219 protein-coding genes and 2 tRNA genes (2 of these 221 only partly in view) are annotated in these 226,340 nt (G+C 66.4%); 134 read left to right on the top strand and 87 right to left on the bottom strand.

What is annotated here, in order from left to right; genetic code table 11:
* Nucleotides 1-236, bottom strand: partial view of a TIGR00645 family protein gene (locus ACY48M_RS01620; RefSeq protein ID WP_462818494.1) — the 5' portion only. The gene continues 460 nt to the left of window position 1, outside the view; the window shows 236 of its 696 coding nt (coding positions 1-236); its start codon is at nt 234-236; its stop codon lies off the left edge, out of view.
* Nucleotides 237-461: 225 nt separating this feature from the next.
* Here ACY48M_RS01620 and ACY48M_RS01625 point away from each other — a divergent pair, with 225 nt between their 5' ends.
* The 18 genes from ACY48M_RS01625 (at nt 462) to ACY48M_RS01710 (ending at nt 26,242) form a co-directional block, all read left to right on the top strand.
* Nucleotides 462-1,559: a TerC family protein gene (locus ACY48M_RS01625; protein ID WP_462818495.1), complete on the top strand. Its 1,098-nt coding sequence runs from the start codon at nt 462-464 to the stop codon at nt 1,557-1,559.
* Between the two features lie 71 nt (nt 1,560-1,630).
* Nucleotides 1,631-2,461, top strand: coding sequence for a PP2C family protein-serine/threonine phosphatase (locus ACY48M_RS01630; RefSeq protein WP_462818496.1), 831 nt, complete (start codon nt 1,631-1,633; stop codon nt 2,459-2,461).
* Between the two features lie 5 nt (nt 2,462-2,466).
* Entirely contained in the window at nt 2,467-3,582 is a 1,116-nt protein-coding gene (locus ACY48M_RS01635; protein WP_462818497.1) for an FHA domain-containing protein, read from the top strand.
* A complete protein-coding gene (locus ACY48M_RS01640) occupies nt 3,582-5,225 on the top strand; it encodes a serine/threonine-protein kinase (protein WP_462818498.1) in 1,644 nt (547 codons plus the stop codon). The genes ACY48M_RS01635 and ACY48M_RS01640 overlap by 1 nt, the downstream gene beginning before the upstream one ends.
* A gap of 2 nt (nt 5,226-5,227) precedes the next feature.
* The gene (locus ACY48M_RS01645; RefSeq protein ID WP_462819235.1) at nt 5,228-5,941 is read left to right on the top strand and encodes a hypothetical protein; all 714 of its coding nucleotides are present in this window, start codon (nt 5,228-5,230) and stop codon (nt 5,939-5,941) included.
* Between the two features lie 178 nt (nt 5,942-6,119).
* Nucleotides 6,120-11,693 (top strand): Ig-like domain-containing protein, encoded by a 5,574-nt coding sequence (locus ACY48M_RS01650; protein WP_462818499.1) that lies wholly within the window; start codon nt 6,120-6,122, stop codon nt 11,691-11,693.
* A gap of 38 nt (nt 11,694-11,731) precedes the next feature.
* The gene (locus ACY48M_RS01655; protein ID WP_462818500.1) at nt 11,732-12,700 is read left to right on the top strand and encodes an AAA family ATPase; all 969 of its coding nucleotides are present in this window, start codon (nt 11,732-11,734) and stop codon (nt 12,698-12,700) included.
* Nucleotides 12,701-12,753: 53 nt separating this feature from the next.
* Complete coding sequence (locus ACY48M_RS01660) at nt 12,754-14,076, top strand: DUF58 domain-containing protein (protein WP_462818501.1); 1,323 nt, start codon at nt 12,754-12,756, stop codon at nt 14,074-14,076.
* On the top strand, nt 14,073-16,418 hold the full coding sequence (locus ACY48M_RS01665; protein WP_462818502.1) for a transglutaminase TgpA family protein: 2,346 nt from the start codon (nt 14,073-14,075) through the stop codon (nt 16,416-16,418). The genes ACY48M_RS01660 and ACY48M_RS01665 overlap by 4 nt, the downstream gene beginning before the upstream one ends.
* A 70-nt stretch (nt 16,419-16,488) precedes the next feature.
* The gene (locus tag ACY48M_RS01670) at nt 16,489-17,226 is read left to right on the top strand and encodes an FHA domain-containing protein (protein WP_462818503.1); all 738 of its coding nucleotides are present in this window, start codon (nt 16,489-16,491) and stop codon (nt 17,224-17,226) included.
* A gap of 89 nt (nt 17,227-17,315) precedes the next feature.
* Nucleotides 17,316-18,785, top strand: coding sequence for a 3-isopropylmalate dehydratase large subunit (gene leuC, locus ACY48M_RS01675; RefSeq protein ID WP_462818504.1), 1,470 nt, complete (start codon nt 17,316-17,318; stop codon nt 18,783-18,785).
* The gene (gene leuD, locus ACY48M_RS01680; RefSeq protein ID WP_462818505.1) at nt 18,785-19,399 is read left to right on the top strand and encodes a 3-isopropylmalate dehydratase small subunit; all 615 of its coding nucleotides are present in this window, start codon (nt 18,785-18,787) and stop codon (nt 19,397-19,399) included. The genes leuC and leuD overlap by 1 nt, the downstream gene beginning before the upstream one ends.
* Nucleotides 19,396-20,763, top strand: coding sequence for a UDP-N-acetylglucosamine 1-carboxyvinyltransferase (gene murA, locus ACY48M_RS01685; RefSeq protein ID WP_462818506.1), 1,368 nt, complete (start codon nt 19,396-19,398; stop codon nt 20,761-20,763). Before leuD ends, murA begins: the two co-directional genes overlap by 4 nt.
* 11 nt (nt 20,764-20,774) lie before the next feature.
* Complete coding sequence (locus tag ACY48M_RS01690) at nt 20,775-21,542, top strand: lysophospholipid acyltransferase family protein (RefSeq protein WP_462818507.1); 768 nt, start codon at nt 20,775-20,777, stop codon at nt 21,540-21,542.
* Nucleotides 21,539-22,579: an NAD(P)H-dependent glycerol-3-phosphate dehydrogenase gene (locus ACY48M_RS01695; RefSeq protein WP_462818508.1), complete on the top strand. Its 1,041-nt coding sequence runs from the start codon at nt 21,539-21,541 to the stop codon at nt 22,577-22,579. The genes ACY48M_RS01690 and ACY48M_RS01695 overlap by 4 nt, the downstream gene beginning before the upstream one ends.
* 113 nt (nt 22,580-22,692) lie before the next feature.
* A complete protein-coding gene (locus ACY48M_RS01700) occupies nt 22,693-23,430 on the top strand; it encodes an alpha/beta fold hydrolase (RefSeq protein WP_462818509.1) in 738 nt (245 codons plus the stop codon).
* Complete coding sequence (locus tag ACY48M_RS01705; RefSeq protein WP_462818510.1) at nt 23,427-24,992, top strand: Mur ligase family protein; 1,566 nt, start codon at nt 23,427-23,429, stop codon at nt 24,990-24,992. The genes ACY48M_RS01700 and ACY48M_RS01705 overlap by 4 nt, the downstream gene beginning before the upstream one ends.
* 107 nt (nt 24,993-25,099) lie before the next feature.
* Nucleotides 25,100-26,242 carry a D-alanine--D-alanine ligase family protein gene (locus tag ACY48M_RS01710; protein WP_462818511.1) on the top strand — a complete coding sequence of 381 codons (1,143 nt, stop codon included), beginning with the start codon at nt 25,100-25,102 and terminating at the stop codon, nt 26,240-26,242.
* Between the two features lie 14 nt (nt 26,243-26,256).
* Here the strand turns inward: ACY48M_RS01710 and ACY48M_RS01715 are convergent, their stop codons facing one another.
* A complete protein-coding gene (locus ACY48M_RS01715) occupies nt 26,257-26,745 on the bottom strand; it encodes a DUF3515 family protein (RefSeq protein ID WP_462818512.1) in 489 nt (162 codons plus the stop codon).
* Between the two features lie 24 nt (nt 26,746-26,769).
* Between ACY48M_RS01715 and thiL the strand changes: the two genes are divergently transcribed.
* Complete coding sequence (gene thiL / locus ACY48M_RS01720) at nt 26,770-27,744, top strand: thiamine-phosphate kinase (RefSeq protein WP_462818513.1); 975 nt, start codon at nt 26,770-26,772, stop codon at nt 27,742-27,744.
* A gap of 33 nt (nt 27,745-27,777) precedes the next feature.
* Here the strand turns inward: thiL and ACY48M_RS01725 are convergent, their stop codons facing one another.
* Both ACY48M_RS01725 and rsmD read right to left on the bottom strand, forming a co-directional pair.
* Entirely contained in the window at nt 27,778-30,039 is a 2,262-nt protein-coding gene (locus ACY48M_RS01725; protein WP_462818514.1) for a hypothetical protein, read from the bottom strand.
* A 125-nt stretch (nt 30,040-30,164) separates the two neighbouring features.
* A complete protein-coding gene (gene rsmD, locus ACY48M_RS01730; protein ID WP_462818515.1) occupies nt 30,165-30,719 on the bottom strand; it encodes a 16S rRNA (guanine(966)-N(2))-methyltransferase RsmD in 555 nt (184 codons plus the stop codon).
* Nucleotides 30,720-30,805: 86 nt separating this feature from the next.
* Between rsmD and ACY48M_RS01735 the strand changes: the two genes are divergently transcribed.
* The 15 genes from ACY48M_RS01735 (at nt 30,806) to mutM (ending at nt 47,072) form a co-directional block, all read left to right on the top strand.
* Nucleotides 30,806-32,977 carry an ATP-dependent DNA helicase RecG gene (locus ACY48M_RS01735; protein WP_462818516.1) on the top strand — a complete coding sequence of 724 codons (2,172 nt, stop codon included), beginning with the start codon at nt 30,806-30,808 and terminating at the stop codon, nt 32,975-32,977.
* 68 nt (nt 32,978-33,045) lie between these two features.
* Complete coding sequence (gene coaD, locus ACY48M_RS01740; protein ID WP_462818517.1) at nt 33,046-33,528, top strand: pantetheine-phosphate adenylyltransferase; 483 nt, start codon at nt 33,046-33,048, stop codon at nt 33,526-33,528.
* A 70-nt stretch (nt 33,529-33,598) separates the two neighbouring features.
* Nucleotides 33,599-34,615 carry a siderophore-interacting protein gene (locus ACY48M_RS01745; RefSeq protein ID WP_462818518.1) on the top strand — a complete coding sequence of 339 codons (1,017 nt, stop codon included), beginning with the start codon at nt 33,599-33,601 and terminating at the stop codon, nt 34,613-34,615.
* Nucleotides 34,615-35,697: a FecCD family ABC transporter permease gene (locus tag ACY48M_RS01750; RefSeq protein ID WP_462818519.1), complete on the top strand. Its 1,083-nt coding sequence runs from the start codon at nt 34,615-34,617 to the stop codon at nt 35,695-35,697. Before ACY48M_RS01745 ends, ACY48M_RS01750 begins: the two co-directional genes overlap by 1 nt.
* Complete coding sequence (locus ACY48M_RS01755; protein ID WP_462818520.1) at nt 35,694-36,743, top strand: FecCD family ABC transporter permease; 1,050 nt, start codon at nt 35,694-35,696, stop codon at nt 36,741-36,743. Before ACY48M_RS01750 ends, ACY48M_RS01755 begins: the two co-directional genes overlap by 4 nt.
* Nucleotides 36,740-37,555 (top strand): ABC transporter ATP-binding protein, encoded by an 816-nt coding sequence (locus ACY48M_RS01760; protein ID WP_462818521.1) that lies wholly within the window; start codon nt 36,740-36,742, stop codon nt 37,553-37,555. Before ACY48M_RS01755 ends, ACY48M_RS01760 begins: the two co-directional genes overlap by 4 nt.
* A 62-nt stretch (nt 37,556-37,617) precedes the next feature.
* Entirely contained in the window at nt 37,618-38,613 is a 996-nt protein-coding gene (locus ACY48M_RS01765; protein WP_462818522.1) for an iron-siderophore ABC transporter substrate-binding protein, read from the top strand.
* Between the two features lie 81 nt (nt 38,614-38,694).
* Nucleotides 38,695-39,702 carry an AAA family ATPase gene (locus ACY48M_RS01770; RefSeq protein WP_462818523.1) on the top strand — a complete coding sequence of 336 codons (1,008 nt, stop codon included), beginning with the start codon at nt 38,695-38,697 and terminating at the stop codon, nt 39,700-39,702.
* 5 nt (nt 39,703-39,707) lie between these two features.
* Nucleotides 39,708-40,985, top strand: coding sequence for a DUF58 domain-containing protein (locus ACY48M_RS01775; protein ID WP_462818524.1), 1,278 nt, complete (start codon nt 39,708-39,710; stop codon nt 40,983-40,985).
* Nucleotides 40,982-43,183 (top strand): transglutaminase TgpA family protein, encoded by a 2,202-nt coding sequence (locus tag ACY48M_RS01780; RefSeq protein ID WP_462818525.1) that lies wholly within the window; start codon nt 40,982-40,984, stop codon nt 43,181-43,183. Before ACY48M_RS01775 ends, ACY48M_RS01780 begins: the two co-directional genes overlap by 4 nt.
* Before the next feature lie 52 nt (nt 43,184-43,235).
* On the top strand, nt 43,236-44,558 hold the full coding sequence (locus tag ACY48M_RS01785; protein WP_462818526.1) for an aminotransferase class III-fold pyridoxal phosphate-dependent enzyme: 1,323 nt from the start codon (nt 43,236-43,238) through the stop codon (nt 44,556-44,558).
* Nucleotides 44,559-44,576: 18 nt separating this feature from the next.
* Nucleotides 44,577-45,161: a YceD family protein gene (locus tag ACY48M_RS01790; RefSeq protein WP_462818527.1), complete on the top strand. Its 585-nt coding sequence runs from the start codon at nt 44,577-44,579 to the stop codon at nt 45,159-45,161.
* A gap of 2 nt (nt 45,162-45,163) precedes the next feature.
* On the top strand, nt 45,164-45,367 hold the full coding sequence (gene rpmF, locus ACY48M_RS01795) for a 50S ribosomal protein L32 (protein ID WP_462818528.1): 204 nt from the start codon (nt 45,164-45,166) through the stop codon (nt 45,365-45,367).
* Between the two features lie 61 nt (nt 45,368-45,428).
* On the top strand, nt 45,429-46,139 hold the full coding sequence (gene rnc / locus ACY48M_RS01800; RefSeq protein WP_462818529.1) for a ribonuclease III: 711 nt from the start codon (nt 45,429-45,431) through the stop codon (nt 46,137-46,139).
* Between the two features lie 21 nt (nt 46,140-46,160).
* Nucleotides 46,161-47,072 carry a bifunctional DNA-formamidopyrimidine glycosylase/DNA-(apurinic or apyrimidinic site) lyase gene (gene mutM, locus ACY48M_RS01805; protein ID WP_462818530.1) on the top strand — a complete coding sequence of 304 codons (912 nt, stop codon included), beginning with the start codon at nt 46,161-46,163 and terminating at the stop codon, nt 47,070-47,072.
* An 85-nt stretch (nt 47,073-47,157) separates the two neighbouring features.
* Here mutM and ACY48M_RS01810 read toward each other — a convergent pair whose 3' ends face one another.
* Genes ACY48M_RS01810 through ACY48M_RS01820 form a run of 3 tightly spaced genes read right to left on the bottom strand, consistent with a single transcriptional unit; the run spans nt 47,158 to nt 49,446 of the window.
* Nucleotides 47,158-47,613, bottom strand: coding sequence for a MaoC family dehydratase (locus ACY48M_RS01810; protein WP_462818531.1), 456 nt, complete (start codon nt 47,611-47,613; stop codon nt 47,158-47,160).
* Between the two features lie 31 nt (nt 47,614-47,644).
* A complete protein-coding gene (locus tag ACY48M_RS01815) occupies nt 47,645-48,526 on the bottom strand; it encodes an amidohydrolase family protein (RefSeq protein ID WP_462818532.1) in 882 nt (293 codons plus the stop codon).
* A gap of 11 nt (nt 48,527-48,537) precedes the next feature.
* Complete coding sequence (locus ACY48M_RS01820; protein ID WP_462818533.1) at nt 48,538-49,446, bottom strand: SDR family oxidoreductase; 909 nt, start codon at nt 49,444-49,446, stop codon at nt 48,538-48,540.
* Nucleotides 49,447-49,627: 181 nt separating this feature from the next.
* Between ACY48M_RS01820 and ACY48M_RS01825 the strand changes: the two genes are divergently transcribed.
* Both ACY48M_RS01825 and ACY48M_RS01830 read left to right on the top strand, forming a co-directional pair.
* Nucleotides 49,628-50,083, top strand: coding sequence for a MarR family winged helix-turn-helix transcriptional regulator (locus ACY48M_RS01825; RefSeq protein ID WP_462818534.1), 456 nt, complete (start codon nt 49,628-49,630; stop codon nt 50,081-50,083).
* A 61-nt stretch (nt 50,084-50,144) separates the two neighbouring features.
* Entirely contained in the window at nt 50,145-51,134 is a 990-nt protein-coding gene (locus ACY48M_RS01830; RefSeq protein WP_462818535.1) for an ABC transporter substrate-binding protein, read from the top strand.
* A 54-nt stretch (nt 51,135-51,188) separates the two neighbouring features.
* Here ACY48M_RS01830 and ACY48M_RS01835 read toward each other — a convergent pair whose 3' ends face one another.
* Nucleotides 51,189-52,250 carry a GNAT family N-acetyltransferase gene (locus tag ACY48M_RS01835; RefSeq protein WP_462818536.1) on the bottom strand — a complete coding sequence of 354 codons (1,062 nt, stop codon included), beginning with the start codon at nt 52,248-52,250 and terminating at the stop codon, nt 51,189-51,191.
* Between the two features lie 177 nt (nt 52,251-52,427).
* On the opposite strand from ACY48M_RS01835, the gene smc reads away from it, so the two are divergent.
* Nucleotides 52,428-55,994, top strand: coding sequence for a chromosome segregation protein SMC (smc, locus tag ACY48M_RS01840; RefSeq protein WP_462818537.1), 3,567 nt, complete (start codon nt 52,428-52,430; stop codon nt 55,992-55,994).
* 48 nt (nt 55,995-56,042) lie between these two features.
* On the opposite strand, the gene ACY48M_RS01845 is transcribed toward smc, so the two are convergent.
* The 3 genes from ACY48M_RS01845 to ACY48M_RS01855 all read right to left on the bottom strand — a co-directional run bounded on the left by ACY48M_RS01845 (nt 56,043) and on the right by ACY48M_RS01855 (nt 59,837).
* Nucleotides 56,043-57,287, bottom strand: coding sequence for an acyl-CoA dehydrogenase family protein (locus ACY48M_RS01845; RefSeq protein ID WP_462818538.1), 1,245 nt, complete (start codon nt 57,285-57,287; stop codon nt 56,043-56,045).
* Nucleotides 57,288-57,396: 109 nt separating this feature from the next.
* A complete protein-coding gene (locus tag ACY48M_RS01850) occupies nt 57,397-58,152 on the bottom strand; it encodes a response regulator transcription factor (protein ID WP_462818539.1) in 756 nt (251 codons plus the stop codon).
* Nucleotides 58,149-59,837, bottom strand: coding sequence for an ATP-binding protein (locus ACY48M_RS01855; protein WP_462818540.1), 1,689 nt, complete (start codon nt 59,835-59,837; stop codon nt 58,149-58,151). Before ACY48M_RS01855 ends, ACY48M_RS01850 begins: the two co-directional genes overlap by 4 nt.
* Nucleotides 59,838-60,006: 169 nt before the next feature.
* On the opposite strand from ACY48M_RS01855, the gene ACY48M_RS01860 reads away from it, so the two are divergent.
* The 4 genes from ACY48M_RS01860 to ACY48M_RS01875 all read left to right on the top strand — a co-directional run bounded on the left by ACY48M_RS01860 (nt 60,007) and on the right by ACY48M_RS01875 (nt 64,507).
* Entirely contained in the window at nt 60,007-61,008 is a 1,002-nt protein-coding gene (locus ACY48M_RS01860) for a Bug family tripartite tricarboxylate transporter substrate binding protein (protein ID WP_462818541.1), read from the top strand.
* Nucleotide 61,009: 1 nt separating this feature from the next.
* Nucleotides 61,010-61,606: a tripartite tricarboxylate transporter TctB family protein gene (locus ACY48M_RS01865; protein WP_462818542.1), complete on the top strand. Its 597-nt coding sequence runs from the start codon at nt 61,010-61,012 to the stop codon at nt 61,604-61,606.
* Nucleotides 61,606-63,147: a tripartite tricarboxylate transporter permease gene (locus ACY48M_RS01870; protein WP_462818543.1), complete on the top strand. Its 1,542-nt coding sequence runs from the start codon at nt 61,606-61,608 to the stop codon at nt 63,145-63,147. Before ACY48M_RS01865 ends, ACY48M_RS01870 begins: the two co-directional genes overlap by 1 nt.
* Nucleotides 63,148-63,223: 76 nt before the next feature.
* Complete coding sequence (locus tag ACY48M_RS01875) at nt 63,224-64,507, top strand: MFS transporter (RefSeq protein ID WP_462819236.1); 1,284 nt, start codon at nt 63,224-63,226, stop codon at nt 64,505-64,507.
* 3 nt (nt 64,508-64,510) lie between these two features.
* Here ACY48M_RS01875 and ACY48M_RS01880 read toward each other — a convergent pair whose 3' ends face one another.
* The 3 genes from ACY48M_RS01880 to ACY48M_RS01890 form a co-directional block, all read right to left on the bottom strand.
* Nucleotides 64,511-65,122 carry a histidine phosphatase family protein gene (locus ACY48M_RS01880; protein WP_462818544.1) on the bottom strand — a complete coding sequence of 204 codons (612 nt, stop codon included), beginning with the start codon at nt 65,120-65,122 and terminating at the stop codon, nt 64,511-64,513.
* A 68-nt stretch (nt 65,123-65,190) separates the two neighbouring features.
* Nucleotides 65,191-66,858 (bottom strand): alpha-amylase family protein, encoded by a 1,668-nt coding sequence (locus ACY48M_RS01885; protein WP_462818545.1) that lies wholly within the window; start codon nt 66,856-66,858, stop codon nt 65,191-65,193.
* On the bottom strand, nt 66,855-67,850 hold the full coding sequence (locus ACY48M_RS01890) for a TIGR03885 family FMN-dependent LLM class oxidoreductase (protein WP_462818546.1): 996 nt from the start codon (nt 67,848-67,850) through the stop codon (nt 66,855-66,857). Before ACY48M_RS01890 ends, ACY48M_RS01885 begins: the two co-directional genes overlap by 4 nt.
* A gap of 93 nt (nt 67,851-67,943) precedes the next feature.
* Between ACY48M_RS01890 and ftsY the strand changes: the two genes are divergently transcribed.
* Nucleotides 67,944-68,819 carry a signal recognition particle-docking protein FtsY gene (gene ftsY, locus ACY48M_RS01895; RefSeq protein ID WP_462818547.1) on the top strand — a complete coding sequence of 292 codons (876 nt, stop codon included), beginning with the start codon at nt 67,944-67,946 and terminating at the stop codon, nt 68,817-68,819.
* A gap of 6 nt (nt 68,820-68,825) precedes the next feature.
* Here ftsY and lipA read toward each other — a convergent pair whose 3' ends face one another.
* The 3 genes from lipA to ACY48M_RS01910 all read right to left on the bottom strand — a co-directional run bounded on the left by lipA (nt 68,826) and on the right by ACY48M_RS01910 (nt 71,066).
* Complete coding sequence (gene lipA, locus ACY48M_RS01900; RefSeq protein WP_462819237.1) at nt 68,826-69,779, bottom strand: lipoyl synthase; 954 nt, start codon at nt 69,777-69,779, stop codon at nt 68,826-68,828.
* 62 nt (nt 69,780-69,841) lie between these two features.
* The gene (gene lipB / locus ACY48M_RS01905) at nt 69,842-70,477 is read right to left on the bottom strand and encodes a lipoyl(octanoyl) transferase LipB (protein WP_462818548.1); all 636 of its coding nucleotides are present in this window, start codon (nt 70,475-70,477) and stop codon (nt 69,842-69,844) included.
* Nucleotides 70,478-70,544: 67 nt separating this feature from the next.
* Nucleotides 70,545-71,066 (bottom strand): gamma carbonic anhydrase family protein, encoded by a 522-nt coding sequence (locus ACY48M_RS01910; RefSeq protein WP_462819238.1) that lies wholly within the window; start codon nt 71,064-71,066, stop codon nt 70,545-70,547.
* A 30-nt stretch (nt 71,067-71,096) separates the two neighbouring features.
* On the opposite strand from ACY48M_RS01910, the gene ffh reads away from it, so the two are divergent.
* Both ffh and ACY48M_RS01920 read left to right on the top strand, forming a co-directional pair.
* A complete protein-coding gene (gene ffh / locus ACY48M_RS01915) occupies nt 71,097-72,662 on the top strand; it encodes a signal recognition particle protein (RefSeq protein ID WP_462818549.1) in 1,566 nt (521 codons plus the stop codon).
* Between the two features lie 53 nt (nt 72,663-72,715).
* On the top strand, nt 72,716-73,531 hold the full coding sequence (locus tag ACY48M_RS01920) for a maleylpyruvate isomerase family mycothiol-dependent enzyme (RefSeq protein WP_462818550.1): 816 nt from the start codon (nt 72,716-72,718) through the stop codon (nt 73,529-73,531).
* A 6-nt stretch (nt 73,532-73,537) separates the two neighbouring features.
* Here ACY48M_RS01920 and ACY48M_RS01925 read toward each other — a convergent pair whose 3' ends face one another.
* Entirely contained in the window at nt 73,538-74,545 is a 1,008-nt protein-coding gene (locus ACY48M_RS01925; protein WP_462818551.1) for an asparaginase, read from the bottom strand.
* A gap of 145 nt (nt 74,546-74,690) precedes the next feature.
* Here ACY48M_RS01925 and ACY48M_RS01930 point away from each other — a divergent pair, with 145 nt between their 5' ends.
* The 3 genes from ACY48M_RS01930 (at nt 74,691) to ACY48M_RS01940 (ending at nt 80,613) form a co-directional block, all read left to right on the top strand.
* Nucleotides 74,691-75,215, top strand: a complete 525-nt coding sequence (locus tag ACY48M_RS01930) for a hypothetical protein (RefSeq protein ID WP_462818552.1) — start codon at nt 74,691-74,693, stop codon at nt 75,213-75,215.
* Nucleotides 75,216-75,322: 107 nt separating this feature from the next.
* Nucleotides 75,323-79,279 (top strand): Pls/PosA family non-ribosomal peptide synthetase, encoded by a 3,957-nt coding sequence (locus ACY48M_RS01935; RefSeq protein WP_462818553.1) that lies wholly within the window; start codon nt 75,323-75,325, stop codon nt 79,277-79,279.
* Nucleotides 79,276-80,613, top strand: a complete 1,338-nt coding sequence (locus ACY48M_RS01940; RefSeq protein ID WP_462818554.1) for a M1 family metallopeptidase — start codon at nt 79,276-79,278, stop codon at nt 80,611-80,613. Before ACY48M_RS01935 ends, ACY48M_RS01940 begins: the two co-directional genes overlap by 4 nt.
* Here ACY48M_RS01940 and ACY48M_RS01945 read toward each other — a convergent pair.
* Both ACY48M_RS01945 and ACY48M_RS01950 read right to left on the bottom strand, forming a co-directional pair.
* Nucleotides 80,588-81,214, bottom strand: a complete 627-nt coding sequence (locus tag ACY48M_RS01945; protein ID WP_462818555.1) for a 4'-phosphopantetheinyl transferase family protein — start codon at nt 81,212-81,214, stop codon at nt 80,588-80,590. The two genes, ACY48M_RS01940 and ACY48M_RS01945, sit on opposite strands and share 26 nt — an antisense overlap.
* Before the next feature lie 37 nt (nt 81,215-81,251).
* The gene (locus ACY48M_RS01950; RefSeq protein ID WP_462818556.1) at nt 81,252-82,436 is read right to left on the bottom strand and encodes a glycosyltransferase family 4 protein; all 1,185 of its coding nucleotides are present in this window, start codon (nt 82,434-82,436) and stop codon (nt 81,252-81,254) included.
* A gap of 146 nt (nt 82,437-82,582) precedes the next feature.
* On the opposite strand from ACY48M_RS01950, the gene ACY48M_RS01955 reads away from it, so the two are divergent.
* The 5 genes from ACY48M_RS01955 to rimM all read left to right on the top strand — a co-directional run bounded on the left by ACY48M_RS01955 (nt 82,583) and on the right by rimM (nt 85,884).
* Entirely contained in the window at nt 82,583-83,422 is an 840-nt protein-coding gene (locus ACY48M_RS01955) for an LLM class F420-dependent oxidoreductase (RefSeq protein ID WP_462818557.1), read from the top strand.
* Nucleotides 83,423-83,492: 70 nt separating this feature from the next.
* Nucleotides 83,493-84,440, top strand: a complete 948-nt coding sequence (locus ACY48M_RS01960) for a DMT family transporter (RefSeq protein ID WP_462818558.1) — start codon at nt 83,493-83,495, stop codon at nt 84,438-84,440.
* A 128-nt stretch (nt 84,441-84,568) separates the two neighbouring features.
* Nucleotides 84,569-85,021: a 30S ribosomal protein S16 gene (gene rpsP / locus ACY48M_RS01965; RefSeq protein WP_462818559.1), complete on the top strand. Its 453-nt coding sequence runs from the start codon at nt 84,569-84,571 to the stop codon at nt 85,019-85,021.
* A 4-nt stretch (nt 85,022-85,025) separates the two neighbouring features.
* Nucleotides 85,026-85,262 (top strand): RNA-binding protein, encoded by a 237-nt coding sequence (locus tag ACY48M_RS01970; RefSeq protein ID WP_462818560.1) that lies wholly within the window; start codon nt 85,026-85,028, stop codon nt 85,260-85,262.
* Nucleotides 85,213-85,884, top strand: coding sequence for a ribosome maturation factor RimM (rimM, locus tag ACY48M_RS01975; protein ID WP_462818561.1), 672 nt, complete (start codon nt 85,213-85,215; stop codon nt 85,882-85,884). Before ACY48M_RS01970 ends, rimM begins: the two co-directional genes overlap by 50 nt.
* 30 nt (nt 85,885-85,914) lie before the next feature.
* On the opposite strand, the gene ACY48M_RS01980 is transcribed toward rimM, so the two are convergent.
* From ACY48M_RS01980 to nirB, 3 genes are read right to left on the bottom strand one after another with little or no spacing between them, the layout of a single operon-like run.
* The gene (locus ACY48M_RS01980) at nt 85,915-87,057 is read right to left on the bottom strand and encodes a uroporphyrinogen-III synthase (protein ID WP_462818562.1); all 1,143 of its coding nucleotides are present in this window, start codon (nt 87,055-87,057) and stop codon (nt 85,915-85,917) included.
* Nucleotides 87,058-87,095: 38 nt separating this feature from the next.
* On the bottom strand, nt 87,096-87,869 hold the full coding sequence (gene cobA, locus ACY48M_RS01985) for a uroporphyrinogen-III C-methyltransferase (RefSeq protein WP_462818563.1): 774 nt from the start codon (nt 87,867-87,869) through the stop codon (nt 87,096-87,098).
* Nucleotides 87,866-90,475, bottom strand: a complete 2,610-nt coding sequence (gene nirB, locus ACY48M_RS01990; protein WP_462818564.1) for a nitrite reductase large subunit NirB — start codon at nt 90,473-90,475, stop codon at nt 87,866-87,868. The genes cobA and nirB overlap by 4 nt, the downstream gene beginning before the upstream one ends.
* Nucleotides 90,476-90,704: 229 nt before the next feature.
* Here nirB and ACY48M_RS01995 point away from each other — a divergent pair, with 229 nt between their 5' ends.
* The 8 genes from ACY48M_RS01995 to ACY48M_RS02030 all read left to right on the top strand — a co-directional run bounded on the left by ACY48M_RS01995 (nt 90,705) and on the right by ACY48M_RS02030 (nt 95,633).
* The gene (locus ACY48M_RS01995) at nt 90,705-91,154 is read left to right on the top strand and encodes a nitrite reductase (NAD(P)H) small subunit (RefSeq protein WP_462818565.1); all 450 of its coding nucleotides are present in this window, start codon (nt 90,705-90,707) and stop codon (nt 91,152-91,154) included.
* Nucleotides 91,151-91,900: a sirohydrochlorin chelatase gene (locus tag ACY48M_RS02000; RefSeq protein ID WP_462818566.1), complete on the top strand. Its 750-nt coding sequence runs from the start codon at nt 91,151-91,153 to the stop codon at nt 91,898-91,900. Before ACY48M_RS01995 ends, ACY48M_RS02000 begins: the two co-directional genes overlap by 4 nt.
* 9 nt (nt 91,901-91,909) lie before the next feature.
* Nucleotides 91,910-92,644 carry a tRNA (guanosine(37)-N1)-methyltransferase TrmD gene (trmD, locus tag ACY48M_RS02005; protein ID WP_462818567.1) on the top strand — a complete coding sequence of 245 codons (735 nt, stop codon included), beginning with the start codon at nt 91,910-91,912 and terminating at the stop codon, nt 92,642-92,644.
* Between the two features lie 56 nt (nt 92,645-92,700).
* Nucleotides 92,701-93,225, top strand: coding sequence for an MFS transporter (locus tag ACY48M_RS02010; protein ID WP_462818568.1), 525 nt, complete (start codon nt 92,701-92,703; stop codon nt 93,223-93,225).
* A gap of 148 nt (nt 93,226-93,373) precedes the next feature.
* Nucleotides 93,374-93,721, top strand: a complete 348-nt coding sequence (gene rplS, locus ACY48M_RS02015; protein WP_462818569.1) for a 50S ribosomal protein L19 — start codon at nt 93,374-93,376, stop codon at nt 93,719-93,721.
* A gap of 83 nt (nt 93,722-93,804) precedes the next feature.
* Nucleotides 93,805-94,551, top strand: a complete 747-nt coding sequence (gene lepB, locus ACY48M_RS02020; protein ID WP_462818570.1) for a signal peptidase I — start codon at nt 93,805-93,807, stop codon at nt 94,549-94,551.
* 1 nt (nt 94,552) lies between these two features.
* Nucleotides 94,553-95,275, top strand: coding sequence for a ribonuclease HII (locus tag ACY48M_RS02025; protein WP_462818571.1), 723 nt, complete (start codon nt 94,553-94,555; stop codon nt 95,273-95,275).
* Between the two features lie 34 nt (nt 95,276-95,309).
* On the top strand, nt 95,310-95,633 hold the full coding sequence (locus tag ACY48M_RS02030; RefSeq protein ID WP_462818572.1) for a DUF2469 family protein: 324 nt from the start codon (nt 95,310-95,312) through the stop codon (nt 95,631-95,633).
* 39 nt (nt 95,634-95,672) lie between these two features.
* Here the strand turns inward: ACY48M_RS02030 and ACY48M_RS02035 are convergent, their stop codons facing one another.
* The gene (locus ACY48M_RS02035; RefSeq protein WP_462818573.1) at nt 95,673-96,848 is read right to left on the bottom strand and encodes an LCP family protein; all 1,176 of its coding nucleotides are present in this window, start codon (nt 96,846-96,848) and stop codon (nt 95,673-95,675) included.
* A 295-nt stretch (nt 96,849-97,143) separates the two neighbouring features.
* Here ACY48M_RS02035 and ACY48M_RS02040 point away from each other — a divergent pair, with 295 nt between their 5' ends.
* The 6 genes from ACY48M_RS02040 (at nt 97,144) to ACY48M_RS02065 (ending at nt 103,336) form a co-directional block, all read left to right on the top strand.
* Nucleotides 97,144-97,509, top strand: coding sequence for a YraN family protein (locus ACY48M_RS02040; protein WP_462818574.1), 366 nt, complete (start codon nt 97,144-97,146; stop codon nt 97,507-97,509).
* A complete protein-coding gene (locus tag ACY48M_RS02045; RefSeq protein ID WP_462818575.1) occupies nt 97,509-99,038 on the top strand; it encodes a YifB family Mg chelatase-like AAA ATPase in 1,530 nt (509 codons plus the stop codon). Before ACY48M_RS02040 ends, ACY48M_RS02045 begins: the two co-directional genes overlap by 1 nt.
* Nucleotides 99,035-100,270, top strand: a complete 1,236-nt coding sequence (gene dprA / locus ACY48M_RS02050; RefSeq protein WP_462818576.1) for a DNA-processing protein DprA — start codon at nt 99,035-99,037, stop codon at nt 100,268-100,270. The genes ACY48M_RS02045 and dprA overlap by 4 nt, the downstream gene beginning before the upstream one ends.
* 69 nt (nt 100,271-100,339) lie before the next feature.
* The gene (locus ACY48M_RS02055; protein WP_462818577.1) at nt 100,340-101,269 is read left to right on the top strand and encodes a phosphodiesterase; all 930 of its coding nucleotides are present in this window, start codon (nt 100,340-100,342) and stop codon (nt 101,267-101,269) included.
* Between the two features lies 1 nt (nt 101,270).
* Nucleotides 101,271-102,185: a tyrosine recombinase XerC gene (locus ACY48M_RS02060; protein WP_462818578.1), complete on the top strand. Its 915-nt coding sequence runs from the start codon at nt 101,271-101,273 to the stop codon at nt 102,183-102,185.
* Nucleotides 102,186-102,322: 137 nt separating this feature from the next.
* Nucleotides 102,323-103,336, top strand: coding sequence for an FKBP-type peptidyl-prolyl cis-trans isomerase (locus ACY48M_RS02065; RefSeq protein ID WP_462818579.1), 1,014 nt, complete (start codon nt 102,323-102,325; stop codon nt 103,334-103,336).
* A gap of 56 nt (nt 103,337-103,392) precedes the next feature.
* Here ACY48M_RS02065 and ACY48M_RS02070 read toward each other — a convergent pair whose 3' ends face one another.
* The gene (locus tag ACY48M_RS02070) at nt 103,393-103,944 is read right to left on the bottom strand and encodes a M23 family metallopeptidase (RefSeq protein ID WP_462818580.1); all 552 of its coding nucleotides are present in this window, start codon (nt 103,942-103,944) and stop codon (nt 103,393-103,395) included.
* A gap of 136 nt (nt 103,945-104,080) precedes the next feature.
* Between ACY48M_RS02070 and ACY48M_RS02075 the strand changes: the two genes are divergently transcribed.
* The 10 genes from ACY48M_RS02075 (at nt 104,081) to ACY48M_RS02120 (ending at nt 112,487) form a co-directional block, all read left to right on the top strand.
* Entirely contained in the window at nt 104,081-105,628 is a 1,548-nt protein-coding gene (locus tag ACY48M_RS02075) for a BCCT family transporter (RefSeq protein ID WP_462818581.1), read from the top strand.
* Nucleotides 105,629-105,857: 229 nt separating this feature from the next.
* Entirely contained in the window at nt 105,858-106,862 is a 1,005-nt protein-coding gene (rpsB, locus tag ACY48M_RS02080) for a 30S ribosomal protein S2 (RefSeq protein ID WP_462818582.1), read from the top strand.
* Nucleotides 106,863-106,904: 42 nt separating this feature from the next.
* Complete coding sequence (gene tsf / locus ACY48M_RS02085) at nt 106,905-107,732, top strand: translation elongation factor Ts (RefSeq protein WP_462818583.1); 828 nt, start codon at nt 106,905-106,907, stop codon at nt 107,730-107,732.
* A gap of 103 nt (nt 107,733-107,835) precedes the next feature.
* On the top strand, nt 107,836-108,552 hold the full coding sequence (gene pyrH, locus ACY48M_RS02090; protein WP_462818584.1) for a UMP kinase: 717 nt from the start codon (nt 107,836-107,838) through the stop codon (nt 108,550-108,552).
* Nucleotides 108,553-108,598: 46 nt separating this feature from the next.
* Nucleotides 108,599-109,153, top strand: coding sequence for a ribosome recycling factor (gene frr, locus ACY48M_RS02095; protein WP_462818585.1), 555 nt, complete (start codon nt 108,599-108,601; stop codon nt 109,151-109,153).
* Nucleotides 109,154-110,140: a phosphatidate cytidylyltransferase gene (locus ACY48M_RS02100; RefSeq protein ID WP_462818586.1), complete on the top strand. Its 987-nt coding sequence runs from the start codon at nt 109,154-109,156 to the stop codon at nt 110,138-110,140.
* Between the two features lie 47 nt (nt 110,141-110,187).
* The gene (locus ACY48M_RS02105) at nt 110,188-110,748 is read left to right on the top strand and encodes a DivIVA domain-containing protein (RefSeq protein ID WP_462818587.1); all 561 of its coding nucleotides are present in this window, start codon (nt 110,188-110,190) and stop codon (nt 110,746-110,748) included.
* A 112-nt stretch (nt 110,749-110,860) separates the two neighbouring features.
* Nucleotides 110,861-111,436: an aggregation-promoting factor C-terminal-like domain-containing protein gene (locus ACY48M_RS02110; protein WP_462818588.1), complete on the top strand. Its 576-nt coding sequence runs from the start codon at nt 110,861-110,863 to the stop codon at nt 111,434-111,436.
* A gap of 14 nt (nt 111,437-111,450) precedes the next feature.
* Nucleotides 111,451-111,744, top strand: coding sequence for a hypothetical protein (locus tag ACY48M_RS02115; protein WP_462818589.1), 294 nt, complete (start codon nt 111,451-111,453; stop codon nt 111,742-111,744).
* Between the two features lie 17 nt (nt 111,745-111,761).
* A complete protein-coding gene (locus ACY48M_RS02120) occupies nt 111,762-112,487 on the top strand; it encodes an alpha/beta hydrolase (protein WP_462818590.1) in 726 nt (241 codons plus the stop codon).
* Between the two features lie 48 nt (nt 112,488-112,535).
* On the opposite strand, the gene ACY48M_RS02125 is transcribed toward ACY48M_RS02120, so the two are convergent.
* The gene (locus tag ACY48M_RS02125; RefSeq protein ID WP_462818591.1) at nt 112,536-113,579 is read right to left on the bottom strand and encodes an AI-2E family transporter; all 1,044 of its coding nucleotides are present in this window, start codon (nt 113,577-113,579) and stop codon (nt 112,536-112,538) included.
* Nucleotides 113,580-113,596: 17 nt separating this feature from the next.
* A complete protein-coding gene (locus ACY48M_RS02130; RefSeq protein WP_462818592.1) occupies nt 113,597-115,846 on the bottom strand; it encodes a DivIVA domain-containing protein in 2,250 nt (749 codons plus the stop codon).
* Between the two features lie 276 nt (nt 115,847-116,122).
* On the opposite strand from ACY48M_RS02130, the gene ACY48M_RS02135 reads away from it, so the two are divergent.
* The gene (locus tag ACY48M_RS02135) at nt 116,123-117,907 is read left to right on the top strand and encodes a DUF8094 domain-containing protein (RefSeq protein WP_462818593.1); all 1,785 of its coding nucleotides are present in this window, start codon (nt 116,123-116,125) and stop codon (nt 117,905-117,907) included.
* Nucleotides 117,907-118,845, top strand: a complete 939-nt coding sequence (locus ACY48M_RS02140) for a co-chaperone YbbN (protein WP_462818594.1) — start codon at nt 117,907-117,909, stop codon at nt 118,843-118,845. The genes ACY48M_RS02135 and ACY48M_RS02140 overlap by 1 nt, the downstream gene beginning before the upstream one ends.
* A 24-nt stretch (nt 118,846-118,869) precedes the next feature.
* On the opposite strand, the gene glgB is transcribed toward ACY48M_RS02140, so the two are convergent.
* Together glgB and ACY48M_RS02150 are read right to left on the bottom strand one after the other, a co-directional pair.
* Nucleotides 118,870-121,026, bottom strand: coding sequence for a 1,4-alpha-glucan branching protein GlgB (gene glgB / locus ACY48M_RS02145; protein WP_462818595.1), 2,157 nt, complete (start codon nt 121,024-121,026; stop codon nt 118,870-118,872).
* Nucleotides 121,023-123,116 carry an alpha-1,4-glucan--maltose-1-phosphate maltosyltransferase gene (locus tag ACY48M_RS02150; protein WP_462818596.1) on the bottom strand — a complete coding sequence of 698 codons (2,094 nt, stop codon included), beginning with the start codon at nt 123,114-123,116 and terminating at the stop codon, nt 121,023-121,025. The genes glgB and ACY48M_RS02150 overlap by 4 nt, the downstream gene beginning before the upstream one ends.
* 391 nt (nt 123,117-123,507) lie before the next feature.
* Between ACY48M_RS02150 and ACY48M_RS02155 the strand changes: the two genes are divergently transcribed.
* The 5 genes from ACY48M_RS02155 to ACY48M_RS02175 all read left to right on the top strand — a co-directional run bounded on the left by ACY48M_RS02155 (nt 123,508) and on the right by ACY48M_RS02175 (nt 128,055).
* Nucleotides 123,508-124,017: an alternate-type signal peptide domain-containing protein gene (locus tag ACY48M_RS02155; protein WP_462818597.1), complete on the top strand. Its 510-nt coding sequence runs from the start codon at nt 123,508-123,510 to the stop codon at nt 124,015-124,017.
* A 90-nt stretch (nt 124,018-124,107) separates the two neighbouring features.
* Nucleotides 124,108-124,653, top strand: coding sequence for a hypothetical protein (locus ACY48M_RS02160; RefSeq protein ID WP_462818598.1), 546 nt, complete (start codon nt 124,108-124,110; stop codon nt 124,651-124,653).
* Nucleotides 124,653-126,638 carry an RICIN domain-containing protein gene (locus tag ACY48M_RS02165; RefSeq protein WP_462818599.1) on the top strand — a complete coding sequence of 662 codons (1,986 nt, stop codon included), beginning with the start codon at nt 124,653-124,655 and terminating at the stop codon, nt 126,636-126,638. The genes ACY48M_RS02160 and ACY48M_RS02165 overlap by 1 nt, the downstream gene beginning before the upstream one ends.
* On the top strand, nt 126,611-127,456 hold the full coding sequence (locus ACY48M_RS02170; protein WP_462818600.1) for a hypothetical protein: 846 nt from the start codon (nt 126,611-126,613) through the stop codon (nt 127,454-127,456). Before ACY48M_RS02165 ends, ACY48M_RS02170 begins: the two co-directional genes overlap by 28 nt.
* Nucleotides 127,453-128,055, top strand: coding sequence for a signal peptidase I (locus tag ACY48M_RS02175; RefSeq protein WP_462818601.1), 603 nt, complete (start codon nt 127,453-127,455; stop codon nt 128,053-128,055). The genes ACY48M_RS02170 and ACY48M_RS02175 overlap by 4 nt, the downstream gene beginning before the upstream one ends.
* Before the next feature lie 193 nt (nt 128,056-128,248).
* On the opposite strand, the gene glgX is transcribed toward ACY48M_RS02175, so the two are convergent.
* On the bottom strand, nt 128,249-130,279 hold the full coding sequence (glgX, locus tag ACY48M_RS02180) for a glycogen debranching protein GlgX (protein ID WP_462818602.1): 2,031 nt from the start codon (nt 130,277-130,279) through the stop codon (nt 128,249-128,251).
* A gap of 71 nt (nt 130,280-130,350) precedes the next feature.
* Here glgX and ACY48M_RS02185 point away from each other — a divergent pair, with 71 nt between their 5' ends.
* Nucleotides 130,351-131,499 carry a cysteine desulfurase family protein gene (locus tag ACY48M_RS02185; RefSeq protein ID WP_462818603.1) on the top strand — a complete coding sequence of 383 codons (1,149 nt, stop codon included), beginning with the start codon at nt 130,351-130,353 and terminating at the stop codon, nt 131,497-131,499.
* Nucleotides 131,500-131,524: 25 nt separating this feature from the next.
* On the opposite strand, the gene ACY48M_RS02190 is transcribed toward ACY48M_RS02185, so the two are convergent.
* Nucleotides 131,525-132,478, bottom strand: coding sequence for a manganese catalase family protein (locus tag ACY48M_RS02190; RefSeq protein WP_462818604.1), 954 nt, complete (start codon nt 132,476-132,478; stop codon nt 131,525-131,527).
* A gap of 147 nt (nt 132,479-132,625) precedes the next feature.
* Here ACY48M_RS02190 and mnmA point away from each other — a divergent pair, with 147 nt between their 5' ends.
* The 6 genes from mnmA to gatB all read left to right on the top strand — a co-directional run bounded on the left by mnmA (nt 132,626) and on the right by gatB (nt 140,981).
* The gene (gene mnmA, locus ACY48M_RS02195) at nt 132,626-133,756 is read left to right on the top strand and encodes a tRNA 2-thiouridine(34) synthase MnmA (RefSeq protein ID WP_462818605.1); all 1,131 of its coding nucleotides are present in this window, start codon (nt 132,626-132,628) and stop codon (nt 133,754-133,756) included.
* Between the two features lie 3 nt (nt 133,757-133,759).
* Entirely contained in the window at nt 133,760-136,072 is a 2,313-nt protein-coding gene (ligA, locus tag ACY48M_RS02200; RefSeq protein ID WP_462818606.1) for an NAD-dependent DNA ligase LigA, read from the top strand.
* An 85-nt stretch (nt 136,073-136,157) separates the two neighbouring features.
* Complete coding sequence (locus ACY48M_RS02205) at nt 136,158-137,504, top strand: alpha/beta hydrolase (RefSeq protein WP_462818607.1); 1,347 nt, start codon at nt 136,158-136,160, stop codon at nt 137,502-137,504.
* 74 nt (nt 137,505-137,578) lie between these two features.
* A complete protein-coding gene (gatC, locus tag ACY48M_RS02210; RefSeq protein WP_462818608.1) occupies nt 137,579-137,911 on the top strand; it encodes an Asp-tRNA(Asn)/Glu-tRNA(Gln) amidotransferase subunit GatC in 333 nt (110 codons plus the stop codon).
* Nucleotides 137,908-139,449: an Asp-tRNA(Asn)/Glu-tRNA(Gln) amidotransferase subunit GatA gene (gene gatA, locus ACY48M_RS02215; RefSeq protein WP_462818609.1), complete on the top strand. Its 1,542-nt coding sequence runs from the start codon at nt 137,908-137,910 to the stop codon at nt 139,447-139,449. The genes gatC and gatA overlap by 4 nt, the downstream gene beginning before the upstream one ends.
* Complete coding sequence (gatB, locus tag ACY48M_RS02220) at nt 139,449-140,981, top strand: Asp-tRNA(Asn)/Glu-tRNA(Gln) amidotransferase subunit GatB (RefSeq protein ID WP_462818610.1); 1,533 nt, start codon at nt 139,449-139,451, stop codon at nt 140,979-140,981. Before gatA ends, gatB begins: the two co-directional genes overlap by 1 nt.
* An 11-nt stretch (nt 140,982-140,992) precedes the next feature.
* Here the strand turns inward: gatB and ACY48M_RS02225 are convergent, their stop codons facing one another.
* The 3 genes from ACY48M_RS02225 to ACY48M_RS02235 are packed head-to-tail and all read right to left on the bottom strand — an operon-like array spanning nt 140,993 to nt 143,451.
* On the bottom strand, nt 140,993-141,766 hold the full coding sequence (locus ACY48M_RS02225) for an alpha/beta fold hydrolase (RefSeq protein ID WP_462818611.1): 774 nt from the start codon (nt 141,764-141,766) through the stop codon (nt 140,993-140,995).
* A 6-nt stretch (nt 141,767-141,772) separates the two neighbouring features.
* Nucleotides 141,773-143,179 carry a protein kinase domain-containing protein gene (locus tag ACY48M_RS02230; protein ID WP_462818612.1) on the bottom strand — a complete coding sequence of 469 codons (1,407 nt, stop codon included), beginning with the start codon at nt 143,177-143,179 and terminating at the stop codon, nt 141,773-141,775.
* 59 nt (nt 143,180-143,238) lie between these two features.
* Nucleotides 143,239-143,451 (bottom strand): hypothetical protein, encoded by a 213-nt coding sequence (locus ACY48M_RS02235; RefSeq protein ID WP_462818613.1) that lies wholly within the window; start codon nt 143,449-143,451, stop codon nt 143,239-143,241.
* A gap of 84 nt (nt 143,452-143,535) precedes the next feature.
* Between ACY48M_RS02235 and ACY48M_RS02240 the strand changes: the two genes are divergently transcribed.
* Nucleotides 143,536-144,606: an LLM class flavin-dependent oxidoreductase gene (locus ACY48M_RS02240; RefSeq protein ID WP_462818614.1), complete on the top strand. Its 1,071-nt coding sequence runs from the start codon at nt 143,536-143,538 to the stop codon at nt 144,604-144,606.
* On the opposite strand, the gene ACY48M_RS02245 is transcribed toward ACY48M_RS02240, so the two are convergent.
* Together ACY48M_RS02245 and ACY48M_RS02250 are read right to left on the bottom strand one after the other, a co-directional pair.
* Nucleotides 144,581-145,399 (bottom strand): ABC transporter permease, encoded by an 819-nt coding sequence (locus ACY48M_RS02245; RefSeq protein ID WP_462818615.1) that lies wholly within the window; start codon nt 145,397-145,399, stop codon nt 144,581-144,583. The genes ACY48M_RS02240 and ACY48M_RS02245 overlap by 26 nt on opposite strands.
* Complete coding sequence (locus tag ACY48M_RS02250) at nt 145,396-146,445, bottom strand: ABC transporter ATP-binding protein (RefSeq protein ID WP_462818616.1); 1,050 nt, start codon at nt 146,443-146,445, stop codon at nt 145,396-145,398. The genes ACY48M_RS02245 and ACY48M_RS02250 overlap by 4 nt, the downstream gene beginning before the upstream one ends.
* 62 nt (nt 146,446-146,507) lie before the next feature.
* On the opposite strand from ACY48M_RS02250, the gene ACY48M_RS02255 reads away from it, so the two are divergent.
* Nucleotides 146,508-147,482 (top strand): helix-turn-helix transcriptional regulator, encoded by a 975-nt coding sequence (locus ACY48M_RS02255; RefSeq protein WP_462818617.1) that lies wholly within the window; start codon nt 146,508-146,510, stop codon nt 147,480-147,482.
* On the opposite strand, the gene ACY48M_RS02260 is transcribed toward ACY48M_RS02255, so the two are convergent.
* The 4 genes from ACY48M_RS02260 to ACY48M_RS02275 all read right to left on the bottom strand — a co-directional run bounded on the left by ACY48M_RS02260 (nt 147,483) and on the right by ACY48M_RS02275 (nt 150,402).
* Nucleotides 147,483-147,836 (bottom strand): VOC family protein, encoded by a 354-nt coding sequence (locus tag ACY48M_RS02260; RefSeq protein ID WP_462818618.1) that lies wholly within the window; start codon nt 147,834-147,836, stop codon nt 147,483-147,485.
* An 81-nt stretch (nt 147,837-147,917) separates the two neighbouring features.
* Entirely contained in the window at nt 147,918-148,700 is a 783-nt protein-coding gene (locus ACY48M_RS02265) for a hypothetical protein (RefSeq protein WP_462818619.1), read from the bottom strand.
* Complete coding sequence (locus ACY48M_RS02270; protein ID WP_462818620.1) at nt 148,697-149,362, bottom strand: SatD family protein; 666 nt, start codon at nt 149,360-149,362, stop codon at nt 148,697-148,699. Before ACY48M_RS02270 ends, ACY48M_RS02265 begins: the two co-directional genes overlap by 4 nt.
* Before the next feature lie 44 nt (nt 149,363-149,406).
* Complete coding sequence (locus ACY48M_RS02275; protein ID WP_462818621.1) at nt 149,407-150,402, bottom strand: NYN domain-containing protein; 996 nt, start codon at nt 150,400-150,402, stop codon at nt 149,407-149,409.
* A gap of 100 nt (nt 150,403-150,502) precedes the next feature.
* On the opposite strand from ACY48M_RS02275, the gene ACY48M_RS02280 reads away from it, so the two are divergent.
* Nucleotides 150,503-150,841, top strand: a complete 339-nt coding sequence (locus ACY48M_RS02280) for a hypothetical protein (RefSeq protein ID WP_462818622.1) — start codon at nt 150,503-150,505, stop codon at nt 150,839-150,841.
* Between the two features lie 17 nt (nt 150,842-150,858).
* On the opposite strand, the gene ACY48M_RS02285 is transcribed toward ACY48M_RS02280, so the two are convergent.
* Nucleotides 150,859-151,365 (bottom strand): metallophosphoesterase family protein, encoded by a 507-nt coding sequence (locus tag ACY48M_RS02285; protein WP_462818623.1) that lies wholly within the window; start codon nt 151,363-151,365, stop codon nt 150,859-150,861.
* Between the two features lie 82 nt (nt 151,366-151,447).
* Between ACY48M_RS02285 and ACY48M_RS02290 the strand changes: the two genes are divergently transcribed.
* From ACY48M_RS02290 to ACY48M_RS02315, 6 genes are all read left to right on the top strand, one after another.
* Nucleotides 151,448-151,894, top strand: a complete 447-nt coding sequence (locus ACY48M_RS02290) for a hypothetical protein (protein ID WP_462818624.1) — start codon at nt 151,448-151,450, stop codon at nt 151,892-151,894.
* Complete coding sequence (locus tag ACY48M_RS02295; protein WP_462818625.1) at nt 151,891-152,124, top strand: helix-turn-helix transcriptional regulator; 234 nt, start codon at nt 151,891-151,893, stop codon at nt 152,122-152,124. Before ACY48M_RS02290 ends, ACY48M_RS02295 begins: the two co-directional genes overlap by 4 nt.
* Nucleotides 152,121-153,101 (top strand): NAD(P)-dependent alcohol dehydrogenase, encoded by a 981-nt coding sequence (locus ACY48M_RS02300; protein ID WP_462818626.1) that lies wholly within the window; start codon nt 152,121-152,123, stop codon nt 153,099-153,101. The genes ACY48M_RS02295 and ACY48M_RS02300 overlap by 4 nt, the downstream gene beginning before the upstream one ends.
* An 85-nt stretch (nt 153,102-153,186) precedes the next feature.
* Nucleotides 153,187-154,662: an SDR family oxidoreductase gene (locus tag ACY48M_RS02305; RefSeq protein ID WP_462818627.1), complete on the top strand. Its 1,476-nt coding sequence runs from the start codon at nt 153,187-153,189 to the stop codon at nt 154,660-154,662.
* Between the two features lie 32 nt (nt 154,663-154,694).
* A complete protein-coding gene (locus ACY48M_RS02310) occupies nt 154,695-155,120 on the top strand; it encodes a VOC family protein (RefSeq protein ID WP_462818628.1) in 426 nt (141 codons plus the stop codon).
* 114 nt (nt 155,121-155,234) lie between these two features.
* Nucleotides 155,235-156,728, top strand: coding sequence for an HNH endonuclease signature motif containing protein (locus ACY48M_RS02315; protein WP_462818629.1), 1,494 nt, complete (start codon nt 155,235-155,237; stop codon nt 156,726-156,728).
* A 71-nt stretch (nt 156,729-156,799) separates the two neighbouring features.
* Here ACY48M_RS02315 and ACY48M_RS02320 read toward each other — a convergent pair whose 3' ends face one another.
* From ACY48M_RS02320 to ACY48M_RS02330, 3 genes are all read right to left on the bottom strand, one after another.
* Entirely contained in the window at nt 156,800-157,849 is a 1,050-nt protein-coding gene (locus tag ACY48M_RS02320) for a zinc-dependent alcohol dehydrogenase family protein (RefSeq protein WP_462818630.1), read from the bottom strand.
* Nucleotides 157,850-158,025: 176 nt separating this feature from the next.
* Entirely contained in the window at nt 158,026-159,129 is a 1,104-nt protein-coding gene (locus ACY48M_RS02325) for a hypothetical protein (protein ID WP_462818631.1), read from the bottom strand.
* 81 nt (nt 159,130-159,210) lie between these two features.
* Nucleotides 159,211-160,122 carry a hypothetical protein gene (locus ACY48M_RS02330; RefSeq protein WP_462818632.1) on the bottom strand — a complete coding sequence of 304 codons (912 nt, stop codon included), beginning with the start codon at nt 160,120-160,122 and terminating at the stop codon, nt 159,211-159,213.
* Nucleotides 160,123-160,319: 197 nt separating this feature from the next.
* Here ACY48M_RS02330 and ACY48M_RS02335 point away from each other — a divergent pair, with 197 nt between their 5' ends.
* Nucleotides 160,320-160,640 carry a hypothetical protein gene (locus ACY48M_RS02335; protein WP_462818633.1) on the top strand — a complete coding sequence of 107 codons (321 nt, stop codon included), beginning with the start codon at nt 160,320-160,322 and terminating at the stop codon, nt 160,638-160,640.
* 160 nt (nt 160,641-160,800) lie between these two features.
* Nucleotides 160,801-161,565, top strand: coding sequence for a YidC/Oxa1 family membrane protein insertase (locus ACY48M_RS02340; RefSeq protein ID WP_462818634.1), 765 nt, complete (start codon nt 160,801-160,803; stop codon nt 161,563-161,565).
* A gap of 30 nt (nt 161,566-161,595) precedes the next feature.
* On the opposite strand, the gene ACY48M_RS02345 is transcribed toward ACY48M_RS02340, so the two are convergent.
* A complete protein-coding gene (locus tag ACY48M_RS02345) occupies nt 161,596-162,171 on the bottom strand; it encodes a YdeI/OmpD-associated family protein (protein ID WP_462818635.1) in 576 nt (191 codons plus the stop codon).
* An 88-nt stretch (nt 162,172-162,259) separates the two neighbouring features.
* Here ACY48M_RS02345 and ACY48M_RS02350 point away from each other — a divergent pair, with 88 nt between their 5' ends.
* Both ACY48M_RS02350 and ACY48M_RS02355 read left to right on the top strand, forming a co-directional pair.
* The gene (locus ACY48M_RS02350) at nt 162,260-162,697 is read left to right on the top strand and encodes an ankyrin repeat domain-containing protein (RefSeq protein WP_462818636.1); all 438 of its coding nucleotides are present in this window, start codon (nt 162,260-162,262) and stop codon (nt 162,695-162,697) included.
* Nucleotides 162,687-164,273, top strand: a complete 1,587-nt coding sequence (locus tag ACY48M_RS02355; RefSeq protein WP_462818637.1) for a DUF7059 domain-containing protein — start codon at nt 162,687-162,689, stop codon at nt 164,271-164,273. Before ACY48M_RS02350 ends, ACY48M_RS02355 begins: the two co-directional genes overlap by 11 nt.
* Before the next feature lie 2 nt (nt 164,274-164,275).
* Here ACY48M_RS02355 and ACY48M_RS02360 read toward each other — a convergent pair whose 3' ends face one another.
* Nucleotides 164,276-164,590 carry a GNAT family N-acetyltransferase gene (locus ACY48M_RS02360; RefSeq protein ID WP_462818638.1) on the bottom strand — a complete coding sequence of 105 codons (315 nt, stop codon included), beginning with the start codon at nt 164,588-164,590 and terminating at the stop codon, nt 164,276-164,278.
* Nucleotides 164,591-164,650: 60 nt separating this feature from the next.
* Here ACY48M_RS02360 and ACY48M_RS02365 point away from each other — a divergent pair, with 60 nt between their 5' ends.
* On the top strand, nt 164,651-165,277 hold the full coding sequence (locus ACY48M_RS02365) for a hypothetical protein (RefSeq protein WP_462818639.1): 627 nt from the start codon (nt 164,651-164,653) through the stop codon (nt 165,275-165,277).
* Between the two features lie 532 nt (nt 165,278-165,809).
* Entirely contained in the window at nt 165,810-166,925 is a 1,116-nt protein-coding gene (locus tag ACY48M_RS02370) for an Rv2578c family radical SAM protein (RefSeq protein WP_462818640.1), read from the top strand.
* Between the two features lie 21 nt (nt 166,926-166,946).
* Here the strand turns inward: ACY48M_RS02370 and ACY48M_RS02375 are convergent, their stop codons facing one another.
* Together ACY48M_RS02375 and ACY48M_RS02380 are read right to left on the bottom strand one after the other, a co-directional pair.
* Nucleotides 166,947-167,408, bottom strand: coding sequence for a nucleoside/nucleotide kinase family protein (locus ACY48M_RS02375; RefSeq protein ID WP_462818641.1), 462 nt, complete (start codon nt 167,406-167,408; stop codon nt 166,947-166,949).
* 30 nt (nt 167,409-167,438) lie between these two features.
* Nucleotides 167,439-167,894: an SRPBCC family protein gene (locus ACY48M_RS02380; RefSeq protein WP_462818642.1), complete on the bottom strand. Its 456-nt coding sequence runs from the start codon at nt 167,892-167,894 to the stop codon at nt 167,439-167,441.
* Nucleotides 167,895-168,050: 156 nt separating this feature from the next.
* Between ACY48M_RS02380 and ACY48M_RS02385 the strand changes: the two genes are divergently transcribed.
* From ACY48M_RS02385 to ACY48M_RS02395, 3 genes are all read left to right on the top strand, one after another.
* Complete coding sequence (locus ACY48M_RS02385; protein ID WP_462818643.1) at nt 168,051-168,914, top strand: DUF3097 domain-containing protein; 864 nt, start codon at nt 168,051-168,053, stop codon at nt 168,912-168,914.
* Nucleotides 168,915-168,985: 71 nt separating this feature from the next.
* Nucleotides 168,986-169,186, top strand: coding sequence for a PspC domain-containing protein (locus ACY48M_RS02390; protein ID WP_462818644.1), 201 nt, complete (start codon nt 168,986-168,988; stop codon nt 169,184-169,186).
* A 70-nt stretch (nt 169,187-169,256) separates the two neighbouring features.
* On the top strand, nt 169,257-169,430 hold the full coding sequence (locus ACY48M_RS02395; RefSeq protein ID WP_462818645.1) for a hypothetical protein: 174 nt from the start codon (nt 169,257-169,259) through the stop codon (nt 169,428-169,430).
* Here ACY48M_RS02395 and ACY48M_RS02400 read toward each other — a convergent pair.
* Genes ACY48M_RS02400 through ACY48M_RS02425 form a run of 6 tightly spaced genes read right to left on the bottom strand, consistent with a single transcriptional unit; the run spans nt 169,427 to nt 176,133 of the window.
* Nucleotides 169,427-170,311, bottom strand: coding sequence for a polysaccharide pyruvyl transferase family protein (locus ACY48M_RS02400; protein WP_462818646.1), 885 nt, complete (start codon nt 170,309-170,311; stop codon nt 169,427-169,429). The two genes, ACY48M_RS02395 and ACY48M_RS02400, sit on opposite strands and share 4 nt — an antisense overlap.
* Nucleotides 170,308-171,498, bottom strand: coding sequence for a right-handed parallel beta-helix repeat-containing protein (locus ACY48M_RS02405; RefSeq protein ID WP_462818647.1), 1,191 nt, complete (start codon nt 171,496-171,498; stop codon nt 170,308-170,310). The genes ACY48M_RS02400 and ACY48M_RS02405 overlap by 4 nt, the downstream gene beginning before the upstream one ends.
* Nucleotides 171,491-172,987 (bottom strand): lipopolysaccharide biosynthesis protein, encoded by a 1,497-nt coding sequence (locus tag ACY48M_RS02410; protein WP_462818648.1) that lies wholly within the window; start codon nt 172,985-172,987, stop codon nt 171,491-171,493. The genes ACY48M_RS02405 and ACY48M_RS02410 overlap by 8 nt, the downstream gene beginning before the upstream one ends.
* Nucleotides 172,984-173,844 carry a glycosyltransferase family 2 protein gene (locus tag ACY48M_RS02415; RefSeq protein WP_462818649.1) on the bottom strand — a complete coding sequence of 287 codons (861 nt, stop codon included), beginning with the start codon at nt 173,842-173,844 and terminating at the stop codon, nt 172,984-172,986. The genes ACY48M_RS02410 and ACY48M_RS02415 overlap by 4 nt, the downstream gene beginning before the upstream one ends.
* Complete coding sequence (locus tag ACY48M_RS02420; protein ID WP_462818650.1) at nt 173,841-175,310, bottom strand: O-antigen ligase family protein; 1,470 nt, start codon at nt 175,308-175,310, stop codon at nt 173,841-173,843. The genes ACY48M_RS02415 and ACY48M_RS02420 overlap by 4 nt, the downstream gene beginning before the upstream one ends.
* Nucleotides 175,294-176,133: a YveK family protein gene (locus ACY48M_RS02425; protein ID WP_462818651.1), complete on the bottom strand. Its 840-nt coding sequence runs from the start codon at nt 176,131-176,133 to the stop codon at nt 175,294-175,296. Before ACY48M_RS02425 ends, ACY48M_RS02420 begins: the two co-directional genes overlap by 17 nt.
* A gap of 240 nt (nt 176,134-176,373) precedes the next feature.
* Between ACY48M_RS02425 and ACY48M_RS02430 the strand changes: the two genes are divergently transcribed.
* From ACY48M_RS02430 to ACY48M_RS02450, 5 genes are all read left to right on the top strand, one after another.
* The gene (locus tag ACY48M_RS02430; protein WP_462818652.1) at nt 176,374-176,958 is read left to right on the top strand and encodes an acyltransferase; all 585 of its coding nucleotides are present in this window, start codon (nt 176,374-176,376) and stop codon (nt 176,956-176,958) included.
* The gene (locus tag ACY48M_RS02435; RefSeq protein ID WP_462818653.1) at nt 176,955-177,968 is read left to right on the top strand and encodes a glycosyltransferase family 2 protein; all 1,014 of its coding nucleotides are present in this window, start codon (nt 176,955-176,957) and stop codon (nt 177,966-177,968) included. Before ACY48M_RS02430 ends, ACY48M_RS02435 begins: the two co-directional genes overlap by 4 nt.
* A 563-nt stretch (nt 177,969-178,531) precedes the next feature.
* Nucleotides 178,532-179,122: a glycosyltransferase gene (locus ACY48M_RS02440; RefSeq protein ID WP_462819239.1), complete on the top strand. Its 591-nt coding sequence runs from the start codon at nt 178,532-178,534 to the stop codon at nt 179,120-179,122.
* Nucleotides 179,119-181,353 (top strand): glycosyltransferase, encoded by a 2,235-nt coding sequence (locus ACY48M_RS02445; protein ID WP_462818654.1) that lies wholly within the window; start codon nt 179,119-179,121, stop codon nt 181,351-181,353. The genes ACY48M_RS02440 and ACY48M_RS02445 overlap by 4 nt, the downstream gene beginning before the upstream one ends.
* A gap of 2 nt (nt 181,354-181,355) precedes the next feature.
* Nucleotides 181,356-182,384, top strand: a complete 1,029-nt coding sequence (locus tag ACY48M_RS02450) for a glycosyltransferase family 4 protein (protein ID WP_462818655.1) — start codon at nt 181,356-181,358, stop codon at nt 182,382-182,384.
* Nucleotides 182,385-182,416: 32 nt separating this feature from the next.
* On the opposite strand, the gene ACY48M_RS02455 is transcribed toward ACY48M_RS02450, so the two are convergent.
* The 5 genes from ACY48M_RS02455 to ACY48M_RS02475 all read right to left on the bottom strand — a co-directional run bounded on the left by ACY48M_RS02455 (nt 182,417) and on the right by ACY48M_RS02475 (nt 188,017).
* Nucleotides 182,417-183,919: a sugar transferase gene (locus ACY48M_RS02455; RefSeq protein WP_462818656.1), complete on the bottom strand. Its 1,503-nt coding sequence runs from the start codon at nt 183,917-183,919 to the stop codon at nt 182,417-182,419.
* A gap of 191 nt (nt 183,920-184,110) precedes the next feature.
* Nucleotides 184,111-184,284 (bottom strand): hypothetical protein, encoded by a 174-nt coding sequence (locus ACY48M_RS02460; protein WP_462818657.1) that lies wholly within the window; start codon nt 184,282-184,284, stop codon nt 184,111-184,113.
* Nucleotides 184,285-184,374: 90 nt separating this feature from the next.
* On the bottom strand, nt 184,375-185,928 hold the full coding sequence (gene glpK / locus ACY48M_RS02465; protein WP_462818658.1) for a glycerol kinase GlpK: 1,554 nt from the start codon (nt 185,926-185,928) through the stop codon (nt 184,375-184,377).
* A gap of 24 nt (nt 185,929-185,952) precedes the next feature.
* Nucleotides 185,953-187,029 (bottom strand): cell division protein ZapE, encoded by a 1,077-nt coding sequence (gene zapE / locus ACY48M_RS02470; protein WP_462818659.1) that lies wholly within the window; start codon nt 187,027-187,029, stop codon nt 185,953-185,955.
* A gap of 67 nt (nt 187,030-187,096) precedes the next feature.
* Nucleotides 187,097-188,017 carry an SDR family oxidoreductase gene (locus ACY48M_RS02475; protein WP_462818660.1) on the bottom strand — a complete coding sequence of 307 codons (921 nt, stop codon included), beginning with the start codon at nt 188,015-188,017 and terminating at the stop codon, nt 187,097-187,099.
* Between the two features lie 186 nt (nt 188,018-188,203).
* On the opposite strand from ACY48M_RS02475, the gene ACY48M_RS02480 reads away from it, so the two are divergent.
* Complete coding sequence (locus tag ACY48M_RS02480) at nt 188,204-188,458, top strand: hypothetical protein (protein ID WP_462818661.1); 255 nt, start codon at nt 188,204-188,206, stop codon at nt 188,456-188,458.
* A 22-nt stretch (nt 188,459-188,480) separates the two neighbouring features.
* On the opposite strand, the gene ACY48M_RS02485 is transcribed toward ACY48M_RS02480, so the two are convergent.
* Entirely contained in the window at nt 188,481-190,967 is a 2,487-nt protein-coding gene (locus ACY48M_RS02485) for an ATP-dependent DNA ligase (RefSeq protein ID WP_462818662.1), read from the bottom strand.
* 79 nt (nt 190,968-191,046) lie between these two features.
* Here ACY48M_RS02485 and ku point away from each other — a divergent pair, with 79 nt between their 5' ends.
* Together ku and ACY48M_RS02495 are read left to right on the top strand one after the other, a co-directional pair.
* Nucleotides 191,047-192,009: a non-homologous end joining protein Ku gene (ku, locus tag ACY48M_RS02490; RefSeq protein ID WP_462818663.1), complete on the top strand. Its 963-nt coding sequence runs from the start codon at nt 191,047-191,049 to the stop codon at nt 192,007-192,009.
* Between the two features lie 45 nt (nt 192,010-192,054).
* Nucleotides 192,055-192,978, top strand: a complete 924-nt coding sequence (locus ACY48M_RS02495) for a cation diffusion facilitator family transporter (protein ID WP_462818664.1) — start codon at nt 192,055-192,057, stop codon at nt 192,976-192,978.
* Between the two features lie 75 nt (nt 192,979-193,053).
* Here ACY48M_RS02495 and ACY48M_RS02500 read toward each other — a convergent pair whose 3' ends face one another.
* Complete coding sequence (locus tag ACY48M_RS02500) at nt 193,054-193,611, bottom strand: YceI family protein (protein WP_462818665.1); 558 nt, start codon at nt 193,609-193,611, stop codon at nt 193,054-193,056.
* A gap of 99 nt (nt 193,612-193,710) precedes the next feature.
* On the opposite strand from ACY48M_RS02500, the gene ACY48M_RS02505 reads away from it, so the two are divergent.
* Nucleotides 193,711-194,463, top strand: coding sequence for a M23 family metallopeptidase (locus ACY48M_RS02505; RefSeq protein ID WP_462818666.1), 753 nt, complete (start codon nt 193,711-193,713; stop codon nt 194,461-194,463).
* 50 nt (nt 194,464-194,513) lie between these two features.
* A complete protein-coding gene (gene dinB / locus ACY48M_RS02510) occupies nt 194,514-195,731 on the top strand; it encodes a DNA polymerase IV (RefSeq protein WP_462818667.1) in 1,218 nt (405 codons plus the stop codon).
* 16 nt (nt 195,732-195,747) lie between these two features.
* On the opposite strand, the gene ACY48M_RS02515 is transcribed toward dinB, so the two are convergent.
* From ACY48M_RS02515 to orn, 5 genes are all read right to left on the bottom strand, one after another.
* The gene (locus tag ACY48M_RS02515; protein ID WP_462818668.1) at nt 195,748-196,098 is read right to left on the bottom strand and encodes a metallopeptidase family protein; all 351 of its coding nucleotides are present in this window, start codon (nt 196,096-196,098) and stop codon (nt 195,748-195,750) included.
* Nucleotides 196,091-196,561 (bottom strand): DUF2017 domain-containing protein, encoded by a 471-nt coding sequence (locus ACY48M_RS02520; protein ID WP_462818669.1) that lies wholly within the window; start codon nt 196,559-196,561, stop codon nt 196,091-196,093. Before ACY48M_RS02520 ends, ACY48M_RS02515 begins: the two co-directional genes overlap by 8 nt.
* A complete protein-coding gene (gene clpS, locus ACY48M_RS02525; RefSeq protein ID WP_462818670.1) occupies nt 196,558-196,860 on the bottom strand; it encodes an ATP-dependent Clp protease adapter ClpS in 303 nt (100 codons plus the stop codon). Before clpS ends, ACY48M_RS02520 begins: the two co-directional genes overlap by 4 nt.
* Nucleotides 196,861-196,935: 75 nt before the next feature.
* A tRNA-His gene (locus ACY48M_RS02530) sits at nt 196,936-197,011 on the bottom strand.
* Nucleotides 197,012-197,067: 56 nt separating this feature from the next.
* On the bottom strand, nt 197,068-197,688 hold the full coding sequence (gene orn / locus ACY48M_RS02535) for an oligoribonuclease (RefSeq protein ID WP_462818671.1): 621 nt from the start codon (nt 197,686-197,688) through the stop codon (nt 197,068-197,070).
* A gap of 107 nt (nt 197,689-197,795) precedes the next feature.
* On the opposite strand from orn, the gene ACY48M_RS02540 reads away from it, so the two are divergent.
* The gene (locus tag ACY48M_RS02540) at nt 197,796-198,065 is read left to right on the top strand and encodes an oligoribonuclease (protein ID WP_462818672.1); all 270 of its coding nucleotides are present in this window, start codon (nt 197,796-197,798) and stop codon (nt 198,063-198,065) included.
* A gap of 41 nt (nt 198,066-198,106) precedes the next feature.
* Nucleotides 198,107-198,179: transfer RNA gene (locus ACY48M_RS02545), tRNA-Arg, on the top strand.
* A gap of 864 nt (nt 198,180-199,043) precedes the next feature.
* On the opposite strand, the gene ACY48M_RS02550 is transcribed toward ACY48M_RS02545, so the two are convergent.
* The 11 genes from ACY48M_RS02550 to ACY48M_RS02600 form a co-directional block, all read right to left on the bottom strand.
* Complete coding sequence (locus tag ACY48M_RS02550; RefSeq protein WP_462818673.1) at nt 199,044-199,553, bottom strand: RNA polymerase sigma factor; 510 nt, start codon at nt 199,551-199,553, stop codon at nt 199,044-199,046.
* Nucleotides 199,550-200,173 carry a hypothetical protein gene (locus ACY48M_RS02555; RefSeq protein ID WP_462818674.1) on the bottom strand — a complete coding sequence of 208 codons (624 nt, stop codon included), beginning with the start codon at nt 200,171-200,173 and terminating at the stop codon, nt 199,550-199,552. Before ACY48M_RS02555 ends, ACY48M_RS02550 begins: the two co-directional genes overlap by 4 nt.
* A gap of 195 nt (nt 200,174-200,368) precedes the next feature.
* Nucleotides 200,369-200,725: a GntR family transcriptional regulator gene (locus ACY48M_RS02560; RefSeq protein ID WP_462818675.1), complete on the bottom strand. Its 357-nt coding sequence runs from the start codon at nt 200,723-200,725 to the stop codon at nt 200,369-200,371.
* A gap of 4 nt (nt 200,726-200,729) precedes the next feature.
* Nucleotides 200,730-201,671 (bottom strand): hypothetical protein, encoded by a 942-nt coding sequence (locus ACY48M_RS02565; protein WP_462818676.1) that lies wholly within the window; start codon nt 201,669-201,671, stop codon nt 200,730-200,732.
* Between the two features lie 73 nt (nt 201,672-201,744).
* Complete coding sequence (locus ACY48M_RS02570) at nt 201,745-201,939, bottom strand: hypothetical protein (RefSeq protein ID WP_462818677.1); 195 nt, start codon at nt 201,937-201,939, stop codon at nt 201,745-201,747.
* A gap of 68 nt (nt 201,940-202,007) precedes the next feature.
* The gene (locus ACY48M_RS02575) at nt 202,008-202,379 is read right to left on the bottom strand and encodes a rhodanese-like domain-containing protein (protein ID WP_462818678.1); all 372 of its coding nucleotides are present in this window, start codon (nt 202,377-202,379) and stop codon (nt 202,008-202,010) included.
* A gap of 14 nt (nt 202,380-202,393) precedes the next feature.
* Nucleotides 202,394-202,933, bottom strand: coding sequence for a DUF4395 domain-containing protein (locus ACY48M_RS02580; protein WP_462818679.1), 540 nt, complete (start codon nt 202,931-202,933; stop codon nt 202,394-202,396).
* A complete protein-coding gene (locus ACY48M_RS02585) occupies nt 202,930-203,718 on the bottom strand; it encodes a sulfite exporter TauE/SafE family protein (protein WP_462818680.1) in 789 nt (262 codons plus the stop codon). The genes ACY48M_RS02580 and ACY48M_RS02585 overlap by 4 nt, the downstream gene beginning before the upstream one ends.
* 31 nt (nt 203,719-203,749) lie before the next feature.
* Complete coding sequence (locus ACY48M_RS02590; protein WP_462818681.1) at nt 203,750-205,168, bottom strand: MBL fold metallo-hydrolase; 1,419 nt, start codon at nt 205,166-205,168, stop codon at nt 203,750-203,752.
* A 166-nt stretch (nt 205,169-205,334) separates the two neighbouring features.
* Nucleotides 205,335-205,712: a thioredoxin gene (gene trxA / locus ACY48M_RS02595; protein ID WP_462819240.1), complete on the bottom strand. Its 378-nt coding sequence runs from the start codon at nt 205,710-205,712 to the stop codon at nt 205,335-205,337.
* A gap of 16 nt (nt 205,713-205,728) precedes the next feature.
* Nucleotides 205,729-205,914 carry a hypothetical protein gene (locus tag ACY48M_RS02600; RefSeq protein ID WP_462818682.1) on the bottom strand — a complete coding sequence of 62 codons (186 nt, stop codon included), beginning with the start codon at nt 205,912-205,914 and terminating at the stop codon, nt 205,729-205,731.
* Between the two features lie 105 nt (nt 205,915-206,019).
* Here ACY48M_RS02600 and ACY48M_RS02605 point away from each other — a divergent pair, with 105 nt between their 5' ends.
* Nucleotides 206,020-206,316, top strand: a complete 297-nt coding sequence (locus ACY48M_RS02605) for a metal-sensitive transcriptional regulator (protein WP_462818683.1) — start codon at nt 206,020-206,022, stop codon at nt 206,314-206,316.
* 40 nt (nt 206,317-206,356) lie between these two features.
* Here ACY48M_RS02605 and ACY48M_RS02610 read toward each other — a convergent pair whose 3' ends face one another.
* From ACY48M_RS02610 to ACY48M_RS02625, 4 genes are all read right to left on the bottom strand, one after another.
* Nucleotides 206,357-207,259 (bottom strand): hypothetical protein, encoded by a 903-nt coding sequence (locus ACY48M_RS02610; RefSeq protein ID WP_462818684.1) that lies wholly within the window; start codon nt 207,257-207,259, stop codon nt 206,357-206,359.
* A gap of 105 nt (nt 207,260-207,364) precedes the next feature.
* Nucleotides 207,365-207,670 (bottom strand): hypothetical protein, encoded by a 306-nt coding sequence (locus tag ACY48M_RS02615; protein ID WP_462818685.1) that lies wholly within the window; start codon nt 207,668-207,670, stop codon nt 207,365-207,367.
* 102 nt (nt 207,671-207,772) lie between these two features.
* Nucleotides 207,773-208,723, bottom strand: coding sequence for an EamA family transporter (locus ACY48M_RS02620; RefSeq protein ID WP_462818686.1), 951 nt, complete (start codon nt 208,721-208,723; stop codon nt 207,773-207,775).
* Nucleotides 208,724-208,728: 5 nt separating this feature from the next.
* A complete protein-coding gene (locus tag ACY48M_RS02625; protein WP_462819241.1) occupies nt 208,729-209,697 on the bottom strand; it encodes an aldo/keto reductase in 969 nt (322 codons plus the stop codon).
* 144 nt (nt 209,698-209,841) lie between these two features.
* Here ACY48M_RS02625 and msrA point away from each other — a divergent pair, with 144 nt between their 5' ends.
* The 5 genes from msrA (at nt 209,842) to ettA (ending at nt 213,671) form a co-directional block, all read left to right on the top strand.
* Nucleotides 209,842-210,369: a peptide-methionine (S)-S-oxide reductase MsrA gene (gene msrA, locus ACY48M_RS02630; RefSeq protein ID WP_462818687.1), complete on the top strand. Its 528-nt coding sequence runs from the start codon at nt 209,842-209,844 to the stop codon at nt 210,367-210,369.
* A gap of 107 nt (nt 210,370-210,476) precedes the next feature.
* Nucleotides 210,477-210,686 (top strand): methyltransferase, encoded by a 210-nt coding sequence (locus ACY48M_RS02635; RefSeq protein WP_462818688.1) that lies wholly within the window; start codon nt 210,477-210,479, stop codon nt 210,684-210,686.
* 97 nt (nt 210,687-210,783) lie between these two features.
* Nucleotides 210,784-211,329, top strand: coding sequence for a single-stranded DNA-binding protein (gene ssb, locus ACY48M_RS02640; RefSeq protein ID WP_462818689.1), 546 nt, complete (start codon nt 210,784-210,786; stop codon nt 211,327-211,329).
* A 135-nt stretch (nt 211,330-211,464) separates the two neighbouring features.
* Nucleotides 211,465-211,935, top strand: coding sequence for a DUF6993 domain-containing protein (locus ACY48M_RS02645; protein WP_462818690.1), 471 nt, complete (start codon nt 211,465-211,467; stop codon nt 211,933-211,935).
* 53 nt (nt 211,936-211,988) lie between these two features.
* Nucleotides 211,989-213,671: an energy-dependent translational throttle protein EttA gene (ettA, locus tag ACY48M_RS02650; RefSeq protein ID WP_462818691.1), complete on the top strand. Its 1,683-nt coding sequence runs from the start codon at nt 211,989-211,991 to the stop codon at nt 213,669-213,671.
* Here ettA and ACY48M_RS02655 read toward each other — a convergent pair.
* The 4 genes from ACY48M_RS02655 to ACY48M_RS02670 all read right to left on the bottom strand — a co-directional run bounded on the left by ACY48M_RS02655 (nt 213,647) and on the right by ACY48M_RS02670 (nt 217,645).
* Nucleotides 213,647-214,288, bottom strand: a complete 642-nt coding sequence (locus tag ACY48M_RS02655) for a DedA family protein (RefSeq protein WP_462818692.1) — start codon at nt 214,286-214,288, stop codon at nt 213,647-213,649. The genes ettA and ACY48M_RS02655 overlap by 25 nt on opposite strands.
* A gap of 146 nt (nt 214,289-214,434) precedes the next feature.
* Nucleotides 214,435-215,352 (bottom strand): glycine betaine ABC transporter substrate-binding protein, encoded by a 918-nt coding sequence (locus ACY48M_RS02660; RefSeq protein WP_462818693.1) that lies wholly within the window; start codon nt 215,350-215,352, stop codon nt 214,435-214,437.
* Between the two features lie 83 nt (nt 215,353-215,435).
* Nucleotides 215,436-216,335 carry an ABC transporter permease gene (locus ACY48M_RS02665; RefSeq protein WP_462818694.1) on the bottom strand — a complete coding sequence of 300 codons (900 nt, stop codon included), beginning with the start codon at nt 216,333-216,335 and terminating at the stop codon, nt 215,436-215,438.
* On the bottom strand, nt 216,335-217,645 hold the full coding sequence (locus tag ACY48M_RS02670) for a quaternary amine ABC transporter ATP-binding protein (RefSeq protein ID WP_462819242.1): 1,311 nt from the start codon (nt 217,643-217,645) through the stop codon (nt 216,335-216,337). The genes ACY48M_RS02665 and ACY48M_RS02670 overlap by 1 nt, the downstream gene beginning before the upstream one ends.
* Before the next feature lie 391 nt (nt 217,646-218,036).
* Between ACY48M_RS02670 and ACY48M_RS02675 the strand changes: the two genes are divergently transcribed.
* Nucleotides 218,037-218,504, top strand: a complete 468-nt coding sequence (locus ACY48M_RS02675; RefSeq protein ID WP_462818695.1) for an acyl-CoA thioesterase — start codon at nt 218,037-218,039, stop codon at nt 218,502-218,504.
* Nucleotides 218,505-218,522: 18 nt separating this feature from the next.
* On the opposite strand, the gene ACY48M_RS02680 is transcribed toward ACY48M_RS02675, so the two are convergent.
* On the bottom strand, nt 218,523-219,407 hold the full coding sequence (locus ACY48M_RS02680; RefSeq protein ID WP_462818696.1) for an acyl-CoA thioesterase: 885 nt from the start codon (nt 219,405-219,407) through the stop codon (nt 218,523-218,525).
* Nucleotides 219,408-219,481: 74 nt separating this feature from the next.
* Here ACY48M_RS02680 and ACY48M_RS02685 point away from each other — a divergent pair, with 74 nt between their 5' ends.
* From ACY48M_RS02685 to ACY48M_RS02710, 6 genes are all read left to right on the top strand, one after another.
* A complete protein-coding gene (locus ACY48M_RS02685) occupies nt 219,482-220,177 on the top strand; it encodes a DUF8185 domain-containing protein (protein WP_462818697.1) in 696 nt (231 codons plus the stop codon).
* Between the two features lie 215 nt (nt 220,178-220,392).
* Entirely contained in the window at nt 220,393-221,595 is a 1,203-nt protein-coding gene (locus ACY48M_RS02690; protein ID WP_462818698.1) for a thiamine pyrophosphate-dependent dehydrogenase E1 component subunit alpha, read from the top strand.
* Complete coding sequence (locus ACY48M_RS02695; protein WP_462818699.1) at nt 221,592-222,596, top strand: alpha-ketoacid dehydrogenase subunit beta; 1,005 nt, start codon at nt 221,592-221,594, stop codon at nt 222,594-222,596. The genes ACY48M_RS02690 and ACY48M_RS02695 overlap by 4 nt, the downstream gene beginning before the upstream one ends.
* A complete protein-coding gene (locus tag ACY48M_RS02700; RefSeq protein WP_462818700.1) occupies nt 222,593-223,810 on the top strand; it encodes a dihydrolipoamide acetyltransferase family protein in 1,218 nt (405 codons plus the stop codon). The genes ACY48M_RS02695 and ACY48M_RS02700 overlap by 4 nt, the downstream gene beginning before the upstream one ends.
* 33 nt (nt 223,811-223,843) lie before the next feature.
* Nucleotides 223,844-224,143, top strand: coding sequence for a DUF1905 domain-containing protein (locus tag ACY48M_RS02705; protein WP_462818701.1), 300 nt, complete (start codon nt 223,844-223,846; stop codon nt 224,141-224,143).
* 91 nt (nt 224,144-224,234) lie between these two features.
* Nucleotides 224,235-224,900, top strand: a complete 666-nt coding sequence (locus ACY48M_RS02710) for a VOC family protein (protein ID WP_462818702.1) — start codon at nt 224,235-224,237, stop codon at nt 224,898-224,900.
* Between the two features lie 5 nt (nt 224,901-224,905).
* Here the strand turns inward: ACY48M_RS02710 and ACY48M_RS02715 are convergent, their stop codons facing one another.
* Nucleotides 224,906-225,499, bottom strand: a complete 594-nt coding sequence (locus ACY48M_RS02715; protein ID WP_462818703.1) for a TetR/AcrR family transcriptional regulator — start codon at nt 225,497-225,499, stop codon at nt 224,906-224,908.
* A gap of 69 nt (nt 225,500-225,568) precedes the next feature.
* On the opposite strand from ACY48M_RS02715, the gene ACY48M_RS02720 reads away from it, so the two are divergent.
* Nucleotides 225,569-226,340, top strand: partial view of a carboxyl transferase domain-containing protein gene (locus ACY48M_RS02720; protein ID WP_462818704.1) — the 5' end (the start) only. It continues 836 nt past the right edge of the window; 772 of the gene's 1,608 nt are visible here — the first part of the coding sequence; the start codon lies at nt 225,569-225,571; its stop codon lies off the right edge, out of view.

Here is a 226,340-nt window from a genome sequence, read left to right on the forward strand (position 1 = left end):
ACGTCGATGAGGCCGAGCACGGCGAGCATCACCACGGCCTCGTCGATGTGGGTGATGTCGTTGATTACCTCGTCGGCGAGATGCCAGAGCTCCACCATGAAGACGACGACGTAGACGACTTGGGCGACGATGAGACCGAGATAGAGCGGGGCCTGCAACCAGCGGCTGAAGAAGATGAGATACCCGACTCCCGAAACCCATGGACTTTGCGGACGGAAGGGGCGGGGATCTGTCATGGCACGATTCTAGGGTGGTGCGAACTGCAAATTTCGTGGGGCGATAGAGACGCCGCAGCAATCGAGTAGCATTGACCCCGCGAAGGGGAGTATCCCAAGGGCTCAGGCCCTCATATCGCGCTCGTCAATACGGACACCACTGAAGCTGTCCCGGGCGCGGTGGTCTCACTGTGAGGCGGGAGAGACTTTCGGACTCAGTCATATCCTCCCCACGAATGGATTTCCATGCAGAACTCCCTGCCCGTCTGGTTCGAGATCACCTCGCTGATCGTCTTGACAGCGATCATCATCTTCGACCTGATCCTGGCCTACAAGCGCCCCCACATCCCCTCCACGAAAGAGTCGAGCCTGTGGATCGGGTTCTATGTGAGTCTCGCGCTCGTCTTCGCCGCGCTCATGTTCCTGCTTGGCGATGTGGAGCAGGGCGGGCAGTTCATCGCCGGTTGGCTCACCGAATACAGCCTCAGCATCGACAACCTGTTTGTCTTCATCATCATCATGTCGCGGTTCAAGGTGCCGAAGAAGTACCAGCAGGAGGTGCTCATGGTGGGCATCATCATCGCTCTCGTGCTCCGGGCCATCTTCATCCTCATCGGTGCCGTTCTCATCGAGAACCTCAGCTGGATCTTCTACATCTTCGGCATCTTCCTCCTCTACACGGCATGGCAGCAGGCGTTCACCGGCCACGAAGAAGAGGAGGAGTCGGAGAACAAGATCATCGCCTTCCTCCGCAAGCGCATCAGCATCACCGATGAGTACGACGGTGGCAAGCTGCGCACGGTCGTCGATGGCAAGAAGGTGTTCACGCCGATCATCATCGTCTTTCTTGCTCTTGGCACGACCGACCTCGTCTTTGCGATCGATTCCATCCCGGCGATCTTCGGCATCACGCAGGACCCGTTCATCGTCTTCGCCGCGAACATCTTCGCGCTCATGGGGCTCCGCCAGCTCTACTTCTTGCTCGGTGACCTCATCGACCGACTCGTGTACCTCAAGTACGGGATTGCGTTCATCCTCGCGTTCATCGGCGTGAAGCTCGTGCTTCATGCACTGCACGGCAACGAGGTGTTCTTCATCAACGGTGGTGAGCACATCGAGTGGATCCCCGTCATCGGAACGTGGACGTCGCTCATTGTGATCGTCGCGGCCATGGCCGTCGCGACAATCGCCAGCCTTATCAAGCTGCGCCGCAGCCCGCTCGCAATGCCAATCGGAGCCCCGACCTTCGACCACGATGCCGAGGATGCCGAGGGTGCCGAGGCTTCGGAGGGCAAGGATCACCCGCGCGCGAGCGACGAGAGCGAAAAGCGCCCGCACGCGTAAGTTTTGCGCGGAACGTTGCTAGCGTATGGTGACCGATCGCGTGAGAGTGTGGGGGCAGTGTGGATGAGTGTGTGACGCTTCCCGACGGCGAGTTGACGATCGAGTACAGCTCCGCGAGCGATGTTGGGAACGTCCGCTCCGTCAACGAAGACAGCCTGCTTGCCTCCGCACCACTCTTTCTTGTGGCCGACGGCATGGGCGGGCACGCATTCGGTGACCGTGCGAGCCAGTCGGTCGTCGCTACCTTCACCTCGACGCTCGGCACGAACGATGCGCCGAGCCCGGAGAGTGTTGTCGCGACCATTCACTCCGCGAATGAGGCCGTTATTGCCCTGCGTGAGCCCGACGACCCTTCCGTGTCGGGAACGACGCTCACGGGGCTCGCGCTCGTTGCGACCGTCTCGAGCCACCGGTGGATGGTGTTCAACGTGGGCGACAGCCGGGTGTATCGCTGGGATGGCCGCAGCATCGAACAGGTGACAGTCGACCATTCAGCGGTCCAGGAGTTGCTCGACGCTGGTGAGATCAGCGCTCTTGAGGCGCTGCACCACCCGTACCGCAACGTCGTGACGAGAGCGATCGGAGTACACGACGAGGTCGATGCTGACGTCTGGTTGCTTCCGATCTCGGGCCAGCAGACATTCCTCGTCTGCTCCGATGGCCTGAGCAAAGAGCTCGCGGATGATCAGATTGCGCAGATCCTCGCCGATCACGACCCCGTGGCATCCGGATGCAGCGTGGCGGAGCGGCTCGTCGAAGCTGCCCTCGTGGCTGGCGGGCGCGACAACGTCTCGGTCATCGTCGTGGCGTCATCGATGAGCGGGGTCGGCATCGGCTCCGACGAAGACACGAACGATGGTGGGCTGGCGCACCACCTCGAAGAAACGCGACCGAGGAAGTAGGGCACGTGAGAGAGCACAGGTATCAGCCGGGCGATGGCTCCTGGCTGGCGTTGGCTGCCGGGACGCAGCTGCTTGCTCTCGAGCGTCGGGCCGACCTCGCTGTCGATGAACTCTGGAAATCGACAGCCTCAGACATTCAGAGTGTGCTCGACGTGCTCACCACCGGGGGACTCTCGACGACGCCCTCCTTCGCGCTCCTCTCATGGGCCGACAGCGGCACGGTGCGCGCGATTGTGCGCGGACCGGTGCAGTTGATCGTCGAGGCCGGCGGCACAGAGGAGACGCTCGACGGCACGGGAGTGTCGACCTGGAGCGAGAAGGTGTTCGCGGACAGCGGCGACTTCGAGCTCCGACTTGGCGCTGCCTCGCTCGAGACGATGCTCCCACTCGTTGCTGGCGTCGTTTCGGCGTCCCGCGTGACCTCTTCGACGGGCACCGAGCCCGCACCGACGCAGGCTGCGCACGCGGTCGCGGCCCTGCCCGAAGTGACAATGCAAGATGTGTCGGAGTCGCAGCCGCAGGCCCGTGCCGACGCCGACGCCGGTACCGCCACCGCTGCCACCGCTGCGGAAGCTGAAGCTGCGGCTCCCACACCGGCGGCTGGCACGTCCCTTGCCGACCTGACGGCCGACCCGAGTGCCGATACGACGGCCGCCCCGGCTGTTGACTCGAGCGCGCCGGCGGGCGATCACGACGGCATGACCATCATGACGAGCGATCTCCGACGGATGCGGGCGGAGCGCCGGTCGACCGGAGCGCCAGCGGCCGTCGTGCCCGCACAGCCAACCCTCGTGCTTGAGCTCTCCAACGGCACCGTTGAGCGACTGGACACCCTCGTGATCGTGGGCCGCTCACCAAGCGCGAGCAAGGTGTCTGGCGGTGCCCTCCCTCGCCTCGTCAGCATTCCCGGCGACAAAGACATTTCGCGCAATCACGCCCAGTTCGCTGTCGAAGGCGGCACAGTGGTCGTGACCGACCTGCACTCTCGCAACGGCACGCAGATCGTCATGCCGGGGCGCGCGCCACAGCAGTTGCGGCAGGGCGAGCCAACCTCCGTCATCGTCGGGACTGTCGTCGACCTCGGCGGCGGCGTCACACTCACTGTCCGCGAGGGCGAGTGATGCGGAGGGCTCCATCGGCGCCGCCGGAACTGCCGGGGTATACCTTCGTCAAGCTGCTCGGTTCCGGCGGCTTCAGCGATGTCTTTCTCTACGATCAGCACCTGCCGAAGCGTCGGGTCGCAGTCAAAGTGCTGCTCACCGAAGACCTCACCCCGGCAAATCGCGCCGCCTTTGTCGCCGAGGCGAACCTCATGGCGCAGCTTTCGGCGCATCCGTATATCGTCTCGATTTTGCATGCGGATGTCGCGGCCGACGATCGCCCGTACTTCGTCATGGAGTACTGCTCCGGTCCGAGCCTTGCCGAGCGCTACAAGCGCGAACCGCTCTCCGTGGTCGATGTGCTCCGCACCGGAGTTCGGGTCGCGGGTGCCGTCGCCACAGCGCACGGGGCGGGCATCCTGCATCGCGACATCAAGCCGGCCAATATCCTCACCAACGACTTCGGCTGGCCGGCGCTCACCGACTTCGGCATCTCCTCCGCGCTCGACGACGGCGTGCCGATGAGCACGGCGACGCTCGACTCTCTGATTGGCGACGCCTCAGGCACGACTGGCAGCGCCTCTGTTGGCATGTCGGTGCCGTGGTCGCCGGCCGAGATGTTCGAAGATGACCCGAACCCGGATGTCAGGGCCGACGTGTTTTCGCTCTCTGCGACGCTCTACACGCTCCTGGCGGGTCAGACGCCGTTCGAGGTTCGCGGACGCTCCAATGGCGCCCTCGACCTGATCGGGCGTATTGAGCGTGGGCTTGTCACTCCGCTCCAGCGTGACGATGTTCCGCGTTCGTTGGTCGCCGTGCTCATGAAGGGTATGGCGACGCGTCGCGAGGAGCGCTTCGCGAGCGCGGTCGAGCTTGCCCGTGCCCTGCAGCGGGTCGAACTCGAGCTGGGGTATGCCCCCACCTCGATCGATGTCCCGAACCTCAATCTCGATGATTCGGTCAGGGCGAACACGGACGACGATGAGGATGCGACGAGGGCGCGCGGGGTGTCGACAATCCTCGCGCAGCCAGAAGCGCCGAGTGTGGTGCCCATCCAGCCCCCTCCTGTGCCGGATGACAAGACTCAGGTGCGTGGTGCAACCACGGTGCACGCGCAGGGGCCCGCAACGGCGCCCGCCGAGCCACCAATCGGCGAGACCGTGGTCAGGCCACGGGCCCAGCCCGTCGTCGAGCCGACGGCACCGATTGCGACCAATGCTCCCGAGGCCGAGGAAGCGCCGCCCGCCTCTCGCGCCAACCGGCTCGCGATGTGGATCGCCGCCGCCGTGCTCGGGGTCATCGCGATCGCGGTCGCAGTGTCGCTTGTCGTGACCGGTGTGCCGTCGCCGGTCGAGCCGACGGCATCGACCGAACCCGGTGGTGGTTCGGCGATCGTCACCGACTCGGTGCCGACACCCGAGTTCGTGTCCGCCCAAGTCACCGGTGCCGATGTCGTCTTCACGGTGCAGAATCCAGACGCTGAAGATGGCGACACCATGATCTGGCGTCGCACCGATCGTGGCGATGACGAACCCGTCCGCCAGGTCACCGACAACACCTTCACGGTGACCGGTGCCGCCGGTGCCTCCGTCTGTGTCGAGGTGAGCGTCGTCCGTTCGGGCCGTCAATCCCCGAACCCACTTCAGGAGTGCTACCCATCATGACGATCGCGCCGCTTCGGGTTGAGTTCTGCGGTGAGTGGTACGACATCATCCACCCGGCCGACTTTCACGTCGGTCGTGAATCCGATCTCGTGATCGACGACAACCCGTACCTGCATCGCCGGTTCCTCCGCATCCACGAGGAGTTCGGCATGTGGTGGATGTCGAATGTCGGCACCCTGCTCTCGGCAACCGTGACCGATGCCTCCGGTCAGGTGCAGGCGTGGCTCGCTCCTGGCGCCCGCCTCCCGATTGTGTTTCCGCAGCTCTCCGTGATGTTCAGCGCGGGCTCGACGACCTACGAGTTCACCGTGCACGGGCCGAACGCGTACTACGAGACATCCGCCGCGATTGCGGGTTCGGGGGGCTCGACGACGATCGAGCCGATCCCGCTCACAACGTCGCAACGGTTGCTCATCGTCGCGCTCGCCGAGCAGATGTTGCGGCAGTCCTCTCCCGGTCGGGGCGAAATCCCGTCGTCGGCGGAGGCTGCCGAAAAGCTGCACTGGTCGATGACGACCTTCAACCGCAAGCTCGACAATGTCTGCGAGAAGCTCGACAAGGTGGGCGTGGCCGGACTCCGTGGGGGTCGCGGAAAGCTGGCGACGAATCGGCGCTTGCGCCTCGTCGAGTACGCTGTCGCGACACGACTGGTGAGCGCGGATGACCTCTACCTTCTCGAGCGGAACGCCCTCGAGCATTCGGCCGCCGAACAGTAGGCTCCCAGCATTTTTCGGATGGCGAACAGTGGGCTCCCAGCCTTCTCTCGATGGGGAGAGGTGCCCATGCTGAGCCCGTCACCAAGGGGTTTTCTCCTGCTACATTGTTGACCTGTCCGGGCTCGGCCTGGGCGTTGACTTGCGTGATCACGGGGACACCAGGAACGGGGGCGGTTCAGTGCGGTCACGACTCTCGACCCGTACTCGCAAGACAATCGCCTCGACGCTCGTGTTTGCCGTCGTTGCGGGTGTTCCGCTGACGATCGCTGCGTTGCATCCCGGCTTTCCCGTGGCCGATGTCGACCTCACCTCGCGCGATGTCTGGGTGACGAATGGCGAGCAGCTGTTGGGTGGCCGACTGAATCGTCAAATCGATGAGCTCAATGGTTCGGTCGTTGCATCGAGTGCCGACTTCGAGGTGCTGCAGGATGGCGACACGCTGTTTATGCATGACCCGACAGCTGGGCGGGTTGAGGCGGTTGATCCTGCAACCACGCAGGTGACCTCGGCGATTGAGGTGCCGAAGGGTGCTGAGGTCGCGTTTGGTGGTTCGGTCGTATCGATTCTTTCGGCCGAGGGTGATCTTTGGGCGATCCCGGCTGAAGGGGATTTGCAGTTCAACTACGTTTCGCAGCCTCCGATCGCGGAGCTCGGTGAGGGTGCACATGCGACGGTGAGCCGTGATGGCGTTGTGCTCGCGGTCTCCTCTGAGCAGGGCAAGCTCTACCGGCTCGAGTCGCTCGCCGAGCTTCCGGTCGAGAGCGACTTTCCCGAGGTTGGCGAGTTTCAGCTCGCGGCGGTCGGCGACGAGGCGGTCGTGTTCGACCAGACGACGAACGAGCTTGTGACTGAAGACGGCAGCGTTCACGATCTTGGCGAGAATGCTGGGCTGCGGCTGCAGCAGACGGGGCCGGAGGCCGACACGGCGCTCGTTGCCACCGGCGACTCCCTCTTAAAGGTCGATTTGGGCTCGGGCTCGGTCGAAGAGATCGCGGCAGATATCGACGATCCGGTCACCGATCCGGGTCAGGTTGCCGCACCTGTCGCCCTGGAGGGCTGCGCTCACGGAGCCTGGGCGGGGGCGCAGCGCTACCTTCTCGCGTGTGACGACCAGCCGGCCGAACCGGTGCAGATCGATGAGCCGACCCGCGGGAGCGAGCTCGAATTCAGGGTCAATCGCACCGTGATCGCCCTCAACAATCTCGACAACGGCAACGTCTGGCTTGTCGATGAGAACATGCGTCTTGTCGAGAACTGGGAAGATGTCACCCCGCCTGAGGAGCAGGAGACTGAAGAGATCGGCGATGAGAAATCGGCGATCCAGTCGTTCGAAGACACACTGGCCGAGCGCACGGAGACAAACCGGGCGCCGACAGCAAACGATGACGATTTCGGCATCCGTCCTGGCAGGACGACGATCCTGTCGTTGCTGGATAACGACACGGACCCGGATGGTGATGTGCTCGTCATCACCGACTTCGATGCGATCGCCGAGTCGACGGGTCGCATCGACCGGATCGATGGCTCGCGTGCGTTGCAGTTCACTCCGGCGGCCGGCTTCGTCGGTGGGGTCACGGTGAACTACACGATCGATGATGGTCGCGAAGGCACCGACACCGCCAGGCTCACCATTCGGGTCGTGCCTGACGAATCAAATGAGCTCCCCGTGCCTCTCCGCACGGGTGGAGTGAGCGTCGAGGCAAATCAGACGGTCACCTACAACGTGCTCACGGACTGGAAAGATCCAGACGGCGACGACATCTTCCTCACTGGGGCATCGCCCAAGTCGGGCGACCTCGTGCGATTCACCCCCGACGGCTTCGTCACCTTCACCCATCAGACATCGGAGCTCGGCGAAAAAGAGGTCGCATTCCAGGTCACTGACGGGCGGGGGGAGGCCGTCACGGGAACCCTCATCGTGAAGGTCGAACCCGCAGGGTCGCTGAACCCCATCGGCACGCCCGACTTCGCCGAAACCTTCGTCGACGAAACCGTGGTCATAGAACCCCTGCTTAACGACAGCTCGCCCTCTGGCGCACAGCTCTCACTCATCGCGATCGAAGAGCCCGGAGGGGCGACAACGTCGAGCTTCGCCTCAGACACGGGAACGATCAGCTTCTCCTCCTCGAGCCCCGGCATCCACTACATCAAGTACACGCTGTCGGCCGGCCCGAGCCAGAGCGTTGGCATTGTGCGCGTCAACGTGATTGAGGCTCCTGCCGATGAGGCCATCGAGCCGATCGCCGTAAAAGACATCGCATACCTCCGGGGAGACGAACCCACGACCGTCTCCGTGCTCTCGAATGATGTCTCTCCGTCGGGGCGCGTGCTCGCAGTGCAGAGCGTCGAAGTGCCTGCGGAATACAAGGCCAAAGGCCTCGTGGTCGAGCTGCTCGCCTCGACGAGTGTGCGCGTGACCTCGCCAGCGGCACTCACGACCCAGGCCTCGTTCACGTACACGATCTCGGACGGCGTCTCCACCGCTACGGCCGGTGTCTCGGTCGTGCCTGTGCCGGCCCTCACGAAGCACCAGCCTCCCGTGGCCCAGGATGACGCGGCTCGAGTTCGCGTCGGCGACATCATCACGGTCGACGTGCTGGACAATGACTACCATCCAGACGACTCGTCGATGTTCCTCGACGAGGAGCTCATTACCGAGCCGAGCGACGGTATCGCCTTCGTGAGTGGTGACACCGTGCGCTTCCAGGCACCGCGCGAACCGGGCGAGTATCGCCTCGACTATCGCGTGCTCGACCCGTACGGCGAGACGGCCGCAGCGACGGTGGTATTCACGGTGGTCGCCGAAGACGAGGCGAACAACCAAGATCCGGTGCCGACCCCCCTTGTGGCGCGGGTGCTCGCTGGCAACGCCATCCGTGTCGACGTGCCGTTGAGCGGCATCGACCCAGACGGTGATTCCGCACAACTCCTCAACTTCCCCACAAGCCCGCAGCTCGGCACGGTGGGCGAAACCGGCCCAGACTACTTCTACTACGAAGCCTCGTCCGCAGCATCCGGCACCGACGTATTCACCTATGAGGTCTATGACGCGTTCGGCGCGACGGGGGTCGGCGAGATCAAGATCGCGGTCATCCCAGAACCCGATGAGTTGCAAGAGCCGAGCGCGGTGCCCGACAGTGTGTCGATTCGACCTGGTCGAGTTGCTCAGGTCGATCTCATGGCAAATGATTCAGACCCGCAGGGTGCGCCCATCAAGGTCTCCGAAGAGCTCACGGACGTGCCCGAGGGTGTCGATGCCGAAGTGGTCGAGCAGCGATTCCTCGTGGTCGAGGCACCAGAAGAGGAACAGTCGTTCACGATTCGCTACGAGCTCAGCAACAATCGAGGCGGGTCGGTCATGAGCTACGTGCTCGTGCAGGTGACTGAAGACGCTCCACTGCTGCCGCCGACGGCACAGGATGTTTCCATCCTCACCAAAGACATTGCGGGGGAGGAAACGTTCACGGTCGACGTGCTCGACGGATACGCCTTCAACCCCTCTGGGCCAAACTCCGATCTCGTCGTGACAGTCGAAGGCCCCAACGAATCCTCTGCGCAGCTTCTCGAACGCAACGGCCAGATCGAAGTCACACCGGGGGAGAAACGGCAGGCGATCGCCTATCGCGTGACGAACGAAACCGACGATCTCAGTGCCCTCGCCTTCATCCTCGTCCCCGCCGCCGTCGATGAAGACTTCGACGACCCCCCTTACATCGACCCGAATCTTCCCATCCAGTACGTCTCCATGAACGAGACCAAGGAGTGGGACCTCGCGGACATCGTGAAGGTGCCGTCAGGACGGGATGCCTGGATCGTCGATGAATCGTCGGTGACCGCGATCCAGTCCAATGGTGACCCGATCTACATCGACAACGACACGCTGCAATTCACGCCGACGACCGACTACCGTGGCCCGGCATCCATCAACTTCACGGTCACCGACGGTGCTTCGAAGAATGACCCGAAGGGCAACACGGCGAACTTGACCCTGCCCATCGTTGTCGGCGACCCCGAGTTCAGGGACACTCCGCCCGAGTTCACGACCCCGAACACCCAGGTGGAGGTCGGCGAGACGACGACCGTCGACCTGCGTGCCTCAACGGGGCACCCGAACCCGCAAATCTTGCAGGAGGTGACCTACTCGAACATCACGGGAGCGTCATCGGGCCTTGAAGCAAACCTCTCTGGCAGCGAGCTCACCATGACGGTGCCGCGCAACACCCCCAAGGGATCGACGATGACGCTCGGCGTCACGCTGCGCTGGGACGAATTCGAAGTGCAGGGCACGATCAACGTCACGGTCGTCGGGTCGAGCAGGCCGCTTGCCGTCGCGATCACCGATTCGATCGAGATGCAGCGCGGGGGAGGCGACGGCGGCGGGTCGATCACGGTCAACCCTCTTGCGAACGACTCCAACCCGTACCAGTCGACCGGTGAAGAACTGACAATCATCGAGGCCCAAGTCTCAAACACGGGCGAACCTGCCACGATCTCCCACACGGGCAGTTCGGTGCGCATCACACCGTCACCATCGCTCAAGAGCGGCGTCGTCGAAGTCATCTACACGATCGAGGATGCGACAGAAGACGGCGATCGCCACGTCAACGGCACCATCGTGCTTACGGTGAGTGACGTGCCCGATCAGGTGCAGAAGCCCACGGTCTCGTCGACGGTTGGCGGCGACAGGCAGGCATCGTTCCGCTTCACCGCTCCGGCTTCGAACGGCAAGCCCATCACGTCGTACGAGGTGCGTTCGAGCCCTGCCGCCGATGCACCCAGCTGCACTGCCGGTGCCGAGTGCGTCTTCACGAACCTGCAGAACGGCACGTCGTATACCTTCTCAGTCCGCGCGATCAACCAGCACGGCCCGGGTGAGTGGTCGGTGCAGAGCGATGTCGTCATCCCGTACGGCACACCGGGCACGCCCGCTCCGACCGGAACGGCAAGCTCGAACTGGGCGAACGCCAACATTGAGTGGACCTGGGCGGATGTGGGGGCCAACGGCGGCAGCGTGACCTACCACTGGACGACGAGCAGCGGCAAGAGCGGGACAGGTCGCCCGGCCGCCGACAACGGGCTCGGCGCAGGGCAGTACACGATCACGGTCTGGGCGGTGAATACGGGCGGCAAAGAAAGCGCGCGCGGGACCTCCGATCCCATCCAGATTCGAAACCAGACAGTGCCAGGAGCGCCGAATAACGTGAGCGGCAGCCGCGGGAGCTCCCAGGGCCCCACCACCATTAGCTGGAGTTGGGGACAACCGTCGAATGCCGGAGACGGTGCAATCGTCACCGACAATCTGCAGTACCGCTACAGGGTCAACAGCGGTGGGTGGTCTGGCTGGAGCGGCGCCAGAAGCCACAGCACGAGCGTCGGCCAGGGCGGCGGTGACTTCTCGATTGAGGTACAGGCGCGCAACAATGCGGGCGAGGGTGCCATCGGCAGCTCAGGCAATGTGCATGTCGACCCCAAGCCCAACGACCCTTCAGTGCAACTGTCTCGCGGGTCGAGCGTGCCCCCAGGATCAGACGGATGTAGCAGCGGCAACTGCTACTACTACGTCGTTAGCTTGTCCGACTTCACCACGAATTCGCACACCGTAAACCTGCACTGCGACAGCGACACGCCGTTCCGCACCTACACGTTCACCGGCAATAACTACACGAGCGGTGCCTATTGCGGCCAGAACCGGGCGTGGGTCGTTGTCGACGGCGTACGAAGTAACACGGTCGACTTCTTACCTCCGTTCTAGCCCGAACCCTTCCGCCTTTTCACACCGAGAGAAGACCAATGCCAGTAACCCAGGAGCAGGCGACGTGGTTCGCCGACGCCTTCCAGAAACTCATCTCGAACGTCGATAAGGCGATCATGGGCAAGGATCACGTCATTCGTCTCGTGCTCACCGCGCTCGTGAGTGACGGACATGTCCTGCTGGAGGACTACCCCGGCACGGGCAAGACGGTGCTCGCAAAGGCGCTCGCCAACACGCTTGATGGCTCGACCTCGCGCATCCAGTTCACCCCCGACCTGCTGCCCTCCGATGTGAGCGGCGTGCAGATCTTCGACCAGTCGAAGGGGCGCTTCGAGTTCCACAAGGGGCCGATCTTCGCCTCCATTGTGCTCGCGGACGAGATCAACCGCGCCAGCCCGAAGACCCAGAGCGCTCTGCTCGAGGTGATGGAGGAGGGTGTTGTGACGATCGACGGCGAAGGGCATCCGGTTGGCGCGCCGTTCCTGGTCATCGCCACACAGAACCCTGTCGAGCAGGCGGGAACCTACAAGCTCCCAGAGGCCCAGCTCGACCGCTTCCTCATCAAGACGAGCCTCGGCTATCCCGACCGCACCACCTCGGTCGCGCTGCTCATGGACTCGGCGACACGCGCCCGCGCCTCGCTCGTCTCGCCCATCATCAAGCCGGAATCGATCGTCGCGATGGCGGCGCTCGCCAACGAGGTGTACGTGGATGAGTCGGTCATGACCTACCTCAGCGACATCGTCGACGCGACCCGCTCCGACCGCGATGTCGTGCTCGGTGTGAGCATGCGTGGCGCGATGGCCCTCGCACGCGCCATCAAGACGTGGGCGATCACGCAGGGCCGCACCTATGCGACCCCCGACGATGTGCGTGACCTCGCGGTGCCGGTGCTCGCGCACCGCATTATCCTCGACCCGGAGTCGGAGTTCGCGGGTGTGAAGGCTGAAGATATCGTCAGCCGCATCCTGGTGGGCATCGAGCCACCCGCCTACCGCGCTGCCTGATCGACCCACCCAACGGGCGCACCATACTCCAGAGCAAAGATCGACGAGACGGTATGACGACACAGGCAGAAGCGCTGCGGCCACGTCGCGCTCCGAAGCGCACGCTCGCTTCTGCTGCGGGTGCGTCTGCGCGTCGGTTGACGCTTCGCGCCCGTCGCTTCGGCAGGGCGGTGGGCAGACTTGCGATGCCCGTACTCCGCGTTGTCTGGGCTGCAGTCTGGCCGGTCCTTCGGGTTGTCACCTCAGCAGGCTGGCTCGTCTTGGGGTTTGCCGTGCTTGCCCTGACGCTGAGCTCCGTCTACGGCTGGCAGGAGTTCACGTTCCTCGGCACGGTGCTGCTAGCCGCCGCAGCCATTAGCACCCTGTTTCTCTTCGGACGGGCCTCCTATGGCGTGCTCATCGAGCTGAACCCGCGTCGTGTGGTGGTTGGCGAGCGCGCAATGGGGCGGATGCTCGTCACCAACACCGGTGCCCGCAACCTCCCAGCCACCCGCATGGAGTTGCCAGTGGGCAAAGGCATCGCCGAGTTCCAGCTGCCGGCAATGGCGACGAAAGAGCAGCACGAAGAGCTCTTTGCCGTGCCGACGAACCGGCGGGCCGTGATCGTCGCCGGCCCGGCGGAATCCGTCAAGGGAGACCAGCTCGGCCTCATGCGGCGCGCACTGCAGTGGGCCGATGCGGTCGACCTCTTCGTGCATCCGAAGACCGTGCGTCTCGTGCCGAGTGCCGCGGGCCTCGTTCGCGACCTTGAGGGGCAGGTATCGAAGAAGATCACCAGCAACGACATCGCCTTCCACGCCCTTCGCCCCTATGTGCCGGGGGATGACCGTCGATACGTGCACTGGCGCACGTCGGCGCGCATCGGGCAACTCATGGTGCGGCAGTTCGAAGAGACCCGGCGCTCCCAGCTCACGATGGTGCACGCGACGCGACGCGACCTGTACGCCTCCGACGAGGAGTTCGAGCTGGCGATCTCGGTCACGGCCTCGATCGCATCCCAGGTGATCCTTGACGGCACGCAGATGAATGTTGTGAGTGAGAGCGGGATGTGGCGCACGCAGACGGTCACGGCGATGCTCGACTCCTCCAGCCGCCTCGAGCCCGTCGGTGCGGTCTTCGGCAGCATGCGGGAGTTTGCAAGGGAGATGACGAGGAGACTCCCCGCGCCAAGCGTCGTGATGATCATCGCCGGTTCTGGCATGAGCACCGCCGACTTCAGAAGCATCCAGTCGCTCTTCGGCAGTGACACGAGCCAGGTCGCGTTCCGCATCGAGGAGGGTGCCGAACCCAAATTCTCGGCGGTTGCTGGGCTCACGCTCATCACGATCGGCAAGCTCGACGATCTGCCCAAGGTGGTCAGGGGGTTGTCGTCATGAGTGAGACCACCACCAAGAGTCACGGCGCGAGCGCGGGTCTGCGCCGGCCGACCGGACGAACCTGGTTCGACATCGCCGTGCTGTTCGTGCTCATGGTGCTCGGCCTCATGGGATTCGAGCCCTCGTTCGGCGACTACAACTTCTTGGTTCCCGCAATCGGCGGACTTGTGCTCGGCACGGCGACCGCAATCATCACCTCACTGTTCCGCCTCGGGCTCATCCCCACCGTGCTCTCGGCCGTCGCTGCCTACTTCTTGCTCGGGTCGGCGCTCGCCGTGCCACAGCAGGCAATCCTTGGGGTGCTGCCGAGCCTCCAGTCCCTCGCGAGCGTCGCAGTGGGCTCGGTCTACGGCTGGAGCGACATTGTCACCCTGGCGACCCCCGTCGGTGCGCCGCAGTACATCGCTGTCGTGCCATACATCGCCACGTGGCTCGTCTCAATCGTCGCGATCACGCTCGCCTGCCGCTGGCTTTCGAGCCGACCGCGCGCGGCATGGCGGTTCGCCGTCGCGCTCATCGGCCCCGTCGCCCTCTACGTTGCGAGCATCCTCATCGGCACCGATGAGCCATTTCAGGCCGGGATCCGCGGCATCGTCTTCGGCATCCTCGCGCTCATCTGGCTCGGCTGGCGCCGAGACACCGGCCCCAGCGTGGCCTCGGCGGGGGCCGCCCGTCTGCGCAACCGCAAGCTCGCCGGCACCGCCATCATTGTCGCCGCCTCTGTACTGATCGGCGGCGGTGCCGGCTTCTGGCTCGCGCCGCCGAAAGACGAACGCTTCGTGCTCCGCGACGAAATCGAACCGCCGTTCGACCCGCTCGATTACCCCAGCCCGCTGTCCGGCTTTCGGCACTACACCAAGCAGGTCACCGACGACGTGATGTTCACCGTGAGCGGCCTCCGCGAGGGCGACGTGATCCGCCTTGCCACGCTCGACTCCTTCACGGGCAAACTCTGGAACGTGACGGGCTCGGAGACGAGTGCTGACGGTTCTGGCTCGTTTGCGCTTGTGGGTCGTTCACTGCCAGCGCAGGAGTTCATCACCGGGGAGCAGCGCGACGACGTGGTGTTCACCATCGTCGACTACGACGATGTGTGGATTCCGAGCATCGGATACGCCGACGACCTCGAGTTCCTGTCGGGCGATGCTGCCGGGTCGAGCGACAACCTCCGCTACAACGGCTCCACGGGCACCGCAGTGCTCACCTCCGGTCTCAGTGCCGGCGACAGCTACCGCATCGACGCGACCGTGCAACAGATCGTGCCAATCGAAGAGCTCAGCGACGTCGGTGCTGCCGCCATCGAGCTGCCACCCGTCGAACAGTCGCCCGACGTTGTGACGGCGAAGGCACAGGAGTTTGCGGCATCCGCGAGCACGCCCGCCGAGCAGCTTGAGGCGATCCGTGTCGCCCTCGCATCGCAGGGCTTTCTGAGTCACGGCCGGGCATCCGACTCGGCGCCGTCGCGAGCTGGCCATGGGTCCGACCGCATTACCGAGCTGCTCGAGCGCAATCAGATCATTGGCGACCAGGAACAATACGCCTCGGCGTTTGCGCTGATGGCGCGCAGCTTCGGGTATCCGGCCCGCGTCGTGATGGGGTTCGCCCCCGAGATCGTCGAGGGCAGCACGGTCGAGGTCACGGGCGATGACGTCACCGCGTGGGTGGAGGTCGCGTTCGACGACGTCGGGTGGGTTGCATTCGACCCCACCCCAGACGAAACCGATATCCCGCAAGACCAGACGCCAAAGCCGCAGAGCGAACCGCAGCCCCAGGTGCGGCAGCCGCCACGCATCGACAACGAAGACGAAGATCTTCTGTCGCCCGTCGAGCTCGAAGAGAGCGACGAGGATGACGACGGGCTGCCGTTCCAGCTGCCGGGCTGGGTATATGTGGTGCTGCTGAGCCTGCTCATCCCCGCGATCATCGTCTTCGTTCCCATGCTGATCGTGGCGATGATCAAGGGGCGCCGGATGCGACGGCGCAGGCAAGCGGAGGCGGCACACGATCGCGTTGCCGGCGCGTGGGATGAGATGGTCGACCAGTTCTCGGAGCTCGGATACTCGGTGCCGCTGGCGAGCACGCGCATCATTGTGGCCGAATCACTTGAGTCGCAGGTAGAAGCCGAGAAGCCGCTCGGGCTTCGACCGCTCGCGGTCTCCACAGATGCCGCCGTCTTCTCTGGAGAAGACGTCGACCCGGAGCGTTCGGATGCGACGTGGACCGAGGCGGAGGCTGCCGTGGAGGCGAGCCGTGCCGGGCTTGGCCGTGTGCGCCGCGTGTTGAGCAGATACCGTGTGCGATCGGCCAGAGACTGGGCGAAGCGGCTCTCAGACGGCGCCTGATCGCCTCGGCGACGCTGTACTAGCATTGCGTGCGGTGCCGGGCTTTGCCGCGGTGCGGGGAGGAGATGCTATGGCCGACGAGTCTGGCGAGGCGATCGTTCCGCCAGCGCCCCTCGGCACGCCGTTAGCGCCGAAGCACGCGCCGGAGAAGGCGACGCCGGTCGTTGATGACTCCGACTTCATCAGCCTCCCGCCCGGGATGGCGGACTTCGACTCTGCGACCTACCGCATGGAAACCCCACGAAGGGCTGAGCCCGTTGCGGCATCGAGCCCACCGGTCTTTGTGCCGACCGCTGTGCCGGGCCTTCCAGTGCCGGGCGTGCCAGCGCCAGTTGGGCCAGTGCCAGTTGGGCCAGCGCCAGCCGCGCCGTCCGTCGATGCGATCGTCGATGCGATCGACGATGCCACGCGTGTCGCACCAGGTCGCGAGCCACTCGACGACGCAACACGCGTCGCCCCTGGGCGTCGCGCCGCTCACTGGAACCTGCAGATTCCCGGTGCTGAACCGCACCGTCTCGCCGTCGGGAGTCTGCTCCTCGGGCGCGGCCCCGCGGCCCTCGCCGCCTGGCCGGGAGCAGCGCTGCTGTCGCTGGATGACCCGAAGAAGTCGGTCTCAAAGACCCATGCCGCGCTTGAGCTCGATGCGGCCGGCCAACTGCGCGTGCACGACATCGATTCGACGAACGGTGTGTGGCTCAGCTATGCAAACGGCGACGAGTTCGATGTCGAGCCGGGCTCGCCGGTCACCGTCGAGGATGGTGCCACCATTCACCTCGGCGAGTTCGAGATTCGGGCGCAACGAGGCTGAAGCGGCACCCTCGGAGCATCCGCGACGTAGAATGACGAGATTGAGCACGTGCCATCTGGCGTGCTCGGATTTCAGAGAGAGGCACCACTGTGGGCAGGACGCTGGCAGAAAAGGTCTGGGACGACCATATTGTCGCCAAGGGCGAAGACGGAAACCCTGATCTTCTCTACATCGACCTCCACCTCGTCCACGAGGTCACCAGCCCGCAGGCGTTCGACGGTCTTCGCATGGCAGGGCGACCCGTTCGCCGCCCAGACCTCACGATCGCGACCGAAGACCACAACACGCCGACGCTCAACATCGACAAGCCGATCGCCGACCTGACGAGCCGCACACAGATCGAGACGTTGCGCCGCAATTGTCAAGAATTCGGGGTGCGCCTGCATCCGCTCGGCGATGTCGAGCAGGGCATTGTGCACGTCGTCGGCCCGCAGCTTGGGCTCACCATGCCGGGCATCACGGTTGTCTGCGGTGACAGCCACACCTCGACGCACGGGGCGTTCGGCGCCATGGCGTTTGGTATCGGCACGAGCGAGGTCGAGCACGTGCTCGCGACGCAGACGCTGCCGCTCAAGCCGTTCAAGACTATGGCGATCACGGTCGAGGGCGAGCTCCGCGACGGTGTGACCGCCAAAGACATCATCCTCGCGGTCATCGCCAAGATCGGCACGGGCGGCGGGCAGGGCTACGTGCTCGAATACCGTGGCAGCGCCATCCGCGCTCTCTCGATGGAGGGCCGCATGACAATCTGCAACATGTCGATCGAGGCGGGTGCCCGCGCCGGCATGGTGGCACCGGATGCCACGACCTACGCCTATCTCGAGGGCCGGCCCCACGCGCCGCAGGGCGAGGCCTGGGATGCCGCGATTGAATACTGGAACACTCTCGCGACCGATGATGACGCCGTGTTCGACGCCGAGGTCTTCCTCGACGCGGCAGAACTCGAGCCGTTCGTCACGTGGGGCACCAACCCTGGCCAGGGTGTCTCGCTGAGCGAGTCTGTTCCGGACCCGTCGACCATCATCGACGCGAACGAGCGTGCCGCGGCCGAGCGTGCCCTCGAATACATGGACATTGCGGCGGGAACGCCCATGAAGCAGATCCCGGTCGATGCCGTCTTTATGGGGTCGTGCACGAACAGTCGCATCGAAGATCTCCGCGCGTTCGCCTCCGTCATCAAGGGTCGCCGCAAGGCGGAGGGTGTTCGCGTCATGGTCGTTCCAGGTTCTGCGCGCGTGCGCCTCGAGGCTGAGGCGGAGGGCCTGCACACGGTGTTCACCGATTTCGGTGCGGAGTGGCGGTTCGCCGGATGCTCGATGTGCCTCGGCATGAACCCCGATCAGCTTGCACCGGGGGAGCGTTGCGCCTCGACATCCAACCGCAACTTCGAGGGCCGCCAGGGCAAGGGCGGCCGCACACACCTGGTGTCACCCCTCGTCGCCGCAGCGACGGCCGTGCGCGGCACCCTTTCGAGCCCGTGGGATCTCGACGGTGAGACCCCCATCTATGACGCGGTGGCGCGAAAGCTCCCCACCGCAGCAAGCGAGGTTAGCGCCTGATGGAACGCGTCACTACGATTACCGGCGTTGCCGCACCCCTGCAGCGCTCCAATGTCGATACCGACCAGATCATTCCTGCCGTCTTTCTCAAGCGCGTCACAAAGACGGGCTTCGAAGACGCCCTGTTTTACGCCTGGCGACAGGATGAGGACTTTGTGTTGAACCGGCCGGAGTTTCACGGTGCCAAGGTGCTCATCGCCGGGCAGGACTTCGGCACAGGGTCGAGTCGTGAGCATGCCGTGTGGGCGCTTCGCGATTTCGGCTTCTCAGCCGTCTTGAGCCCCCGCTTCGGCGACATCTTCCGTGGCAACGCCGGCAAGCAGGGGTTGCTCGCTGGCGAGATTTCAGAAGAGGATGCCGAAGCGATGTGGTCCCGCATTGAAGCAGAACCCGGCATCGAGACGACCGTCGATTTGGAGTCTCGCACGGCAACACTCGGCGACCTCACGGTGCCGTTTGCGATCGACGACTACACGAGGTGGCGTCTCCTGGAGGGGCTCGACGACATCGGCCTCACGCTTCGCGACGAGCCGGCGATCACCGCTTTCGAATCGCGCCGAGAGGCCTGGCGTCCCCTGACGCTGCCGGCTCGTGCGGCGGCGGTCGCCGAGTGAACGCCCTGACGAAAGATTCGAAGAAGGCGGCGGCGCGGGTAGGCCTCACCTCAGATGAGATCATCATCAACGGTGGCAAGCCACTCGCCGGTGCCATCGAGGTGCGCGGGGCGAAGAACCTCGTCACGAAGGCCATGGTCGCCGCGCTGCTCGGAGAGACACCGAGCGAGCTTCGCGGTGTACCCGACATCAGCGATGTCCACGTCGTGCGAGGTCTCCTTGAGGTGTACGGCGTTAAGGTGACGAGCCCGACACCGGGCGAGCTGCACTTCGACACCGCGAACGTCGAAAAGGCGCACTTTGCCGAGATTGATGCGCACGCCGGCGCGAGCCGCATCCCCATCCTGTTCTGTGGTCCGCTGCTGCACCGCCTCGGCGAGGCGCGCATCCCCGACCTTGGAGGTTGCCGCATCGGCGACCGCCCCATCGACTTCCACCTCGACGCGCTCCGGGCGTTCGGGGCAATCGTCGACAAAACGTATGAGGGCATCGAGCTCACGGCGCCCAACGGCTTGCACGGCGCGAACATCGAGCTGCCGTACCCTTCGGTCGGCGCGACCGAACAGGTGCTGCTTACCGCCGTGCGCGCGAAGGGCATCACCGAGCTGAAGAACGCCGCGATCGAGCCCGAGATCATGGATCTCATCGCCATTCTGCAAAAGATGGGCGCGATCATTTCGGTTGAGCCCAACCGCGTCATCCTCATCGAGGGTGTCGACCGTCTCGACGGCTACCGCCACAAGGCACTCTTCGACCGCAATGAGGTCGCGAGCTGGGCGTGTGCCGCGCTCGTGACCCAGGGCGACATCTTCGTGCGCGGTGCAAAGCAGTCCGAGATGATGACATTCCTCAACGTCTTCCGCAAGGTTGGCGGTGCGTTTGACGTGCAGGATGACGGCATCCGGTTCTGGCATCCGGGTGGCCCCCTCAAGGCGGTGACGATCGAGACCGACGTGCACCCAGGGTTCATGACCGACTGGCAGCAACCGCTCATCGTCGCCCTGACGCAGGCCGAGGGCGTGTCGATTGTGCACGAGACGGTCTATGAGAACCGCTTCGGGTTCACCGAGGCGCTCAATGAGATGGGTGCCGACATCGTCGTGCACGAGCAGGGACTGCCAGATCACCCGCGCCGCGTTGCGCGTCGAGACTTCGAGCAGGCGGCGACCATCATCGGTCCCTCCCCGCTGCACGGTGCTTCGCTCCGCGTCCCCGACCTTCGGGGCGGATTCAGCCACCTCATCGCAGCGCTGAGTGCTGAGGGCCAGTCGTCGATCAGCAACATCGGCATCATCAGCCGGGGTTACGAACACATCATCGAGAAGCTCGGTGCCCTCGGGGCCGACTTCGTGTACGAGGGGTGACCCGGCCGACCGTGACCGATCCCGCACAAGCCGAAGCCTCCTCACCGTCGAGGGCATCGGAAAAGACCCCGATCTTCCGTTTCTTGGCGGTGCTGGTGCTGCCGTTCATGCACCTGCTCGCGCGCTACCGCATCGTTGACGGCGACAAAATGCCGAAGCAGGGTGCGTTCGTGCTCGCGCCCAACCACTACAGCGAGATCGATCCCGTCGTGATCGGGGTCATCATGTGGAAGCTCAATCGCATGCCGCGGTTTCTTGCGAAAGCCTCCGTTTTCAAGATCCCCGTCGTCGCGACGCTCCTTCGGGCATCGGGCCAGATCCCGGTCGAACGCACGAACAACGCCCGCGGTGCCCAACCGCTGAAGGCCGCGAGCAGAATTGTTGAGCAGGGGCTCGCGGTGGTCATCTACCCCGAGGGTTCGCTCACGCGAGACCCCGACCTCTGGCCCATGCGTGGCAAGACGGGCGCGGTGCGCATGGCCCTCGAGGCGGGTGTGCCGCTCATCCCCGCCGCGCACTGGGGCACGCAGCACGTCATGCCCCGCTACGCCCGCAAGATCAGCTTCTTTCCTCGCAAGACCATTCGGGTGAAGATTGGCGACCCCGTCGACCTTTCCGCGTTCCGCGAGAAGCCCATCACGGCCTCCGCGCTCGCCGAGGCAACCGAACTGCTCATGGACGCGATCACCGCGCTCCTCGCCGACCTGCGCGCCGAAGAACCCCCGGCCGAGCGCTGGGACCCGGCAAAGAAAAACCAGAGGGAGACGGGCCGCTTTTGATCTCGACACGACCCATCCGCATCCCCAACCCCGGTGCGACCCGCGTCGCAGTGCTCGGTGCCGGCAGCTGGGGCACCACATTTGCCAAGATCCTCGCCGACGGGGGAGCGGATGTTGCGCTGTGGGCCAGGCGCGCGGAGCTCGCGAAAGAGATCGCCGAAAGCAAACGCAACAGCGACTACCTGCCCGGCATCAACCTGCCGCGCACCCTCTGGTCGACCCATGTCATCGAGGAGGCGCTCGACGGCGCCGAAGTCGTGTTTCTTTCGGTGCCGAGTCAGACGCTCCGCGGCAACCTGCAGGAGTTCGGTTCACTCGTGCCCAAGAACGCGCTCGTCGTCAGCCTCATGAAGGGCGTCGAAAAGGGGACGAGGGCTCGCATGAGCGAGGTCATCACCGAGGAGCTCGGCATCGACGCGAATCGTATCGCCGTGGCATCCGGCCCCAATCTCGCCCTCGAGATCGCGAAGGAGCAGCCGACGGCGGCCGTCGTCGCCTCGTCGAGCCTCGACACGGCGACTCGCGTGGCGATGCTCGCGACGAACCCGTATTTCAGGGCCTTCGTCAACACGGATGTCATCGGCACCGAGTTCGGTGGCGTGCTCAAGAACCTCATCGCCGTTGCGATCGGCATCGTCGATGGCGTCGGCTACGGCGAGAACACGAAGGCGTCGATCATCACGCGCGGGCTCGTCGAGATGACCGACTTCTCTGTTGCGTACGGCGCGAAGGCCTCGACGCTGTCGGGTCTTGCCGGGCTCGGCGACCTCATCGCGACGTGTGAATCGTCGCTTTCGCGCAACAACACGGCGGGCCGGCTGCTCGGCCAGGGCTACACGTTCTCCGATGTCGTAAAGCAGATGAACCAGACCGCCGAGGGGCTTGCCTCGGTCGCGCCCATTCTTGAGCTAGCGCAGGCGAAGGGTGTCGTCATGCCCATCGTGTCGCAGGTTGCCGAAGTGCTCGCGGGCACGATGGACCCGAAAGACATCGCCCCGCATCTCACGACCGATTCCGAGCTTCCGCAGGGCGAGTAAAGCGCCGACCTCGTGTGAGAGGTCACGTCTCGCGCCAAGGCGACGCGGGATGCGCACACGGTGACCTCTCGCCGCACCTGCTGGTGCCACGGACCCCGGTGTACTGTAACTAGGTGATCACGGCGTTGGCGGATGGGCGAATTCTCGCCGAGAAGACCGGCGCAAGCCCCGCATCCGTCGTCGCTCTCCACGGTTGGGGCCGCACTGGTGCCGACTTCGGCACGATCGTCGCGGGGCTCGACGCCGTCGCGGTCCATCTGCCGGGCTTCGGCATCACCCCGGCTCCCGCGGTCGCGTGGGGCACCGCCGACTACGCCGCAGACCTTGTCGATGCGCTCCGCGAGCTCGGCCCGACCGTCATCGTCGGCCACTCCTTCGGCGGCCGCGTCGCCGTGCGCGTCGCGGCGGAGCACCCCCAGCTCGTGAAGGGGCTCGTGCTCACTGGGGTGCCGCTCGTGCGCCTCCAGGCCGCGCCCAAATCTCCGACCGCGTATCGGCTCGTGCGGTGGCTTGCCAAGCGCGGCCTCGTTTCGCAGAAGACGCTCGACGCGCAGCGCCAGAAGCACGGTTCGGCCGACTATCGCGCTGCTCAGGGCGTGATGCGCGACGTCATGGTGAAGGTCGTCGGCGAGGACTACCGCGACGACCTCGCCCGAATCACGGCCCCCGTTCGCATGGTGTGGGGCGAGCATGACACCGCTGCGCCGGCGGATGCCGGGCGCGCCGCCAGCGAACTCGTCACGGGTGCGCGCTTCCGCGTTGTGCCCGGTGCGGGTCATCTGCTCGAGGGTGACCTCGCGGTGGCCGTGCGCGAAGAACTCCTGACCCTCATCGAGGAGGTGGCGTCGTGACGCCGTTGATCGTCGTGACCGTTGTGCTCGGCCTCGTCGCGGGGGCGCTCGCGGTGCTCCGCTGGCTCCGCGTCGCCCAGCGGGAGCACTACATTGCGGGCTGGGTCGGCCGTATCGCCGCCCTCTGGGTTGTGCGACGACCCGTCAATGCCGCCGTGCTCAGCGGCGTCATCATGCTCATTGCGGTGGGTATCTTCACCGCCCTCGCGGGGGCCACAACGGTGGCATCCGTGCTCTCGATTGTCGCGGTCATCGCGGCGGCCCTCATGCCGATCGGTCTCGGTGTGCGCGGCAGCAGTGCGCCCCTCAACTGGACGCAGCGTGCGCGGCGTCTCGCGATCGCCTACGCCGTCGCGCTGCCGCTCACCGGCGGCGTGCTCTGGTGGCTTGTTGGCGCCCCCGCGGCGGCCCTTGCGATCATCCTCGCGCCCGTGCTCATGGACGGCGTGCTCGTGCCGATGAACGCGCTCGAGAAGCGCCTCTCGCACAAATTCCTCGTGAGCGCCCGTAAGCGGCTCGCGCAGGTGCGCCCGACCGTCGTCGCCATCACCGGGTCCTATGGCAAGACCTCGACCAAGGGGTACGTTGCTCACGTGCTTGCCGGAGCCTTCTCGGTGGTCGCCTCGCCCGCGAGTTTCAACAACCTCATGGGGCTCTCCCGCGCCGTCAACGACCGCGTCGTGCCGGGCACCGAGGTGTTCGTTGCCGAGATGGGTGTCTACGGCAAGGGCGAGATCCGCGAGCTCAGCGAAAGCTTTCCCCCGGATGTCGCGGCCATCACGACAATCGGTGAAGCTCATCTCGCCCGCATGAAGACCAAGGCGACAATCGCTGCGGCGAAGTCGGAGATCACGGAGCGGGCGAAAACCGTCGTGCTCCCCATCGACGAGCCGGAACTTTCGGCCCTCGTGCTCCGCTGCCGTGACGAGGGCAAGCGGGTCATTACCGTCTCGGTGGTGCCGGGTGCCGAGGCCGACGTCGTCGTTGATGCCGCAGCATCCACCGCCACCATCACGACGTCGGCCGGCACATCGACCGTGCCCGTGACGATCCCCGGCACCGGCCATGCCGTGAACATCGCCGTCACGATCGGCATTGCGCTCGCGCTCGACGTGGATGCCGCGACGATCGCCCCCAGGCTCGCAGCGCTGCCCGGCTCGCAGCATCGCGCCGAGGTGCAGGAGGCGCCCAACGGCACCCTCATCATCGACGACACCTACAACTCCAACCCGGTCGGGGCGGAACGCGCCCTCGACGGTGCAGCCAAGCTCGCCGCAGAGCGCGGTGGCAACCTCGTCGTGGTGACCCCCGGAATGGTGGAGCTCGGTTCGGTGCAGTTCGAGCGCAACCGCGCGTTCGCGGCATCCATCACGGCGCGGGGCGGGCAGCTCCTCGTCGTCGGTCGCACCAACCGGGCGGCGCTCATCGCGGGGTCGGCTGGCTCGCAGCATCCGGCGCTCATGTTCGATCGGCGCGCCGACGCCGTGCTGGTCGCGCTCGATCAGGCCGGCGACCGAGGCGTTATCCTCTATGAGAACGACCTGCCAGACCATTACCCCTGATCGCCGCTCTTGCGGGTCGGGATGCATCGGGACTGGCCGGTGACGCGGCCGGATGCGGCCACACAGCCACGCGCACAGCGCTTGTGCACAATGAGCAGCGGAGGATCATGAGCAACACCTGGGCGATTGTCTTCGGGGGCCCATCCCCGGAGCATGAGATCTCGATCCTGACCGGTCTTCAGTCGGAGCGTGTGCTCCTCGACGCTGGCGACACGGTGTTGCCCCTCTACTGGGCTCCGGCCGGTGGCTGGTTTCTCGTGCCGGAGAAGACCGAGGCGAAGGACTACCTCGAGGGCGTGCCCGCTGGGTCGAAGCCGGTCGATGTGCGCATCGGTGACAAGTCTGGGCTCTTCGTCAAGAAGCGTTTCGGCGAGGACGAGCTCGCGCCGGAGGCCGTGCTGCTCTGCCTCCACGGCGGGGTCGGCGAGGGTGGCGGTGCTGCTGCCCTGTTCAGCCTGCTCGGCATCCCGGCCACCGGGTCGAGCCTCTTCGCTGGTGCGGTCGGCATGGACAAGCTCGCGTTCGGCGGTCTCATGGCCGTCGCCGGCATCCCGTCGTTGCCGCGCGAGCCGCTCTCGGCCGTGCGCGAGCCGAGCTTCGCTGGCCCCTACATCGTCAAGCCTCGCTTTGGCGGATCGTCGATCGGCATTGAGATCGCTGAGGATGTCGCGGCCGCCCGCGCCGTCGGCAAGGCGAGCACGCACCTTCGTGCGGGTGCCGTGCTCGAGCCATACCGCCCCGAGCTCGTCGACCTCAATATTTCGTTCCGCACGGCACCGAGCCTTGAGCTGACGCAGTTGGAGAAGCCGCTTCGCGGTTCGGGCGATTCGGGTCTCTACTCCTATGCGGAGAAGTATCTCGCTGGGGGAGCCGGTCAGGATGCCGGCCTCACGAGCGCACCCCGCGAGTTTCCGGCAGTCGTGCCAGACGGGGTCGCGGAGCTGGCCGCCGATCTTGCAACACGCGTCGCCGACGCCACCGGGCTCACGGGTGTCGTGCGAGTCGACCTGCTGCTCGATGAGGCGACGGGGGAGCTGTTCGTCAACGAGGTGAACTCGATCCCCGGCGCCATGTCGCTCTACCTGTGGGCGCCGACCCGGTCAGCCGCCGAGGTGCTGCGCGATGCCCTCATCGAGGCTCGCGACATGCCATTCACGCTGCCCGCCGGCGGGTTCGGGTCGGGCGCGGCGCTGCGGGCTGCTGGAGGCATCGCGGGCAAGCTCGTCGGGCTCGACGGCCCGCGCGCGTAGCACCGCGCCGGCACCTACTCTTCTGGCACCCCGAGCACGTCCTCGGCCGAGGTGCAGTAGCTCTCGGCCGGAATCGTGCCGACCGCATTCGCGAGCGCCACGAGGGCCGCGGTGCCCGACGATTCGGTGCTGTCGACGACGACCTCGACGGCGGGGTCACGGCCATACGTCGTGAACACGAAGGTGGGGGCATCCGTGTCGTCACGCAGCCAGTCGATGTCGCGCACCGTGAAGCAGGGGAGCGTTGATGGGCCGGGTACTTCGACCCCGCAGCGCAGCAGCACGGCGGTCGGAGTGCCCCAGGCTCCGGTCGCCTGCGCATCGGTTTCCCGCTGCTCGAGGTCGTCGATGGCGTCTGGCAGTCGCACACTGACTTCGGCGCAGTCGACGGATGCGGCATCCGGTGCGGCCGTCATGGGCACGGCGGCGGTGCAGCCGCTGAGCAGCAGGAGTGCACCCACAGCGGCGACGAGGGCGCGCGACGCTCGGGTCTTCGTGATCATCCCGTTCAGGCTACCGTGTGATGCATGAGCGACTCCGACACCCTCGCCTCCGTCGGGGAGTCCGCGGCGCTGCAGCGTATATTTCCCCGGCTTCCCGTTTCTGGTGCAACGCTGCTCGGGCCCGGTGACGACGCGGCGGTGATTGCGGCACGCGACGGCCGCTTCGTGGTGACGACCGACATGATGATCCATGGGCCAGATTTCAGGCTCGCGTGGTCGAGCCCGTTCGACCTCGGCTGGAAGGCTGCGGCCTCGAACCTTTCGGATGTCGCGGCGATGGGCGCCGTGCCGACGGCGCTCGTTGTGGCGCTCGCGCTGCCGGGGGACACGCCGATCTCGACGCTGGAGGGAATCGCCGATGGGTTGCGCGAGGCGTGTGCAGCGCTCGCGCCGGGGTGCGGGGTTGTCGGTGGTGACCTCTCGGTGTCGCCGACCATGACATTCGCGGTGACGGCGTTTGGCGACCTTGAGGGGCGGGCGCCCGTGACCCGATCGGGCGCGCGGGTGGGTGATGTCGTCGCGGTCTCCGGGGCGCTCGGTGCTGCGGCTGAGGGGCTGCGGCTGCTGTTCGCCGAGGGAGTCGACAATGGGGGCGAACCGGATGCCGCGCGCGCCACCGCCGTCGCCGACCGCACGCTCGCCCAGCGGCGACCGTCGCCGCCGGTCGAGGATGGGCGCTTGGCCGCGCTGGCGGGCGCAACAGCCATGCTCGACTTGAGTGACGGGCTCGCAAAGGATGCGGCGAGGGTGGCCGAGGCGAGCGGGGTGACGCTCGATTTCGCTGGCTCGACGCTGGGGGCTGACCCTGCACTCGCGCTGGGCGGCGCCGAAGACCATTCACTGCTCGCGACCTTCCCCTCTGACATCCCTCTGCCAGGCGCGTTCCGCCTCGTCGGTACGGTTGTCGCTCGCTCGGACGCGCCCGTGCTGCTCGATGGCGAACCGCACGACGCGAGCGGCTGGGATCCCTACGCTGACTGGGCTGGCGGTCAGGGCTGACGGGCGAGGGCCGCGACCTGAATGGCTGCGCGCTCATGAGTTCTCAATCTCAGACGCGTGCGTGGAAATGACCGTGGCGATATCGCGGATCACGAGCAGTGGTTCGCCGGCTGCTCCACTGCGAGCGATAAGAAGGTCATCTCCAGCGCCGGCGACCTTGGCGATGGTGCTGGGCCGGGATGCGCTGATGGCGAGCGGGCTCCAGCTGGTACCGTCGGCCGACACCCAGACCACCGGGTGATATCCGCTGGAGTCTGACCAACTGCCTGCGGCGGCGTAGCCTCCGCTGACTGCCACCGGAGCGGAAAAGCTCACCCAGGGATCGACGTCGAAGACAGTCGTCCACTCCACTCCCTCGGCACTGTGCAGGAGTGTGTCGCGCCCCGCAGTCGTGAGCGCGAGCACGACACCGTCATCGCGGGCCGCGCATCCCAACGCCCAGCCGTTCCGATCCGTAGTCGCTCCCAGATCGACAGGGTGCCAGGTTCCGTCGACTTGCCGCCAGATTGTCGGGCGATACTCGCCCGGGCTCACCGTCGTGGTTCCGACGAGAAGGGGCGACCCGTCTGGCAGCTCGCAGACCTCGACGTAGTCGGAGTCCAGCGCGGTCTCCGAGAGCTCGCCGACGAGCACGGTCCACTCCACACCGTCGTCTGATGCCCAGAGTTGTCCATGTGCTGAGGTGCCCACGATGGCGGAGTCACGTCGACTCGCTGTGGCGATCCAGCGGTCACCCACTTTCGTGACCGCCGAGAATGAAAGGGCTCCGTCGGCGGGAAACCCGACAGCGGCGACCCATCCGCTCTCTGGGCTGGCACGAAAGTAGCCCTCCGCGGTGACCGAGTCTCCCGCGAATTCGGATCCAAGTACGACCTGCTCGCCATCGACTTCGCTGTGTACGACGGAGGAGAGAGCACTGAGACGTTCCGGCTCAAAGTTGGTGAGGGTGACAGCACTCCCGTCGTAATTCGCTGCTGCGAGCATCCTCGTGTTTCGCCAGCTACCGTCGCTCGAAGACTGGAATTCTGCGCGGCTGAGGGTGAGGTGTGCCGAGGTACCCGTCTGATGGACCTCGGTGACCGTGAACACGTCCTCCCGGCGGTCTAGTGTCGCAGTGTCACGCCACGTCGCATTCTGGTAGATCCCGAGGCGGGTCTCCCCACTGCCGCTCATCACCGCGATGACGGCCTCACCGTGCAGGGCGGCCCATCCGCTCACTCCATTGCCGGTCGCGGGGCTCGTGATCGCCACGAACGACCAGGCTCCGTCCGTGCCGCGTGAGAGCACGGCACTCGAGCGCTGGTCTTCGCTCCCGGCGACGGCCGTGACCACGTCACCGACCGCCGTCGGTGCTGAGATCCAGTGGTCAATGGCAGCGGTGGCCCACGGCTCCAGTGTGGTGGTGAGAGGCTCGTGAGTCCAGGCCGCAGCGTCTGCAGAAGACCAGACGGCCGCCTGGAGTGTGCCAGACGCATCGCGGGTGGCGCCGGTGGCGACATACCCGTCGCCGGCTCGTGCGACCCCTGACACCCATGCCGTTGCGGCGTCGATTTCGACGCGCTTGCGCCAGGTGGCACCGCCATCATCGGATGCGAACGAAACGGTCGGCCTCGATACGCCGTAGGGTCCGGGCGAGGCGACGATGACGAGCGAGTCTGCTGAGCCCGCGATGTCGATGGGCCACAGCGCTTCGCCACGCTCGAGGTCGGGAAGTGGGAGCGTCGTCACCGTGCCATCACTCGTGATGGTGACCCCTGCTGGCGTGCCCTCGTGGTCTGTCACCACGACGTAGGCGATCGGGCCGACGACCTCGATGAGCGCGATGGTACCCGCCGCTGCAAGATGGGCTGGAAGCGAGACCGGTACCCATTCGTCGCGGTCGCGCGACAGCCAGACAACAGAGTGGTATTCGCCGTTCTTCCACACCTCCCCACCAAACGCGGTGAGCTCATCGCTGCCAGACACCATGCCGGAGAAAGAGCCGTCGACATCCGCAACAGCGGCTTCAACCCAGTCGATGCCGTCATCCGAGGTCCACACTGTCGGCACTGCGGGTTCTCCAGGCGCAGCCCGCGAACCACCCATGATCGCGGGGAGTCCTTGCCCGGCTGGCACAATTTCCCCCACCGAGACCTCGTCTTCTGTCGCGATCATTTCGGGCGGCAGGTCCACGACCTCGGTCTGCACGGTTGGTGGCACCTTGCGGCCGTCAAGGAGCGGAGTGCTGCATCCGCTGAGGGCGACTCCAGTGACGAGTAGGAGGATTGCCCAGGTGAGGTTGCGCCGAAGCAGCATGCGTGCACGTTCCCTTCCCGCCCTCGAGCGGGACGGTCTTGGGAACGCTATCGAGCCCGAGGGGCCCGACCACCCGACGCATCGAGGGCTGTGGAGAGTGCCGCCTCAGGCTTCCTGTGGAGGGATCAACTGCACGACGCCCACCACAGCGTCGTATCGCCGTAATCCTTGCGACGGTCGAGCTCGAGGCTGGCAGGCCACTGTGGTTCGGGCGAACGTGACGAGCGCTCGACGAGCACGATCGCATCCGGGGCGAGGGGCAGCGCCGCCAAATCGGCCGCCAACTCGTCTTCGCCCAGCTCGTACGGCGGGTCGATGAAGATGATGTCGAAGGGCGTCGGGCCGCCGGCGAGGTACGACTGCACGGCAATGGGGGCAACCGTGATCCGCACGCCTTTCGGTGCTCGCGCACGGATGAGCTCAGCGTTGCGTCGGCAGGCGGCGGATGCTGCGGGGTTCTTCTCGACGAGCGTCAGACTCACGGCGCCCCGGCTCACGGCCTCGAGCCCGAGTGCCCCAGAGCCCGCGTAAAGATCGAGCACAGTAGCCCCGTCGAGCGCATCGCGGGCTTCGAGTGCCGAAAAGATGGCTTCGCGCACGCGGTCGCTCGTGGGGCGTGTGCCCTTCGGTGGCACGGCGATAGTGAGCGAGCCGGCGAACCCGGCGATGATCCGTGTCATCCCTTGAGCGTACTGAAGCTGGCGCGAGTCACCAGGTCGCCTCGGCACGGCGCACTGATGCCGGGGGTCGCGGGTACGCTCGGGGGGTGGGATCTCCGCTCGACGCCAAGCTGTCGTCTGCCCTCGGCGGGCGCACGGCGCAGGCCTTTTCGCGCAATCTTGGGCTCGAGACGATCGGTGACCTGCTGAGCCACTACCCGCGGCGCTATGCCCTGCGGGGTGAGCTCACGGAGCTCGGCGCCCTCCCTCCCGACGAGAATGTGACGATCGTCGCCGAGGTGCTCGACGTGCGGGAGCGCACGATGCAGGCGCGCCGGGGGTCGATCCTTGAGGTCCGCATCAGCGACGGCAAGGGCATCCTTTCGCTCACCTTCTTCAATCAGGCGTGGCGCAAGGCCGACCTCAAGCCGGGTGTTCGCGGAATTTTTGCGGGCAAGGTGGGGGAGTATCGCGGCAGTCCGCAGCTCGCGCACCCCGACTACGAGCTGTTCGACGCTGACACGCCGAGCGGCGACACGGAGGCCTACCGGGCGTGGGCGGAGCAGCCGGTGCCGATTTATCCGGCGGTGGCGGCGGTGACGTCGTGGCAGATCCAGAAGGCGGTCGGGGTGGTGCTCGACACCCTGCCGGCGCTTGATGATCCGGTGCCGGCATCCGTTCGTTCCGATCGCACGCTCATGGCGTATCGGCGCGCGATCGAGCTCATCCACCGGCCCACGAAAGACATCGAGTGGCGGGCAGCCCAGAAGGCGCTGCGCTTTCAGGAGGCGTTCGTGCTGCAGGCCGGCTTGCTGCAGCAGCGGGCGGTGCTGCGTGAACGGCAGGCGACAGCGCGGATGCCGCAGCCCGGCGGTCTGCTCGAACGCTTCGATGCCGCACTGCCCTTCGAGCGCACCGACGACCAGGTTGCGGTCGGTGAGGAGATCGCGGCCGACCTCGCGGCGTCGCTGCCCATGAATCGGCTCGTGCAGGGTGAGGTCGGCTCTGGCAAGACGCTCGTCGCACTGCGCGCGATGCTCGCGGTCGCCGAGTCGGGCGGCCAGTCGGCGCTCCTCGCGCCGACCGAGGTGCTCGCGGGGCAGCATCTGCGCTCGATCGTGGCGTCGCTCGGCCCAGATCTCGCGGCGCGGCTGCGGCCGACGCTCATCACGGGCCAGCTCCCGGTCGCCGACCGGCGCAAGGCGACGCTCGCGACGGTGTCGGGCAGCGCCCATATCGTCGTCGGCACGCACGCGCTCATGAGCGGCTCGGTTGAGTTTTTCGACCTCGGCCTCGTCGTGGTCGATGAGCAGCATCGCTTCGGTGTGGCTCAACGCGAGGCACTCCGCCGCAAGGGCGCCATCCCTCCACACGTGCTGGTGCTCACGGCGACACCCATCCCGCGCACGGTCGCCATGACGGTCTTCGGCGATCTCGATGTTTCGACGATCGCGCAGCTGCCCTCCGGCCGCATCCCGATCGTCTCGCACGTCGTTCCGCTCGCCGAGAGGCCGGGCTGGATGCCGCGAGTCTGGCAGCGTGTTGCGGAGGAGTTGCAGCAGGGCAGGCAGGCGTTCGTGGTGTGTCCGGCGATCGATGCCGCGAGCGAGGAGGAGCACGAGCCCTCCGTGCTCGAGCCGGAGGTCGAGCCGGGGCCTAAGGTGACGCCAGCGAGTGTCGTCGGTGTTATCGAGGAGCTGCGTGCGAATTCGGAGCTCTCGTCGACGCGCATCACCGCGCTGCACGGGCGCATGTCGGGGGAGGAGAAAGACGCGATCATGCGGGCCTTCGCGGCCGGCGACATCGATGTGCTGGTCGCGACGACCGTCATCGAGGTCGGCGTCGATGTGCCGAACGCTTCGACGATGGTCATTCTCGATGCGGATCGCTTTGGCGTCTCGCAGCTGCACCAGCTGCGGGGCCGCGTCGGCCGGGGCGGTGTGCCTGGCCTCTGCCTCATGGTGACGCACGCTGAGGAGGGCACCCTCGCGCGCGATCGCGTGGCGGCAGTCGCTGAGACGCTCGATGGGTTCGAGCTCGCGCAGAAAGATCTGGAGTTGCGTCAGGAGGGCGACGTGCTTGGCAGCGTGCAGTCTGGTGGACGTTCGAGTTTGCGCCTGCTGCGGGTCGCGAAGGATGCGAAGCTCATCACCGAGGCTCGCGCGATCGCCGAACTTACGATCGCTGATGACCCGAGCTTCGAGCGGCATCCGGCGTTGCGGGAGGCGCTCGATCGGCGACTCGATGACAGCGCGCGTGAGTTCTTGGCACAGGCCTAGCAGTGGCTCTGGCGTAATCTCGACGCGATCTCGGATTCCGCGCACGCCCTCCCACTAGGGTTGAAGGCATGCGCAGGATTGCCGTCGTCCCAGGTTCTTTCGACCCCGTCACTCTCGGCCACCTCGATGTCATCGAGCGCGCGGCTGGTCTGTTCGATGAGCTCCATGTGCTCGTGGTGCACAACCCAGACAAGACTGCGCTGCTTCCGGTGGCACAGCGCATCGCCCTGCTTGAGAGGGCGATTGCCGACGCGGGGCTGCCAGGCAACATCAAGGTCACCTCGTGGATGGTCGGCCTGCTGGTCGACTACTGCACCGATGTCGGCGCGAGTGTGCTCGTGAAGGGCGTGCGCTCGCAGGTCGATGTCGCCTACGAGACGCCCATGGCGATCGTCAACCGCAATCTCGCCGGGGTCGAGACCGTGTTCCTGCTGCCAGACCCGGCACACGCGCACGTGTCGAGTTCGCTCGTGCGCCAGGTTGCGTCACTGGGTGGGGATGTCTCACCCTATGTGCCGCGCACGGTTGCGGAGTTTCTGCAGTCGTCGTAGCGCTCGGCTGCTCGCCCGCGGAGGGGAGCCCGCGTAGCGAAGCAGAGGTTAGGCATGCCATACTTAGGCAATGCTTACCTTGGAAACCGCGATCAAGGCCGACGTTGACTTCGGAACCGCTATCGCGACGACGGAGCTTGCGCCCGCCAAGGACTCCCGCCCCGCATATCGACCGTATGTCGTGACGGTGAGCGCCCTGCGCCAGCTCAGCCCGCACTTCATGCGCGTGACGTTCACGACAGAATCGCTCGTCGACTTCGGCATCGACGGCCTCGACCAGCGGGTCAAGCTCGTCTTTCCACTTGACGACGGCTCTGCAGGGGGCGCGCTCTGCGACATCGGCGCGGACGACCCTGCGGTCATCGCCGACGGAAGCTGGTATGCCCGCTGGCGCGCCCTGCCAGATGCGAAGCGCGGCCCGCTCCGCACCTACACAGTTCGTGCCGTGCGACCGGCGCTGTGCGAGGTCGACGTCGATATGGTGCTCCACGCCGACGGCACCGGCCCGGCATCGCGGTGGCTTGCCGGCGCCACGGTCGGTAACACCCTCATCCTTGTCGGGCCAGACGCGCGCAGTGTCGACTCTGCCGTCGGCATCGACTGGCATCCTGGCGATGCCACCGAACTGCTGCTCATCGGCGACGAGACCGCGGCGCCTGCCATCTGCAGCATCCTCGAGTCGCTCCCGCGCGGGGTCGTCGCCCGCGCGTTTGTCGAGGTGCCGAGCAGCGCAGACGCGCTTGAGCTCGAGCTGCCGCTGGGGGCCACGATCACCTGGCTTGCCCGCGGCGACGACGAGCACGGCTCGGCACTCGACCCGGCTGTGCGCCGGTGGGTCGCCGAGAATCCCGCCGTTCTCCGCTCAGCCCTCTCGGGTTCGACGCAGGCGATCGCAGAGATCGATCTCGACCGCGAACTGCTCTGGGAATCCCCAGCAGAGGCCGAGGCCGGCTTTTATGGTTGGCTCGCGGGCGAATCATCCATGATCAAGTCGCTGCGCCGATTCCTCGTCTCTGAGACCGGTATCGACCGCAAGCGCATTGCCTTCATGGGGTACTGGCGGCTCGGCAAGTCCGAGCTGCAGTAATGTCGCGCGCCGTGACTGGCGCGGGCACGGAGCCCGTGGCCGCGTCGATGGATGCCGCGGTGCGCGCGCCGGCGAGCGTGCGCCGTCGCCGCGTGCGTGAGTGGCTGCTCGCCGGCTCTCTCGTGCTGCTCCTCGTTGCGGTCGCCCTGAGTCTCGCGATCGGTTCGCGGGCGATCGCCCCCGCCGAGGTTTTCGCAGCGCTGTTCGCGCCGATCGACGGCGACACGGTGCACATGGTGGTCCGTGACTTGCGGCTGCCACGCACCATCATCGGCATTGCGGTCGGCGCCGCCCTCGGCCTCGCCGGCACCGTCATGCAGGGCATTACCCGCAATCCGCTCGCCGATCCCGGCCTGCTCGGCGTCAATGCGGGTGCTTCGTTGTTCGTCGTTGTGGCGATCGCGGTGTTTGGGGTGACGGCGCCACTCGGTTTCGTGTGGTTCGCCTTTGCGGGCGCGGCCGCGGCAGCCCTGCTCGTGTATTCGATCGGATCGCTCGGGAGGGACGGGGCCACCCCGGTCAAGCTCGCGCTCGCCGGCACCGCGATCACGGCGGCGGCGACGTCGGTCGTGACGCTGCTCCTCATTACGGATGTCGAGACGCTCAACGCGTATCGCTTCTGGCAGGTCGGTTCCCTCTCGGGTCGCGGTGTCGACATCATTGGCGCGCTGTGGCCGTTTCTTGTCATCGGTGCTGTGCTCGCGCTGCTCTCCGGTCGGAGCCTCAACCTGCTCGCGTTCGGCGATGACGTCGCAAAGGGGCTCGGTCACAGCGCCACGCTCACGCGCGTTGCGACGGGCTTCGCCGTCGTGTTGCTCTGCGGCACAGCGACGGCCATCGCCGGCCCGATTGTCTTTGTCGGGCTTGTCATCCCGCACATCGCACGCGCGATCGCGGGCCCCGACTACCGCTGGATTCTCGCGCTCTCGCTCGTGCTCGGCCCCGTGCTTGTGCTCGCGGCCGACATCCTCGGCCGCGTTGTGGTGCATCCAGGCGAACTTGAGGTCGGCCTCGTGGTGGCGGCTATCGGCGCTCCCGTCATGATTGCGCTCGTCCGTCGCGTCAGGGTGGGGTCACTGTGAGCAACCTCATAGCCTCGCCACGGGTGCTCAGCGTCGATGAGGCGCGTCATGCGATCCGCCGCCGTCGCGTGCTCAGCACGGTCGCCCTCACCGTCGTGCTCGCCGTCGCAGTCATTGGGGCTGTCGCAACGGGTGCCTATGCCATCTCGCCCGACCGCCTCCTGCTCGCGCTGTTCGGTCAGGGCGATGCGAGCGACTCATTCGTGCTTTTCAGGCTCCGCCTGCCGCCGATCGTGCTCGGCCTGCTCGTCGGTGCGGCGTTTGGCATCGCCGGCGCAGTCTTCCAAACCCTCCTGCGCAATCCGCTCGCGAGCCCCGACATCATCGGCATCAGTGGTGGCGCGAGCGCCGCCGCCGCCTTCGGCATCCTCATCCTCGGTCTGAGCGGAGCGGCGGTGTCGCTCCTCGCATTCGGAGGCGCTGTCCTCGTTGCCGCAGCCATCACGCTGCTCGCATCGAACGACGGGGTCACCGGCTACCGCTTTGTGCTCATCGGGGTCGGCTTCGCCTTCCTCGCCCAATCCTTCCTCGGGTACCTGTTGACCCGCGGCGACGTGCGTGAAGCCTCAGAAGCGCTCGTGTGGATGGTTGGAGGGCTCGGCGGCGCAGCGTGGGGCGACATCGGCATTGTCGCGGTGTCGCTCGTCGTGCTGCTCGCGCTCCTGGCGGTGCTTGTGCCCCGCCTGCGGCAGCTGCAGCTTGGCGATGACACGGCGGCAGGGCTCGGCATTTCGGTGACCGGCACCCGTCTCGCCCTCATCGCTGTCGCTGTCGCCCTCACCGCGGTCGCGACGGCATTCGCGGGGCCCATCGCCTTCGTCGCGTTCGTCTCCGCTCCCATCGCTCGGCGCATCCTCGGCGATGGGGGCCTCGCACTCGTGCCATCGGCCCTCGTCGGCGCCAGTGTCGTGATCATCGCGGACCTCGTTGGCAGCGCGCTTCTCCCGGAGCTGCAGGTGCCGGCGGGCATCGTCACCGGCATCATCGGCGCCCCGTATCTGCTGTGGTTGCTCGCCACGGCCGACCGCAGAAGGAACATCGCATGAGTCATATCTCCCATGAGTTCCGCGCGAGAGAGCTGAGCCTCGGCTACGACGCGCGCACCATTGTCGATCGGCTCGACGTCGACCTCCCCGCCGGCGCCGTGACGGTCGTCGTCGGGGCGAATGCGAGCGGCAAGTCGACCCTGCTCCGTGGCGTCGCGCGCATCCTCAGCCCGAGCGGCGGGGTCGTGACGCTTGACGGTCGCGACATCCGCACGTACGCCGGCAAGGAGTTCGCGCGCATCGTCGGCATCTTGCCGCAGTCACCGACCGCGCCGGATGGCATCACGGTGGCGGACCTGGTGGCACGCGGCCGCTACCCGCACCAGGGATGGTTCGGCCGTCACTCGAGCGACGACGATCGCATCGTCGCCGAAGCACTCGCGGCGACCGATTGCACCGACCTCGCCGCACGGCCGGTCGACGCGCTCTCCGGCGGTCAGCGACAGCGGGCCTGGATCGCGATGGCGCTCGCGCAAGACCCCGACATCCTGTTGCTCGACGAGCCCACCACCTTCCTCGATGTCACCCACCAGCTCGAGGTGCTCGACCTTTTGCTCGGGCTCAACCGTGAGCGCGGCACCACGGTAGTGATGGTGCTCCACGACCTCAACCTCGCCGCACGCTATGCCGACCACATCATCGTGATGTCGGAGGGCGGCATTGTTGCGACGGGCACCCCGCGCGAGGTCATCACTCCCGAGATCGTGAGTGTCGCCTTCGGCCTTGACGCCAGGGTTGTCGACGACCCGGTCTGCGGTGCACCCATGGTCGTGCCCATCGGGCGCTACCACGGTGTGCCGAGCGCCACGTAAGCCCAACCCGAACCAGCCCGAATTACCCGAACCAGATCCATCCCACAACACCAGGAGAAGCAGTGAAGAAGAGATCCCTTGCCATCATCGCGGCGGCCGTCATCGTGCTCAGCGGTTGCAGCACGACGACTACCGAGCCAGACGACGCCACCACGACCGAGGGCGCGACGATCACGCACGCCTTCGGCGAGACCACCGTGCCGGCAGACCCGCAGCGCGTTGTCACCCTCGGGTGGGGCAGTGCCGATGCGGCCCTCGCGGTCGGCGTTGTGCCGGTCGGCATGGAGACCCAGTCGTACGGCGCGAACGAAGACGGCCTGCTGCCCTGGATCGCCGAGGAGCTCGACACGCTCGGCGCCGAGGTGCCGACCATGATCACCCAGACCGTCGATGAGCCCTCGTATGAGGAGATCATCGATCTCGAACCCGACCTCATCCTCGCTGTGTACTCGGGCATCACTGAAGAGCAGTACGAGCTCCTCAGCGAGATCGCCCCGACGGTCGCCTATCCGGATGCCGCGTGGACGACGCCATGGCGCGATGTCGTGTCGATCGTGGGCGAGTCGCTCAACCGTGCAGACGAAGCCACGGCTGTGCTCGAAGAGATCGACGGCGTCGTCGCGGAGCAGGCTGACGCGCATCCGGAGCTTGAAGGGCTTACGGTTGCCGCGGTGTGGGATGTCGGTGGCACGTTCTACGTGTACCGCGAGGCCGACCCCCGCGTGAGCTTTCTCTTCGGGCTTGGTCTTGAGGGCGCCCCTGCGGTCGACGAGCTCGCGAATGGCGAATCGTCGTTCTACTACACGCTGAGCTACGAGCAGCTCGATGCGCTTGAGAGTGACATCCTCGTGAACTTCGCCGACACCGATGCCGATGCCGAGGCCTTCCTTGCGCAGTCGTACGCGCAGGCGATCCCCGCCGTGCAGTCGGGCGCGGTCGCGAATGTCACGGGAGTCGACCTCGTGGCGGCGGTGTCGCCGCCCACCGCGCTGTCGCTCACGTGGGGCCTCGACGAGTACGTCGAGCAGCTCGCGACGGCGGCCGCAGCACTCGGCTAGCCGGGCGCTGTTCGCACAGTGTGGGCACTGATGCGCGACCGCGGTTTGCTGCGAGACTCACCAATGAAGAGGTGATGCTCGATGCACAACGCTGCCGCCGTGCCGGTGCCCACATCCGTCTCTGCTGGTCAGTTCGCCAGCCTCGGGGCCGCAGTGCTCTCAAGCGTCGAACGCGTCATTGACGGCAAACGCTCCGCCGTGGAGTTGGCGTTTGCGACGCTGCTGGCGGAGGGGCACCTGCTCATCGAGGATGTTCCCGGCGTCGGCAAGACGATGCTCGCGAGGGCGCTCGCCCGCTCGGTCGACTGCACCGTGAACCGCATTCAGTTCACGCCCGATCTCCTGCCGTCAGACATCACGGGTGTCTCGATCTACGATCAGGGGGCCCGTCGCTTCGATTTCACCCCTGGCCCGATCTTCGCGAATATCGTGATCGGCGATGAGATCAACCGGGCGAGCCCGAAGACGCAGTCGGCCCTGCTCGAGAGCATGGAGGAGCGCCAGGTCACGGTTGACGGTCGCACGCATCCGCTCGATTTGCCGTTCGCTGTCATCGCGACGCAGAACCCGATCGAGATGGATGGCACCTATCCGCTGCCGGAGGCCCAGCGCGACCGCTTCATGGTGCGCATTTCGATGGGGTATCCGAATGAGGAGGCCGAGCAGGCGATGCTGCGGTCGCGGGAGCTGGCGAGTCCGCTCGATTCGCTTGCCCCCGTGATGGCGCTCGATGAGCTTCGCGGAATGATCGCGGCCGTGCGCGCGGTCTATGTCGCGCCGGCGGTTGAGCGGTACGCCGTCGCGATTGCCCAGGCGACGCGGCGTGATGCGGAGCTGCGTCTCGGTGCGAGCCCGCGGGCGACGCTCCATCTGGTGCGCGCGGCCAAAGCGCGTGCGGCGCTCGATGGGCGCGATTTTGTCTTGCCAGACGATCTTGATTCGCTCGCTGTTCCGGTGTTCGCCCACCGTGTGATCCCCGCCAGCCGTGAGTCTGGTTCGGCCGCGATGGCCGCCGCCGAAGTCATCGTGAGCCGGATCATCAGAGAGACCCCTGTGCCACTCGGCGCTTCCGCCGATCCCCGAAGGTAGTCGGGGTGGTGCGTCGCAGAAGCTCATCGCGGAGTGTCGCCCTCACGCGACGCGGTCGGGTTGTGCTCGTGGCGGGGGCGGTCGGCAGTGTGGCCGCGTATGTGGCCAATCTCGACGCCATCCTGTTTGCCTCGGTGCTGTTGGTCGCCGTGCCGCTCACCTCTCTGCTTTCGGCCCGGCATCGGCGACCCGACGTTTCGGTGCACCGCACGTTCGGTGTTCCCCGGGCGCTCGCTGGGCATCGGGTGCCGGTGCGCCTCGAAGTGTCGAATCGCCTGCGCCGCCCCGTCGGCGCTGCCACCTGGACTGATGAGTGGGTGCGCGATTCGGGTGCGGTCCGCGGTGCACGCGCCGATGCCGGTGTCGCCGGCCCGAGCATCCTGCCGGTGCTCAGCGCACGATTCCGCGACCGCCAACCGTCGATCTCGATCGTCTGGGATTTGCTGCCTCCGCGTCGCGGCGACTACCGGGTCGGCCCCCTGCGTGTCACCGTCGCCGACCCGTTCGGCCTCGCGCAGGCAACATCGGCAACCGCCATGGCCACTGATCTCACCGTGCTGCCAGAGATCGTCGCACTGCCGGAGCCCGCGCTCGATCTTCGTCGTGCCGAGGGGGAGGCGCATCGGGCTGATCACCGTGCCACGGGCGGTGACCACGAGCTCACGACGCGCCCCTACCGCTCGGGCGACGCGCTCCGCAGGGTGCACTGGCGTGCGTCGGCACACCACGGCGAGCTCATGGTGCGCCAGGAGGAGCAGCGGAGCGCGGCCGAGGCGAGCATCCTGCTCGAAACCCGCGCGGCGCACCGTGCCGATGCAGATACCGGCCGGGGCCATGCTGAGAGCGAATCCTTCGAATGGGCCGTGTCCATGGTCGCCTCCCTGGTGGTTCATCTCGGCGACACCGGTTTCCGTGTCCATGTGCTTGAGACGGGCGCACCGCAGCTCGATGAAGGGCACGGCGCTGCCACGCTTGAGAGCCTCGCGCGGGTGCAGCTCACCGAGGTTCCGCAGGCGGCAGGGGTGAGCCTCGTGCCGATGGGGCGGCAGGGCAATGCGCGTCTCGGTTCGGTGTTTGCCGTGCTTGGCGCGCTCGATGGCGCGACGGTTGCGGCGCTCGTCGCTGGCAGGGCGTCATACGACGAGGCGATCGCCTTCATCGACGGGCCTGGCGACGGCGCGCGGCGGTTGACGGATGCCGGCTGGCTGTGCATTCCCGTCGGTAGCGATGTGAGCGTTTCTGAGGCTTGGGGTGCCGCGCTCGAGCGGAGGGCGAGTAGGTGACAGGGTCTGAGTCTGCCGTCGCTCACGCGCCGCCGTGGCGGGTGTCGGCGGCGCTGGCGTTGGCGATCCCGGTGGGATTCATCGGCTACCACGTTGTGCTGCGCGAGAACGCCTGGTGGTTGGCGATCGTGATCCCTTCGCTCATCGTGCTCGGCGCGGCGGCGATCACGCGGGCCCTGGTTCCGCGCATCGCGGTGCTCCCCGGCATGGTCGGCGTGATTTGTGGCGCGATGGTGGTCGCGATCGGCTCGGCGCGCGAGACGACGATCTTCGGTGTGCCAACTTTCGAGACCTGGGATGTGCTCTTCGCGCTCGGGCGGGACGGCGTGGACTCGCTTGCGGGGCAGGAGGCTCCCGCGCTCGCAGAACCGGGTGTTCTCGTGTTGCTCGCGGCCGGTGCCTGTGTCGTCGCCGCCGTCACCGACACGCTCGCCGTCGCGCTGCGGCGACCGGCGCTGACGGGGGTGATTCTGGTGCCGGTGGCGCTCGTGCCATTCGTGATTGTCGCGGTCGATGACTTCTTTTGGCTCGCCGCCGCCATCGTCGCGTGGCTGGGGGTGGTGGCAGCCGACCGCCCGGCGCGGGGCCGGCACGGTTGGGATGCGTTCGGCATTGTCGGAGTCTCGCTCGTGGGTGCCATCATCGCGACGACACTTCTGCCCTTGCCGTCGGCTGGTGGCACTTCGGGTGCAGAGAGCGGTGGTTCGATCCGTTCCGGAGTCAACCCGATCGCCACGCTCGGCGAAGACTTGCGTCGGGAAGAAACGCTCACGGCGCTCGTGTACACGACGGAGTCCGAGCAGGGCCACTACCTCCGGCTCACCGCCCTCGACCAGTTCCTCGACGAGGGATGGCAATCCGAATCGACTCCTGATGCCGACTCGGTGCCAGAATCCGCGCCAGCAACCCCCGGCCTCAGCTCGGCCGTCGCGAGTGCGATCGAAACCACCACCGTGTCGGTGCAACTGCTCGGCGGCGGGTGGGTGCCGGTGCCCTATCCGGCGTTGGGGGTGGAGGGTCTCCGCGCTGAAGCGCAATGGGATTCGACGTCACAGTCGCTCCGCACCGAGGGGCGGAGCGTGCGCGGCGAAACCTACGAGGTGAGTTCGCTTGTGCTCACGCCGACCGCCCAGCAGCTGCAGGATGCCGGCTCGGTCGTGCCAGAGGAGCTCACCCCGCTCGCGACCCCCGATGAGGAGTGGCCAGCGATTATCGCGGAGACCGCAGCATCCGTGACGGCGGGAGCGACGACGAACTATGAGCGGGCGGTGGCGCTGCAAGAGTTCTTGCGCAACGGTGACTTCGTGTATTCGGAGCAGGCACCAGATCGCGGTGACTACGACGATTCGAGTGCCGGCGCGGTTGCCGCATTTCTCGAGGTGCAGAGCGGCTACTGCGTGCAGTTCGCCTCCGCCATGGCGATCATGGCGCGCAGCCTCGGCATTCCCGCCCGTCTCGTGCTCGGCTTCCTCCCCGGTGAGGAGTCTGATAGTGAAAAGGCAGTGGAGTGGGTGGTCACCTCCGACGACCTGCACGCCTGGCCGGAGCTGTATTTTGAGGGCATCGGATGGGTGCCGTTTGAGCCGACTGCCGATCGTGGCGAGCCCGCCAGCTACAGCGAGCCTGCAGCCCTCGACACGGTCGACGATGGGGCTGCGACGCCGGACCTTCCGGCTCCAGACGCCAGCGTGGCCCCGAGCGTCGCGCCCGAGCTTGGCGATCTCGGCACCGACGCCCAGGAGGATTCGGAGACGCAGGACGGCGTGCCACCGATCGTGTTCTGGGTGCTCGGTCTCGCCCTGCTGGTGCTGCTACCGGGTGTTGCCCGCTGGGTGGTGCGCCGCCGCCGGCTGTCGCTCGTCGCCTCCGGCCGGGCTGGCGCAGAGCTCGCCTGGCGCGAGGTAATCGAAACGTCGATCGATCTCGGGCTCGAGCCCGCGGCGACCGGCACACCTCGGGCGAACGCGGCCGTGATCGGCGAATCACTGGGCCGCGACGATAGCGCGCTGGATGTGCTGCTGTTGGCAATCGAGCAGGAGGCATTCACGCGAGCCGATCTCACCGCGCCGGATGAGGTCGTGGCGTCCGCGCGAAGCGTGATCGCCGGGCTTCGCCGGGCTGCTGGGCCCGCGCGACGGTGTCTCGCGGCGCTGCTGCCAAAGACGCTGCTGCATCGCGTGCTCCAGGTCTTCTCATAGAGATACTGCGCGGATGCAAATCCCGGTCGCGCTGGCCGGATAGCGTGGCCTCATGAGTGATGACCAGAACTCGCGTGCCCTCGACCTCGATCGCGCCCACGTCGTTCACCAGGGGAGCGCACAGTCAACCAGGGCGCCGCTCGCAATCGCGGGCGGCAGCGGCAGCACTGTCTGGGATCACGACGGCACCCGCTACCTTGATTTTTCGAGCCAGTTCGCCACGACCAACATTGGCCACCAGCATCCCGCGGTCGTCGAGTCCGTCACGGCGCAGGCGCGCACCCTTGCGACGATCGCGCCAAGCCACGCCGTCCTGGTGCGCGGCGAAGCAGCCCAGCGCATCCTCGGGGTGGCTGGCCGCGACTTCACCAAGGTGTTTTTCACGAATGGGGCGGCGGATGCTGCCGAGAACGCCGTTCGCATGGCTCGCGTGACCACGGGGCGCGACAAGATCCTCTCGCCCTATCGCGCGTCCTACGGCAGCACGGGGGGAGCGATCGCCGCGACGGGAAACCCGCGTAGGTCGCCACGCGATTACTCACGAGGCCAGGCGCACTTTTTCGGGCCGTACCTGTATCGCAGCGAGTTCTGGTCGGCGCATCCTGAGCAGGAGTCTGAGCGTGCCTTGCGTCATCTCGAACGGGTCATCGAGAGCGAGGGGCCGAGCAGCATCGCCGCAGTGCTGCTCGAAACCGTGCCGGTTTGTGCTGGCGTGCTGGTGCCGCCGCCGGGGTATCTCCGCGGGGTGCGGGCGCTCACCGAGAAGCACGGCATCATGCTCATCCTCGACGAGGCCATGTGCGGTCTTAGTCGCACGGGGGACTGGTTCGCGTTCCGGGGAGACTTCGGCGACGGGGCCGACTCGGTTGTGCCAGACCTCGTGACCTTCGCGCAGGGGTCCGGTGCTGTTCCGGCCGGCGGCGTCATCATCTCGGGGGCGATTGCTGAGGCATTCGACGATCAAGTGTTCCCTGGCGGGCTCACCTATTCGGGGCATCCGCTTGCCATGGCCGCGCTCGTCGGCACGATCGATGCGATGAAGGCGGAGCGCATTGTGGCCCACGCTCGCGAGATCGGCGAGGATCACCTCGGGCCCGGCCTTCACGCGCTTGCCGACGCGCACGCGATGATCGGCGAGGTTCGTGGCCGGGGCGTCTTGTGGGCAATCGAACTCGTGCAGTCCCGTGAATCGCGACAGCCGGCAACCCCGGCCGTCATGGCTGAACTCACCCGCCGACTGCTCGAGCTGCGGCTGCTGCCCCTGGTCGTCGAGAATCGCATTCACGTTGCGCCGCCGTGCACCGTCACCCCGGCCGAGGTGGCAAAGGCGCTCTCGCTCTTCGATGAAGCGCTCACGGCGGTCGGGCAAGGGTAGGGCGGCTACACTCGTCGGGTGGCACATCACGACCTTTCCCCGTTCGCAATCAGCGTCTTCGACCTCATCCGCCGTCCCGGCGAGATGCGCGAGTTCGAACGTGACGTCGTGCTCGACGAGCGACTCGGCAACGCGGTCATCGCGGTGGCGGAGGGCACGCCGATCCAAGCTGACGTGCGGCTGGAGTCGCTCCACGACGGCATTCTCGTCTCCGCTCACGTCGATTCGACCGCCACGGGGGAGTGTGTCCGATGCCTCATCGACGTCGCCCTCCCCGTTGAAGTCGAAATTCAAGAGGTTTTCGCCTACGATAAGGACGAAGCTTTTGAGTATCGGGTTCAAGATGATCACGTGGATCTTGAACCGGTAATCAGGGACGCGGTCGTGTTGTCACTACCGTTCCAACCGGTGTGTCAAGAAGATTGCCTCGGCCTGTGCCCACGATGTGGGGCGCGGCTCCTCGACAACCCGGGTCACGAGCATGAAGAGCCCATCGATCCTCGCTGGGCGGCGCTTGCCGGACTCGAAGGCCTGACCGAGGCCACCACCGAAGACGCAATCGGCGATCGGCATGACGACGACGCTGACAGAGAGAAGAGATAGCCATGGCAGTACCCAAGCGGAAGATGTCCCGTGCGAGCACCCGTGCCCGCCGCGCGCAGTGGAAGGCAACCCCTCCCACGCTCGTCAAGACCATCGAGGGTGGCAAGGTTGTCTACAGCCTGCCGCACCGCGCCAAGGTTGTCGAAGACTCGGCCGGCACCGCCCTGTACCTCGAGTACAAGGGCCGCAAGGTCGCCGACGTCTGATCGACGGAATTCGATCGTCGATCGATGACCGCACCATCACGGCACACCGGGAATCACTCCCGTGCGTGCTGAACGCCGAGAGTCGGCTCACACCGATCCGGCCGCTTTGGCGCGCCTCCTTGCAGTCGAAATCGATCCGGAACTGCTTGAGCTTGCGCTGACCCACCGCTCGTACGCGTACGAGCACGGCGGCATCGCCAACAACGAGCGGCTCGAGTTTTTGGGCGACTCGATTCTCGGGCAGGCCGTCACGGTCATGCTGTACACCGTGCATCCCGACCTCGACGAGGGCGACCTCGCGAAGCGTCGCGCCAGCCTTGTGAGCAGTGTCGCACTCGCGGAGATCGCCCGCGGCATTGGACTCGGCGAATTCCTCCGACTCGGCCGCGGTGAAGAGCTCACCGGCGGCAGGGACAAGTCGTCGATCCTCGCCGACACGGTCGAGGCCGTCATCGGCGCAGCCTTCCTCAGCGCGGGGCACGAACGGGCGACCGAACTCGTCCTCAAGCTCATCGAGCCGCTGCTCGCCGACCCTGACCGCTTTGGTGCAGCGATGGACCCCAAGACGAGTTTTCAGGAGCTCGCTGCACGCCTTGGCCGTGGCATCCCGGCCTATCGGATTGTCGATAGCGGACCAGATCACCTGAAGCGGTTCCACGCGACGGCAGTCCTCGACGGTGAGGATATCGCTGTTGGCGAGGGCAGCAGCAAGAAGAACGCCGAGATGGCCGCCGCGCTCGATGCGTGGACGCGCCTGCAACTCGCCAGGTGAGCCCACAACACGAAGCCCGGCATGCCTGAGCTTCCCGAAGTCGAGGTGGTGCGCGCTGGCCTCGCGCCGGCAGTCGATGGGGCAGCGATCGAGGCGCTGACTGTCTTCGATGAGCGTTCGCTCCGCCGGCACGATGGGCCGTCAGAGGACTTCGTCGAGCGGCTCGCCGGGCGGCGGATGTTCAAGCCTGAGCGGCGCGGCAAGTTCTTGTGGATTCCACTCGCCGACCCCGACGGTTCACGCAGCGACGGTGCCGGTCGGCACGAGGTGCTCATGGTGCACCTCGGCATGAGCGGCCAGATGCTGTTGCGCACCCGTGAGGCTGACGACAAGCTGACGCGCATCCGCCTCGACATCGCCAGCGACACCCACGGCGCTCTGCGGCTCAACTTTGTCGACCAGCGCATCTTTGGGTCGATGGCGATCGACCATCTCGTCGCACCGAGCGATGGCCTTGGCCGCCCTGTGCCGTCGCAGGTCTCCCACATCGCGCGGGACCCGCTCGACAAGCACTTCGACGATCGCGGATTCTTGATCAGACTCGCGGCGCGACGCACCGACATCAAGCGCGCGTTGCTCGACCAGTCGCTCATCAGCGGCATCGGCAACATCTACGCCGACGAGGCCCTCTGGGCGGCACGGGTGCACTACGCCGAGTCGAGCGATACCCTGAGCCGTCCGCGGGCGAAGCGGCTGCTCGGTGAGGTGCGGTTGGTGCTCGCAAAGGCGCTCGCCGAGGGTGGCACGAGTTTTGACACGCAGTACCTCAACGTCAACGGCGAATCGGGCTATTTCGCGCACTCACTCAACGCGTATGGGCAACAGGGGCGGCCGTGTCCGAGGTGCGGGCGAGCGATCGTCCGCGAGCGGTTCATGAACCGCGGTTCACACTTCTGCCCTCGCTGCCAACCACTGCGTCGTATCGCTGGTTGAGTAGGCGCGCAGCGCCGTATCGAAACCCGGAACGCGTTCGTTCGGGTTTCGATACGCTTCGCTACTCAACCGGCGATGATGACGCCTACGCGTAGAAACGGTGAATGGCCTGTGCGGCGGCGGCGGGCTTGTCGGCGCCCTCAATCTCGATGGTCATGTCGACCGTGATCTGGTATCCGTTGCCCTTGACCTCTTCGACCGAGGCGATGGTCGCCTGCAGGCGGATGCGCGAACCGGCCTTGACGGGGGAGAGGAAGCGAACCTTGTTGAGGCCGTAGTTGACCTTGGTGGTGGCATCCGTCACATCGAGCAGTTCGGTCCACAGCGGGATCGAAAGCGAGAGGGTGAGGAAGCCGTGGGCGATCGCCGCACCGAAGGGGCCGTCCTTGGCGCGCTCGGGGTCGACGTGGATCCACTGCTGGTCTTCGGTCGCATCCGCGAAGGTGTTGATGCGGTTCTGGGTGATGTCGATCCACGAGCTGGTGCCGAGGTCGACGCCAACGAGGCCGCTGAGTTCGGCGAGAGTGGTTGTGGTGGCCATGATGTCTCCTGAAGGGTGGTGTGGGTGAGGGTCAGAGTCCGAGAAGGCGGATGGCGTTCTCGCGCATGACTTTGGGGCGGACTGCGTCTTTGACTTCGAGCTCGGCGAAGTCGGCGATCCACCGATCCGGGTGAATCATCGGGTAATCGGATGCGAACAGCACGCGGTCTTGCAGGCGCGAGTTCAGCTGCTTGACGAGCGCGGTCGGAAAGTACTTCGGCGACCAGCCGGAGAGGTCGATCCAGACATTCGATTTGTGCGTGGCAACCGAGATCGCCTCGTCCTGCCACGGTACCGATGGGTGCGCCAGCACGATCTGCAGCTTCGGAAAGGCCGCGGCAACGTCGTCGATCAGCATGGGATTCGACAGGCGAAGGCGAACCCCTCGTCCGCCAGGGGTGCCCGCACCGATGCCGGTCTGGCCGGTGTGGAAGATCGCGGGCACGCCGAGCTCTTCGACGGCCGCGAAGATGTCCCAGTTGCTTCGGTCGCTCGGGTCGAAGTCCTGAATCGTGGGGTGGAACTTGAAGCCGCGGGCCCCACGCTCCGTCACGAGTCGCTGTGCCTCGGCCACACCCTCTGCGCCACGCGCTGGGTCGATGCTGACAAACGGAATGAGCACATCGGAGTGCCGGATGGCACCGTCGATGATGGCGTCATTGCTGATGCCGTCGTGATGGAGCTTGCGCTTTGTGTCGACCGTGAAGATCACGGCAGCCATCGAACGCTCCCGGTACATGGCGGCCGTTTCGTCGGCCCCAGGGAACTCCCCGCCGTTGGCGAAATACTTCGCCGCGGCGACCCGAAGGTCGTCTGGCAACGAGTGGTGGCCGTGCTCAGACTCGATGTGCACGTGGGTGTCGATCGCGACGAGGGATGCCGCGTCGACCTTGCTTTCGTACCGCGTTATCACGGGGTCGAGCCTCAGTTGGCTGGCGGCTGGGGCAGGTTCTCGCCGACGGTCTGTTCCGACGGAGCGAACTTTTCATCCCAGGCCGCAGCGACGTCCTCTGCACTCCAGCCGCCGTCGTTGATCTCCTTGACGATCATCGCGGGGTGGGAGTAGAGGGCGAGGCGGTCGCCGCCGATGCTGAGGACCTGCCCGGTGATGCCTGCGGCATCGCTGGAGGCGAGGAAGGCGATGAGGCCAGAGACATCCTCGGGAGTGCCGAAGCCAAGCTCCTGGCGCGCGAAGGGCGGCATGGGGTCACCGTTTGCCATCGCGTCAACGAACTGCTTGAAGAACGGCACGGTTTCGGTCATGGCGGTCGCGGCGACGGGCACGACGGTGTTGACCGTGATGTTGGCGCGCGCGAGCTCGAGGGCCCAGGTGCGGGTCATGCCGACAATGCCGGCCTTGGCGGCGGCGTAGTTGGTCTGACCGAAGGCGCCGACCTGGCCGGTGGGGGAGCCGATCGTGATGATGCGTCCGCCCTCGCCCTGTTCGCGCATCCGGCTGGCGGCGGCGCGCACGCAGGTGAAGGTGCCGCGCAGGTGCACGTTGATGACGAGGTCGAAGTCCTCGTCGCTCATCTTCCACAGCACGGTGTCGCGGAGCACGCCAGCGTTGGTGACGAGGATGTCGAGGCGACCCCACGTGTCGACGGCCTTTGCCACGAGGGCTTCAGCGGTCTCGGTCGGGCCGACCGCGCCGACGAGTGCGACTGCCTCGCCGCCGGCGGAGGTGATGGTTTCGACTGCGGCCTCAGCGGTAGCGGCGTCGATGTCATTGATGACGACCTTCGCACCCCGACGGGCGAGTTCTTGAGCGTATGCGAGCCCCAGTCCCCGGCCACTGCCGGTGACGATGGCCACGTTTCCTTGAAGATCCATTGATTTCTCTCCTCGTCGAGTCTGAGCTTGAAGTCTGATGTGAGCGCTTGAGTCTGATCTGAGCCTGAAGTCTGATGTGAGTCCGGGTCTGACTCTAAATGATCTTGTGAATCGTTGACAAATTCAATTACTATTCTTATCAACCTTTAGGGAGGGGCGCGAACCAATGAAGGATGCGACCATGGCCACAGCAGGGGCGGCCTATGGCAACGCGCGCGTCGATGGTTCAGATCTCCTCGGGGACATCGAATTTCTCATCGCCCGGGTGAGGGCACTCGGCTCGCAGCACGCTCGGGGAGCGCTCTGGCCGCTGGGGCTCCGCGTCCGCTCCTACGCGGTGCTGTCGCTTGCGTGCGGTGCCGTGAGCCCGACGCAGCGTGACATCGCCGAGTTTCTTCAGCTCGACCCGAGCCAGGTGGTCGCCGTGATCGACTCGCTTGAGGCGGCCGGGCTCGTGCGCCGTGCTCAGAACCCCGGTGATCGGCGCGTCAATATCGTCCAGGCCACTGAGCTTGGCATTTCGACCTATGCAACGGCGCGCCAGGGAGTGAGCGCGGCGCGCGATACCTCTCTCAGCAACCTTTCGCCAGATGAGCGCGAGACGCTCACCCGACTACTTCTGAAGGTCGCATTCTGATCGATCAGTGAAGAGCCTGCACGCCCGGGACCCCCGTCCCGTCTAGAGAAAAGAGGAAACAATGAAGTTCTCCCTACAGCGAGTCGGCACTGTCGCCGCCATCGCAACTGCAACCGCCCTTATCGCAACCAGTTGCTCGAGCGGCACTCCAGATGCCGACGTGAGTGACGCTGAGGAACTCACCGAACTCACGTCGATCACGGTCGCCGCACTCCCCATCGCGCCGACCGCAGCACTCCTCCTTGGCATTGAGGAGGGGATCTTCGAAGACCACAACCTTGAGGTGGAGCTCAGCACCGGTCAGGGGGGCGCCGCGATTCTCCCCGCCGTCTCCACCGGTCAGATCAATTTCGCGATTGGGCAGCCGCTGCCGATCATCCTCGCCGCGAGCAAGGGGGTCGACGTCAAGATCGTCGGCAACTACGCCGCCTCATACGCGGAGGGCGACGACATCAATGGTGTCGCCACACTTGACGACTCGATCCAATCGCCCGCGGACCTCGAGGGCAAACGTGTCGCGGTCAACACCCTCCAGGCTGCCGGTGACCTCACCATTATGGAAACCATCGAGCAAGACGGCGGAGACCCCTCGAATGTCGAATGGGTCGAGGTCGCGTTCACTGACATGCAGGCGCAACTCACCGCCGGCCAGCTCGATGCAGCGTGGCTGCCAGAGCCGTTCCTCAGCCAGACGATCGCCGAGGGTGGACATCTGGTGACGTACAACTACCAGGACACAATCCCGGGCCTCACGACGCTGGTTGGTTTCACCAGCAACGCGTACGCGAGCGAGAACCCCGCCGTCGTCAAGGCGTTCCAGGATGCGCTCGCCGAGACCCGTGCGCTCGCCAATGAAAACCCCGACGCCGCGCGGGCGCTCCTGCCCGAGTTTCTCGGCATGCCAGAGGAGGCTGCCGCGAACCTCGCGATGGAGGACTTCGGCCCAGAGCTCAATGTCGACTCGCTCGAGGCACTCCAGGAGCTCATGGTGAAGTTCGAGTTCCTTGAGGCGGGCACTGAGGTCGAGATCGACGACCTCATCATCAGCTAGCGTGCACGCTGGATGGGGAGCGACTCATGTCGCTCCCCACTCGGCGCACGCGGTTCAGTCGTCGCGACGCCACGAACTTTCGTAGCCGAAGGCCACAAAGCCGACGGCTTCGTTCACGTCGAGCATGTGCCGATTTTCTTCGGCATTCCAGGTGTAGATGGCGGGGTGGCCTGGCGCCAGCTCGTCGAGTCGTGCGAGGTTGGCCCGCTTCAGCAGCATCCCCAGCCGATGCCCGCGATGCTCCGCCGTGACGATCGTGTCCTCCTGCATCACCGGGCGGTCTGCCTGCGGCGGGACCGCGAGATCCGTGAAGCCGACGAGCTCACCGGATGCCGTGTGCCGCACGGCAACCGTGAGGTAGCGCCGCCCATCCTCTGCCCGGCGTGCATCGCTGTCGCGCACGCGCGCCTCGTCCCACGCTTCTGGAGCCCAGTCGACCTCGCCGAGGGGAGGATCGGTGCTCATGCGGGCGTGGAGTACGGCCATGTCCGCGAGCTGTTCTTCGGGGGTGGCACCCTCCCACGCGAGGAGCTCATAGCCTTCTGGTGCGGTCGGGAACTCGATGCCGGAGGGGAGCGGGAGCCGGCTCATCCGGTCGACCTGGGCGAGGCGAAAGCCGCGGGCGGTGAGAAAGCGTGCCGGTTCGTCGTCGGCCGGTACCGCGCCGAAGCCGGTCGGGGATGTGATGACCTCACCGCGGATGTTCTCGACGAGGTGGTATGCCCCCGTCTGCAGCACCGTGCGGCCGTCGTGTCGTGCGACGTCGGCGACGACGTCGAAGAGTGCGCCGCCGATTCCATGCCTGCGATGGTCAGGGTGCACCTCGGCCGTGAGCCATGCCGACTTCACTTCGTCGCCGCCCTGCACCTGGTAGATGGCCCGGCCGACGATGGTGCCGCGGATCGTGGCGATGAACGCACGCCAGGTCTCGTACGGGTTCCGCGCGGTCGGAAGCAACTCTTGCGGTTCGATCGCGAGGTCGAAGTTTCCGATGCTCGCCGCTTCGATGAGGTTGCGTACGCGCACCATCTCGGTGAACTCGCTCGCTTCGGTGCTCGAATCGATCGTGCGTGGGAGGCGGAGTTCGCGAATCTCAACGTCGCTGTCGTGGGACATGCTTCCGGCCTTTCGCACCAGCACTGCGGCGCCGCGCGCGACACCAATATCAGGCGGTAGCCTACGGCGCTGTGGCCGCGTCGCGCCAGAGTCTGCCGCCTCTCTCCGGTACCGTGGGGCGAGAGTTCGCACGGCCGGTGTGCGAGCACATCGGGGCGACCTGGGAAGGCGGACCGCGTGTACTTGAAGAGCCTCACCATCAAGGGCTTTAAGTCGTTCGCGCAACCGACCACCTTCGCCTTCGAGCCGGGCGTCACTTGTGTGGTCGGGCCGAACGGTTCCGGCAAGTCGAACGTCGTCGATGCGCTCGCCTGGGTCATGGGCGAGCAGGGCGCGAAGACGCTTCGCGGCGGCAAAATGGAGGACGTCATCTTCGCCGGCACGGCGACGCGTGGCCCGCTCGGCCGCGCCGAGGTCACCCTCACGATCGACAACGCCGATGGTGCACTCCCGATCGAATACAGCGAGGTCACCATCCGGCGCACGCTGTTCCGCAACGGCGGCAGCGAGTATGCGATCAACGGCGAGAACTGCCGACTCCTCGACGTGCAGGAGCTGCTCAGTGACTCCGGGCTCGGCCGTGAAATGCACGTCATCGTCGGCCAGGGGCAGCTCGACGCCGTGCTTCATGCAAGCCCCGAAGACCGGCGCGGCTTCATCGAAGAGGCCGCCGGCATTCTCAAACATCGCCGTCGCAAAGAAAAAACGCTTCGCAAGCTCGACGCCATGCAGGCGAACCTCACCCGGCTCAACGACCTCGCCGGCGAGATCCGTCGCCAGCTCAAGCCGCTCGGTCGCCAGGCGGAGATCGCCCGTGAGGCCCAATCGATTGCCGCCATCGTGCGCGACGCCCGTGCCCGGCTCCTCGCCGACGAAGTCGTCGCCCTGCGCGAAGCCCTCACCCTCCACAGCCGCAGCGAATCCGAGCGCAAGACCGAGCGCATCGTGCTGCAGGAGCAGCTCGACCAGGCAAAGCTCCGTGAAGCACGCATCGAACGGGAGCAGGTCGGCGACGCCGTCGACCTCGCACGGCGGGTCGCGTTCGGGCTCGAATCGGTGCAAGAGCGGTTGCGCGGGCTCTATAGCCTCGCCAACCAGAAGCTCGCCCTGCTCGGCACCCAGACCGAGGTCGCCGAAGCCGCGCCCGGCGTGACCCACCAAATGGTGGCGGATGCTCACGCCGAAGCCGAGCGGATCATCGACACGATCGCCGACGCAGAACAGGGTTGGCGTGAGGCGCAGGCACGCACGGCAGAGTCCAGGGCCGCACTCGATGCGCTCGACGACGAGTTCGCACTGCAGAGTTCGCTCGTCTCGAAACACGACCTCGAGATCTCGAAGCTCACGGGGCAGGCCGACACGGCGGCATCCCGACTCGCGGCCGTGCGCGGCGAGGTGCTGCGGCAGCAGAACGCGCTCGACGCGGCCAGGTCGCGCCGGGATCAGGCCGGGCAGGCCCTCGAACTCGTCGAAGCGGAGGCGACGCTCGACGACACGAGCGAAACCGACCTCGATGCGGCGTATCAGAGCGCACAGGCCGAGGTCGTCTCGGCCGAGGCAGAAATCGACACACTCCGCGATCAGCTCCACACGCTGGAGCGTGAGCGCGACGCCCTCGCGGCGCGACAGAACGCACTCTCGAGCGCCCTCGATCAAAAAGACGGTTCCAGCGCCCTCGTCGCGGCGAAGCGCCCCGGCATTCGAGGTCTTGTCGCAGAGCATGTTCAGGTGCAGCCGGGCTATGAGGCGGCGATCGCGGCGGCGCTCGGTTCGCTCGCCGACGCGGTGCTCGCCGACGATCGCGATGCGGCGCTCGGCGCGCTCGGCCATGCTCACACGGAGCAACTCGGTCGGGTCGAGCTCGTCCTCGCCGATGCGCCTGGCCGCGTGAGTAGCGAGAGTAGCGACGACGGAGCGTATCGAGACCTGCCTGAGGGAGTGACGCGCGCGGTGACCGTCGTGACCGCACCGGCTGGCGTCCACAGCATCCTCGCTCACGTGCTCGTCGCGGATGATCTCGACACAGCACGCGCTGCCTGGAGCGCCGCGGGCCCCGACGCAACCATCATCACGAAGGGCGGCGACGTGCTGAGCCAGTACGTGCTGCGGGGTGGCTCGGGGGCGAAGCGTTCTCGCCTCGAACTCGTCGCCGACCGGGATGCCGCGGCCGAACGTCTTGGCGAGGTCACGTCGCTCATCGAGCGCGCGCAATTTGCGCTCGCCGAGCAGCGGGGCACACTCCAGGTTGCCAAAGACCAGTCGACGCGCGCGCTCGCGACGCTCCGAGAATTCGACTCGCAGCTCGCGGCGCAGTCGGAACGCATCAACCGGGCGCGAGTGCAGGCCGAAGCCGCCGAGGCGGAGGCGAGCCGCCTCGAGAAGGGGCTCGCGCTCGCCGAAGAGTCCGTCGCCGAAGCGGAGGCCGGTGTAGAACGCGCCAAGAACGAGCTCGAGGTTGCGACATCCCGGCCCCGACCCATCCTCGATGTGGCGGCGCGCGATGGGCTCGCTGATGAGCTCGATGCCGCGCGCGAGCGTGAGGTCGAAGCCCGGATGCAGGTCGAGACAGCCCGCGAGCGCGTGCGGGCGCAGGAGCTGCGGGCGAAACAGCTTGAGCAGCAGCTTGAGGCCGAGCGTGCCGCCGCCGAGCAGGCCGCCCGGCGTGCTGTTGTGCGTCGCCATCAGATGGAGGCCGCGCAGCGCGTGCTCGATGCGTTGCCGGCCGTGCTCGACGCGGTCGACCGCTCAGTGTCTGAGGCGCGCGTGCGGCTCGCCGTAGCCGAAGCCGATCGTGCGCAGCAGAACGAGGAGCTCGCCGAACTGCGCCGCACCGAAGCGTCACTTCGGGAGCGGCTGCACGCCGTGAGCGAGACCGTGCACGGGCTCGAAATGCAGATCTATGAGAAGAAGCTGCACCTCTCGACCCTGCTGGAGCGCGCCGGCGAAGAGCTCGGTCTGGTCGAAGACGTGCTCATCGCAGAATATGGCCCGGCAGTGCCGGTGCCGCCGGACTCCGAGACGCTCGCCGCCGAGGCTGAAGCCGCCCCCGAGGCTGAAACCGAGGGTGTGCCCTTCGTGCGCGCCGAGCAGGAGACTCGCCTCGCAAAGGCGGAGCGCAAGCTCGCTCAGCTCGGCCGTGTCAACCCGCTCGCTCTCGAAGAGTTTGCGGCACTCGAGCAGCGCCACAAGTTTCTCACCGAGCAGCTCACCGATCTCACGAACACCCGCACGGATCTGCTCACGATCATCGATGAGCTCGACGACAAGATGCGCGACATCTTTGCCGCGGCATTCGAAGACACCAGGGCGGCCTTCAACGAGGTCTTCCCAGTGCTGTTCCCTGGTGGCACCGGCAGCATCCAGCTCACCGACCCCGACAACCTGCTCACGACCGGCATCGAGGTCTCGGTCAAGCCGGCCGGCAAGAAGATCGAACGGCTCTCGCTGCTGAGCGGTGGTGAGCGTTCGCTCGCGGCGGTCGCCCTGCTCATCGCGATCTTCAAGGCCCGGCCGAGCCCGTTCTACATCATGGACGAGGTTGAGGCGGCGCTCGATGACTCAAACCTTGGCCGCCTGCTGCAGATCTTCGAAGACCTGCGCGAGACAAGCCAGCTCATCGTCATCACCCACCAGAAGCGCACGATGGAGATCGCTGACGCCCTCTACGGGGTCTCGATGCGCCAAGACGGCGTGAGCGCCGTGGTCGGCCAGCGGGTCGCCGCGCGTGAAGAACGCGCGAGCTGACCCGCCGACCCCCCGGCCCCCGATCAGCCGATCAGCCGATCACTCTGATTAGGTGTACCAGCTCGGTTCTGGCACCTCGTTGAGCAGCACGTACTGCCCGACCTCGCGACGCTTGTAGGGCGCAGGGTCGTGCAGGCTGTGCGTGCGCAGGTTGCGCCAGTAGATGTCGAGTCCGATGGCGCTGGCCGATGCCCTGGCGCCGGTGAGTTCGAACACCTTCGTCGCGACCTCAAGGCCGTCGTCGCTGATGCGCACCTTTGCGGCGGCGATGCGCACGGCGATCTCACCGCGACGACGCTCGGTGAGTTCTTCGCGCGGGGCGTGCAGCACGGCGCTGAGCTCAGCATCCACCTGGTCGATGAGGGCCTCGTCGGCCCACAGCTTCGACTGCAGCTCGCCATAGCCCTCGAGCACGTACCACTCTTCAGTGGCCGACGACTTGTTGTCACCGCCGTACGGCCAGGCCCGCGACGCCGTGCGGGTGTACTCGGCTGCACGCTCGATAGCGCCCTGCGCGATGCCGAGGTAGAGGTTCGAGAAGACCTGCTGGATGCCGGGAACGTTGAGCGTGTTGTAGACGAGCGGCTGGAAGGCCTTGTCGACGAAGCCCGCGGCCGAGGCCCAGTCGACCCGGACATCCTTGATCTCGACCGAGCCCGACTCGGTGAGTCGCTGGCCGAGGCTGTCCCAGTCGTTGCCGAAGATGATGCCGGGCTGGTCGGTGGGCACGATGGCGAAGATGTGGGTGTCGGTGCCGGCGAGCACTCCCTCGAGCACGGTGAGGTCAGAGATGATGCCGCCGGTCGAGAACGACTTGCGGCCGTTGAAGACGAGCTCCTCGCCGTCTTCGACGATCGTGAGGTCGGAATCCCGCGGGTTCACGGCGCCCCCGAAGAAGAGCGTGTTCTCGGTGTAGAGCTGTTCGACTGCAGCGATCTGGCCTTCGGTTGCGACCAGGCGCGCCGCCCAGGCCCAGAGGTAGTGGTAACCGAGCAGCTGCCCGATGGAGCCGTCGCTGCGGGAGATCGTGCGAATGACCTTGAACGCGATGTCCCACGTCTCGCCAGCGCCACCGAATTCGCTGGGCCCGAGCAGCGTCACGAGCCCGGACTGCTTGAGGAGTGCGACCTCTGCCGTGGGAGCGGCGCCGGCACGATCGCGCTCGACCGCGTCGGCGGCGAGGATGTCGGCCACCTCGACGGCACGCGCGAGCCAGCCCTTCGTGTCGGTGGGTCGGTCGCCGGCTGACCAGCGGGTGGACGTGAGGAGTGTGGTGTCGTTCGTGAGGGTCACGGTGGTTGTCCTTCCTGGGGTGGCTGGCAACACTATCCACGCGCCGTGCCGCGCAATACCGGCGTTACCTTCTGTGTCGTAACCCCGCGTCACGCGGCGAAATAGGGGGTCACAGGGGGCCGCGCGAGCCTCGCTCGTCGTGGCCTTCAGGGGCGCGGTCGTGCGGCACCGGTTGGTAGCGGGTCGACGGGCGGCCGGCGGTCGCGTAGTCGAGTTCTCGCTGGGCCCGGCCGATTTCGACGAGGTATTCGAGGTAGCGGCGGGTGCTCACACGGGAGAGCCCTGTTGCGATGCCGATCTCGCCTGAGGAAGAACCCGGGGCCGCAGCGAGTGCCGCTTCGATAGTGCTGAGGGTTTCGACACTGAGCCCCTTGGGCAGCATCCCGGCGTTCCGAGTTTCACCGCCGCGCGGGCCGCTCGTGAAGAGGGCGTCGATCTGGTGTTGGTCGAGCGAGGGGCGCGCGGCCCGGGCGAGTGCATCGGCGTCGCGCACAGCGGCATCGAGGCGGGCCGCAAGGTCGGCCGGGCTGAACGGTTTCACCAGATAGTGACGGATGCCGGCAGCCCGCGCCTCGCGCACACTCTCGACATCGCGTGATGCTGTGACGGCGATGACTTCTGGCTGCGGCCCGCTGGTGGCTCGTACCGCGCGGAGCACGTCGAGCCCTGACATGCCGGGGAGCGAAAAATCGAGCAGCACCAGGTCGGGCTCATGCTCGCCGATTGCGGTGACGGCGGCGGGACCGGTGTGCACGGTCGCAATGACCAGGCAGTTGGCATGACGGTCGACGAGTCGCTGGTGCAAAAACGCGACCGCGTGGTCGTCGTCGACGACGATGACCCGGAGGCGCCGACCGTCGCTCATGTGCGCCCTGCTGGTGCCGCGGACGACCGAGTCTCCGACCGTGCCGAGGGGCCGCTTGCTAGCGGGAGGCGAACCTCGAAGCACGCACCACCAAGCGTCGAAGGGACGAGGTCCACGGTGCCGCGGCGCCGCCGCACGATTCGCCGCACGAGGGCGAGGCCGATGCCGCGACGAGTGGCGCCCCGTGCCTGCCCATTGGTGTCGACAGATTTGGTGCTCACCCCGTCGATGAAGATCTGTTCGGCACGCTCGGCAGCAACTCCGGGTCCGTCGTCATCGACCCTGACAACAAGATCGCCCCGCTCGGTGCTGAACTCGACACTGGTGCGGTGCCCGGCACCGCACGCCTCAATCGAGTTGTCGACGAGGTTGCCAACGATGGTCACGAGGTCGCCCTCCCACTCCGCCGGCACGGCCTCCTCGGGGGCGGCGCTGGTCGACACCGTGACGTCGAGCGTCGAACCGACCTCGCGGGCGTGGCTCGCCTTCACCATGAGCAGGGCGGAGAGCTCCGGATGCCCGAGCACCGCCTCACTGCCGATATCGGCGAGCGGGCCGCCATTTCCGGTGCGGGCAATGTAGCCGAGTGCCTCATCAGTGTGGCCGAGCTCAACCAGCCCCGCGACAACGTGGAGCGTATTCGCGAACTCGTGGGCCTGCGCCTGGAGGCCGTCGGCAAGCGACTGCGCCCCATCCATCTGGCGCAGCAGCGTGTGCAGCTCTGTGTGATCGCGCAGCAGCAGGGTGGCCTCCTCTGGCACCGCACCCTTCTCGCCGGCGGGTGCCGCCCCAGCCGCGCCACGGGTTCCCGTGCTTCGCGCGACGAGCACCCGCTCCCCGGCAAGCACCAACTGGCCTTCGGGCTCACCGCGTTCGAGCACATCGAGGATGGCAGGCTCGAGCACGTCGGCGGCGGGCCTGCCAACGAGCTCGTCACCGCCAGCCTCGAGCCCGAGCAGGTCGAGTGCTGCGTCATTCGCGAGGGTGATGCATCCGTCGCGCCCGACAGTGATGACGCCTTCGCTCATGCCGTGCAGCATGGTCTGCCGGGAGTCGACGAGCGATGCAATCTCGCGGGGCTCGAGACGATAGATGCGACGCCGGATGACCGCCGTCACCCAGGCGGCACCGATGAGGCCTGCGACGGCCGCGATGCAGAGCGCGATGAGCAGTCCGGTGAGGTTGCCCAAGAATTCTTCTTGCAGGGCGGATTCGAGAATCCCGACCGAGACGGTGCCAATGACGGTGCCATCGTCGGCAAAGACGGGCACTTTGGCGCGCCACGATTCGCCGAGCGTTCCCGTTTCGGTGCCGATGAACGTCTCGCCGGAGAGCGGCACAGAGGGGTCGGTTGAGACGCGCTCGCCGATTCGTTCCGGGTTCGGATGCGAGTAGCGGATGCCCTCGGCGTCGGTCACGACAACATAGGTGACGTTCGACGATTCGCGGATGACCTCGGCGATGGGCTGGATGGTGGCGCTCGGGTCGGGGTCGTCGAAGGCATCGAGAATGGTCGGCAGCCTCGCGACGGACTGCGCGACACCGATCATGCGGTCGAGGTAGGCGTCACGAAGCTGCCGCTCTTGGAGGTTCACGGCGACCGCTCCGGCTCCGCCGACGCTCGCGCACACAATCAGGGCCTGCAAGAGCAGGAGCTGAAGACGCAGCGACATCGACTGGACCACCCGTCCAGTGTGCACCAGGGATGGGCGCGATGGCGGATTCAATCCGCGTCGCGGGAGGGTCGAGCAGATTTCAATACTTACCGAAGCGCGGCCCTGGGCTCCGCCGTCTTTACTGTGGTGGCACAGCATCAGGCCCGCACTGTGGCGGGCCGCTCAATGAGGAGAAATTATGCGATCTCGTTCGCTTGGAATTGTGCTCGCCGGTGTCACCGTGCTGGCATTGGCTTCGTGTAGCTCGACCGGCGGCGGTGGTTCCGCCGAGGAGGGCGGCGAGGTTACCGAAGTCCAGATCATCGTGCCGGCCGACCCTGGTGGCGGCTGGGACCAGACCGGTCGGGCCATGTCGCAGGTGCTCACCGAGGAGGGCATCGTCGAGACGGCCGCCGTCACCAACATCGGCGGAGCCGGTGGCACGGTCGGGCTCGCCTCGCTCGCCAATGAGACCAACCCTCACACGCTCATGGTGACGGGCCTCGTCATGGTGGGGGCGGTCGAGACGAACGCCGCCGAGAGCCGCATGGAAGACACGACGCCGATCGCGCGGCTCACCGAGGAGGCACTCGTCATCGTGGTGCCGGCGGATTCGCCCTATGACACGCTCGAAGACCTGGTCGACGACATCGTCGAGAACGGGCAGGATGTCACGGTCACTGGTGGTTCCGCTGGCGGCGCCGACCACATCCTCGCGGGCCTCCTGCTTGAGGAGGCCGGGCTTGATGGCGAGGATATCCCCACGAGCCTGAACTACATTCCGAACTCTGGTGGTGGCGAGGCGGTCTCGTTGCTGCTCGGCAACAATGTGTCAGCCGGCATTTCGGGCATCGGTGAGTTTGTCGAGCATGTCGATGCTGGCACGATGCGGGCGCTCGCCGTCTCATCGCCGGAGCCCACGGAGCTGCTGCCCGACGTGCCGACGATCATGGAGTCGGGCTATGACCTCGAGCTCACGAACTGGCGTGGCGTGCTCGCGCCCGGTGGGATTTCTGACGCCGACCGCGATGCTCTCATTGAGGTAGTGACGGAGTTGCATGCCTCCGGGGCTTGGACCGAGGTGCTTGAGACCCGCGGGTGGGCCGACGCGTTCCTCGCGGGTGACGAATTCGACAGCTACCTTGAGGCGAATATCGCCGAAGTCGTGCAGACGCTCGGCAACATTGGTTTGGTCGAGTGACGTGACGGTCTCTGCACACCCCGGCGGGTCGGAGCGCGATGCGTTCCGGCCCGCTGGCCACGCCGACGGTGATCACACCGTCTCTCGAGGCCAACGCACGGGCGAGTTCATCTTCGCGGGCCTCGCCCTCGCCCTCGGCATCTTCGTGCTTGTTGGGGCGTGGTCGATCCGTGCTCCCGGTGCCGGCAGCACGGTCGGCCCCAGGGTGTTTCCCTACCTCGTCAGCGGCATCCTCATTGCGGCGGCGGCAATGGTGATCGTCGAGCTCATCCGCGGCCGTTTCGGGCAGCCGGATGAGGGCGAAGATGTCGATCTCGCGATCGGCACCGACTGGATCACTCTCGCGAAGCTCGCCGGCTTCGTCGCCGCCCACATCGTCCTCATCGGCATCATCGGATGGCCGCTTGCCGCAGCGCTCCTCTTCGGCGGCGTGGCGTGGTCGCTCGGGGCCAAAAAGTGGTGGATGGCGCTGCTCGTCGGCCTCATTGTTGCCGCGGTCGTGCAGGTTGTCTTCGGCGGTCTGCTTGGCCTGTCGCTGCCGCTCGGCCCGCTCCTGTCGTGGCTTGAGCCGCTGCTCCAGTCGATCGGGGTGAACTGATGGATAACTTCGGCCTGCTCCTGGAGGGCTTTGCTTCAGCCCTCCAGTGGGAATACTTGATATTCGCGTTCTTCGGTGTGCTCGTTGGCACCGCCGTCGGGGTGCTCCCCGGCATCGGCCCGGCCATGACGGTCGCCCTCCTGCTACCGCTCACCTACACCCTGTCGCCAACGGCAGCGCTCATAACCTTCGCCGGCATCTACTACGGCGGCATGTATGGCGGGTCGACCACGAGCATCCTGCTGAATACGCCGGGGGAGTCTGCTTCGATCGTCACGGCGCTCGAGGGCCACAAGATGGCGAAGCTCGGCCGTGGTGCCGCGGCGCTCGCGACCGCCGCGCTCGGTTCGTTCGTCGCCGGCACGGTTGCGACGATCGGCCTCACCTTTCTCGCCCCCATCATCGCGGCGTGGGCGGTGAATCTCGCACCGGCGGACTATGTGGCACTCATGGTGATTGCGTTCATCACGGTAGGTGCCCTGCTCGGTTCGTCGGTATGGCGAGGGCTCACCTCGCTCGGCATTGGCCTGTTCCTCGGCCTTATCGGCACCGAGATCCTCTCCGGCCAGCAGCGCTACACCTTCGGCCTATTGCCGCTCGCGGACGGCATCGATGTGGTGCTCGTCGCGGTCGGGCTCTTCGCCGTGGGGGAGACGTTCTATGTTGCATCGAGACTGCGGCGCGGCCCCATCTCGGTCATCCCGGTGACAAAGGGGTGGCGAACCTGGATGTCACGCGATGACTGGAGCAAGTCGTGGCGTCCGTGGCTTCGCGGCACCGCGATCGGCTTTCCCGTCGGCACCATCCCGGCGGGCGGTGCGGATGTCGCGACCTTCCTGTCGTACGCCACCGAGAAGAAGGTCGCAAAAGACAAGTCGCGGTTCGGCCGCGGTGCGATCGAGGGTGTTGCTGGGCCGGAGGCGGCAAACAACGCTGCAGCGGCCGGTGTGCTCGTGCCGCTGCTGACGCTCGGCTTGCCGACGACGGCGACGGCGGCGATCATCATCTCCGCCTTCCAGTCGTATGGCATTCAACCCGGTCCGCAGCTGTTCCAGAATCAGCCGGCGCTCGTCTGGACGCTCATCGCGAGCCTCTACATCGGCAACGTCATGCTGCTCGTGCTCAACCTGCCGCTCGTAGGCATGTGGGTGAAGCTGCTGCAGATCCCGCGGCCGTACCTGTATGCGGGCATCCTGACGTTCGCGGCGCTCGGTGCCTTTGCGGTGAACTTCGCGGTCGTCGACATTGTGATCCTGCTTGTCATCGGCGTGCTCGGGTATTTCTTGCGCAGGTTCGGGTATCCCATCGCACCGCTCGTCGTCGGCCTCATCCTCGGCCCCATGGCGGAGTCGCAGTTGCGCAGGGCGCTCCAGCTCAGCCAGGGCGATCTCAGCGCACTCGTCACCAGTCCGTTCGCGGCGGCCGCCTATCTCGGGCTCATCGTGCTCATCGCGCTGGGCATCTGGCTCAAGCGACGCCAGGCGCGTTTCGAGAAGGTGCTCACGGAAAGCATCGCGGTGCAGGAGCGAAGCGAAGCGTAGCCACACCACCCGACGAGGGATGCCGCCACGCGGCATCCCTCGTCGCGGGCGTGCGCGGCTCTAGACTTTGCCGGTGATGACGAGTGGCGCGGCGGATGCCCGCAGCAACGATCTGACCCCCGGTGCCGCGCAGCGCCGCACCGTGTGGGTGCTCGCCCTCGCGCAGGTGCTCGGCGGTGTCGGTGTCGGCGCCACCCTGTCGGTCGGGGCGCTCTTGGCCGCCGCGGTCTCCGGCTCGGAGTCGTGGTCTGGCATGGCGACCACCATGTCGACGCTCGGCGCCGCCGTGCTCGCGCTTCCGCTGGCGCGCGCGGCGCAGCGGCGTGGACGACGGGTGTCGCTCACGACAGGGGCCGCGATGGCTGGCGTCGCCGCGGTGCTGCTCATCGTCGCGGCAGGGCTCTCGTCGTTCCCGCTCCTGCTGCTCGCGTTCGCGCTCGCGGGGGCCGGCAGCGCCACCAACCTGCAGTCGCGCTTCGCCGCGACCGATCTCGCCGAGCCGCGGCGACGCGGCCGCGATCTCGCGCTCGTCGTCTGGTCAACCACGATTGGGGCGGTGCTCGGCCCGAACCTCGTTGACCCCGGTGAGGCGGTCGGTCGTGCGCTCGGCCTGCCCGAGCTCACCGGACCGTTCGTGTTCGCGATCGTGGCGCAGCTCGCAGCCATCACCGTCTACCAGATCGGACTCCGGCCCGACCCTCTGCTGTTGGCGCGCACACTGCTCGGCGCTGGCCCAAGCTCGCGGCCACGGCTCGGCTTTGCAACGTTGCGGGTCAACGCGGTGGCGAGGTTTGCCGTTGCATCCATCGCCCTGAGCCATGCGACCATGGTCGCCGTCATGTCGATGACACCCGTACACCTGCACGGTCACGGGGCGTCACTCGCGATCGTCGGGTTCACGATCAGCCTGCACATCGCCGGGATGTACGCCCTCGCGCCTGTCTTCGGCTGGGTCGCCGATCGGCTCGGCACAGGGCACACCCTCGCGATAGGTCAACTGCTGCTGCTGAGTTCACTCGTGCTCGTCTGGTTCGCGAGCGAATCCCAGAGTGCCGTGACGGTGAGTCTTGTGCTGCTCGGACTCGGCTGGTCGGCCTCGACCATCGCGGGTTCGGCGATGCTGGTCGACGCCGTGCCCGCCCCAGACCGCCCTGGCGTGCAGGGCGTCTCAGACCTGCTCATGAATCTCGCTGGGGCTGCCGGCGGTGCGCTCGCCGGGCCGGTCCTCGCGCTCATCGGATTCGGTGGGCTCGGCGCCGCAGCCACCGTGCTTGTCATCGGTGTCGTGGTGTGGGCACTCGTGAGCGCCCCGGCCCGTCGACGCCTCGTCGCTTCGGGCGAGTTGCCCGAACGAGAGTGAGCGTCAGGCGTCGCCGACGAGTTCGGCACCGACGAGGTCGGCACCGCTGAGTTCGGCACCGCTGAGTTCGACGCCGTTGACGCTGAGCACGCGCCATCCCTCGTCGGTGCGGTCGAGCGTCGAGATTGAGCCGTTCACAATCTGGTCGAATGGGCGACCGGCGAGTGACGCGAGCGTGTAGCGGATGATGGTGCCGTGGCACACGATGACGGCGTTGCGACCCGCATACTCATCGTTGATCTGCTGCAGTGCGGCGGTGCCGCGGGCGACGACCGAGTCGAGGGTTTCGAGGCCTGGGTAGTCACGGCTGCCGCCCCAGCGTTCAGCGATCGCGGCGGCGTCGAGCCCCTCGGCTTCGCCGTAGTGGCGCTCGACAAGCAGGTCGTAGCTGCGGCCGAGCTCCAGGCCGATGCCATCCGCAATGATCGACGCCGTCTCCCGCGCGCGTGACAGCGGCGACGACACGACGACATCCCAATCAGCGCCAGCGAGTATCGCCGAAGCCTCGCGCGCCTGCCCTCGCCCGATGTCGTTGAGCGGGATGTCGCTGCTGCCCTGCATGCGCCCGGCGGCGTTCCATTCGGTCTGGCCGTGGCGGATGAAGGCGATCGTCATATGGTCTCTTTCGTTTGCGATGGCGGTGACACTGTCCATTCTCGCGGATGGACAATCACAGCGCGGTGTCAGCCGATGCGTCGGTTGCCGGGGTCGGTCACGCGCAGCCAGCGGTAGCCATACGGCTCGAGTTCGATCTCGGCCGTTCCCTTCGCCGACACCGCGATCGACCCGTCCTGCAGCAGATCGAGCAATCGGGTGTCTTCGTTGCCCCCTTCGACCGCGATCGGCACTGTTGTGGGTTCTCCCGCAAAATTGTGGAGCGCGATCATGGAGCCGAGCGGACCCGTCACGCGATGCGCGAGCACGGATTCGTGGGGCTGCTGCAAGATCGTGAGCTCGCCCCATCCGATCTCCGGCGAGGTGCGGTAGCGACTGATGAGCAACCGCATGAAGTTCAGCAGTGAGCCGGTGTCGCGGATCTGGTCGTCAGCGTTCACAAACTCGGGTGAGTAACCCCCGCCAGTGATGGGGCCGGGCAGTGCGCTGCGGCGGGCCGTCGAGAAGCCGCCGTTCTTGCCGTTGTTCCACTGCATGGGGGTGCGCACAGAGTGGCGACCCTTCGCCTCGAGGTTTTCGCCCATGCCGATCTCCTCACCGTAGAAGAGCACGGGGGTGCCGGGCAGCGAGAACATGAGGCTGTAGGCCATTCGGATGCGACGGGGGTCCCCATCGAGCATGGTGGGAAGCCGGCGCACAATGCCGCGGCCGTAGACCTGCATGTTCTCGTCGGGGCCGAACGCCGCGAACACCTCTTGTCGCTCGGTGTCGCTGAGCTTGTCGAGGGTGAGCTCGTCATGGTTGCGCACGAAGTTCGCCCACTGCGACCTGCGAGCAATCGCGGGCCGCCGTCCGAGCATGCGGGCGAGCGGCCTCGCGTTGCTGCGGGCGAGCGAAAGGTAGAGGCGCTGCATGGCCTCGAAGTCGAACTGCATCGTGAGTTCGTCACCGTCGTTGCCCCCGAAGAACTTCATCTGTTCGCGGTATTTGAGGTTCACCTCGCCGAGCAGAATGGCGTCGCCCTTGCGCCGTTTCACCATGTCGGCGAGCTCGCGGAGGTAGACATGGCCATCGCCGTAGTCGCTGCTTTCGCCGCCGTCGTCTTCGATGAAGAACGGCACTGCGTCGACTCGGAACCCCGACAGGCCGAGTTCGAGCCAGAACCCGATGACCTTGCCGATCTCCTCGCGCACCTTCGGGTTCGACACATTGAGGTCGGGCTGGTGGTGATAAAAGCGGTGGAGGTAGTACTGGCCTGTGCGCTCATCGAGCGTCCACACACCGTCCTCCTCACCGGGGAACACCGACTCTGGCGCGTTCGCCGGCGGGCTGTCGCGCCACACATAGAAGTCGCGGAACGGCGAGGTGCGGCTCGACCTCGCCGAAACGAACCATGGATGCTTCTCCGAAGTGTGATTCACAACGAGGTCGGCGATCACCCGCATGCCGCGGTCTCGGGCACTGCGGATGACCTCGACGACATCGCCGAGCGAACCGAAGCGCTTGTCGACCCCGTAGAAGTCGGCGACGTCGTAGCCGTCGTCCTTGTCGGGCGTCGGGTAGAACGGCATGAGCCAGAGGCAGGTGACCCCGAGTTCGGCGAGATAGTCGAGGCGGTGCGCGAGCCCCTCAAAGTCGCCCTGCCCGTCGTCGTTCCAGTCCATGAACGTTTCGACGTCGAGGCAGTAGACGACGGCGGTCTTCCACCACAGGTCACTGGTGTCGGTGATTCTCATGCGACATCCATTCGCTCTGTGCCGAGTTTGGGGCTCACGCCGACGCGGGGGAGCACGCGCTCGCCGAAGGCTTCGATGAAGTCGTGCTGCTCCGTGCCGACGTGGTGCAGGTAGACCTCGTCGAAACCGACCGCGATGAGCTCCCGCAGGCGGTCCACATACTCGCCGAGGTCGGATGTCACGAGCACCGAGCCGCGCACATCCTCAGGGTCGACGTGGCTCGAGGCAATGTCGAAGGCCTCCACCGAGTCGAGGTCCCAGCAGAGGGGCGGCGAGAACACGTTGGTGCGCCACTGATCGTGCGCGATTGCGAGGGCTTCGGCGTCGGTTTCGGCATAGCTCACGTGGAGTTGCAGGGCGATGGGTCCGCGCCCGCCGGCCGAACGGTATGCGTCGACGACCCGCTCAAGCGCCTCCACCGACTGGTTCACGGTCGCAAGCCCGTCGGCCCACTGTGCTGCCCAGGCGGCGGTCTCGGGGGTGACGGCGGCGGCGAGGAGCGGCGGCGGCGTCTCAGGCCGGGTCCAGAGCTTTGCCCGGTCGACCGTGACATGGCCGTCGTGGCTCACCGTCTCGCCGTCGAAGAGCGCGCGCATGATGGTGACGCTCTCGAGCAGGCGTTCGTTGCGGTGCTCCTTGCGCGGCCAGGCATCACCGGTGATGTGCTCGTTCATCGCCTCGCCGCTGCCAAGTGCCGCCCAGAATCGGCCGGGATACATGGCCTCGAGCGTGCCGGCGGCCTGCGCAATGATGGCGGGGTGGTAGCGCTGACCAGGGGCGTTTACGACACCGATGGGCAGCTCGGTCGCCTGGAGCGCCGCGCCGAGCCACGACCAGGCGAACCCCGAATGCCCCTGCCGCTCGCTCCACGGTGCGAAGTGGTCGCTGCACATGGCGGCGGTGAAGCCCGCCCGCTCCGCATGTTGCAGCGAGGTCAAGAGGTCTCTGGGGTGGAGCTGTTCGTGCGAGGCGTGCCAACCGATCACGGTCACGGGTCGTCCCTTCGATAGAGGTAGCTGCGACGTAACCACGGGAGCCTGCGCGGCGGCTGAATCCTCACCGGCGGCCTGCAATAGCCTTGGGGCATGGCTGAACGCACCCCCTGGTCTCTCTCCGGCACCCTCCGCGGCATGTTCGCCAAGCCCACGATCGACGACGACACGTGGGACGACCTCGAGGCGGCGCTCATCACGGCCGACTTCGGCCCCACCATCACCGAGGCCGTCATCGACGAGCTCCGGGCGCAGGTGCGCCGCTACAACACGACCGATCCGGCCGACCTGCGACGGATGCTACGCGAAAACCTCGAGGAACGCCTCGCGCGCCTCGACCCAACCCTCACCCTCACGGCCCGCCCCGCCGTCGTGCTCGTCGTCGGCGTCAATGGCGTCGGCAAGACGACCACGATCGGCAAGTTTGCGAAGTTCCTCGGCAATTACGGCCGCAGTGTTGTCGTCGGTGCCGCTGACACCTTCAGGGCGGCGGCCGTCGAGCAGCTCGCGACCTGGGCCGAGCGCGGCGGGGCGCAGATCGTGCGGCCGCAGCAGCAGGGTCAGGATCCGGCATCCGTCGCTTTCCAGACGGTCGAGAAGGCCATGCGCGAGGGCATCGAGATCGCGATCATCGACACGGCCGGCCGCCTGCAGACCAAGAGCGGTCTCATGGACGAGCTTTCGAAGATCCGCCGCGTCATCGAGAAGCAGACGGAGATCGCGGAGGTGCTGCTCGTGCTCGACGCGACGACGGGGCAGAACGGGCTCGCCCAGGCCGAGGCCTTCATCGAGCATGCCGGGGTGACGGGGCTTGTGCTGACGAAGCTCGACGGTTCGGCGCGCGGCGGTTTCGTGCTCGCGGTGCAGGAGCGCACCGGCATCCCGATCAAGCTTGTGGGCCAGGGTGAGGGCATCGGCGACCTCACGGGTTTCACCCCGCACGTGTTCGTGCAGAACCTCATCGGCTGACGCCGCTCAGCTCGCTTGGGCGAAGCCCTTCTCTGCGAGGTGCTGCAGTTCGGGTGCAATCTCGCGGCCCTGGCGCAGCATCGTCTGCGCCCACAGCCGGCCGGCCCGGTATGACGAGCGCACGAGCGGCCCGGCGAGCACACCCGAAAACCCGATCTCTTCGGCCTCTTCGCGCAGTTCCACAAACTCTTCTGGCTTGAGCCACTTCGCAACCGGCAGGTGTCGCGGGGTCGGTCGCAGGTACTGCGTGAGCGTGATGATGTCGGTGCCGGCATCGTGCAGGTCTTGCAGGGCCTGCGAGATCTCCTCGCGCTCCTCGCCCATACCGAGGATGAGGTTCGACTTTGTCACGAGCCCGGCGTCGCGGGCCTGCGTGAGCACGCCGAGCGAACGCTCGTAGCGGAACGCCGGCCTGATGCGCTTAAACAGTCGCGGCACCGTCTCAACGTTGTGGGCGAACACTTCTGGGCGTGCCGAGAACACCTCGCCGAGCAGTTCGGGGTTGCCCGAAAAGTCGGTCGCGAGGATCTCGACGCCCGTGCCCGGGTTTGCCGCGTGAATCTGCCGCACCGTTTCGGCGTGGAGCCACGCACCCTCATCGGGGAGGTCATCGCGCGCGACCCCCGTGACGGTCGCGTAGCGCAGCTGCATCCGCGCCACCGAGTCGGCGACCCGACGGGGCTCATCGCGGTCGTAGTCGGCCGGTTTGCCCGTGTCGATCTGGCAGAAGTCGCAGCGTCGGGTGCACTGCGAACCACCGATGAGGAACGTCGCCTCGCGGTCTTCCCAGCACTCGTAGATGTTGGGGCAGCCAGCCTCCTGGCACACCGTGTGCAGATTCTCCTCTTTCACAAGTGACTGCAGGGCGGTGTATTCGGGGCCCATGCGCGCCCTGGTCTTGATCCATTCGGGCTTGCGCTCGATGGGGGTCTCAGCGTTGCGGATCTCGAGCCGCAGCATCCGGCGCCCCTCGGGCGCCTGGGCCGGGCCGCCCGTGCCGGGGCTCGGTGCCGCGCAGCCGCTCACGCCGCCACCTCGAGCTCGGCGACGAATGCTGCAGCGATGTCATCGGCGATGTCGCTCGGTGTGACGGTCGTGCCGGTGAGCGCCGTGATGCTCGTGACTCCGGCATCGCGGATGCCGCACGGCACGATCTGCGAATATGGCGCGAGGCTGTTGCTGCAGTTGAGCGCGAAACCGTGCATGCTCACTCCTTCGGAGACGCGCACCCCAATCGCGGCAACCTTGACGGCGCCGAGCGGGGCATCAACCCACACCCCGGTGCGACCGCGAACGCTCATGCCGATGATGCCGTAGCTCGCGATGACGGCGATGAGGATCGATTCGAGGCGGCGCACATACGCCACACCGTCGACCGGCTGGGGGAGACGCAGGATGGGATAGCCCGTGAGCTGCCCTGGGCCGTGCCAGGTGATCTTGCCGCCGCGGTCGACATCGACCACGGGGGTGCCATCGGTGGGGCGCTCCGCATCGGTCGTGCGGGTGCCGGCCGTGAAGACAGGTTCGTGCTCGAGCAGCACGAGGGTGTCGGGCGCACTCCCGTCGGCGACGCGTCGGTGGATGCGGCGCTGGAGTTCCCAGCCCTGCGCATACGGAACAAAGTCGGGAGCGAAGCCCGGGCGGATGATGTCGACCACCCGGTCAGCTTAGCTGTACTCAGTCCAACTAATCCCGTGGAGGAGCTCCCGTGGAGAAACGCGGCGGCTATTCTCCGAGTGCCTCACGGTGCAGCTCCTTGTAGCCGACATACCGCACGCCGTTCTCGCGCAGGCCCGCGCGCTCCTCCTCGCTGAGCTCGCGCCGCACTTTCGCTGGCACTCCGGCGACGAGCGAGCCGGGCGGAACCACCGTGCCCTCGAGCACCACGGCCCCCGCCGCGACGAGCGAGCCGGCACCGATGACGGCCCGGTTCAGCACCGTCGCGCTCATGCCGATCAGGCAGTCATCCTCGATCGTGCAGCCGTGGAGCACGGCAGCATGCCCGACACTCACGCCGGCACCGATTGTCGTTGGAATGCCAGCGTCACAGTGCACCGTCACGTTGTCCTGCAGGTTGCTGCGCTCGCCGAGCGTGATGCTGTCAACATCCGCCCGCAGCACCGTGCCGTAGAAGACGCTCGACTCTGCGTGGAGCGTCACGCGGCCGATGAGGGTCGCTGTGGGGGCGACCCAGGCAGTGGCGGCGATCTGAGGGGTGGCACCGCCGAAGGGGACGATGAGCGGCATTGAGGTCATACAAGTTAAACTATGGGCACCATGGCCACTTTTGGAAACCTCACCGACCGCCTCGCGGATACCTTCAAGAACCTCCGCGGCAAAGGCAAACTCAGCCCGGCCGACATCGACGGCACGGTGCGCGAAATTCGTCGCACCCTGCTCGAGGCGGATGTCGCGCTCGACGTCGTCAAGCAGTTCACGTCTGCCGTGCGGGAGCGTGCACTCGGCGACGAGGTGAGCAAGGCGCTGAACCCCGCCCAGCAGGTGGTGCAGATTGTCAACGACGAGCTCGTGCAGATTCTTGGTGGCGAGCAGCGCCGGCTGCAGTTCGCCAAGACCGCCCCGACCGTCATCATGCTCGCCGGCCTCCAGGGTGCCGGCAAGACGACGCTCGCGGGCAAGCTTGCCAAGTGGCTCGCTGGCGAGGGTCACACACCGCTCCTCGTCGCGGCCGACCTCCAGCGCCCCAACGCGGTCACCCAGCTGCAGATCGTCGGCGAGCAGGCGGGGGTGCAGGTCTTTGCGCCGGAGCCCGGCAACGGCGTCGGCAACCCGGTCAAGGTCGCCAAAGATGCCATCAAGTTCGCGAAGGACAAGGTGCACGACGTGGTCATCGTCGACACCGCCGGCCGTCTCGGTGTCGACGCCGAAATGATGAAGCAGGCCGCCGACATCCGCAAGGCGGTCGACCCCGACGAGGTGCTCTTCGTCATCGACGCCATGATCGGTCAAGACGCGGTCGCGACGGCGAAGGCCTTCCAGGAGGGAGTCGACTTCACGGGTGTTGTGCTCACGAAGCTCGACGGTGACGCCCGCGGTGGCGCTGCGCTCTCGGTCGCCTCCGTCACGGGTCGCCCCATCATCTTCGCGAGCACGGGCGAGCGCCTCGACGAGTTCGAGCCGTTCCACCCCGAGCGCATGGCGAGCCGCATCCTCGACCTCGGTGACATCCTCACCCTCATCGAGCAGGCGCAGAAGAACTTCGATGAGGGCGAGGCGCAGAAGGTCGCCGAGAAGTTCGCGACCGACTCCTTCACCCTCGAAGACTTCCTCGCCCAGATGCAGCAGCTCAAAAAGATGGGTTCCCTCAAGGGGCTCATCGGCATGCTGCCGGGCGCCCGCGGCATGAAAGACCACCTCGAGAACTTCGACGAGTCGGAGCTCACGCGCACCGAAGCGATCATCCAGTCGATGACGCGGGCCGAGCGCCAGAACCCCAAGTTGCTCAACGGCTCACGCCGGCTGCGCATCGCCCGCGGCTCCGGCACCACCGTCACCGAGGTCAATGGCCTTGTGGCGCGGTTCGAGCAGGCCGCAAAGATGATGAAGACGGTCGCGAAGGGCGGCGTGCCGCAGATCCCTGGGATGGGCCCGATGCCCGGCGGGAGCTTCGGCGGCAAGAAGAAGGGCAAAGCCCCGCAAAAGAAGTCGCGCTCTGGCAACCCCGCAAAGCGTGCGGCGGAGCAGGCTGCACTCGCGGCGGGCCCCGCGCCGACTGCCCCCACCGGCTCGGGTTTCGGTCTCGGTGCGGGTGCCGCTGGTGGCGAGGGCGGTCCGAGCGAAGAGGAGCTCGCGGCGCTGCAGAAGATGCTCGGCGGTCGCTGACAGCACGAGGCGCGACAGGCTCACGTGCGGCGCCGCTGGGTAGTGTGTTCGACATGAGTGATCAAGAACGGCTTGCCTCGTACATCGCTGTCGGGCAGCGGGCCATCGACGACTTCATCGCACTGCTGCACGAGCTTCCGGATGCCGCGTGGTCGCAGCCGACCGACCTGCCGGGGTGGGACGTCAAGGCGGTCGCCTCGCACGTCGCCCACCTCGAGTCGGTGCTGGCAGGCACGCCCGAGCCGGTCATCGATGCTGGTGCCGGCGCACACCTCACCGCCCCACCGACCGAATACACGGAGGGCGGCGTCGTCGCCCGCCGAGAGCACGCGCCGGCCGACATCATCACCGAGATTCGCGTCTCGGCCGACGCACGGTTCGCGGCGCTCGCGGCAAACCCACCGACGGATGCCTCGGCCAAGCCAGCGCTCGGCGTGCCCGGTCTCTCGTGGACGTGGGAGACGCTCCTGCGCAATCGCGCCCTCGACGTGTGGATGCACGAGCAGGACATCCGACGCGCCGTCGGCCTGCCCGGCGGTCTTGCGTCGCCGCCGGCGCTCCACACGGCACGCTACTTCGCCGAAAGCCTCGGCTATGTCGTGGCGAAGCGCGCGAAAGCACCGGCAGGCACGACGGTCGTCTTTGAACTCATCGGGGCGCCGCCCGTGGCGTTTACCGTGACCGATGAGGGTCGGGGCATGCCGCTTGGCGACGTTCCGTCGTCGCCGACCGCGCGCATCCGGCTCGACCTCGAGTCGTACATTGTGCTCGCCGGCGGGCGTCGCGAACCCGCCGAGGGCGCTGTGCAGGTCGAGGGTGACGAGGCGCTCGCGTGGCGCATCCTCGGCAGTATGTCGATGACGGGCTGACGAGTCCTAAGAGCGCCGAGCGCGGGCTGACCTGAGGTCGGCGCCCGGCCTGATCGCGCCAACCGGTGCGGCGCCGCCGAGCACGGGCACGTCGAGCAGTTCACCAGCTGCATCGACGTCGACCCCGAGCATCCGGAGCGCGTGCAGCGCCACCAGGGTTGTCGCGCGGGCATTGCCGTCGATGATCTTCATGGCGACGGCGTGCCCCTCGGCCGTCGCAACCCCGATGACGCCCTCGGCGCCGCCCTTCGCGACAACTCCGGGCAGCAGTTCCATGAGGCGTGTGTTCGGGTTGCCGCTGCCCCCAACGAGGTACGGATGCTGTCGCATCGCGTCAGCCACCGTGCGCGCCGCGCTGCCAGGCTCCGCGGTGACAAGCCTGCGGAACGCGGTCGCGATGCCGCGCACGGTCGTGCTGAAGAGGGGGGCGCCACAACCGTCGATGGCCGTGTGTTCGACCTCGACCCCCGTGTACTCCGTCATTGTCGCCATGATGTGCCGTTGCAGGGGGTGCCCTGGGTCGAGGTAGTCGGTCGTTGACCAGCCGTTCTCGACGCACGTGAGCAGCATGGCCGCGTGCTTGCCCGAGCAGTTCATGCGCACGGAGCTGCGGGCCTCGCCCGCGCGGACGAGCCGCTCGTGGGTCGCGCGGTCGCTCGGACGGTCGACGGGGCACTGCAGCGCGGTGTCGTCGAGTCTGGCGGCGGCGAGCATGCTCCTTGCGGCATCGACGTGGGCGTCTTCACCCGTGTGACTTGCGGCGGCGATGGCGAGCTGGCTCGCGTCGAGCGTCGCACCCGCCGTGAGCATCGCAACCGTCTGCAGGGGTTTGACGGTCGAGCGGGGCAGCATCGTGGCATCCGCCGCACCGAGTTCGATCGCCGCCGCGCCGGCGCCGTCGAGCGCGATGAGGGAACCGAAGTGGCGGCTCTCGATGAAGCCGGAGCGTTCGATCGCGGCGAGTTCGGCATAGCCGGAGGCTCGTTCGTCGCTCTGCGTCACCACGACGTTCACCGTCCCTTCACCCACTGCTCGGCACGGTGCCGCAGTGTGCCGCAAAACTCTAGCGCAGCGGATGTCGCATCCCCGTGTGTGCCCGGCGGTGGGGCAATATGGTCTCACCGCGCACTCCGCGACCACGTCGACCGAAAGAGGATGCATGGCCGAGCAGAAGAAGACCGAGAAGCTTGCGAAGAAGGCGATCGCGGACGCCGAGAAGGCCATCGCGGTGGCGATCGCCGCTGCATCGGATGCCGCGAAGTCGACCCGCAGGGATGCTGCCGCATTGGCAGGCAGGCTGCGGGAAAGCCTTGCAGAAGTGACCGGCAAGACGGTCTCACCCACGAAGAAGTCGAAGAAGTCGAAGAAGAACGAGAAGCCGAAGAAGGGTGAGAAGTCAAAGAAGGCAGCGACGCCGAAGAAGCCCGCGAAGGCAAAGTCGGAAACGCTGAAAACGCCGGCGAAGGCGGAGACTCCCGCGACGGCGGAAAAGCCTGCGAAGGTGGCGACGCCGAAGAAGGCGGCGACGCCCGCGAATGCAGAAACGCCCGCGAAGCCGGCGGCTGCATCGAGTTCGCCGACGGTTGCGCAGCTTCGGGCTGACGCGAAGGCGGCCGGGCTAACCGGATACTCGCGGCTCACGAAGGCGCAGCTCACCGAGCTTCTCGCATCTGCACGACGCTAGGCGCGTCACCGCTCGTTCACCGGCTGTTTGCTCTCCGACCGTAGCGTGAGGCCCCGTTCGAGTCGCGTGATCCCAGCGGCGGAGCAGGCGCCGATTGGAGCACGGGCATGAGCGACGACGAAGTGCAGGACGTGCTTGCCCGCGGGCGACTCGCCGCCGCGCCCCGAACCCTGCTCGACATCCTCCGCGAGACGACCGCGCGGCATCCTGAGGCGTCGGCGATCGAGGATTCGAAGGGCGCGCTGAGCTATCGCGAGCTCATGGCGCGCGTCGTGCGGGTGGCGGCCCGCCTGCAGTCCGACGGGGTGCGGCGGGGCGATCGCGTCGGCATCCGCATGGCCTCTGGCTCGTCGGAACTGTATATCTCGATCCTCGCCGTGCTGGCCGCGGGCGCGGCCTACGTGCCTGTTGACGCGGACGACCCGCAGGAGCGGGCCGATCTCGTGTTCGGTGACGCTGGCGTGACCGGTGTCATCACGGGCGATGGGCGGTTCGAGCGCGGTACGAGCGGCTCGACCGGCACCGACGCGCTCTTCGAATCGTCGCCACCACACGCGAGCACCCATTCGCAGCCGATCGTCACCCCACCCCGGCCAGAGGATGATGCGTGGATCATCTTCACCTCTGGCTCCACCGGTCGCCCGAAGGGGGTCGCGGTGACCCACCGCTCGGCGGCGGCGTTCGTCGACGCCGAGTCGCGCATGTTCCTCCAGCGCGAACCGCTTGCGCCCGGCGACCGCGTCCTCGCGGGGCTTTCGGTGGCGTTTGACGCATCGTGCGAGGAGATGTGGCTCGCGTGGGCGCACGGCGCCTGTCTCGTGCCGGCCCCGCGCGCCCTCGTGCGGAGCGGCATGGACCTGGGGCCGTGGTTGACCGCGCGGAGCATCACGGTCGTCTCGACCGTGCCGACGCTCGCGGCACTCTGGCCGCCGGAGTCGCTCGAGAACGTGCGCCTCCTGATCTTCGGGGGCGAGGCGTGTCCGCCCGAGCTCGCGGCACGTCTTGCCATCGACGGCCGCGAAGTCTGGAATACCTACGGACCCACCGAGTCGACCGTTGTCGCGTGCGGGTCCCTGCTCGACGGCAGCGACCCCGTGCGCATCGGCCTGCCGCTCGATGGCTGGGACCTCGCGGTCATCGACGCCGATGGTCGGAGGGTTGCCGAGGGAGAGACGGGCGAGCTCATCATCGGCGGCGTTGGGCTCGGCCGGTATCTTGACCCGGAGAAAGATGCCGAGAAGTACGCGCCGCACGAGAGTCTCGGCTGGGCGCGGGCGTATCGTAGCGGCGACCTTGTGCGTTTCGAGCGCGCTGGCCTCGTCTTTCAGGGGCGCGCGGACGACCAGGTCAAGGTCGGCGGGCGCCGCATCGAACTCGGTGAGATCGAGGCGGCGTTGCAGGCGCTCGACGCGGTCGGGGGTGCCGCCGTTGCGGTGCGCACAACGGATGCCGGCAACCAGGTGTTGGTGGGGTATCTCGCCGTCGCCGAGGGTCGCGAGTTTGACCGCGGTGCAGCACTCCGGCGACTGCGCGAGGAGCTTCCGGCCGCGCTGGTCCCCGTCCTCGCGATCGTCGATGAGCTGCCGACGCGCACCTCGGGCAAGATCGACAAGGCAGCGCTCCCATGGCCGCTGCCGGGCGTCGAAACCTCAGAAGATGGCGAGGGGTCGGGGCTCGCGGGTCTCCGCGCCGAGCTCGCGGCACGCTGGCAGGAGGTCCTCGGTGTGCCCGTCGTCGATGACGACGCCAACTTCTTCGACCTGGGCGGCAGCTCGCTCGCGGCCGCTCAGCTCGTGGGCAGGATCCGTGAGCGCGACCCGGAGTTCACGGTCGCGGATATCTATGCGCATCCGCGGCTCGGCGCAATGGCGGATGTGCTCGAATCCCGCTTCAGCGATCGACCCACCGCGCCGCGCGAGTTCCACCGGGTCACGCCAACGCCCCTGTCGATGCAGGTCTGGCAGACCGTGCTCGGTGTGCCGCTCCTCATGCTCGGAGGGGTGCGCTGGGTGCTGTATGCGCTCACGGCGGGCACCGTGCTCGGCTGGTTCGGCGGCTTCGACTTCCTTCCCTCCGTGCCGCTCGTGGTGCTGCTGCCAGCCCTCCTCATCTTTGCGACGCCGTTCGGCAGGATGGCGATTTCGGTCGTCTTGGCCCGCGCCCTCTTGCTCGGGGTGCGGCCAGGCGACCACCCCCGCGGGGGCTGGGTGCACCTGCGCCTCTGGCTTGCGGAACAGGTCTCGCAACAGGTGGGCGCCGTGAGCATCGCTGGCGCACCCTGGATCACGTACTACGCGCGCGCGCTGGGTGCCACCATCGGGCCGGATGTCGATCTCCACACGCTGCCTCCTGTCACGGGAATGCTCCGGATCGGTGCAGGCGCCTCCGTCGAACCCGAAGTGGACCTTGCCGGCTACTGGATCGACGGCGACATCGTCAGGATTGGCGAAATTCGCATCGGCGCGAACAGCACGGTGGGCGCGCGCAGCACACTCTTGCCAGGCACGAAGATCGGGCGCGACGCCGAGATAGCGCCAGGGTCGGCCGTCTTCGGTCGCGTGCAGTCTGGCCAGCTGTGGGCTGGGTCGCCGGCGCAGCGTGTCGGCAAGGCCCGCGCGTGGTGGCCTGACGAGCGTCCGCCCCGCGCGTCACGATGGGTCGCCGCGTACGGCGCATCCTCGATCGTCGTCTCCGCGGTGCCCGTGATCGCGCTGCTCGCGGGTGCCGTCATCGTCGCGCTCGGGATGCGTGGCGCTGATTCGCTCGCAGATGCGGCGGTGCGCGGTGTCGCGGTGCTGATCCCGGCGACGCTGATCGCGGGGCTCGTTCTCGCCGGCCTCGTGGTTGTGCTCGTTCGCATCCTCGGCATCGGCATCACCGAGGGCGTCCACCCCGTGCGAAGCCGTGTCGGCTGGCAGGTGTGGAGCATCGAACGCCTACTCGACCTGAGCCGCACGCTCCTCTTTCCGATCTACTCGAGCCTGTTCACCCCCATCTGGCTGCGGATGCTCGGGGCGACGATTGGGCGTGACGTCGAAGCATCCACCGTGCTGTTGGTGCCGTCGATGACCACCGTGCGCGACGGCACGTTCCTCGCCGATGACACCATGATTGCGACCTACGAACTCGGCGGTGGATGGCTCAGGGTCGCCGAGGTCGAGATCGGCAAACGTGCGTTCATCGGCAATTCAGGCATGGTGCCGGCAGGTCACCGTGTGCCAAAGGACGGACTCATCGCGGTGCTTTCCGCCGCACCGCGCAAGTCGAAGGCGGGGTCGTCGTGGCTCGGCTCGCCCGCCGTGCGCTTGCGCCGCACGGTCGCGGCGGCAGACGACAGCCTCACCTTCAACCCGCCAGCGCGTCTCAGGATCGCCCGTGCGCTCTGGGAGGCCGGCCGCATTGTTCCCGTCGTCGCAACGGTGGGGCTCGGCTACGCGGTCATCCTCGTCTTCGCGGGGCTCGCCGAGAGTTTCGGGGCGTGGTGGGCCGCCCTCCTCGGCGGCATCGTCATGATGCTCGCCGGCGCTGCGGCGGCGGGCGTCAGCACTGTGGCGAAATGGATTCTGGTGGGGCGCATCCCCGCGGTCGAGCATCCGCTCTGGTCGTCGTTCGTATGGCGCACCGAACTCGCGGACACGTTCGTCGAAATGCTCGCGGCCCCGTGGTTCGCTCACGCGGCCGGCGGCACCCCGGCCCTCGTCTGGTGGCTCCGCAGTATGGGTGCGACGATCGGGCGCGGCGTGTGGTGCGAGACGTACTGGCTGCCAGAATCCGATCTCGCGGTGCTGGGCGACGGCGCGACGGTGAATCGGGGCTGCGTTGTGCAGACACACCTGTTTCATGATCGAATCATGAGCATGGACACCGTCACCCTCGACGAGGGCGCGACACTCGGGCCCCACAGCGTCATCCTCCCCGCCGCGCGCATCGGCGCTCACGCGACCGTCGGACCCGTGTCGCTCGTGATGCGCGGCGAACTCGTGCCCGTCGGCAGCCGCTGGAGCGGCAACCCGATCGGCCCGTGGCATGACGTCACGACCCGCGACTATCACGCCACACGATGACGGCCGCGACCGTCGGCGCCCGAACGGCGGGCGACCCGTACGTGCCAACGAGCGGCAACGGCGGCTACTCGGTCGACCACTACGACCTCGAGCTGCGCTACAGGATGGCGACGAATCGACTCGACGCGCGCGCGACGATCACCGCCGTGAGCACGCACGAACTCTCACGCTTCAGCCTTGACCTCAGCCGACTGCAGGCGTCGAAGGTCACGGTCGAGGGGCGCAAGGCGGCGATCAAGCAGGCGCCCGGCAAGCTCACGGTCGCGCCATCGCGCCCCATCCCAGCGGGCACGCCGTTCACGATCGTCGTGGACTATTCGGGGTCGCCGGCACCGCGTCGCAGCCCGTGGGGGCTCGTCGGCTGGGAGGAGCTGAACGACGGGGTCATCGTCGCGTCACAGCCCTCCGGTGCCCCGACGTGGTTCCCGTGCAACGACCATCCGGTGGATCGCGCCACCTACAGCATCCGGGTCACGACCGAGCAGGCCTACACCGTGCTGTGCAACGGGGTGCTCGCCGCCCACACGGTCGCCTCCGGGCGGGGGACCTGGCACTACGAGCAGGTTGAACCGACATCGACCTACCTCGCGACCGTGCAGATCGGGCACTACACGGTCGAGCGCGTCGAGCTGGGCCCTGTCGCGGGCCGACTGGCGTTCCCGCCGGAGCTGCGTGATCGGGTCTACGCCGACTTCGCGCTGCTGCCGGAGATGATGCGATGCTTCGTCCAAGCATTCGGGGAATACCCGCTCGGCAGCTACACGGCGATCGTGACAGACGACGAGCTCGAGATCCCGCTCGAAGCGCAGTCGATGGCGATCTTTGGCGCGAACCACATTGACGGTGACGGCGGTGAGGAGCGGCTGGTCGCCCACGAACTCGCACACCAGTGGTTCGGCAACAGTGTCGGCCTTGCGGAGTGGCGCCACATCTGGCTCAACGAGGGGTTCGCGTGCTACGCCGAGTGGCTGTGGGAGGAACACCGCGGCGGGCGCTCTGCCGCCGCGATCGCCCGAAGCTTCCACGCAAAGCTCCGTGGGCTCCCGCAGGACATCACGCTCGCGGATCCCGGCGGCGCGGACATGTTCGATGACCGCATCTACAAGCGCGGTGCCCTGACACTCCACGCCATACGCCTCACGATCGGCGACGACGCGTTCTTCAGGATGCTGCGCGACTGGACTGCCGAGCACCGGCACGCGGTGGTGACGACCGACGACTTCCGTGCCCACCTCGCCAGGTATAGCGACACATCGCTCGACCCCATGCTCGACGCGTGGCTCCTCTCCCCGGCGCTCCCGAGCCTGCCTACCGCTCGCGCCAGGCGACGGTGACGGTGACGTCAGACGACAGGTCGCGAGTGCTGAGCCGGTAGCGCGTGCCGTCGAGCGTGGCGTGGTCGGGGCCGGAGTCCACTCGGAGCGGGTCCAGCCGCAACCCCCGGCCGTCGGCCTTGAGCACCGCCTCGGCCACCGTCCACCGCATCAAGGTGTCCCCGGCCCCGTCGCGCAGCTGCTCGCGAAGGCCGGCGAGGCGCTCGGCGTCGTCGGGTGTGCGCTTCTCTACGTCGACCCCTACGGATGCCGCGGCCGCGACCGCCACGACCACCATCCCCGCGCATGCCGACACGCTCGCCACCAGTGCTGTCGCCCCCGGCACCGTCACGACGGGGCGTCCGTGTTCACCCCCGCAGTCGGGGCAGCGAGCCGTCACCCCCACCTCGTGGGCCGCACAGCCGGCGAGCTCTGCGGCAAGCTCGCGCAGCAGCATCCGCCCCCACAGCAGTCGCTCGCGTGCGAGCGCGGATGCGGTGCCGTCGAAGCGCAGGCGTTCGCCGGGGGAGAGGAGCCCGTGCGCGAATTCAGCCCTGACCTCCAGCGTGGAGGGGGCTGCTGCGCGCAGCCACACCCCGTCGGCAATTTCGAGCGTTATCACGCCCCCATCATCGCCCAGCCAACGGCGGCGCTGCGGTTCAGTGAGCAGGGCGCGCTGGGACGACAGGGGTTCTGACTCCCGGCGTGACGGGCCATCCGCCGGACGGGCGCACGCGGTGCAGTTCGAGCGCATCGGAGTAGTGACCGATGAGCGCATCACACAGCGACGACCAGGTCCGCGGCAGCACGGCGGTGCGGCCGGCCTCGCCGAATGCTCGACGTTTTGCATCGTCACCGATGAGGTCTGCGACGCGATCGCGGAGCTCGTGCAGGTTGCCGGGCGCGTAGAGCCAGCCGGTGCGGCTCGAGTCGACCAGGTCGACCGGCCCGCCACGGCCCGTCGCGACGACGGGCACGCCACTCGCCATCGCCTCCTGGATGGTCTGGCAGAAGGTCTCGAGCTCGCCCGGATGCACAAACACGTCGAAAGAGGCGAGGGCACGCCCGAGTTCGTCGCCACCGAGGAACCCGGCGAAATGCGCCGTTGGCATGAGCTCCTCAAGGCGTGCCCGCAGCGGCCCGCCACCGACGATCACGAGCTTCACCCCCGGCAGCGTGGCGAGCACGCGGAGGTCCTCCACCTGCTTCTCCGAGGCGAGCCTGCCGACGTAGCCGACGATGCGTTCCCCGTTCGGCGCCACCCGCGCCCGCCACGCCTCGTCGCGGTGCTCCGGCGCGAAGCGGACGGTGTCGACCCCGCGGCCCCACCGCCGCACACGTTCGATGCGGTGCTCCGTGAGTTGCCGCTCCGCGTAGCTCGAGGGCGCCAGCGTGAGGGTCGTGCGCTGGTGGATGCGCTGCACCTGGCGCCACAGCAGCGGCTCCGCACCGGGAAAGCCGTAGCGGGTGGCGTAGGCCGGGACATCCGTTTGATACACCGCGACGGTGGGGATGCCGAGTTGCTCCGCCGCGATGGCGGCCTGCAGGCCGAGCACAAACGGTGAGGCGAGGTGCACGACATCGGGGCGGAACCGGCGGAGCGACTTCGCGACGCGGTTCACGGTGACGGTGGCGATGCGCACGTTGCGATAGCTCGGGAGCGCGAAGGCCGGCAGGCCCTCAATGTCGAATCCGGCGAGTTCCTTCGGCAGCTGGGCATCGCTCGGCGCCAACACGAGCACCTCGTCGCCTCGCTCGGAGAGGTGATCGATGATCCGCAGGAGCGAATGCGTCACCCCATTCATGTGGGGGAGGAATGATTCGGCGACCAGCGCGACTCTCATGCGTCAAGCATCCGCTGGTGGGGCCACGGGGCGGATGCCGCAGGGTGGCCGTGCGATGAACCCCGGGTGAACCATGCCGGGGGTTGAGGGTGCAACGCCAGCGTCGAGGGTGCATGGACGGTGACGCGTGTGCATAGTCTTGAGGCATGACGACGACGACTCGCCCCATCCGCATCGGCGTGCAGCTTGCGCCGCAGCACGTGCCGTACGAGCGCATCCGCGATGCTGCGACCGAGCTTGAGGAGCTCGGTGTCGATGTCCTCTTCAACTGGGACCACTTCTTTCCGCTCTCTGGCGAGCCGGACGGTCTGCACTTCGAATCGTGGACGATGCTCGCGGCGCTCGCCGAGCAGACTTCGCGGGTTGAGCTTGGGGCGCTCGTGAACTGCAACAGCTATCGCAATGCGAACCTGCAGGCCGACATGGCACGCACGATCGACCACATCAGCGCGAAGGGTGGAGAGGGTCGGTTCATCTTCGGCACCGGTTCTGGTTGGTTCGAGCGGGACTACAGCGAATACGGCTATGAGTTCGGCACGGCCGGCAGCAGGCTCAACGCGCTCGCTCGTGACCTGCCGGTCATTCGCGAGCGCTGGTCGAAGCTGAACCCTGCGCCGACGCGGGACATCCCCATCCTCATTGGCGGTGGGGGTGAGAAGAAGACGCTCCGCATCGTCGCTGAGCATGCGAACATCTGGCACAGCTTCTCCGATGCGGCGACCCTCGAACGCAAGCTCGGCATTCTCGCGGAGCACGGCCGCGCGGTCGGCCGCGATACGAGCGAGATCGAGATCTCGACCGAAGTTGGCCGCATGCCGGTCGGCACGGGCGGGGGAGCCGTCGGGCCCGCCGCCGCAGACGAGCTCGTCGCCCTCGGTGCGAGTCTCTTCACGATCGGGCTCGTCGGCCCGGTCTACGACATCGAGCGGGTGAAGTCGTGGCTGGCGTGGCGTGGCGAGCACAATGCCCGTCGCGTTGCTGCCTGATTTCCACGCGTTGGTGCCACGGGCTGCGGATGCCACGGCGCAGGTCGGTGGCGACCGCTAGCGTGATCGCATGACCTCGAACGCCGCCCCAGCTGTGGGCTCGCGGGTTCTGCTCGCCATTGTCGTGACCCTCCTCGCTTGGGCGAGTGCATTCATCGTGATCCGTGTTGCTGCCGACGATTTTTCTGGCGGTGCTCTCGCGCTCGGCCGGCTTCTTGTCGGCACGGCGGCCCTCTCGCTGATGCTCATCGGCCGCCGCTGGGTGCGGCCGACGCGGCGAGAGTGGCTGCTCGTCGTGATTTTCGGGCTCGCGTGGTTTGGCATCTACAACGTCGCCCTCAACATTGCGGAGCACACTCTCGACGCCGGCACGACGGCGATGATCGTCAACATCGGCCCCCTTCTCATCGCGCTCGGCGCCGGGGTGTTTCTCGGCGAGGGTGTGCCGCGCTGGCTGGCGATCGGTGCCGGTGTCGCGTTTGCCGGTGTTGTGCTCATCGGCATCGGCATGGGTGCCTCCGGTCTTGGCGACGGGGTCGGGGTCGCGTGGGCGCTCCTCGCCGCCCTCACCTACGCGATCGGCGTGCTGTGCCAAAAACCGGTGTTGCAACGCCTACCGGCCGCCCAGGTCACCTGGATGGGCTGCGCGGTCGGAGCGATCGCCTGCCTGCCGTTCGCCGGTGAACTGCTCACCCAGGCCGCGGCGGCACCGCCGCTCGCGATCGCGGGCGTCGTCTATCTCGGCCTCGTGCCGACCGCCATCGCCTTCAGCACCTGGGCATATGCTCTCGGGCGCATGCCCGCCGGCAGGCTCGGGGTCACGACCTACATTGTGCCGACCCTCGTCGTGCTGCTCGGGCTCGCGCTGCTCGGCGAGGTGCCGACGCCCCTCGCGATCATCGGCGGGATGCTGTGCCTCGTGGGGGTCGCGCTGAGCCGCCGCTCGTCGCCGGGCGAGCGCCCCGACGCGAAGACCGCGCACCGCGTACGCGCTGCGCGCGAAACTCTGGCAGAATAGAGCGTTGAGCCCGCGTCATCCGACCCTCTAATCAGGTGGCGCCGGGATCCATTAGACCTTTCTGGCCGAGTGTGCCCCCACGCTCACGGCTGTCAGTTCGCTCCCATATCTAGAAACACAGGAGAATTGTGGCTGTTAAGATCCGTTTGAAGCGCATGGGCAAGATCCGTGCACCGTACTACCGCATCGTCGTCGCCGACTCGCGCACCAAGCGCGACGGTCGCGTGATCGAGGAGATCGGCAAGTACCACCCGACCGAAGAGCCCTCGTTCATCGAGGTCGACTCGGAGCGCGCGCAGTACTGGCTCGGCGTGGGCGCACAGCCGACCGAGCAGGTCGCCGCCATCCTCAAGCTCACGGGCGACTGGGGCAAGTTCAAGGGTGACGCCAAGGCCGTCTCCACCGTCAAGGTGAAGGAGCCCAAGGAGGCCTTCGTCGCCGACGACAAGAAGAAGCCAGTCCTCAAGCCGAAGAAGGCAGAGGCTCCGGCCAAGAAGGACGAAGCGCCTGCTGAGGCTCCCGCCGACGAGACTGCGGCGCCCGCCGAGGCCGAGGCTGCTGCCGACGCCGACAAGGCATAGTCCGTTGCTTGCTGCCGCGCTTGAACACCTTGTCAAGGGGATCGTCGATCACCCTGACGAGGTCTCGGTCGACGCCAGGAGCACCCCGCGTGGCGATGTCCTCGAGGTGCGCGTGCACCCCGAGGACCTCGGCCGCGTGATCGGTCGCTCCGGTCGCACCGCCAAGGCGCTTCGCACGCTCGTGTCGGCCATTGCCGACGGCAAGAAGGTTCGCGTCGACGTGGTGGATACCGATTTCTAGAGACGCTGGCCCCAACACGACCCAGCTGCGGGTCGGTCGCCTCACCAAGGCTCACGGCCTCAAGGGCGCGATCAAGATCGAGTTGTATACGGATGACCCGGCACGACGTTTCGTGCCGGGCTCCGTGTTCACCCTTCAGGTGCCGACGAGTTCGCCGTGGCACGGCAAGACCCTGGAGCTCATCGAGCTCCGCTGGTACAACCTTCAGCCTGTGGCGTTCTTCAAAGACGTGCCAGACCGCACGGCCGCCGAGTCGCTCCTCAAGGCGATCCTCTGGATCGACCAAGATCTCGATCAGGGCACCGATGAAGAGGATGCGTGGTTCGACCACCAACTCGTCGGGCTCTTGGTCGTCCGCGACGGTGCTGTCATCGGGCGTGTGGCACGACTCGACCACCTTCCGTCGCAAGATCTGCTCCACGTCGAGCGCAGCGAGGGCGACGTCGTGCTCGTGCCCTTCGTGAAGGCCATCGTGCCGAGTGTTGACATCGAAGCTGGCACCCTCACGGTCACGCCGCCGCCAGGGCTCTTTGAGGAGCTTGAGGGTGACGACGCTGAGGCGGTTGACCCGCCAGTGCAGAAGGCGGATGCCGCGGCATCCGACGCTGCACAGAACGACTGACGCCGGGCCGGCTGACGAGTCTGTTGTGGCTCACACCGCGAGTCGGTAGCCCCGTTTCACGACGGTGCTCACGACTCCAGGTCGCCCGAGGGACTGCCGCAGCCTGCTGAGGGCAACCTCCATGACGTGGTCGTCGCGGATGCCCGGCATCGCCGCGACAAGGTCGGCGCGCGAGACGACCGCGCCGGGCGCAACGGCGAGGCGTCTCAGGAGTGCGAGCGGTGTCGGCGCGAGCATTGTGCGGAGTTCGTCGAGTTCTACGAGCTGTCCCCGCAGCACGAGGCGGCCGTGGAGCGTGTCGATGCGCTGCACCCGGTTCGTCTCGAGGTCTTCGCACAGCAGCCTGATGAGGGCGCCCATCCTGAACCGGTCTGGCTGGATGGGTGTGATGCCGGCGGCGCGGAGGGGAGCGGCGGTGACGGGCCCGACCGCGGCGGCGAGCACGTCGGAACGCAATGCCTCGTGCAACGGCTCGAGCAGTTCCATGCATTCGGCGGCGATGAAGAGGGCGTCAACGGATGGCGCACTCGTGAATGTCACGGCATCGAGTGCCCGTGCGCACACGGCCTCGACAAGTTTCTGCACGCGCTCGTCGGTGCTGCCAAGGTGCGTCCAGCTGTATGGCGCTACCGTGAGCACCGTGTGGTGTTCGCGCAGGCGTCCAAGCTGCACCTCGTCGGTGTGGCCGTGCAACTGCACGGCGATCGTCTGCCCTGGCGGCAACTCGGCGAGGGCTTTTGACACGAGCGATTCGGTCGTCTCGCTGTCGCTCATTCCGTCGTCATCCAGGCCGGCAGCCCGGATGCCCCCGCGCGCCTTCGGCCCGCGCACAAGAATGCGAGCCCGGCTGAGTGCGACAGTGAGCTCATGGCCGACTCCGGCGGCATCGGCGACCTCGAACCAGCGGCGTACCCCATAGCCGGTCGTGGCGAGCAGCACGTCGGGTTCGGCGGCAATGATGGTGCGCGTGTCGACAATGACGGGCCCATCGGCTTGCGCATGCGTCACCCGGAGCGTCGGTGCGTGCATGACGGTGGCCCCGCGGCGCTCGAATGCGTCGATGAGGTCCTCGCTGCGGCGGTGGGAGGTGACGCCGATGCGAAACCCCTCGAGCTGATTCGCGCGGAAGCCGGGCACCGCAAGCTCGGGTGCGGGGGGCGTGGCATCCGTCATAGTCCAAGCCTGCACCACATTGGCGGCGCCGGCGCCATTCATGACCCCTCGACCATGAGTTCTGCCGAGCGCATGACACGTGTCGCGGTGCTGTCGCCGTCGTGTGCGAGGCGAACCACCTCGCCAACGACAAGCACGGCGGGTGCCGCGACACCGGCCAGCGTGGCATCCGCAACGATGGATCCGAGCTCGGAGACTGTCGTCTTCTGCTGCTGGCTGAAGCCGCGCTCGATGATGGCGACAGGGAGGTCGTGTGACGCCCCGTGACGCTGGAGCCCCGCGGCGAGCTGCGGCAGCGTGCTCACTCCCATGAGTACGACGATGGTTCCGCCGAGGCCCGCGAGGTGTTTGAGCTCGTCCTCACTGAGGGGTGCGTGTCCCGAAACGACCGTGAAGAGCCGGCTCACACCGCGGTGAGTGAGCGGGATGCCGGCGGCGGCCGGCACCGCGATCGCACTCGTCACGCCAGAGATCACCTCGACGGGGATGCCAGCCTCCTGGCACGCGATGACCTCTTCGCTGCCGCGACCGAAGACGTACGGGTCGCCGCCTTTGAGCCGCACGACGTGCGCTCCGGCATTCGCGTGGTCGACCATGAGGAGCTCGATGCCCTGCTGGCTGATGGGGTGGTGGCCGGGGAGCTTGCCGACGTTGATGAGCAGCGCTTTCGGGGCGAGTTCGGCGAGCCGTTCGTGGGGGGCGAGGCGGTCATAGAGCACGACGTCGGCGTCGGCGAGGGCCCGCATCGCGCCAACCGTCATGAGCTCTTCTGCGCCTGGTCCGCCGCCGACGAGGGTCACCCGGCCGCTCATGAGCGCCCTCGCACTGGGATCGTCGGGCCTGCGAGCAGCACGGTCGCTGGGTCTGCGACCTCTTCGGCCGTCGCTGGTCGGAATTGCTCGCGTTCGGCGACCCTCGGAAACCCGACATCCGGGGATTCCGGTGCGTTGACGAAGCTCCGGAACCTGCGCAGGCGTTCAGGGTCGGCGAGGGTCGCCGCCCATTCGTCCTCGTAATTGTCGACGTGCTTCAACATCGCGGCCTCAAGCTCGTTGGCAAGGCCGAGCGAGTCATCGATGACGACTTCGCGCACGTGGTCGATGCCACCGGGCAGCTCCTCCATCCAGCGAGCGGTGCGCTGGAGACGATCGGCGGTGCGCACGTAGTAGATCATGTAGCGGTCGATGTAGCGAACGAGCGTGTCGTCGTCGAGGTCGGATGCGAGCAGCTGCGCGTGGGCTGGCTGAAACCCGCCATTGCCACCGACGTACAGGTTCCACCCTTGCTCGGTGGCGATGACCCCGACATCTTTCGCCCGAGCCTCGGCGCACTCTCGCGCGCACCCCGAAACACCGAACTTGAACTTGTGGGGGGCCCGCAGGCCGCGATAGCGAAGCTCAAGCTTGATGGCCATGCTCACGGCGTCCTGCACCCCGAAGCGGCACCACGTCGAGCCGACACAGCTCTTCACATTCCGGAGCGCCTTGCCGTAGGCCTGCCCAGACTCAAATCCGGCATCAACGAGTCGACGCCAGATGTCGGGGAGCTGATCGAGCCGTGCCCCGAACATATCGATGCGCTGGCCGCCGGTGATTTTCGTGTAGAGCCCGAAATCGGTGGCCACCTGAGCGATGACGAGCAGCTTCGCCGGCGAGATCTCGCCGCCAGGGATGCGGGGCACGACCGAGTAGGTGCCGTCCTTCTGCATGTTCGCGAGCGCGCGGTCATTTGTGTCTTGCAGTGCCCCGCGACCGCCATCGAGAATGTAGGCGTCGAAGTGGCTCGCGAGCATCGAGGCAATCGCAGGTTTGCACACGTCGCATCCATGGCCTACGCCGAACCTTGTGATGATGTCCTCAAACGAGGTGAGCTCGAGCACCCGCACCGAATCGAACAGTTCTTGACGGCTCATCGAGAAGTGCTCGCACAGCGCGCGGTTGACGGCGATACCGGCCTTCGTAAGTTCGCCCTCGAGCAGCTTCTTGACGAGGGGCACGCACGATCCGCACTGGGTGCCGGCTCGGGTGCAGGCTTTCAGGGCGCCGAGCTCGGTGCATCCGTCGTCATGGATGCCGGAGCGCACGGCCCCGGCCGAGACCATGTTGCAGGCGCACACGAGGGCGGAGTCTGGCAAGTCGTCGCCGCCGGGTGCCACCGCTCCGGCGACTGAGAGGTAAGCGCCGGGGTCTGAGCTCAGTTGCGCTCCGAGCATCGGGCGAAGGGCGGCATATGGTTCGGCGTCGCCCACGAACACGCCACCGAGCAGGGTGCGCGCATCGTCGGAGACGACCAGCTTTTGATACAGCCCGCGCGCCGGGTCTGCGTAGACGATTTCAAGCGCGCCGGGCAGCTCGGCGCGGGTGTCGCCAAAGCTCGCGACATCGACGCCCGAGAGCTTAAGCTTCGTCGCATCATCAATCGTCGTGAACTCTGCCGAACCGCCGAGCAGACGGTCGGCCACGACCTCCGCCATGGCGTTCGCCGGCGCAACAAGCCCGACGCAGCGACCATCGAAGCACGCGACCTCGCCGATCGCCCAAATGTGGTCGTCAGAGGTTCTGCAATCGGTGCCGATGACAACGCCGCCGCGCTCGCCGAGCACTAACCCGGAGTCCTTAGCGAGTTCGTCGCGCGCACGGATGCCGATCGCGAAGACGACGATGTCGGCGGCGACCACCGTGTGGTTGGTGAACTCGACCGCGGTCACCACGCCGTCAGCGCCGGCGCGCACCGCCCGTGGGCGCTGTCCGAGATGAAGTTCGATGCCCTGCGACTCGATGATGCGACCGAGCGCCTGGCCGGCACCCTCATCGAGTTGTGCGCTCATGAGCCATCCGCCAGCGTGCACGATCGCCGCATCCGCACCACGGCGTTGCAGCCCACCGGCGGCTTCAAGCCCGAGGAGTCCGCCGCCAGCGACGAGCACTCGCGGTGCCCTGCCGAGCGCGGCGCGGAGCCGCTCCACTTCGGCGACGAGCCAGTCGACGTCGTCGAGCGTGCGGTACACGCGAATGTGTTCGGCGCCATCGATGGGCGGCACGGGAGCGCTCGATCCGGTCGCAAGGACGAGCTCGTCCCACGGGAGCACTGCGCCGCTCGCGGTCGTCACCGTGTGCGCGGTGCGGTCGATCGCGACGGCGGCGTCACCGAGCCGCAGTGTGAGCCGTTCGGCCTCCCACGGTGCCGTTGCGAGCGTGAGATCTTCGGCAGCTTCGAGCCTTCGGCTCAGTGCGACACGATCGTACGGCGTGTGGGGCTCTTCGGCGATGACGGTGATCTCGAGGGCGCCAGCGGCATCGCGCGTGGTGAGCGCATCACTCAGGCGGTGGGCGGCCGGGCCGCCCCCGATGACGACGACGCGGCGCACCGACACGTTGGACTCCGCCACTGCGGGGGTCGATTGCTGGTCTCGAGTCATGCGCCGAGCCTACGGAGTCGGCATTACCGTCCCGTTGCCCTCGTGTGACCTGGGCATCACAACCACCGCACAGTTGTTTCGGAATTGTGTGAGGGAGGGTTCACGACACCGAAACACGAGGTCACTGCGGTGAAACATGCATCGCTTAGCGTCGATGTATCGCAGTTTCGGATGCTACGGCAGCCGTGCGCGGTGCCACTGGCCAGTTCCACCCACCGAGACGGACGACATGACGCTCATCGACTCGACCATCCACCACACCGTCTCTGAGGGCAACCCCTCGGATGGCACTGTTCGCGAAGCATCCGAAGGGCACGACCCCTCCCGCTGGGTCGCCGTGTGCCCCCTGTCCGAGCTTGCACCGGGGTGGGCAGAGGCCGCGCTCGTTGGTGACGAGCAGATCGCTCTTGTATACCTTGGCGTCGGTGACCAGGGTGAACCTCAGCTTCATGCCGTGAGCCATCACGATCCGCACACGGGCTCGCCCGTCATGGCGAGAGGCATCATCGGCTCACGGTACGTCGAGGGAGAGGGGCACCGCCCCACCATCACCTCCCCGCTGCTGAAGCAGGTGTACGACCTCGTCACTGGCGCGTGCTTCAGTGACCCGGCGCTCATGCTCGACACCTTCCCTTCCCGCCTCGTCGACGGGATGGTCGAGGTTGAGGTGCCCGGGTGACGATCGCGCTCGCTGCGATTTCGCACGGCACCTCGTCCCCGCTCGGTCAAGGCGCGGTGGCGTCGCTCGTCGCCGCCGTGGCGGACAGGCTCTCGCCAGTGCCAGTGTTCGGCGGGTTTGTCGATGTGCAGCAGCCAGATGTCGAGGCGACGCTCATGGCAGCCTCGCCGTCCCCCGTCGTCGTGGTGCCACTGCTGCTTTCTGCCGGCTACCACGTTCACGTCGACCTCACCGACTCTCTTGAAGCCGAACCTCGGCCCACCGTGCTCGCTGAAGCGCTCGGCCCTGACCGTCGACTCGCCGATCTGCTCATCACCCGCCTCCTCTCGCTCGGGCTGCGATCGTCAGACCGCATCGTGCTCGCGTGTGCCGGTTCGAGTGATGTGCGCGCCGTCGAGGACTGCCGCGAAATGGGGCGGATGCTCTCGGCATCGCTCGGCATGCCGGTGCGGGTCGGTTTCATCTCGGCCGCAACCCCGAGCCTCGGCGATGCGGTTGCGCTCGAACGTGCCGCGGCACCGTGCTCCCGTGTCGTCGTGAGCACGTATCTCTTGGCGCCAGGCTACTTCGCTGACCTCGCCGCGGCCTCGCATGCCGATCTCGTCTCGCCGCCACTGCTGCTCGACCACGTCACGCCGGATGCTGGACTCGTCGATGTCGTTGTCGATCGCTATAGGGTTGCGAGCCGTCGCCTCGAGTCGTTCGCCGCGGCGCCGGCACCAGGGGTCCCGCTCGGCCTTGCGTAGACTTTGCGCGTGCGCATCGACATCGTCACGATCTTTCCCGAATTCTTCTCCGTGCTCGACGTCTCCCTTCTCGGCAAGGCGCGACAGAGTGGGCTGATCGACCTTGGGGTCCATGACCTTCGCGACTTCGCACGCGACCGACATCGCACGGTTGACGACACCCCGTATGGCGGTGGCGCCGGCATGGTGATGAAACCCGAGCCGTGGGGCGAGGCGCTTGACACCATCATCGACGGTGACGGGGGCGAGATCGATGCGGGCACGCGTGCGAAGCATCCGTCACCGACCATCATTTTTCCCTCGCCAGCCGGCGAGGTGTTCACGCAGTCGATGGCGCGGGAGTTCGCGACGCACGAACACCTCGTGTTCGGATGCGGGCGTTACGAGGGCATCGACCAGCGTGTCATCGACTATGTCGCAGGCAAGGCGACCGTGCGTCTTGTGAGCCTCGGAGATTACGTGCTCAACGGTGGCGAAGTCGCGACTATGGCGATGATCGAGGCGATCGGCAGGCTCATCCCCGGTGTCATCGGCAATCCGATGAGCCTCATTGAGGAGAGTCATGAGGCTGGCCTGCTCGAGTACCCCAGCTACACCAAGCCCGCGGAATGGAGAGGTCTGGCGGTGCCCCCAGTGCTTCTCAGTGGCAACCACGCAGCAATCGCCGCGTGGCGGCACGAGCAGCAGGTCGAACGCACTCGTCGCGTGCGCCCCGAACTTCTGCCACCGCCTTCGCTCGACTGAGCGCCGAGAGCACCAAGATCGGCGCACTCTTAGGCTGCCGCGCGTACCCTGAGTTCATGACGATTCGCCGTTCCGTCTTTCTCGCCCAGTTCGTGGCCGCCATCGTCTTCCCCCTGTGGCTTCTTATCGGTCGCGGGCTCCTCGCCGATGGTTCCGGCTGGGATTTCGTGCTCCTCCTTGTGCTCGCTCCGGCGCTCAGCGTGCTGATGCTCGTGACGGCCGCCATCACGTGGAGCCGCAAGTCGGTGCGCGATGCGAGGGCGGTGTCCTGGATCGATGCCGGCATCCTCAGTGCGCTGTGGGTGTCGATCGCCTTCGCAGGCGCTATCGCTCACGTCGTCTTCGCTGTGCTCGTCGTCGTGCTCGCGGTCGCGGCCTTCTGGTCCGCCGTCTGGCAGTGGTTTGCCGAGGCACGCCGGCGCGTCAAGACGGCGATCGACGACCTCGGCTTCACCGCGGTGCCCGCCGAACAATATCGGGCGCGTCGGCCAACGGTGCCGGGCAGGCCGAGTGCGGATGCTCCGCTTCGTGGTCAGGTCATCCGCATCGAGCCGGCCGAGGAGAGGCCGCCGGGGGATTAGCATGCCGATGCCCGCGTGTGGCACAATGATCTATTGTGCCTCCGCACGACTCTGCCACAGGGGAGTCTGCATGTCTCAGGCGCCATCCCATCTTCTGCAGTACTAAAGAACGCGGTCGACCTGTGGCGGTCGCAGAGAGCGAACTAACATGCATATTCTCGACGCAGTCGACGCGGCTTCACTCCGCACCGATATTCCGGAGTTCCGCGCTGGTGACACCGTCAAGGTTCACGTCAACATCATCGAGGGCACGCGCTCACGTATCCAGATCTTCCAGGGCGTCGTAATCGGCCGCCAGAACGAGGGCGTCCGTGAAACGTTCACGGTTCGCAAGGTCAGCTTCCAGGTCGGCGTCGAGCGTACCTTCCCGGTGCACTCTCCCGTGATTGACCACATCGAGGTCGTCACGCGAGGCGACGTGCGCCGCGCCAAGCTCTACTACCTGCGCGATCTCCGTGGCAAGAAGGCCAAGATCAAGGAGAAGCGCGAGAACTAGTCTCCGCGTTCATCCGACGCCCGCAGCAAACGCGTCCACCTGAGCTCCCCACCACATAAACTGGTGGGGAGCTCAGGGGTTTAATGGCAGAAGATTCATCGTCGGTGCACGCTGCTACCGACGGCACAACGCGGCGTCGCCGAGGCGCTCTCCTGTTCCTTCGTGATCTGGTGCTGATCTTTCTCGCCGCGGTCATTATCTCGGTTGGTATCAAGACGTTTCTCGTGCGTTCGTTCTACATTCCGTCGTCGTCGATGGAGAACACCCTCCAGGTCAACGACCGCATCATCGTCAACCAGCTGGTTCCCGACGTCATCGATATCGAGCGCGGCGACATTGTTGTGTTCGAAGACCCGGGCGGCTGGCTCGCACCGGTCAGTACCGAGACTCGGGCGCCGATCGTCGAAGCCCTTGACTGGTTTCTCAGCGTTGTCGGCCTGAGTGCGCCCGATAGCAACGACCACCTCATCAAGCGCGTCATCGGCCTGCCGGGAGATGAGGTTGCATGCTGCAACTCGTTCGGTCAGATGTCGGTGAATGGCGCTCCGCTCGAAGAGCCCTATCTCAAACTGCCTGATCGGGTGACGAGAGTGTCGAACGAGGACTTTGCAGTCACCGTGCCAGAGGGCGCTCTCTGGGTCATGGGCGACAACCGCTACAACTCGTGTGATTCGCGATGCAATGTCACCGGACCAAGCGAAGGCTTCGTGCCGATTGAGAATGTTGTCGGCCGCGCCGTCATGATCAGCTGGCCCACCGACCGATGGCTTTGGCTCGACAACTATCCGACCGTGTTTGCGGGCATCGGTGAGTCCGAGGCGGCAGGCTAGCGTGGCGACGGCAGCCCCGACTCTCGCCATCGAATCCGGCTTCCACCGCGACGGCGCCCGCTATGTCATCGGGGTCGACGAGGTGGGGCGAGGCGCCATTGCCGGCCCGGTCGGTGTCGGCATGTGTGTGGTTGACGCCTCGGTGGCACCCGTGCCGGAGGGGCTTCGGGATTCGAAGCTGTTGACTGAGCGGCGACGTGAGGCACTCGAACCTCTCGCCCGTCAGTGGGGCCTCGTCACTGCGGTCGGGCTCGCTTCGGCCGCCGAAGTTGACGCGTTAGGCATTCGCGCCTGCCTCGGACTTGCCGGCAAACGGGCGCTCGCATCGCTCCACGAGGCGGGAGTGCCAGTGCTCGAGTGCGCGATCCTCCTCGACGGGCACTTCGACTGGTTGAGCCCAGCGCTTTCGACGCCGCTCCTCGTGACGCCGCGCATCAAAGCCGACCGCGACTGCGCGTCGGTCTCTGCGGCATCCGTCGTTGCCAAGGTGCACCGCGATCACCTCATGATCGACGCGGATGCACGCCTGCCCGGCTACGGCTGGAGCGGAAACAAGGGCTATGGCAGCGCCGCGCATTTCGCCGCCATCGACGAGCTCGGGGCGACAGAACTCCATCGCCACACCTGGCTGCGCCAAGGGGAGCTTGTCGGCGCTGTCGAGGGCGCGGCGTCGCTGGCATCGGATGCTGGCGCCAGCGTCTTGGCGGCGAAGGACCGCGTCTGACGGCGCAGCCGATGGCGCGTAAGATTGAGCCGCTATGGAAGATGACGAGTTCGAAGACTACGACCGCGAGGTCGAACTGGCGCTGTTCCGCGAGTATCGCGACGTGGTGTCGCAGTTCCGCTATGTGGTCGAAACCGAACGACGCTTCTACCTCGCCAACGAGGTCGAACTCATCCGCCAAGACACGGAGCATGACTTCTATTTCGAACTGTCGATGAAAGACGTCTGGGTGTGGGATGTCTACCGTTCCGACCGTTTCGTCAAGGCCGTTCGCGTGCTCACGTTCAAGGATGTCAACGTCGAAGAGCTCAACGCCAAAGAACTCGAGCTGCCGAAGGAACTCGCGCTCGACGAGTGATCGCGCCCACCGGGCGCAACGACTGTTGCAGGCGTCGCGTTACTGGCCGGCGGAGCAGGTGTACGTCGCGGCCGACGAGCCGGTGATCGAGTCCGGCAATGCGACCACTTCGTCGCTTGTGTCGGCCGGGGCCTCGCTCGCTGAGGGGGAGTCGGCATCCGTCTCGGTGGGCGTCTCGGCATCCGTCTCTGTGGGAGTCTCGACCGGTGCGTTCGGATTCTCTACGGCGCCGTCGCCAGCTTCGCCCGTGATGGCGATCGGCTGATCGGCGCGGATTGCGTCGAAAAGGGCCGTCGCATCATCGGTCTTGGCGAGCACGCCGCTTTGACCGCCGCTGTCGCCGTAATACGTCGGGTACTGGGCGAACACGATCCGATCGAGTGGGATGTCCTTCAGGGCGAGCGCAATCGAGGCGAGGGTCGACACGTTCTGCAGGCTGTTCGACATCTCCATGTTCTGCACGGCTGCCTGGGCAAGGGCGTAGACCTTCACAGGGTCGGAGAGAGTATCTGCACTCTTGATGGTGCGTGCGAGCGATGACAGGAACACCTGCTGGTTGCTGATGCGGGAGATATCGCTGCCGTCACCGACGCCGTAGCGCGAGCGCACGAACTGGAGCGCATCGAAACCTGAGAGCGTGTGCTCACCCGCGCTGAGGTAAAAGCCGATCTGGTGGTCGTTGATGTCGCTTGCGACACACACCGGCACGCCGCCGACCGCATTCGACATCTGGATGACACCGTCGAACTCGATCATGGCCGCGTACGGGATGTCGAGACCCGTGAGTTTTTCGACCGTGAGCACCGTGCACGCGAGCCCACCGTAGGTGAGCGTGGTGTTGATCTTCTGCGAGCTCATCGCGTTGTAGCTGCCCTCGCCGTCTTCATCGGGGCACGCGGGAATCTCGACAAAAAGGTCACGCGGAAAGCTCACAACGGTCGCGTGCGTGTGGTCCTCGGAGATGTGCAGCAGCATTGTCACATCGTTGAGCGTTTGGCCCCGCTCGCCATAGGCGGCATTGCCTCCGCCGCTGTCACTGCCGACCAGCAGGAGATTGACGCCACCCTCAATCGCACCAATGTCGGGAATGTCATCTTCGCCGACGAGCTCAATGCCCGGAGCGATCTGACTCGTGATGCTCGCAACAGCGACACCGGCGACAGCGAGCGTGCTCACAAGCGTGACGGCGAGTGCCGCCCCGATGAGCTTGATCATTCCGCGCGCGGTACCAGTGCGTGGGAGACGCCCGTGTCGAGCGATTGGCCGCATCGACACCATCGGATCTGCCGCGGGGGAGGCGTCCTTCGAACGGCGGGAGCGAGATTGAGGAGTCACAGCGGCCCAGCTTAACCGCGCTTCCCTGAGCGTCAGCCCATATCGAAGGGCGTGCCGATAGGGCTCCCGCGGCGTCGCTCCTCCCCACCCTGCGGTTTCACCCTATGTCCACGGGTACGGAGCAGGCCGGGGGCCCGATACCCCCAAGGCGCGATGCTCGGATGCGGAGGTGGCCATGGCTGCGAAAGATGAGCTTGGGCGGTGGGGCGAGAGCCATGCCGCCGCGTTCCTTGCATCCGCCGGATACACGATTCTGGAGAAGAACTGGCGGTGCGAGCAGGGTGAGATCGACCTGATTGCACGAGACGGAGGCGACACGGTCTTTGTCGAAGTGAAAACTCGCTCGGGGCTGCGCTTCGGACATCCGCTCGAAGCCATCACCCCGGCGAAGCTTGCGCGGCTGCGCAGGCTCGCGCTTGCCTGGTGCGCCGCCAACCCAACGACCGAAGGCGAGCGCAGGAGCATTCGCATCGATGCCATCGCGATCGTGCGACGACAGGGCCTGCAGCCGGTTGTCGAGCACCTGCAGCGGGTGTTTTGATGGCAGTTGCACGGACCCGCGCCATCGCCCTGCTCGGGCTCACCGGCGCACTCGTTGAGGTCGAAGCCGACATCTCGAGTTCGCTCCCAGGGTTCGCGTTGATCGGGCTGCCAGATGCTGCGCTCGGTGAAGCTCGCGAGCGGGTGAGGGCCGCCGCATCCAATTCGGGATGTCCACTTGCGAGTCGCAAGATCACAGTCAACCTTTCACCCGCTGCGCTGCCGAAGCACGGCTCCGGTTTCGATCTCGCGATCGCGCTCGCAGCGCTTGCCGCCGACGGTGCGGTGTCAGCCGAATCGGTCGAGCGAGTGGTGCATCTCGGCGAGCTCGGACTTGATGGTCGTCTTCGGCCAACGGTCGGCATTCTTCCCTCCGTGGTCGCGGCGGCGCGGGCAGGGGTCGAGGTGGTCATGGTGCCGAAGGGCAACGAAGATGAGGCGTCGCTTGTGCCCGGTGTTCGCATCGCTGCGGTGGCATCGCTCCGCGACGCGGCCATCTGGCACGGCGCAGAGCTCGACCCGATCGCCGTGGAGGTGCTTCGCGGTGCTCCACCCGCCGAGCCGGATGCGACGACAGCAGACCTCAGCGATGTCGTCGGCAACCCCGATGCAATTCAAGCGCTCATCGTCGCGGCCGCAGGCGGCCATCACATCTTCATGCTCGGACCACCCGGGGCTGGCAAGACCATGCTTGCCGAGCGACTGCCCGGGCTCCTGCCACCCTTGACCCCGGAGCAGTCGCTCGAGGTGAGTTCGCTCCGGTCTCTCGTCGGCAGACCGGTGGGAGCGACGCTCGCAGCGGCGGCACCATTTGAGGCGCCGCACCACACCGCAACTGCCGCGTCGCTGGTGGGCGGTGGCAGCGGCATCATCCGCCCGGGTGCTGCAGCACGAGCCTCACACGGAGTGCTGTTTCTCGACGAAGCTCCCGAATTCTCATCGTCCGTGCTCGATGCGCTGAGACAGCCACTCGAGTCGGGGTGCATCACCATCCATCGGGCCAACTCGGTGGCATCGTTCCCTGGTCGCTTCCAACTCGTCCTCGCGGCAAATCCGTGTCCGTGCGGCCAGTACGGGGCAAGCGACGCCGACTGCGCGTGCACACCGCACAATCGCCGCCGGTACTTGGCACGCCTCTCGGGTCCGCTCCTCGACCGCATCGACATCCAGATGCGGGTCACCAGAATCACGGCGGCACAACTGCGGATGGCCGGCGGCGGGGGTGTTTCGACTCGCGAAGCGCGAGAACAGGTCCGCGTGGCACGTGAGCGCGCCAGAACCCGGCTTCGCGACACCCCCTGGACGCTCAATGCTCACGTGGCCGGCAGTTGGCTCCGGAGCGCCGAGATGCGTCCAGCGCCGGCCGCCACTGTGGCGCTCGACCGAGCGCTCGAACGCGGTGGCATCACGATGCGCGGATACGACCGCGTTCTGCGCACCGCGTGGACCATTGCCGATCTTGCGGGTTCGGCGACCCTGGGCCCTGACCACGTCGGTCGGGCCCTCTTTTTGAGACGAGGCATCACATGACACTGTTCGGACTCGGCGATCCCGAAATCGGGACGCTCGCACAGGCCCTCCGGGGGCGCGACCTCGATCTCGATGAGGTGGGAGAAACGATGGCGAGAGCGACCTGGTCAGGGCTCGCCGAGCCGGGAGACCGCATTGCTGGCAATCTCATCGGTGCACTCGGTGCACCCCTCGCACTGGCGGCGCTCGTCGAGGACTGGAGCAGTGACCGCATCCACGCTGCGCTCGACACGGCCTCAGCGACGACGGTCGAAGAGATCACGGCAGGGCTCGAACGCTGGAAGCCGCGACTCCGCTCCGCATCGATCCTCATTGCCATGAAGCAGGGTGTCCGTCTCGGAGCCACCCTCCTCGTGCCGGGAGACCCGCAGTGGCCGAGCGGTCTCGATGACCTTGGCGATCATGCGCCGACAGCATTGTGGGTGCGCGGGACCGACGACGCCGTGAGCGGCATCAGTACCTCGATTTCACTCGTCGGCGCGCGTGCGGCGACGGGGTATGGGGAGCACGTCACGATGGAGGCGTCGGCGGGCCTGGTCGATCGCGGCTTCACGATCGTCTCGGGAGCCGCATACGGGATCGACGGAATGGCGCACCGTGCCGCCCTCGCAAGTCGCGGCCACACCGTCGCCTTTCTCGCCGGCGGGGTAGACCGCTTCTATCCCTCTGGGCACGATGCACTGCTCTCGCGAATGGTCGCCGATGGCGCAGTTATCACCGAGCTCCCACCCGGTGCACAACCCAGCAAATGGCGGTTCCTCCAGCGAAATCGGCTTATCGCGGCGGCGAGTCAGGCGACCGTCGTGCTCGAAGCAGGGTGGCGGTCGGGCTCGTTGAATACCGCCGGGCACGCTGCGGCACTCGGCCGGGCCCTCGGTGCTGTGCCCGGACCCGTGACAAGTCCCGCGTCCGCCGGATGCCATCGACTCATCCGCGATTTCGATGCCGTCTGCGTCACCTCGGCCCAGGAGATGGCAGAGCTCGTGCCCGATGGCACGCTCGCGCCAAACTTGCGTGCCGGGGTGCGCCCGAGCGTCGGGCAAGAACCGTCATCGGATTCACCCGGCGCGGTGCGCGTGCTCGACGCGCTGAGTCGTCGCAGCGCTCGCAGTGCCGACGATGTTGCTGTGCGCGCCGGCATGGCGCTCGCCGAAGTGCAGGCCGAACTCGGCCTCCTCGAACTGGAGGGACGGGCGACAGAACGGGAGCGAGGCTGGGTGCGCGTCGGGTGAGCGCTGTGGGCAGCATCTCTCGCCGCGTCGAGTGGTGCGGGCGGGGCATCCACCGAATACTGTGAAGGCGTGATCCAACTCGGCAGGCACCCCGACCCCACCCATGTCATCGCCCACATCAGCGACACGCACTTCCTCGCTGGCGAGCGCCGGCTCTTCGGCGCCGTCGACACCGATCACAACCTCCTTCAGGCACTCGCGCAGTTAGAACGCTCTGACATCCGCCCGGAGGCGCTCGTCTTCACGGGAGACCTCGCTGACCTCGGAGAACCCGACGCCTACAGGCGACTCCGCGCCATTGTCGAACCGGCCGCAGCCCGCATGGGCGCCCAAGTCATCTGGGTGATGGGCAACCACGACGAGCGCCTGCAGTATTCGCAGGCACTCTTCGGCGGGGAAGGTTCTGAAGCTCCACAAGACCGTGTTTTTGACATCCGCGGGCTTCGAATCATCTCGCTCGACACCACAGTGCCCGGATACCATCACGGTGATCTCAGCGACGAACAACTCGGCTGGCTGGCCAACGAGCTCGCGACACCGGCAGAGCACGGCACCCTCATCGCAGTGCACCACCCGCCGATTCCGACCCCGCTGCTCTGGGCGATGCAGATGCTTGAACTTCACAACCAAGACCGCTTCGCGGAGGTCATCGCCGGCACGGATGTCCGCGGCATCCTCGCTGGCCACCTGCACTACTCGACGCACAGCCTCGTCGCCGGCATTCCTGTCTCGGTCGCCGCAGCGACCTGCTACACCCTCGACCTCACTGCGAAAGATCGGCTGCTCTCCGGTCGTGACGCGGCGCAGTCGATGAATATCGTGCACACCTATCCTGATCGCATCGTGCATTCGATTGTGCCGATCGGCGACAGCCCCGAGATCTCTGGCGTCGACGCAGCGCACCGAGCAAGCATCGAAGCGATGACCCACGACGAGCGCATTGCCATGTTCTCCAAAAAGGATTCTCCGTTCAATCTCGGCGCCGAGCCAGAGGCGTGACATGCGGCTCGACGACGCGGTCGACGCCTACACGCGATACCTCCGGCACGAACGGGGATTCAGCGAAAACACCGTGCGCGCCTACCGCGCCGACCTGCTCGGGTTATCCGAGTTCGCCCACGAGCAGGGCGTTGACGATTTCGAAGCGCTCGGCCTCGAACTCCTTCGCGACTGGCTGTGGCGAGAATCGCAACGAGGGCTCTCCAAGGCGACCCTGGCCAGACGATCGGCGTCGGCTCGTGGGCTCAGCGCCTGGTGGGCGCGTCATCACGACGGTGAGACGGATGCCGCGGCGCGGCTTCGCGCCCCGCGACCCGACCGCCACCTCCCGCGGGTGCTCACGCGCGCGCAGATGGACGCAATGCTCGACTCTCTCTGGCAGCGTGCGCGCGGAGCGGAGCCTGCTGCCCTCCGCGATCTCGCGATCATCGAACTCCTCTACGCCTCGGCGCTCCGAGTGAGTGAGCTTGTCGGTCTCGACATTGACGACGTCGACCTGTCGCGGCTCACCGTGCGCGTCACGGGCAAGGGGTCGAAGCAGCGTGTGGTGCCGTTTGGGGTGCCGGCGAAGCAGGCGATCGTTGACTACCTGAGCGACGCGAGGCCGATACTTTTCGCGACGGGCGGGGGAGGTGCTGGTCGGGCGGTCTTCATTGCCGATCGGGGTGGGCGCCTCGGCGCGCGCGCGGTGTACACGCTCGTCTCGTCGCTACTCGAGGCGATTCCGGGCGGCGGCCCGGCCGGCCCTCACGCCCTCCGGCATACGGCCGCGACGCATCTCCTCGATGGGGGAGCGGACCTCCGAGCCGTGCAGGAACTCCTCGGCCATGCCAGCCTCGGCACAACGCAGGTTTACACCCACGTCTCGCTCGATCGACTCCGAACGTCGTATCAATCAGCGCACCCGCGTGCCTAGCGTCGCTCACAGCGCACGCAAAGCCGCTTGAGTGAGAGTGTTGGGTGTGCCAATGCAGATTCGGTACACCACAACGCACCTGTCCCACCTCGTGCCTCTGCTCCGCCTCACCAGACCCTGCAACCGAAAGTCTCCCTGTGCTCTTTTCTTCTCCGGCCAAACGCCGCGCTCTTCCCGCCGTCATTGCTCTTGCGGTGGGTGCCACCCTTGCGCTCTCTTCGTGCGCATCGGATGAGGCTGACGACGACACCGCAACGACCTCCGCCTCCGCTGAATGCGCAAGCGGAGGTGCCGCATCCGCATCGGTCACAGTTGAGGGCGAGGCCGGCACAACCCCGGTCGTCTCATTCGAAACCCCGATCGAAACCGACCGCACCGAGCGCACTGTGCTCATCGAGGGCGACGGCGTCGATGAGGCAACCGACGGATCAACCGTCGGCGTCTCTTACACGCTGTTCCACGGTGGCACCGGCGAGCAGATCGAATCCACGGGGCATGGGGCAGAAGCGTCACCCGTTGGCTTCGTCATCGACGAGACCCAGTTTCTCCCCGGAATCGTGAAGGCACTCAACTGCGCTGTTGCGGGCGATCGCATCGTCGCAGTGATCCCATCGGCAGACGCGTTTGGTGAAGCAGGCAGCACCGATCTTGGCGTAGGCGCTGATGACACGCTCGTGTTCGTCTTCGATGTCACCGACGTCATTCACGCCGTCGATGCGGCGGCCGACATGGTTATCGTCGAGCCCGACTCCGAGGGAATGCCCTCCGTGACCTACGCCGACGACGGCACACCGACGGTGACCCTCCCCGACTCCGAACCGCTCACCGAACTCACGCTTGCGGTCATCACCGAGGGTGACGGTGAGGTCGTCGCTGAGAACGATTCCGTTGAGGTTCACTACACGGGGGTCAACTGGAACACCGGCGAAACCTTCGACTCTTCGTGGTCCCGTGGCGAGTCGACATCGTTCACGACCGACAGCGTCATCCCAGGCTTCGGTGCAGCGATCGTTGGACAGACGATCGGATCGCAGGTGGTCGTCGTGATTCCGCCGGACTACGGCTACGGCTCCAGCGGAACCGAGGGCATTGGCGGCACCGACACGATCATCTTTACGATCGACATCATCAGCGCCACCGCGGGCGGCTGATTTGCTCACTCCTCCCGGCCGCAGTGCAACACACGGGACTGTCTCACGGGACTGACTCATGAGGCACCGCGCGTCGGGAGGAGCACAGATCTCGGGAGCCCTTCGAGGAGCAGAAGGGGTGACACGTACTCGTCATCGAGTCGCACACCGAAGTGGAGGCAGGCGCTCGCACAGTGTCGAGCGACGACATCGAGTGTGCCGATCGCGTCTCCGGCGCGAACAAGGTCGCCGGCGGCGAGGGTTGTCGTGACCGGCTCATAGCTTGAGATGAAGCCGCCAGCATGACGCACCGAGAGCACCGGTCGGTCGACGACGGTGCCCGCGAAATGCACGGTGCCGTCTGCCGGGGCAAAGATCGTCTCTCCAGGCGCCGCAGCGATGTCGATGCCTCGGTGCCCAGCGCTGTAGCGATCGGCTGGTGCCCGAAACGGATGCACGATCGCGTGGGGTGGGGCGACCGGCCAGTCCCACCGTTGCGGGTCAACAGTGGCCGCTTCTCTCGTCTGCGCGGCGACGGAGACGGCGGGGGAGACGGATCCGAGACCGACGGCGAGGACTGCGCCGAGGATGCTGAGCCGAAGCATCCTCGCAGACGTGAGAAGCGGCACGCATGAAGGATCGCGCACGAGGCAAGCGCGCCGCAGCGCTCGCTGTCGTGATGTGGAGTCGAGGGTCTCGAGTGCTCCTGGGGAGGAAGCGTGCCTGCCTCTAGCGTGAGAGCACAACTCGATGCACGATTGCAAGATGTCGATCGCTGAGAAGGCCACAACGCCGCCGACACCTACGACCGCGGTCCGCGGGTGGGTGTTTTGGCCGGCAGCGACGATCGTGATTGGTTTTGTGGCGTTCGCGATCATCACTCCCGATGCGGCGGAGGCGCTCTTTGGGGCGCTGCAGTCGGGCATCGTCCAGAACTTCAGTTGGTACTACGTGCTCATCGCAGCACTCTTTGTCTTCTTCGCGCTCTGGATGGGGTTCAGCAGATTCGGCGACATCAAGCTCGGCCGAGACGATGACGAGCCGGAATTCTCGAATCTCGCCTGGCTCTCGCTGCTCTTCGCGGCGGGGATGGGAATCGGCCTCGTGTTCTACGGCGTTGCCGAACCGCTAAGCCACTTCGCCAATCCGCGCCCTGGCGTCACCGGCGGCGAGAGCGTGCTCGCACAGAATGCCCTCTCCCAGACATTTCTCCACTGGGGGTTCCACGCCTGGGCGATCTACGTCGTCGTCGGCCTCGCCCTCGCCTACGCGATCCACCGGCGCGGGCGACCAGTCTCCATCCGGTGGGCACTTGAGCCCCTGCTCGGGCGTCGCGTGCACGGCGGGTGGGGCAACCTCATCGATGTCGTCGCGCTCGTCGGCACGCTGTTCGGTGTCGCGACATCGCTCGGACTCGGCGTGCTGCAGATCAGTGCAGGCCTCGAGAGTGCCGGAATCGCCGACAGCTCCACCGTCGTGCAGATCGCGATCATCGTCGTGATCACAATCCTGACCATCATCTCGCTCGTCACGGGGGTGAAGAAGGGAATGAAGTGGCTCTCGACCATTAACCTTCTGCTCGCAGGGGCCATCTTGTTGTTCGTGCTCTTCGCAGGCCCGACACAGTACCTGCTGAGGGAGTTCGTGCAGTCGATCGGCAACTACCTGCAGAACTTCCTCGGCATGGCATTTACCGTGAGTGCTTTCTCCGGTCAGGCGGGCGAGGAATGGCAGGCCGACTGGACGACGTTCTACTGGGGCTGGTGGATGTCGTGGGCGCCGTTCGTCGGCATCTTCATTGCTCGCATCTCCAGGGGCCGGACTGTGCGCCAGTTCGTCGCTGGTGTGCTCCTTGTTCCGACGGCGATCACGTTCTTGTGGTTCAGCGTGCTGGGTGGTGTCGCGATCCACCGCGAGACCGCCGGGAGCGGAGGTCTTATCGCGGCGGACGGCTCGGTCGATCTCGACGGATCACTCTTCCTCGTCTTCGAGGAGCTCCCGGGTGGCACCGTGCTCACCTTTGGTGCCATCCTGCTCATCGCGGTCTTCTTCATCACATCGTCCGATTCAGGGTCCCTCGTCATGGGGATGATCGCGACGGGCGGCCAGGTCGAACCCAAGAACTGGATCCGCATCTTCTTCGCGACAATCACGGCACTTGTCGCAATCGCACTGCTCCTCTTCGGTGGCCTCGATGCGCTCAAGACGGCGGCCATCACGACGGCCCTCCCTTTCAGCATCGTCATGATTCTCATCTGCTGGGCGACTGCCATCGCGTTCGGGCGGGAGCGACGCAAGCCCGAGGCGTTCTGACGCCATCCGTCTCACGTGCTGGTGATATAGTTTCCACTGCATCCCGTGAATTCGGGGTGACTACGCGTGCCCAGAAGGCCACCGCATCCATTCAGTCCCCACCATCGTCGCTCAGACGATAGGGGCGGATGCGCGCCGGGCACCAGGTTCTGCGCCGACCGGCGCGATATCAACTGAGAATACGCACGACCGCCGTGATGCGGTGTCGTGCGAGAGAAGGAGAACGGCCATGGCCGTCGTCACCATTCGCCAGCTGCTCGACAGCGGCGTCCACTTCGGACACCAGACCCGTCGTTGGAACCCCAAGATGAAGCGCTTCATCCTCACGGAGCGCTCGGGCAGCCACATCATCGATTTGCAGCAGTCGCTCGCCTACATCGACAAGACCTATGACTACGTCAAGGAGACGGTCGCCCACGGCGGCACCATCCTCTTCGTCGGCACCAAGAAGCAGGCGCAGAACGCGATCGCTGAGCAGGCGCAGCGCGTCGGCCAGCCGTTCGTCAACCAGCGCTGGCTCGGTGGCCTCCTCACCAACTTCCAGACGGTGAGCAAGCGCCTCGCACGCATGAAGGAGCTCGAGGAGCTCGACTTCGACGACACCACGAAGGGCTTCACCAAGAAGGAGCTCCTTATCAAGAAGCGTGAGCTCGACAAGCTGCACAAGTCGCTTGGTGGTATCCGCAACCTCACGAAGACGCCTTCGGCGATCTGGGTTGTCGACACCAAGAAGGAGCACCTCGCGATCGACGAGGCCAAGAAGCTCGGCATCCCAGTGATCGCCATCCTCGACTCCAACTGCGACCCAGACGAGGTGCAGTACCCGATCCCGGGCAACGACGACGCCATCCGCTCGGTTGGCCTGCTTACCCGCATCATTGCGGATGCTGCTGCCGAGGGTCTCATCCAGCGCCACCAGAAGCCCGAAGAGGGCAACGTTTCGGCCGTCGAGCCGCTCGCGGAGTGGGAGGCCGAGCTGCTCGGCCAGTCCGACACCGCAGCGACGTCAGACGACGACGCGAAGTCGGATGCTGGCCAGACTGAGGGCGTCGGCGCGACGGTCCAAGAGAACGACGCCGATGCTGCGGTCGCCGAAAAGGCTGCCGATGCTGCTGACGTGACGCCGGAGCACGCTCCCGAGACCAAGGCCGAGGTCGAAGCGAAGATCGAGGCCGAGGCGACTGAGGCCGAGAAGGCCCCGGCCACCGACTCCGCCGCCACCGACGCAAAGTAGTCCACGACCGCTGGTCACGACCACAACAATTTAGGAGTTCCCATGGCAGATTTCAGCCTGGAAGACATCAAGATCCTGCGCGAGCGCCTCGGCACCGGCATGGTCGACACGAAGAACGCGCTCGTTGAGGCGGGTGGTGACCTCGAGAAGGCCACCGAGCTCCTGCGTCTCAAGGGCGCCAAGGGCAACGCGAAGCGCGCTGACCGTTCCACGAGCGAGGGTGTCGTGGCGGGCAAGGCCGGCAACGGTTCCGCCACGCTGATCGAGCTCGCGTGCGAGACCGACTTTGTCGCCAAGGGTGACAAGTTCATCGCCCTGAGCGAGAAGGTGCTCGACGCTACCGTCGCTGCCGGTGCGAAGACCGTCGAGGAGGCCCTCGCGGCATCCGTCGACGGCAAGACCGTCGCTGACGCGATCAACGAAGAGGCCGCTGTTATCGGTGAGAAGTTTGAGCTCCGCCGCGTCTCTGTGATCGAGGCCGACAACTTCGAGATCTACCTTCACAAGACGAGCAAGGATCTCCCGCCCCAGATCGGCGTGGTCCTCGGGTACTCGGGTGACGACGCCGAGACGGCGCGCGGCATCGCGCAGCACATCTCGTTCGCGAACCCGTCCGTGCTCTCCCGTGAAGACGTGTCGGATGCCGATGTCGAGAACGAGCGTCGCATCGTTGAGGAGATCAGCCGCGGCGAGGGCAAGCCTGAGGCCGCTCTGCCGAAGATCATCGAGGGCCGTCTTGGCGCATACTACAAGCAGGTCGCACTGCTTGAGCAGGACTACGCTCGCGACAACAAGCTGAGCATCGCCAAGGTTGCACAGGATGCTGGCATCACCGTGACGGGCTTCGCCCGCTTCAAGGTTGGCGCGTAGTCCACAGTCGTACATTGAGGGGGCCCGGGGCGCACAGCGTCTCGGGCCCCCTTTCTGCGGGTCAACCGAATACCCTGTAGTCATCACCACCGAGGGAGACACCATGACATCTGTGACCGGCAAGCGGAGGGTGCTCCTCAAGCTCTCGGGGGAGGCCTTCGGCGCAGGTCAGCTCGGGGTCAACCCCGACGTCGTGAGCGGGCTTGCGCGAGAGATCGCTGCGGCTGCGGTCGATGTTGAGATCGCGATTGTTGTCGGTGGGGGCAACTTTTTCCGAGGCGCGGAGCTCAGTCAGCGTGGCATGGAGCGTGGACGCGCCGACTACATGGGCATGCTGGGCACGGTGATGAACGCGCTCGCCCTCCAGGACTTCCTCGAACAGGCCGGTGCTGCGACCAGGGTGCAGTCGGCGATCACCATGACGCAGGTCGCTGAGCCATACATCCCGCTCCGCGCGGAACGCCACCTCGAGAAGGGGCGCGTTGTCATCTTTGGCGCGGGCGCCGGGCTTCCATACTTTTCGACTGACACGGTCGCTGCGCAGCGTGCGCTCGAGATTGGCGCCGATGTCGTGCTCGTCGCGAAGAATGGCGTCGATGGTGTCTACGACGATGACCCTCGCAAGAACGAGTCGGCCGAGAAGCTCGAGAAGGTGACCTACCAGGAGGCCCTCGTGCAGGGGCTCAAGGTGGTCGACTCGACGGCGTTCAGCCTTTGCATGGATAACGGGATGCCGATGGTCGTGTTTGGCATGGAACCCGCCGGCAATATCGCCTCGGCCATCCGTGGCGAGGCCATCGGCACGCTCGTCAGCAACTAGCACCGGCCGTGCCGGTAAACTCGCACGCAACCCCGAAGGAGCACCAATGATCAGCGACGTGTTGGCCGAGGCCAAAGACAAGATGGGCAAGTCGGTCGAGGCGGCAAAAGATGATTTCGCCAATGTGCGCACGGGTCGCGCAAACCCGGCGCTCTTTCAGAAGCTGCTCGTCGACTACTACGGCACCCCGACACCGCTCGGCCAGCTCGCCACGATGAATAACCCCGAAGCGCGGATGCTCATCATCACGCCCTTCGACAAGTCGGCGCTGAAAGACATCGAGAAGGCCATCGTCGCCGCGCAGCACCTCGGTGCGAATGTCGGCAACGACGGCAACATCATTCGCGCCGTGTTGCCCGAGCTCACAGAAGACCGCCGCAAGGAGTACGTCAAGCTTGTGAAGGTGAAGGCCGAAGACTCGAAGGTGTCGATCCGCAACATCCGTCGCAAGGCGAAGGACGATCTCGACGGGCTCAAGTCCGAGGTCGGCGAAGACGAGGTCGCTCGCGGCGAGAAGGAGCTTGAGGCGGTCACGAAGACGCACATTGACGCGATCGACGACGCGCTCAAGAAGAAGGAAGCCGAGCTGCTCGAGGTCTAAATGGCTGAGCAGTCGGACGACCCAACGCCTGCATCACGATTCGGCCGTCGGCGCAAGAATCGCGATGAGCTGGAGGCGCTCGCGCACGCAACCGCTGATGACATCAGGGCGCAGTTCGAGGTGCGGCGGGCGCAGCTCGAGGCGACCAATGTGCGCATCGAGGCGAAGGCCGGCAGGAACCTTTTCGCTGCGACCATGATCGGTTTGGGGCTTGGCGCGCTGCTGCTGCTGAGCCTCATGGTCGCAAAAGAGTTGTTCATGGTGTTCGCCGGTGCCCTCGTGGCCTTCACGGCGTTTGAACTCGCGAGCGCCCTGCGGTTCGCCGGTCGCAACGTGCCTCGCTTTCCCACCGTGTTGGCAGCGGTCGCGACCGTTCCGGCGGCGTTCTATCTCGGCGGCGATGGCAAGTGGCTCGCCGCGCTCGCCGGCATTGCTCTCGTCGCGCTCTGGCGCACGGTGGAGCTCCTCCGTCCGAGCCACCGGGGGAGCGCCGCCGACTTTTGGCGTGACCTTGCCGGCGGCACGCTCGTGCAGGTGTACATCCCCTTCATGGCGGGGTTTGCGGTGTTGCTCACGGCCCAGGAGGGCGGCGAGTGGTGGGTGTTGACCTTTATCGTCACGGTGGTCGCGGCGGATATCGGGGCGTATGCGAGCGGCATCACGTTCGGCCGCCACAAGATGGCCCCGCGGATCAGCCCTGGCAAGACGTGGGAGGGGCTCGCGGGGGCTGTCGTGGCGACGCAGGTCGCCGGCATCCTGCTCACGGTGTTGCTGCTCGACAAGCCGTGGTGGCTCGGTGTGATTTTCGGGCTGGCGATGGTGTTCACGGCGACGATCGGCGACCTCACCGAATCGCTCATCAAGCGCGACCTCGGCATCAAGGACATCAGCACCTGGCTGCCCGGTCACGGCGGCTTTCTCGACCGTCTCGATTCGATCCTGCCGAGTGCCGCGGCGGCGTGGGTGCTCTTCTACCTCTTCGGCTAAGGCCCTCTCGGCGGCGCGACAGGGTGCCGCCCAGTGCGTAAGGCACAATGGGTCGGGTGAGTGCTACTTTTCCGAAGACCCGCAGGAACCGTCCTGGCTACAACATCGAGCAGGTCGAGGACTTTCTTGAGGATGCCCGTCGTGCCTACACGACGGAGCGCGGCGAGGTCTCCGCGATCGGTGCTTCCGACATCCGCCGCACGGCATTCGCCATGCAGAAGGGCGGATACTCGCCCGAGCATGTCGATGCGGCCCTCGAGCGCTTGGAGGACGCCTTTGCGGCCCGAGAGCGCGACCGCCGTTCCGCCCAGCTCGGCGAGCAGGCGATCGTGCTGGAGAAGCGGCAGATTGCGCAGGAGATCGTCGACCGCCTTGCGCGGCCGACCGGCCACCGCTTTGCACGGGTGAACCTCTTGGCGAACGGTTATCGACGCGTCGAGGTCGATGCGCTCGCCGATCGAGTCGCTGCCTATCTGAGTGAGGGGGCACCGTTGACGGCCTCCGAGGTGCGCTCGGCGGCGTTCCGCCCGCAGCGCGGCGGCTACCGAGAGAGCCAGGTAGACATGCTGCTCGACGCGGTGGTCGACATCATCCAGGCGGTCGAATGACCGAGGCGGGGTGCGCTTTGTCGGTCGAGTGGGGTACAGTCTCTTCACTGTGAGTACCCGAGCGAATCATCGCGCGCTCCCGGCCGGAACGCCTCGGTCGAGCGGAGCGCCGTTGGCGACTCGACTTCACAGCAGACTCGCTCTCCAGGTGTTCGCCTTCACGGTCGCGGCGGGGGTCATGTTCGTTTCTGTCATGGCACCGAACAGTCTTGAGACCGCGCAGGCGGATGCTGATGCGAACTCGCTCGCAAGCGCTGATGTCGCACAGACCATCACGGTCGAGGCCACCGCACTCGAGCCGCTCGGGCGGGACAGCTTCGAGGCGAAGGCGTATGTGGAACCAGAGCCGACCGTGCGGCAGGCTCCTGCGGCTGGCGCACCCGACCCTGGATCTGCTCAGGCCATTGCCTATGACATGGTGATGGCTCGCGGCTGGAGCGCCGCGGAATTCGACTGCCTCGTCGCGCTTTGGAACAAAGAGTCGGGCTGGAACGTCTACGCCCACAATGCATCGAGCGGCGCCTACGGCATCCCGCAGTCGCTCCCGGGCGAGAAGATGGCGTCGGTCGGCGCCGACTGGGCCACGAATCCCGCAACGCAGATCACCTGGGGCCTCGGCTACATCCAGGGTCGCTACCAGACGCCCTGCGGCGCCTACAGTGCCAGCCAGGTCAAAGGCTGGTACTAACTACACTGGGATGCATGCCCAGGTCGAATCGTCCGCGCGGACGACGCGCCCCGGTCGGTGACGATCGCGACCTCACGGCTGCGCTCCTCGGTGGGCGCCGAACGGAATCGAAGCGCGACGGCGAGTGGACCGTGCAGCCGATCGCCGCCCCGTCAGCGCTCAAGCAATACTCCTGCCCCGGATGCTCGGTGCCGGTTGCTCCCGGCACCGCTCACGTCGTCGCGTGGCGCAGCGACGCGTTCCTGGGCGAACAGCACGCACTCTCCGAGCGTCGACACTGGCATTCGCACTGTTGGAAGATCAAGTAGGGACAGCATTGACGGACATGACTGAGATCAGGGCTGGCATCGAGCTTCCGGCCATTCGCGAAGACATCGAGTTGCACACCGACGACGGGCTCACGCTCGTTGGCGAACTCGCCCTGCCGCTGACTGCAACGCCCGTCGCAACGATGCTCGCATTGCATCCGCTGCCGACAGCCGGCGGGTTTATGGACTCTCACATCATCCGCAAGGCCGCGGCGCGACTTCCCGCCCTTGCCGATATCGCGGTGCTGCGCTTCAACTTCCGTGGCACGACGTCGCCGCGCGGCACGAGCGATGGTGAGTTCGGCGATGGGGTCGATGAGGCCTTTGACCTGCGCGCCGCTGTCGAGTTCGTGCGCGCGCGCGGGCTCCCATCGCCGTGGCTTGTCGGCTGGTCCTTCGGCACGGAGGTCGCGCTCAAGCACGGTCGTGCCTACGATGTTCCCGGTCTCATCCTGCTCTCCCCGCCACTGCGTCGCACAAGCGATGAGGAGCTCGCGGCGTGGGCTTCAAGCGGCAAACGCATGATCGCGGTGGTGCCGGAGCTCGATGACTTCTTGCGCCCGGAGGAGGCCGCCCAGCGGTTCGCCGCAGTGCCGGAGGCCGAGATGATCGCCGTTGAAGACGGGCGTCACCTGTGGGTTGGGGAGCAGCAGACGAGGCGGGTGCTCAACGAGATCGTCGCGAGGCTGAACCCAGCTGCTGCACCGCTCCCGACCGAATATCCAGCGGCCTCGCTCGCCTGAACCCGCGGTGCAGGGCCAAACCAGGCCAGGAAGCACCGCCTCGCTGGTTCAGAGCTCGTTCTGGCGGGGGATGAAGACCTGCTTCACGACGATGAGCACGGATGCCGCGACCGGGATGGCCACGAGCGCGCCGAGCACGCCGAGAAGCGCGCCGCCAGCGAGTGCAGCGATCACAACGAGCACCCCGGGCACTTTCACCGCCCGATTCATGATGCGCGGGTTGATGACATACGCCTCGATCTGCATGTAGACGAGATACCAGACCGCAGCAAAAATGACGGTGGGCCAGCCGTTAAAGACGAGCACGCTGAGCACGATCAGCGCGGAACCCGTGAGGGTTCCGACGAGCGGCACGAGGCTGAACAAGAAGGCGATGAAGGCGAGTAGCACCGAGTACTGCGCGCCGATGATGGAGAGGAAGATGAAGCTCAGCACACCATTGATGAGTGCCAGGGTGGCCTGCCCGACGACGTAGCGACCGACCGACTCGATGACCTGTTCGGCGATGTCGATGAACTTGCCCCGCCGTGAGGCCGGAATGAGCTGGTAGAGCCCGCGCTTCATGGTGTGCAGCGAAGAGACGAAATACAGCGTGAGGATGAGGATGATGACGGCGCCAAATGCGGCCGTCGCGATCCCGATGCCGGCCTGGAGCACACCGCCGCCGATGCTGAAGAAGTCGAGCTCCGACACGAACTTCGTGATCTCTTCGAACACGAGCGGCACGTCGAGGGCGGGGAAGATCCGCTGGATCTCGCCGACGAGGGCATCGCTTTGCGCGAGGTCAATGATGTCGACCACCTGCGCAACCAGGCGCTCGACCTGCGCGACGATCACCGGAATGAGCGCGAACACGAGGCCTGTCGCGGCCCCGATCACGCCGGCGAGCACCGTGAGAATGGCGAGCCAGCGAGGAAATCGCTTGCGTTCGAGGAATGAGACGAGCGGGTCAAGTCCGAGCGCGATGAACAGTGCTGCACCGATGTACGTGAGGATCGTTGCGAGGCTGCCGATGGCCGCGCCGATACCGATCGCTACGAGGACGCCGAGTCCTCCGAGAAGTCCGAACCGAAACGCGTTCTGGATCTTCATCGGGCTCCCTTGTGCGCTCAGCTCTCGCTGGTGATTTTCTCGGCTTCTTTGAGCATGCCGCGGAGGTTCTCGAAGTATCCCGCGACGGCGTCTCGCTCGATCCTAATCTTGGCGAGGCTCTCCTCGGCTTCCGACACGAGGCGAGCGGATTCGCGTTCCGCGTCATCGATGATGGCGCGGGAGCGCTTCTCGGCGTTCGCGAGGATCTCCGCGGCGGTTGCGGAGGTTTCTTCGCGCAGCGCACGGGCCTCGGCCTTCGACCCGGATTCGAGTTCTTCGGCCTCCTTGCGCTTCTCTGCAGCCCGCTTGGTGGCCTCTGCGAGCTGCGCCTGCGCCTCGTCGAGGTAGCGCTGCGTTTGAGCCACAGCCTCCTGCTGCTTCGCGAGGAATCCCTTCTCTGCCTCGTCGCGCCGTGCTGTGAGTTCGACGTCGAGATCGATTCGCGCCTGTTCGACCTCTCGGGAGATGGTCGTCCTCGCTTCGTCGGCCTCGGCGGCAAGGGCCGCTCGCACTGTCTCGTCTTCGTGCTTGAGTGCTGCGCGCTGCATCGCGATGTCTCGAGCGAGGTCGGTGCGCTGCTTCTCGACATCGTGTCGCAGTGACGCCAGTGCTGTCGTGGTCTCGGCCTCGACGGCGTCGCGAAGCTTCGTCGTCTCGAGTTCGAGCTCTGCCCGCGCGCGAGTTGTCTCTTCGGCGACCTCGCTCCGTGCCCGAGAAATCTCTTCGCCGAGCGCGGTGCGAGCGGCAATCGTCTCGCGCTGGACCTCGGCGCGGGTTTGGGCCGCCTCACGGTCGAGGGCGGAGCGCACCTTCTCTGCCTCGTTTTCGAGTTCGGTGCGGATGCGTGCCGCCTCGTTCTCGAGTTCGGTGCGGATGCGCGTGGCATCCTCACGCACCCGGGCCTGCTCCTCGGCCGTGTCGTGCTCGAGCTGAGCACGCTGCGCGGCGACCTCACGTTCGATCGCGCCGAGCTTCGCTTCGACGTCGCGGTCGACCTCGGCGCGCTTTGCGGCGACCTCCTGGTCAATTGCGGCGCGCTTCACCTCGACCTCGGTGTCGATTTCGGCGCGCTTGACCTCGACCTCGCTGTCGATCGCGGCCCGCTTCATCTCCACCTCGGTGTCGATTTCAGCGGTACGGGCAGCGATCTCGCGGTCGAGCTCATCGCGGCGAGTGGTGATCTCACGGTCGAGCTCTCCACGCCGGGCGCTGATCTCTTGCTCGAGTTCGGCACGCGCCTGCGCTGTTTCGCGTTCGAGCGCCGCGGTCGCATCCGCCGTGTCGGAGGCAAGTCGAGCCGCGGCTTCGGCGGTGTCGCGTTCGAGTGCGCCGCGGGCTTCGGCGGTGTCGCGTTCGAGTGCGCCGCGGGCTTCGGCGGTGTCGCGTTCGAGTGCGCCGCGGGCTTCGGCCGTGTCGAGCTCAAGGGCCGTGCGGGCTTCGGTGATTTCGCGCTCGAGTTCGGCGCGGGTGTGTGCCACCGTGGTGGCGAGTTCGGCGCGGGTTGTCTCGACATGCCGGTCGAGGTCGGTGCGCTTCTGCTCGATCTCGCGCTCGAGGTCACCCCGGAGTTTCTCATTTTCGGCGGTGAACTCCACGCGAGCTCGCTCGGTGTCGCGGGCCAGGGTCGAGGCGGCTTCGCGTGCCTCACTGGCCTCACGTTCAACGACCGCGCGCAGCTCGGCGGCTTCGCGTTCAGCTTCAGCGCGCACAGCGGCGGCCTCACGCTTCGCGGTGGTTCGCACCTCCGCTGCTTCCGTCGCGACGGCACCGCGGATGCTTGCCGCCTCGCGGAGGGCATCCTGCGTGAGCGTGTCGGCTTCGGTGCGTGCCCTTCCGGTGAGCTCTTCGGCCTCGGTGCGGGCATCCGTCACCATCTTCTCGGCGCGGGCGGTCGCATCGGCGATGAGTCGATCTGCAGCGTCGGCCGCTTCGGCGCGCACGGACTGCACCTCGGCTTGCACGCTGCTGCGCAGCTTTTCGGCGTCGATGTCGGCCTGGCTGATGAGCCGCGTCGACTGCTCTTCGGCGATCCTCAGGGTGTTCTCGAGTTTGGTGCCGAGCCCAGCGTAGGTGGGGCTGCCGGTCTCGTCGATCTCTGCCTGAAGGTCATCGACCGTGGCTTTGAGTCGCTTGATCTCTTTTGCGGCGTCGGCTTTGTCGCTATTGGCCTTGATCAGCTCGCGCCGAAGATCTTGCAGCGCGGAGTCAACCTCTTCGCGGTTGTAGCCGCGCATGACGGTGGCAAAGGTTCCCTCGTCGATGGGCACGGTGTTCTCCTGTGAGTTTGAGACGGTGTCGGCTCCGACCGGTCAGTTCACGAGTTTAGCGGCCTCGCCGCGATTCCCATGAGAGTGGGCTTTGCGTCCCCGGTGTGCGCTGCCTGCCTCCTGTTAGGCGGCATTCAGGGTTGCTGACTAGTCTGGAATGTCTTTGCCTGCCGTTTCGATGCCCGTTCCGAGGGCGTCGTTGGCCGTGCGACTCGGGGCCACGCCCTGGAGTCGAAATTGCACCGCGGCTGTTCGGCGCCATGAGAGGAGGGTTCGTTGCGCTTCGTTGCAGCGATCGTCAGCTTCGTACTCGCATTCGTTCTGATCGGCCTTGGGCTCGCCCAGCGCACGATTTTTGCCGGCCCCGATCGACTTGTCGCTGAGGGATCGACGACATCGGATGCTCCGCTCACCCTGATCGAGGGAGACGCGCTTCATGCCTACGACGGCCGCCAGCGCCTCACGATCGGGGGCGATGACGCGGTGGTGGCCGTGTATGGCCGCACCGCCGACGTCACCGCATGGGTCGGCGAGGCGAGCCACAATGTGCTCACGGTCGACACGGAGACCAACGAACTCGTGGCCGAACTCGTCGAAGGTGACGAAGACGTCGTGCCATCGGCCCTCGGTTCCGACCTGTGGCTTGCAGAGTTCACCGGTGAGAACTCGTTGACCTTCACCGCCAACGTGCCGGAGGGGATCTCTGTGCTCCTCATGTCTGATGGCACGGCGGCGGCTCCGCAGGATGTGAGCATTTCGTGGCCAGTCGACACCCGCACCCCGTGGGCCGGCCCGCTCCTCGCCGCCGGTGGGCTCATGCTCCTCGTTGGCATCGGCCTCTATCTCTGGGCGCTGTCGCACTGGCGCAAGACCAGAGGGCCGCGACGAAAGTCGAATACAAAGCAGAAGTTGCCTCGCCCCCCGAAGTATTCGGCGCGAAAGGCCGCGAAAGCCGTCAAGCCGGCATCACCGAGCGCTCCAGGTCAGAGCCGCGGGCGCCGCGCGAGTGGCCGTCTTCGCATCGCGTTCGTGCCGACCGTCGTTGTTGGCACCCTTGTCTTTACGGGATGCTCTGCCGACAGCTGGCCAGAATTTGACGGCGCATCGTCGCCGTCGGCAGCACCGAGCGCGGCTGACGAGGAGGTTACCGAGTCGGCACTTCGCGATGTCGCGGTCACCGATTCCCAACTCCAGCGCATCATGACGAATGTTTCGCAGGTCGCGACTGAAGCAGATGCCGCAACCGATTCAGACCTGCTCGCAACCCGCTTCGAGGGCCCAGCGCTCGAGGTTCGCAACGCCAACTATGTGCTTCGCCGGGCTGATGGCGCCCAGCCCGCCCTCACGCCCATCGCCGCCGAGCCGATCGCCCTGTCGCTGCCACAGCAGACTGATGCGTGGCCGAGGGTCGCGCTCGTCATCGTGCAGGACCCCGACGACGAGACGGTGGTCCCGACGGCGCTCGTGCTCAGCCAGGAGACCCCGCGCGACAACTATCACGTGCAATACGCCGTGAGCCTGCAGGCGACCGAGTTTCCGGATGTCGCGGCCTCGACGGTCGGTGCGGTGCGGTATTCGCCAGACAATCGATTCCTCAAGCTCACCCCTGAGGAGGTTGCCACGGCATACGCTGACGTGCTCGTGAACGGCACGGCGAGTGAGTATGCCGAGGAGTTCGACCTCGAAAACGACACCTTCTTGTCAGGAGTTGCCGGCCCCGAAGCCCGTGCGGCCCGGGCCGCGGCCGTGTCTGGGCCAGCGACGCTCACGACGACGCCCGCCGAGGGAACGGGGGAGCGCATTGCTCTCGCGACCGACAATACGGGCGCCATCCTCACCCTCAGTTTCGGCGACACTGAGACGGTGACACCGACCGAGGCGGGCGCGACGATCAGCGTCGGCTCGACGGTACGATTGTTGACCGGCGTCTCGGAGACCACGACCGGGGTGTACGTGACGTATGGCTACCAGTTGCTGTTCTATGTGCCTCCGGCCGGCAGCGACGAGAAGATCCGTCTGCTCGGGGCGACCGAAGGCGTGACAGCGGCAGGAGAACTCTGATGACCGACACCCCACCGATGGGCGCGCACCTCCGCGGTGCCGTTGACCTCTCCTCGCTCGTGCGGCCTCCGGCGGGGGCGGCTCCGGCGAGCGGCGCTCCGGCTGCCGCCGCTGGTGGAGCCAGCGTGGCTGTCCCGGCTCTTGTGCTCGATAGCGGCGACACAGCCTTCCAGGGGCTGCTTGAACTCTCGAACACGGTGCCCGTCATCGTCGAATTTCACGCCGGTGCCACCTGGGCCGCCCTCGCTTCGGTGGTTCGTGATCTGAACGGGCGACTCGTGCTCGCCCGCATCGATGCCACGCAGAATCCGCAGCTGCAGCAGGCATTCAACGTCAGCGCTGTACCGACGGTTGCTGCAGTTATCGGGGGTCGACCGCTCGCCCTGTTTGAGGGCGAAATCCCCGAAGACCAGATCCGCGAGGTCTTCGATCAGCTGTTCGCGCTCGCATCGCAGAACGGCGTGACCGGCATCGCTGTCGCCGATGAGGTTCAGGCGGCCGACGAGGAGCCAGCCGAGGAGCCGCTGCCGCCGCTCCACCAGGAGGCGTACGACGCGATCGAGCGCGCCGACTTTGCCGCCGCCATCACGGCCTACGAGACGGCCATCGCGCAAAACCCCAAAGATCATCTCGCGGTCGCGGGGCTCGCGCAAGTGTCCCTGCTGCATCGGCTCGCAGGCAAGACCGCCGCATCGATCCGCTCCGCGGCGGGCGACGCGCCCGGCGACCTCGATGCGCAGCTCGACGTTGCAGACCTTGATGTCTCCGGAGGCCACCTGGATGACGCGTTCGCGCGCCTCCTCGACCTCTTCATCGGCCTCGATCAGGCCGGTCGCGATCGTGTGCGCACTCGGCTCCTCGAGTATTTCGAAGTCGCTGGCGCCGACGACCCCCGTGTGATCGCGGCCCGTCGCCAGCTCACAAACCTGCTGTACTGAGCAAACCTGCCGTGCTGAGCGGCCTCAGTTCGATCGCGGCTTCAAGAAGAGGGCCCCGAGCGGCGGCAACGTGAGCTCGACCGACGCCGCCTGCCCGTGCCACGGGGTCGCCTCAGCCGTAACCGCGCCGAAGTTGCCAACGCCGGAGCCACCGAACTCCGAAGCATCCGTGTTGACGACCTCAACCCATTCGCCGTCGCGCGGCAGTCCGAGGCGGTAGGGGCCGACCGGCACGCCGGAAAAGTTCACGACGATGACGATGGGCTCGCCGTGAGCCGACCAGCGGATGAACCCGACGACATTGTTGATGGTGTCATCGCCGACGAGCCAGTCGAAGCCTCGGGGGTCGTTGTCGCGCTCCCAGAGGGAAGGCTCCTGGCGATAGACGCGGTTGAGCTCGCCGACGAGGCGCGCGAGCCCCTGGTGGGCTGGCTGGTCGAGAATCCACCAGTCGAGCCCGCGCTGCTCGCTCCACTCCGAGAGCTGGCCGAACTCCTGCCCCATGAAGAGCAGCTGCTTGCCGGGATGCCCCCACATGAAGGCGAGGTAGGCGCGAAGGTTCGCGAGCTTCTGCCACTGGTCGCCCGGCATCTTCGCGAGCAGCGAGCCCTTGCCGTGCACGACCTCGTCGTGGCTGATCGGCAGCATAAAACTCTCGCTGAAGGCGTATTGCAGGCTGAACGTGATGTCGTGGTGGTGATGCGAACGCCACATCGGATCGACCTTGATGTACTGCAGCGAGTCGTGCATCCAGCCCATGTTCCATTTGAGGCCAAACCCGAGACCATTGCCAGCGGTCGGACGCGTGACGCCGGGGAATGCCGTCGACTCCTCGGCGATGATGATCACGCCAGGATTGCGCTTGTAGGCGGTCGCATTGACCTCCTGAAGAAAGCTGATCGCCTCCAGGTTTTCGCGGCCACCGAACTCGTTTGGCAGCCACTCGTCGCGCGAGTAGTCGAGGTAGAGCATGCTCGCGACCGCGTCGACCCGCAGCCCATCAATGTGGAACTCTTCGAGCCAGTACAGCGCATTCGCGACAAGAAAGTTGCGCACCTGCGAGTCGCCGAAGTTGAACACGAGGGTACCCCAGTCTGGCTGTTCGCCACGCCGCGGATCGCTGTGCTCATAGAGCGGCTGGCCGTCGAAGTTCGCGAGGGCCCACTCATCCTTGGGAAAGTGCGCCGGCACCCAGTCCATGAGCACGCCGATGCCACCCTGATGCAGGCGATCGATGAGATAGCGCAGGTCGTCTGGATGCCCGAAGCGACTCGTCGGGGCGTAGTAGCCCGTGACCTGATACCCCCACGACGGACCATACGGATGCTCCGCGAGCGGCATGAACTCCACGTGCGTGAAGCCCAGCTCGGTCACGTACTCGACGAGGGAGTCGGCGATGTCGCGGTAGCCGAGGCCGGGCCGCCAGGAGCCGAGGTGCAGCTCGTAGACACTCATCGGGGCATTGTGTGGGTCCCGCTCGCTGCGCGCGCGAAGCCAGTCGCCATCGCCCCAGGTGTAGTCGGTCGTGCCGATGACGGAGGCAGTCTTGGGTGGCACCTCGGTATAGCGCGCCATTGGATCGGCGCGACGAACCCAGTCGCCGTGGCGGGTGAGGATGTCGAACTTGTAGTTGCTGCCGTCGCTGAGCCCTGGCACGAAGATTTCCCAGACGCCGTTGTCGTCGAGACGTCGCAGGGCGTGACCGACACCGTTCCAGTCGTTGAAGTCGCCGATCACCCGCACCGCGCGGGCGTGTGGTGCCCACACCGACAACGATGTGCCGTCAACACCCTCGTGTTGACGGAACCTCGCTCCGAGCATCCGCCAGAGCTCTTCGTGACGACCCTCGGCAAAGAGATAGGTGTCGACTTCGCCAATCGAGGGGGTGAAGCGGTAGGGGTCGTCGGCAGTCCACGTGTTGGAGCCGTCGTAGGTCGTCTCGAGCGTGTATGGCCCCGCCGGCCCTGCCACCGTGCCCTGCCACACGCCCTCCGCGAGGTGCTCGAGATCGAGGCGCGTGCCGTCATCCCGCACCGCGACGACGTGGCTCGCAAGCGGGCGCAGCGCCCTCACGACGGTCGTGCCATCGACCTCGTGCTGGCCGAGCACACTGTGAGGGTGCGGGTGGCGCCCCTCGGCGATCGCGAGGATCGTGCCGGTATCGGGGCTCGTGATGCTCATGCGCGGGTGCCGCCGTTTCGTGTCGTGGTGCGGTAGTCGATCTGCAAGATGTGCACGGGCTCGGTAAACGGATCGAGCCGCACATAGTTGTCGTCGCCCCAGGTGAAGCGCTCGCGCGTGAGCAGGTCAGTCACCCCGAACTCGGTGCCGGGGTCGAGACCGAGCCGAGTCAGATCGAGGTGCACCATGGTTTCGCGCACCGCGTGAGGGTCGAGATTTGCGACGACGATGACACCGTCTGGCTGGCCTGAGCGCACGAACTCCGCCGCGAGCGTCTTGGTGTAGACGAGGATCGAGTCGTCGTCGCTCCAGTGCACATCGAGGTTGCGCAGCTGGCGCAGGGCCGGATGCTCGGAACGGATGCGATTGAGCTGGCGCAGATAGGGTGCGAGCGAGCGACCCTCCGCCTCGGCGGCGGCCCAGTCGCGCACCTTGTACTCGTATTTCTCGTTGTCGATGTTCTCTTCAGAACCGGGGCGCGCGACATCCTCGAACAGTTCGTAGCCCGCGTAGACACCCCACGTTGGCGAACCGGTCGCGGCAATCGCAGCCCGGATCTTGTAGGCGGCAGGGCCGCCGAACTGCAGGTACTCCGTGAGGATGTCCGGCGTATTGACAAAGAAGTTTGGCCGCAGGTAGTCGGCGGTCTCACGGCTGAGCTCCGTGAGGTACTCCTCAAGCTCACCCTTCGTGTTGCGCCACGTGAAATAGGTGTACGACTGCTGAAAGCCCACCTGGGCGAGCGAGCGCATCATCGCCGGGCGGGTGAACGCCTCAGCCAAAAACACGACCTCAGGATGCCGCGAATACACGATCTGCGACAGCCACTCCCAGAACCACAGCGGTTTGGTGTGCGGGTTGTCGACGCGGAAGATGCGCACACCGAGCCCGATCCAGTGCTCGACGATGCGGAGAACCTCCTCGCGCAGACCGACGGGGTCGTTGTCGAAATTCAGCGGATAGATGTCCTGGTACTTCTTCGGCGGGTTCTCGGCGTAAGCAATCGAGCCATCGACACGGGTCGTGAACCACTCGGGATGCTCGGTCACCCATGGGTGGTCGGGCGAGCACTGCAGCGCGAGGTCGAGCGCGACCTCCAGCCCGGCCTTCGTGGCGGTGCCGACGAAGGCCTTGAAGTCGGCCATCGTGCCGAGATCCGGGTGGACGGCGTCATGGCCGCCCTCCTTCGCTCCGATCGCCCACGGCGACCCAGGGTCGCTTGGCCCTGCGTTGAGCGTGTTGTTGGGCCCCTTGCGAAACGCGGTGCCAATGGGGTGGATGGGCGGCAGGTAGATGACGTCGAAGCCCATCGCCGCGACATCCGGCAGACGCTTTGCGGCCGTGCGGAAGGTGCCGCTCTTGATCGAGCCGTCCTTTTTCTGCTTTGCCCCCTCCGATCGCGGAAAGAACTCGTACCAGCTGCCAACGGCTGCCCTCGTGCGCTCGACGCGTAACTCGAGCGGCAAGCTCAGGGTTGCCCGTGAGGTGATGGGGGAGCGCTCGAGCTCGGCGGCGAGCTTGGCGTCGGATGCCGCGGCAAAGCGTTGCTCTGGCGTGCGATTGGTGTTGCCGAGCGCCTTCGCGGCATCGCGGAACAACGCGCTGCCGGTGCTGGCGGCACGGCCGAGCAGCGCGGCACCCTCGTCGACCATGAGCTCAGCGTCGATGCCGGCCGGAACTTTGATCTCGGCGTTGTGGTGCCAGGTCGCCCACTCATCGACGGAGGCCTGCACGCGCCACGACCACCGGCCGGGCTCAGTCACCTGGACGGCGGTGGCCCAACGGTCTGTCCCGGCCGCGGTTGCGCGCATCGGATGCTTCTGCTGCACGCCCTGTGGGTCGGTGAGGAGCAGATCGACCGCAAGCAGATCGTGTCCCTCCATAAACACTGTGGCGCTGAAGGGGACCACTTCGCCGACGAACGACTTGGCTGGCCACAGGTTTTCGGGTTGCTGCGGCGAGAGCGCGCGGATGGCGATGCGGCCAGTCTTCGGCACGGTATCGAGCTCGGCGTTTGGGGCGGCGTCTGTCACGGGCGGGGGAGCGTGCTGAGCGGTCGGATGTTGGGGGTCTGAGTTCGCTGTAGCCACGGTTCGACCGTACTCGCTTGCCCCCCTCTCGGGGAGGAGGGGGCGGGCATCCTCAGCCGATTCGGGGGACATTCGACGCGAACCGGGGGACGGATCGTGTCCGTATTTGGGGGGACCCCCACGACTGGGGACACGATGCGAGTGCACCGGTATAGACGCGTTCGTACACTCGGACCCAAGGGGAACACACCGACGAGAACTCACCCAGAGAATTCGTCCCCAGCCTTATCACGCACCACACCGCCGCGGCTTGACCCCCACGGCAATCACCCACCAACAAGACAGCCCGAATGTCTCGCACACGCGATGCCACCTCCTTGGAGATGGCCGCGGATGCACGCCGTCGGGCTCACCACCCGGCATCCTTCGCGATGTCGCGAAAGGAACAATCATGAACAAGCTCCTCAAGGGTTCCATCGCCGGTGCTGCCGGTGTCGTCCTCCTCCTCGGCGGCGCGGGCACCCTCGCCTACTGGAACAGTGAAGTCGACTTCACTGGCGCTTCGATTGCCTCGGGTACGCTCGAGATCACCGAGTCTGGTGCCGCGACGCTCACCGACCAGAACGGTGACGCGATCTCGCTCATTGTTCCTGGCGATGTGGTCAACGTTACCCAGCTCGTCGACATCGACGCCTCCGGCGACAACCTGCGCGCCGAGCTCACCATCGACGCTGACGCACTCACTGGCGATCTGGCCGACAACGTCGAGCTTGATGTCAAAGCATTCGCTGGCGCAACCGAAATCGCCGACCTCACCGACCTCAACGTGACCGAGCTCCAGAGCATCACGAGCGTCGTTGTCGAGGTTACCTTCGACTCGGCGACCACCGACCTCGTCGCGCAGGACGAGACACTCGCCCTTGGCGATGTCATCGTCGTGCTCACGCAGCTCGCACCGTAATGCCCCCGCTGTGGCGGGTGCGGCTTGCGCGCCCGCCACAGCGTCCCATACCTGAAGCAACCACGAAACCAGAGCCGGGAGGTGAACCTGATGAACACAGTCGATACGACAGAACACCGCAGGGTTCCCCTCGCGCGCCACTTCCTCACCGCGAGCAGTGCCATCCTCGGAGTCACACTCGCCGGTATCGCCGCGTTCACCGGCACCTATGCACTCTGGGTCGATGAGACGCCGCTCAACTCTGCTCCCATCGATTCCGGGAGCCTTACCCTTCTCGTCAATGACTCATCCAGCGTGACCTTGAGCGCGAGCGAATTCACCGGCATGCTGCCGGGGGACCGCCGCACCCGAACGGTGACGCTCCACAGCGACGGCACAGTTCCGACTGCGATCACCGCGCAGACCACGATGGCGAACGCCGACTACGAGGTTCGCGTCGCCGAAGGCGCATGCACCGGCGCGGCCCTCGGTGGCGCTACCACGACCACTGCTGCTCAGCCGGTAGGGGAATGGGCCGCTGGAGAAGCCGCACCTGCTTGCGTCGAGGTGCACCTTCTCCCCGCCGCCGGAACTGGTAGCGAGGGCGCTTCCGCCAGCTTCACCATCACCTTTACCGCGACCCAGATCGTCGGATGATGTCGCTTTCACGCATTCTTGCATTCGGTCGAGGAGGGCACAGTTCCCTCATTCACGCCACGGCGCTGTTCTGGGTAATGGCCCTCATCATCGCCTCATCCGCCGGCGTCACTTTCGCTCTCTGGACCTCTCAGGCGACGGCGACCTCGTCGGCAAGCGGTGCCGAGCTCGAGCTCACCACGGATTTCGGCGGCGCCTCGGCGACCTTCGCCAACCATCAGACTTCGGTCACCGGGTCGTTCTCACTCACAAACGCCACGCAGACGACCAGCACGACTCCCGCGAGCTACAGCGCCAGCATCACGGCGACAGGTTCAGCGGCGCTCATGAACGCCCTCACCGTGACCATCTGGCCTCAGTCGACAGCAGCGCCGTGCACCGCGGCCGCAACCCCAGCCAATGTCGTCGCGTTGAACACGTGGGCCGCGGCTCCCTTCGTCATCACCCGAAATGACTTTGTCGCAGGCACCACGCACACGTATTGCCTGCGGATGAACGGTGGCGAGCGCAGCACGCTCGCATCGACCGGCGGCACCCTCACCATCAACCCGAGTATCACCGCGTCGATGTCGATCGGTTCGTGGAACGATGGCGCCACGGGAACAGCAGAGCAGAAGACGGCATTCATCTTTCCTGCAGCGAACCCGACCGAACGAGTCTGGTACCAGTTGGTGAACGGGGCGAACACCTGCGCAGTCTCGAGCGGTGCGAATAACAACGCACTCTCGACTGCCACGTGCAACTCGTCCTCCAACAATCAGCAGTTTAAGTTCGAAGCCGCCTCGGGTGGGTACCAGAAGGTGACCCCGCGCACCGGCGCCGGCGTGCGCCTTGATGCCACCGGCTCCACGGTCAACGTGCAGAACGTCAACAGCGCTCGACCCAGCCAGAACTGGCAGGTGCAGCTCAAATCTGGCAGCGGCACGACCGCCGTCTACCAGATCGTCAACAACAGCACCGGCTTCTGCATGAACGTCTCGGGCACCACCGTGTCCCAGTCAGCCTGCAACGGACTGCCGGCGCAAGCGTTCACGCTCGCCGTTCGTGGCGTTGATGTTGCGCTGTCGCTCAGCTGCGCGAGCAACGCCGGCACCGTGACCTACCAATGGACCGGAGCCGCACTGGGTTCATACGTGTTTGCCGTTCGGAACGGTACGGCAGGCGCCTGGACCGACATCACGACCGTGACGACAGGTCAGTCTGTGAGCCTCACCGCGGCGCAGTTGGCTTCCTACACGGCGAACGGACAGAACAGCATCCGCGCGACCTGGATGGGCTTCTCGATCGGCACGGACGACGCGTATAAGTATGCTGTCGGCGGGAGTCCGGCCTTCGCCTGTGATCCGGTGACCCTCAGCACTGCCACGTGCGTCCAGAGCCCACCGAACTCGATCGTTATCGGCTGGGGACACGATGTTCCGGCCGGCCTCACCTACGGGATCGAACTCGTGGCCGGCTCGGGCGGCACCGGCACCAGCAACCTCGTGACGGCGAACCCTGGCACCAGCACGGTCACGCTCACTGCATCCAACTGGGCTGACGGTATACGCACCATCCGTGTTACGTCGTCGGCTGGCGGCACCCCGGTGAACATCGAGATCCTCAAGACCGGCGGAACTGGGAACAACGCAACCGAGCGACTTTGGTGCATCGTGTCTCCGACGAGTCCAGTGACGGCGACCTGTAACCCGACGGGCAACGCCACTCGGGCGACCAACGTCACGCTCCGTTGGCCCACCGGAACTCCCACGGGCACTCAGGTCATGATTGAGTTCGCCGACGGAACAGAGATCTTGCGGACGGTCTCCATCTCGGGGACCGACAGCCTGATCACGGTTCCGGCAAGTGAGCTGCCCTTGGGCACTTCGACAGCGCGGATCATACTTTTCGGTGAGGATGGCGCCATTGATCTCGGCAGCAAGACGTTCGACACCACGCGCAGCTTCAATTGGTTCACGTGGACCTACACGTCGAGGTGCTCGTGATGCATCGGCTGCTCGCCGTGCTCGTCAGCTCAGTTGTGATCGCCGTGCTGCCAGCGTTATCGTCCGCTGCCGCCGAGGGTGACCTGCAGATCAGTGAAGACGGCGTGAACTACGCCGAGAGCATCAGCGGAGCAGTCTTCACCGACATCGCCCTCATGGTTCCCGGCGAGGGCCAGAATGCCAGCCTGTTCCTCCGCAACACGGGCGATGCTCCTGGCTTTCTCCGGGTCGTGCTCGCAGACGTGCAGTACACCGACCTCGACTTCGCAAATGCACTCACCGTGCAGGCATCCGTACTCCAGAACGGTGGTGTGGCAACCCCGGTAAGCCTCGCGGATCCCTGCTGGGTGCTCAACGAGGGCGAGGTGCTCGCAGTCGGCGCAAGCGCGCAGATCGATCTCACGGTCGCGCTCGGAAACCTCGAAGGCACGCTCGGCCAGGGCGCAACGGTCACGGGAAGGATCACCGTGAGCCTCACCGATATGACGCCGGGCACACTGTCGCCGAGCGATTGCGGTGTGCCGGCCGTCGCCGCCCCGCTTGTGCCCACCGGCACCGGGAGCTTTCCGAACACGACCATCACTGACCCCTCGGGAACATCGGGTGGTCTCGTCCCGGCACCCGGTGTCGACCTCCCCGTGCTCAACGAACCCCTCTTCTCCTCGTTGGACCCCAATACGTGGCGTCTCCTTGAGGAGTGGCTCGTGCTGATACTCTTCGCATCTCTCCTTCTCGGCGCCGCATGGTTCGCCATCGTTTCACGGCGACGGCGCAAGAAGGACCCACAATTCATGAACTCTGTGGAGGCCACGCAATGAGCGAAAGACGAGCGAGCCGCGCAGCCGACGACAAGGCATCCCGCGGCATCTTCTATTACCTCGGCGTTGGGCTCAGCGGTGGCCTGCTTGCGTTCGTACTGCTCGTGGCGGCCCTCGTCATCGTCGTCCCCGCTGCGACGGGATCGACGCCCATGACGGTGCTCACGAGCTCCATGGAACCGACCTACCCTCCCGGCACACTCGTGATCGTCCAGCCGGTCGAACCACAGGATGTTCGAATCGGTGACGCCATCACGTACCAGATCGAATCGGGCAAAGACGCAGTCGTCACCCATCGCGTGATCTCGATCACTAACTCAAGCGACGGCGGCCTCGCCTGGACGACGCAGGGCGACAACAACGATGCACCTGACTCCGCGGCGGTCATCCCGGACCAGCTGCGGGGCAAAGTCTGGTATTCGATTCCGTGGATCGGGTATCTCAATAATCTCGTCAATGGTGATGCGCGCGGCTGGATAGTCCCGGCGATCGCCATCGGACTCTTCCTGTACGCGGGATACATGATCGCCAGCGGGATTGCGGGGGCCGCGCGCAAGCGCAAAGCCGATGCATCCCATTCGGGTGGCGAGTCCGCCTAGTCAGCGGACACCCGTCGGTGGTGGCGGCACAAGACCCACGGTTCGAGGTCTCCGGGGGGCGATCTCGAGCGTCTGCTGCCACCACCGATACCTGGTTGTGAACCGCGCGGCCCACGGTTTCGATACGGCGCTGGCGCGCCTACTCAACCGGCGGGCGGGGCGCTGGCGCGCCTCCTCAACCGGCAGAGTGCGTTCAGCCGGCGACGAAGAGTTGCATTGAGGTTGGCCCCATGCGGATGACGTCCCCCGGCCGGTGCACATCGGGTTCAGTGATGTCGAGGGCCGAGTTCCACAGGAGCGTGTAACTTTCGACTCCCGGATGCGACGGCAGCGTCACAAGCTCATCCGCTTCGCGCCCCTGCACCACGAGCAGGATGCGGTTGAACTCCTCGTGCTCGGGCGTCGATGCTGCGAGGTACTGTGACACACGCTGCGCTGGGGAGTCCCAGTCCTCGATCGACATGCTCTCGCCGGCCGCGTTGTACCAGTCCATTTGGCTGGCCGACGGTGTCGTCTCGCCGAAGCGGCCGAAATGGACTGGCCGCAGGGCGGGATTCTCGCGGCGCAACCGCAGCAGCCGCTTCGAGATCTCGAAGAGATCGCGCTGCCAGTCTTCGTGCTCCCACGGCAACCAACTCAGCTCGTCATCATGGCAGTAGGCGTTGTTGTTGCCGCGTTGCGATCGCCCGAATTCGTCGCCAGCGGTGATCATGGGCACTCCGGCCGAAAGCAGGAGGGTGCCGAGCAGGTTGCGCATGGCCTTGCGTCGCGCCGTCGTGATGGCGAGATCGTCGCTCGGCCCCTCGAAGCCGTGATTGAACGAGTGATTGTTGTCGGTGCCGTCGCGATTGAATTCGCCGTTGCCGAGATTGTGTTTGTGGTTGTAGGCCGTGAGGTCGGCCATCGTGAAGCCGTCGTGTGCCGTGATGAAGTTGACGCTGGCAAGTGGCCCGCGGTCGTGGCTGAAGACGTGGGCCGAACCGGCAAAGCGGCGTGTCATGCTGCCGATGCCTTGGCTTGCGACGCCGTGGTGGCGCTCGGCGGCGATGTCGCTCAACCAGAAGTCGCGCATCCGGTCACGGTAGCCGTCGTTCCATTCGACCCACCCCGCCGGAAACTGCCCCGTCTGCCACCCACCAGCACCGACATCCCACGGCTCGGCGATCATCTTGACGCCCTGCAGCTGCGGGTCTTCGATGATCGCCGTGAGCAGCGGATGCTCGGGGTCAAACTCGTGGCCGGCATCGCGCCCCAGCGTTGCCGCAAGATCGAAGCGGAAGCCATCGACCTGCACCTCGTTCGCCCAGTAGCGCAGCGAATCGAGAATCAGACGTTGCACCGCCGGCACCGAGGTGTTGATCGAGTTGCCGCACCCGGTGACATCGATGTAGTTGCCGTTCGCCTCCTGGCGGTAGTACGAGGCGTCGTCGATGCCGCGAAAACTTGAGGTGGGCCCGCCGGGGCCCTCCTCCGAGGTGTGGTTGTAGACGACATCGAGAATGACCTCGAGCCCCGCCTCGTGTAGGTGCTTCACCATGCCTTTGAATTCGCGCAGCACGGCGGCGGTGCCCCCGGCCTGCGCGGCGGCCGAGGCGTACTCCGTGTGCGGGGTGAAGAAGTTCAGGGTGTTGTAGCCCCAGTAGTTGCTGAAGCCAAGCTTGGTGAGGCGTTCTTCGCTCACCGACTGGTGCACGGGGAGCAGCTGGATCGTGGTGACACCGAGTTCTTTCAGCTGGGCAATCGCCACCTCATTCGCGAGGCCCGCATATGTGCCGCGGAACTCCTCCGGCACATGCGGGTTGAGCTTGGAGATGCCCTTCGCGTGCGCCTCATAGATGACGGTGTGGTCAAGTGGCACTGCCGGTTTCTCAACACCGCCCCAGTCGAAGTCGTCGTCTTGCACATAGGAGCGCCACTGGCCAGTCGGGCTGCGCACGAGCCCGCGGGCGTAGGGGTCGAGCAGGTCGCGTCGGGCGTCGAACCTCGCGCCGTCGCCTCGTGCGCGGATCGAATAGCGCGCGCCGCGTTCGAGGAGGGCGTGTCGCACGCTCCACACATCGTGCGCATCACGCTTCATGGGTGCGATTGCAACGACCCGATCGGCGTCATCTCGGTCGAAGATGCACGCCTCCATGGCGCTCGCGTTCGCCGACCACACCCGCAGTTCACCGCCGTCGGCGGTCACCCTGACACCGAGGTCACGCAGGGGATCGACTGAGGCCATCGTCCTAGAGTAATGACAGCGCAAGTCGGGCTTGTTACGCCCGCCACCCCAATAGCGGTTACGAGGACACAATGCCGGTCTATTTCGACCATGCGGCCACGACCCCCATGCTGCCGAGCGTGCGCGAGGCCGTGGTCAGCGCACTCGACCTCGTCGGCAATCCGTCGTCAATCCATGCCCACGGCCAAAACGCCAGGCGGATGCTCGAAGAAGCGCGCGAGCACGTCGCCGCGTCGCTCGACTGCGACCCCATCGAGATCGTGTTCACGTCGGGCGGCACCGAGGCGGTCAACCTCGGCGTCAAGGGACTCTTTTGGGCGCGCAACCACGGCACCACGCGGCCGCGCATCCTCGTTCCACGTGGCGAGCATCACGCCACGATCGACACGGTCGAGTGGCTCGCGGCCCATGAGGGCGCGGTCATCGAGTGGCTCCCGCTCGACGGCGGCGGGCGCATCGAGGTCGACGCGGTCGCGGCGGCGCTCGCCGCCCACGACGACATCGCCCTGCTCACCTTCTTGTGGGCGAACAACGAGGTCGGCACCATCCAGCCTGTCGAGCGCCTCGTCGCGCTCGCCGCCGAGCACGGGGTGCCCGTCCACATCGATGCTGTGGCGGCGTATGGCCATGTCCCGGTGTCGCTGCGAGCCTCGGGCGCTGCCGCCATCAGCGTCTCCGCCCACAAGATCGGCGGGCCGCTCGGCATCGGCGCCCTCGCGCTCGCCCGTTCCGCAACCGTCGAACCGCTGCTCCACGGGGGAGGGCAGCAGCGCAACGTGCGCTCGGGCACGCAGGATGTGCCGGCCGCCATCGGGTTCGGGGTTGCGGCGCAACATCCGTCTGCCTCGCTCCTCGCGTTGCGCGAGTGGCTTATCGATGGCGTGCTCGCGATCGAGGGTGCTGTGCTCCGCGGCGACCGCGTCGACCGGCTCCCGAGCAACGCACACTTCACGTTCGCCGGGTGTCAGGGCGATTCGCTGCTGCTGATGCTCGATTTCGCCGGCATCTCGGCGAGCACGGGGTCAGCGTGTCAGGCGGGGATTCCGGAGCCTTCGCATGTCCTCCTTGCGATGGGGCTCGATGAAGCGGATGCTCGGAGTGCACTCCGATTCACGCTCGGCCACGGTTCGACCGAAGCGGATGTCGATGCCGTGCTGGCCGCGCTTCCGGGCGCGGTGGAGCGGGCCAGGCGGGCCGGATCAAGCGCCCGGCCGGTCTAGGGGGCCCAGCTCGACGACGCCCAGCTCACGATTTTGTGGGGCCGTAGAACGAGGTGATCTCGGCGAGTTCCATCTCTGCGGTCGCCTGCACGAGTGCGAGCAGGTCGGCGTCGAGCCCAGGGGAGAACTCTTCAAATCGCTCCGGTGCGATGACTGATGGCACGCCCTCAGGCGCCTGCTCGTCCATCACGAGTTGGGTGCCGTCGCCAGAGGGTGAGGCGCCCTGGAAGATCTTGCCCGCCTCCGACTGGCCCGCGAGATCGAAGGTGTACTGCTTGCTCTGGAGCCCCAGGTCGAGCAGCTTCTTCACCTCGGGGAACGATTCGGCGTTCGTCTTGGGGATCGGCAGCGATGCCGACCAGTTGACGCCGAGGGTCTCGAGGGCTTTCGCATACGCGTTCTCGTGTGCCTGGTCGCGCACGATGAGGTACGCGACGGTCGACCGGGCGGTCTTGTTGTCGGTCATCTCGTAGATGCGGCACTTCTGTAGCCGACCGGTGGATTCGAGCATGAGGTTGTACAGCAGGTCGAGCACGAGGTTGCCCGAGTTGTAGACCCAGCTGCCGTTCCACGGATTGCCGGCGGCATCGACCGGGAGGGCGCCCTGGGCTCCGACGAGGAAGTGGTGGATGTTGCCCTCGCTCAGCGCGATGTTGAGCGGAATCGCGCCGCCGGCTCCCGGCGCATCGACGGGGTCGGTCTTCTTGCCGTTGTACCTGGGCGAGCCGTCGAGCAGCCGCGAGATGGTGGTGCCGATGAGTTCGACATGCCCGATCTCCTCCGTGCCGATGCCCTGCAGAAGGTCGCGATATGGCTTGCCGTCTGGACCCCTGAAGTTCATGGCCTGGAAGAGGTACTGCATCATGGTCCGCATCTCACCGAACTGCCCGCCGAGCCCCTCCTGCAGGGCCTTCGCGGCAGCCGGGTCCGGCTCGTCTGGCACGATCTCGTTGATGAGGTTCTGAACGTGAAAGAACATTGTCGACTCCTTTGGCTCGAATGGTGCTGCGACGGTAAGTCCGCACGGCTTGGAACTCTCGGGATTTGCCTCGAATGCCAGCAAACTCGGAGCCTCACGCTCCACACTCCTCTCCGCCGCCCAGCAGGCCGCGCGTACACTGTTTTGGTGAAGGTTTTGGCAGCGATGAGCGGCGGGGTTGACTCCGCTGTTGCCGCTGCGCGCGCCGTCGATGCCGGGCATGAGGTTGTCGGGGTGCATCTTGCGCTGAGCCGCATGCCGGGCACCCTCCGCACCGGCAGCCGCGGTTGCTGCACGATCGAGGATTCGATGGACGCGCAGCGCGCGGCCAACATCATGGGCATCCCCTATTACGTCTGGGACTTCTCGGAGCGGTTCAAGGCGGATGTCGTCGACGATTTCATTGCCGAGTACGAGGCCGGCCGCACACCAAACCCGTGCATGCGGTGCAACGAGAAGATCAAGTTCGCGGCCCTGCTCGAGAAGGCGATAGATCTCGGTTTCGACGCCGTCGTCACCGGTCACTATGCGAGCATCCGCACGGATGCCGATGGCAACCGCGAGCTGCACCGTGCGGCCGACTGGGCAAAAGACCAGTCGTATGTGCTCGGCGTGCTCACCGCCGAACAGCTCGACCGCTGTCTCTTTCCTCTCGCCGACACCCCGTCGAAGGCGGAGGTGCGCGCCGAGGCCGCAGAGCGCGGGTTCAGTGTCGCGAGCAAGCCGGACAGTCATGACATCTGCTTCATCCCCGATGGCGACACCCGCGGATGGCTCGCCGACCGTCTCGGCGCAGAGCAGGGCATCATTCTCGATCGCGAGGGCAACCGTGTCGGCCGCCATGAGGGTGCTGCCGCGTTCACGATCGGCCAGCGCAAGGGATTGAACCTCGGCGTGCCGAGCGTCGATGGGCGTCCGCGGTACGTGCTCGATATCCGGCCAAAAGACAACACTGTCGTCGTCGGGCCCCGTGAAGCACTCGACCTGGTCGAGATCGCCGGCTCGCGGTTCAGTTGGGCCGGCGTCGCACCCGCTGATCCCGCGACGCCGTTCACCTGCCACGTGCAGGTTCGAGCGCACTCCGACCCGATGCCTGCTGTCGCGTGGGTCTCGGCGGGTGAACTCGTCATCCGGCCGGAGGAACCCCTCAACGGTGTCTCGACCGGACAGACGGCGGTCATTTATGTCGGCACCCGGGTGCTGGGACAGTGCACGATTGACCGCACCGTGAGTGCAGTCCCCGTCGAGTCCGGTGTCGGCGGCCATACGTACACTTGACGCGTGGCAGAGTCCGTAACCCCTCCAGCGCTCGAGGCGGCAAAGGCCGAGGCTGATTCGCTCACCGCGCGCATCCTCGAACTGCGTGACGCCTATTACGAGCGCGACACCGTGCTCGTCGCCGATGCGGAGTACGACGCGATGCTGCGCCAGCTCGAAGAGCTCGAGCGGCTCTTTCCCGAATTGCAGGGGCAAGACAGCCCAACGCAGACGGTCGGGGGCCGCGCCCAAACACTGTTCGACCCGGTCGAGCATGCCGAGCGCATGCTGAGCCTCGACAACGTCTTCTCGCTCGAAGAGTTCGCGGCGTGGGCGGCGAGGGTCGAGCGCGACGCTCATCGTCGCATCGACTATCTCTGTGAGCTCAAGATCGATGGTCTCGCGATCAACCTCCGCTATGAGCACGGCGTGCTTACGACGGCGGCGACCCGAGGAGACGGGCGCACTGGCGAGGATGTCACCGAGAACGTGAGGCTGGTGAAGTCGATTCCGCAGCGGCTCGCCGGCACGGGGCATCCGCCGCTCGTCGAGGTGCGCGGCGAGGTGTTCATTCCCGTCGAAGCGTTCAAGGTGCTCAATGCAGAACAAGCCGAGGCGGGCGAGCGGGTCTTCGCAAATCCCCGCAACGCTGCGGCGGGTTCGCTCCGGCAGAAGGCCGAGGGCAAGTCCGCCGAGAAGCTCGCGCAGATGCATCGGCGACTCTCGACACTCCGGATGCTCGTCCACGGCATCGGCGCCTGGCCAGACCCGCCGGTGGCTGCGCAGTCTGAGGTGTACGAGTTGCTCGCAGGCTGGGGACTCCCCACCAGCATGCACTACAAGGTCATCGCCGACGCTGCCGAGGTCGAGCAGTTCATCGAGCACTACGGGGAGCACCGCGGCAGTGTCGAGCATGAGATCGACGGCATCGTGATCAAGGTTGATGAGCTCGCACTCCACGATGAGTTGGGGGCAACCAGCCGCGCACCGCGCTGGGCGATCGCCTACAAGTACCCGCCAGAGCAGGTGAATACGAAGCTTCTCGACATCGTCGTGAGCGTCGGCCGCACTGGTCGTGCCACTCCCTTTGCCGTGATGGAGAAGGTGCGGGTGGCTGGCAGCGAGGTGCGGCAGGCGACGCTGCACAATCAAGATGTCGTGAAGCTCAAGGGGGTGCTCATCGGCGACACGGTTGTGCTCCGCAAGGCCGGCGATGTCATTCCCGAGGTGCTTGGGCCCGTCGTCGAGCTGCGCGACGGGAGCGAACGCGAGTTCGTGATGCCGAGCGACTGCCCCGAGTGTGGCACGCCACTGAAGCCGGCAAAGGAGGGTGACATCGACCTCCGGTGCCCCAACGCTCGGGCATGTCCTGCCCAGGTGCGGGGCCGCGTCGAACACATCGGCAGTCGTGGGGCCCTCGATATTGAGGGGCTCGGCGAGGTGAGTGCTGCTGCGATCACCCAGCCGCTCTATCCCGAGCGTCCGCCGCTCGAGACCGAAGCCGAATTGTTCGAGCTCACGGTCGAAAAACTCTTCCCCATCCGCGTGCAGGTGCGCGACGCCGAGACGGGGATGATCAAACTCGACGATCAGGGCGAGGCGAAGGTTGTGACGCCGTTCCAGCGGCGACGGCGGCTCACGGGGCGCGATGCCGATCCGGTTTTCGACCCCGCGGCATCCGACTCTGCGGCATCCGACTCCCAAGTGCCCGCGTTCGCTGGTGACGCCGAGAATGTGCCGTCGAAGGCGGCGCTGGAGCTGATCGAGAACCTGCAGCTCGCAAAAGAGAAGCCGCTATGGCGCATTCTCGTGAGTCTCAACATTCGCCACGTCGGGCCGGTCGCCGCTCGTGCACTCGCCGAGTATTTCGGGTCGCTGCAGGCAATCCGCGATGCGTCGCGCGACGATCTCGCTGCCGTCGATGGGGTCGGCGACATCATCATCGACTCGCTCATCGAATGGTTCACGATCGACTGGCACGTGGACATCGTCGAGCGATGGGCGGCGGCCGGCGTGCAGTTCACCACGCCAGACCATCCTGGCCCCGGTGCTGCCGCTGCTGCGGGCGGCCCACTCGCGGGGCTCACCGTCGTCGCCACCGGCAGTCTCGAGGGGTTCACGCGCGAGGGTGCGCAGGAGGCGATCATCGCGGCGGGCGGCAAAGCGGCATCGAGTGTCTCCAAGAAGACCGATTTTGTTGCGGCAGGGCCGGGCGCGGGGTCGAAACTTGCGAAGGCCGAAGAGCTTGGCCTTCGCATCCTCGACGCGGCCCAGTTTGCCGTCCTCGTGCGCGAAGGCCCCGGGGCGTTGGACGACTCGTCGCCCGACAAGACCTGAGACACTGCCCAGATACTGCCGTGCCGGCCGAGTCGCGACATAGACTCAGACACGAATTGCTCGATCAACGGTCGGAAAGGTCTCCGTGCTGCCTCGACTCGTGGCACTGGTCGCGGCGTCGGCACTCCTCGTCGGATTGTTCGCCACACTCGCCGCGAGCATTGGCGCGCCATCCGACGGAGACGAAACCGATCTCATCACGGCTGACATTGCCACCAACACACTCCCGACCCTGTCCCATACCCCAGGTGCGACCTCGGACGAGCTCGCAGCGTTCACGGGGCTCGACCTGCTGCAAGAACTCGGCAGCGCCGACGCCGCCACACTCGCACGCTTCGCTGCAGCACACCCCGATGTGATCGACGACCTCCTCGCTGACCAGCCCCCAGCCGCCGTCGTGACCTCCTGGTGGGAGGGTGTCGACCCCGAACAGCGCGAGGTCATGGTTGCAGCGATTCCAAACTTGATCGGAAACCTTGACGGTCTTCCGTTCGCGGTGCGCGATGAGGCGAATCGCGAGTATCTGGCGAACCTGATCGATGCACTCGAAGCAGAACTCGAGAGCACGACGGGTCGCACAGCGCGTGAGGCCGCCACGACCCAGCTTGCAATGCTCACCGAAGTAAGCCTCGCACTCGTCGAGTCAGGGGAGGGCGAGTCCCGATCACTCATCGCCGTCGATGACACGTGGCCGGGCAAGGCGGTCGTCGCGCTTGGCGACCTCGACACGGCCGACTATGTGAGCTACCTCGTGCCCGGCATGTTCTTCACCGTGCAGGGGCAAATTGTTGACTGGACCGAAATCGCACTCGACATCCACCGCGACAAGACCGCGCTGGTCTCGGACGGCCTCACGGGTGACGACTCCGAGAGCGTGGCGACGGTTGCGTGGATGGGGTACGAGACCCCGAACCTGTTCACGGTCGGCGCGCTTGACCAGGCAGAAGAGGGCGCGGCGCAGCTCGAGACGACGGTGGCAGGGCTGCACTCGGCGCGCGGCGACGATCAGCCGCACATCGCGCTCATTACCCACTCCTACGGTTCGACCGCCGCATCCATTGCCCTGACGCGCGGCGGCCTCGACATCGACGCGCTCGCGATCGCCGGGTCGCCCGGTGTGAGCGGGGACAACGTCGAGGAGCTCGGGCTGAGCAGCGACGCCGTGTTCGTCGCCGAGGCATCGTGGGATCCGGTGGTCGACAGCGGCATCCACGGCGCCGACCCCGGCGGTGAGAGTTTCGGTGCCGTGATCATGGGGGTTGCTGGCGGGCACGACAGTGTGACCGGCGGGGAGCTCACCGCGTCGACCGGGCACCTCGGCTACTTCGAACGGAACTCCGATTCGATGCGCAATTTCGCGCTCATCGGCCTCGGTCTCGGTGAGCTGGTCTCGAGGAGTGACGGGCGGCACCTGCTCGCCGACGGCCGGTAGAATTGGCTGATCGCCGTGTGTACGGCACGACGCCGTTCACCTGGCGCGACCCCGCCCAGCCACTTTGGAGCCGCATGTCCCAGCACTCTACCGGGCGCCCAGCGCCGCACGAGCAGATCACGCCGGAGCAGGTTTCGCACCTCGCCACTCTGGCGCGCATCGCCCTCACGCCGCACGAGATCGAGAAGCTCACGGGTGAGCTCGGTGCCATCGTCGACTCGATTGCGAAGGTGTCGGAGATCGCAACGCCGGATGTGCCAGCGACCTCGCACCCGATCCCGCTGTCAAACGTGTTCCGCGATGACACGGTCGGCGAGACCCTCACGACCGAGCAGGCCCTCGCCGGCGCCCCAGAACACGACGGCTCGCGCTTCGCCGTCTCCGCAATCCTTGGAGAAGAGCAGTGACCGATCTGACACGGCTATCCGCTGCCGCCCTGAGCGACATGCTCGCCGCCCGCGAGATCTCGAGCGTTGAGGTGACGCAGGCCCACCTCGACCGCATCGCGGCGGTTGACGGCGACATCCACGCCTTCCTCCACGTTTCGGATGCTGCGCTCGACACGGCTGCGGCGATCGATGCGCGCCGTGCCGAGGGTGCAACGCTTTCACCTCTCGCTGGGGTGCCGATCGCCATCAAGGACGTGCTGTGCACGCTCGACATGCCATCGACGGCGGGGTCGAAGATTCTTGAGGGGTGGATTCCTCCCTACGATGCGACGGTCGTGCGCAAGCTGCGCGAGGCCGGCATGGTGCCGCTCGGCAAGACCAACATGGACGAGTTCGCGATGGGGTCGTCGACCGAGCACTCCGCGTACGGCCCGACCCGTAATCCGTGGGATCTCGACCGGATCCCCGGTGGTTCCGGTGGGGGCTCGGCGGCCGCGGTCGCCGCGTTTGAGGCGCCGCTTGCGCTCGGCAGTGACACTGGCGGCTCGATCCGTCAGCCCGCTGCCGTGACGGGTTCGGTTGGCGTCAAGCCGACCTACGGCGGGGTCTCGCGCTATGGCGCGATTGCCCTTGCGTCGTCGCTCGATCAGGTCGGCCCAGTGTCGCGCACGGTGCTTGACGCGGCCATGCTCCACGATGTCATCGCCGGTCACGATCCGCGCGATTCGACCTCACTCACCGATGCGTGGCCGAGCTTCACCGAGGCGGCCCGCAGTGGCGCTGCCTCCCGTTCGCTGCAGGGCGTGCGGGTCGGCGTCGTGAAGCAGCTCGACCAGCCGGGGTTCCAGCCCGGCGTGCACACGCTTTTCCAGCAGGCACTCGACACGATGGCGGCGGCTGGTGCTGAGATCGTCGAGGTGTCGGCACCGAGCTTCGAATACGCCATCGCGGCGTACTATCTGATCCTCCCGGCTGAGGCGTCGAGCAACCTTGCGAAGTTCGACTCCGTGCGCTTTGGCATGCGCGCGAAGCTCCCTGGTGGCGGCACGGTCGAGGAGGTCATGGCCGCGACCCGCGAGGCCGGCTTCGGCGACGAGGTGAAGCGCCGCATCATCCTCGGCACCTACGCTCTCAGCGCCGGATACTACGACGCCTACTACGGCAGTGCGCAGAAGGTGCGCACCCTCATCCAGCGCGACTTCGACGCGGCGTTCGCACAGGCCGATGTGCTCGTCTCGCCCGCAGCGCCGACGACCGCGTTCAAGCTGGGCGAGAAGCTTGATGACCCGCTCGCGATGTACCTCAACGACGTCACCACGATTCCGGCGAACCTCGCCGGCGTGCCCGGCATGAGCCTGCCGATGGGGCTCGCGGCCGAAGACGGGCTGCCGGCCGGCCTGCAGATCATGGCGCCGGCGCGCGAAGACGCGAGGCTCTATACGGTGGGTGCCGCACTTGAGGTGCTCCTCGAACGGCAGTGGGGGCATCCGCTCATCAGCAGGGCACCGAACCTCGCGTTCGGTGAAGACTTCGCAGCGCAGAAGGGTGCCGTCTGATGGCCAAGGCAGAACTGATGGATTTCGATAAAGCGCTCGAGATGTTTGAGCCGGTGCTCGGCTTCGAGGTGCACGTCGAGCTGAACACCAATACGAAGATGTTTTCGGATGCACCGAACCCGGCTGCGGCCGACGGCGGCACGGGTGAGCCGAACACCATGATTACGCCGGTGTGCCTCGGGCTGCCGGGCTCGCTGCCGGTCGTGAACGAGAAGGCGGTGCAGTATTCGATCAGCCTTGGGCTCGCGCTCGGCTGCCAGATCGCCCCGTCGTCGCGGTTCGCGCGCAAGAACTACTTCTACCCCGACCTGGCGAAGAACTACCAGATCAGCCAATACGACGAGCCGATCGCCTTCGAGGGTTCGGTCGAGGTTGAACTCGCCGACGGCACCCTCTTTGAGGTGCCCATCGAGCGGGCGCACATGGAGGAAGATGCCGGCAAGCTCACGCACGTCGGCGGCTCGACCGGTCGCATCCAGGGCGCCGAGTATTCGCTCGTCGACTACAACCGTGCCGGCGTGCCGCTCGTCGAGATCGTCACGAAGACGATCTTCGGTGCCGAGCACCGCTCACCCGAGCTCGCGAAGGCATATGTCGCGACCATTCGGGACATCGTCATCGGCCTCGGCATTTCGGAGGCCCGCATGGAACGCGGCAACCTCCGCTGTGATGCGAACATCTCGTTGCGCCCCCGCGTCGCCCCCGGCGAGGAGCCGGCACCGCTCGGCACCCGCACCGAGACGAAGAACGTCAACAGCCTGCGCAGTGTTGAGCGCGCCATCCGCTACGAGATCCAGCGGCAGGCTGCGATTCTCGCGAAGGGCGGCACGATCACGCAGGAGACGCGTCACTGGCATGAAGACACCGGTGTGACTTCGGCCGGCCGGCCCAAGAGTGACGCCGATGACTATCGCTATTTTCCTGAGCCAGACCTGCTGCCGGTCGAGCCTTCGCATGAGCTCATCGAGTCGCTCCGTGCCGCGCTGCCTGAGGCCCCCGCGATCCGTCGCCGTCGGCTGAAGGAGGCGTGGGGCTTCACCGATCTGGAGTTCCAGGATGTCGTGAACTCCGGCCTGCTCAGTGAGGTCGAGGCCACGACCGCGGCGGGTGCGTCGGCCCAGTCCGCCCGCAAGTGGTGGACCGGTGAGATCGCCAGGGTCGCGAACGAGCAGGGCGTCGATGCCGCCACGCTCGTGTCGCCGGCGCACGTCTCCGAACTCGTCGCCATGGTTGACGACGGTGAGCTCACCGACCGGCTCGCGCGCCAGGTCCTCGAAGGTGTCATCGCCGGCGAGGGCTCCCCGCAGGAGGTCACAAAGGCCCGCGGCCTTGCCGTTGTCTCCGACGATGGTGCGCTCATCGCCGCGATCGATGAAGCGCTCGCGTCACAGCCTGACGTGCTCGCCAAAATTCGCGACGGCAAAGTGCAGGCCGCCGGCGCGGTCATCGGCGCCGTCATGAAGGCCATGAAGGGCCAGGCGGATGCCGCGCGCGTGCGTGAACTTGTTTTGGAGCGTGCCGCGCAGCACTAGGGTGTGCCCGCTCAGCTCGAGGCGAGAAACTCCACGGCTGCGCGCCTGAACGCACCCGAGGTGGGCGCGGTGAAGTGGTTGCGTGCGGGGATCTCGAGGAATGTGGCATCCGGCGCCGACTCGGCGAGGGCACGGGACTGCTCGAGGATCGGATCGTCGGAGCCCGTGGCAAGCAGGAGCGGCTGCTGCGGCACCTCGGTTGTCTCGGCCTGAGGGCCACCGCGGAGCCCCTCGATGAGCGCAACGAGGGCTTCGAGGTCGTTGCCGGGGAGCATCGATGCCATCCGCATGAAGGTCGCGGTGAGCGGCTCGTCGATGGGGCGGCCGACTCGAATGAAGTCTCGGGCGGCGGTGAGATCGAACCGGGTGAGCGGGTCGCCGGCGGGCAGCCCGCCGAAGACGCCGCGACGGATGCGGTGGGGGAGGGCCGTCGCTGCGCGCCATCCGACGCGGGCACCAAGGGAGTATCCGAGCACCGTCACCGTGTCGAGCCGGTAGGCGTCGATCACGGCGAGGAGGTCGTTGGCCAGGCCGTCGATTGTGTAGGCGGCGGGGTCGTGAGGGGCGTCGCTTGCGCCGTGGCCGCGCTGGTCGATCAGGATAAGGCGGTGGCCGGCCCTGGTGAGATCGCGCACCCATCCCGTTGACTTCCAGTTCGCCTCCGCGGTCGAGGCGAAGCCGTGGAGGGCGACGACGGGGTCAGCCCCAGGATCGCCGTGGTCGACGGTGGCGAGGCGGATGCCATCGGGCGCGACGACGAAGCGAGGTTCGGGAGTGTCGGCCACGGCGGTTCAGCGTGCGACTTCGGCGGTCTTCGCCGAGCGCGCGGCGGCCCGGCGAGAGTCGAGCCGCAGTTCTAGTTCGTTCACGACGAGCGCGGCGAGATCTCGGAGCGTCGCGAGGTCGTCTTCGCTGACCTGCCTCGGTTCGGTGTCGATGACGCAGAGGGTGCCGAGGTTGTAGCCATCGCTCGTTGTGAGCGGAACGCCCGCGTAAAACTGCAGGCCGAATTCGCCGGCGACGAGCGGGTTCGCGAGTGTGCGCGGGTCGAGCCGTGCGTTCTCGATGACCCACGGTTCGCCGCCGAGGATCGCCGAGGCGCAAAGCCCGGGCTCCCTGCCGATCTCCTCGATGTCGAGACCATGGTGCGACTTGAACCAGATTCGATCGTGATCGACGATGCTCACAATCGAGATGGGCACCTTGAAGGCCCGCGCCGCCATGGCCGTGATGCGATCGAAGGCCCCGTCTTGCGGGGTGTCGAGGATGCCATATCGCTTGACGGCCTCCATGCGGTCTGACTCGTGCTCAGAGCGGTGCCGGTCACTCGAAGCGGGGTGACGCACGTATGCGTGCACGATGATGTCGCGGAGCAGCAGCACGACTTCGCGAAAGCTTGGCCGATCGCCCGGTGCGCGGGCGGTCATCGCGGCGAGCAGGGTGCGCCATTCGGTGGGAAGGCTGTCGGGAATCTCCGGGTCGCGCATGAGTCGCGCAACGGCGGAGGGAATCGACTCTCCGGGAAACGCCCGCTCGCCGGTGAGACTCTCGAGCAGCACGAGGCCGAGCGCGTAGACGTCGCTCGCGGGGGTGACCGGCTCGCCGCTCGCCTGCTCAGGGCTGAGATAGGGGGCGGTGCCGGTGGTCTGCCCTGGGGTGAGCATCTCTTTTTGCCCATCGCGTTTGGCGATGCCGAAGTCGATGAGCTTGGCACGGATGCGGGTGTCTGTCCGGCCGTACGTGACGAGCAGGATGTTGCCGGGCTTCACATCGCGGTGCACGACGCCCCGGTCGGCAAGATAGTTGAGCCCCTCAGCGATGTCGTATCCCACGAGGGCGGCCTGGTGCGATGTGAGCGGTCTGCGGAGGAGGCGCTGGTGCAGACTCTCGCCGTCGACCAGCTCCATGACGAGAAAGATGGTGGGCGTTTCAGGCTGCGGCAGGTACACCCCGGCGTCGAGCACAGTGACGAGCGACGGATGGTTGAGCCCCGCCACCGTGCGGATCTCCGCCTCCTGCAGCTCCGCATCGGACTGCGAGACTGCTGTCGAGCGGTACACCTTGATGGCGACCTCGCGGCCGAGAAGTTCGTCGCGCGCCTGAAAGACGGATGCCATGCCGCCGGCACCAATGACGGGGCCGAGGCGGTATCTGCCGCCGAGGAGCAGGGCGGAATCTCGGGCGGATTGCTCGCTCATGGTTGCAGAGTAACCCCGGAAGGTGCGGAGTTGACGCGCCGATACGCTCTTGTGATATTTCAGCGCCGTCGGGCGCGGCGCTCGATCTCGACGGTCGCGATTGCTCCGATGCCGGCAATGGTGAAGCAGGCGAGTCCGATCCACGCTGATACCAGTGACGGGTCGCGCACGACGATGCCGGCGAAGAGCATCGCGATCACGATCGATACCGAGGCGATGCTCCACGCTGCGAAGGTTTTGGCGTGTGGTCTGCGCTTGGGGGTCGAGGTCATCTGACTATTCTCGCGGGAATAGGTTCGCTCGCACATTCGTTAGTGATCCATGTAAACGCATATAGATTTGTGAAAGGCGACACCATGGCTTCGACCATCGAGCTCGGACTCGACACCTTCGGCGATGTGACAGCGGATGCCGAGGGCCGGGTGCTGACGCACGCCCAGAGCATCCGGAATCTCGTTGAGCAGGCTGTGCTTGCCGACGAGGTCGGTGTCGACTTCATCGGTGTCGGTGAACACCACCGTGAAGACTTTGCTGTCTCTGCCCCCGAGGTGGTGCTCGCTGGCATCGCCACCCGAACTTCGCGCATCCGCCTCGGTTCGGCCGTCACCGTCTTAAGCTCTGACGACCCGGTACGGGTCTTCGAGCGCTTCAGCACGGTCGACGCGCTTTCGCACGGGCGGGCCGAGGTCATCATCGGCCGCGGCTCGTTCACCGAGTCGTTCCCGCTCTTCGGCTTCGAGATGAGCGACTACGAGCAGCTCTTCGAAGAGAAGATCGAGCTCTTCGCAGAGCTCATCAAGAACGAGCCCGTCACCTGGAACGGCACCCTTCGCTCGGGGCTCGCCGAGCAGTCAGTGTTTCCCAAGCTCGAAACCGGCACCCTCAAGACCTGGGTTGGTGTTGGCGGGAGCCCGGAATCGGTAGTGCGGGCCGCACACTTCGGTCTGCCCCTCATGCTCGCGATCATCGGCGGCGACCCCCTGCGCTTCGCCCCCTACTCAGATCTGTACAAGCGTGCACTCGCCCAGTTTGGCCGCGACGAACTGCCGATCGGGGCGCACTCACCCGGCCACGTTGCCGCGAGCGACGAGCAGGCGATCGAAGAGCTGTACGAGCCCTTCAAAGCCAACCGCGATGCCATCGGACGCGAGCGCGGGTGGCCGCCGATGACCCGGGCTGAGTACGACCAGGAAATTGCGAGTGGTGCCCTCCACGTCGGCTCGCCCGAGACGGTCGCCGCAAAGATTGTGCGCACGGTGCAGGGTCTTGGGCTCTCGCGCTTCGACCTCAAATATGCGAACGGCACCATGCCGCACGAGCAGCTCATGGCGTCGATTGAGCTGTACGGCCGCGAGGTCATCCCGCTCGTGAGAGAGCAGCTCGCTACCCAACCGGCAATGCTCAGTGGCTCCGACGCATCGCCCTGATGCCGACCCACAGCCCGAGGGCGGCGAGCAGAATGGCCGACACGAAACCCCACAGCACGCTCGGTGACGCGACGTCCCCGGAGAAGAGCGCGCGCTCGGCAACGACGACGTAGTTGATGGGGTTCACGGCGGCGATCGCGCGCATCCACGCTGGTCCGTTCTCGAGCGGCATGAGCATGCCCGAGAGGATCATGAGCGGGAAGATGACGGACTGCTGCACCGCCCAGAACATCCAGTCCTTGTTGCGGCTCGCGAGGGCGAGCGCATAGCTCAGTGCGCCGAAGCCCATCCCGAAGATGGCGATGAGCACGAGCCCGATCACCATGCCAAGCGGGTCGATCGAGAAGCCGAACGGGATAGTGGCGAGGGCGATGGCGGCCGCCTGCACCATGATCGGCACCATCTCCTTGAGGGCGCGCCCGATGAGCAGCGCAGGCCTCGAGATCGGTGCAACGAGGGTGCGCTCGTGCGAGCCAGTCTGCATTTCGAAGAGCAGGTTCGATCCGGTCGCCGCCGTGCCGAAAAGGGCGATCATGACAAGGATGCCCGGCACGAACCAGCGCAGGGTGTCGCTCGCCGGCTCGCCAGAGTTGCCAATAAGGAGCGGCCCGAAGAGCCCGAGGAACACGAGCGGTTGCAGCAGGCTGAAGATGAGCGAGAACGGGTCGCGGATAACCGGTCGCAGCTCGCGCACGAGCACGTTCCAGGAGTCGCGCACCACATTCGGCTGCACGGGGGTGGGGGCGTCGCTCGGGTGGACGACGGTGCTCGGTGGGGGCGTTGTGGCGGTCATGCGGTCACCTTCGTTTCGGTCGTTGAGTCGTTCGTGCTGTCGGCACCGGCGGGGTCGGAAGCCTCACCCTCGCTCGCATCGCCGCCGTCGCGAAGGCTCCGCCCCGTGAGGGCGAGGAACACATCGTCGAGGGTGGGCTGGCGCAGCGCGGCGGAGGTTGCGGGCGCCGCAGAAGCGTCGAGCTCCCGCAGCAGGCGCGGCAGCAGCTCGGCGCCGTTGTCGACGGTGAGTTCGATCGAGAGCTCGTGCGGCCCGGCGTCGACCCTGGTGGAGTGCCGGTCTGCGACGGGGCGGGCGGCTGTGACATCCGCGGCGCTTGCGAAACCGAGGGTCACGACATCGCCGGCAAGGGTAGCCTTGAGGCGGGGCGCGGTGTCGTCGGCGATCATGCGGCCGTGGTCCATCACCATGACCCGTTCCGCGAAGCGGTCGGCCTCGTCGAGGTAGTGGGTCGTGACAAAGATCGTCGTGCCGTGGCTGCGGCGCAGCTCGAGAATGTGTTGCCACAGGTTCTCCCGGCTCTGCGGGTCGAGGCCCGTCGATGGCTCGTCGAGAAAGAGCAGCTCGGGGGAGTGCAGCAGGCCGAGTGCGATGTCGAGTCGTCGCTTCTGCCCGCCGCTGAGCGCCATAACGCCGCGTTTGGCGAGCGGTGCGAGGTCGAGTGATTCGAGCAGTTCGTCGGCTCGACGCGCGGTCTCGGTGCGGCCCATTCCGTAGAACGCCCCCTGGCTGATCAGCTCGTCGCGCACGCGCTGATTGTGGCCAGCGCTGTTGCCCTGACCGATGTACCCGATGCGGCTGCGCACGCCGGCCTGATCGGTGCGGATGTCGCAGCCGACGACACGTGCCGTGCCAGAGGTTGGGGGCAGCAGGGTTGTGAGCATTCTGAGGCTCGTGGATTTGCCGGCGCCGTTTGGGCCGAGAAAGGCGACGAGTTCGCCGCGCTCGACATCGAGGTCGAGGTTGGTGACGGCGTCGACGCGGGAACGTTTGACGGTGAACTGCTTGGTGAGTCCCCGTGTGGTGATGATGGTGTCGGTGGTCATGGCAGCGAAGGTACGCGGCAATGCGGTCAGCTTCTGTCCTCAGTGCCGGGTAAATTTTTTCCATGGCCGATTCGACGACGACATCCCGCATCCTCACGCTGCTCAATCTGCTGCAGACGCATCGTCACTGGGCTGGGCGCGAGCTCGCCTCCCGCCTCGGCGTCACCGAGCGCACCCTGCGCCGCGACGTCGAACGCCTTCGCGATCTCGGCTACGAGGTCGAATCGGCCCCCGGTGCTACGGGCGGCTATCGGCTCGGGGCCGGGGCCACGCTCCCGCCGCTCCTGCTCAGCGACGACGAGGCGGTGACGATGGCGATCGGCCTGCGGGTCGCGGCGACGCAGGGACTCGTTGACGGGGTCGAGACGACCATGACGGCACTCGCGAAGCTCCAGCAGGTGTTGCCGTCTGGCCTGCGCAGCCGGGTCGAGGCGCTCGGCTCGCACGTCTCGCTCGGCACGCCGGAGCGCCCGACCGTCTCGCCCGACCTCATCGGCCAGCTCGCGATGGCCTGCCGTGACAGGGAGCGCATCCGCTTCCGCTATCGGGCGGCGGATGGCACGGAGTCGCAGCGTTCGGTCGAGCCGGAGGCCATCGTGCCGAGGCAGGGTCACTGGTTTCTTGTGGCGTGGGATCGCGATCGCGGCGACTGGCGCACCTTCAGGGTCGATCGGCTCAGCGAGCTTTTTGCGACGAGAGTGCACTTCGCGGCACGGAATCTCCTCGCTGCGGATGCCGCGGAGTATGTCGAGGTCTCGCTCTCGCAGTTGCGGGCCGGTGTCGAGGTCGAGGCCGTACTCGAGATGTCGCCCGAGAGCATGCGCGACCACTTCGGTCCCTGGGCGGAGGGCGCCTACGTGGAGGATGGCCCCGATGGGGTCGTCACGGTGTGGCCGGTCGGCGGCCAGTCGGCGCGGGATGTGGTGTTCGCGCTCGTCTGGATCCCGGAGGGGGTCTCCTATACGCTCCGCGGCGACGCGACCGTGATCGCCGGGGTGCACGAAATGGCGAAACGGATGCTTGGACAGCCGGTCTGATCAGCTGTCGTCGACAACGCAGAAGCGGTTGCCGTCCGGATCTTCGAGCACGACGTAGTCGGCGTCATCCTCGTAATCCCACTCGGGAACTTCGCGGGCGCCGAGGGCGAGAAGGCGGAGAACCTCCGCCTCCTGATCGGCGGCGGCAAGGTCGAGGTGGTGCCGTTGGTGCGTGGTGGCGTCGGAGGTGACGAGCATGAGGGAGAGTTGCACGCCGGTGCCGCTGCGGGGCACGAGCGACGCCCAGTCGACATCCGGTTCACGCTTCAGCCGATAGTCGAGCGCTTCGCCCCAGAACTCGACGGCCACCGGAATGTCGTTGACACCCAGCACGATTGATCCGATCGTCAGCATGTCGAGCAGTCTGCGCCTCCGCGCCCGGTGCGGTCAAGGGCAGTAGCCCGCCGCTACTACTCGCGAGAGAGTAGCCCTGCGCTACTGCGTGCTGAGGAGCACCGCGACGACGAGCACGACCGCCCAGCTCGCGAAGCTGCCGACGAGAAAGTATTCGGCCTTCGACCCGTTGGCGTTGTCGCGGGAAATCTCGGGGAACCGGATGATCCCCTTCGCAGCGACGACCGCCGCGAGCGCCGTGAACTGGCCGGCGAGCACGAGGGCGAGCAAGAAGACGCGCTCGAATGGGCCAATGATGCGGCCACCTTTGAGCGGCGGGTCGCTCGACGGTGCCGGGCTGGCGGCAACCTCGACGTCGCGGGCGAACCAGGAGCGCTTGGCGGGCGCCGACGGTGGCGTGGTCGGCCGGGCGGCGCGCGGTGCGGCGGCGAGAATGAGCCGCACGACGATGTTCGCGGTCTCGAGCAGCAGCAACACGCTGCCGATGCCGAGCATGAAGGTGGTGACATCCACCGTCTCGATGAAGCCGTAGGGGAGGGCGCCGTACCAGCGTGCGATCGCGCTGTCGCCCGAGACCGCAACGGGGGAGAATGCCCAGGCTAGGGCGGCGGCCACACCGAGGATGCCGAGCTTGAGGTAGCCGCTTTGCCCTGAGGAGGGCAGCGCGGTCGCGGAGACCCACGTGATGGTCACCCCGAGGATGGCGATGGTTGACCAGAGGGGGGTGTTGAGTCCCCAGGCGAGAGCACACGTGACCGCCGCCCCTGCGGCGATGCCGAGCGCCGGCCCGACGGGGCGACGGAAGCGCTCCCGCACGAGGTCGGCGACGCCGACAGCGATGAAGAGCAGTGCGACCAAGATCATGAGCGACCTCCCGCCAACAGACTCTCACCCGCGAGCACGGCGGCGGCGCCACTGCGTCGGAGATTCTGCGATACCGCCGACTGCGTGATCTGCTCCTTCTCGGCGAGCTCCGACTGGGTGTCGCCGAGCAGCTGGCCGAGAAGGAGGCGTCGCTCCCGTGCCGTCATCGAGGTTACGAGGTGGTCGCGGGTCGTCAGATAGGCATTGACGAACGCTTCGGATGCTTCGGCAATGTCATCTGGCGCTGCATCCGTCGCCGATCGAAACCACGTGCGAATGAACGGCTGTCGTGCGTATTCGCGGTCGCGCGCTTCAGTGATGGCCTCGCGGGCCGACCACCATGCCGAGCCGTCTTGCAGGGCTCCTGTCGCCCCGGTGCCGACCGTGCGGATCTCGCCACTGCCGAGGCCGAAGCGACAGTCGACCCCCTCTGGCAGTGAGAGGCGGGCGAGGAGGGTTGCCCGCACGGCGAGGCCGAGATCGGCGTACACCGCTTGAAACTCGTCGCCCACGGTCGGCTCGAGAGGCTGCACGGCCTCGACGAGCGCGTTCACGGTTGCGAGGGCCTCCTCGACCGCGTGCTGCAGTGTTCGACGATCGGGGTGGGATCGGGACTTCGAGACATCGACGATGACCGCAGTGCTGCGCAGTGTGGCTTCCATGTCATTACTGTATCGCTTATGTCGCGCGAATATAAGCCCAGAACTTATTCGGCGGACTCGTCCTTGCCGCGGAGGCGAAGCTTGCGCAGCTGCCCCTCCTCCGCGACCTCCACGACGCTGTGGCGCGACTTGAGAAACTCCGTGAAGTTCTTATAGCCCAGCGCCGACTCTTGAAACGACGGGTCCATCCGCAGCATCTGGTTCTTCACCGACGAGCTCAACAGCCAGTCGGCATCGTCTTTTGCATGGCCGAGCCGCAGGGCGCGGGTGAGGAGCGCCGATGCGGCCTGCTGGGCGGCCTGCTTCGCCCGTTTGCTCGGAGCCGAGGAGGTCGTGGTGTCGCTCGACGCCTTCGGATTGGCGCGGCGGCGCGCGCGACCCTCGGCGGGCGCATCAGTTGCGGCAGCAGCATCCGTGGTCTTGAAATCGTCTCCGTCGGATGCCTCAGACTCATCAGTCGCGTCATCGCTGATGCCCGGCAGGGCGTCATAGTCGGCGAACTCGTTGCACGCGGCGGCGAGGAACTTGCTCGTCGACCCTGCAACGCCGATGCCAACGACATAGCGCCCCAGCCTCGTGCACCGCTGGGCGAGGGCGATGTAGTCGCTGTCGCCCGCGACAATCACCACGTGCGTGAGGTCGGGGAGCCTGAAAAGGTCTTCGACAACATCGACCGCGAGACGGATGTCGGCGCCGTTCTTCATCGACTTGACGGCGGGAAAAAGCTGCACGAGGTCGACAGCGCGCTCCATGAGCTGGCCCTTGTAGCTCGCATTCACCTCAATCGACCAGTCGGCATAGGCGCGACTGATGACGATCGAGCCGAACGAGGAGGCGTAGTCGAGCACGGCGCCGACATCGACCGTCGCGCGTTCGAGGCGGGCCGCGAGATCGCGATCATCGCGCACCGTGTCGGCGGTGATGGCGCGGATGTGCTCCTTCAAGAAATGGCCGCGACCGTGAATCTGGTCGTAGCGGCTGATGACGATGTTGTCGAAGTCGATGTAGACGGCGACGCGTCCCTCGATAGGTTCAGGCATACGCACAGTCTGGTGCCTCCGGCTGGGAGAGGGAACCGCGTTCCACAGCATCGAGACGGGGGACTGTGCCATGACAGGCTGGGCGGCTAGGGTCGTCGCCATGACGAACATCACGGAGAAGCTTGCAGAGCGTGTCACCGGTTCGGTCGGCGCGAAACTCGCCTACGGCGAGAAAATACAGATCGGTGGAGTGGACGCTGTCCCAGTCTCCTTCGTCAGCTTCGGATTTGGCGCAGGATCTGGCGTCGCCGAAGAAGGAAGCCCCGAGGGTGAGGGTGGCGGCGGGGGAGGTGTGAGCATCCCGCTGGGGATGTTCGTGCCGGGCGCCGCCGGGCCGCGATTCGTGCCGGCGCTGATCCCGCTGCTCGCGGTGTCGATTCCGCTGACGTGGGTGGCTGGCAAGGCGCTCAGCCGCATCATCCGCGCGCTCAAGAAATAGCGCTGAAGAAGTAGCGCTCAGCCGCGCTCGACGCGGTGCAGCTCGACCTCGAGCAGGTGGCCGCCGTCGGCGACGGCCGTCATCATGGTGCAGTGCGGTTGGCGGCGCCGGTCGGTGGGGGAGCCCGGATTGAGCAGCCGCAGCCCGCGAGGGGTGCGGGTGTCCCACGGGATATGACTGTGGCCAAAGACGAGCACGTCGGTGTCGGGAAACGCCGCATCGCACCGTGACTCGCGACCCGTCGCCGTGCCCGTCTCGTGCGTGACCGCGAACCGGAGGCCATCGATGGTGTCGCGAGCCACCTCGGGCAGGCGGGCGCGCAGCTCCTCGCCGTCGTTGTTGCCCCACACCCCGATGAGGCGTGCCGATCGGCTCTCGAGCTCGTCGAGCACTGACGGCTCGACCCAGTCGCCCGCGTGAATCACCACATCGGCCGATTCGACCTTCCGCCACACCTGCGCAGGGATCGCACGCGCCCGCTTCGGCACGTGAGTGTCGGCCAGGAGAAGAAGACGGGTTGCCATGCATCCGATTATCTCTCTGACCTCGTTCGACCGGACATGTAAAGAACGCTTGACACGGTGTTAGCTTTGTCATACATTCGCCATGTCAACATTTCTTTACATGGAGGTTCGCATGTCGTACGAACACAGGAGCGTCTGGGTCATGCTCGTCATCGCGGTGCTCGGCTACGGCGTCTACCTTTCGCTCATCTTCAGCAGCCTCGACGGCCGTCCCCTCCACGAGGCTGGGTATGTGCTGCCCATGCTCTGGACCATCGGCGGGGCGATCATCGTGTCGATGGTGATCCACATGTTTCTGATGCATCCGAGCAAGCGGGAGAAGCGCGACCAGCGCGACCTCGAGATCAACCGCTTCGGCGAATTCATCGGTCACGGCGTGCTCGTGCTCGGCGCCGTCATCGCGCTCGTCTTCGCGATGCTCGAACTGCACTACTTCTGGATCGGCAATGTCATCTACCTCGCCTTCGTTGTGTCAACGATCATCGCGTCGATCGCCAAACTCGTCGCCTACCGTTCGGGCATGCCGTGACCAAGTCGACGAAGGTCACAAACTCGATCCGCCCCCTGCGGTTTGCGCGTGACGAGATGACCCAGGCCGAGCTTGCAGAACGGGTCGGCGTCAGCCGCCAGACCATCATCGCCATCGAGCAGGGCCGCTACTCGCCGTCACTGGAGATGGCGTTCCAGATCGCGCACGCACTCGGCGTGACGCTCGACGAGGTCTTCCACTACCCACACCCCGAAGGAGCAGACTCATGACCACAACAATGGACGCGGTCGTGCACGATCGCTATGGCGACGTCGAGGTATTGCGCATCGACCAGATGCCAGTGCCGACGCCCGGCAAAGGCCAGGTTCGGCTGCGGGTCGTCGCGGCGAGCATCAACCGCGGAGACGTGCACCTCATGGAGGGCCGGCCGCTCATGATCCGCCTCTTCTTGGGGCGCACGGGCCCGCGGCAGCAGACGCGCGGCATGGATGTCGCGGGGGTCGTCGATGCGGTCGGTGAGGGGGTCACATCCCTCGCGGTCGGCGACGAAGTATTCGGCGTCGCCGACGGATCCTTCGCCCAGTATGCCCTCGCCCGGCCCACCAAACTCGCCCGCAAGCCAGCATCCGTCAGCTTTGAACAGGCTGCCGCCTTGCCGGTCGCCGGCTGCGCCGCCCTCAAGGGGCTCCGCGATGTTGGTCGTCTGCAGTCCGGCCAGCGGGTGCTCGTGACGGGTGCCGCCGGGGGAGTGGGGTCGTTCGCGGTGCAGATCGCCGCATCGATGGGAGCGCACGTCACCGCGGTGTGCAGCGCCGCCAAATCAACCGCCGTCCGAGGGCTCGGGGCAGATGCGGTCGTCGACTATGCGGTGCAGGACTTCAGCCGCCTGGGGCAGCAGTGGGACCTCATCTTCGATGCCGCCGGCCACCGCTCCCTCACCGACCTGCGCCGGTCGCTCACCCCGAGCGGCACGCTGGTGCTTGTCGGGTCTGAAACCGATGCGCCCGTGCTCGGCGGATTCGACCGCACCATCCGCGCCGGCCTGCTGTCGCCGCTCGTGCGGCAGAGGCTAGTCGGGCTCACCTCGTTCGAGCGGACCGCCGAGCTCGACGAGCTCGGCCGCCTCATGGCGAGCGGCGCCGTCGTGCCGCTCATCCAGCGCGCCGTGCCGCTCGGCGACGTGGCCGACGGGATTCGGTTGCTGCAGGAGGGGCGAGTCGCCGGCAAGGTGGCTGTGGTGGTGTAGCGCGACTGTTCGTCAACGCCGTGCGCCTACGCCGTGCGCCCGCGCCGTGCGACCAGCTCTCAGCACCACCCCGTAGCGTCGAACCATGACGAAAACCGCGCTGGTGACCGGGGCGACGGGATACATCGGCGGGCGCCTCGTGCCGTTGCTGATCGCGGCGGGGGTGCGCGTGCGGGTGCTCGTGCGCAACCCGCAGAAGCTCACGGATGTGCCGTGGGCGGCCGAGGTCGAAATCATCGAGGGCGACCTCGCCGAACCGGAGGCCGTCGCTGCAGCCTGTGACGGAATCGACGTGCTCTATTACCTCGTGCACGCGATGGGGGCGAGCGGCGACTTCGAGACTGCGGAACGTCGCGTCGCCGAGAATGTTGCCACCGCGGCATTCGCTGCCGGGGTCGCTCGCATCGTGTACCTGGGTGGGTTGCATCCGGAGGGCACCGAGCTGTCGCCGCACCTGCGGTCGCGGCAGGAGGTTGGGCGCATCCTGCTCGAATCGGGCGTGCCGACGGTCGCCCTGCAGGCGGGGGTCGTGATCGGGTCGGGGTCGGCGTCGTTCGAGATGATTCGACACCTCACCGATGTGCTGCCGTACATGCCGGCGCCGAAGTGGGTGCGCAACTTCATCCAGCCGATCGCCGTGCGCGACGTGCTGCACTATCTCGTCGCCGCTGCCGAGGTGCCGCCCGACGTGAATCGCACGTTCGACATTGGCGGGCCCGACGTGCTCCGCTACGGGCAGATGATGAACGGGTATGCGGTCGAGGCCGGGCTGCCGCAGCGGGCCATCGCTTCGCTGCCGGTGCTCACCCCGTGGCTCGCCTCGCAGTGGGTGAACCTGGTGACGCCCATCCCGCGGAGCCTCGCCGTGCCCATCATCTCCTCCCTGCAATACGACTGCGTTATGCAGGAGCACGACATCGACGCCGTCATCCCGCCGCCGCCGGGAGGGCTCACGAGCTACCGCACGGCGGTGCGGCTCGCCCTCACCAAGATGCGCACGCACGAGGTGCAGACGAGTTGGCAGGATGCCTCGGTGAGCGGCGCCCCGAGCGACCCCCTGCCGAGCGACCCGCAGTGGTCTGGACACACCGTCTACACCGACCTCAAAGAGCGCAAGACGGATGCCACGCCCGAGCGACTCTGGGAGGTCATCGAGGGCATCGGCGGCGACAACGGTTGGTACTCGTTCCCCGTGCTCTGGGCGCTGCGCGGGTGGGTCGATAAGCTGGTCGGCGGTGTCGGACTGCGGCGCGGGCGGCGGCATCCGGCCCAGCTGCAGACCGGTGACGCGCTCGACTTTTGGCGCGTCGAACGTCTGGAGCGCGGCCGCACCCTGCTGCTGCGCGCGGAGATGCGGGTGCCGGGGCTCGCGTGGCTCGAGATGCAGGTCATCCCGGATGCTGCGGGGTCGACCTACCGGCAGCGGGCCGTGTTCTTTCCGCACGGGCTCAGCGGCAGGCTTTACTGGCTCGCCGTGCTGCCCTTCCACGGGGTCATCTTCAATGGCATGGCGAATCGCATCACGGCGGCGGCGAGCGCACCGGCCGCGGAGGCCCCCTGACGAAGGTCGGATGCCGCTGCTAGCGTCGCGGCATGGATCAACGCCTCCACTTCATCACGGTCGCCACCGCTGACCTCGACGCGGCCCGCGCCTTTTACACGGAGGGGCTCGGTTGGCAGCCGCTCGCCGACATGCCGGGGGAGATCATCTTCTACCAGGTCGCCCCCGGTCTCGTGCTCGGGTTCTTCGCCGCCGACAAGTTTGCTGAAGACCTCGGGCGGCCGGCCGGGCTCGTGTCGGGGCTCACGCTGTCGCACAATGTGCCGCAACGGGCGGATGTCGCGACCACTATCACCGTGCTCGAAGCCCTCGGTGGCACGGTGCTCAAGCCCGCGCAAGACGGTGCGTTCGGCGGCATCCACCACGGGCACGTGCAGGACCCGAACGGCGTCGTGTGGGAGATCGCCCACAACCCAGGGTGGACGATCTGGGACGACGGGGCAGTGAACTTCGGGTAGTTGTCGCTCGCTCGCAAGCGTCCCTCCACAGGACCGCCAGGGAGACATTCTCCCCAGGCAAATATGCCTCTGATCAGCTAAAACAATGTCAGTGGCCCATGACAGAGTTGCACCATGAACCCGTTGAGCACCGCCGTCAGCACCGCCGTTGCTGTGCTCAGCGGCGTGTGCTCCAGCGAGTTGCTTCATGATTTTGCGCCCTCCGCTGACGACGAGCTCCTCGCGTGCCTCGCCGAGATCGAAGCGCTCGGACGTCGTGTCGATGCGCTCCGAGTCGCAGCTGCGGCCGAGCTCGAGGCTCGCTCCGGTCGTGAGCGAGGGCAGGAGGGCCTCGCGCAACGGCACGGGTTCACCCGAGGGTCGCACCTCGTCGAATTCGTTGCGAGAGTGTCAGCCGCCGAGGCATCCCGCCGGGTTCGTCTCGGCACAGCGCTCCGGCCGGCGGTCTCGCTCTCCGGCGAGGCGCTCCCGCCGAGCTTCCCGCTCGCGACGGCAGCCGTCGCCGCGGGCGAGATTGGCACGGATGCTGCGCGCACGATCATCGACTGCCTCACCCAGGCGGGTCGCTCCGCTTCTCGTGACGACCTCGACGCCGCTGAAGCGGCCCTCGTCGCGCACGCCTGCACCGCAGCCCCAGACCTCGTCGGGGTCCAGGCGAGAGTGTGGCGCGAGGCTCTCGACCCAGACGGCAGCGAACCCCGTGAAGACGCGATTCGCCGCAAGCGGGCACTCCATCTCGGGCGCGAGATCGGCGGCCTCACCCCGTTCTCAGGCCTCGCCGAACCAACCTTCGCAGCCCTCCTCCGATCGGCGCTCAACGAAGGGGCCGGCCAGGGTGTGCTGCCCCGATTCCTCAGCGATACCGATCGCGCCGACGCCACCGCCAACACCGCGACGACTGCGAGCACGGCGAGGACTGCGACCCGCGAAGGTGACATCATCGAGCGCCTCCGCGACCCTCGCACTCGAGCACAGCGCCAACACGACATCCTCGCTGGTGTGTTCGCCGCGGGCGTCCGAGCGGTTGAGCACACCGGCCGTGGGGCCGTCGATGCATCCGGCGCCGCAGTCTCGGGTTTGAATACGGGCGCGGTGCCGATGCGACCGCTCACCGTGGTCACCGCCGTCGTGCGCCTCAGCGAACTTCGTGATGGCACGGGTTCGGGTTGGCTCGACGACGTGCTCGAGCCAGTGTCGGCGGCGACCATCCGTCAACTCGCCTGCGATGGGGGCATCCGACCCACGGTGCTCGGCAACCACGGCGAAGTGCTCTACCTCGGCCGCACGCAGCGCCTGTTCAGCCCAGCACAGCGCAAAGCGCTCGCGGTTCGCGATGGCGGATGCGTGTGGCCGAGCTGCACGGCGCCGCCAGGCTGGTGCCAAGCCCACCACGTCACAGAGTGGGAAAGGGGCGGCCCAACCAACATCGACAACGGCGCGCTCCTGTGCTCCGCGCACCACCACATGCTCCACGCATCCGACTTCACAATGCGGATGATCGACGGCAGACCCCGCCTGCTGTCGCCGCCCTGGCTCGACCCCGAACAGGTCTGGCGGCCCCTCGGGCGCAGTCGAATCAACCCCACCCACGCCACCACTGCGGCGTGATGGTCACACGACGGTGCCACCACTCAGGCGACTAGGGGCTTAGGCGATCAGGGGCTCAGGCGCTCAGGCGATCAGGGGCGCAGCAGCACCTTGGTGGCGCGGCGCTCATCCATGGCGGCATAGGCTTCGGCGACCTCCGCGAGCGGCAACTCAAGGTCGAACACTCGACCAGGGTTGATCGCGCCCGACAGCACTTCGGGCAGCAGCTCCTCGATGTAGCTGCGCACGGGCGCGACGCCACCCCGCACGCCGACATTCGAGGAGAACAGTTGACGGACCGGCAGCTCAGGCCCACCGGCCGGCACACCGACATAGCCCACCATGCCGCCTGGCCTCACCGAGCGGATCGCCTGATCCATGGACTCCTTCGTGCCCACACACTCGAGCACACAGTCCGGGCCGATACCATCGAAGAGCTCTTTGATGCGAGCAACACCGTCATCGCCGCGCTCTTCAACCACATCGGTGGCACCGAATTCGCGCGCAATTGCCTGGCGGTCGGCATGACGCGACATCGCCACAATGCGGGTGGCCCCGAGTCGACGAGCGGCGAGCACACCGCACAGCCCGACCGCGCCATCACCAACGACAGCGACCGTCTTGCCCGGCCCGACCCCGGCAGAGAGCGCGGCGTGGTGCCCGGTCCCCATCACATCGGCGAGCGTCAGCACACTCGGGATGAGGTCATCCGCCGGAGTCCCCGGCGTCGCCACGAGTGTTCCGTCGGCGTTCGGCACGCGCACGCGCTCACCCTGAGCTCCGCTGACCGGGTGGCCGTCGCGGTCGTTGGCACCCCACCAGCCGCCGTGCAGGCACGACGTGGAGACACCGTTGCGGCAGTTGATGCACGTGTTGTCGCAGTGGTAGAACGGCGCAATCACGAAGTCGCCGACAGCGAGAGTGGAAACATCCGACCCCACCTCTTCGACAACACCAATGAACTCGTGCCCGATCGGATGCGGCTCCCGCACCTTCTCCACACCGCGATACGACCACAGGTCCGAGCCGCACACGCAGGCCGCGACCACGCGGACCACCGCGTCACGCGGGGTGAGGATCGTGGGGTCTGGGACTTCTTCGAGGCGAACATCCCGCTCGCCATGGATCACCGTTGCACGCATGCCACCCACTCTACGGAAGTCGCCTGCACGCCCCGCGTGCCAACGCTGCCCGTTCGCTGGGGGCGCGAAGGGCATGACGGAGCCGCGGCATCCGATCGTGATGGTGGATGCCGCGGCCCCGACTGTGCAACAGGGTGCGTGCCGACCCGGCTGCGGGTGACACGCACCCGCCCCCGTCAGGCGGCGCGCGTCCTCATCCGCTTCAGCGCCGCCATGGCCGCCCCGGCGAGCAGCAGGAGCATCCCGAACGCTCCGGCCGCCATCGGGGCGGTGCCGGTCGCGGCGAGCACCGCAACCGGGGTCAGCTCTGCCGCAGCAAGTGTGACCATCCCAGCACCGCCACCGCTCCCCAGCGCCGGCGTCACCGCACCTGGATCGACAGGCAGTCCGGGCACTTCCGGGCTGACCGTGTCACCTGGCTCGGTGCCGGGATCGGAACCAGGGTCTGTCCCGGGATCCGTTCCCGGGGCGGTGGGGCTGGTTCCAGGGTCAGTGCCGGTGGTTCCCGGGTCCACCGTTGTGTCACCCACAACGCTGACCGCATTGCCGCTCAGATCGATCGGCAGGCTCACAATCGGAACAATCTGTGTGCCGCCGAGAATGCTGTCGCCACCATCGGTAGTGGCGCCGTCAGTGCTGGTCCCGTCAGTGCTGGTGCCGCCGGTGCTGGTCCCACCAGGTGTGACAGTGCCGGTTCCGGGGGCGGCGCCGGTCACTGCGCTGTCACCGAGCACGCTGATGGCGTTGCCGCCAACCGTGATGGGGAGCTCAGCATCGACAACGGCTTGAGTGCCACCTGCGACGCTGTCAGCGCCGCTCGTAGTCGGTGCGCCTGCCGGTGCAGGTGCCGCAGCATCCGGAACTGGCGCGGCATCCGCGGGTGCGGGTGCCGGCGCTGACGTGCTCGAACTGTCGCCGATCACGCTGACGGCATTGCCTTCGACCGTGATGGGCACGACGACCTCGATGATCGCCTGCGTGCCACCAACGAGCGAATCGACGCCCGACGTGCTCGCGGGCGGTGTGACCGCGACGCTTGGCTCTGTCGCAGGCTGTGCTGCCGAAGGCTGTGCTGGCGCAGTCTGTGTCGAATCGCCGACCACCGAGATGGCGTTGCCGCCGAGGGTGATGGGCAGTTCGATGCCGATGATGGCCTGGGTTCCGGCGGCGATGCCGTCATCACCCGATGTTTCTGCCGCGCTGGCGGCGGTGGCGCCGAGGACCGAGAGTCCTCCGACGCAGAGGACTCCCCAGAGCCCTCGTGAAATGAATTTATTCATGGTTCTACTCCTTGACTGAGATGGTGGTGCCCGGCAAACGCGGGCGGGGTCCGTGCCTGCCTTCGGGCAGGGGAGGATTACTCAGTCAGGGCTGGAGTCGAAACCGAAGGTCGGGGATGCTGGGATCGCCTCATCGGAGGCAGGGCTCATCGCACCGATGCGCGGCGCGGCGACGGCGAACGCGCTGGTGTCTGCCGGATGCTGCGCGAACGTCGAGCTCGAACCGCTCCCGGCACCGCTCGACGGCGCGGTCGCAGGGGTCGACGGATGCCTCGGCGCAGGCTCCTCGCCGGGAGCTGCGTCGCCGGGGCCGGGGCCGGGGCCGGGGCCGTTGCCGGGGCCGGATGCTGCAAGGTCGGCGCGAGCGTAGAGCTGGGCACCGAACGCGGCAGACCCCGTTGCGAACGCTGCGGCGCCGCCGATGTCGAGGAACGCGGCATCCGGCGACAAGTCGATGGGATCTGGGAATCCTGGCGCCGGGGCGGGGGTCAGCGCGCCGTCGGGGATGGGATCGACGTCACCGACGGGGAGCCCCGGCAGCCCGTCGACGACGTCACCGACGATGGGGAGGGAGTCGACGACGCTCGTGGAGGTGTCGACGATGGTGCCGGTGATGCCGGTGACAGGCCGAGCCTCGGCGACCGCGCTCACCGTGCTTGAGACTGTTCCGGTGACGCCCGTCACGACAGGGTCGGTGATTGGGGTGGCGACTGGGGCGACGGTATCGACGGCGGCTGCGACGGTGCCGCTCGCAGACGTGAGGGTGCCGCTCACGGCCGCTTCGACCACGTCGAGGAGCGGCGCCTCCGCCTCTGCGACGAGGTCATGGACGACGACATCAGTGACACTCCCGAGGAGGCCAGGATTGTCATCCGAAGCGTGGGCGCCGGGCCCTCCGAGGAGCGCGAGCGCCGCGCCAAGAGTTGTGGCGCCGAGAGCGAAAGCGAGCATTCGGCCTCGGGAGAGCGCGTGGCGTTGAACTTCGACGTCCATGTGCTCACCCCCGATTGCTGCCGGTTGCTGGCTCCTGTCTCTCGGACGATACGGCATCGAAGACAGAACGTTCTACCTTCGGTATATCGATTCTCAGGATTTTCACATCTTGCGCAATCGAGTCACGCGCGGCGACGGTTGAGGTACCGTGTGGAGGGTCCAGAGTGACGCGGGGATGAGCGATCGAAGGTCGGGAAATGCAGCACGCACGCGCCCGCCTCAATGCCTGCCTCGCCTTCGTCTCCGCCGCCCTTGTCGTCGCCGGCCTCCATGCCGTCGCTGGGGCGGATTCTGCGCTGTTCGTCTCCCTCACGGCCGCCCTCATCACGGCCGCCCTCATCATTGCCGTCATCGCAGCCCAGGTTTCCTCAGCTGCCTCGTCCGACGGAACGCCAGGGGTGGGGCGTCGGGCCAGAGCGCACCGACAGGCGCTCGACGCGATCCCTGCGCCGCAGCATCCGAGCACGGAGGGCCGCCCTCGCACGCGTGCTCCCTCGCGAGCCCGCTCGGTCGCGTAGCCCGCACGCCAGAGCACGACCGCCGTCAGCGTCGCTCGCCGACATCACTGTCGGCGCTCGCCTCGCCGGCCTGACGGCTCCTGATTCGCGACCGTACGACCCTGCGCCTGCGCCATCCGACGCTGCTGCGCCCTCGTTCGCTCGACCCTAAGGACCTCACATGGACATCACCACATTCGCCCCCATTGCCGCAGTGCTCGACGCTGCCTATTCGGTCGTTGTCAGCCTCACTGAGCTGCTCGACCCGCTGGTCGGTGCCGCCGCTGCGGCCGTCGCCGTCGTGCTCATCACCGTCATCGTGCGCACCCTTCTCATTCCTGTCGGCGCATCGCAGGTGAAGGCCGAGTTCACCAGGCGACGTCTCGCCCCCAAGCTGGCGGAGCTTCGACGCCGCTACGGCAAGAGCCCCGAGCTGCTGCAGCGCAAGACCATGGCGCTCTATGCGGAGGAGAAGGCGTCACCGTTCGCCGGATGCCTTCCGCTCGTGCTGCAGGCCCCAGTACTGTCGACCGTGTACGGGCTGTTCGCGTTCGCGTCAATCAATGGGCATGCGAACGCGCTGCTGAGTGAGGAACTGTTCGGGGCGCCGCTCGGCGCTTCATTCTTCGACCTCGTATCGTCGGGCGCGATCGCGGGGGAAGCCTGGCTGCCTCACATGATGCTCCTCGGCGTCATCGCCGTCGTCGCAGGCATCTCGAGGGTTGTCGCCATCCGTTTCGCGGCCGCGGCTCCGGTGGTGGTGGCGGTCCCGGCGTCGCTCGCCCCCGACGGTCCGCTGAGCTGGCTCGCGTTCGCCACCGTCATCGTCGCCGCGGTCGTCCCGCTCGCTGCTGCGCTCTATCTCGCGATTACGACGACATGGACACTGCTTGAGCGCACCATTCTGCGCAGCGTTCTCGCACCGCCCCGAGCCGCGTCGGCGTGACACTCAGTGATCGGTGCTGAGCGCCGGTGCTCAGATCGGGCGTTCGCCCCGCTCGAGCAGGTCGATGAACTTCGCGATTCGCCGCGTGCGGGTCTCTGGCCGCTTCGCGTCGTTCGTGCGAAAGATGACCCCCCAGCGATCCTGCGACTTGAGCGCGGCGAAGGCGGCGGATGCTGCGGGCGAGGCGTCGAGCGCCGCCTGCAGTTCTTCGGGCACGGGTGCCCCCGCAACCCGGTACGCGGCCTCCCACCGGCCGTCGGCTTTCGCGGCTTCGACGACGGCGATGCCTGCCGGTCGCATCCGGCCCTCAACCGTCAGGCGCTCGATGTAGTCGCGATTGCGCTGCGACCACACGCTGCGTGGACGGCGCGGCGTGAACGACTGGTGCACGAAATCGGCGTCGACCGACTTGATCTGGCCGTCGATCCAGCCGAAGCAAAGGGCGATGTCGAGCGCCTGCGCGTAGCGGATGCCGGGCTGTGTCGACGCCTTCTTGATGAGTTGCAGCCGCACCCCCGGGTGATCGCTGCCGTGCTCCTCAAGCCACGACTCCCACTCGGCCTCGGAGTGGGGATAGAGGATGGGCTTGTCTTCGTGTGCGACCACGCGCCCACGCTACTCGCGACCACCGGCATCCGACCACCGACTTCGACACCCGACCCGGGTAGCGTTGTGTCGACGACGAAGGAGCACCGTGAACGACAGCCCCACCCCAAGCCCAGCGGGAGACGCCACCCCCACCCTCACCGACGAAGAACTCGCCCTCGTCGAGACCATCTTCACGATGGCGCGCACGGGCCAGGCAGACGAGCTTGCGGCGGCTGTCGACGCAGGCATTCCGGCGAACCTCACGAATGCGAAGGGCGATTCGCTCCTCATTCTCGCGGCGTACCACCAGCATCCGCAGATTGTCGCCGCCCTGCTCGCGCGCGGCGCCGACGTCGACCGCGTCAACGACATGGGGCAGACGGCGATGGCGTGTGCCGTGTTCCGCAACAATGAAGAGCTCGTCGGCATGCTCCTCGACGCGGGCGCCGATCCCGATCTCGGCTCGCACACGGCGCTCGAGATTGCGACGCAATTCGGCATCACCGGCATGCAGCGCCTGCTTGAGCAGCGCCGTGCCCACTGAGCCCGTGCCCACCCAGTCCCTGCCCACTGAGCCCGTGCCGGCTGCGGCTGATCGCCTCGCCCACGTCGAAGCCCTCCGTGCCGACCTCGATGCCGCGAACTACACGGTCGACACGCTCACCTCGCTGTGGGGTGCTGAGGTGGATGCCGCGCTGTTCCGTGGCCAACGCGTGCCGGCCCTGCGCGCCATTGATGGTCGTGCCGAGCCTGCGGCGACGCTCGCGCGGCTCTTCGTGCTGGGCATCAATGATTCCCGCGCCGCCCTCGATGCCGCCCTCCCGACCCTCGGCAGCGCGGGCGCCGAGTCGCTGGGCCTCGTCACGGTGACGGGCGATGTCGTGGTGCCGCAGCTCGACCTCCGGCCGTACGGGTTCATCGACGCGCACGGCGCCGGCGGCTTCGTGCTCGCGAGTGACCTCGGCGAGCTCGCGCTCGGCCGCGCCATCCCCGAATCCCATGTCCTCGGTGTCGGCGGGGCATCGCGCACACTCGCGGGCCTCACCGTGCGGAACGATGTCGACTCAGTGCTCGACCTCGGCACCGGATGTGGCATCCAGGCGCTCCACGCGGCCCGGCATGCGCGGCGCATCGTCGCCACCGACATTTCGGCGCGAGCCCTCGAACTCGCGCGCCTCAACGCCGACCTCGCGGGCATCGAATCGATCGAGCTTCGCCACGGCAACCTGTTTGCCCCCGTCGCGGGGGAGCGTTTCGACCTCATCGTGTCGAACCCTCCCTTCGTCATCACGCCGCGGGCGGCCGGCGTGCCGAGCTACGAATATCGCGATGGAGGCCTCGTGGGCGATGCGCTCGTGGCGAGCGTCGTGCGTGGGGTCGCCGAGCACCTCACGCCCGGTGGTATCGCGCAGCTTCTCGGCAACTGGGAATACCGCGCCGACGGCGACGGACTCGAACGGGCCGGTGCCTGGGCCGACGGCACTGGTCTCGACGCGTGGGTCATCGAGCGCGAGGTGCAGTCGGTGGAGGAGTACGCCGAAACGTGGATCCGTGATGGCGGCACCCGGCCCGGCACGCCGGAGTTCGACGCGCTCTACACGGCGTGGCTCGACGATTTCGCCCAGCGGGGTGTCACGCGCATCGGCTTCGGCTACATCACACTTCGTCGGCCCGCGTCTGGCACGGCATCGCTCCGACGCCTCGAGCGACTGACCGGCCAACTCGGCACCGAATCGCTCGGCTCGCACATCGCTGCATCCTTCGCCGCGCACGACTGGCTTGCCGAGCACGGCGAGGGGCTCGCGGATGCCCGGCTCACGCTCGCGGGCGACGTCACCGAAGAGCGTCACTACTGGCCTGGTGACGAGCACCCCACCGTCATGACCCTGCGACAGGGTGGCGGCTTCGCTCGGACCATGCCGCTCGACACCGGCCTCGCCGCCGTCGTGGGCGCGTGCGACGGCGACCTTGCGCTCGGCGCCATCGTCGGGGCGGTCGCGCAGCTCACCGAAGTGGATGCGACCGCGCTGTTCGATGAACTGTTGCCGAGCATCCGCGAGCTCGTCATTACCGGGATGCTGCTGCCGGAGTGGGCCCAGCCTTCTAAGCTCAGCTTCTAAACTCAGCCCTCCAACACGTGCGGCGGGTCAACGATGTCGTCGTAGTCGCGGTGCTTCACCACATAGGCCGCCGCCATGGGGCACAGCGTGACGGCGCGTTTGCCCTGCGCGCGGATGTCGTCGAGGGCCCCGACGATGAGCTGGGTACCGTAGCCGTGCCCCGTCTGATCGTCGTCGATCTTCGTGTGGAGGATGACGCGGCGGTCGCCGTCGTCGCGATAGTTGATGAAGCCGATGATCGCGTCATCGAGCTTCAGCTCGTAGTGGTGGATCGCTTCGTTGGGGGTGACGGTGGCCACGCTGGTCTCTTCGCTCATGACACCATCCTGCGCCACACCCCCTGACATTCACACCGTGCGCGGGGCTAAGGTGCACTCATGTCAGACCCCCGATCTGCACCTGAAACCGTCGAGCTTGCCTCCGGCTGGGTGCGAATCGGAGCGCCCGCCCGACTACGGCAAGCGAATCCGATGTGGACGGTGTTCTTGAGTAGTCAGGTTGCGCTCATCTGCTTCCACGCTGCGAATATATTCGACGTACCTCTGTGGCTGTCTATTCCGGCTGTCGTCGCTGTCGCGGCCGCTTTCCTCGCGATCGCCGCGTTGTTCCTTTACTTTCGCTTCCCGGCAGCTGAGATCAGCCTTGATGCGGGTCAGATCCGCGTCGGGCGGACTGTTGCCGATTTCGAGCACATCGACACTGCTCGTCTTCAGGCGATCAGTCACAAGCGCTTTCGCGACGTGACCGTAGTGCTCGCGGTAGGCAAGCGGAGTCTCGCGAGCATCAACCTTCGGGGCCGCCAGGGGGAGATGCTGACGTCCGAGGAGCGCGATGTGCTGGTAGAGGCGCTGCGCCGCTCCAGCATCGCGATGCCGAAGAACCCGGATGACCCGAAGGACCGCTTCGCTCGCTACAACTTCCCGACAAACATCACCAGGGACGAGGCCATCGACGTCGTGCTGGCTCCACCCGGCCCCGGCGAGCCGATCCCCACTCTGGAATGAATCAGCGCGGATAACTCGAACATATGTCCGGCTTAGGATTTGGGTGAGATGCCGCTCCCCGTCGGCGCACCGTTTCGCTCGCCTGAGCCTGTATCTAGTTTCTGGCGTATAAAGATTCAGTAACCGCCACTAATGCGTAGGGCAGATCAGAAGATGAACTCAGACAGTGACCAGGAGAGGGCGCGTCTCCGCGCTCTTTCACGAAAGATGTCTGGAGCCACGAGCGTTCTCTTCGCGGTATCCATCCTTCTCTTCGTATTCAGCGGCATCGTCGAACAGCAGGGCGGCGATATTGCCACTGTCGGCTACTACGCGGTGGTACTGCCTCTGACTGTCGCGGGTGTCGCAGCCTTGGTATGGCTCGTGGTTCTGATTCGAAGGATGCGGTCGCGCCGCGACTGACGCAACGAAACGTCGGAACAGAAGCCGGTAGCCGAACGGGTGCTCTCGGGTAACGGTCTGCGGGCCGAAACGCTTGGTTTACCCCTCATCTCACCTAAATCGTAAGCCGAACATATGTTCTAATGAGTGCATGCGGTGGAGCGGGCAGGAGATCAACGGCGAGCAGGAGGGCGCCCTGCCCGGCCTCGCCCGACTGAACAACCTGGTGCGCACCGTGCGCACCCCCGAGTTCGACGGCATCACGTTCTATGAGGTGCTCGCCAAGTCGGCGCTCAATCGGGTCCCCGGTCAAAGTCAGATGCCGTTCGGCTGGACTATCAACCCGATGCGCGGATGCCTCCACCAGTGCACCTACTGCTTCGCCAGACCCACCCACACCTATCTGGATCTCGACTCGGGGCGCGACTTCGACACCCAGATCATCGTGAAGGTGAATGTGGGGGAGGTGCTCGCCCGCGAGCTGGCGAAGCCCTCGTGGGGACGGCATCCGGTGGCGCTCGGCACCAACACCGACCCGTATCAGCGGGCGGAGGGGCGCTACCGGCTCATGCCGGGCATCATCGCGGCGCTCGCATCGTCGGGGACCCCCATCTCGATCCTCACGAAGGGCACCCTGCTGCGGCGTGACCTGCCGTTGCTCGCCGAGGCGCGGGAGCATGTTCCGGTCGACCTGGCGATGTCGATCGCGATTTTCGACGACGAGCTGCAGCAGTCGGTCGAGCCCGGCACCCCGACCGCCACGGCGCGGCTTGCGACGGTCACGGCGGCACGCGAGGCCGGGTTCGACTGCACCGTGTTTCTCATGCCGATCCTGCCGTTCCTCACCGATTCGCGCGATCATCTCGATCACGCGTTGGCGCGCATCCGTGCGGCGGGGGCCACCTCGGTGATTTACACGGCACTGCACCTGCGTCCAGGCGTGAAGGAGTGGTATTTCGCGTGGCTGCAGCGGGAGCATCCGCACCTCGTTGGCCGCTATCGCTCCCTCTATGCGAAGGGCGCCTACGCGCCGAAGGAGTACCGCCAGTGGCTCGCCGCGAAGGTGAAGCCGCTCATCCGACGCCACGGCCTCGAGCGCGGTGTCGAGGACCCATCGACGGGCGGCGTCATGTCGAGCGCCCTTGATGCCGATGGGAATCAGACACGAACGGTCGCCCGGTCAGCAGCGGCTGGGGCATCCCTCATCGCGGAGGAGTTGCCACCCGAGTTCGCGGCACGCGCAATCGCGCAGCCCACGCTGTTCTGACGGCCGCGCAGCAGCTATCAGCTAGCAGAAATCAGCGAAGACGCGCCGCGGATGCTCCGGGTCGAGGTTGTCGACGATGGCGTTCGCCTGCAGCCGCAGGGTGGTGTCGCGAGGCCCCACCGCGGCGCGTGGGCTCTCGAGCCAGATTGTGTAGTGCCAGAGGTCTCGGAGGCCGTCGGCGAGGATCCCGCTGCCATCGACAACGAGCACGTCGTCTCCGGCGGTGCGGAATGGCGCGACGATGAGGGACCGCACGGCGGTGAGGTCCGCATCGCCACCGAGGCTTGCACGCGCAACGCTGCGGTCCGTCGAACGGATGCTGGTGGCGAGGGCATCGGCGAACACCAGGGTTTCGCTGCTGTCGGCGTGACCGTCAATCGCAATGATGGGCCGCCCGCTGCCGAACAGAGCGATGACCTCGCCAGTGAGCGCCGAGAACAGGTCGTTCTTCGGCGCCGCGCTGGCGAGGTCATCAGGGTTCACTGCTGGGGGGTCCTACCGGGGTGGGTGAGATCAGTTCTCGACCTCGCCGCGCCAGGCGCCAGTTTCAACACCACGCTTCTCGATGAACTCCTTGAAGTTCTTGAGGTCGGTCTTGATGGCGCGGTCATCAAAGCCGAGCACCTCGCCGGCCTTCTCGAGAGCATCCTGGGGCTCCCAGTCGAGCTGCACGGTGACGCGTGAGCTTGTGTCGCTGAGCTTGTGGAAGGTGACGACGCCGGCGTGCTTGTCGTCGCCGCCGATGCTCTTCCAGGCGACGCGCTCGTCGGGGAGCTGCTCGGTGACCTTCGCGTCAAACTCGCGCTCCTGTCCGGCGATCTTCACGACCCAGTGCATTGTCTCATCGTTGATCTGCGTGACCGACTGCACCATGCTGAGGAAGTGGGGGAACGCCTCGAACTGCGTCCACTGGTTGTATGCGGTGTTGACGGGAACATCAACATCGATTGCTTCGATTACCTGGGCCATGACCTGCTCCTTACGGTTGGTTGGCGTGTGGTTGGGGAGTGTCTCCCGGTGTCGGACGTTAGTCACGCATCGCTCCCTCGTGGCGCTTTTCACAGCGATCACGGAGCATCCGCGTGGGGTCGCAGCGGTGTCGTCTGCCGCAGCTAGCCTCGACTGGTGAGCAGCGACGACCTTTTCGGCCCCGATCGGTACAGCGCTGATGTGCTCGCAGATTTTTCACGCCGCAGGCCTGCCGCGGCGCCACCGACGGTCGAGGCGGTGGGCGACCTTGTCATCGAGTGGACCGACACCGGGTATTGCGGTGCGGTGGTCGGCATTGAGGGTCGGCACGTGCAGCTTGAGGACTTCAAGGGCACCGTGCGGGTGTTCCCGCTGGGCCCTGGGTTTCTGCTCGAAGGTTCGCCTGTGACGCTCGTCGCCCCGGCTGCGAAAGCGAAGACGGGGATGCTGCGCTCCGCGTCGGGTTCGCTCGCCGTCACCGATCACACGGCGCGGGTGGCGCGCGCGAGTCGCATCTTCGTGGAGGGCCGCCATGATGCGGAACTTGTCGAGAAGGTGTGGGGCCACGACTTGCGTGTCGAGGGTGTCGTCGTGGAATACCTGGAGGGTGTCGACGATCTCGACGCGGTTATTCGTGCGTTCCGACCGACCCCGGAGCGCCGTGTTGGGGTCCTCGTCGATCATCTTGTGGCCGGCTCGAAGGAGCAGCGGATCGCGGATGCGGTCGCGAGGGGCCCGCACGGCGCGAATGTGCTTGTGGTGGGGCATCCGTTTGTCGACATCTGGCAGGCGGTGAAGCCCGGCCGTGTGGGCCTGAGCGCGTGGCCGGTGATCCCGCGCGGCATCGAATGGAAGCACGGCATCTGTGAGGCGCTCGGCTGGCCGCACGATGATCAGGCCGACATTGCGAGGGCGTGGCAGCGCATTCTTGGCACCGTGCGCACCTACGCCGATCTCGAACCGGTGCTGCTCGGACGGGTTGAGCAGCTCATCGATTTCGTTACGGCAGAGGCAGACTAGCCCGCCGGTTCAGGGTCGAATGGGTGGAGACCCTGATGGCGGGCATCGTTGCGGCGCGTCAGGCTTGCAGCATGTCCACTCTTCAGGGTTCGCCATCGCTTCAGCGCCCACGCACCGGGCGCGTCATCGCGGGGGTCTGTGCCGCCATTGCCAATCGTTTCGGTTGGTCGACGACGGTTGTCAGGCTCATCTTCTTGTTCTCGATCATCTTGCCCGGCCCGCAGGTGCTCATCTATGTGCTGCTGTGGGTCTTCATTCCGAAGGCGCCGTGACATTCCGAAGGCACCGTGACGCGAACGCGGGGTGGGCACGCACGGGGCCCTCTCGCGATAGAGTCGACGTATGAACATCGTCGCCTTCGTGATCTCTTTCGTCGTTTTCGTCGGCGGCATCGCTCTCATGGGGTACGCGCCTGAGATCGAGGGATTCGAGCTCGTGTCGTTCCTCGCCGGGATTCTTGCGATTGCGCTCGCCGTCGCGATTCCGGTGCACGTGCTGAAGCGCACCGCCCCCTAGCCAGAGCGCAAGCTCCGGGCCGGCATCGGTCCGGTCTTCTGGTCGTTGGTCCACAGGTCGCGCGGAAACGCCGCCAGCAGCGGTGCCGCATCCCATTCGGGTGACGGTGCACCGCCGAGGTCGAGAGCCTCGTCGACCGAGTTCGCGAGCAGCCCGCTCGGATCGCGACCGGTACCGAGGTAGTAGTCCTCGTATTTGAACGCGTCCTCGTGCGGGCTTGCGACCGCGCGGGCCGGAATCCCCAGACTCTCGGCCACAATGACGGCGTGCAGCGACGAACCGACAACCAGGCGGCTGCGCCGAATTCGACGGATGATCGCCGCGACGTCGCTACGGGGGCTCACGACAGCGCTGCGCCAGCCCGCGGGCATCGTGCGCCGGGGAACAAGATCGTTGAGGTTTGGAATGACCGTGAAGTCGTGGCGGGGCGGCGGTGGCGGACCGGCGAGGGCTGGGAACACGTGCGGCAGCAGGAGCCCAGGGTCGCCGTAGACGGCCGGCACATCGACGCCGAAGCGCTCGCGGAGCACGGCGGCCGTCCGCGGTCCCCGCACGGCGCGGATATTAAGCGTCGCGATTGTGCTCGCGTGGAGTTCGCCCTTGGGGTTCACGCCCGTGCCCCACACGGTGTCGCCATGCCTTGCGAAGTGGAGAATCGAGCCGATTGCGATGAGACGCCGATCACTGTGCGTCGCCCGCGGGAGCTGCTGTGCGAGGGCACCGACGACCATTGGTCCGAGCAGGTCTCCGAAATTGCGGACCGGTCGTGACCGTCGTGTCGCCCGCCCCCAGCTGTTCGTGCGACGGAGCGGGTCCCAGTGCACGACCGGCACACCGTTGCCGTCGGCGACGACGATCTGGCCGGCGCGGGAGCCGATCATCCGGCGCCCGCCTGCGTGTCGGCGAGGTCGTCGCCGTCGAACGTTGACTCTGCCGGTGTGGCGTCGCCCGCACCGTCGATCGTTGCTTCGTCGGGGTCGGTGAGCCGCAGGTCGCCCGTGGTTCGGTCGACGACCTCGACCTCGCCGACTCGGTTGCCGAGTTTGCCGATGGCGTCGGGCTCCTCGCAGAGGCCGGTGTTCCACCGGGCCACGATGGTGTTCGTCATGGGCATCCCGCAGTTCGACACATAGTCGATGACGTTGCGGTCAAAGACGAGGCCGGGCAGCGGCTCGACAAGCACTGAGCCGTCCATCATGGTGTTGTTGCGCACGACGACGTCGGAGGTGGATGCTTCGCGCAGGTCGAGGAGCGTTCCGTTGCCGCACAGCTCGTTCTTGACGATGCAGCCCTGAATGTGGTTCGACTCGATGAGCACGTTGCTGATGCCGTCGCCGGCGCCCGGCGAGAAGATGATGCTCGCGTTGTGGCAGTTGCCGATGTAGTTGCCCCGGATCACGATGTTGCTGCTGTCGAAGATTTGCACGCAGTCGGCGTGGATGTCGGTGTCGGCGGTCTGGTCGTAGTCGCGGATGATGCTGTTCTCGATGAGCACATCGGATGCACCAGAGAATTGGATTCCGTCGATGGAGCTGCCCCCCTCGAAGATCGATTCTGTGACGACGACTCCGCTCGAGTGCACGAACAGCCCGGAGCCCTGCACGTGCACCGTGTCGAGGATCGTGCCGTGCGATGCATCGTCGAGGTAGATCACGCCGTTGACGGTGAGGCCGTGCCAAGTGAGGTTCGGTGCGTTCGAGCGGATGGCGGCGATGGTCGGTGCCGCGTCTGGTGCTGGTTCGATGATGACGTTCTCTGCGACCGACTCGAGGGTGCCGACCGTTGCGAGTTCGATCTCCCCGTAGTCGCCGTCGCTCAGCAGCACGGTCGTCCCCGCGATGGACTGGCTGAGGGCGGTGTCGAGCGCGCACGGTGTCGCAGTCGAGCACGTGGATCCGTCACCGTCGGGCGAGACAACGAGCGTGTCGGTGCCGCCCCCGGCGCCGTCTTGTTCTTGCGCTGCCTGGTTGCCGCTGGCGCAGCCGGTGAGGAGTACGATCGCTGTCCCGATGAGTGCGATGAGCGTCGAGGTGGGGGAGGGCCGCCGCGAGTGGATGCTGTCAGCCATGGGGCGCTCCTTTCGGGTCGGATGGGCTGACCTCGCGGTGGCTCGTGCGCGCAGAGGCAACAAAGTCGATGAGCTGCCGCAGGTCGGCGCGGTAGGGGGCGAGCAGGAGGGCGAGGGCGAGCGGCACGACGCCAAAGAGGCCGCCGATCACGAGCTCGAACAGGTCGTGCAGGTCGACGAGGGAGATCCCGAGGGTGGCCATGCCGAAGCACAGGGGCGAGATCAGGAGGGGGCGGATGACTGGCCTCGCGACATCCCGCGCCGTCACCTCGGTGCCGCGGATCGCGATGAGAAAGCCGGGCACGAGCAGCGCGATGGAGACGAGCCCATAGAGCAGCGCGAGCCCTTCGATGCCGCCGAGCATGAGGCCGACAACGAAGGAGGCGATGACGATGGGTTTGGTGATGAGGAAGTACACGAGCTGGATGTGCGCCCGCCCGAGGGAGATGTAGATCCAGCCGGAGACGTTGCCGAGTGACTGCGCCGCCCCCGCAATCGCGAGCAGGCTGAAGATGGGCGCGGCGGCCGCCCACTGGGGCCCGAGCAGCAGGCCGACGAGGGGCACGGAGAGCGCGGCCGCAATCGCGAAGGTTGGCAGCGACGCGTAGGCGAGCACGAGGAGCGCCGCGCGAATGTAGCGACGATAGCGCTCCGGTTCGTCGCGCAGTCGGCTGAGCACGGGCAGGGCAACGCGGGCGAGCGGCCCGTTGAGCTGATTGATTGGCAGCATGAGGAGGGCGTAGGCGCGCGAGTAGACGCCGAGCGTTGCGGCCCCGAGCACGCGACCGATGATGACGTTGTCGAGGTTTCTCGCGGCGTAGTTGAGCAGTTGCACGCCGAGCACGCTGCCCCCCGTCGTCATCAGCGGCAGCACGGTGCGATCGATGCGAGGTTTTCCGAACTTCGGTCGCACGGCGATGGCGAGCGAGCCGAGACGCCACGAGAAGGCGAGCGCATTGAGCACGATGAGCGACCACACGCCGAGCCCTGCGAAGGCCGCAACGATGGAGCCGGCAACGCCGACCGCCATCGACACCACCTCGATGGTCGCGAGCGTCGAAAATCGGAGCTCCCGCTGCAACCGCGCCTGCAGCGGCATGCACAGACTGTTGATGAGCACGGTTGGGGCGAGCGCGAGCGCGAGTGGGACAAGCCGATCATCCTGATACAGGGCGGCGACGAGCGGTGCGGAGGCCGCCGCGAGTCCCGCGAAGCCGATGCCGAGCAGCGCTGAGAGCCAGTAGAGCGACGACCACAGTCGTTCGTCGATCTTCGACACCTGCACTATCGCGGCGCCAAGGCCGAACTCGCGGAGCAGCTCCGCAACGCCGACGATCGCGGTGACCATAGCGACGAGACCAAAGTCGTCTGGCGCGAGCAGGCGCGCGAGAATCACGGTCGAGAGCAGCTGGATGAGCGTGCGCGACCATTGACCGGCCACCGTCACAATGGTGCCCCGGGAGGTCTCTCTCGCGAGCGTGTCGGTCACGCGCGGCTCGTCTCGTCGCGCTCCCAGTGGTGCATGGCGCCAGCGCGGCGCTTGCGCTCGGCAATGATCCGCGTTGCGAGCTGCGTCGCACAGTAGACGACGAAGGGCAGCCAGAGCTGTGGTCGTGTCGGGAGTTGGGGCAGCACGCTGCGGACCCCTGAGGTTTCGAGCGCGGCATCCTTGGCCTCTGGGCGGGTGGCGAGCCCGAGTTGGTGCAGCTGCCAGTTGCCGGCGGCGATGCGTCCGCCCCGCTCGATGAGGGCCCGGATGGTGCGGGGTGGCCGCACCACGAAACAGTGGTCGTGGAGGGTCGCCCGCTCGTCGAGGCTGAAGAGTTGCTGCACGTAGCGATCGTCGGCCACGACGGAGGGGAACACGCCGAATCGCGCGCGGCCTTCGCGCGAGAGGGCATACAGGCCGGAGCCGACGTGTCCGTGCTGCCGATACGAGGTGCGCTCCCAGATGCGGTAGTACGCCGCGACAAGCTTGCTCGCGCCGTCGAGATCGAGCACCATCCGCGGGCTCGCGACCATGGGGCCGCCTGGCCGGCTCAGCAGCTCTGCGAGCGCTGCGAGGGTTTCGCCGCTCACCTCGACGTCGGCGTCGACGTAGGCCCGGGGAAACCCGGTGGCCGCGGCATCACCGGCGTTGAGGGCGGCAACCTTCGATGGCACGTCGATTTCGAGCACGCGCACGGTCGGTGACACCGCCCGGCTGATGGCCGCAGTGCTGTCGGTGCAGCCGTTGGCGGCAACGATGACTTCGAGCCCTGCGGGGGCGTCCGTGAGCATGCACGCGAGCGCGCGGCCGATCACGGCCGCTTCGTCGTGCGCTGGCACGATCACACTCAGGGTCATCGCGGTGCCTCCGCAAAGGTGCTGCTGGTGGCAGTTGGGGTGGTGGTGATCTCGTGGCGGCGTGACGCAATGGCCGAGCCGAGGCCGAGCAAGATGAAGAACGTGAGGAAGGTCTGGATGAAGAGGAACGCGTCGAGAAAGAAAAACGAGACGAAGTAGCCGATGATGCCGATACCGAGGGCGAGCGCGAGGTCGCGATCGCGATCGCTCAGGCCGCGCTGCAGCGCCCCGGTGCGTTTGGCGAGGCCGAGCAGCCGGATGCCCGGCACCAGCACCATGGCGATGACCCCGAGGATGCCGAGCACGCCGGATTCGAGCAGTGTGCTGAGCAGCTGGTTGTCGAGGATGAAGGCGTTCGCCAACCGACCGGTGGTGATGCGGCTGCCAAGCCCGGTGCCGAAGAGCGGGTTGATCGATGCCTCAGCAAGGCTCGGCTCGAGGTCGGCGAGCCGACCCGATCCGGTCATGCCCGCCGCCGTCAGTTGCGATTCGATGAGCGCGGTCGGGTTCAGCAGGTTTTCGATCATCGCACCGACATTGCGCGGTGATGCGAGAAACGCGAGCACCGCGGCCGGGATGCCGAATAGGAGCAGACGGCTCAGCGCTGTCGGCCGCATGAGCACGAAGATGATGGTCATGACCGCGAGCATCACGAGCCCGGTGCGCGAGACGGCGGCGATCATGCCGACGCCGAGGCAGAGGGTGCACCCAAGCCAGAAGAGCTGTCGGTAACCGAGTGTGACCGGCCAGCGCGCATGGCGTGATTGATATACGGCAAGGGGAATGAGCATGCAGAGGAACACCGCGAGGGCGATCGGATGCTGCGCTGGGCCGAATGCGCGAGCGGTGCCTTCTTTGATGAACTCGCTCTCTTCGAGTGACATGCGGTGGAGTGGGAGAGCATTCGCGAACAGGATGAAGACGTTGACTCTCGTCACGCGTTCGAGCGCGACGAGCACACCGATGATGGCGCCAAGCAGAACCATGAGGGTGATGACACCGTCGATGACCGAGTCGCTGGTGGCGAGCATCCGCACAATGAAGAAGACGGCGGCGATGAGCAGCGCGCTGCCGAGACTGGAGGCGGCGTTCTCGGCGAGCCCGGTGTCGACGAGATCGGGGAGGCTGACGCCGATCGACACAATTTGGGTGAGGAAGTAGAAGCCGATCAGTGAGCCGAAGGTGAGACGCTGCCAGCGGAAGCCCCGGTCGGTGAGCAGCGCGACGACGATAAGCCCGAGAACGATGGCGATCATCACGCGGTAGGGCTCAAGGGCAAACGGTGAGGAGATCGGGAGGGAGTATCGTCGCGCCGGCACGATCATGATGATGACGATGAGGGTGGCGAGCAGCCCCGTCCAACTCAGCCGGAGCCAGCTGACGCCGCGGGGCTGTGCGGTGCCGGGCTCTGCGGTGCCGGGCGGCACGCCCGATGTGGTGACCTGCAGGTCAGTGGGTGAACGCATGCTCGTCGACCCGATCGTCGGCGTGACGCTGGGGCGCGCGTGCGTGCGCGGATCGGGCGGCGTCTGCCGCTCGCGAGCGTTCGGCGGCGAGCGCCGCCTTCTCGCGGGCCTTGCGGGCTTTGGCCTCGCGTCGGTTGCGGCCGGCGTTGTCGATGATGAGGATGAAGACGATGAAGGCCAGGAGCACCCCGACACCGACCGCAAGGATCGACAGGATGGGGTTGCTGCCCTCAAGCACCTCGGCCTCGTTGGTGCGGAGGGTTTCGAACGTGACCCTCGTTGCTGGGTCGAGGGCCTGGGCATCCTGCTGGGCGAGCGCGTACTGCTTGAACACCTCAGCGCCCGTGGTGGAGATTGCCTCGGCGCGCTTCTCTGAGGTTGAGGTGCCGATGACGTCGATGATGGGAAGCTCGTAGTCGCCCGCAAATTCCTCGCTGCCGTCTGGCTGCGTCGTGCGCTGAATCGCACTGATCGTCTCCGCTTCGGTGACCTCGCCAAGCTGGGCCTCGACGAGGTCCCGGATGGCATCGCTGCTCACGAGGTAGGCATAGATCACGGCGGTCTCGGAGAGATTTCGGCTATCTCCCGGCGTCTGGCCTTCGACCAGGGCACGCGCCGGCAGCTCGCTCGAGAAGATCGATTGCTGCGGGTTTGACAGCATGACCGTCGTCGTCGCGCTGTATTCCTGTTCTGCTCGCGGGTCGAGCGTGCCCTCCTCGAGCGTGAACCCGGAGAAGAGCGCGGCCCCCGTCGAAACGACGATGCCGAGAAACAGCAGAACCTTGTGGCGGAACAGTGCAGCGAAGAACAGCCCTACGTCCATTGGATACTCCTTGGGGTCTGGTCTGCCTGGTGACGTCAGCCGGATGGCGGGGTGGGGGTCGGGCGGCGCCGCTGCCGAAGGAATGGAGTTCACCCTAGGCAGCCATCCGCGCTGAATGCAACGAAATGCGCGTGAGAAAAGCCTCATGTGCACGCATGCTCAGCCCTCATGTTCGCGTGGTGCTCTGAGGCCATCGGATCGACAGCGCCGCCCATCCGCGTCCCCGTCGAAAGGATCTCGATGAGCGCTATCACTGACGTCGTTCGCTCCATCACGAGTGTGCGCACCTACGTGCACGGAATCCGCGTCGCGCACTTCTACTCGTACAGCCACGCACGCCAAGTTCGGCTGCTGCACCGAGGGGAGCGCGTGAGCTTCGCCCCGAACGTGTCGTTCCGAAACGCGGAACGCATTCACATCGGCGCGGGTTCGCACATCGGCGAACGCAGCCTGCTGTGGGCGGGGAATACGTCGGGGCGCATCTCGCTCGGGGAGAAGTGCTTGCTCGCCCCCGGCGTTGTCATCACGGCATCTGACTATGGCACCGCGCCGGGAGTGCCGATCATGGATCAGGCGAAGATCGAGCGCGACATCACAATCGGTGACGATGTGTGGCTCGGTGCCTACGTCGTCGTCACGGCGGGCGTCACGGTGGGCTCCGGATGCATCGTGGGCGCGGGCGCCGTCGTCACGCGTGACCTGCCACCGGGGTCAATCGCTGCCGGGGTTCCTGCGCGAGTGATCGGGCGGCGCGGTGCCCGTGAGGCGGCCAACATGCCGGGGATGTCGGATGCCATCGTGACCCCACTGGGGATGCATTCATGAGCATCGTGAGCGTGCCAGCGACGCGAGCGAACTCGCTTGCCGTCGTCATTGTGAGCTTCAATACCCGCGAGCGCACGCGCGCATGCCTTCGCTCCATCGTCGGCGCGAAGCATGATGCACCGCTGCGGATCATCGTCGTCGACAATGATTCGCGCGACGGTACCGCCGAGGCCATTGCTCAGGAGTTCCCCTGGGTGTCGTTGCATCGTGCCGGCGAAAATCTCGGCTTCGCGCGCGCCGCAAATCTCGGCGTCTCGATGGCGACGGAGGAGCACATCGTATTGCTCAACCCGGATACGCTCGTGCGCGAGGATTCGCTGCGGGCCCTGCTCGACTTCGCGATCGAGCATCCGGAGTTCGGCGTGTATGGCGGTCGCACCCTCCGCGACGACGGCTCGCTCGACCCGAGTTCGTGCTGGGGCGCACCAACACTGTGGTCGCTTCTCTGCTTTGCGACGGGCCTCTCGACCGCGTTCGCCCGCACTCGCCTCTTCGACCCGGAGTCGCTGGGGGGCTGGCGGCGCGACACGGTGCGCGAGGTGCCCATCGTCACTGGATGCCTCCTGCTCATGCGTCGCCTCGACTTCGAGCAGCTGGGCGGGCTTAATGAGCGCTACTTCCTCTATGGGGAGGATGCCGAGTTCTCTCTGCGCGCGCGCCGTCACGGCCACCGTCCCGTGATCGTGCCTGCCGCGACCATCATCCACTCGGTCGGGGCGTCGACGGGTGACCGTGGGCGCAAGATGGCGATGGTGCTCGCCGGCAAGGTCACGATGCTGCGGGGTATCTGGAATCGACCCCAAGCCGAGATGGGTGTCGCCCTGCTCACGGCTGGGGTGCGGCTGCGGGCCGGTCTTGAGCGTGTGACGGGGCGCCGCGACGCCATGTGGGGTCGCGCGCTCGGGTTCCGCGCCGCCTGGCAGGCCGGGTATCCCGATGCGAAGGCGGCGCTGTTTGGCCCGTCTGAGCGCCCGGCCGATGAGCGAGCGACCGAGAGGATGGAGGCGTGAGCGATTTCGTCTTCACCTTCACCTTTGAGACGTTCGATGATGCGGTGCAGCGGGGGATGAACCGCCCGCCAGATCGACTCCTCGGCACCCTCCTCGACCACGGCCGCGTCGACGGGCTCCTCGTGGCGAATCCGCACCGCAGCGCCGTCAGCCGGGTCGCAAAGCATGTCTTGGGGCGTGGGGATGCCGCGTTCCCGGCGCGAGCACGGGTGGCGCTCCACACACCGCTGCGGTGGCGCCGCCGCGACCCAATCGGCATCGGACAATTGCGGGCCGCAGGCCAGGACTATGACGAGTCGGTGCGCCGCGCGGCATCGCGGCTCGGCCTGCGCACCCCGCACGTCATCACGGCGAGCCCTTTTGTCGCGGGGTTTGCGCCGCTCGACTGGGCGGCATCCGTCACCTACTACGCGCGGGATGACTGGGCGGAGTTGCCGTCACGAGCACCGTGGTGGCCAGGCATCCGCGCCGCCTATGTCGAGATTGCCGAGCGGGGGGCTGGCGTCGCCGCGGTCTCGCAGCAGATCCTCGACCGCATCGAGCCGCTCGGCCCTTCCCGTGTGGTGCCAAACGGTGTCGAACCGAGCGAATGGTCGGGGCCGACCCCGCAGGAGCCGGCGTGGCTCGCCGACATCCCGCACCCTCGGGCCCTCTACGTCGGCACGCTCGACAGCCGCCTCGATACGGAGGGGCTGCGGGTGCTCGCCGCCGCTCGGCCGGAGGTGCACATTGTGCTGCTCGGCCCCGTGGGCGAAGCGGCGACGGTGGCCGAGGTTGCCGACGTCGCGAACATCCATGTGCGGGGTCCGGTCGGGCGTGGGCCCCTCGTCGCGGCGATCCGAAACACCGACGTGTGCCTCGTGGCGCACCGACGAACGCGGCTCACCGAGGCGATGAGCCCGCTCAAGATCTACGAGTATCTCGCGGGCGGCACTCCGGTGCTCTCGATCGACCTTGAGCCGGTGCGGGGCATCAGCGATCGGGTGCTGCTGACTCAGGATGTCGCGGGCTATGTGGAGCGCATCGATGAGGCCCTCTCGCTCGGGCCCGCGTCCGAGCCCGAACGCGAGCGCTTCATCGCTGAAAACTCGTGGCGTGCCCGGCACGAACAGATCCTCGATCTCGCCCTCGGGGTGCGGGCGGTGGCGCCGTGACCGGTCGTGCCAGCACCATCAGGGTCGCAGCGGCGCCCGCGTTTTCGACACGCGCGGCGAACCCCTACACAGCCTTGCTCGCGACGGCACTCAGCGATCACCGACCGAGCGGGGCCCGCGAGCCCCACATCGAGGTGGAGGAGTTTTCTCTTGCCGGGTTGCTGCGTCGGCCACCCCACATTGTGCACCTGCACTGGCCCGAACTCACCTTCTTGTCGGGTCACCGGCCGTCACGGCACCTTGCTCGTCTCGTGGTGTTCCGGCTCGCGCTCGCCCGAGCTCGGCGCACCACCGGCACCCGGGTGATCTGGACGGTTCACAATCCGAGCCCGCACGAACAGCGATCCACCGCGTGGGTGCGCCGTGTGTACACGCGCACCCTCGAGCGCGAGGTCGACGGCATCCTTGCGCTCTCACACGACGGAGTCGCGGCTGCGCGGGCCGCCTGGCCGGGCCTCTCCGGGGTGCCCGTGGCGGTGACCCCGCACGGCCACTATCGGGAGGCCTACCCGCTGGAGACAAGCCAGGACGATTCGCGTGACATCCTCGGGGTCGACCGTGACGAGACAACGGTGTTGTTTGCCGGCCAGGTGCGCCCGTACAAGAACGCACCAGCCCTCATCGCGGCGGCGACGGAGCTGAGAACGCGTGGGCACCCGCTCGCGCGGAGCCTGCGCATTGTCATTGCCGGGAGGCCTTCCGATGCCGCGCTCGAGCGCGAGCTCACGCAGCGTGCTGCCGCGGATGGCGGCACCACCCTCGAGCTCGCGTCCCTCGACGATGAACGGCTCGCGCTCTGGCTTCGGGCAAGCGACCTTGTCGTGCTGCCGTACCGGGCAATCCAGAACTCCGGCTCGGCGATCCTCGCGCTCAGCGCTGGTCGGCCAGTCGTGGTGCCCGCGATGGGCGCGATGAACGAGCTCGCCGAAGTGGTGGGCCGCGACTGGGTGTCGACCTACACGGGCGAGTTTCGCGGCGACACCCTCGCCGGGGCACTCGCCTGGGCGCGTGATCACGCTGATGCCCACGACGCCGGCCCCTCGCTCGATGACCTCGAGTGGAGCGCGATCGCCGAGGCAACGGCAGACCTTTATCGCACTGCGCTTGCCGGGCCACGCCGCTCCTCTTCAACTCGCGATCCAGAGGGAGACACCATGCCAGAGGGAGACGCCATGCCAGAGGGAGACACCATGCCAGAGGGAGACACCATGCCAGGGGGAGACACCATGACTGACCAGAGCACCGCCAGCACCGCTTCCGCCGCTCCCGTTGGCACCGCGACGCAGCCAACGACGCTGCTGGTTGCAACGAGCGGGGGCCACCTCACGCAGTTGCATTCACTCCGGCCGCGCATCGCCGGCACCGAGCGCGTCATTTGGGTGACGGATGCCACGGCCCAGAGCCGCTCGCTGCTGCAGGGTGAGCGCGTCTTTTCGCTGCCGAACCGGGCTCCGCGCGCCTACTTCGGTGTGCTTCGTGACTTCGTTTCGCTCGCGCGGCTCTTTCGCCGTGAGGACATCGCGCATGTGTACAGCACGGGGGCGCAGATGGCGCTTTCTGCGCTCCTCGCGGCCAAGCTCTTCCGCGTGCCGTTCTCCTATATCGAGAGTGGCACGAGGGTGCGGGAGCTTTCGGCGACCGGCCGTGTGATCAATCGCGTTCCGGGCGTGCAGCGCTATGTGCAGTACCCATTCGCGACGAACACGCGCTGGCGGTTCGCCCTCTCGGTGTTCGATGGGCTCACGGTCGATGCGGTGCCTGCGCCGCCGGCCGGGTATCGGCCCCGCGTCGTCGTGTCGGTCGGCGGCAACGCCCACTATGGCTTTGAGCGACTCATCCGTCGGCTGCACGCCCTCATCCCGTCGGATTGGCCGGTGCTGTGGCAGGTGGGCCCCTCCGATGTCAGTGACCTCGGCATCGATTCGGTCGTCAGCCTTCCGGCCGAGGAGCTCGCACGCGAGATCGCCGAGGCAGACATCGTCGTTTCGCATGCCGGCACCGGGTCGATCCTCAGCGTGCTTCGCGCGGGCAAGCGGCCCATCGTGGTGCCACGACGGGCCGAACACGGCGAGCATGTCGATGGACACCAAGATGACCTGGCCGACTATGTCTCGGGTCGCGGTCTCGCCCTTGTGCGCGAAGCCGACGAGCTCACCCTCGCAGACCTGATCGAGAACCAGCGATGGGTGGTGCGCACCGAGTCGGAGCGAACGCCGGTCGCGGTGGCCTGATCATGGCGATGGTGCTCCATGTCACCGAGGCGCTCGGCGGCGGCGTGCAGAGCGCCATGGTCAACTACATGCGGGCGACCCCAGACCTGCACCACGCGGTGCTCGCGAGGGGGCGTGTTGGCCAATCCACCCACGCGTGGCCCGATGGGGTGGATGCGATGGTCTACGAGGGCGGGCTTGTTGGCTTCTATCGCGCGGTGCAGCGGGCGGTGCGACGAATGCGCCCCGATGTCGTGCATCTGCATTCTTCGTTCGCTGGGGTCGCGCGGGCGTTTTTGCCCCCGGCGACCCGGATTGTCTATTCGCCCCACTGCTTCGCATTCGAGCGTACGGACATCTCCGATGCCATGCGCTGGGGGTTCGCGGCGCTCGAGTATGCGTTCGCCCGACGACCCCAGACCACGCTGAGCGTGAGCCCGTACGAGGCGATGTTGAGCCGCACGCTGAGTCGTCGGAACCCCGTGGTGATCGCACCGAACCCGTCCCCGCTCGAGCGTTCGACTGTCGACCTCTCGGTGCTATCGCCGAGCGGTGGGGCAACCGTCACCATGACGGGGCGGCTCGGGTCCCAGAAGTCTCCCGAACTTTTTGCCGAGGTCGCCCACCTGTGTCAAGACGACGACATCCGCTTTACCTGGATCGGTGACGGCGGCGACGGCGTGCCGGAGATGCTCCGCGCATCCGGCGTTGAAGTGTCGGGATGGCGCGCCCCCGACGAGGTGCGCATGCTCCTGAGTGGGTCGAGCCTCTACCTGCACACCGCGGCGTGGGAGGGGGGACCGGTGTCGGCGATCGAGGCCGCATCACTCGGCGTGCCCGTCATCAGCCGCAGCATCCCGAGCATGCGGTCGCTCGGCTACGCCACGGCGGGGACCACCGCGCTCGAGCTCGCCCAGGCTGTGCGCCGCTTCTCGCGCGATAGCGAATACCGCCGCGACGTTGCGGTGCGCACCGAGGATGTGCGCCGCCGCTGCACGAGCCAGCGGTTAGAGCGAAGCCTGCGCGAAGCGTACGCACTCGCCTCACGCTGAGCGAAAGCGAGCCTCGCGATGCGCGACCGCGCTCAGTAGGCGCCGTCGCGGGCGACCACCGCGCGGGCGGTGCGCCACAACACCAGGAGGTCGCCCATGATGGTCCAGTTCTCCACATAGAAGAGGTCGAGGCGCACGCTCTCCTCCCAGCTGAGGTTTGAGCGGCCGCTCACCTGCCAAAGCCCCGTCACACCGGGCTTCACGAGAAACCGGCGGTGCACATGACCGTCGTATTCGGCGACCTCCCTCGCGAGCGGCGGGCGCGGGCCGACCAGGGCCATATCGCCGAAGAGCACGTTGACGAGCTGCGGCAGCTCGTCAATGCTGAAGCGGCGCAGCACGCGGCCAATGCGGGTGACGCGCGGGTCGTCTCGCAGCTTGAACAGCATGCCGTTGCCGTCATCGGCGAGGTGGCCGTCGCCGCGCATGCGCTCAAGCACGGCTTCGGCGTTTGGCACCATGGTGCGGAACTTCAGCATGCGAAACTCGCGTCCATCCCGCCCAACCCGAAGCTGGGTGAAGAGCACGGGGCCGGGGGAGTCGAGCTTGATGAGCACGGCCACGAGCAGCAGCGCCGGTGCAAGCAGTGTCAGGCCGACCGCGGTCGTGACGACATCGAACGCCCGCTTGAGATAGAGCTTGATGCCGTCGTAGCGCGGCGTCTCCACATGGATGAGCGGCAACCCTGCGACCGGTCTCGTGTGGATGCGCGGGCCACCGATGTCAGTGAGGCTCGGCGCCATGATGAGGTGCTGGTGGCCTGGCTCAAGCTGCCAGCTCAGGCGTCGGATGCGCTCGGGCGAGAGCTCGTCGGAGCTTGTCACGATCACGGTGTCGGCGCCGCTCGAGTGCAGTGCGTCGAGCACCGTGTCGAAGCATCCGACGACGGGCACTCCGGCGTTCTCGCCCCGGTGCTCGAGCGGCACACACGCCCCGAGCACCGAATAGCCGGCCTCGGGCATGCGGCCGAGCTCGGCGGCGATGTGCCGCACCGAGGCGGCCGAGCCGACGAGGAGGGCGCGGGTCGAATAGTCTCCCTCGCGTCGTTTCGCCCGCAGCCAGCCGCGCCATGACCAGCGCACGAGCGTGAGGGAGAGCAGGCCGGCAGGCAGGGCGATGAGAAAGTAGCCGCGCGCCAACTGCAGATCACAGAGGTAGACGATGATCGCGAGGCCACCGAAGGTCACGAATGAGGCCTGTGCCACCCGGAGATACTCGGTCGAGCCCACCCCGACGACGCGGGTGTCTCGACTGCCCGTGACGGCGAGGAGCGTGAGCCACGCGACACTCGCGGCGAGTGAATACACGGTGGCGAAGGGCTGGGCGGCGGTGATGCTGAGCGGGTCACCCGAGGTGTAACTGTGGATGTGCACCCACGCGAGCTGCGACCCGAACACCGTGATGAGCACGACGAAGAGGTCGCTGAGCGCGAGGCGAAGAGCGAATCGCTCTGCCCAGCTCGCCGTGGTTGCGCGATCGAGCGCTGGCGCGAAGGAGGCGTGATTCGTGCCGGACTGCCGAATTGCTACGGTCACGGTCGCTCCTTTCGCTCACGCTGCAGACCCGCTGTGCCGGGGTGCTGAAAAGGCCACGCTAACCGCCATGGACGGCCCGTTCTAGGGGCGCAGCGGCGTTCTCATATCGCGCCGGAAGCGCCGAAACATCACCGAAATGTGCCCCGTTTGCGGGCCGAGAGCTGCGGATGCCGCGGGGCAAGCCTCTGAGGCTACGGAAGCGTGACCGCGAGGGCGACGATGAGGGTGGCGAGCACCCCGCCGATGCCAATAGCCAGCGCGGCGATCACGTCAAGCCGCTCCGACCTCGAGAGCGGGAGCGACGCCGTGGCGGGGGTCTCGGGGTAGGGTGTCGTGGGCGCAGAAGCGACGGTGCTGATGGCCATGCGAGTGAGTGTAGCGCTCCGCAACATGAAGCGCTTCTCATGATGCCCTCATGCGGCACACTGCGGCGTCACGAGGGCGTGATGCCGCCGTCAGCGCACGTCGTCGTCGACCCAGTCGAGGGTGCGGGTGACGGCTTTGTCCCAGTTGCGGTTGAGCCGCTCGCGTTCTTCGGCCTCCATTGACGGCTCCCACCGCGTGCCTTCACGCCAGTTTGCGCGCAACTCGTCAAGGTCGCTCCAAAACCCGGTCGCGAGGCCGGCCGCATAGGCAGCGCCGAGTGCGGTTGTCTCGCCGACCCCCGGCAGCACGACCGGCAGGTCGAGCACATCGGCCTGGAACTGCAGGAGCGTGTCGTTCTCGGTCGCGCCTCCGTCGACCTTGAGCTGCTCGAGTCGCACGCCCGTGTCGGCCGTCGCGGCGTCGAGCACCTCACGCGTCTGGAACGCGATCGACTCAAGCGCCGCCCGCGCGATGTGGCCCTTGTTGACGAAGCGGGTGAGGCCGACGAGGGCGCCGCGAGCGTCTGGCCGCCAGTGGGGCGCGAAAAGGCCCGAGAATGCCGGCACGAAGTAGGCACCACCGTTGTCCTCGACCGACAGCGCAAGGGCCTCGACCTCCTCGGCGGAGGAGATGATGCCGAGATTGTCGCGTAGCCACTGCACGAGCGAGCCCGTCACCGCAATTGAACCCTCGAGGGCGTAGTGGGTCTCGCCGTCGCCGAGCTTGTACGCGATCGTCGTGAGCAGGCCGTTCGCGCTCGACACCGGCTCGGTGCCCGTATTGACGATGAGAAAGTTGCCGGTGCCGTACGTGTTCTTCGCCTCACCCCTCGCAAACGCAGCCTGCCCGAAGGTCGCCGCCTGCTGATCACCGAGGATGCCCGCGATGGGGGTTTCACGCAGCAGGCTCGACGAGGTCGCCGTGCCATACACCTCGGAGGAGCTGCGCACCTCTGGCAGCATGGAGGCGGGAATTCCGAAGGCTGCGAGGATGTCAGCACGCCACTCGAGCGTGCGCAGGTCGAGCAGCAGCGTGCGACTCGCATTCGTGACATCCGTTACGTGGACGCCGCCGCGGGGGCCGCCGGTGAGGTTCCACAGCACCCAGGTGTCGGTTGTGCCGAAGAGGAGCTCGCCGCGCTCGGCCCGTTCGCGCGCGCCCTCGACGTTCTCGAGGATCCAGGCGATCTTCGTCGCCGCAAAGTAGGTGCTCAGCGGCAACCCGGTGGCGTCTCGGAAGCGATCGAGGCCGCCGTCCTGCGCCAGGCGATCGACGATGGGCTGCGTGCGCGTGTCCTGCCAGACGATCGCGTTCGTGATGGGACGCCCCGTCGCGGCATCCCACACGACGGTCGTCTCACGCTGGTTCGTGATGCCGATCGCGCGGATCGAATGCCGGGTGATGTCGGCACGGGAGAGCGCCTGCCCGATGACCTCACGCACATTCGACCAGATCTCGGCCGGGTCATGCTCGACCCAGCCCGGTCGGGGGAGGATCTGGCGGTGCTCCTTCTGACCGACACTCACGACGGCACCCGCGTGGTCGAACACGATCGCGCGCGAACTCGTCGTGCCCTGGTCGATCGCGAGAATGTACTGCTCGGCGGTGCCAGTCTCTGCTGGGCTCGTGGCGTCGTCGCTCATCACAGCAGGCTATCGCGCGGCAGCTCACCCCACGCGGCGAAGAAGCGCGAGCCTGCTCGCGGTGCGGGCGACATCGATCGGCAGGCCGTCGAGCCCCAATCCGAGCTCCTCGCGATCTGCCGCAGCACCCCGAACGGTGGGCGCCTGAGTGCCCTCAAGCACCTGCTCAGGGGAGAGTTCGCTCACAAACGTCGCCTCGATGCCGCGGTCGTTGAGCACATCGACCAGGTTGAGGAAGCGCTGGCGTGCCTGCGGCGTGCAGGTCGTCAGTCTCGGCACCCCGTCGATGGTCCAGCGCGACCAGCGTTCGGACCATTCGAGGTAGTCGGCAGCCGAGGTGGGGCGCTCGCACAGTTCGGCGAACGAAATGCAGAGCTCTGTGGCATCCGCCCGGTTCGCCGTGACGCGATGACCGCCCGAACCGATCACGACCCGCTCGGCCGCAGCGGGGGTCGACGCCGCCTCGCGGCGCCATGCGCCACGGGCGAAACCCTCGCGGCGATGCTCCTCGCGTTCGAGGCGTCGGTAATCGGTCGCGCCGTCGAGCCCGATGATTGTGAGTCGCGATTCGATGAGACGGATGCCCGGCTCGAAGAGGTGGTGAAAGATCGGGTCGGGCAGCAGCCCCGCCGGTGGATAGTTCGAGGTGGCAAGGAGCGGGACGCCCAGCTCGGCGATGCGCCGCAGCACCCTGAGCGCGAGGGTCGCATCGCCCGCATCGTGCAGGTGGAACTCGTCAAAGTAGAGCAGCTCGGTGCCGATGAGGAGATCGTCGATCGCGTCATCGATCGCACCGGCCTTCGGCTGACCGTCGCGGTAGAGGTCGAGGTGCAGGCGCCGATAGAAGGAATGGAAGTGCAGCCGTCGCTTCTCGGAGACCGGCAGGGCCTCGAAGAGGGCATCGGCGAGCCACGTCTTGCCCCGACCGACCGAGCCCCACAGGTAGATGCCACCGCTCGCCGGGTCACCGGCACGCATGCGAACGGCCGCTGCCGCGAGCTCATCCGCCGCCGCAGACTGCTGGGCGTCGAGCGTGTGCCCTGCCGTTGTCGCCGCCTCGGAGAGCGCAGAGCGCAGCTGGGCAGTGCTGAGGGTGATCACTGATCAACCGTACCGGTCGGCGACGGTCGCTCCGGGCCAGGCGGCGCAGGCTCGGCCGTGCAGCCCGCTACAGCGGTTTGCCGCCCGTCACGGGCAGTACCGCGCCGGAGACGTAGGAGGCGGCATCCGACGCGAGATAGACGTAGGCGGGGGCGAGCTCTGCCGGCTGCCCTGCGCGCCCGAGCGGTGTGTCCTGCCCGAAGCTCGGGAGCTTGTCGGGCCAGCCTGTCGCGGGGATGAGCGGTGTCCAGATCGGGCCGGGCGCGACGGCGTTAACGCGGATGCCACGCTCACCGAGTTCTTGCGCGAGCGCTTTCGTGAATGCGACCTGCGCCGCTTTCGTCATGGCGTAGTCGATGAGCTCGGGGGAGGGGTTGAATGCCTGCACCGACGACGTGGTGATGATGGTCGACCCTGGCTTCAAGTGCGGCAGCGCCGATCGTGCGATCCACAGCATCGAATACAGATTGGTTTCGAAGACGCGGCGGAACTCGGCAGTTTCGAGCGTCTCGAGCGATTCGCGGCTCTTTTGGTAAGCGGCGTTGAGCACGACCGTGTCGATACCGCCAAATGCCTCGACCGTGCTGGCGACGAGTGAGGTCGCGTGCGTCTCATCCCGGATGTCGCCGGGCAGCAGCAGCGCACGCTGACCCGCCGCCTCGATCAGGGCCGCGGTCGACTCGGCGTCGGCCTGCTCCTCCTCGAGATAGGAGATCGCGACGTCGGCGCCCTCGCGCGCGAAGGCGATCGCGACGGCCCGTCCGATGCCGGAGTCGCCTCCAGAGATGAGTGCGCGTCGCCCCGTGAGCCTGCCGGCGCCGACATAGCTGTCCTCGCCGTGATCCGGCGTTGGGGTGGTCTCGCTGGTGAGCCCTGGTTGGCTCTGGTCGTCTTCTGGAAAGCCTTCGGCTCGGTATGCCGTCGTCGGGTCGGTGGTCGCCGAGTCGCGTTCTGTGTCACTGCTGTCGCGCTGTGTGTCATCGCTCATGGCGGTGAGGTTACGCCTATGGCAACACTTCGTTTCTCAGCGGATTCCCTGTTGAAGTGTCCCCCGATCGGGGGTACGTTCGGCCCTGAGGTCGCGAATCGGGTCGCGATCGCCGGAACTGTCCGGAGTGCGCCGACGCAGAGGCCACTCACGGTGGCCGGCACGCACAAGGGTGACGGTGATGGCATGACTTCGACTATCGAAAAGGGCACCATCCGTTCGGCACAGGGAGTGCAGAGGAACGGCGCAGCACGAGCAGACGCCACGATCGAGCTGGCGTGGACGCAGATTGGCGATGGGGTCTGGGTCGCCAAGCGAAATTCAGACTTTGCGGGGCTCATCGAAGAGCTCTGGGGTGCCGGCTACCGCGTGACCGACCGCTTCGGCGCGATCGTCGGCGAGTTCGCGACACTTGAGGGCGCACGCCGCCACCTGCAGTAGCGCCACCTGCACGAGCGAACGCTCACTCGAGTCGCACGTCGGCCGCATCTTTGTCTGGCCGCAGACCGCGCCAGGTCGGATGCCGCAGCCTTCCGGTGCGCGTCCACTCCGCGAACTCGACCTCCCCGACGAGGGCTGGTGTCACCCACGTGGCGTCCCGAGCATCCGCGGCCGGCACATCGACGAGAGGACTTGTCACGCGTTCGCGCCGCCGCAGGGTCGATTGAAGGTCGGCGAGTTGGCGCTCGGTGAACCCGGTGCCAACGCGGCCGATGTAGCGAAGCTCGCCCGACTCGTCTGGCACGCCGAGCAGCAACGACCCGATGGTGCCGCTGCGGTTGCCGGCTCCGGGTCGCCACCCCGCGATCACCACCTCTTGCGTGCGACTGTGCTTGAGCTTGATCCAGCTCTGTGATCGACGGCCAGGGGTGTAGGTCGAGGCGCGGCGTTTCGCCATGATGCCTTCGAGCCCGAGCGTGACACTCGTCTCGAGCGCGTCATCAGGGTTCGCGGCAAAGCCGGGCGGCACGCGCACGCGCTCACCCTCGGTGACGGCGGAGATGAGGCGGTCGCGGCGCTCGTCGTAGGTGTCCCGCAGGCGCGAGGACCCATCGTGCCACAGCAGATCAAAGGCCATGAAGTGCACGGGGGTGCGTGTCATCGCCTGCTCCACTTCGGCGGTCTTGCGCAGTTTCATCCGTTCCTGCAGTCTGCCGAAGTCGGGGCGACCAGCACGGTTGAGGGCGACGATTTCGCCGTCGAGAATCGCGGGGCCGTCGATGAGCTCTGCGAGTTCCGCGAGCTCGGGATAGCCGGCGGTGAGGTCATTGCCGTTGCGGCTCAGCAGTCGCACGGCACCGTCGTCGATGACGGCGATGGCTCGGATGCCGTCCCACTTCATCTCGAACGCCCACTCTTCGGCCGCATTGCGCAGCAGCACAAGGTCGCCCTCGGTGCCGCTTGTCGCGAGCATGGGGGAGGGCGGCGAGTCTGGGGGTGCAGCCGAGCCCTTCTTCGCTGGCGTCCCGGTCTTCTTCTTGGTGGCCGTGCTGAGCTTGGAATGCTCACCCGCGGGCTTCATGAGGTGCAGCAACCAGGCGTTGTCGTTGCCATCGCGCCCGCCCGTGTGAATGAGCGCGTAGCGGTTGGTGCCGTGCTGCTCACCGTGGAGGGTGGCGATGACCTCCTTGCCGTCGCGCCACTTTTCGAGCTCGTAGGTGCCGGAATCCCAGATCGTCACCTCGCCTGCGCCGTATTCGCCGTCGGGAATGGTGCCTTCGAACGCGCCGTATTCGAGCGGATGGTCTTCTGTCTGCACCGCGAGATGGTTCGTTCCGGTGTCTGTGGGCACACCCTTCGGCACGGCCCAGCTCACGAGCACACCGTCGTGCTCAAGGCGGAAGTCGTAGTGGAGTCGCCGGGCGTGGTGCTCCTGGATCACAAAGGTCGGCCGCTCGGAGTCTGGGGTGGCGGCGGGGGTGCCGCCCATCGGTTCGTTCGTTTTCTCGGCATCACGCATGCTGCGGTATTTGGCGAGGCGCTCCTCCGTCTCCGGGCTCGCGGAGAACGTTGCCATCCGCTCGCGGGTTGGCTCGAGCGAGTCGAGGTGCCCAGCGGTGAGGCTCGCGAGCGGATCGCCGCGGCGTCGCACCCGATCGAGCACTTCGGTGTAATCGAGGTGACGCAGGCCCGGCTGCGCCAACTCTCGCCAGGTGCGCGGTGCCGCGACCATGGGCTGCGCTCGTCCTCGCAGCGAGTACGGCGCGATCGTCGTCTTCGAGCCGTTGTTCTGGCTCCAGTCGACCAGCACCTTGCCCGTGCGGAGGGTCTTCTTCATGTCGCTCACGACGAGCTCCGGATGGTCGGCCTCAAGCGCGCGCGCGAGCTCGTGCGCGACGGCCGACACGGCGTCGGAATCCTGCTTGCCATCGAGCGGCGCATAGAGGTGGATTCCCTTGCTTCCGCTGGTCACGGGCATGGGGTCGAGCCCCATGTCCTGCAGGATGCTGCGGGCAAGCCGTGCCACCTCGGCGCACTCCTCAAGGCCGGCCCCATCACCGGGGTCGAGGTCGAGCACGAGCCGGTCGGGGTTCTTCTGCGTTCCGGTGCGGCCGAACTGCCACTGCGGCACGTGGATCTCGAGCGCCCCGATCTGCCCAAACCAGGCGAGGGTCGCGCGGTTGTTCACCAGGGGATACGTGTTCACGTGATCTTTGTGCTGGATGTCGCGGCGCTGCACCCAGGCGGGCGCCGAATCATCGAGGTTTTTTTGAAAGAACACCTGGCCCGGGGCATCCGCCGTGCCGACGCCGTGCACCCAGCGCTTGCGGGTGGCCGGACGGTTCGCGACGTGGGGAATCATGACCTCGGCGATGCGTGCGAAATAGTCGAGCACGTCGGCTTTGGTCGTGCCCGTCTCGGGGTACAGCACCTTGTCGAGGCTCGTGATCTTGAGCCGGTGGCCGTCGATGTCGACGAACTGGTCGTCGCCGCGGTCTCGTGTCGCCATACGCCCCATCGTGGCCCCGCGGGCTGCATATTGGCCGCAAACCTGTTGCCGCGGCGGCATGCAGCGCACAATGGGTGCCATGAGAGCCATCTGGAAGGGTGCGATCGCGTTTGGACTCGTCAACGTGCCCGTGAAGGTCTACAGCGCGACCGAAGACCACGACATCTCGCTGCACCAGGTGCACGACAAGGATGGCGGCCGCATCCGCTACCAGCGTCGCTGTGAGGTGTGCGGTGAGGTCGTCGACTACGCGCACATCGACAAGGCCTACGACGACGGTGAGCGCACGGTCGTGCTCACAGCCGATGACTTCGCGTCGCTGCCTGTCGAGCGCAGTCGCGAGATCGACGTTGTCGAGTTTGTGCCGACCGAGCAGATCGACCCGATCATGTTCGAACGCACCTACTATCTTGAGCCGGATTCCGCCTCGGTCAAGGCGTATGCCCTCTTGCGGCGCACGCTCGAAGAGACGGAGCGCACGGCGATCGTGCAGTTCGCGCTGCGCCAGAAGACCAGGCTGGGTGCGCTCCGAGTCCGTGGCGATGTGCTCGTGCTGCAGTCGCTGCTGTGGGACGACGAGGTGCGTGAGGCGAGCTTTCCGTCACTCGACGAGCGGGTGCGCATCTCCCAGAAGGAGCTCGAGATGTCGTCGGCGCTCGTGGAATCGTTCGAAGCCGACTTCGACCCGACCCGGTTCACCGACGAGTATCAGGAGCAGCTGCGCGAGCTGATCGAGGCGAAGCTCGACCAGGGGGAGGCGCTCGACACCGAGGCGACCTTCGGCGAGACGGATGAGGGCGACGGCGGTGGTGAAGTGCTCGACCTTATGGAGGCGCTCCGCCGCAGCGTCGAGAAGAGCCGCGGCTCGTCGAAGAAGCCTGCGGCGGCGAAGACAGCCACGAAGTCGGCGGCTGCCCCGAAGTCGCCAGCAAAGTCGCCCGCGGCGAAAGGAACGGCAACCAAGACGCCTGCGGCCAAGACAGCCCCAGCGAAGACCGCCGCAGCGAAGAAGCCGGCAGCGAAGAAGAGCAAGTCAGCCTAAGCGGATGCCCCGCCCCGCGGCATCCGAAGTCGTAGAGTTGCCTCGATGGGATCTCACGCGCACGACCACGATCACGGTGCCGGTATGGCCAATCGCCGACGCCTTGTCATCGCGATCGTCATCATCGCCGTCGTGCTCGTTGTCGAGGTGGTCGGGGCGGTCATCAGCGGCTCGCTCGCGCTTCTCGCCGACGCCGGCCACATGCTCTCTGACCTCATCGCCCTCATCATCGCCCTCGTCGCGACGATCATCGCGACGCGGCCGGCGAACGCCCGCAACACTTTCGGTCACCGCCGCGTTGAAGTCTTTGCGGCGTTCATTAACGCGGGCATCCTCGCGGTCGTCGTGGTGTCGGTCGCCGTCGAGGCCGTTGCTCGCCTGCTCGCGGATGATCGTGGCGAAGTCGACGGTGTGCCGATGCTCATCGTGGCGATCATCGGCGCGCTCGCAAATGTCGCGGCGCTTCTTGTGCTCCGTGGCGGGGCGAAGTCGACCATCAACATGCGGGCCGCCTACCTCGAAGTGCTCGGCGACCTCGTGGGCTCGATCGCCGTCATCATCTCCGCGATCGTCATCCTCATCACCGGGTTCGTGCCGGCGGACGCGATCGCATCGCTCGTCATCGTCGCGCTCATCCTGCCGCGGGTGATCGCGATTCTGCGCGACGTCGTCGCGGTGCTGGGGCAGGAAGTGCCCAAGGGCACGGATGTCGCGCTGATCCGCGAGCACGTGCTCTCAAAGCCCGGCGTGGTCGATGTCCACGACGTGCATGTGTGGGCGCTCACGCCGGGGCAGCACGTGTTCTCGGCGCACGTCGTCGTCGAGGACTCGGTGTTCGCATCGGGGGAGTCGGCCACGCTGCTTACCGCCCTCGACGCGTGCCTTGCTGAGCACTTCGATGTTGAGCATTCGACGTTCCAGCTCGAACCGCGGGAGCACGCCGCGCAGGAGCCGCTGCAGCATCCGTAATGGTGCCGCTCGTGGGTTTGTGCGGGGAATCCGGGCGCCCGCTACGGGGGATCGCGAGCGCCCGGAGAGGGTGGATCAGGCCTGCAGTGTGGCCTGAAGGTCGAGCGTGATCGTGACGTCGTCGCCGAGGGTCACGCCGCCGGCTTCGAGGGCAGCGTTCCAGTTCACGCCGAAGTCCTGGCGGTTGATCTTGGTTGTCGCGGTCGCGGCGGCCTTGGTCTGGCCGTAGCCGTCGGTGATGATGCCGCCGAACTCGCCCGTGAGGGTGATCGCCTTGGTGACGCCACGGAGGGTGAGGTCGCCGTCGATCGTGAAGTCATCGCCGTTGACCTTGAGCCCGGTCGAGCGGAAGTTCATGGTGGGGAATTCGTCGGTCTTGAAGAAGTCGCTCGTGCGGAGGTGGTTGTCGCGGTCGGCCTGGTTCGTGTTGACCGAGGCCACGTCGATTGACGCCTCGATGGTGCTGTCGGCCGGGTTTTCGGCGGTCACGATGGTGCCCGAGAACGCCTCGAAGGTGCCGCGGACCTTGCTGATCATGAGGTGCTTGACGCTGAACGCAACTGTGGAGTGCGTGGGGTCGAGCTCCCAGGTGCCGACGATGTATTTGGGGTGGGGTGCAGATGAAGTAGTCATAACTCCATGCAACCGCATTGAAATTGTAGGTATTCCCGTCACCGAAAGAATGTTGCACACTCAGGAAAAATGGAGCTTTCTCCACTTTGATGGGGCTTCATGTCTGTTTTCGAGAGTGTTCCGAGCGTGCCAGTGGCACCCGAAGACCTCCCGACACTCCCTCCGGCACTTGAGCGGCGCCTCCGCCACGTCTCGACCGTGAAGCGAATTCGCACCGCCGTTACTATCGCCGCTGGCGGCCTCCTCGTCGTGAGCGGCGTGGGCTACGCCATTCCCGCCCTCGCCGGAACCTCCCTCGTCGCATCGCTGACCGGCGAGACCAGCGTCACTGCTGGCGCCGTCGAGCAGGCGCCGGCGCAGACACTCACGATCGAGACGGCACAACCCCTCACCGCGTCGGTGCGAGACAGCTACACGGCCGTCGCATTGCCGTCCCTGCAATACCCGGTGCCGCTCGGGAGTGCCGTTGCGAGCGGGTACGGCCCGCGCGAGTGCTCGAACTGCCATTCGAACTTCCACCACGGCATCGACATCTTTCCCGGTGCCGGAACACCAGTGCAGGCCATGGCGAGCGGCGTCGTGAGCAAGGCGTACCACACGACACAAGACTCGATGGGTGTCACGCTCGTGATCGACCACGTCATCGACGGGCAGAAGGTGACGAGCCTGTACGGACACCTGCAAGACGGGTCGCTGACCCTCAACGTGGGCGACCAGGTCACCGTCGGAGACGTTATCGGCCTTGTCGGTGCCACCGGCAACGCCAACGGGGCTCACCTCCACTTCGAGGTGCACCCCGGTGGCTCCGGGTCGGTCAACCCCTACGAATGGCTCGCTGCCCGCATCGGCTAGTGCCCCTGACGCCACGAAAGCTCCTGAGCGGGAGCGCGTAGCCTGAGGGGATGAGCAAGCAAGACGGCAGTGCGCGGCAGGTCAGCGCGGCATCCGTCGACAGCTCGACGTCGCCCATCCTCCACATCGACCTCGATGCGTTCTTCGCCTCGGTCGAACTGCTCGAGCATCCGGAACTCGTCGACCGCCCCGTCGTCGTCGCGCACGATTCGCTGCGATCGGTTGTGACCGCGGCAAACTATCCGGCCCGCAAATACGGTGTGCGGTCTGCCATGCCGCTGAGCCAGGCCAAACGCATGTGCCCCTCCGCGGTCGTGCTTGAGCCACACTTCGAGAAGTATCGGCACTACTCGCGACAGGTCATGGCGATCTTCGACGACATGACGCCCATCGTCGAGCGGCTCGGCATCGATGAGGCGTTTCTCGACGTCGCCGGCGGAGGCAAGGTGCTCGGCAGCCCCGCGAGCATCGCCGAGCGCATTCGGCGTCGCGTGCGAGACGAGACCGGCCTCGCCTGCTCGGTTGGTGCCGCATCCACCAAGTTCGTGGCGAAGCTCGCCTCCGGCCGCGCCAAGCCAGACGGCCTGCTCGTGATCCCTGCGGCAGAGACGCTCGCATTCCTCCACCCGCTGCCCGTCTCAGCACTCTGGGGCGTCGGGGAGGCGACCGAACAGGTGCTGCAACGGCAAGCGCTGCGCACCATCGGTGACATTGCCGACACTCCGCGGGCCGCCCTCGAGCGCAGTCTCGGCCCGGCGTTGGGGGCAAAGCTCCACAATCTCGCGAACGGCATCGACCCGCGGCCCGTCACGACCGAACGCGTCGAAAAGAGCATCGGGCACGAGGTGACGTTCGAGACCGATGTCGACGATCGCGAACTGCTGCAGCGTGAGCTGCTGCGCCTCTCGACGCGGGTCGCCGCACGCCTCCGCGCCGCCGGGCTCGAGGCATCGACGGTCGCCCTCAAGCTCCGGTATGCCGATTTCAGCACCATCACCCGCTCGCACACCATCGCGACGCCGACCGATCTCGGGCGCACTCTCTTCGTCGAGGCCCGCAGCCTGCACGACGCTGTCGGCGAGCATCCGCCGGTGCGACTGATCGGGGTGCGGGCAGAGCAGCTCGCGCCCGCCGGGGGAGCACCCCTCGCCCTGTGGGATACCGATGAGGGGTGGCGCGACGCCGAACGCACGATCGACGGTGTCGCGAAGCGTTTCGGCATCGACAGCCTGCGACCGGCCTCACTGCTGAGACCACCAAAGACGTGATCAGTCTCGCTGCGGTTCAGCCCCAGCCGAGCTCGTGCAGCGCCGCATCGTCGATGCCATAAAAGTGGGCGATCTCGTGCACGAGCGTCACATGCACCTGGTCGCGCAGCTCGTCGAGCGTGTCGCAGATGGCGAGCAGCGGTTCACGAAACAGCACGATGCGATCGGGGAGCTCGCCAAAGCCGTACTGTCCGCGATCGGTGATAGCGACACCCTCATAGATGCCGAGCAGATCGAGGGAGCCATCCTCGGGCCGGTCCTCCGTGACAAACACGACATTGTCGAGGCCGTCCACCATCTCATCGGGGAGCTGGTCGAGCTCGTCGATGACGAGGGTCTCGAACTCCTCGGCCGAGAGTTCAAGCATCCAGGGCCTCCACGAGCGAGTTCTGCACGAAGCCGAGCCAGTCATAGACATCGCGCATCACGGGGTCGAGCTCCTTGCTCTCGGCATCCTCGTCGGTTTCGATGCCGAGCCGCGCCGCGAGGATGAGCCGGATGTCGGTGAGTCCGCGAAGCCACGCGTCGGCTGCCGCCGTGTCGAGCCGAAGGGTTCCCTCGCTCGCGTCGTCGAGTGTTGCGAGCATGCGCGCGGCATTCGCCGTCTTGCGGCTTGAAAGGTCGGCCTGGGTGAAGCGTCGGAACTCGGCGGATGCCTCGGGGTCGTCCGGGTAGGCATCCGGCAAGACCCGTCGCACGGCAGGGTCGTCGAGGTCTGCGCCGCCGACGACCGCGGCGGTTTGCTGAGTGAGCGTGCTCAGCAGAGCAACCTCGGCCTCATCGAGGGCGGCTGCGAGGCTGCCGTCAGGCTGCCGCTCGAAGCGTCTCATTCGCCCGTCTTTTCGAGTGTCGCCCAGAGTCCGAAGTCGTGCATGGCTTCGACATGGCGTTCCATTTCTTCGCGACTGCCGGATGCGACAACCGCACGCCCGTCGAGGTGCACGGCGAGCATGAGCCGTTCTGCTTCAACCGCGCTGAACCCGAAATAGGTGCGAAAGACGTAGGAGACGTAGGTCATGAGATTGACCGGATCGTTCCAGACGATGGTCTGCCACGGCGAATCGCTCGCTGGTTGCTGCCGCAGGTCGACATCCTGTTCGGTGTCGGTGCGTTCAAGCGTGCGTGGCATGGCTCCAGCCTGTCACACGTGCCCCAACGCAAAAACGACCCGACAGTGCCGGGCCGTTCATGCGTTCGTTCTCATTGGGGTGAACGACGGGACTCGAACCCGCGACATCCGGCACCACAAGCCAGCGCTCTACCAACTGAGCTACGCCCACCATGTGCGTTCACCGCGCGAACCGCTCCGCGTGGAGATCACAACTCAAAGATTCTATTACAGCCGCGAGGCGAAATCGTCCACGACGTCGGCGGAGATGGTCAGGAGTTCCTCGGTCGTGGGGCCTGGGTCGGCGACAAACACGGCTTTGCGGTAGTACTCAAGCTCGCGGATCGACTCAAGGATGTCGGCGAGGGCGCGATGCCCGCCATTCTTCGCCGGCGCGTTGATGTAGACGCGGGGGAACCACCGTCGCGCGAGCTCCTTGATCGACGAGACGTCAACCATGCGGTAGTGCAGGTGGGCATCGACGCGCGGCATGTACTTGGCAAGGAACGCCCTGTCGGTGCCGATCGTGTTGCCTGCGAGCGGCGCTTTGCCAGCGGCCGGCACGAACTTGAGGATGTACTCGTTCACAGCGAACTCGGCATCGGCGAGGCTCACCCCGTTGGGGATCTCGGCGAGCAGACCGGATTCTTCGTGCATATTGCGCACGAAGTCGCCCATGCCGTCGAGTGCCGACTGGTCAGGCTTGATGACAATCGTGAACCCTGGGTCGACCGGGGTGAGGTCGTAATCGGTGACGACCACTGCGACCTCCACGAGTTCGTCGCTGTCGACATCGAGTCCCGTCATCTCGCAGTCGATCCAGACGAGTCGGTCAGTGGTGCTTGCCATGCCTGAATCCTACCGCGGACCCCAGGTGAGGCTCGGCGGGCCTGTGGATGTGCCCGCCGCCGCGCGTGCAGGTGGCCTGGGTGTCGCGCCGGTGGTAGGAAGAGAGCATGACTGACTCCAAGCCGACACTCGCCAAGGGCGACGAATACATTGTGATCTACTCGGGGGGCCCGAGCGACGGCCAGACTGATCACCGCATCAGCACCGACGGCACCTGGGATGAGACGCTCACTGTGATTGCGTCAGAAGCTGGCAACGAGGGGCTCATCAACTACGACGCGACCTCATGGCGCGAAGTTGGCGGTGTTGTGCATGTGACCTACACCTTCGACGCTGGGGACAGCGAGCAGATCGAAGACCCCGCCGACCGCGACTAACGACGCTTTCGACCCCGCGGCGTTATCCTAGAGACGCCTCTGCCTCCGTAGCTCAGGGGATAGAGCAGGAGCCTTCTAATCTCTTGGTCGCAGGTTCGAATCCTGCCGGGGGCACTTTTTCACGTGTCGCAGGCCCGGAACATTCATACCGAGTTCGGAACCTCTGAGTCACCTGGGTGGCGCCAGTCGACTGGCGAAAGTCGGGTGTGACGGATGACTCGGATGAGATGGTGTGAGCGCTCGGGTCGTCTGATCGCACACCCCTATGGCACGATCTGGAATCGGCATCGTGCCTATTGAGTGCAGCTCGGAGTTTCCCGGCAACCAATGTGCGCCATGTCTCACGGCGTAGATAGTTCGGGTGATTGGTGCGACTTCCTCGCTAGCTGAAGGCGTTCACCGGGTAGGGCTTTCTGCGGAGGGTCGGGTTGGCGGCGCGCTGATAAGTTGTGCGTCATGTCGGTGTCGTTCGAATGCATCACCGAGTCCGTGCTTGCTCCCGAGCGACTCTTCGATCTAGCGCGAGACATCACTGCGCACACCCAGTCCATGGCCGGGTCACGGGAGACGGCAGTTGGCGGTGTCCGAACCGGATACATCGGCCTCTCTGAGGAGGTCACGTGGCGTGCGTGGCACTTCGGCCTACCCCTCCGCATGACGAGCCGAGTCACAGCGATGTGTCGCCCGTGGAGCTTTACCGATGAGCAGATTCGAGGCCCGTTTCGATACTTCAAACACGAGCACGAGTTTCGGCCGCACGGGACGGGCACTCTGATGGTTGATCGAGTGTCATTTGCAGCGCCCCTGGGGATACTCGGTCGTGGGGTTGAGAACATTGTTCTCGCCAGCTATGTGCAGAGACTGATCGAGCGGCGCAACTCGCACCTGCAGAGCGTCGTCCGTTAGGTGTCTCGCAACTTCAGCGCCTCGTAACCCATGGGTAGCGCGACGATGTGCGGACTCGACTTGGTCCGGCGCCTATTGCAGCGCTGAGCGCAGGATCGCACGGGCCCTGCTGTATCGGCTGCGAATAGTTCCAGGTGGCCGGCCTAGGTGCTGCGCTATCTCGGCGAGAGTGAAGCCATCCCAGTGCAAGAGTCGGATGATTTCCGCATCGCCGGGGGAGAGTGCGGCTAGGGCCGCGTCGAGTTCGCTGTCGCGAGACGCTAGGGGAGCAGGGTCAGCCGCAGCTTCGTCACGAAGGCGCTGGACGAGCGCTTCGCGTCGGATGCTTCCTCGGCGGCTGGAGGAAAGGACGCGCCGGGCAACGCCGTATAGCCACATTCGAGCTTCCTGCTCGTCGACCGGCAACGAGTCAACGCGACGCCAGATCACCAGCAATGTCTCACCGAACAGGTCCGGGGCGTCCGAATATGGCACACGGCGCTCGAAGTACGCGAGGAGCGCCGGTGCTTCACGGCGGATGAAACACTCCACCGTCCTAGGCGTGTGGGCTTCAGGAGCATCCACGGCGATCGGGCTGCTCACTCGGTCGCCTCCTCGATCGCCTCAATGTCGTCGGCACAGACGGTGCTGAAGGATGTCAGGTGAGGTTCCCCGTCTGTCCATGGACTTGTCGGAGGGGCCGAGCCCCAGGCAAGCCCTGGCACGATGCTGCCGAGGTCTTCGAGAAGTTGTTCTTTCTTGGCTTCCGCTTCCGTGGCGTCGGTTGCAAGGTCGCCCCCCAAGCGCGTCTTGACGCCCTCAGCGAAAGCGTCCGGGTTGGCTTGGGACCAGTATGTGTTGATCGACGTGAACTCGTCTGCCGTGAGACCGCCAAAGTCAACCCAGATTGCACATTGTTCGCCGCGGTCGGTGTCTCCGATGGGAACGTACGGGAGGCCTTCCGCCGTCCGGACTGTTCCCTCATCCAGCGTCGAGAACGGTGGCACCGAGAGCAGATAGGTGTCGAGGTCAGTGAATGCCGCCAGCCCGCCCGCGACCATGACGGCACTCCCCGCAACGAGGGCGATGCGCTTCCGGCGGCGATGGGGTCGTCGCGCGGACGGGTGTCCGACAAGCTCGTCCACCACGGCGTCGAGAGACGCTGGCGTTGATCGTGCAGGATCGCCAGCGGTGAGGCGGTGGTCCAGTTCTTGGTCGTTCATGGCTACCCCTTTCACGGGTTCACCCTGCACATGACCGGACGTCGGCGAAGTGTTGCATCAATGCAAACTAAGGTGTCAATTCTCGGCCGGGTCAGGAAGGCGCTTTCCCCTTTTTCACGTGTCGCGGGCCCCGAACATTGCCACCAGTTCGGAAGCGAGTCGCAGCTCGTCATCGATTCCGTATTGGGGGCGATTTTATTGACTGTTCTGGTGGGCTTCCCATTCCACTCGGATGGCGCTTATCGCATCATCCAGTCCGATGTCGCCAAGCTCGGCGAGGTATCTCCGCGCGGCCAGCCGCGCCTCGGTCGGAATCGCCTCGACTTCAATGACCCGCGTGCCTGTTCGGCTTGATGCCACCAGCCCCTCGGCCTCCAGCTCGGCGTAGGCTCGAGCAACGGTTCCCGCCGCAATCCGCAAGTCACCGGCGAGTTGGCGCACCGACGGAAGCTTGCGCCCTGACGGAAGATTGCCCGAGCGGATTTCGTCAGTCAGTTGCCGTCGGATCTGCTCGAACGTCGGCGTTGGATCGGCCTCGTTGATGGTTATCATGTGGTCACCTGGGCCCCCGCGCAGCCTCGAACGGCTTGCGCGTGGCGTCGGAAACCGCCGCGACGATATAAACAATGGTGGCAACGAAGCATGCGACTCCAGCCCATATGCCCACCTGGCCCCAAAAGCCGATGGCCCGGAGTCCCTGATCCGGCGGAATCAGGTTGCCGGCAAGGTCGAAGGACGTCCCGCTCGCCATTGATACAGCCGTTGAACCCGTCATCAGGAGAAAGACCCCGGCGGTCATAACGAAGCTTGCGGTGACGGTGTTCAGGACTATCCGAATCGTCAATAGGCGCACTGTTGCATCCGCGGCGCGAAGTGCATCGTTTGTCGGGCGCGGCGCCAGCGCTACGTGCCGCACGGCAAGATATGCGACAGCCGCAGCAAGCAGTGCTCCTACGAGGACCGGAATTCCATACTGGAAACCCAGAATGCTGCCGCCCACGTCATCGCCATATCGGAACATCCCGTCCTGCCCCGAAATCGAGCCGAACCAGACAACAAGTGCGACAAGGAGAACTGCAGCCGCGACTGGGGCAATAAACGCCCGTCTCGGTCCGAAGGTAAAGGGTGTGCGTCGCGTGAGCTCGGCGCTCCTGTTCCCACCGGCTTCCCGAAAATGTGGAACGAAAGCGAAGGCGGCTACCCCAACGGTTCCAGCGAAGATGGGAATCAACAACAACCAATGCGCCGCGCTCATCGTCGTTGCAGGGGCTACCGAGCCGATCGCAGGGAACAGGTAGGCGCTCAAGGCGGCGGCGAAGATCACCACTGCGATTACTGCCAGAGCGCTGCGACGTCGGAAATGGCGAGAGGCAGCTATGGCCGCGGGGAGGTTCTCGTCGGCGATGGCCAGCGAGTGGAAAGCTCCGCGCCTGGCCACGGCGAATGCCGCAGCGGCCAGCACTACGACGAGCGGAAAGATGATCGCTAGCTGAGGCACAAGCCCTCCCGTGTATCAACAGAGTGACACAGAACCTATCAGCTGTATCAAGGAATTGCTACACGGACTCCGGCTACGCGCCTAGCGCATCGAGCGAGTGGTAGACGGCGAACGCCGGCCACACGAAAGCTTTCAGGATGCCCAGAATGACGCCCCAGAAGCTGCCGTCAGACTGGACGATAAAGTAGACCGCAGCTCCAACGAATGCCGCCAAAAACACGAAGCCTGTCGGCCCGGCGCGATCAATGACGCGGACTTTCTCAGCCATGCGTTGGGCTCCTCTCGACGTTTGCGACCGAGTCTACTCAGCAGGCCCGTATCGGGCATGGGCCCTGATCAGCTCACGATCTGCAGGCCGGTTGCCGTGGCCGCATCCTCGAGCGAGCCAAGGTTTGTGAGGTTCTCGAAGCCGGCCTGCTCCATCAGCGCGATGGCCTGCCCGGCGCGGTTGCCCGAGCGGCAGTAGACGACGTATTCGGCCTCAGGGTCGAGCGTGGGGATTGCCGCGGCGAGGTCACCCTTGGTGAAGTCGAGCAGCACAGCGCCCTCGAGTGCGCCACCCGCGTGCTCCTCTGCGGTGCGCACGTCGATCACGATTGTGTCTTCGGTGAGGAGCACTTTGGGTTCGGAATCGGATGCTGGTGCGCACGATGCGAGCGCGAGCACGAGTGAGATGGCGGTGAGTGGTGCGAGGGCTTTGCGGAACATGGTGTGTCTGCCTTTCATGGCGTGGTGGTCGTGCTGGCGCAGGTTTCTCCCGCGCAGTATTGGGGTGCGGTGGCCGTGAAGACGGACTGCAGCGAGCATCCGACACAGAACCCGAACGCCGTCTCGACGAACAGGAGGGTGAGGCAGACCCCGCAGAGCGCGAGGGTCACCCATAGGGGCGCACCGATCACTCCCATGGCTGCGCAGGAGACGAGGGCCAGTCCGAACCCCAGCCACCAGGCGTATGCCTTCTGGGGTGCTCCCACCCATTCGGGCCGCTGCCGTCGCACGATGAGGCGTCCGAGTGCGAGGCTGGGCGACCAGCGATCTCCCATCGTGACGCGGATGAGCATGTCGATCATGAAGACGACACCGAAGGGCTGCAAGGCCTGCGTGCTGCCGCTCGAGAGCGCGAATCCGAAGGAGACGGCTCCGCCGAGCAGCAACAGTCCTGCTGCTGCGCGCACGGCCCGCTCATTGATCACGGGGACGTCGTAGCCGTGCACCATCGTGCCGAGCATCGGCACCGGCCCGGTGGTGGTCGCCGGCATCATGCGGAGGACACGATCGACTCGAGCAGTGCGGGGACCTCAAGTGTGAGCACGAGCGCGCCGATCGCCAGCACGAAGAATCCGAATCCCTTGCGAAGCGCCTTCTCGGGGATGACGCCCGCCAACCTGGTGCCGATGAACGAGCCGGCGATCGCCGCACTGGTGAAGGCGAGCACGATGGGCCAGTCGAGCCGAACCGACAGGAGGTAACCGGCGAGCCCCGCAGATGACTTCATGGCGATCACGAGGAGGGACGTGCCGACCGCGATCGCCATGGGGAGTCCACCCAGGAGGGTGAGTGCCGGCACGATGAGGAATCCACCGCCGGCACCGACCAGTCCTGTCGCGAGTCCGACGAGGGCGCCGTCGAGAATGATCCGCCAGAGGCGCATCGTCGGGTCCTCGTCATCGCTGGCCGTGCTCTCCTTGCGCCCACGGATCATCGCGGTGGCGGTGACCACCATCATGACGGCGAAGAGCACCATGAGCACGGCGCCGGGGATGAAGCCACCGAGGAGGCCGCCGGCGAAGGCACCCGCCATCCCGGCAGCGCCGAATATCAACCCAGTCTTCCACCGCACCCGTTTCGCCTTCGCATGGGAGAGCATCCCCACGATGCTGGTGACGCCGACAATGAAGAGCGAGGAGGCGATCGCCGCCCGCGGTTCCATGCCGAGCACATAGGTGAGGATCGGCACCGTGAGGATGGACCCGCCCCCGCCGAGGAGCCCGAGCGAGATGCCCACCAGCACCGCAAGCAGCAGTGCGATGACCAGGGTCAACTCCATGTGGTTAGCTCCTCTCCAGGGTGGGTCGGGGTCAGGCTGCGGCGGTGACGGGCGTGTGACCCTGCACTGAGGACCACGCGGCGTAGCTGCCGTCCAGCTCGACGATGTCGAAGCCATCCCGGCGCAGTGCGCTCGCGATGACGGAGTTGCGCACGCCGCTCTGGCAGTAGGTGACGATCGTGCCGCTCTTGGGGAGGCGGTCGCGGTGCCACAGCAGTCGGCCGCCCGAAAGCTGCTCGGCTCCTGGCAGGTGGCCGTCGGCGTACTCAGTCTTGTTGCGCACGTCGAGCAGCATCACGCGCTCCACGCCATCGAGCTGCTCCGGGCTCACGAGCTTCGGCCGAACCAACTCGAGACCGTCGAGGGAGGTGATGAACCCCTGCACGGTGTCGACTCCCACACGAACCAGGTGATCCCGCAGAGATTCGGCCTCCGCGCGGGAGGCTGCCAGCAGCACGAGCGGGCGGGTTTCGGTCTCGGGGTCGTAGACCCACGCTCCGTAGCTCGCCGCCTTGGCCAGGCCGGGGATGTTGAGCGAACGCTCGACAGTGCCCTCATGCACGAGGCTGTTGTGCCGCGTGTCCACGAAAATCACGCTGTCGGCGTCAAGGGCAGCGACGAGTTGCTTCGCCTCGTACTCGACGAGTTCAGGCTGCTCGCCGAGCACGTCGGGGCCAACCCTGTTCTGCACCTTCATGCGGGCAAAGTAGGCGTGGGCGTCGGGCTGGCCGGCGAGTAGCTCATCGACGAACCCCTGCTCGTCGTTCGCGGCGAGGTACTTGCCCCACCAGGAGTACGCCCGCTCGTAGCCGACGGTTGACGAGGCGATCGCACCGAGCGCCTTGCCGCACGCGCTGCCGGAACCGTGTGCCGGCAACACCTGCACGTAGTCGGGAAGGATGAGAAAGCGGTCGCGCAGGCTCGTGAAGAGGTCCTTTGCCCCGCCGAATCGGGTGTCGACACCGCCGGCCGCCTCGTCGAGGAGGTCGGGGCGACCGAGGTCACCCACGAAGACGAAGTCGCCAGTGAGCATAAAGCCGGGTTCGCTCGTCTGCGCCCCGTCGGTGACAAGGAACGACATGTGCTCGGGGGTGTGGCCGGGAGTGTGGACGGCACGGAGGGTGATGTTGCCGAGCGTGATCTCGTGGCCGTCCTTCATCCGCACGGAGCCGTCGAACGCGGGGCCATACGTCCAGTCTGGGCCGCCTTCATCCGACACATACATGGGGGCGCCGGTCGCTGCCGCGAGCTCGCGCGTGCCCGAGAGGTAGTCGGCGTGAATGTGGGTTTCGGTCACCGCGACGATGCGCATGCCGTTCTTGGCAGCGAGCTCGAGATACACGTCGAGGTCGCGCCTCGGGTCGACCACGATGGCTTCGCCTTTGGCTTGGCAGCCGATGAAGTAGCTGGCCTGGGCCAGATCCTCGTCATAAATGCGTTCAAGCAGCATCTCTTCTATCCCTTCTCTACTGATCGCAGGAGCAGCGCTCGGCCTCGGAGAGCCCCGCAAGGGCCTCCTCGATGTGGTGGCCGCAGCCGGCCCAGGTGGGCTTGTCGCAGGTGGTGCAGGATATGCGTGCGCACACGGCGCTTGTCCTCTCGTCGGGGGTGTGAACTTAGGCGCTTCGCTGGGTGGCGTTGCGCTCGGCGAGCTGTCGGCGCACGTCGTCCATGTCGAGTGCTCTGGCGCCGGTGATCAACTTTTCGAGCGCGCTCGGAGGGAGTGCGCCCGGTTGGGAGAACACGGGGATGCCGTCGCGGAACACCATGAGCGTCGGGATCGATGCAATCCGAAACTGGGAGGCGAGCGACTGCTCTGCCTCCGTGTCGACCTTGCCGAACACGATGTCTGGGTGCATCGCCGCAGCGCTCTCGAAGGTGGGAGCGAAGGCGCGGCAGGGGCCGCACCAGGCCGCCCAGAAGTCGACGAAGACGATTCCGTCGCCGGTGACCACCTGCTCGAAGTTGCTGGCGTTGAGTTCTGTGGTGTGCATGGTTGTCACGTGGGACTCATCGGCCGAACAGGCGGGCAAAGAACCCGCCTCGCTGGGACGCCGCAGCGGCGATCTCCGCCTGGCTGTGCGTGCCGTTGCACCACTGCGAAGCCGGAACCGATTTCTTCACCGACTGCACGTGCTCGCCGCATCCGGCCCACGTGGTCTTGCCGCAAGTGCTACATGTTGTCGCTCGACACATGGGGACTCCATCTCATTGGTTTCTCGATACCCTGGGGGGTATGTGATTACTATACCCTGGGGGGTATGCTGAATGTCAAGTCCGCCCCCTCTGAGAGGAAACGAAATGAGCGACACATCACGGCACGACCGCACCGCGGCGGGGGTCGACCCCGAGGCGAAGCGCAAGATCGTCAACCGGCTGCGCCGGGCCCAGGGTCAGCTGGCAGCAGTGATCGACGCGGTCGAGAGTGAGGCCCACTGTCGGGACGTCGTGCAGCAGCTCGCCGCCGTGTCGAAGGCGCTCGATCGTGCCGGCTTCGTCGTTATCTCGACCGCGCTGAAAGATTGCCTCGCGAATCCGGGGGAAGACGGTGCCCCACAGCCGGATGAACTAGAAAAGCTGTTCCTGTCGCTCGCGTGAACGACGGGAACAGCTTCACCAGATTGTTGGCCGAACGCGGCTAGTAGTCGCGCGTCTCCGGTTCGATGCGCTTGCGCACGGTGCCGGCCGAGATAGGGCCGGGAGTTTCTTCGGGGTCGAGGGCGATCTCCCCGGATGCCTCGATCTCATCGTCAGGCGAGGTGCTGGTCGACGCGGCAGTGGGGGTCGCTGCGGTCCAGTCCTCGACCGGTCGGGCCGACTCGCGTCCCGCCACCGACTGGGGCAGCTCGTACGCCGGCGCCGTAAAGGCTGCCGTCTGGTGTGGCGCAGGGTCTGCAGAAGCAGCCGAAGCTGGAGCCGCCGGAGCTGGAGCCGGAGTGTTGGCCGCCAACGCACCCGAGGTGCCGCCAGTCGAGATCGGGCCGGTTTCGTTGACCTGTTGCTTCGCCCACGCCTTCTGCTGTGACACGAGGTCGTCGTCGGCCTTGCCCTCGTAAGCCCACGCGTCGAGGTCTGCTTTGAAGAGTTTCTTGGCACGGCCAGGCTTCGCCTGCCACTCGACGAGACGGTTACGGAACTCGACAAGTGACTGCTCAGCCTGAAAGCTGAACGACACGGAGTTGCGCTTCATCTCCTCGATCTCGTGCGCGGCCCAGTCGGCGACCATCGCGCTTCCCGGCAGCGCGAGCAGCCGGATGCGGGTCTCCGCCTCGTGCGTGAGATGTTCGGCGTGCTGCTGCTCGGGAACCGAGAGCGAATTCCATTTGGAAGCACGGCGTGCGGCGCTGATGAGGGCGCCCACGGTCGCGGTGCGACGTTCGCGTTCGGTCATGGCGATGAGCCGGCGTGAACTTGCGCGACCGATCAGGGCGGCGATGATTCCGGCCACCACGATCGCGACGAACGGGATGACGGCGGTCGAGATGACCCGCCAGCCATCGTCAGAAGAGAGCCACTCGACAAAATCATTCCACCATTGCATGGGGCAGATCCTAACCCCGATCGGGGTACAGCACCGGGAGCGGGACGCGTGTCGCCCACCGCCGTGTCAGGCGAGACCGCGGCATCCGAGGTGCTGAATCGGGGTTCAGCCGCTCACGAAGCAGGCGACCGCGTCATCCATGCGCCAGAACTCGCCGAGGGCGATGAAGCGACGAAGGTGGGCGCTGATGCGCTTCGCTCGGTAGCGCGTGCCGTCGGGGGAGTCGACCTCTTCGATGTAGCCGAGCACCTCACCGTCGGCACGGGTCATGCGCCACAAGCCGCGATGGAGCGGCACGAGCGAGAACGCCGGGTCGAGTCGGGATGCAACCTCGGCGGGCGCAGGTGTGAGGCTGGCAGGTGTGAGGCCGGCGGGGGCATGGCCGGCCGGAGCAAGGTCAAGGGTGAGCATCGTCTCTCCTGATCGGTGGAATCACGTCACCACCGCCCGGCCCGTTCGGTGTGATGCCCACGCTAACGACGGCCACCGACATCCGGTCTGCGTGGCGAGGGGCTAGACGATCGACCGGTCCCTACTGTCGCTGAGCGCGAGGTCGGCATCGACGACCTTGTCTTTGCGCGAGGTCTGCGCGAGCACGATGCCAACGAGCACGACTGCCGCCCCGGCGATCTGCACACCGGCGAGGCCTTCGCCGAGCCACAGCCACGCGAAGAAAAACGCGAAGATGACCTCCGCCGTCGCGACAATGCCCGCCGCGGTCGCGGTGAGGGTGCGGAGGGCGAGGAGCGAGAAGAAGAAGGGGGCGAACGATCCGAGCAGCATGTTCCACAGGAGCGGCATCCAGAGCGGCAGCTCGATGGCTTCGAGGTTGCCCTGCAGCGAGACGGGTTCGGCGAAGATGGCCGGGTCGAGGTTCCACCAGCCGCTGAAGATCAGCCAGAAGACTGTCGCCGAGGACATGGCCCAGAAGGCGACGGCCATCGCCGAAGACTTGCCCACCTCGCGTTCGCCGCCGAGGAAGTAGACCGAGAGCGCGGTGGCGGCGCCGAGGGCGAAGAGCACGCCAGTGAGGTTGAGGTCGCTATCCCACACCCGCGCGACGACCGCGAGACCGACGAGCACCAAGCCGATTGAAACCCAGAGCCGCGCCTTGACGCGCTCTTTGAACACGGCCCAGGCAACGACGGCGACGATGAGCACCGCCGTGTATTCGAGCAGGAGGGTGATGCCGACGGGCAGCATGCTGATCGCCATGGCGTAGCTCCACTGCAGCATCGCGACGCCGACGATGCCGAGAGCGATGAGGGCGAGCAACTGCCGCAGCGTCACCCTGAAGGCTGCGCGGTTGGCGATGAGTAGGTAGATGGCGGCGATCACCGCTGTGCTGCCGACACGGAACAGCGTGAGCTGGGCCGGGTTGAGCCCCGAGTCGACGATGACGCGCGTGACGCTGCCGTTGACGCCAAACAGCACGGCGGCGATGAGCGCGAAGAGATAGCCCACTGACGTCAGCGGGCGCCGGTGCCGTGCACCGCGAACGGTTCGATCGCCGCGATCTCCTCGGGCGAGAGTGGCGTCGATTCGAGTGCGACGAGGTTGTCGTCGAGCTGGGCGACGCTGCTCGCCCCGATGAGCGCCGAGGTGACCTGCGGATGCCGCAGCACCCACGACAGCGCGAGCTGCGAGAGCGACTGCCCGCGTGCGCTCGCGATCTCCGTCAGCGCGGCAGCCCTGGCGTAATAGTCGTCGTCAAGCTGCGATTCGGTGAGCCACCGCCCCTCAGAAACGCGCGAGCCAGCAGGCACGCCCGCCGCGTAGCGACCGGTGAGCAGCCCCTGGGCGAGCGGAGAGAAGACAATGCTCCCCATGCCGAGATCGTCGAGCGCCGTGAGCAACCCGGATTCCATCGTGCGGTCGAACATGTTGTAGCGCGGTTGATGAATGATGAGCGGAATCTTGTGTTCTGCGAGGGCGGCGTGCGCGGCACGGGTCTGCTCGGGGGAGTAGTTGGAGATGCCGGCATAGAGTGCGCGGCCCGAATTCACCGCGGTCGCGAGTGCGCCCATCGTCTCTTCGATCGGCGTCTCCGGGTCGGGGCGGTGGGAGTAGAAGATGTCCACGTAGTCGAGGCCGAGGCGGTCGAGGCTCTGGTCAAGCGATGCGAGCAGGTTCTTGCGCGAACCCCACTCGCCGTATGGCCCGGCCCACATGTCGTAGCCGGCCTTCGACGAGATGATGAGTTCGTCGCGGTGGGCGGCGAAATCGAGTTCGAGGATGCGGCCGAAGTTGCGTTCCGCGGATCCGGGCGGCGGGCCATAGTTGTTGGCCAGGTCGAAGTGGGTTACGCCGCGGTCGAACGCCCGGCGGATGATGGCCCGCTGCGAGTCGAGGGTGCGATCATTTCCGAAGTTGTTCCAGAGCCCGAGCGAGATCCGCGGGAGCATAAGGCCGCTGCGCCCGACACGCGCATAGGGCATCGACTGGTAGCGGTCATCGGCGGGCACGTAGGTGCGGTTCACGTCGTTCACGGGTCAACACTACGACTGCAACGGAGGGAATGGATCGCCGCTCTCATTCGTTCTCTCGTATGTCGTTCAGTCTTCAAACCTAAGGTGGTCCCCATGCAAACTTTCGTTCTCGGTGGTGGATGCTTCTGGTGTCTCGATGCGGTCTACCGCACGCTCGACGGAGTGCACGGCGTCGTCTCTGGCTATACGGGTGGGCAGGTGCCGCACCCCAGCTATGAGAGCGTCTGCACGGGCACGACCGGCCACGCCGAGGTTGTTGCCGTGACGTTCGATGAGACGGTCATCCCGGCCGACGTCATCCTCGACGTCTTCTTCACGCTGCACGACCCGCGCCAGCTCAACCGCCAGGGTGGCGATGTCGGCACCCAGTATCGTTCGGCGATGTTCGCGACGGATGCTGCGCAGCAGGAGCTCTTCGAAGCCGCTCGCGACCGTGCATCCGAAACCTGGGGTGGCGGGGTCGTCACCGAGATTGTGCCGCTCGGCGAGTTCTTCACGGCCGAGGAGTACCACCAGGACTTCTTCGCCAAGAACCCCGGCCAGGGCTACTGCATGGCAGTGGCGCTGCCGAAGGTGTCGAAGGTGCGCAAGAGCTTCGCGAAGTACGTGCGCGCGGCCTGAGCCAAGCTCCGGCCGACGTCGCTGGGAGTGCGCTGGAATCTCGCCGTCACGCCCCGCTGAGTCGTATCCTCGTGGCACAACGAGTGGCACGAGGATGTGGAGACACGATGAACGAGAGCATTGTCGCGGGCAAGACCTGGGTAGCTTTTGGCTCGGCCGGCGCGGTCGGATCGATACATTCGCGTGACGACGGCTACGAGGTGCGGATGCTGGGCTCTGGCGAGACGGGCGTGTATCCGAGTCTTGAGGTGGCGCAGCGTGCCCTCCATGCGAATCTGCTGCCGGGGGCTGAGCGCCCGGAGTTCCGGGAGCACTAGGCCGACACTGCTCCTCCACCGGGGGTGCCTCGGGTGATCGCCCCCAGGTGGAGGAGCGTTCCCGCCACGCACCGCGCTGGCGTCAAAGACTGTCGGCATGACAGACAACATCACCCTGACCGGGCTCGTCGCAACCGAGCCAAAGCACCTCACCACGAGTGAGGGCCTGCCCATCACGAGCTTTCGGCTCGCCTCGACCCAGCGCCGATACGACCGCGCAAAACAATCGTGGGTTGACGGTGACACCAATTGGTACACCGTCACCGCGTTCCGCAGGCTTGCCTCGAATGCCGCCATGTCGATCACGAAAGGCCAACGCGTCGTCGTCACCGGGCGTCTCCGCCTCCGGGAGTGGGAGAGCGGCGAGCGCAGCGGTCTCGCGGTCGAGGTCGAAGCCGAAGCGATTGGCCACGACCTCACGTGGGGCACAGCACAGTTCAGTCGCAACGCGGCCATCGTGTCAGTGCCAGATGCAGTGCCAGATGCGGTGCCGGATGCCGCGCCAGAGGTCGCGGCAGGCGGTACCGTCGCAGAGGCAGCGCTCGATGCGTCGGCGTCGGGCTGGGCGACACCGGGAGCCAACGAGCCTGCGCTGGAGGGAGCATCCGGGGTGGACGGCGCGCGCGACCAGACCCCCTTCTGAGCGGGTGCGACACGAGCGGATGCTCGATGCGGAGCGCTGCCCGACTACGCGAGATGTGCCTGAACTAGCGCGCTGCACGAATAGAATCGGGTGTCGGCGGGTTGTGCGTCGAGCAGTCGATCGGCGAGGAGACCCGTGAACGAGAATGGCTTGCGGGGGATCCGCGTCGCTGTCATCCTCACGGTCGTTCTCGGGATGGCGGCCGGATGCTCGGCCCCGAGCGACACGACGCCATCGCCGTCTGGAACTCCCGCCATCACACCGTCGGACATCCCAGAAACTCCCCCCGAGTTCATCGCCGATGGCACCGCAGAAGAGAATCGCGACTACTTCGACTATGTCGTCTCCACCCACATCGCCGACGAGGGCGCCCTCAGTCGTGACGGATTCATCGCGGTGCTTGTCGAAGCAGGATGGACGCGTGACGCAATCGAGGCAACGGCCGACACAACGCCGCTCGGCAACGCGGCCGACGCCATCACCTTCGCCGTGAGGATCGGGGCCGAATGCCTCATCGGCCAGTGGAATGGCGCCTATTCGAGCGCCGTGGCTTCGCAGCTCGCGAGCGGCACATGCCTTGTCGGCACCCCCCAGCCTGCCGGCTGATCGCGTGATGCGCCCTGCGGGGGCACACAGCAGCGGCAACTAGACTCAGGGGCATGGCCGAATACATTTACTCGATGGTCCGCGCCCGCAAGGCGGTCGGCGACAAGCTCATCCTCGACGACGTCACCATGGCGTTCCTGCCGGGGGCGAAGATCGGCATGGTCGGCCCCAACGGTGCCGGCAAGTCGACCATCCTCAAGATCATGGCGGGCCTCGACACCCCCAGCAACGGCGAGGCCAAGCTCACGCCGGGCTTCAGTGTCGGCATCCTCATGCAGGAGCCGGTGCTCGACGAGACGAAGACCGTGCTCGAGAATGTGCAGGAGGGCCTCGGCGAGATCAAGACGAAGGTCGACCGCTTCAATGCCATCTCGCTTGAGATGGCCGAACCCGACGCCGACTTCGACGCGCTGCTCCCCGAGATGGGCACCCTGCAAGAGGCCATCGACGCCGCTGATGCGTGGGACCTCGACTCCCAGCTCGAGCAGGCCATGGATGCCCTCCGCTGCCCGCCGTCCGACTCCCAGGTCGCCCACCTCTCCGGTGGCGAGAAGCGCCGCGTCGCCCTCTGCAAGCTCCTCCTGCAAAAGCCTGACCTGCTCCTCCTCGACGAGCCCACCAACCACCTCGACGCCGAGAGCGTGCTGTGGCTTGAACAGCACCTCGCGCAGTACTCGGGTGCCGTCATCGCCGTGACCCACGACCGGTACTTCCTCGACCATGTTGCCGAGTGGATCGCCGAAGTCGACCGCGGCCGCCTCTACCCCTACGAGGGCAACTACTCCACGTACCTGGAGAAGAAGGCCGAGCGGATGAACATCCAGGGCAAGAAGGATCAGAAGCTCGCGAAGCGTCTGGCCGAAGAGCTCGACTGGGTCCGCAGCAACGCGAAGGGTCGCCAGACCAAGTCGAAGGCGCGACTCGCTCGTTACGAAGAGATGGCTGCCGAGGCGGAGAAGACCCGCAAGCTGGACTTCGAGGAGATCGTGATCCCCGTCGGACCGCGTCTCGGCTCGCAGGTGATCGACGCAAAGAACCTCAAGAAGGGCTTCGGCGACCGAGTGCTCATCGAGGGCCTCTCGTTCACTCTCCCTCGCAACGGCATCGTCGGCATCATCGGCCCCAACGGTGTCGGCAAGACGACCCTCTTCAAGTCGATTGTCGGCATCGAGCCGCTCGATGCTGGCGACCTCAAGATCGGCGAGACCGTGCAGATCTCGTATGTCGACCAGAGCCGCGGCGGCATCGACCCGAACAAGACACTGTGGGAGGTCGTCTCAGAAGGGCACGACTACATCCAGGTCGGCAAGACCGAGATCCCGTCGCGCGCCTACGTGTCGCAATTCGGGTTCAAGGGCCCAGACCAGCAGAAGAAGGCCGGCGTGCTCTCCGGTGGTGAGCGCAACCGACTGAACCTTGCCCTCACCCTCAAGCAGGGCGGCAACCTGCTCCTGCTCGACGAGCCCACCAACGACCTCGACATCGAGACGCTGTCGAGCCTTGAGAACGCGCTCCTCGAGTACCCCGGCTGCGCCGTCGTCATCACCCACGACCGGTGGTTCCTCGACCGCATCGCCACGCACATCCTCGCGTGGGAAGGGTCGGCCGAGAACCCCTCGTACTGGCACTGGTTCGAGGGCAACTTCGAGGCGTACGAAGAGAACAAGATCGAACGCCTCGGCCCGGATGCCGCGAAGCCGAGCCGCGCCACCTACCGCAAGCTCACGCGCGACTGACCGCCGGTCGCCCCTGCTCGGGTCGCCCTCTTCTGGAGGGCGGCCTGAAACTGGTCGATGCAGAGCCCAAGCACGAGTGCGACCGCGACGCCGATGAACGCCCCAAGCAGAGGGTTCTCGTGCGCCCACTGGCCGGCGATGACCCCGATGGCGGTGCAGTAGCCAGCCCAGGATGCTGCGGCGACCGCCGCAATCGGAACGAACCTTCGTCTCCGCATTCCGGTCGCCCCCGCCGTCAGGTTCACGGCAACCCGACCGACCGGGATGTAGCGGCCCACGATAATCGCGAGGGCTCCGCGGCGCTCAAGCGCCCGCCCGGCCCAGGTGATCGCGGCACCCGCGCGGCGTCCGCGCATCCATCGGAAGCGATCGAGGCCAATGCGGCGGCCGACCGCGTGCGCCGTCACGTCGCCGAGCAGCGCGCCGGCCGCGGCCGCCCCGGCGAACGCAAGGATGTTGGGCTCACCGCCCGCCTGCGCGACAGCGACGACGGCCACGAGCACCGTCTCGCTCGGCACCGGCGGAAAGAAACCGTCGATCGCAGCGAACGTGAACATCACGAGGTAGAGCCACGGCGACGCCGCGAGGGTGAGCACGAGATCGGTGAGCTGCTCCATGCCTACAGCCTCGCCCGGGCACCCAGCCCGCGACATCCGGTATCGCCCCCACTGCACCCTGAACTTGGGCACGCAAAGAACTTGGGCACGCAAAAGCGCCGGCCACCCGAGGGTGACCGGCGCTTGCGCGTGCTGGTGACGCGACCTTAGTCGACGAGGATGCCCTCATAGGCGTCGCCGTACTGCTCGATCCAGGCGTCGACGGCCTCAGCCTCGTTGCCCTCGCCGTACTCGTTGACCACAAGGTCTTCGAGCGCGCCGTAGGCCTCATCGTCGAGCTTGATGCCCGCAATGTATTCGGCGGCCTCGGGGTACTCGTCCGAGAAGCCCGCAGTGCCGAGGAAGTGGAGCGATTCGCTCTCGCCCATGCCACCCTTGGGGTCTTCGAGGTCCTTGATGTCGAAGGCGGCGTTCGCCCAGAAGGGGCGCCACATCGTGACGACGATGTCTTCTTCGGCCGCGATGGCGTTCTCGAGCTCGGTCAGCATGGCTGCCGTCGACGAGGTGACGAGCTCGTAGCTGTCTTCCAGCCCGTAGGCGGGCATCATCGAGTCCTGCGTCACGCCGGTGAGGCCTGCCCCCGGCTCGATGCCGTAGATCTGGCCATTGAACATGTCGGCGTTGTCGGCGAGCTCGTCGAGCGAGTCGATGTCGGTGTACGACGGGACGGCGATGGTGAGCACCGCGCCGTCATAGTAGGCACCGAGGTCTTCGATGTCGTCGCCGTACTCATCCATGTAGTCGGCGTGCGTGACCTCAGGCCATGCCGACGGGTAGATGTCGACGTCGCCATTGGCGAGGCCGGTGTAGAGCGGGGCCGCCTCGGTGAGCGTCTCCATCTCGACCGTGTAGCCCATCTTCTCGAGCTGGTCTTCGAGGAGGTACGCGGTGCTGAGGCCGTCGGTCCAGCTCGGGATGTAGCCGAGCGTGATCGTGCCCAGGTCTCCGTCGCCCGAGCCGGTGTCGGCGCTGTCGCCGCCGGCGCAGGAGGCGAGGGCGAGGGTGAGGCCAGCGGCGCCCGCGATGATCGCGGTGCGGCGCTTGAAGGTGCGTCCGAGTGTCATGTATGTGTTCCTATTCTCTTCTTTTTCTTGTCTTCTTCTGTGGGGGATGAGTCTTGGGGTCGGCTGCTCCCTGGGGGGCGGTGCTACGCGGTTGCCTCGGGAGCGAGGCGTGACGCGCGGGCCCGACGCACGATCGCGAGGGCCGAACCGCGGTGGGAGCTGGGGGCGCCGAGTGCAGAGGTGACGCGGTCGAGGAACACAGCGAGAACGACGACGCTGAGACCCGCCTCGACGCCGCGGGCAATGTTCAGGGTGGAGATCGCAGCGATGACCTCCTTACCGGATCCGTCGGCGCCGGCGAACCCGGCGACGACCGCCATCGAGAGGGCGAGCATGATGACCTGGTTGATGCCGGTCATGATCGTCGGCGCCGCGAGCGGGAGCTGGATGCCGCGCAGAATCTGTCCAGGCTTCGCACCGAAGGCGTGGCCTGCCTCAACCTTTTCCGGGTCGACCCCGCGAATGCCGAGCTCTGTGAGGCGGACACCGGGGGGCAGCGAAAAGATGATGGTCGAGACGACACCGGGAACTACGCCGATGCCGAAGAACAGCACAGTTGGGATGAGGTAGACAAGTGCCGGCATCGTCTGCATGAAGTCGAGTACAGGGCGCACCATGTTGCTGACGGTTTGGCTGCGCGCAGCAAGGATTCCGACCGGAAGCGCGATGGCGATTGTGATGACGGCGGCCACGAGCACGAGCGCGAGGGTCTGAAGGGTCTGCACCCATTGGTCCATCGCGACCACGAGGAGGAACGTCACGATTGTCCCGACAGCGAGTCTCCACGAGCGCACAACCCAACCGATCAGCCCGAAGACGAGGATCAGGATGATCGCGGGAACAGCGACGAGCACGTCGGTGAGGCCTTCGATCAGGGTGCTGAAGGTGACATCGATTCCGTCGAGTACGGGGGCGAGGTTGAGTTTGATCCATCTGAGGATCGTCTCGATCCACTCGCCGACTGGGATGCGGAAGTCGTCCATCAGCGCAGCTCCTTCGTTCCGGTCTCGCTCGTATCGGCGGAGCCGTCTGGCGCGACCATCGCGAGCAGTTCATCGATCACGGTTGTCGGCACCGCCTGCTGCGGAATCGTGAGTTCGCCGGTTGCTGTGATGCCCGGGCCGAGTGCGGCGAGCAGGGTGACTCGCGGGATCACTCCAACCAGGCGCCCCGTAGCATCCGTCACCGCGAGTGGTACTTCGGATTCGACCGCTGGAACGAAGAGGTCGATGAGCACGTCATCGACACTGACCACGTGGGGAACAGGGCGGATGATGCCCGCGAGCGAGTTCTCGCCCTTCTGCACAAGACGCAGGGCATCGCGGTCGCGGACGATGCCGAGGAGCGTGCGGTCACGGCCGACAACGTGGGCTGCCGAGGCATAGTTGTCGCGCATGGCGCGGAGGGCGGTACGGGGACCTGCGCCATCGGCGACGATGGAGTGCGGACGCTCCATGACATTGCCGGCCGTGAGCACGCGCGCACGATCGACGTCTTGCACGAACTGCTCGACGTAATCGTTGGCGGGGTCGGTGAGGATGTCCTCTGGTGTGCCGATCTGCACGACGCGGCCGTCGCGCATCACGGCGATGCGATCGCCGAGGAACATCGCCTCGTTGAGGTCGTGCGTGATGAAGATGATGGTCTTGCCGAAGCGCTCCTGCAGCTCGAGGAGCTGCTCCTGCATCTCGCGGCGGATGAGCGGGTCGAGTGCGCTGAACGCCTCATCCATGAGCAGGATGTCGGTGTCGGCCGCGAGGGCACGGCCGAGGCCGACGCGCTGTTGCATGCCGCCAGACAGCTGGCCCGGCACCTTCTGCTCGGTGCCCGAGAGCCCGACGAGCTCGATGATCTCGCGGGCACGCTGCTCCCGCTCGGCCCGCGGGACCCCGCGCAGCTCAGCGCCGTAGGCAACGTTGTCGAGCACCGTGCGATGGGGCAGCAGCGCGAAGTGCTGGAAAACCATCGAGATTTTCTCTGCTCGCACCTGCCGAAGTTTCGCCGGCGTGATGCCGGTGATGCTCGTGCCGTCGATGACGACCTCACCCGAGGTGGCCTCGAGGAGGCCGTTCAGCATCCGGATGAGCGTCGACTTGCCCGAGCCAGAGAGCCCCATGACGACGAAGATCTCGCCCTTCTTGACCTCGAAGGAGACATCGATGACGGCGGCGGTGGCGTGGTCGGCGAGCTCGCTCCTCGTCACGCCCGACTTGAGTCGGCGGACGGCGTCGTGCGGCTTCTTTCCGAAGATTTTGTAGACGTTCTTTGCGCTGAGCGCGGTGGTTGATGGGATCTCGTTCACGTGTTCCTGTCGGACACGCTGCGCGGGAGCATGACGTGTCTTCGGGTTGTGGTCCGGGTTTGCAATGCCAGGCATCGTCGTGGGTTCTCGTCGATGCTGGGGCCTCCGCCATGGGGCGGTTCCGCCACTGCGTCACCATACGGTCGACATGTGAAACGCTGCGATGTCGATCGCGGACCTGGGCGTGTCGGCCAACGTCGGCGGCCCCCCTCGGCCGCCTGTTGACCTTCCTACGGTAGCAATCGACGGCCGCATCGGCGAATGGCGATAGCCTGTTGAGGGTGTGCAACGCCCGTCGCGACACCCGCGCATGCCTGTCATGGCAGTCATCGGGCGGCGTTGCACAACTGTGACCTCGAGACCCGTGTGGGGAGCCCGATCAGTGCGTATTCACATCCCTGTCACCCTCCGATGGGGCGACCTCGACGCCTACAACCACGTCAACAACGTCGAGATTTTTCGAGTGCTCGAAGAGGCGCGCGTTCGGGCATTTTGGGCACCGGATGCGACGGTGCCGCAGCAGCTCGGCGAAGAACGCCTGCCCACCGCAGTGTTCGACCCGTCGGCGGGTGCCATGAGTCTCATCTCCGGCCATCGCATCGAATACCTCCGCGCGATCGACTACCAGAGGGCCCCGCTTGACGTGCAGATCTGGTTCACCCGGCTCAGCGGGGCGCGAGCAACCATCGGCTACGAGATTCACAGCGGCGTCGGCCTGCACGCGCGGGCATCGAGCACCATGGTGTTTGTCGACGCACGCGAACAGCGGCCGCGCCGGATGACCCCGGAGGAATTGGCGGCATGGGAGCCGTACCTCGGTGAGCCGGTGGAATTCTCCGGCCGATCGTAGCGGCGCCCCTCGTAGTGGCTACGGGGCGGGGGCTTCGCGCGGGATCCGCACCATGCCTTCTTGCGCGACGCTCGCGATGAGCGCCCCATCGCGCCGGTAGATGCGGCCGAGCGAAAGACCGCGCCCACCGATCGCGTTCGGCGATTCCTGCACATAGAGCATCCACTCATCCACCCTGCCGAAGCGGTGCCACCACATGGCGTGGTCGAGGCTCGCGACTTTGAGCGACGGCGTTACCCACGGCACACCGTGACGGCGCATGATCGGTTCGAGGAGTGAATAGTCACTCGCGTAGGCGAGGGCGGCGCGGTGGAGGCTCGGGTCGTCTGGCATGGGCGAGGTCGCTTTCATCCATACCGCCTGGTGGGAGACGCGTTCGCCCGCGACCGTGAGGTAGATGGGTGAGGTGATGTAGCGCATGTCGAAGGGGCGGCGCTCGGCCCAGTTGCGCGCCATCGGGTGGTCGATGTCGCGGAGGTGGTCGGCCGCCGTCGGCAGGCTCTCCGGCTCTGGCAGATCGTCTGGCATGTCGATCTGGTGGTCGAGCCCGTCGTCGGATTCTTGAAACGAGCAGATGAGCGACATGATGGGGACGCCGTCTTGGTATGACTGCACGCTGCGGGCAGAGAACGAGCGGCCGTCATGGATGCGCGCCACCGAGAAGGTGATGGGCTTGGAGGCGTCGCCAGGGCGGAGAAAATAGCCGTGGAGCGAGTGGATCACCCGCTCATCGTCGAGCGTGCGCATGGCCGCGACGATGGACTGCGCAAGCACCTGGCCGCCGAACACACGACCACCCGGCTGCCACTGGCTTGCTCCCGTGTAGATGTCATACGCGGTGCGCGCACCGGTGTCGGTGAGGTCGAGGGTGGCGAGCAGTTCGGTCATCGGTGTGTCGCTCATGCGGCCCCCAGAGTGTTGTGCCGCCAGCATGCCGGCGCCGGTCGTGGTCGTCGTCAAATAGTGTAGGACCCGCGATGACTACCAGCTTCTCCCTCTCGGACTCCCTCTCCCTCGACGACCTGCACCTCTTCTTGAGCCGTGCCGGGCGTCTCGAAGATGGCGCCGTGCGCCTCATTGCGGGGTCTGGCGTGCTCGCGGTCTACACGGGCGTCATCTTTCCCATCGGCCTGCTCGACGAGAGCCCGACCGTGCTCGGCCTCCGCACGTTCGCCCTTGTCGAGACCGATGGCGCCGCCGCTGCGTTCGACGTGGTCGTGCCGATGCGCTCCCTCGTTGAACGCCTCGTCCGCCTGCAGGGGCAGGATCGCGACCGGGGGGCGCCCGTCACAGTTGGCCTGCCGATCCAGGTGAACACGGCGACGTGGGCCGCGATCTCCCCGCCGCGGGGCGGGTGGCGCACACTGCCGAACACGGATGCCGCACTGCTTGAGCAGACCGCCCGCGCTGGCATCGCCGAGATTGCTGAGGCGCTGCCAGACGGCACGGGTGAGCAGATTGTGCATCGCGTGCGTTCCGAAGTGTGGGGCCGCGGCATCCCTGGCCTCGAATACGTGCCGGCGGGTGCGGCGTTCGGATGCTTCGCGCTCGGGTTCCTCGGTGAGCCCGCCGCAGGGCAGGTCGGGGTGTTCGAGACGGGTCCGTGGACGAGGCTCAGCACGCCGCGCGGCCATGTGCTCGTGCGCCGCCGAGGGTGGACGCTGCAGCGCTAACGGCGACCGGGCGTCGGTGACCTTTCAGCGACGACAGCGCGGTGCGCGGATGAGTGCCGCGCTCGGCCGGATGTGCTTGATTTCTCGGCCGCGCGTGCGTAGCGTCACCTTCACCGGGCAGAGTTGCCCGGTCGGTCGGCGCCACAAGCACCGGCCGAGAGGATCGTGCCCACCACGGCTCACCTGCTGCGGTCGGCACCGGTCGAGGAGGCAGCGTGAGCTCAGTCATTGCCAACACCAGCCACCGTGGCGCGTCACCGAGTGGCGACGCCGCCCATCGGCAGAGCACCTCACCAGAACCGCCCCCCGACCGATCCGCTGAGCGCGGCAGCGCCTTCGCTCCACCGCGGCAGCTCCTCACCCCCGAGGGTCATCGCGTCGCCGATGACGAGCTCGACCGCTGGGTCACGGATGTCACTCCGGATGCCCTCCTCCGCCTTCACGAGGACATGGTCGTCGTGCGCCGCATCGATGTCGAGGGTGTCGCGTTGCAGCGCCAGGGCCAGCTCGGACTCTGGCCACCACTCTTCGGGCAGGAGGCCGCGCAGGTCGGCTCCGCTCGGGCGCTGCGCACCGACGACTTCGTGTTCACGAGCTATCGCGAGAACGGGGTCGCCTACTGCCGCGGCGTGACGGTCGAAGAGATGATGCCGTTCTGGCGGGGCACGGCGGCATCCGGCTGGAACCCCTACGACCACGGCATGGCAACGCCGGCCGTGATTATCGGGGCGCAAACCCTCCATGCGACCGGCTACGCCATGGGCTGCGTGAAGGATGGGGTCGACTCGATCGCCGTCGCATACTTCGGTGACGGCGCGACAAGCCAGGGTGACGTCAACGAGGCGATGGTGTTCGCCGCAACCTTCCGCGCCCCCGTCATCTTCTTCTGCCAGAACAACCATTGGGCCATCTCCGAACCCGTGAGTCTTGTGGCGCAGCGCCCGCTCGCCGACCGCGCGCCCGGCTTTGGCATCCCGAGCATCCGGGTCGATGGCAATGATGTGCTCGCGGTGATGGCGGCGACGCGCTCGGCGATCGCCCGCGCGCGCTCGGGTGGCGGGGCGACGTACATCGAGGCGGTCACCTATCGCATGGGGCCGCACACGACCTCGGATGACCCGACCCGCTATGTCGACCCGCTCGAACGCGAGGAGTGGGCGGCGAAGGACCCGATCCTGCGGCTCGAGCGCCACCTCGAGGCGATCGGTGTACTCGACGATGAGCGCAGGGCTGCACTTCAGGCGAAGGCTGATGCCGTCGCGGCCGAACTGCGAGCCGCGTGCCTCGGACTGCCAGACCCGGAGCCGCTCGCCCTCTTTGATCACATCTTCACCAAGTCGACCGCGGAACTCGACCGGCAGCGGAGCCACTACGCCGCCTATCTCGCCATGTTCGACGCGGATGGGGCCACATCATGAGCGAACTCACCCTCGCGGGGGCGATCACCTCGGGTCTGCGGCACGCCCTCAGCGATGACGAGCGCGTCGTGCTCATGGGGGAGGACATCGGCAAGCTTGGCGGGGTCTTCCGGGTGACGGATGGCCTGCAGCGCGACTTCGGCGGCGACCGGGTCATGGACATGCCGCTCGCGGAGGCGGGCATCCTCGGCACGGCGGTCGGCCTCGCCTACCGCGGGTTCCGGCCGGTCGTAGAGATCCAGTTCGACGGCTTCATCTATCCGGCGTTCGACCAGATCATCGCGCAGGTCGCCAAGCTCCACTACCGCACGCGCGGGGCGGTGCACCTGCCCATCACCATCCGGGTGCCCTACGGCGGTGGCATTGGCGCTGTCGAGCACCACTCTGAGTCCCCAGAGGCGTATTTCACCCACACGGCGGGGCTGCGGGTCGTGACGTGCTCCAACCCGCAGGATGCCCACTGGATGGTGCGTCAGGCGGTCGCGTGTGACGACCCAGTGCTGTTTTTCGAGCCGAAGCGCCGCTACTGGGTCAAGGGTGAGGTCGACGAATCGATGGATGCCGCACCGCCGCTCGATCGCGCCCGCGTCGTCGTCGAGGGCGCCGATGTGACCTTGGTCGCCTACGGGCCGCTCGTCGCGACCGCGATCGATGCTTCGATCGCCGCGCGGGATGACGACGTCTCGATCGAGGTCATCGACCTGCGCTCGCTCTCGCCCGTCGACTTCGCGACCGTTGAGGCGTCGGTGCAGAAGACGGGGCGACTGGTCGTGACACATGAGGCGCAGCGCTCGGGCGGGCTCGGCGCGGAGATTGCGACGAGCGTGACGGAGCGCTGCTTCGCGCACCTCCACGCGGCACCCGCCAGAGTCACTGGACACGACGTGCCGTACCCGGCCTCGCGCCTCGAAGACCACTTCGTGCCCGACCTCGACCGCCTGCTCGATGCCGTCGACCGCGTGCTCGGTCGCGCCAACTCACTCACCGGATGGACAGCATGAGCCTCAAGCAATTCACCCTGCCGGATCTCGGCGAGGGCCTCACCGAATCCGAACTCGTTTCGTGGGAGGTCGCGGTCGGCGACACGGTCGAGCTCAACCAGATCCTCGGCGAGGTTGAGACGGCAAAAGCGCTCGTCGAGCTGCCATCGCCCTTCGCCGGCACGATCGCAGGTCTGCTCGTCGAACCCGGCACCTCGGTGAAAGTCGGCACCCCCATCGTGACAATCGAGACAGCGGATGCTGCGGCCGAGGAGCCAGCGGCGCCTGCGGCTCCTGCGCCTCCCGCGCCTCCCGCGCCTCCCGCCGGTCCCGTACCTCCCGCCGCCCCTGCGCCGCCCGCCGGTCGGCCCGAGCGCACCTCGGTGCTCGTGGGTTACGGCCCCAGGGTCGGCACGGACGAGCGACCGCGGCGGCGGCAGCGGCGCGAGGAGTGGAACGAGGGCCACGGGGGAGCGGAGACGCCCGAACCTCGCGAGGTGCTGGCGCCGCGGCATCCGGAACCTGCATCGTCGGATGCGGATGCACGCCACCCGATCAGCGGGGTGCGCAAGCGTATGGCCGAGGCGATGGTGCAGAGCGCGTTCACGGCGCCCCACGCCAGCCTGCACCTCACGGTCGACGTCACCGCGACCCTCGCCCTGAAGGACCGGCTGCGGCATGACGCTCGTCTTGAGGGGCATCACGTCGGACTGCTCGCCCTCGTTGCGAAGGCGTGCCTTGTGGCGATGCGACGCACGCCCGCGATCAACAGCCGGTGGGATGCGGAGCACGGCGAGATCATCGAGTTCGCGCACGTGAACCTCGGTGTCGCGGCGGCGACCGAGCGGGGGCTCATCGTGCCGAACATCCGCGAGGCCGACCGGCTGTCGCTCGCGGAACTCGCCGACGCGCTCGGGGACCTCACGGAGGCGGCCCGCACGGCATTGACGACGCCGGCACAGCTCACTGGCGGCACCTTCACCATCACGAACGTCGGCGTATTCGGGGTCGACGCTGGCACGCCCATCCTCCCGCCGGGAGAGGCGGCGATCCTCGCGGTAGGGGCAGTGCGCCGGCAGCCCTGGGAGCACGACAACGGCGTCGCGCTGCGCGACATCATGACCTTGACGCTGTCGTTCGACCATCGACTCATCGACGGGCGGCAGGGCTCGGAGTTCCTCGCTGACGTCGGCAGCATCCTGCGCGACCCAGGCGTGGTGCTCGCCTTCGCGTAGCCCACGGTCGGGGGTGTGCGGCACGATGGTCGCATGCGGTACGGATTTGAGTCGGAACTGTGGAGTTGGCAGACAAACGGCGCGCTCTGGGTCTTCGCGACGCTGCCCCAAGACACCTCTGACGAGATTCAGCAAGTCGTGGCGGGCATGGAGAACGGCTTCGGCTCGGTGCGAGTCGAGGTCGTGCTCGGCGGCTCGACGTGGCGCACCTCCCTGTTCCCGAGCACGGAGGTGGGTGCGTACATCCTCCCGCTGAAGAAGGCGGTGCGTGCGGCGGAGAAAGTCGATGTGGGCGACAGCGCGCGATTCGAGATCGAGCTCGTCGATTTCTGAGCTCGTCGGTTTCTGAGTTCGTCGGTTCTGAGCTCGTCGTTTCTTGAGATCGACGGTTGCGGCCCCGTCGACCCGGTGACACTGTGGGCGCATGAGCGACGACCTGACGATTTTGAGCACCGCGGAGACCGCTGACCGTCTGCGCAAGACAGCCTTCGTGCACCTCCAGTCGGCGCTGCTGGGGGCCTATCGCACGCCGGACTTCGTGTCGGCGGCGGCACTCATCGCCAGGGTCGTCGACATCGCGGAGGAGCTTGGTCATCATCCGCACGCCCGCCTCGGTTGGGGCCGCGCATCCTTTGAGATCAACTCGCACGACGCAGGGGGAGTTACGACGCGGGATCTCGAGCTCGCCGCCCGTATCGATGCCGCCGCGCTCGAACTCGGTGCCGAGCGGGTCGCGACCGTGGTGAGCGTCTATGAGCTCGCGATCGACGCGGTCGATGAAGACGCCATCCGCCCCTTCTGGAAGACGGTGCTCGACTACGCGGAGGTGCGGGCGAGCAACGGCGACGTCGAACTCGCGGACCCCAGGCGAATCGGGCCGCGGGTGTGGTTTCAGCAAATGGAGCCAGCGCGCAGCGAGCGGAACCGCCTGCACCTCGACGTGTACGTGCCAACGGACCAGGCGGACGCCCGGCTCGCGGCCACGCTCAAGGCCGGCGGCACCCTCGTCACCGACGAGTTCGCGCCCGACTGGTGGGTCGTCGCCGACGCCGAAGGCAATGAGGCATGCATCTGCACCTCCTCGCGCTGATGGGCCTAGCGCTCCGCGAGTAGCGCCACGCTCGCCATGGCCCGCAATACCGTGCGCGCCTCGGCGGGCGACGAACCGTGGAGGGCGTGGGGCGTCGAGTTGATGAGCCCGAAGGTCGCCTGCACGCGCACGCGGAGCTCCGAGCGGGAGATGGTGGGCAGCAGAGGTGCAAGGGTGTCAACCCAGAGTTCGCTGTAGCGCCGCTGCAGGGTGCGCACGTCGTGCCGGGGCTCGTCGGCGAGGCTGTCGAGGTCGCGGTCCTGCACCCGGATGATGTGCGGGTCACCCAAGGCGAAGTCGACGTGGAACGCCACGAGGGCCGAGAGGGCGGATGCGGCATCCGCATGCTCCTCGATGACCCGCTGCCCTCCGGCGAGCAGTGACTCGCTCACGCCCACCAGCAGCTCCGCGAGCACGGCATGTTTGCCCGCGAAGTGGCGGTAGACGGCCGGGCCGCTCACTCCGGCCGCGGCGCCCAGCTCTTCGAGCGAGACGCCCGCGTAGCCGCGCTCGGCGAAGAGGGCGGATGCTGCCGTGAGGAGCGCCGCGCGGCGGTCGGCCTTCGCCCGTGTTCGGGTGGAGGGTGCGAGCTCGGTCATGGGGTTCCCATTCGCGGGGTGAGCGGATATCCTGAAGGTCAGTTAATCAATCGTAACCGAAAGCAGTCAATGAAGACGCTCTCGAGCTCCGTGGATTCTGCCTCGCCGGGATTCGCCGCCAACGACGCAGCGCAGCGCGCGCTCGTCGCCGAACTCCGCGAGCGGCTCGCGCAGACCGCGCTCGGCGGGCCCGCCTCGTCGCGGGAACGGCACACGGCCAGGGGCAAGCTCATGCCGCGGGAGCGCATCGATCGGCTGCTCGATGAGGGCAGCCCGTTCCTTGAGATTGCGCCGCTCGCCGCGACCGGCCTCTACGGCGATGAGGTGCCAGCCGCTGGGGTCGTCGCGGGGGTCGGGCTCGTCCACGGGCGACCAGTGCTCGTCATTGCGAACGATGCCACAGTGAAGGGTGGCAGCTACCTGCCGATGACGGTGAAGAAGCACCTCCGCGCGCAGGAGATTGCGCTCGAGAACCGCCTGCCGTGCATCGCCCTCGTCGACTCCGGCGGGGCCTTCCTGCCGATGCAGGACGAGGTGTTTCCCGACCGCGAGCATTTCGGGCGCATCTTCTTCAACCAGGCCCGGATGTCAGCGGCCCGCATCCCGCAGCTCGCCGCCGTCATGGGCTCGTGCACGGCGGGTGGCGCGTATGTGCCCGCCATGAGCGACGAGACGATCATTGTGCGCGGCCAGGGCACCATCTTTCTCGGCGGGCCGCCCCTCGTGAAGGCGGCGATCGGCGAGGTCGTCACGGCCGAAGAGCTCGGCGGCGGTGAACTGCATTCCCGCACCTCGGGCGTCACTGACCACCTTGCGGAGGATGACGAGCATGCGCTCCAGC

The organism is Homoserinimonas flava (assembly GCF_054969005.1).

What these genes read in the sequence shown, in the direction of transcription:
- ACY48M_RS02695 (WP_462818699.1), top strand. Translation starts at nt 221,592, where the DNA reads ATGAGCGAACTCACCCTCGCGGGGGCGATCACCTCGGGTCTGCGGCAC.
- ACY48M_RS01820 (WP_462818533.1), bottom strand. Translation starts at nt 49,446, where the DNA reads ATGGATCTTCAAGGAAACGTGGCCATCGTCACCGGCAGTGGCCGGGGA.
- ACY48M_RS02030 (WP_462818572.1), top strand. Translation starts at nt 95,310, where the DNA reads ATGGAAGATGACGAGTTCGAAGACTACGACCGCGAGGTCGAACTGGCG.
- trxA (WP_462819240.1), bottom strand. Translation starts at nt 205,712, where the DNA reads ATGCACACCACAGAACTCAACGCCAGCAACTTCGAGCAGGTGGTCACC.
- ACY48M_RS01665 (WP_462818502.1), top strand. Translation starts at nt 14,073, where the DNA reads ATGAGTGAGACCACCACCAAGAGTCACGGCGCGAGCGCGGGTCTGCGC.
- ACY48M_RS02585 (WP_462818680.1), bottom strand. Translation starts at nt 203,718, where the DNA reads ATGGAGTTGACCCTGGTCATCGCACTGCTGCTTGCGGTGCTGGTGGGC.
- ACY48M_RS02315 (WP_462818629.1), top strand. Translation starts at nt 155,235, where the DNA reads ATGAACCCGTTGAGCACCGCCGTCAGCACCGCCGTTGCTGTGCTCAGC.
- ACY48M_RS02475 (WP_462818660.1), bottom strand. Translation starts at nt 188,017, where the DNA reads ATGAGCGATGACACACAGCGCGACAGCAGTGACACAGAACGCGACTCG.
- tsf (WP_462818583.1), top strand. Translation starts at nt 106,905, where the DNA reads ATGGCAGATTTCAGCCTGGAAGACATCAAGATCCTGCGCGAGCGCCTC.
- glgX (WP_462818602.1), bottom strand. Translation starts at nt 130,279, where the DNA reads ATGGCCTCAGTCGATCCCCTGCGTGACCTCGGTGTCAGGGTGACCGCC.
- ACY48M_RS02365 (WP_462818639.1), top strand. Translation starts at nt 164,651, where the DNA reads ATGTCAGACCCCCGATCTGCACCTGAAACCGTCGAGCTTGCCTCCGGC.
- ACY48M_RS02665 (WP_462818694.1), bottom strand. Translation starts at nt 216,335, where the DNA reads ATGGACGACTTCCGCATCCCAGTCGGCGAGTGGATCGAGACGATCCTC.
- ACY48M_RS02655 (WP_462818692.1), bottom strand. Translation starts at nt 214,288, where the DNA reads ATGGAGCAGCTCACCGATCTCGTGCTCACCCTCGCGGCGTCGCCGTGG.
- ACY48M_RS02260 (WP_462818618.1), bottom strand. Translation starts at nt 147,836, where the DNA reads ATGCTGACGATCGGATCAATCGTGCTGGGTGTCAACGACATTCCGGTG.
- ACY48M_RS02310 (WP_462818628.1), top strand. Translation starts at nt 154,695, where the DNA reads ATGGATCAACGCCTCCACTTCATCACGGTCGCCACCGCTGACCTCGAC.
- lipA (WP_462819237.1), bottom strand. Translation starts at nt 69,779, where the DNA reads ATGCTGCGGCTCGAGATCCGCAACGCTGAGACCCCCATCGAGCGCAAG.
- ACY48M_RS02240 (WP_462818614.1), top strand. Translation starts at nt 143,536, where the DNA reads ATGGCTTCGACCATCGAGCTCGGACTCGACACCTTCGGCGATGTGACA.
- ACY48M_RS01830 (WP_462818535.1), top strand. Translation starts at nt 50,145, where the DNA reads ATGAAGTTCTCCCTACAGCGAGTCGGCACTGTCGCCGCCATCGCAACT.
- ACY48M_RS02390 (WP_462818644.1), top strand. Translation starts at nt 168,986, where the DNA reads ATGTCCACTCTTCAGGGTTCGCCATCGCTTCAGCGCCCACGCACCGGG.
- ACY48M_RS02300 (WP_462818626.1), top strand. Translation starts at nt 152,121, where the DNA reads ATGACCACAACAATGGACGCGGTCGTGCACGATCGCTATGGCGACGTC.
- rpsB (WP_462818582.1), top strand. Translation starts at nt 105,858, where the DNA reads ATGGCCGTCGTCACCATTCGCCAGCTGCTCGACAGCGGCGTCCACTTC.
- ACY48M_RS02340 (WP_462818634.1), top strand. Translation starts at nt 160,801, where the DNA reads ATGGACATCACCACATTCGCCCCCATTGCCGCAGTGCTCGACGCTGCC.
- ACY48M_RS02515 (WP_462818668.1), bottom strand. Translation starts at nt 196,098, where the DNA reads ATGCTTGAACTCTCGGCCGAGGAGTTCGAGACCCTCGTCATCGACGAG.
- glpK (WP_462818658.1), bottom strand. Translation starts at nt 185,928, where the DNA reads ATGAGCGACGACGCCACGAGCCCAGCAGAGACTGGCACCGCCGAGCAG.
- ACY48M_RS02505 (WP_462818666.1), top strand. Translation starts at nt 193,711, where the DNA reads ATGTCTGTTTTCGAGAGTGTTCCGAGCGTGCCAGTGGCACCCGAAGAC.
- lepB (WP_462818570.1), top strand. Translation starts at nt 93,805, where the DNA reads ATGGCAGAAGATTCATCGTCGGTGCACGCTGCTACCGACGGCACAACG.
- ACY48M_RS02560 (WP_462818675.1), bottom strand. Translation starts at nt 200,725, where the DNA reads ATGATAACCATCAACGAGGCCGATCCAACGCCGACGTTCGAGCAGATC.
- ACY48M_RS02615 (WP_462818685.1), bottom strand. Translation starts at nt 207,670, where the DNA reads ATGCTCACCCTTGACCTTGCTCCGGCCGGCCATGCCCCCGCCGGCCTC.
- ACY48M_RS02120 (WP_462818590.1), top strand. Translation starts at nt 111,762, where the DNA reads ATGACTGAGATCAGGGCTGGCATCGAGCTTCCGGCCATTCGCGAAGAC.
- glgB (WP_462818595.1), bottom strand. Translation starts at nt 121,026, where the DNA reads ATGAGCATCACGAGCCCCGATACCGGCACGATCCTCGCGATCGCCGAG.
- ACY48M_RS02125 (WP_462818591.1), bottom strand. Translation starts at nt 113,579, where the DNA reads ATGAAGATCCAGAACGCGTTTCGGTTCGGACTTCTCGGAGGACTCGGC.
- msrA (WP_462818687.1), top strand. Translation starts at nt 209,842, where the DNA reads ATGCAAACTTTCGTTCTCGGTGGTGGATGCTTCTGGTGTCTCGATGCG.
- ACY48M_RS02320 (WP_462818630.1), bottom strand. Translation starts at nt 157,849, where the DNA reads ATGCGTGCAACGGTGATCCATGGCGAGCGGGATGTTCGCCTCGAAGAA.
- gatC (WP_462818608.1), top strand. Translation starts at nt 137,579, where the DNA reads ATGTCCCAGCACTCTACCGGGCGCCCAGCGCCGCACGAGCAGATCACG.
- ACY48M_RS02485 (WP_462818662.1), bottom strand. Translation starts at nt 190,967, where the DNA reads ATGGCGACACGAGACCGCGGCGACGACCAGTTCGTCGACATCGACGGC.
- ACY48M_RS02250 (WP_462818616.1), bottom strand. Translation starts at nt 146,445, where the DNA reads ATGACCACCGACACCATCATCACCACACGGGGACTCACCAAGCAGTTC.
- ACY48M_RS02305 (WP_462818627.1), top strand. Translation starts at nt 153,187, where the DNA reads ATGACGAAAACCGCGCTGGTGACCGGGGCGACGGGATACATCGGCGGG.
- ACY48M_RS01785 (WP_462818526.1), top strand. Translation starts at nt 43,236, where the DNA reads ATGAGTGATGACCAGAACTCGCGTGCCCTCGACCTCGATCGCGCCCAC.
- ACY48M_RS02605 (WP_462818683.1), top strand. Translation starts at nt 206,020, where the DNA reads ATGAGCGACACATCACGGCACGACCGCACCGCGGCGGGGGTCGACCCC.
- ACY48M_RS02570 (WP_462818677.1), bottom strand. Translation starts at nt 201,939, where the DNA reads ATGGCTGAGAAAGTCCGCGTCATTGATCGCGCCGGGCCGACAGGCTTC.
- clpS (WP_462818670.1), bottom strand. Translation starts at nt 196,860, where the DNA reads ATGCCACGCACGCTTGAACGCACCGACACCGAACAGGATGTCGACCTG.
- ACY48M_RS01760 (WP_462818521.1), top strand. Translation starts at nt 36,740, where the DNA reads ATGAGTCATATCTCCCATGAGTTCCGCGCGAGAGAGCTGAGCCTCGGC.
- ACY48M_RS02400 (WP_462818646.1), bottom strand. Translation starts at nt 170,311, where the DNA reads ATGATCGGCTCCCGCGCCGGCCAGATCGTCGTCGCCGACGGCAACGGT.
- thiL (WP_462818513.1), top strand. Translation starts at nt 26,770, where the DNA reads ATGAGCGACTCCGACACCCTCGCCTCCGTCGGGGAGTCCGCGGCGCTG.
- pyrH (WP_462818584.1), top strand. Translation starts at nt 107,836, where the DNA reads ATGACATCTGTGACCGGCAAGCGGAGGGTGCTCCTCAAGCTCTCGGGG.
- ACY48M_RS02035 (WP_462818573.1), bottom strand. Translation starts at nt 96,848, where the DNA reads ATGATCAAGCTCATCGGGGCGGCACTCGCCGTCACGCTTGTGAGCACG.
- ffh (WP_462818549.1), top strand. Translation starts at nt 71,097, where the DNA reads ATGGCCACTTTTGGAAACCTCACCGACCGCCTCGCGGATACCTTCAAG.
- ACY48M_RS02430 (WP_462818652.1), top strand. Translation starts at nt 176,374, where the DNA reads ATGAGCGCTATCACTGACGTCGTTCGCTCCATCACGAGTGTGCGCACC.
- ACY48M_RS02660 (WP_462818693.1), bottom strand. Translation starts at nt 215,352, where the DNA reads ATGACACTCGGACGCACCTTCAAGCGCCGCACCGCGATCATCGCGGGC.
- ACY48M_RS02520 (WP_462818669.1), bottom strand. Translation starts at nt 196,561, where the DNA reads ATGAGACGCTTCGAGCGGCAGCCTGACGGCAGCCTCGCAGCCGCCCTC.
- ACY48M_RS02160 (WP_462818598.1), top strand. Translation starts at nt 124,108, where the DNA reads ATGAACACAGTCGATACGACAGAACACCGCAGGGTTCCCCTCGCGCGC.
- ACY48M_RS01870 (WP_462818543.1), top strand. Translation starts at nt 61,606, where the DNA reads ATGGATAACTTCGGCCTGCTCCTGGAGGGCTTTGCTTCAGCCCTCCAG.
- ACY48M_RS02415 (WP_462818649.1), bottom strand. Translation starts at nt 173,844, where the DNA reads ATGACCCTGAGTGTGATCGTGCCAGCGCACGACGAAGCGGCCGTGATC.
- ACY48M_RS02460 (WP_462818657.1), bottom strand. Translation starts at nt 184,284, where the DNA reads ATGGCCATCAGCACCGTCGCTTCTGCGCCCACGACACCCTACCCCGAG.
- ACY48M_RS02685 (WP_462818697.1), top strand. Translation starts at nt 219,482, where the DNA reads ATGACTACCAGCTTCTCCCTCTCGGACTCCCTCTCCCTCGACGACCTG.
- ACY48M_RS02420 (WP_462818650.1), bottom strand. Translation starts at nt 175,310, where the DNA reads ATGCGTTCACCCACTGACCTGCAGGTCACCACATCGGGCGTGCCGCCC.
- ACY48M_RS01745 (WP_462818518.1), top strand. Translation starts at nt 33,599, where the DNA reads ATGCTTACCTTGGAAACCGCGATCAAGGCCGACGTTGACTTCGGAACC.
- ACY48M_RS02700 (WP_462818700.1), top strand. Translation starts at nt 222,593, where the DNA reads ATGAGCCTCAAGCAATTCACCCTGCCGGATCTCGGCGAGGGCCTCACC.
- ACY48M_RS02155 (WP_462818597.1), top strand. Translation starts at nt 123,508, where the DNA reads ATGAACAAGCTCCTCAAGGGTTCCATCGCCGGTGCTGCCGGTGTCGTC.
- ACY48M_RS01920 (WP_462818550.1), top strand. Translation starts at nt 72,716, where the DNA reads ATGAGTGATCAAGAACGGCTTGCCTCGTACATCGCTGTCGGGCAGCGG.
- ACY48M_RS02290 (WP_462818624.1), top strand. Translation starts at nt 151,448, where the DNA reads ATGTCAACATTTCTTTACATGGAGGTTCGCATGTCGTACGAACACAGG.
- ACY48M_RS02165 (WP_462818599.1), top strand. Translation starts at nt 124,653, where the DNA reads ATGTCGCTTTCACGCATTCTTGCATTCGGTCGAGGAGGGCACAGTTCC.
- ACY48M_RS02360 (WP_462818638.1), bottom strand. Translation starts at nt 164,590, where the DNA reads ATGAGCGAAGAGACCAGCGTGGCCACCGTCACCCCCAACGAAGCGATC.
- ACY48M_RS02495 (WP_462818664.1), top strand. Translation starts at nt 192,055, where the DNA reads ATGGGATCTCACGCGCACGACCACGATCACGGTGCCGGTATGGCCAAT.
- mutM (WP_462818530.1), top strand. Translation starts at nt 46,161, where the DNA reads ATGCCTGAGCTTCCCGAAGTCGAGGTGGTGCGCGCTGGCCTCGCGCCG.
- ACY48M_RS02100 (WP_462818586.1), top strand. Translation starts at nt 109,154, where the DNA reads ATGGCTGAGCAGTCGGACGACCCAACGCCTGCATCACGATTCGGCCGT.
- ftsY (WP_462818547.1), top strand. Translation starts at nt 67,944, where the DNA reads ATGGCTGAACGCACCCCCTGGTCTCTCTCCGGCACCCTCCGCGGCATG.
- ACY48M_RS01835 (WP_462818536.1), bottom strand. Translation starts at nt 52,250, where the DNA reads ATGTCCCACGACAGCGACGTTGAGATTCGCGAACTCCGCCTCCCACGC.
- ACY48M_RS01770 (WP_462818523.1), top strand. Translation starts at nt 38,695, where the DNA reads ATGCACAACGCTGCCGCCGTGCCGGTGCCCACATCCGTCTCTGCTGGT.
- ACY48M_RS02425 (WP_462818651.1), bottom strand. Translation starts at nt 176,133, where the DNA reads ATGGACGTAGGGCTGTTCTTCGCTGCACTGTTCCGCCACAAGGTTCTG.
- ACY48M_RS01940 (WP_462818554.1), top strand. Translation starts at nt 79,276, where the DNA reads ATGACGGCCGCGACCGTCGGCGCCCGAACGGCGGGCGACCCGTACGTG.
- ACY48M_RS02555 (WP_462818674.1), bottom strand. Translation starts at nt 200,173, where the DNA reads ATGAACGACCAAGAACTGGACCACCGCCTCACCGCTGGCGATCCTGCA.
- ACY48M_RS02010 (WP_462818568.1), top strand. Translation starts at nt 92,701, where the DNA reads ATGACGATTCGCCGTTCCGTCTTTCTCGCCCAGTTCGTGGCCGCCATC.
- ACY48M_RS01960 (WP_462818558.1), top strand. Translation starts at nt 83,493, where the DNA reads ATGACCTCGAACGCCGCCCCAGCTGTGGGCTCGCGGGTTCTGCTCGCC.
- ACY48M_RS01950 (WP_462818556.1), bottom strand. Translation starts at nt 82,436, where the DNA reads ATGAGAGTCGCGCTGGTCGCCGAATCATTCCTCCCCCACATGAATGGG.
- ACY48M_RS01955 (WP_462818557.1), top strand. Translation starts at nt 82,583, where the DNA reads ATGACGACGACGACTCGCCCCATCCGCATCGGCGTGCAGCTTGCGCCG.
- ACY48M_RS01725 (WP_462818514.1), bottom strand. Translation starts at nt 30,039, where the DNA reads ATGCTGCTTCGGCGCAACCTCACCTGGGCAATCCTCCTACTCGTCACT.
- ACY48M_RS02175 (WP_462818601.1), top strand. Translation starts at nt 127,453, where the DNA reads ATGAGCGAAAGACGAGCGAGCCGCGCAGCCGACGACAAGGCATCCCGC.
- ACY48M_RS02270 (WP_462818620.1), bottom strand. Translation starts at nt 149,362, where the DNA reads ATGGAAGCCACACTGCGCAGCACTGCGGTCATCGTCGATGTCTCGAAG.
- ACY48M_RS02370 (WP_462818640.1), top strand. Translation starts at nt 165,810, where the DNA reads ATGCGGTGGAGCGGGCAGGAGATCAACGGCGAGCAGGAGGGCGCCCTG.
- ACY48M_RS01750 (WP_462818519.1), top strand. Translation starts at nt 34,615, where the DNA reads ATGTCGCGCGCCGTGACTGGCGCGGGCACGGAGCCCGTGGCCGCGTCG.
- ACY48M_RS02105 (WP_462818587.1), top strand. Translation starts at nt 110,188, where the DNA reads ATGGGTCGGGTGAGTGCTACTTTTCCGAAGACCCGCAGGAACCGTCCT.
- ACY48M_RS01880 (WP_462818544.1), bottom strand. Translation starts at nt 65,122, where the DNA reads ATGACGATCGCCTTCATCCGCCACGGCCAGACCGAATGGAACGCCGCC.
- dinB (WP_462818667.1), top strand. Translation starts at nt 194,514, where the DNA reads ATGAGCAAGCAAGACGGCAGTGCGCGGCAGGTCAGCGCGGCATCCGTC.
- ACY48M_RS02335 (WP_462818633.1), top strand. Translation starts at nt 160,320, where the DNA reads ATGCAGCACGCACGCGCCCGCCTCAATGCCTGCCTCGCCTTCGTCTCC.
- ACY48M_RS02625 (WP_462819241.1), bottom strand. Translation starts at nt 209,697, where the DNA reads ATGCCCTATGCGCGTGTCGGGCGCAGCGGCCTTATGCTCCCGCGGATC.
- ku (WP_462818663.1), top strand. Translation starts at nt 191,047, where the DNA reads ATGAGAGCCATCTGGAAGGGTGCGATCGCGTTTGGACTCGTCAACGTG.
- ACY48M_RS02060 (WP_462818578.1), top strand. Translation starts at nt 101,271, where the DNA reads ATGCGGCTCGACGACGCGGTCGACGCCTACACGCGATACCTCCGGCAC.
- ACY48M_RS02140 (WP_462818594.1), top strand. Translation starts at nt 117,907, where the DNA reads ATGACCGACACCCCACCGATGGGCGCGCACCTCCGCGGTGCCGTTGAC.
- dprA (WP_462818576.1), top strand. Translation starts at nt 99,035, where the DNA reads ATGACACTGTTCGGACTCGGCGATCCCGAAATCGGGACGCTCGCACAG.
- ACY48M_RS02330 (WP_462818632.1), bottom strand. Translation starts at nt 160,122, where the DNA reads ATGGACGTCGAAGTTCAACGCCACGCGCTCTCCCGAGGCCGAATGCTC.
- ACY48M_RS01640 (WP_462818498.1), top strand. Translation starts at nt 3,582, where the DNA reads ATGCGGAGGGCTCCATCGGCGCCGCCGGAACTGCCGGGGTATACCTTC.
- ACY48M_RS01850 (WP_462818539.1), bottom strand. Translation starts at nt 58,152, where the DNA reads ATGAGCGACGGTCGGCGCCTCCGGGTCATCGTCGTCGACGACGACCAC.
- ACY48M_RS02325 (WP_462818631.1), bottom strand. Translation starts at nt 159,129, where the DNA reads ATGAATAAATTCATTTCACGAGGGCTCTGGGGAGTCCTCTGCGTCGGA.
- ACY48M_RS02590 (WP_462818681.1), bottom strand. Translation starts at nt 205,168, where the DNA reads ATGCTGCTTGAACGCATTTATGACGAGGATCTGGCCCAGGCCAGCTAC.
- orn (WP_462818671.1), bottom strand. Translation starts at nt 197,688, where the DNA reads ATGGCAAGCACCACTGACCGACTCGTCTGGATCGACTGCGAGATGACG.
- ACY48M_RS02040 (WP_462818574.1), top strand. Translation starts at nt 97,144, where the DNA reads ATGGCTGCGAAAGATGAGCTTGGGCGGTGGGGCGAGAGCCATGCCGCC.
- ACY48M_RS02635 (WP_462818688.1), top strand. Translation starts at nt 210,477, where the DNA reads ATGAACGAGAGCATTGTCGCGGGCAAGACCTGGGTAGCTTTTGGCTCG.
- ACY48M_RS02255 (WP_462818617.1), top strand. Translation starts at nt 146,508, where the DNA reads ATGGCCGATTCGACGACGACATCCCGCATCCTCACGCTGCTCAATCTG.
- ACY48M_RS02480 (WP_462818661.1), top strand. Translation starts at nt 188,204, where the DNA reads ATGACTTCGACTATCGAAAAGGGCACCATCCGTTCGGCACAGGGAGTG.
- ACY48M_RS01875 (WP_462819236.1), top strand. Translation starts at nt 63,224, where the DNA reads ATGACGAGTGGCGCGGCGGATGCCCGCAGCAACGATCTGACCCCCGGT.
- ACY48M_RS02600 (WP_462818682.1), bottom strand. Translation starts at nt 205,914, where the DNA reads ATGTGTCGAGCGACAACATGTAGCACTTGCGGCAAGACCACGTGGGCC.
- ACY48M_RS01910 (WP_462819238.1), bottom strand. Translation starts at nt 71,066, where the DNA reads ATGCCGCTCATCGTCCCCTTCGGCGGTGCCACCCCTCAGATCGCCGCC.
- ACY48M_RS01930 (WP_462818552.1), top strand. Translation starts at nt 74,691, where the DNA reads ATGGCCGAGCAGAAGAAGACCGAGAAGCTTGCGAAGAAGGCGATCGCG.
- ACY48M_RS02575 (WP_462818678.1), bottom strand. Translation starts at nt 202,379, where the DNA reads ATGTTCCGCAAAGCCCTCGCACCACTCACCGCCATCTCACTCGTGCTC.
- ACY48M_RS02395 (WP_462818645.1), top strand. Translation starts at nt 169,257, where the DNA reads ATGAACATCGTCGCCTTCGTGATCTCTTTCGTCGTTTTCGTCGGCGGC.
- ACY48M_RS02435 (WP_462818653.1), top strand. Translation starts at nt 176,955, where the DNA reads ATGAGCATCGTGAGCGTGCCAGCGACGCGAGCGAACTCGCTTGCCGTC.
- ACY48M_RS01710 (WP_462818511.1), top strand. Translation starts at nt 25,100, where the DNA reads ATGAGCAACACCTGGGCGATTGTCTTCGGGGGCCCATCCCCGGAGCAT.
- ACY48M_RS02235 (WP_462818613.1), bottom strand. Translation starts at nt 143,451, where the DNA reads ATGACCTCGACCCCCAAGCGCAGACCACACGCCAAAACCTTCGCAGCG.
- ACY48M_RS01625 (WP_462818495.1), top strand. Translation starts at nt 462, where the DNA reads ATGCAGAACTCCCTGCCCGTCTGGTTCGAGATCACCTCGCTGATCGTC.
- ACY48M_RS01860 (WP_462818541.1), top strand. Translation starts at nt 60,007, where the DNA reads ATGCGATCTCGTTCGCTTGGAATTGTGCTCGCCGGTGTCACCGTGCTG.
- rplS (WP_462818569.1), top strand. Translation starts at nt 93,374, where the DNA reads ATGCATATTCTCGACGCAGTCGACGCGGCTTCACTCCGCACCGATATT.
- ACY48M_RS02075 (WP_462818581.1), top strand. Translation starts at nt 104,081, where the DNA reads ATGTCGATCGCTGAGAAGGCCACAACGCCGCCGACACCTACGACCGCG.
- rsmD (WP_462818515.1), bottom strand. Translation starts at nt 30,719, where the DNA reads ATGACACGGATCATCGCCGGGTTCGCCGGCTCGCTCACTATCGCCGTG.
- ACY48M_RS02245 (WP_462818615.1), bottom strand. Translation starts at nt 145,399, where the DNA reads ATGACCGCCACAACGCCCCCACCGAGCACCGTCGTCCACCCGAGCGAC.
- ACY48M_RS01995 (WP_462818565.1), top strand. Translation starts at nt 90,705, where the DNA reads ATGACGCTCATCGACTCGACCATCCACCACACCGTCTCTGAGGGCAAC.
- ACY48M_RS01885 (WP_462818545.1), bottom strand. Translation starts at nt 66,858, where the DNA reads ATGAGAATCACCGACACCAGTGACCTGTGGTGGAAGACCGCCGTCGTC.
- frr (WP_462818585.1), top strand. Translation starts at nt 108,599, where the DNA reads ATGATCAGCGACGTGTTGGCCGAGGCCAAAGACAAGATGGGCAAGTCG.
- ACY48M_RS02045 (WP_462818575.1), top strand. Translation starts at nt 97,509, where the DNA reads ATGGCAGTTGCACGGACCCGCGCCATCGCCCTGCTCGGGCTCACCGGC.
- ACY48M_RS02190 (WP_462818604.1), bottom strand. Translation starts at nt 132,478, where the DNA reads ATGTTCTTTCACGTTCAGAACCTCATCAACGAGATCGTGCCAGACGAG.
- ACY48M_RS02275 (WP_462818621.1), bottom strand. Translation starts at nt 150,402, where the DNA reads ATGCCTGAACCTATCGAGGGACGCGTCGCCGTCTACATCGACTTCGAC.
- ACY48M_RS02230 (WP_462818612.1), bottom strand. Translation starts at nt 143,179, where the DNA reads ATGAGCGAGCAATCCGCCCGAGATTCCGCCCTGCTCCTCGGCGGCAGA.
- ACY48M_RS02285 (WP_462818623.1), bottom strand. Translation starts at nt 151,365, where the DNA reads ATGGCAACCCGTCTTCTTCTCCTGGCCGACACTCACGTGCCGAAGCGG.
- ACY48M_RS02580 (WP_462818679.1), bottom strand. Translation starts at nt 202,933, where the DNA reads ATGATGCCGGCGACCACCACCGGGCCGGTGCCGATGCTCGGCACGATG.
- ACY48M_RS02185 (WP_462818603.1), top strand. Translation starts at nt 130,351, where the DNA reads ATGCCGGTCTATTTCGACCATGCGGCCACGACCCCCATGCTGCCGAGC.
- cobA (WP_462818563.1), bottom strand. Translation starts at nt 87,869, where the DNA reads ATGAGCGGCCGGGTGACCCTCGTCGGCGGCGGACCAGGCGCAGAAGAG.
- coaD (WP_462818517.1), top strand. Translation starts at nt 33,046, where the DNA reads ATGCGCAGGATTGCCGTCGTCCCAGGTTCTTTCGACCCCGTCACTCTC.
- ACY48M_RS02115 (WP_462818589.1), top strand. Translation starts at nt 111,451, where the DNA reads ATGCCCAGGTCGAATCGTCCGCGCGGACGACGCGCCCCGGTCGGTGAC.
- ACY48M_RS02280 (WP_462818622.1), top strand. Translation starts at nt 150,503, where the DNA reads ATGACGAACATCACGGAGAAGCTTGCAGAGCGTGTCACCGGTTCGGTC.
- ACY48M_RS02710 (WP_462818702.1), top strand. Translation starts at nt 224,235, where the DNA reads ATGAGCGACGACCTGACGATTTTGAGCACCGCGGAGACCGCTGACCGT.
- ACY48M_RS01670 (WP_462818503.1), top strand. Translation starts at nt 16,489, where the DNA reads ATGGCCGACGAGTCTGGCGAGGCGATCGTTCCGCCAGCGCCCCTCGGC.
- ACY48M_RS01660 (WP_462818501.1), top strand. Translation starts at nt 12,754, where the DNA reads ATGACGACACAGGCAGAAGCGCTGCGGCCACGTCGCGCTCCGAAGCGC.
- ACY48M_RS02500 (WP_462818665.1), bottom strand. Translation starts at nt 193,611, where the DNA reads ATGACTACTTCATCTGCACCCCACCCCAAATACATCGTCGGCACCTGG.
- ACY48M_RS01810 (WP_462818531.1), bottom strand. Translation starts at nt 47,613, where the DNA reads ATGGCCACCACAACCACTCTCGCCGAACTCAGCGGCCTCGTTGGCGTC.
- ACY48M_RS02450 (WP_462818655.1), top strand. Translation starts at nt 181,356, where the DNA reads ATGGCGATGGTGCTCCATGTCACCGAGGCGCTCGGCGGCGGCGTGCAG.
- gatB (WP_462818610.1), top strand. Translation starts at nt 139,449, where the DNA reads ATGGCCAAGGCAGAACTGATGGATTTCGATAAAGCGCTCGAGATGTTT.
- nirB (WP_462818564.1), bottom strand. Translation starts at nt 90,475, where the DNA reads ATGACTCGAGACCAGCAATCGACCCCCGCAGTGGCGGAGTCCAACGTG.
- ACY48M_RS01980 (WP_462818562.1), bottom strand. Translation starts at nt 87,057, where the DNA reads ATGACGGATGCCACGCCCCCCGCACCCGAGCTTGCGGTGCCCGGCTTC.
- ACY48M_RS02715 (WP_462818703.1), bottom strand. Translation starts at nt 225,499, where the DNA reads ATGACCGAGCTCGCACCCTCCACCCGAACACGGGCGAAGGCCGACCGC.
- ssb (WP_462818689.1), top strand. Translation starts at nt 210,784, where the DNA reads ATGACAGACAACATCACCCTGACCGGGCTCGTCGCAACCGAGCCAAAG.
- ACY48M_RS02705 (WP_462818701.1), top strand. Translation starts at nt 223,844, where the DNA reads ATGCGGTACGGATTTGAGTCGGAACTGTGGAGTTGGCAGACAAACGGC.
- ACY48M_RS02380 (WP_462818642.1), bottom strand. Translation starts at nt 167,894, where the DNA reads ATGGCCCAGGTAATCGAAGCAATCGATGTTGATGTTCCCGTCAACACC.
- ettA (WP_462818691.1), top strand. Translation starts at nt 211,989, where the DNA reads ATGGCCGAATACATTTACTCGATGGTCCGCGCCCGCAAGGCGGTCGGC.
- ACY48M_RS02265 (WP_462818619.1), bottom strand. Translation starts at nt 148,700, where the DNA reads ATGATCTTGGTCGCACTGCTCTTCATCGCTGTCGGCGTCGCCGACCTC.
- ACY48M_RS02405 (WP_462818647.1), bottom strand. Translation starts at nt 171,498, where the DNA reads ATGGCTGACAGCATCCACTCGCGGCGGCCCTCCCCCACCTCGACGCTC.
- leuD (WP_462818505.1), top strand. Translation starts at nt 18,785, where the DNA reads ATGGAACGCGTCACTACGATTACCGGCGTTGCCGCACCCCTGCAGCGC.
- rpmF (WP_462818528.1), top strand. Translation starts at nt 45,164, where the DNA reads ATGGCAGTACCCAAGCGGAAGATGTCCCGTGCGAGCACCCGTGCCCGC.
- ACY48M_RS02680 (WP_462818696.1), bottom strand. Translation starts at nt 219,407, where the DNA reads ATGAGCGACACACCGATGACCGAACTGCTCGCCACCCTCGACCTCACC.
- ACY48M_RS01715 (WP_462818512.1), bottom strand. Translation starts at nt 26,745, where the DNA reads ATGATCACGAAGACCCGAGCGTCGCGCGCCCTCGTCGCCGCTGTGGGT.
- ACY48M_RS01655 (WP_462818500.1), top strand. Translation starts at nt 11,732, where the DNA reads ATGCCAGTAACCCAGGAGCAGGCGACGTGGTTCGCCGACGCCTTCCAG.
- ACY48M_RS02540 (WP_462818672.1), top strand. Translation starts at nt 197,796, where the DNA reads ATGACTGACTCCAAGCCGACACTCGCCAAGGGCGACGAATACATTGTG.
- ACY48M_RS01825 (WP_462818534.1), top strand. Translation starts at nt 49,628, where the DNA reads ATGGCCACAGCAGGGGCGGCCTATGGCAACGCGCGCGTCGATGGTTCA.
- ACY48M_RS02610 (WP_462818684.1), bottom strand. Translation starts at nt 207,259, where the DNA reads ATGCAATGGTGGAATGATTTTGTCGAGTGGCTCTCTTCTGACGATGGC.
- ACY48M_RS01935 (WP_462818553.1), top strand. Translation starts at nt 75,323, where the DNA reads ATGAGCGACGACGAAGTGCAGGACGTGCTTGCCCGCGGGCGACTCGCC.